This is a genomic window from Pedobacter folensis (genome assembly GCF_056490665.1).
In genome coordinates this window covers 1,153,429-1,384,114 of record NZ_JBWJIF010000002.1, presented here as the reverse complement: position 1 = coordinate 1,384,114, position 230,686 = coordinate 1,153,429, and the positions used below count along the sequence as shown (strand labels likewise).

200 protein-coding genes and 1 tRNA gene (1 of these 201 cut by a window edge) are annotated in these 230,686 nt (G+C 39.1%); 70 read left to right on the top strand and 131 right to left on the bottom strand.

All coding sequences use genetic code 11. The annotated features are described in order from the left end of the window. Window positions 1-48: 48 nt before the first annotated feature. Both AC04QZ_RS14580 and AC04QZ_RS14575 read left to right on the top strand, forming a co-directional pair. Complete coding sequence (locus tag AC04QZ_RS14580; RefSeq protein WP_478358339.1) at window positions 49-438, top strand: hypothetical protein; 390 nt, start codon at window positions 49-51, stop codon at window positions 436-438. A gap of 11 nt (window positions 439-449) precedes the next feature. Beyond that, entirely contained in the window at window positions 450-1,025 is a 576-nt protein-coding gene (locus AC04QZ_RS14575) for an NUDIX hydrolase (RefSeq protein WP_478358338.1), read from the top strand. 133 nt (window positions 1,026-1,158) lie between these two features. Here AC04QZ_RS14575 and dnaA read toward each other — a convergent pair whose 3' ends face one another. From dnaA to AC04QZ_RS14560, 3 genes are all read right to left on the bottom strand, one after another. Next, the gene (gene dnaA / locus AC04QZ_RS14570; RefSeq protein WP_029275646.1) at window positions 1,159-2,589 is read right to left on the bottom strand and encodes a chromosomal replication initiator protein DnaA; all 1,431 of its coding nucleotides are present in this window, start codon (window positions 2,587-2,589) and stop codon (window positions 1,159-1,161) included. A gap of 553 nt (window positions 2,590-3,142) precedes the next feature. Then, window positions 3,143-4,690, bottom strand: coding sequence for an acyl-CoA mutase large subunit family protein (locus AC04QZ_RS14565; RefSeq protein ID WP_478358337.1), 1,548 nt, complete (start codon window positions 4,688-4,690; stop codon window positions 3,143-3,145). A gap of 161 nt (window positions 4,691-4,851) precedes the next feature. Beyond that, entirely contained in the window at window positions 4,852-5,382 is a 531-nt protein-coding gene (locus tag AC04QZ_RS14560) for a DUF7935 family protein (protein WP_478358336.1), read from the bottom strand. A gap of 92 nt (window positions 5,383-5,474) precedes the next feature. On the opposite strand from AC04QZ_RS14560, the gene AC04QZ_RS14555 reads away from it, so the two are divergent. Together AC04QZ_RS14555 and AC04QZ_RS14550 are read left to right on the top strand one after the other, a co-directional pair. After that, window positions 5,475-5,828: a HesB/IscA family protein gene (locus tag AC04QZ_RS14555; protein WP_086549203.1), complete on the top strand. Its 354-nt coding sequence runs from the start codon at window positions 5,475-5,477 to the stop codon at window positions 5,826-5,828. 163 nt (window positions 5,829-5,991) lie between these two features. Then, a complete protein-coding gene (locus tag AC04QZ_RS14550; RefSeq protein WP_167296587.1) occupies window positions 5,992-7,221 on the top strand; it encodes an ABC transporter permease in 1,230 nt (409 codons plus the stop codon). A gap of 264 nt (window positions 7,222-7,485) precedes the next feature. On the opposite strand, the gene AC04QZ_RS14545 is transcribed toward AC04QZ_RS14550, so the two are convergent. From AC04QZ_RS14545 to AC04QZ_RS14525, 5 genes are read right to left on the bottom strand one after another with little or no spacing between them, the layout of a single operon-like run. Continuing rightward, entirely contained in the window at window positions 7,486-8,223 is a 738-nt protein-coding gene (locus tag AC04QZ_RS14545; protein WP_478358335.1) for a tyrosine-protein phosphatase, read from the bottom strand. Between the two features lie 17 nt (window positions 8,224-8,240). Continuing rightward, window positions 8,241-8,798 carry a hypothetical protein gene (locus AC04QZ_RS14540; RefSeq protein WP_478358334.1) on the bottom strand — a complete coding sequence of 186 codons (558 nt, stop codon included), beginning with the start codon at window positions 8,796-8,798 and terminating at the stop codon, window positions 8,241-8,243. Next, window positions 8,799-9,821: a UDP-glucose 4-epimerase GalE gene (gene galE / locus AC04QZ_RS14535; RefSeq protein WP_086549199.1), complete on the bottom strand. Its 1,023-nt coding sequence runs from the start codon at window positions 9,819-9,821 to the stop codon at window positions 8,799-8,801. It abuts the gene before it with no gap. A gap of 1 nt (window position 9,822) precedes the next feature. Continuing rightward, a complete protein-coding gene (locus AC04QZ_RS14530; protein ID WP_478358333.1) occupies window positions 9,823-10,851 on the bottom strand; it encodes a UDP-glucuronic acid decarboxylase family protein in 1,029 nt (342 codons plus the stop codon). A 60-nt stretch (window positions 10,852-10,911) separates the two neighbouring features. Further along, window positions 10,912-12,225, bottom strand: a complete 1,314-nt coding sequence (locus tag AC04QZ_RS14525) for a UDP-glucose dehydrogenase family protein (RefSeq protein ID WP_478358332.1) — start codon at window positions 12,223-12,225, stop codon at window positions 10,912-10,914. A 161-nt stretch (window positions 12,226-12,386) separates the two neighbouring features. Between AC04QZ_RS14525 and AC04QZ_RS14520 the strand changes: the two genes are divergently transcribed. Then, window positions 12,387-13,619, top strand: coding sequence for a 3-deoxy-D-manno-octulosonic acid transferase (locus tag AC04QZ_RS14520; protein WP_478358331.1), 1,233 nt, complete (start codon window positions 12,387-12,389; stop codon window positions 13,617-13,619). Here AC04QZ_RS14520 and AC04QZ_RS14515 read toward each other — a convergent pair. From AC04QZ_RS14515 to AC04QZ_RS14470, 10 genes are all read right to left on the bottom strand, one after another. Next, window positions 13,597-14,103 (bottom strand): gluconokinase, encoded by a 507-nt coding sequence (locus AC04QZ_RS14515; RefSeq protein WP_478358330.1) that lies wholly within the window; start codon window positions 14,101-14,103, stop codon window positions 13,597-13,599. The two genes, AC04QZ_RS14520 and AC04QZ_RS14515, sit on opposite strands and share 23 nt — an antisense overlap. 6 nt (window positions 14,104-14,109) lie before the next feature. Continuing rightward, on the bottom strand, window positions 14,110-15,120 hold the full coding sequence (gene hemH / locus AC04QZ_RS14510; RefSeq protein WP_478358329.1) for a ferrochelatase: 1,011 nt from the start codon (window positions 15,118-15,120) through the stop codon (window positions 14,110-14,112). Window positions 15,121-15,380: 260 nt separating this feature from the next. Continuing rightward, window positions 15,381-16,055 (bottom strand): fatty acid desaturase, encoded by a 675-nt coding sequence (locus tag AC04QZ_RS14505; protein ID WP_478358328.1) that lies wholly within the window; start codon window positions 16,053-16,055, stop codon window positions 15,381-15,383. A gap of 101 nt (window positions 16,056-16,156) precedes the next feature. Then, window positions 16,157-17,008 carry a 4-hydroxy-3-methylbut-2-enyl diphosphate reductase gene (locus tag AC04QZ_RS14500; protein ID WP_478358327.1) on the bottom strand — a complete coding sequence of 284 codons (852 nt, stop codon included), beginning with the start codon at window positions 17,006-17,008 and terminating at the stop codon, window positions 16,157-16,159. A 16-nt stretch (window positions 17,009-17,024) separates the two neighbouring features. Beyond that, complete coding sequence (locus tag AC04QZ_RS14495) at window positions 17,025-17,306, bottom strand: Txe/YoeB family addiction module toxin (protein WP_086549191.1); 282 nt, start codon at window positions 17,304-17,306, stop codon at window positions 17,025-17,027. After that, window positions 17,288-17,497 carry a DUF2683 family protein gene (locus tag AC04QZ_RS14490; protein ID WP_478358326.1) on the bottom strand — a complete coding sequence of 70 codons (210 nt, stop codon included), beginning with the start codon at window positions 17,495-17,497 and terminating at the stop codon, window positions 17,288-17,290. The genes AC04QZ_RS14495 and AC04QZ_RS14490 overlap by 19 nt, the downstream gene beginning before the upstream one ends. Window positions 17,498-17,526: 29 nt before the next feature. Then, entirely contained in the window at window positions 17,527-18,201 is a 675-nt protein-coding gene (locus tag AC04QZ_RS14485; RefSeq protein WP_086549189.1) for a carotenoid biosynthesis protein, read from the bottom strand. After that, window positions 18,171-19,268, bottom strand: coding sequence for a glycosyltransferase family 2 protein (locus AC04QZ_RS14480; protein WP_478358325.1), 1,098 nt, complete (start codon window positions 19,266-19,268; stop codon window positions 18,171-18,173). Before AC04QZ_RS14480 ends, AC04QZ_RS14485 begins: the two co-directional genes overlap by 31 nt. Further along, window positions 19,265-19,888, bottom strand: coding sequence for a 1-acyl-sn-glycerol-3-phosphate acyltransferase (locus AC04QZ_RS14475; protein WP_478358324.1), 624 nt, complete (start codon window positions 19,886-19,888; stop codon window positions 19,265-19,267). The genes AC04QZ_RS14480 and AC04QZ_RS14475 overlap by 4 nt, the downstream gene beginning before the upstream one ends. A 229-nt stretch (window positions 19,889-20,117) precedes the next feature. Next, window positions 20,118-20,624: a phosphoribosyltransferase family protein gene (locus AC04QZ_RS14470; RefSeq protein WP_029275623.1), complete on the bottom strand. Its 507-nt coding sequence runs from the start codon at window positions 20,622-20,624 to the stop codon at window positions 20,118-20,120. A gap of 194 nt (window positions 20,625-20,818) precedes the next feature. On the opposite strand from AC04QZ_RS14470, the gene AC04QZ_RS14465 reads away from it, so the two are divergent. Both AC04QZ_RS14465 and AC04QZ_RS14460 read left to right on the top strand, forming a co-directional pair. Continuing rightward, window positions 20,819-21,523 (top strand): head GIN domain-containing protein, encoded by a 705-nt coding sequence (locus AC04QZ_RS14465; RefSeq protein WP_086549514.1) that lies wholly within the window; start codon window positions 20,819-20,821, stop codon window positions 21,521-21,523. A gap of 116 nt (window positions 21,524-21,639) precedes the next feature. After that, window positions 21,640-22,956 (top strand): serine hydrolase domain-containing protein, encoded by a 1,317-nt coding sequence (locus AC04QZ_RS14460; RefSeq protein ID WP_478358323.1) that lies wholly within the window; start codon window positions 21,640-21,642, stop codon window positions 22,954-22,956. Between the two features lie 20 nt (window positions 22,957-22,976). On the opposite strand, the gene AC04QZ_RS14455 is transcribed toward AC04QZ_RS14460, so the two are convergent. The 3 genes from AC04QZ_RS14455 to AC04QZ_RS14445 all read right to left on the bottom strand — a co-directional run bounded on the left by AC04QZ_RS14455 (window position 22,977) and on the right by AC04QZ_RS14445 (window position 25,141). Next, a complete protein-coding gene (locus tag AC04QZ_RS14455; protein WP_086549185.1) occupies window positions 22,977-23,390 on the bottom strand; it encodes a hypothetical protein in 414 nt (137 codons plus the stop codon). A gap of 85 nt (window positions 23,391-23,475) precedes the next feature. After that, a complete protein-coding gene (rlmD, locus tag AC04QZ_RS14450; RefSeq protein WP_478358322.1) occupies window positions 23,476-24,888 on the bottom strand; it encodes a 23S rRNA (uracil(1939)-C(5))-methyltransferase RlmD in 1,413 nt (470 codons plus the stop codon). 142 nt (window positions 24,889-25,030) lie between these two features. After that, window positions 25,031-25,141, bottom strand: a complete 111-nt coding sequence (locus AC04QZ_RS14445) for a phenylalanyl-tRNA synthetase subunit alpha (RefSeq protein WP_478358321.1) — start codon at window positions 25,139-25,141, stop codon at window positions 25,031-25,033. 212 nt (window positions 25,142-25,353) lie between these two features. On the opposite strand from AC04QZ_RS14445, the gene AC04QZ_RS14440 reads away from it, so the two are divergent. The 3 genes from AC04QZ_RS14440 to crtD all read left to right on the top strand — a co-directional run bounded on the left by AC04QZ_RS14440 (window position 25,354) and on the right by crtD (window position 29,165). Then, window positions 25,354-25,812, top strand: a complete 459-nt coding sequence (locus AC04QZ_RS14440) for a DoxX family protein (RefSeq protein ID WP_478358320.1) — start codon at window positions 25,354-25,356, stop codon at window positions 25,810-25,812. Between the two features lie 157 nt (window positions 25,813-25,969). After that, window positions 25,970-27,673, top strand: coding sequence for a M28 family peptidase (locus AC04QZ_RS14435; RefSeq protein WP_478358319.1), 1,704 nt, complete (start codon window positions 25,970-25,972; stop codon window positions 27,671-27,673). A 4-nt stretch (window positions 27,674-27,677) separates the two neighbouring features. Next, on the top strand, window positions 27,678-29,165 hold the full coding sequence (gene crtD, locus AC04QZ_RS14430; RefSeq protein ID WP_478358317.1) for a 1-hydroxycarotenoid 3,4-desaturase CrtD: 1,488 nt from the start codon (window positions 27,678-27,680) through the stop codon (window positions 29,163-29,165). Between the two features lie 69 nt (window positions 29,166-29,234). On the opposite strand, the gene AC04QZ_RS14425 is transcribed toward crtD, so the two are convergent. Genes AC04QZ_RS14425 through AC04QZ_RS14405 form a run of 5 tightly spaced genes read right to left on the bottom strand, consistent with a single transcriptional unit; the run spans window position 29,235 to window position 33,002 of the window. Beyond that, on the bottom strand, window positions 29,235-29,738 hold the full coding sequence (locus tag AC04QZ_RS14425; protein ID WP_478358316.1) for a shikimate kinase: 504 nt from the start codon (window positions 29,736-29,738) through the stop codon (window positions 29,235-29,237). Window positions 29,739-29,761: 23 nt separating this feature from the next. Continuing rightward, the gene (locus tag AC04QZ_RS14420) at window positions 29,762-30,208 is read right to left on the bottom strand and encodes a DinB family protein (RefSeq protein ID WP_478358315.1); all 447 of its coding nucleotides are present in this window, start codon (window positions 30,206-30,208) and stop codon (window positions 29,762-29,764) included. 3 nt (window positions 30,209-30,211) lie between these two features. Further along, a complete protein-coding gene (locus tag AC04QZ_RS14415; RefSeq protein ID WP_478358314.1) occupies window positions 30,212-31,267 on the bottom strand; it encodes an ABC transporter permease in 1,056 nt (351 codons plus the stop codon). A 2-nt stretch (window positions 31,268-31,269) separates the two neighbouring features. Further along, entirely contained in the window at window positions 31,270-32,421 is a 1,152-nt protein-coding gene (locus tag AC04QZ_RS14410) for a BT_3928 family protein (protein ID WP_478358313.1), read from the bottom strand. A 35-nt stretch (window positions 32,422-32,456) separates the two neighbouring features. Further along, window positions 32,457-33,002 carry a DUF1599 domain-containing protein gene (locus tag AC04QZ_RS14405; RefSeq protein ID WP_478358312.1) on the bottom strand — a complete coding sequence of 182 codons (546 nt, stop codon included), beginning with the start codon at window positions 33,000-33,002 and terminating at the stop codon, window positions 32,457-32,459. Window positions 33,003-33,101: 99 nt separating this feature from the next. On the opposite strand from AC04QZ_RS14405, the gene folP reads away from it, so the two are divergent. Both folP and cdaA read left to right on the top strand, forming a co-directional pair. After that, a complete protein-coding gene (gene folP / locus AC04QZ_RS14400) occupies window positions 33,102-33,953 on the top strand; it encodes a dihydropteroate synthase (RefSeq protein WP_478358311.1) in 852 nt (283 codons plus the stop codon). A 269-nt stretch (window positions 33,954-34,222) separates the two neighbouring features. Then, entirely contained in the window at window positions 34,223-35,014 is a 792-nt protein-coding gene (gene cdaA, locus AC04QZ_RS14395) for a diadenylate cyclase CdaA (protein ID WP_086549174.1), read from the top strand. Window positions 35,015-35,318: 304 nt separating this feature from the next. Here the strand turns inward: cdaA and AC04QZ_RS14390 are convergent, their stop codons facing one another. The 11 genes from AC04QZ_RS14390 to AC04QZ_RS14340 form a co-directional block, all read right to left on the bottom strand. Next, on the bottom strand, window positions 35,319-35,729 hold the full coding sequence (locus tag AC04QZ_RS14390; RefSeq protein ID WP_086549173.1) for a BrxA/BrxB family bacilliredoxin: 411 nt from the start codon (window positions 35,727-35,729) through the stop codon (window positions 35,319-35,321). A 96-nt stretch (window positions 35,730-35,825) separates the two neighbouring features. Beyond that, window positions 35,826-36,305: a CCC motif membrane protein gene (locus AC04QZ_RS14385; RefSeq protein ID WP_478358310.1), complete on the bottom strand. Its 480-nt coding sequence runs from the start codon at window positions 36,303-36,305 to the stop codon at window positions 35,826-35,828. An 8-nt stretch (window positions 36,306-36,313) separates the two neighbouring features. Next, entirely contained in the window at window positions 36,314-36,634 is a 321-nt protein-coding gene (locus AC04QZ_RS14380; RefSeq protein WP_478358309.1) for a DUF2752 domain-containing protein, read from the bottom strand. Then, window positions 36,615-37,049 carry a YkvA family protein gene (locus AC04QZ_RS14375; RefSeq protein WP_086549171.1) on the bottom strand — a complete coding sequence of 145 codons (435 nt, stop codon included), beginning with the start codon at window positions 37,047-37,049 and terminating at the stop codon, window positions 36,615-36,617. Before AC04QZ_RS14375 ends, AC04QZ_RS14380 begins: the two co-directional genes overlap by 20 nt. A gap of 17 nt (window positions 37,050-37,066) precedes the next feature. Beyond that, a complete protein-coding gene (locus AC04QZ_RS14370; RefSeq protein WP_478358308.1) occupies window positions 37,067-37,951 on the bottom strand; it encodes a YARHG domain-containing protein in 885 nt (294 codons plus the stop codon). A 22-nt stretch (window positions 37,952-37,973) separates the two neighbouring features. Then, window positions 37,974-38,600, bottom strand: a complete 627-nt coding sequence (locus AC04QZ_RS14365) for a DUF2306 domain-containing protein (protein ID WP_478358307.1) — start codon at window positions 38,598-38,600, stop codon at window positions 37,974-37,976. Beyond that, window positions 38,601-39,008: a hypothetical protein gene (locus AC04QZ_RS14360; protein ID WP_478358306.1), complete on the bottom strand. Its 408-nt coding sequence runs from the start codon at window positions 39,006-39,008 to the stop codon at window positions 38,601-38,603. 108 nt (window positions 39,009-39,116) lie between these two features. Continuing rightward, window positions 39,117-40,634 (bottom strand): GH3 auxin-responsive promoter family protein, encoded by a 1,518-nt coding sequence (locus AC04QZ_RS14355; protein WP_086549169.1) that lies wholly within the window; start codon window positions 40,632-40,634, stop codon window positions 39,117-39,119. 173 nt (window positions 40,635-40,807) lie between these two features. Then, entirely contained in the window at window positions 40,808-41,548 is a 741-nt protein-coding gene (gene lptB / locus AC04QZ_RS14350; RefSeq protein ID WP_108197705.1) for an LPS export ABC transporter ATP-binding protein, read from the bottom strand. 88 nt (window positions 41,549-41,636) lie between these two features. Next, window positions 41,637-43,337, bottom strand: a complete 1,701-nt coding sequence (recJ, locus tag AC04QZ_RS14345; protein ID WP_478358305.1) for a single-stranded-DNA-specific exonuclease RecJ — start codon at window positions 43,335-43,337, stop codon at window positions 41,637-41,639. Between the two features lie 102 nt (window positions 43,338-43,439). Next, entirely contained in the window at window positions 43,440-44,765 is a 1,326-nt protein-coding gene (locus AC04QZ_RS14340) for a sulfatase-like hydrolase/transferase (protein ID WP_478358304.1), read from the bottom strand. A 111-nt stretch (window positions 44,766-44,876) separates the two neighbouring features. On the opposite strand from AC04QZ_RS14340, the gene AC04QZ_RS14335 reads away from it, so the two are divergent. Continuing rightward, the gene (locus tag AC04QZ_RS14335; RefSeq protein WP_478358303.1) at window positions 44,877-45,644 is read left to right on the top strand and encodes an MBL fold metallo-hydrolase; all 768 of its coding nucleotides are present in this window, start codon (window positions 44,877-44,879) and stop codon (window positions 45,642-45,644) included. Window positions 45,645-45,853: 209 nt separating this feature from the next. On the opposite strand, the gene AC04QZ_RS14330 is transcribed toward AC04QZ_RS14335, so the two are convergent. After that, complete coding sequence (locus AC04QZ_RS14330) at window positions 45,854-46,441, bottom strand: YceI family protein (protein WP_478358302.1); 588 nt, start codon at window positions 46,439-46,441, stop codon at window positions 45,854-45,856. A 318-nt stretch (window positions 46,442-46,759) separates the two neighbouring features. On the opposite strand from AC04QZ_RS14330, the gene AC04QZ_RS14325 reads away from it, so the two are divergent. From AC04QZ_RS14325 to AC04QZ_RS14310, 4 genes are all read left to right on the top strand, one after another. After that, a complete protein-coding gene (locus AC04QZ_RS14325) occupies window positions 46,760-47,209 on the top strand; it encodes a hypothetical protein (protein ID WP_478358301.1) in 450 nt (149 codons plus the stop codon). Between the two features lie 71 nt (window positions 47,210-47,280). Continuing rightward, the gene (locus AC04QZ_RS14320; RefSeq protein WP_478358300.1) at window positions 47,281-47,742 is read left to right on the top strand and encodes a hypothetical protein; all 462 of its coding nucleotides are present in this window, start codon (window positions 47,281-47,283) and stop codon (window positions 47,740-47,742) included. A gap of 6 nt (window positions 47,743-47,748) precedes the next feature. After that, the gene (locus AC04QZ_RS14315) at window positions 47,749-48,057 is read left to right on the top strand and encodes an eCIS core domain-containing protein (RefSeq protein WP_478358299.1); all 309 of its coding nucleotides are present in this window, start codon (window positions 47,749-47,751) and stop codon (window positions 48,055-48,057) included. 308 nt (window positions 48,058-48,365) lie between these two features. Beyond that, window positions 48,366-48,959: a hypothetical protein gene (locus AC04QZ_RS14310; protein ID WP_478358298.1), complete on the top strand. Its 594-nt coding sequence runs from the start codon at window positions 48,366-48,368 to the stop codon at window positions 48,957-48,959. Window positions 48,960-49,205: 246 nt separating this feature from the next. Here AC04QZ_RS14310 and gcvP read toward each other — a convergent pair whose 3' ends face one another. From gcvP to AC04QZ_RS14285, 5 genes are all read right to left on the bottom strand, one after another. Beyond that, window positions 49,206-52,082, bottom strand: coding sequence for an aminomethyl-transferring glycine dehydrogenase (gene gcvP, locus AC04QZ_RS14305; protein ID WP_478358297.1), 2,877 nt, complete (start codon window positions 52,080-52,082; stop codon window positions 49,206-49,208). A 502-nt stretch (window positions 52,083-52,584) separates the two neighbouring features. Beyond that, the gene (locus AC04QZ_RS14300; protein ID WP_478358296.1) at window positions 52,585-53,424 is read right to left on the bottom strand and encodes a hypothetical protein; all 840 of its coding nucleotides are present in this window, start codon (window positions 53,422-53,424) and stop codon (window positions 52,585-52,587) included. 72 nt (window positions 53,425-53,496) lie between these two features. Continuing rightward, a complete protein-coding gene (locus tag AC04QZ_RS14295; RefSeq protein WP_086549159.1) occupies window positions 53,497-54,060 on the bottom strand; it encodes a hypothetical protein in 564 nt (187 codons plus the stop codon). 106 nt (window positions 54,061-54,166) lie between these two features. Continuing rightward, on the bottom strand, window positions 54,167-55,063 hold the full coding sequence (locus AC04QZ_RS14290) for an EamA family transporter (protein ID WP_478358295.1): 897 nt from the start codon (window positions 55,061-55,063) through the stop codon (window positions 54,167-54,169). A 125-nt stretch (window positions 55,064-55,188) separates the two neighbouring features. Further along, a complete protein-coding gene (locus AC04QZ_RS14285; RefSeq protein WP_478358294.1) occupies window positions 55,189-55,905 on the bottom strand; it encodes a pyridoxine 5'-phosphate synthase in 717 nt (238 codons plus the stop codon). Window positions 55,906-55,988: 83 nt separating this feature from the next. Here AC04QZ_RS14285 and AC04QZ_RS14280 point away from each other — a divergent pair, with 83 nt between their 5' ends. Further along, window positions 55,989-57,623: an ArnT family glycosyltransferase gene (locus tag AC04QZ_RS14280; RefSeq protein ID WP_478358293.1), complete on the top strand. Its 1,635-nt coding sequence runs from the start codon at window positions 55,989-55,991 to the stop codon at window positions 57,621-57,623. A gap of 1 nt (window position 57,624) precedes the next feature. After that, window positions 57,625-58,005 carry a GtrA family protein gene (locus AC04QZ_RS14275; protein WP_478358292.1) on the top strand — a complete coding sequence of 127 codons (381 nt, stop codon included), beginning with the start codon at window positions 57,625-57,627 and terminating at the stop codon, window positions 58,003-58,005. Between the two features lie 292 nt (window positions 58,006-58,297). On the opposite strand, the gene AC04QZ_RS14270 is transcribed toward AC04QZ_RS14275, so the two are convergent. Next, window positions 58,298-58,420: a hypothetical protein gene (locus tag AC04QZ_RS14270; RefSeq protein WP_010602346.1), complete on the bottom strand. Its 123-nt coding sequence runs from the start codon at window positions 58,418-58,420 to the stop codon at window positions 58,298-58,300. 60 nt (window positions 58,421-58,480) lie between these two features. Here AC04QZ_RS14270 and AC04QZ_RS14265 point away from each other — a divergent pair, with 60 nt between their 5' ends. After that, a complete protein-coding gene (locus tag AC04QZ_RS14265; protein ID WP_478358291.1) occupies window positions 58,481-59,461 on the top strand; it encodes a polysaccharide deacetylase family protein in 981 nt (326 codons plus the stop codon). Between the two features lie 176 nt (window positions 59,462-59,637). Here the strand turns inward: AC04QZ_RS14265 and AC04QZ_RS14260 are convergent, their stop codons facing one another. Continuing rightward, entirely contained in the window at window positions 59,638-59,979 is a 342-nt protein-coding gene (locus AC04QZ_RS14260; RefSeq protein WP_478358290.1) for a DUF6370 family protein, read from the bottom strand. A gap of 295 nt (window positions 59,980-60,274) precedes the next feature. Then, window positions 60,275-61,591, bottom strand: a complete 1,317-nt coding sequence (gene ahcY / locus AC04QZ_RS14255; RefSeq protein ID WP_086549152.1) for an adenosylhomocysteinase — start codon at window positions 61,589-61,591, stop codon at window positions 60,275-60,277. A gap of 361 nt (window positions 61,592-61,952) precedes the next feature. Here ahcY and AC04QZ_RS14250 point away from each other — a divergent pair, with 361 nt between their 5' ends. Further along, the gene (locus AC04QZ_RS14250) at window positions 61,953-62,381 is read left to right on the top strand and encodes a CBS domain-containing protein (protein WP_086549150.1); all 429 of its coding nucleotides are present in this window, start codon (window positions 61,953-61,955) and stop codon (window positions 62,379-62,381) included. 63 nt (window positions 62,382-62,444) lie between these two features. Here the strand turns inward: AC04QZ_RS14250 and AC04QZ_RS14245 are convergent, their stop codons facing one another. From AC04QZ_RS14245 to AC04QZ_RS14225, 5 genes are all read right to left on the bottom strand, one after another. After that, window positions 62,445-62,834 carry a bactofilin family protein gene (locus tag AC04QZ_RS14245; RefSeq protein WP_086549149.1) on the bottom strand — a complete coding sequence of 130 codons (390 nt, stop codon included), beginning with the start codon at window positions 62,832-62,834 and terminating at the stop codon, window positions 62,445-62,447. Window positions 62,835-62,839: 5 nt separating this feature from the next. Next, entirely contained in the window at window positions 62,840-63,676 is an 837-nt protein-coding gene (locus AC04QZ_RS14240) for a M23 family metallopeptidase (protein WP_478358289.1), read from the bottom strand. A gap of 320 nt (window positions 63,677-63,996) precedes the next feature. Then, window positions 63,997-65,445 carry a M28 family peptidase gene (locus AC04QZ_RS14235; RefSeq protein ID WP_478358288.1) on the bottom strand — a complete coding sequence of 483 codons (1,449 nt, stop codon included), beginning with the start codon at window positions 65,443-65,445 and terminating at the stop codon, window positions 63,997-63,999. A 495-nt stretch (window positions 65,446-65,940) separates the two neighbouring features. After that, window positions 65,941-66,996, bottom strand: coding sequence for a TerC family protein (locus tag AC04QZ_RS14230; RefSeq protein WP_478358287.1), 1,056 nt, complete (start codon window positions 66,994-66,996; stop codon window positions 65,941-65,943). After that, window positions 66,996-67,967: a polyprenyl synthetase family protein gene (locus AC04QZ_RS14225; RefSeq protein ID WP_057931174.1), complete on the bottom strand. Its 972-nt coding sequence runs from the start codon at window positions 67,965-67,967 to the stop codon at window positions 66,996-66,998. Before AC04QZ_RS14225 ends, AC04QZ_RS14230 begins: the two co-directional genes overlap by 1 nt. Window positions 67,968-68,258: 291 nt before the next feature. Here AC04QZ_RS14225 and AC04QZ_RS14220 point away from each other — a divergent pair, with 291 nt between their 5' ends. Continuing rightward, window positions 68,259-69,251, top strand: coding sequence for an alpha/beta hydrolase (locus tag AC04QZ_RS14220; RefSeq protein ID WP_086549145.1), 993 nt, complete (start codon window positions 68,259-68,261; stop codon window positions 69,249-69,251). Between the two features lie 171 nt (window positions 69,252-69,422). Here the strand turns inward: AC04QZ_RS14220 and AC04QZ_RS14215 are convergent, their stop codons facing one another. The 7 genes from AC04QZ_RS14215 to AC04QZ_RS14185 form a co-directional block, all read right to left on the bottom strand. Beyond that, window positions 69,423-70,388 (bottom strand): YpdA family putative bacillithiol disulfide reductase, encoded by a 966-nt coding sequence (locus tag AC04QZ_RS14215; protein WP_478358286.1) that lies wholly within the window; start codon window positions 70,386-70,388, stop codon window positions 69,423-69,425. An 85-nt stretch (window positions 70,389-70,473) separates the two neighbouring features. After that, on the bottom strand, window positions 70,474-71,886 hold the full coding sequence (locus AC04QZ_RS14210; RefSeq protein ID WP_478358285.1) for an MBL fold metallo-hydrolase: 1,413 nt from the start codon (window positions 71,884-71,886) through the stop codon (window positions 70,474-70,476). A 238-nt stretch (window positions 71,887-72,124) separates the two neighbouring features. Continuing rightward, window positions 72,125-73,144, bottom strand: coding sequence for an asparaginase (locus AC04QZ_RS14205; protein WP_086549142.1), 1,020 nt, complete (start codon window positions 73,142-73,144; stop codon window positions 72,125-72,127). Between the two features lie 240 nt (window positions 73,145-73,384). Beyond that, the gene (locus AC04QZ_RS14200; RefSeq protein WP_086549141.1) at window positions 73,385-74,152 is read right to left on the bottom strand and encodes a TatD family hydrolase; all 768 of its coding nucleotides are present in this window, start codon (window positions 74,150-74,152) and stop codon (window positions 73,385-73,387) included. Between the two features lie 48 nt (window positions 74,153-74,200). Further along, complete coding sequence (gene uvrA, locus AC04QZ_RS14195; RefSeq protein WP_478358284.1) at window positions 74,201-77,113, bottom strand: excinuclease ABC subunit UvrA; 2,913 nt, start codon at window positions 77,111-77,113, stop codon at window positions 74,201-74,203. 455 nt (window positions 77,114-77,568) lie between these two features. After that, window positions 77,569-78,615 (bottom strand): 2Fe-2S iron-sulfur cluster-binding protein, encoded by a 1,047-nt coding sequence (locus AC04QZ_RS14190; RefSeq protein WP_478358283.1) that lies wholly within the window; start codon window positions 78,613-78,615, stop codon window positions 77,569-77,571. 496 nt (window positions 78,616-79,111) lie between these two features. Beyond that, window positions 79,112-79,894, bottom strand: coding sequence for a lytic transglycosylase domain-containing protein (locus AC04QZ_RS14185; protein WP_478358282.1), 783 nt, complete (start codon window positions 79,892-79,894; stop codon window positions 79,112-79,114). 263 nt (window positions 79,895-80,157) lie between these two features. Between AC04QZ_RS14185 and AC04QZ_RS14180 the strand changes: the two genes are divergently transcribed. From AC04QZ_RS14180 to AC04QZ_RS14160, 5 genes are all read left to right on the top strand, one after another. Further along, the gene (locus AC04QZ_RS14180) at window positions 80,158-81,747 is read left to right on the top strand and encodes a pseudouridine synthase (RefSeq protein WP_478358281.1); all 1,590 of its coding nucleotides are present in this window, start codon (window positions 80,158-80,160) and stop codon (window positions 81,745-81,747) included. A 223-nt stretch (window positions 81,748-81,970) separates the two neighbouring features. After that, entirely contained in the window at window positions 81,971-83,080 is a 1,110-nt protein-coding gene (locus AC04QZ_RS14175; RefSeq protein WP_478358280.1) for a lactonase family protein, read from the top strand. Window positions 83,081-83,099: 19 nt separating this feature from the next. Continuing rightward, a complete protein-coding gene (locus AC04QZ_RS14170) occupies window positions 83,100-83,594 on the top strand; it encodes an SRPBCC family protein (protein WP_478358279.1) in 495 nt (164 codons plus the stop codon). Window position 83,595: 1 nt separating this feature from the next. After that, window positions 83,596-84,318, top strand: a complete 723-nt coding sequence (locus tag AC04QZ_RS14165) for a phytanoyl-CoA dioxygenase family protein (protein ID WP_478358278.1) — start codon at window positions 83,596-83,598, stop codon at window positions 84,316-84,318. A gap of 123 nt (window positions 84,319-84,441) precedes the next feature. Beyond that, window positions 84,442-84,735 carry a GIY-YIG nuclease family protein gene (locus AC04QZ_RS14160; protein ID WP_478358277.1) on the top strand — a complete coding sequence of 98 codons (294 nt, stop codon included), beginning with the start codon at window positions 84,442-84,444 and terminating at the stop codon, window positions 84,733-84,735. Between the two features lie 941 nt (window positions 84,736-85,676). On the opposite strand, the gene AC04QZ_RS14155 is transcribed toward AC04QZ_RS14160, so the two are convergent. From AC04QZ_RS14155 to tilS, 4 genes are all read right to left on the bottom strand, one after another. Next, window positions 85,677-86,123 carry a KTSC domain-containing protein gene (locus tag AC04QZ_RS14155; protein ID WP_029279950.1) on the bottom strand — a complete coding sequence of 149 codons (447 nt, stop codon included), beginning with the start codon at window positions 86,121-86,123 and terminating at the stop codon, window positions 85,677-85,679. Window positions 86,124-86,383: 260 nt separating this feature from the next. Continuing rightward, window positions 86,384-87,526 (bottom strand): N-acetyl-alpha-D-glucosaminyl L-malate synthase BshA, encoded by a 1,143-nt coding sequence (bshA, locus tag AC04QZ_RS14150; protein WP_478358276.1) that lies wholly within the window; start codon window positions 87,524-87,526, stop codon window positions 86,384-86,386. Between the two features lie 135 nt (window positions 87,527-87,661). After that, window positions 87,662-88,150: a hypothetical protein gene (locus tag AC04QZ_RS14145; protein ID WP_029282618.1), complete on the bottom strand. Its 489-nt coding sequence runs from the start codon at window positions 88,148-88,150 to the stop codon at window positions 87,662-87,664. Continuing rightward, window positions 88,151-89,482, bottom strand: coding sequence for a tRNA lysidine(34) synthetase TilS (tilS, locus tag AC04QZ_RS14140; RefSeq protein WP_478358275.1), 1,332 nt, complete (start codon window positions 89,480-89,482; stop codon window positions 88,151-88,153). Between the two features lie 65 nt (window positions 89,483-89,547). On the opposite strand from tilS, the gene AC04QZ_RS14135 reads away from it, so the two are divergent. The 3 genes from AC04QZ_RS14135 to AC04QZ_RS14125 are packed head-to-tail and all read left to right on the top strand — an operon-like array spanning window position 89,548 to window position 92,544. Then, the gene (locus tag AC04QZ_RS14135) at window positions 89,548-91,983 is read left to right on the top strand and encodes an OstA-like protein (protein ID WP_478358274.1); all 2,436 of its coding nucleotides are present in this window, start codon (window positions 89,548-89,550) and stop codon (window positions 91,981-91,983) included. Between the two features lie 37 nt (window positions 91,984-92,020). Then, window positions 92,021-92,242: a hypothetical protein gene (locus AC04QZ_RS14130; protein ID WP_478358273.1), complete on the top strand. Its 222-nt coding sequence runs from the start codon at window positions 92,021-92,023 to the stop codon at window positions 92,240-92,242. Continuing rightward, entirely contained in the window at window positions 92,242-92,544 is a 303-nt protein-coding gene (locus AC04QZ_RS14125; protein ID WP_478358272.1) for a type II toxin-antitoxin system RelE/ParE family toxin, read from the top strand. Before AC04QZ_RS14130 ends, AC04QZ_RS14125 begins: the two co-directional genes overlap by 1 nt. On the opposite strand, the gene AC04QZ_RS14120 is transcribed toward AC04QZ_RS14125, so the two are convergent. Then, window positions 92,539-93,117, bottom strand: a complete 579-nt coding sequence (locus AC04QZ_RS14120; RefSeq protein ID WP_478358271.1) for a non-canonical purine NTP diphosphatase — start codon at window positions 93,115-93,117, stop codon at window positions 92,539-92,541. The genes AC04QZ_RS14125 and AC04QZ_RS14120 overlap by 6 nt on opposite strands. A gap of 84 nt (window positions 93,118-93,201) precedes the next feature. Next, window positions 93,202-93,855 (bottom strand): hypothetical protein, encoded by a 654-nt coding sequence (locus tag AC04QZ_RS14115; protein ID WP_478358270.1) that lies wholly within the window; start codon window positions 93,853-93,855, stop codon window positions 93,202-93,204. 104 nt (window positions 93,856-93,959) lie between these two features. Here AC04QZ_RS14115 and AC04QZ_RS14110 point away from each other — a divergent pair, with 104 nt between their 5' ends. The 9 genes from AC04QZ_RS14110 to AC04QZ_RS14070 all read left to right on the top strand — a co-directional run bounded on the left by AC04QZ_RS14110 (window position 93,960) and on the right by AC04QZ_RS14070 (window position 100,278). After that, entirely contained in the window at window positions 93,960-94,547 is a 588-nt protein-coding gene (locus tag AC04QZ_RS14110) for a hypothetical protein (RefSeq protein WP_478358269.1), read from the top strand. A gap of 52 nt (window positions 94,548-94,599) precedes the next feature. After that, window positions 94,600-95,958, top strand: coding sequence for a peptidylprolyl isomerase (locus tag AC04QZ_RS14105; protein ID WP_086549123.1), 1,359 nt, complete (start codon window positions 94,600-94,602; stop codon window positions 95,956-95,958). A 5-nt stretch (window positions 95,959-95,963) separates the two neighbouring features. After that, on the top strand, window positions 95,964-96,926 hold the full coding sequence (locus tag AC04QZ_RS14100) for an AAA family ATPase (protein WP_086549122.1): 963 nt from the start codon (window positions 95,964-95,966) through the stop codon (window positions 96,924-96,926). A 328-nt stretch (window positions 96,927-97,254) separates the two neighbouring features. Continuing rightward, window positions 97,255-97,425: a hypothetical protein gene (locus tag AC04QZ_RS14095; RefSeq protein ID WP_478358268.1), complete on the top strand. Its 171-nt coding sequence runs from the start codon at window positions 97,255-97,257 to the stop codon at window positions 97,423-97,425. 155 nt (window positions 97,426-97,580) lie between these two features. Beyond that, complete coding sequence (locus tag AC04QZ_RS14090) at window positions 97,581-98,069, top strand: DinB family protein (protein WP_478358267.1); 489 nt, start codon at window positions 97,581-97,583, stop codon at window positions 98,067-98,069. Between the two features lie 10 nt (window positions 98,070-98,079). Further along, window positions 98,080-98,667: a class I SAM-dependent methyltransferase gene (locus AC04QZ_RS14085; protein WP_478358266.1), complete on the top strand. Its 588-nt coding sequence runs from the start codon at window positions 98,080-98,082 to the stop codon at window positions 98,665-98,667. After that, window positions 98,664-99,167, top strand: a complete 504-nt coding sequence (locus AC04QZ_RS14080; RefSeq protein ID WP_478358265.1) for a hypothetical protein — start codon at window positions 98,664-98,666, stop codon at window positions 99,165-99,167. Before AC04QZ_RS14085 ends, AC04QZ_RS14080 begins: the two co-directional genes overlap by 4 nt. Window positions 99,168-99,428: 261 nt before the next feature. Beyond that, window positions 99,429-99,950: a hypothetical protein gene (locus AC04QZ_RS14075; protein WP_478358264.1), complete on the top strand. Its 522-nt coding sequence runs from the start codon at window positions 99,429-99,431 to the stop codon at window positions 99,948-99,950. Between the two features lie 139 nt (window positions 99,951-100,089). Continuing rightward, the gene (locus AC04QZ_RS14070) at window positions 100,090-100,278 is read left to right on the top strand and encodes a hypothetical protein (protein WP_086549118.1); all 189 of its coding nucleotides are present in this window, start codon (window positions 100,090-100,092) and stop codon (window positions 100,276-100,278) included. Window positions 100,279-100,347: 69 nt separating this feature from the next. Here the strand turns inward: AC04QZ_RS14070 and AC04QZ_RS14065 are convergent, their stop codons facing one another. The 5 genes from AC04QZ_RS14065 to cysS form a co-directional block, all read right to left on the bottom strand. After that, window positions 100,348-101,232 carry a glycerophosphodiester phosphodiesterase family protein gene (locus tag AC04QZ_RS14065; RefSeq protein ID WP_478358263.1) on the bottom strand — a complete coding sequence of 295 codons (885 nt, stop codon included), beginning with the start codon at window positions 101,230-101,232 and terminating at the stop codon, window positions 100,348-100,350. A gap of 222 nt (window positions 101,233-101,454) precedes the next feature. Next, entirely contained in the window at window positions 101,455-102,312 is an 858-nt protein-coding gene (locus AC04QZ_RS14060) for a nuclear transport factor 2 family protein (RefSeq protein ID WP_478358262.1), read from the bottom strand. An 88-nt stretch (window positions 102,313-102,400) separates the two neighbouring features. Beyond that, a complete protein-coding gene (locus tag AC04QZ_RS14055; RefSeq protein ID WP_478358261.1) occupies window positions 102,401-103,381 on the bottom strand; it encodes a M28 family peptidase in 981 nt (326 codons plus the stop codon). A 201-nt stretch (window positions 103,382-103,582) separates the two neighbouring features. Then, a complete protein-coding gene (locus tag AC04QZ_RS14050; RefSeq protein ID WP_478358260.1) occupies window positions 103,583-103,969 on the bottom strand; it encodes an endonuclease domain-containing protein in 387 nt (128 codons plus the stop codon). 150 nt (window positions 103,970-104,119) lie between these two features. Continuing rightward, window positions 104,120-105,580 (bottom strand): cysteine--tRNA ligase, encoded by a 1,461-nt coding sequence (cysS, locus tag AC04QZ_RS14045; RefSeq protein ID WP_086549113.1) that lies wholly within the window; start codon window positions 105,578-105,580, stop codon window positions 104,120-104,122. A gap of 360 nt (window positions 105,581-105,940) precedes the next feature. On the opposite strand from cysS, the gene AC04QZ_RS14040 reads away from it, so the two are divergent. After that, on the top strand, window positions 105,941-106,372 hold the full coding sequence (locus AC04QZ_RS14040; protein ID WP_478358259.1) for a GNAT family N-acetyltransferase: 432 nt from the start codon (window positions 105,941-105,943) through the stop codon (window positions 106,370-106,372). A gap of 144 nt (window positions 106,373-106,516) precedes the next feature. Beyond that, a complete protein-coding gene (gene lipA / locus AC04QZ_RS14035) occupies window positions 106,517-107,410 on the top strand; it encodes a lipoyl synthase (RefSeq protein WP_029278501.1) in 894 nt (297 codons plus the stop codon). 58 nt (window positions 107,411-107,468) lie between these two features. On the opposite strand, the gene AC04QZ_RS14030 is transcribed toward lipA, so the two are convergent. Beyond that, a complete protein-coding gene (locus tag AC04QZ_RS14030) occupies window positions 107,469-109,031 on the bottom strand; it encodes a TlpA family protein disulfide reductase (protein WP_478358258.1) in 1,563 nt (520 codons plus the stop codon). Between the two features lie 198 nt (window positions 109,032-109,229). Between AC04QZ_RS14030 and AC04QZ_RS14025 the strand changes: the two genes are divergently transcribed. Then, window positions 109,230-109,781 carry an RNA polymerase sigma factor gene (locus AC04QZ_RS14025; protein WP_057931209.1) on the top strand — a complete coding sequence of 184 codons (552 nt, stop codon included), beginning with the start codon at window positions 109,230-109,232 and terminating at the stop codon, window positions 109,779-109,781. Window positions 109,782-109,783: 2 nt separating this feature from the next. After that, window positions 109,784-110,641 (top strand): anti-sigma factor, encoded by an 858-nt coding sequence (locus tag AC04QZ_RS14020; RefSeq protein WP_478358257.1) that lies wholly within the window; start codon window positions 109,784-109,786, stop codon window positions 110,639-110,641. Window positions 110,642-110,795: 154 nt separating this feature from the next. Here AC04QZ_RS14020 and AC04QZ_RS14015 read toward each other — a convergent pair whose 3' ends face one another. After that, window positions 110,796-111,497, bottom strand: a complete 702-nt coding sequence (locus tag AC04QZ_RS14015) for an AIM24 family protein (RefSeq protein WP_478358256.1) — start codon at window positions 111,495-111,497, stop codon at window positions 110,796-110,798. A gap of 128 nt (window positions 111,498-111,625) precedes the next feature. Continuing rightward, a complete protein-coding gene (locus tag AC04QZ_RS14010) occupies window positions 111,626-113,122 on the bottom strand; it encodes an NAD(P)H-hydrate dehydratase (RefSeq protein ID WP_478358255.1) in 1,497 nt (498 codons plus the stop codon). 170 nt (window positions 113,123-113,292) lie between these two features. Between AC04QZ_RS14010 and yiaA the strand changes: the two genes are divergently transcribed. Then, window positions 113,293-113,700 carry an inner membrane protein YiaA gene (gene yiaA, locus AC04QZ_RS14005; RefSeq protein WP_086549109.1) on the top strand — a complete coding sequence of 136 codons (408 nt, stop codon included), beginning with the start codon at window positions 113,293-113,295 and terminating at the stop codon, window positions 113,698-113,700. Between the two features lie 49 nt (window positions 113,701-113,749). Here the strand turns inward: yiaA and AC04QZ_RS14000 are convergent, their stop codons facing one another. Further along, a complete protein-coding gene (locus tag AC04QZ_RS14000; protein ID WP_478358254.1) occupies window positions 113,750-115,846 on the bottom strand; it encodes a M48 family metalloprotease in 2,097 nt (698 codons plus the stop codon). Between the two features lie 207 nt (window positions 115,847-116,053). On the opposite strand from AC04QZ_RS14000, the gene eat reads away from it, so the two are divergent. The 11 genes from eat (at window position 116,054) to AC04QZ_RS13945 (ending at window position 127,801) form a co-directional block, all read left to right on the top strand. Then, window positions 116,054-117,367, top strand: a complete 1,314-nt coding sequence (gene eat / locus AC04QZ_RS13995; RefSeq protein ID WP_478358253.1) for an ethanolamine permease — start codon at window positions 116,054-116,056, stop codon at window positions 117,365-117,367. Continuing rightward, window positions 117,367-118,728, top strand: coding sequence for a glutamine synthetase family protein (locus tag AC04QZ_RS13990; RefSeq protein ID WP_478358252.1), 1,362 nt, complete (start codon window positions 117,367-117,369; stop codon window positions 118,726-118,728). Before eat ends, AC04QZ_RS13990 begins: the two co-directional genes overlap by 1 nt. Before the next feature lie 434 nt (window positions 118,729-119,162). Next, complete coding sequence (locus tag AC04QZ_RS13985) at window positions 119,163-120,311, top strand: iron-containing alcohol dehydrogenase (protein ID WP_478358251.1); 1,149 nt, start codon at window positions 119,163-119,165, stop codon at window positions 120,309-120,311. Between the two features lie 69 nt (window positions 120,312-120,380). Further along, complete coding sequence (locus AC04QZ_RS13980; RefSeq protein WP_478358250.1) at window positions 120,381-121,112, top strand: gamma-glutamyl-gamma-aminobutyrate hydrolase family protein; 732 nt, start codon at window positions 120,381-120,383, stop codon at window positions 121,110-121,112. Window positions 121,113-121,161: 49 nt separating this feature from the next. After that, window positions 121,162-122,526, top strand: a complete 1,365-nt coding sequence (locus AC04QZ_RS13975) for an aldehyde dehydrogenase family protein (protein WP_478358249.1) — start codon at window positions 121,162-121,164, stop codon at window positions 122,524-122,526. Window positions 122,527-122,529: 3 nt separating this feature from the next. Then, window positions 122,530-122,919, top strand: a complete 390-nt coding sequence (locus AC04QZ_RS13970) for a SpoIIAA family protein (RefSeq protein WP_086549102.1) — start codon at window positions 122,530-122,532, stop codon at window positions 122,917-122,919. A 442-nt stretch (window positions 122,920-123,361) separates the two neighbouring features. Then, window positions 123,362-125,311, top strand: coding sequence for a beta-N-acetylhexosaminidase (locus tag AC04QZ_RS13965; RefSeq protein ID WP_478358248.1), 1,950 nt, complete (start codon window positions 123,362-123,364; stop codon window positions 125,309-125,311). A 13-nt stretch (window positions 125,312-125,324) separates the two neighbouring features. After that, complete coding sequence (locus tag AC04QZ_RS13960; protein WP_478358247.1) at window positions 125,325-126,212, top strand: hypothetical protein; 888 nt, start codon at window positions 125,325-125,327, stop codon at window positions 126,210-126,212. Then, a complete protein-coding gene (locus tag AC04QZ_RS13955) occupies window positions 126,209-126,700 on the top strand; it encodes a CYTH domain-containing protein (RefSeq protein ID WP_478358246.1) in 492 nt (163 codons plus the stop codon). Before AC04QZ_RS13960 ends, AC04QZ_RS13955 begins: the two co-directional genes overlap by 4 nt. A gap of 205 nt (window positions 126,701-126,905) precedes the next feature. Further along, window positions 126,906-127,370, top strand: coding sequence for a BON domain-containing protein (locus tag AC04QZ_RS13950; RefSeq protein ID WP_478358245.1), 465 nt, complete (start codon window positions 126,906-126,908; stop codon window positions 127,368-127,370). Between the two features lie 8 nt (window positions 127,371-127,378). After that, window positions 127,379-127,801 carry an SH3 domain-containing protein gene (locus AC04QZ_RS13945; RefSeq protein ID WP_478358244.1) on the top strand — a complete coding sequence of 141 codons (423 nt, stop codon included), beginning with the start codon at window positions 127,379-127,381 and terminating at the stop codon, window positions 127,799-127,801. Window positions 127,802-127,853: 52 nt separating this feature from the next. Here AC04QZ_RS13945 and AC04QZ_RS13940 read toward each other — a convergent pair whose 3' ends face one another. From AC04QZ_RS13940 to AC04QZ_RS13925, 4 genes are all read right to left on the bottom strand, one after another. After that, window positions 127,854-128,489 carry a response regulator gene (locus AC04QZ_RS13940; protein WP_478358243.1) on the bottom strand — a complete coding sequence of 212 codons (636 nt, stop codon included), beginning with the start codon at window positions 128,487-128,489 and terminating at the stop codon, window positions 127,854-127,856. Between the two features lie 522 nt (window positions 128,490-129,011). After that, on the bottom strand, window positions 129,012-129,980 hold the full coding sequence (locus AC04QZ_RS13935) for an FKBP-type peptidyl-prolyl cis-trans isomerase (RefSeq protein WP_478358242.1): 969 nt from the start codon (window positions 129,978-129,980) through the stop codon (window positions 129,012-129,014). Window positions 129,981-130,183: 203 nt separating this feature from the next. Beyond that, a complete protein-coding gene (locus AC04QZ_RS13930; protein ID WP_478358241.1) occupies window positions 130,184-131,170 on the bottom strand; it encodes an FKBP-type peptidyl-prolyl cis-trans isomerase in 987 nt (328 codons plus the stop codon). 48 nt (window positions 131,171-131,218) lie between these two features. Beyond that, window positions 131,219-132,229, bottom strand: a complete 1,011-nt coding sequence (locus tag AC04QZ_RS13925) for a DHH family phosphoesterase (protein ID WP_086549092.1) — start codon at window positions 132,227-132,229, stop codon at window positions 131,219-131,221. 242 nt (window positions 132,230-132,471) lie between these two features. On the opposite strand from AC04QZ_RS13925, the gene AC04QZ_RS13920 reads away from it, so the two are divergent. The 3 genes from AC04QZ_RS13920 to AC04QZ_RS13910 all read left to right on the top strand — a co-directional run bounded on the left by AC04QZ_RS13920 (window position 132,472) and on the right by AC04QZ_RS13910 (window position 134,279). Continuing rightward, window positions 132,472-132,891, top strand: coding sequence for a nucleoside-diphosphate kinase (locus tag AC04QZ_RS13920; RefSeq protein WP_025144153.1), 420 nt, complete (start codon window positions 132,472-132,474; stop codon window positions 132,889-132,891). A 135-nt stretch (window positions 132,892-133,026) separates the two neighbouring features. Then, window positions 133,027-133,800 carry an FKBP-type peptidyl-prolyl cis-trans isomerase gene (locus AC04QZ_RS13915; RefSeq protein ID WP_478358240.1) on the top strand — a complete coding sequence of 258 codons (774 nt, stop codon included), beginning with the start codon at window positions 133,027-133,029 and terminating at the stop codon, window positions 133,798-133,800. 305 nt (window positions 133,801-134,105) lie between these two features. Then, window positions 134,106-134,279, top strand: coding sequence for a hypothetical protein (locus tag AC04QZ_RS13910; RefSeq protein ID WP_478358239.1), 174 nt, complete (start codon window positions 134,106-134,108; stop codon window positions 134,277-134,279). Window positions 134,280-134,380: 101 nt separating this feature from the next. Here the strand turns inward: AC04QZ_RS13910 and AC04QZ_RS13905 are convergent, their stop codons facing one another. Together AC04QZ_RS13905 and recF are read right to left on the bottom strand one after the other, a co-directional pair. Continuing rightward, window positions 134,381-134,671, bottom strand: a complete 291-nt coding sequence (locus AC04QZ_RS13905) for a DciA family protein (protein ID WP_086549089.1) — start codon at window positions 134,669-134,671, stop codon at window positions 134,381-134,383. Continuing rightward, on the bottom strand, window positions 134,664-135,767 hold the full coding sequence (gene recF, locus AC04QZ_RS13900; RefSeq protein WP_086549088.1) for a DNA replication/repair protein RecF: 1,104 nt from the start codon (window positions 135,765-135,767) through the stop codon (window positions 134,664-134,666). Before recF ends, AC04QZ_RS13905 begins: the two co-directional genes overlap by 8 nt. A 105-nt stretch (window positions 135,768-135,872) precedes the next feature. Between recF and AC04QZ_RS13895 the strand changes: the two genes are divergently transcribed. After that, window positions 135,873-136,280, top strand: coding sequence for a hypothetical protein (locus AC04QZ_RS13895; RefSeq protein ID WP_086549087.1), 408 nt, complete (start codon window positions 135,873-135,875; stop codon window positions 136,278-136,280). Between the two features lie 123 nt (window positions 136,281-136,403). Then, window positions 136,404-137,069: a tetratricopeptide repeat protein gene (locus AC04QZ_RS13890; protein ID WP_478358238.1), complete on the top strand. Its 666-nt coding sequence runs from the start codon at window positions 136,404-136,406 to the stop codon at window positions 137,067-137,069. Between the two features lie 761 nt (window positions 137,070-137,830). Here AC04QZ_RS13890 and pth read toward each other — a convergent pair. The 3 genes from pth to AC04QZ_RS13875 form a co-directional block, all read right to left on the bottom strand. Beyond that, entirely contained in the window at window positions 137,831-138,391 is a 561-nt protein-coding gene (pth, locus tag AC04QZ_RS13885) for an aminoacyl-tRNA hydrolase (protein WP_029278331.1), read from the bottom strand. Between the two features lie 214 nt (window positions 138,392-138,605). Further along, a complete protein-coding gene (locus tag AC04QZ_RS13880; RefSeq protein WP_086549085.1) occupies window positions 138,606-139,190 on the bottom strand; it encodes a 50S ribosomal protein L25/general stress protein Ctc in 585 nt (194 codons plus the stop codon). A 224-nt stretch (window positions 139,191-139,414) separates the two neighbouring features. Then, window positions 139,415-140,356 carry a ribose-phosphate pyrophosphokinase gene (locus AC04QZ_RS13875; RefSeq protein WP_184468076.1) on the bottom strand — a complete coding sequence of 314 codons (942 nt, stop codon included), beginning with the start codon at window positions 140,354-140,356 and terminating at the stop codon, window positions 139,415-139,417. Between the two features lie 370 nt (window positions 140,357-140,726). Here AC04QZ_RS13875 and AC04QZ_RS13870 point away from each other — a divergent pair, with 370 nt between their 5' ends. Both AC04QZ_RS13870 and AC04QZ_RS13865 read left to right on the top strand, forming a co-directional pair. Continuing rightward, on the top strand, window positions 140,727-143,753 hold the full coding sequence (locus AC04QZ_RS13870) for a glycosyltransferase family 117 protein (RefSeq protein WP_478358237.1): 3,027 nt from the start codon (window positions 140,727-140,729) through the stop codon (window positions 143,751-143,753). A gap of 216 nt (window positions 143,754-143,969) precedes the next feature. After that, complete coding sequence (locus AC04QZ_RS13865) at window positions 143,970-147,014, top strand: glycosyltransferase family 117 protein (RefSeq protein ID WP_478358236.1); 3,045 nt, start codon at window positions 143,970-143,972, stop codon at window positions 147,012-147,014. Between the two features lie 275 nt (window positions 147,015-147,289). Here the strand turns inward: AC04QZ_RS13865 and AC04QZ_RS13860 are convergent, their stop codons facing one another. From AC04QZ_RS13860 to AC04QZ_RS13775, 18 genes are all read right to left on the bottom strand, one after another. Beyond that, entirely contained in the window at window positions 147,290-148,252 is a 963-nt protein-coding gene (locus AC04QZ_RS13860; RefSeq protein WP_086549081.1) for an acetyl-CoA carboxylase carboxyltransferase subunit alpha, read from the bottom strand. Between the two features lie 849 nt (window positions 148,253-149,101). Then, window positions 149,102-150,661, bottom strand: a complete 1,560-nt coding sequence (locus tag AC04QZ_RS13855) for a S10 family peptidase (protein WP_478358235.1) — start codon at window positions 150,659-150,661, stop codon at window positions 149,102-149,104. A gap of 157 nt (window positions 150,662-150,818) precedes the next feature. Continuing rightward, a complete protein-coding gene (locus tag AC04QZ_RS13850) occupies window positions 150,819-151,220 on the bottom strand; it encodes a hypothetical protein (RefSeq protein ID WP_086549078.1) in 402 nt (133 codons plus the stop codon). Window positions 151,221-151,645: 425 nt separating this feature from the next. Next, window positions 151,646-153,985: a family 20 glycosylhydrolase gene (locus tag AC04QZ_RS13845; protein WP_478358234.1), complete on the bottom strand. Its 2,340-nt coding sequence runs from the start codon at window positions 153,983-153,985 to the stop codon at window positions 151,646-151,648. Between the two features lie 271 nt (window positions 153,986-154,256). Beyond that, on the bottom strand, window positions 154,257-155,837 hold the full coding sequence (locus AC04QZ_RS13840; protein ID WP_478358233.1) for a SusD/RagB family nutrient-binding outer membrane lipoprotein: 1,581 nt from the start codon (window positions 155,835-155,837) through the stop codon (window positions 154,257-154,259). A gap of 19 nt (window positions 155,838-155,856) precedes the next feature. Further along, window positions 155,857-159,132 (bottom strand): SusC/RagA family TonB-linked outer membrane protein, encoded by a 3,276-nt coding sequence (locus AC04QZ_RS13835; RefSeq protein WP_478358232.1) that lies wholly within the window; start codon window positions 159,130-159,132, stop codon window positions 155,857-155,859. Between the two features lie 187 nt (window positions 159,133-159,319). After that, the gene (locus AC04QZ_RS13830; RefSeq protein WP_478358231.1) at window positions 159,320-160,387 is read right to left on the bottom strand and encodes a FecR family protein; all 1,068 of its coding nucleotides are present in this window, start codon (window positions 160,385-160,387) and stop codon (window positions 159,320-159,322) included. A 671-nt stretch (window positions 160,388-161,058) separates the two neighbouring features. After that, the gene (locus tag AC04QZ_RS13825) at window positions 161,059-161,613 is read right to left on the bottom strand and encodes an RNA polymerase sigma factor (RefSeq protein WP_086549075.1); all 555 of its coding nucleotides are present in this window, start codon (window positions 161,611-161,613) and stop codon (window positions 161,059-161,061) included. A 113-nt stretch (window positions 161,614-161,726) separates the two neighbouring features. Beyond that, a complete protein-coding gene (locus AC04QZ_RS13820) occupies window positions 161,727-163,661 on the bottom strand; it encodes an alpha-amylase family glycosyl hydrolase (RefSeq protein WP_478358230.1) in 1,935 nt (644 codons plus the stop codon). 143 nt (window positions 163,662-163,804) lie between these two features. After that, window positions 163,805-165,181, bottom strand: coding sequence for an MFS transporter (locus AC04QZ_RS13815; protein ID WP_086549073.1), 1,377 nt, complete (start codon window positions 165,179-165,181; stop codon window positions 163,805-163,807). 124 nt (window positions 165,182-165,305) lie between these two features. Continuing rightward, entirely contained in the window at window positions 165,306-166,988 is a 1,683-nt protein-coding gene (locus AC04QZ_RS13810) for an alpha-amylase family protein (RefSeq protein WP_478358229.1), read from the bottom strand. 182 nt (window positions 166,989-167,170) lie between these two features. Further along, window positions 167,171-169,489 (bottom strand): glycoside hydrolase family 65 protein, encoded by a 2,319-nt coding sequence (locus AC04QZ_RS13805; RefSeq protein WP_478358228.1) that lies wholly within the window; start codon window positions 169,487-169,489, stop codon window positions 167,171-167,173. 137 nt (window positions 169,490-169,626) lie between these two features. Further along, a complete protein-coding gene (gene pgmB / locus AC04QZ_RS13800; protein ID WP_478358227.1) occupies window positions 169,627-170,313 on the bottom strand; it encodes a beta-phosphoglucomutase in 687 nt (228 codons plus the stop codon). Between the two features lie 38 nt (window positions 170,314-170,351). Next, window positions 170,352-172,286: a glycoside hydrolase family 13 protein gene (locus AC04QZ_RS13795; RefSeq protein ID WP_478358226.1), complete on the bottom strand. Its 1,935-nt coding sequence runs from the start codon at window positions 172,284-172,286 to the stop codon at window positions 170,352-170,354. Window positions 172,287-172,358: 72 nt separating this feature from the next. After that, window positions 172,359-173,357 carry a SusE domain-containing protein gene (locus AC04QZ_RS13790; protein WP_478358225.1) on the bottom strand — a complete coding sequence of 333 codons (999 nt, stop codon included), beginning with the start codon at window positions 173,355-173,357 and terminating at the stop codon, window positions 172,359-172,361. Window positions 173,358-173,368: 11 nt separating this feature from the next. Further along, entirely contained in the window at window positions 173,369-174,973 is a 1,605-nt protein-coding gene (locus tag AC04QZ_RS13785; RefSeq protein WP_478358224.1) for a RagB/SusD family nutrient uptake outer membrane protein, read from the bottom strand. A 14-nt stretch (window positions 174,974-174,987) separates the two neighbouring features. Continuing rightward, on the bottom strand, window positions 174,988-177,960 hold the full coding sequence (locus tag AC04QZ_RS13780) for a SusC/RagA family TonB-linked outer membrane protein (protein ID WP_478358223.1): 2,973 nt from the start codon (window positions 177,958-177,960) through the stop codon (window positions 174,988-174,990). 433 nt (window positions 177,961-178,393) lie between these two features. Next, the gene (locus AC04QZ_RS13775) at window positions 178,394-179,407 is read right to left on the bottom strand and encodes a LacI family DNA-binding transcriptional regulator (RefSeq protein ID WP_478358222.1); all 1,014 of its coding nucleotides are present in this window, start codon (window positions 179,405-179,407) and stop codon (window positions 178,394-178,396) included. A 292-nt stretch (window positions 179,408-179,699) separates the two neighbouring features. On the opposite strand from AC04QZ_RS13775, the gene AC04QZ_RS13770 reads away from it, so the two are divergent. Then, window positions 179,700-180,059, top strand: coding sequence for a response regulator (locus AC04QZ_RS13770; RefSeq protein WP_478358221.1), 360 nt, complete (start codon window positions 179,700-179,702; stop codon window positions 180,057-180,059). A gap of 187 nt (window positions 180,060-180,246) precedes the next feature. On the opposite strand, the gene AC04QZ_RS13765 is transcribed toward AC04QZ_RS13770, so the two are convergent. Then, window positions 180,247-180,600: a DUF6717 family protein gene (locus tag AC04QZ_RS13765; RefSeq protein WP_478358220.1), complete on the bottom strand. Its 354-nt coding sequence runs from the start codon at window positions 180,598-180,600 to the stop codon at window positions 180,247-180,249. A gap of 65 nt (window positions 180,601-180,665) precedes the next feature. On the opposite strand from AC04QZ_RS13765, the gene dinB reads away from it, so the two are divergent. Further along, complete coding sequence (gene dinB, locus AC04QZ_RS13760) at window positions 180,666-181,766, top strand: DNA polymerase IV (protein WP_478358219.1); 1,101 nt, start codon at window positions 180,666-180,668, stop codon at window positions 181,764-181,766. Window positions 181,767-182,916: 1,150 nt separating this feature from the next. On the opposite strand, the gene AC04QZ_RS13755 is transcribed toward dinB, so the two are convergent. The 14 genes from AC04QZ_RS13755 to AC04QZ_RS13690 all read right to left on the bottom strand — a co-directional run bounded on the left by AC04QZ_RS13755 (window position 182,917) and on the right by AC04QZ_RS13690 (window position 207,113). Next, window positions 182,917-185,391: a glutaminase family protein gene (locus AC04QZ_RS13755; RefSeq protein WP_478358218.1), complete on the bottom strand. Its 2,475-nt coding sequence runs from the start codon at window positions 185,389-185,391 to the stop codon at window positions 182,917-182,919. Window positions 185,392-185,597: 206 nt separating this feature from the next. Next, window positions 185,598-186,443, bottom strand: a complete 846-nt coding sequence (locus tag AC04QZ_RS13750) for a PKD domain-containing protein (RefSeq protein ID WP_478358217.1) — start codon at window positions 186,441-186,443, stop codon at window positions 185,598-185,600. Window positions 186,444-186,455: 12 nt separating this feature from the next. Continuing rightward, window positions 186,456-187,901 (bottom strand): PA14 domain-containing protein, encoded by a 1,446-nt coding sequence (locus tag AC04QZ_RS13745; RefSeq protein ID WP_478358216.1) that lies wholly within the window; start codon window positions 187,899-187,901, stop codon window positions 186,456-186,458. Window positions 187,902-187,931: 30 nt separating this feature from the next. After that, complete coding sequence (locus tag AC04QZ_RS13740; protein WP_478358215.1) at window positions 187,932-189,629, bottom strand: alkaline phosphatase family protein; 1,698 nt, start codon at window positions 189,627-189,629, stop codon at window positions 187,932-187,934. Window positions 189,630-189,662: 33 nt separating this feature from the next. Then, on the bottom strand, window positions 189,663-191,282 hold the full coding sequence (locus AC04QZ_RS13735; RefSeq protein WP_478358214.1) for a DUF5008 domain-containing protein: 1,620 nt from the start codon (window positions 191,280-191,282) through the stop codon (window positions 189,663-189,665). A gap of 28 nt (window positions 191,283-191,310) precedes the next feature. After that, entirely contained in the window at window positions 191,311-192,063 is a 753-nt protein-coding gene (locus AC04QZ_RS13730; RefSeq protein WP_086549055.1) for a hypothetical protein, read from the bottom strand. A gap of 24 nt (window positions 192,064-192,087) precedes the next feature. After that, window positions 192,088-193,611 carry a RagB/SusD family nutrient uptake outer membrane protein gene (locus AC04QZ_RS13725; RefSeq protein ID WP_478358213.1) on the bottom strand — a complete coding sequence of 508 codons (1,524 nt, stop codon included), beginning with the start codon at window positions 193,609-193,611 and terminating at the stop codon, window positions 192,088-192,090. Window positions 193,612-193,622: 11 nt separating this feature from the next. Then, a complete protein-coding gene (locus AC04QZ_RS13720) occupies window positions 193,623-196,775 on the bottom strand; it encodes a SusC/RagA family TonB-linked outer membrane protein (RefSeq protein WP_478358212.1) in 3,153 nt (1,050 codons plus the stop codon). An 18-nt stretch (window positions 196,776-196,793) separates the two neighbouring features. Beyond that, the gene (locus tag AC04QZ_RS13715) at window positions 196,794-197,882 is read right to left on the bottom strand and encodes a DUF5007 domain-containing protein (protein ID WP_478358211.1); all 1,089 of its coding nucleotides are present in this window, start codon (window positions 197,880-197,882) and stop codon (window positions 196,794-196,796) included. 37 nt (window positions 197,883-197,919) lie between these two features. Continuing rightward, on the bottom strand, window positions 197,920-199,029 hold the full coding sequence (locus tag AC04QZ_RS13710; RefSeq protein ID WP_478358210.1) for a fasciclin domain-containing protein: 1,110 nt from the start codon (window positions 199,027-199,029) through the stop codon (window positions 197,920-197,922). Between the two features lie 11 nt (window positions 199,030-199,040). After that, window positions 199,041-200,555, bottom strand: coding sequence for a RagB/SusD family nutrient uptake outer membrane protein (locus tag AC04QZ_RS13705; protein ID WP_478358209.1), 1,515 nt, complete (start codon window positions 200,553-200,555; stop codon window positions 199,041-199,043). A 34-nt stretch (window positions 200,556-200,589) separates the two neighbouring features. Further along, on the bottom strand, window positions 200,590-203,523 hold the full coding sequence (locus AC04QZ_RS13700) for a SusC/RagA family TonB-linked outer membrane protein (protein ID WP_478358208.1): 2,934 nt from the start codon (window positions 203,521-203,523) through the stop codon (window positions 200,590-200,592). Between the two features lie 619 nt (window positions 203,524-204,142). Further along, window positions 204,143-205,678 (bottom strand): SulP family inorganic anion transporter, encoded by a 1,536-nt coding sequence (locus AC04QZ_RS13695; protein WP_478358207.1) that lies wholly within the window; start codon window positions 205,676-205,678, stop codon window positions 204,143-204,145. A gap of 376 nt (window positions 205,679-206,054) precedes the next feature. Beyond that, window positions 206,055-207,113 (bottom strand): SDR family oxidoreductase, encoded by a 1,059-nt coding sequence (locus AC04QZ_RS13690; protein ID WP_478358206.1) that lies wholly within the window; start codon window positions 207,111-207,113, stop codon window positions 206,055-206,057. Between the two features lie 93 nt (window positions 207,114-207,206). On the opposite strand from AC04QZ_RS13690, the gene AC04QZ_RS13685 reads away from it, so the two are divergent. Further along, complete coding sequence (locus tag AC04QZ_RS13685; RefSeq protein WP_478358205.1) at window positions 207,207-207,995, top strand: AraC family transcriptional regulator; 789 nt, start codon at window positions 207,207-207,209, stop codon at window positions 207,993-207,995. A gap of 376 nt (window positions 207,996-208,371) precedes the next feature. Here the strand turns inward: AC04QZ_RS13685 and AC04QZ_RS13680 are convergent, their stop codons facing one another. From AC04QZ_RS13680 to AC04QZ_RS13660, 5 genes are all read right to left on the bottom strand, one after another. After that, window positions 208,372-210,126, bottom strand: coding sequence for a CocE/NonD family hydrolase (locus AC04QZ_RS13680; protein WP_478358203.1), 1,755 nt, complete (start codon window positions 210,124-210,126; stop codon window positions 208,372-208,374). A gap of 17 nt (window positions 210,127-210,143) precedes the next feature. After that, complete coding sequence (locus AC04QZ_RS13675; protein ID WP_478358202.1) at window positions 210,144-210,836, bottom strand: LytR/AlgR family response regulator transcription factor; 693 nt, start codon at window positions 210,834-210,836, stop codon at window positions 210,144-210,146. Continuing rightward, window positions 210,833-211,894 (bottom strand): sensor histidine kinase, encoded by a 1,062-nt coding sequence (locus AC04QZ_RS13670; RefSeq protein ID WP_478358201.1) that lies wholly within the window; start codon window positions 211,892-211,894, stop codon window positions 210,833-210,835. The genes AC04QZ_RS13675 and AC04QZ_RS13670 overlap by 4 nt, the downstream gene beginning before the upstream one ends. An 829-nt stretch (window positions 211,895-212,723) precedes the next feature. Further along, a complete protein-coding gene (locus AC04QZ_RS13665; protein WP_086549044.1) occupies window positions 212,724-213,614 on the bottom strand; it encodes a helix-turn-helix domain-containing protein in 891 nt (296 codons plus the stop codon). Window positions 213,615-213,689: 75 nt separating this feature from the next. Continuing rightward, on the bottom strand, window positions 213,690-214,508 hold the full coding sequence (locus AC04QZ_RS13660) for an SDR family NAD(P)-dependent oxidoreductase (RefSeq protein WP_478358200.1): 819 nt from the start codon (window positions 214,506-214,508) through the stop codon (window positions 213,690-213,692). Between the two features lie 440 nt (window positions 214,509-214,948). On the opposite strand from AC04QZ_RS13660, the gene AC04QZ_RS13655 reads away from it, so the two are divergent. From AC04QZ_RS13655 to AC04QZ_RS13640, 4 genes are all read left to right on the top strand, one after another. Continuing rightward, window positions 214,949-217,297, top strand: coding sequence for a PDZ domain-containing protein (locus tag AC04QZ_RS13655; protein WP_478358199.1), 2,349 nt, complete (start codon window positions 214,949-214,951; stop codon window positions 217,295-217,297). Between the two features lie 125 nt (window positions 217,298-217,422). Continuing rightward, window positions 217,423-218,037 carry a hypothetical protein gene (locus AC04QZ_RS13650; RefSeq protein WP_478358198.1) on the top strand — a complete coding sequence of 205 codons (615 nt, stop codon included), beginning with the start codon at window positions 217,423-217,425 and terminating at the stop codon, window positions 218,035-218,037. Between the two features lie 158 nt (window positions 218,038-218,195). Continuing rightward, window positions 218,196-218,609, top strand: coding sequence for a VOC family protein (locus AC04QZ_RS13645; protein ID WP_478358197.1), 414 nt, complete (start codon window positions 218,196-218,198; stop codon window positions 218,607-218,609). 343 nt (window positions 218,610-218,952) lie between these two features. Next, window positions 218,953-219,612, top strand: a complete 660-nt coding sequence (locus tag AC04QZ_RS13640; protein ID WP_478358196.1) for a hypothetical protein — start codon at window positions 218,953-218,955, stop codon at window positions 219,610-219,612. A gap of 1 nt (window position 219,613) precedes the next feature. Here the strand turns inward: AC04QZ_RS13640 and AC04QZ_RS13635 are convergent, their stop codons facing one another. After that, window positions 219,614-219,739, bottom strand: a complete 126-nt coding sequence (locus tag AC04QZ_RS13635; protein WP_478358195.1) for a hypothetical protein — start codon at window positions 219,737-219,739, stop codon at window positions 219,614-219,616. A gap of 341 nt (window positions 219,740-220,080) precedes the next feature. Between AC04QZ_RS13635 and AC04QZ_RS13630 the strand changes: the two genes are divergently transcribed. Further along, window positions 220,081-220,677, top strand: a complete 597-nt coding sequence (locus AC04QZ_RS13630; RefSeq protein ID WP_478358194.1) for a hypothetical protein — start codon at window positions 220,081-220,083, stop codon at window positions 220,675-220,677. Window positions 220,678-220,876: 199 nt separating this feature from the next. On the opposite strand, the gene AC04QZ_RS13625 is transcribed toward AC04QZ_RS13630, so the two are convergent. The 10 genes from AC04QZ_RS13625 to AC04QZ_RS13580 form a co-directional block, all read right to left on the bottom strand. Further along, on the bottom strand, window positions 220,877-221,794 hold the full coding sequence (locus tag AC04QZ_RS13625; RefSeq protein ID WP_478358193.1) for a DUF4625 domain-containing protein: 918 nt from the start codon (window positions 221,792-221,794) through the stop codon (window positions 220,877-220,879). Window positions 221,795-221,944: 150 nt separating this feature from the next. Further along, window positions 221,945-223,180, bottom strand: coding sequence for a hypothetical protein (locus tag AC04QZ_RS13620; RefSeq protein WP_478358192.1), 1,236 nt, complete (start codon window positions 223,178-223,180; stop codon window positions 221,945-221,947). Window positions 223,181-223,214: 34 nt separating this feature from the next. Further along, window positions 223,215-223,685 carry a DUF4625 domain-containing protein gene (locus AC04QZ_RS13615; RefSeq protein ID WP_086549035.1) on the bottom strand — a complete coding sequence of 157 codons (471 nt, stop codon included), beginning with the start codon at window positions 223,683-223,685 and terminating at the stop codon, window positions 223,215-223,217. 11 nt (window positions 223,686-223,696) lie between these two features. Beyond that, the gene (locus tag AC04QZ_RS13610; RefSeq protein WP_478358191.1) at window positions 223,697-226,078 is read right to left on the bottom strand and encodes a TonB-dependent receptor; all 2,382 of its coding nucleotides are present in this window, start codon (window positions 226,076-226,078) and stop codon (window positions 223,697-223,699) included. Window positions 226,079-226,400: 322 nt separating this feature from the next. Then, entirely contained in the window at window positions 226,401-226,739 is a 339-nt protein-coding gene (locus AC04QZ_RS13605) for a hypothetical protein (protein WP_478358190.1), read from the bottom strand. 39 nt (window positions 226,740-226,778) lie between these two features. Continuing rightward, entirely contained in the window at window positions 226,779-227,603 is an 825-nt protein-coding gene (locus AC04QZ_RS13600; RefSeq protein WP_478358189.1) for a helix-turn-helix domain-containing protein, read from the bottom strand. 72 nt (window positions 227,604-227,675) lie between these two features. Beyond that, window positions 227,676-228,689 (bottom strand): SDR family NAD(P)-dependent oxidoreductase, encoded by a 1,014-nt coding sequence (locus tag AC04QZ_RS13595; protein WP_478358188.1) that lies wholly within the window; start codon window positions 228,687-228,689, stop codon window positions 227,676-227,678. 4 nt (window positions 228,690-228,693) lie between these two features. Continuing rightward, complete coding sequence (locus tag AC04QZ_RS13590; RefSeq protein ID WP_478358187.1) at window positions 228,694-229,071, bottom strand: VOC family protein; 378 nt, start codon at window positions 229,069-229,071, stop codon at window positions 228,694-228,696. A 1,040-nt stretch (window positions 229,072-230,111) separates the two neighbouring features. Next, window positions 230,112-230,185 (bottom strand) — tRNA-Asn (locus AC04QZ_RS13585). A 194-nt stretch (window positions 230,186-230,379) separates the two neighbouring features. Then, a protein-coding gene (locus AC04QZ_RS13580; protein ID WP_478358186.1) for a SusD/RagB family nutrient-binding outer membrane lipoprotein crosses the window boundary here: on the bottom strand, window positions 230,380-230,686 show its final stretch. 1,262 nt of this gene lie beyond the right edge of the window; only the last 307 of its 1,569 coding nucleotides appear in the window; the start codon falls outside the window, past its right edge; it ends in the stop codon at window positions 230,380-230,382.

The following is a 230,686-nucleotide window of genomic DNA, read 5'->3' as shown; positions in this document are numbered from 1 at the left end:
CGTTTTGAACGTTACCACTTTCCAACAGGTTAAAACATTACAACAATAATGTACAGAAGAGATTTAATCACAGCAGAAATACAGAAACTTGCGCAGGTTTTAGCCCGTATTATGGGATTAAAATTAGAGGGCAAGTTGGCAGAGGCCAATCATCTTTTTGACGAAACCATGGAAAGCGGCTTTCAATTGCCAAAAGAAATTCTGGAAGGTGAAGAGCTGGCTGTTTTTGAAAACTGGTTGACTGAAGGGAACCTTCCTCCGGAAAAACTCGACTCATTGAGCGAATTTTTATATTACGAGTTAGGTATTAGTGCGGATCGGAACCAAATGATTGCCCCAAAGCTGAATTTAGTTTATAATTACCTGTCAGATCGGCATAAGATTGTACATTTGGTCAACCTGCACCGTCAGAAAACGATACAACAATACTTGCGCTAAATGCCTATCGCATGGCACAAAACAAACAACATACATCAATGATTATAGAAAAGTGGCAGAAGATAGCCTCTAAATATTTAGTAAGAGAGAAGTGGGCTACCTTGCGGGTAGACGAAGTTAAACTTCCCGGAGGTATTATAAAAGACGATTATTATGTTTTAGAGTATCCAAACTGGGTAAATGCGATTGCATTAACTGAAGAAGGAAAAATAATCATGGTACGCCAGTACCGGCATGCGGCCGATATTGTTTCACTTGAAGTTCCGGGTGGTGTAATTGATGGCGATGAAGCACCTGAGTTTGCTGTTAAACGTGAACTTTTAGAGGAAACCGGTTACAGTTTTAAAACCTGCAAACTTATAGCTGAGCTTTATCCCAATCCTGCAACATCTGATAACAGGACCTTTACTTATTTCTTAACAGGTGGTATTAAAACACATGAGCAGCATTTAGATGAACATGAAATATTAAATGTTGAAGAGTATACCATTGATGAGTTAAAACAACTGATTAAGGATAATAAAATAGCCCAGGCACTTCATGTTGCGGCTTTATTATATGGCTTAGCAGAATTAGAGAAACTTTAATTTATTTTACAGAAAAACAGAAACAATAAAGGCCAGATAAAATATCTGGCCTTTATTGTTTAATGCATTAACTTTTGATCAGGAACGAAAGATTTTATTTAAACCCTTCTACCTTTCTGTTCCTGAACCTGGTTTAGCTCATTTTTAATTTCTTTTGGATATCGTGTACGTAAGCTTTAAACTTTTTATCGGTATCGATTAAATCTTCCACCGTTTGGCAGGCATAAATTACGGTACTGTGATCGCGACCGCCGAAGAAAGCGCCAATCGTTTTTAACGATGATTTAGTATGACTTTTAGAAAGGTACATCGAAATCTGACGTGCCTGAACAATTTCGCGTTTACGTGTTTGCGATTTAACCATATCTACAGGAACCTCGAAATACTCGCAAACCAATTTCTGGATATATTCCATTGAAATTTCTTTAGAAGTATTTTTAATGAAGTTCTTCAACATCTGCTTAGCAAGGGCTAAATCGATTTCTTTTTTATTCAAAGTAGCCTGTGCCAAAAGAGATACCATAGCACCTTCTAATTCACGTACATTGTTATCAATGTTGTGTGCCACATATTCTACCACCTCGCCTGGTAACTCAATACCATCAGCATACATTTTCTTTCTTAAAATAGCAATACGGGTTTCCAGATCAGGAATCTGTAGATCTGCTGATAAACCCCATTTAAAACGGCTTAACAAACGCTCTTCCAAACCAGCTAAATCTTTCGGTGCTTTATCAGATGTTAAGATGACCTGTTTGCCCGATTGGTGCAGGTGATTAAAAATGTGGAAGAAAATATCCTGTGTTTTTTCTTTACCGGCAAAGTTATGTACATCATCCATAATGATTACATCCATTGCCTGATAAAAATTAACGAAATCGTTAATGGTGTTGTTTTTTAATGAATCTACAAACTGCTGGCAGAATTTCTCACAGCTTACATAGATCACCAGTTTATCTGGCATGCTGCGTTTAATCTCGTTACCGATTGCCTGCGCCAGGTGTGTTTTACCCAAACCTACGCCACCGTAAATCATCAGAGGGTTAAAAGATGTACCACCTGGTTTAGCAGCTACAGCGTAACCTGCAGAACGCGCCAAGCGGTTGCAATCTCCCTCAATATAATTTTCGAAAGTATAGTTAGAGTTTAATTGTGGATCAACATTTAATTTTTTTAATCCAGGGATAATAAAAGGGTTTTTAATATCCTTATTAATGGAAACCGGAATCGGCATCGATTGTACCTTTGCCTCCGCTCCATTTCCATTTGAGGGCATATTGGTCGTATAAGGATTACCGCTGTTTGATGATTTATCTACAACGATGTTATATTCCAACCTGCCATCCTCTCCAAGTTGTTTCTTTACAGTCTTGCGTAGCAAGCCTACATAATGTTCTTCAAGCCATTCGTAAAAGAACAAACTTGGCACCTGTATAGTTAAAACCTTACCTTCCAATTTAAGGGCTGTTATTGGCTCGAACCAAGTTTTGAAACTTTGACTCGGAATGTTATCCTTAATAATTTGAAGACAGTTCTTCCATACTTCTGTACAAGTTTTTTCCATTGCGATTTCTATAATTTATTGGTTTACAGTGCCTATTCGAATTAAAGGGATGGTCCGTTTAGGGACTACGAATATTGAGAAAATTATCAACATTTTAAACAAAAATTTCAAATAAATCGTAACGTACTGATAAGGAATATAGTAGCCCGCTTAACCTCAATTTTTTATGTTGATAACTATTTATTAACACTGGTTATCCACATTAACCATTATTTAACATCAATATACCCTCATCACTTCGAATCGCTGTTGAAAAAGCAAAATCTAAGCCATTTTAGGCACTGGTTAAGCGTTTTAGTCTTTTTATTATTCGAATTAACTGAAAATCAAAGCCATAAGATAAATAAATTAATATTAATTTAAGCCAATCGTTCAAATCGATTTTAGATTATTTCATTATGCCTTATTTTTGTATGAATTTTACGACAATTCAACTCCTTAAATTTGAGATCAGTGAATAAGATATTTGTTCATTTTATTACCCCTTCATCAAAAGCAGCATGCCTTTAATTTTGACCTGAAATGAAACACCAATCAGGTTGCCGAAGCTTTGTTAGTAAACGCCAAAAGTACCCCTAAAAATATCTGCAATTTCGCCTAGTGTAGCATACTTTTCAACCGCATCTATAATCAATGGCATTAAGTTAGTTTCGCCTTTGGCCGCTTCATGCAAACTTTGCAATGCTTTTTCTACGGCATCATTATCACGGGTGGTTTTTAAAATTTCCAGTTTTTCAGATTGCAGCTTACGGATAGAATCATCAATATTAAAAACTTCGGTCAAACCTTCTTCCTCCTGGGTAAACTTATTTACCCCTACCGAGATCCTTTCGCCGCTTTCGATTTCTTTTTGATACTGATAAGATGCACCGGCAATCTCATTTTGCATGTAGTCGCTTTCGATGGCATTAACCGAGCCACCCATAGCGTCTATCCGATCGATATAAGCCCAGGCAGCGGCTTCTACTTCATCGGTTAGGTTTTCTACAAAGAATGATCCGGCCAATGGGTCTACGGTATCGGTAACACCGCTCTCGAAGGCAATAATCTGCTGGGTACGTAAAGCAATTTTTGCTGCCGATTCGGTTGGAAGTGAAAGCGCTTCATCGTAACCATTGGTATGCAGGGATTGAGTTCCGCCAAGAACGGCAGCCATAGCCTGATTGCTTACCCTGATTACATTGTTTAACGGCTGTTGTGCAGTTAAGGTTGAACCTCCGGTTTGGGTATGAAATCTGAGCATCTGTGCTTTTTCGTCTGTGGCACCCAAATCTTTGGTAATTTTGGCCCACATGCGCCTTGCGGCCCTAAATTTCGCTATTTCTTCAAAGAAATTATTGTGGCAATTGAAGAAGAACGACAAACGTTTCGCAAATACATTAATATCTAAACCTTTATCCAGCGCTGCTTTTAAATAGGTTTTACCGTTTGCCAATGTAAAAGCAAGTTCTTGTACCGCGGTAGATCCGGCCTCGCGAATGTGGTAGCCGGATATAGAAATGGTATTCCACTTCGGTACTTCTTTGCTGCAGAACTCAAAAATATCGGTAATTAAACGCATTGATTGTTTTGGCGGATAAATATAAGTTCCCCTTGCCGCATATTCTTTTAAGATGTCGTTCTGTATCGTACCTGAAATCTGTTTTAAATCTGCACCTTGTTTTTTGGCCAGCGCAATATACATGGCCAACAAAATTGAAGCTGTTGCGTTGATCGTCATCGAAGTGGTGATGTCTTTCAGCTGAATACCATCAAATAGAATTTCAATATCCTTTAACGAGTCGATAGCCACGCCCACCTTACCCACCTCTCCATCGGCCATTTCATGATCAGAATCGTAACCAATTTGCGTTGGAAGATCAAAAGCAACAGATAAGCCCGTTGTTCCCTGAGCCAATAAATAATGGTAACGCTTGTTTGATTCTTCAGCGGTCGAAAAACCAGCATACTGCCGCATTGTCCATAAACGGCCCCGGTACATATCCTTCTGAATCCCCCTGGTAAAGGGAAATTCGCCCGGCAGCTCTTCCATCGGCTTCGCTTTGGTGTACAGCGCTTTGATTTCAATGCCTGAGGTGGTGGTGTGCTTTTTTTCGCTCATAATAGGTTAGTTCATTGGTTCAATAGTCATTGGTTCATTAGTACAGCAAGTTGCGTAACTGTTGAAACTGGTTAATTGGTTAACAGCCTAACGAAAAATTATTGTTCGAATTCCAAGGATTCGCAGCTAACCAATTTAAACAATTAACCAGTTAACCTTCCTTAAAACAGCTTATGAATGTCTTTTTTAATCAACTCGATGGTTAAATCGTAAGGGTTTTCATCTATACTGGCCATGTGCTGTAAAATTGCCTTGCTGAGTTCAATCCCATTTGCATCGGCAGGTAAACCTTGTACGGCATTATTAATCATGGCAATGGTATCGTCCTTTAATTTTCGCACCACAGTCCAGGTTACGCTATCTACATACAACTGCTGGGTAATATTATGCTGATACTCCGAGCGAATTTCATTTAAGATACCAGCTTGTAAAGTAGCAATGGCAATTCCTTGCTGGTGTAGGCGAACAAGCAAATTAGCAGGGTTAATCCGGTCGATAAATATGATTAAACGTTCGTGTGCCTGTAAACGTAAGGGCAAAATATGCGCCCGGCTTTCTTTGTTCAGCTCGATGGTTTTTAAGTCAAAGAAACGCTGGATATCGTTCCTTAAAATGTAATAAAGGGCGATTAGCGCAGCGAAAATGCCTGCAAATAAGACAACTATATCAACTAAAATTTGTTGGGTATTCATAAGTATTGTTTAATTACGGTAATATTAACAGACCGTTAAAAGCAAAAATGTGCATTATTATTTATATTTGTAACAGATAAAATTTAAATAACATGAGCACAACAGTTGATACAGCATTTGCACCCGTTACTTTTTCAGAAGGAGCAGCCAAAGAGTTATATAAATTAAGGGATCAGCAGGAGATTAGTGAAGATTACGGATTACGCGTTGGCGTAGAGGGTGGCGGCTGTGCTGGCATGAATTACGTTTTAGGTTTTGATCAGAAAAAAGATGGCGATCAGGAATTTTTTATTGATGGCATTAAGGTTTTCATGAACAAAGCACACCAGATGTATTTAATGGGCATGATGATCGACTGGCAGGATGGATTAAATTCTCGTGGTTTTACTTTCGTTAACCCTAATGCAACCAGCACTTGTGGCTGTGGCACGAGTTTCTCGGCATAAATAAAATATTATTGTAACATATAGTGCAGTCCCCTTGTCTAAACATCGGGACTTTTTTTATTTTTACCCATAGAGGTTGAAGGCAAAAGGTATAGGGTATAAGGTTAATCCATCTTAATACTTGATACTCAATACTTGATCCGATACTTGATACTTACAATAAATGAATTACAGAGAAAACATCAGACTGGCATTAGAATCTATTAAAGCGAACCGCTTGCGTACTATGCTTACCGCCTTAATTATTGCCATAGGTTTAATGGCTTTGGTTGGGATTTTAACCACTCTTGATGCTGTAAAGAAAAGTATGACCGATGCTTTTAGTAGTATGGGCGCCAACTCTTTTACCATCAGAAACCGCGGCACAGGGATTAGAATTGGAAATGGTAAACGGCCAAAACCTTTTAAAGCCATCCGCTATGAAGATGCCGTTAAGTTTAAAGATAGCCTGAATACCCCTGCAACCGTTGCCGTAAGTGTATTTGCCAGTGGAGGTTCTACCATCAAATACGGCAGTTTAAAAACAAATCCAAACATTAACGTTCAGGGTATAGATGAAAACGGTTTAGCCTCGCAAGGTTTAAATTTATCACAAGGAAGAAATTTTAGTGTTTCCGAAATACAACTCGGAAGCAACGTTTGTATTGTTGGGGGTGAAGTGGTTGAAAAACTGTTCAAAGATTCAGATCCCCTGGATAAACTGATTAATGTAGGCAATAACCGTTTTAAAATTGTTGGTATATTAGAGAAAAAAGGCTCGAGCATGGGCTTTAGCGGCGATAGGGCGGTTTACGTACCTTTGTTAAAAGCCAAGCAAATTAACGCCAATGCCAATCCATCTTACACCATCACCGTAATGGTGCCCAGCAACGAGATGCAGGAAAACATTATTGGCGAATCTACTGCGCTATTCAGAAATATCCGCAAGGTAAAGGTGAACGAAACCAATAATTTCGAGATTACCAAGAGTGATGCCATTGCGCAAACATTATTCGAAAATCTGGCCTTTGTGGCTATTGGTGGGGTTGCTATTGGAATTATTACGCTAATTGGCGCCTCCATCGGCTTAATGAATATCATGCTGGTTTCCGTTACCGAACGTACACGCGAAATTGGTATCCGTAAAGCAATCGGCGCAAACCCAAAGGTAATTCGTCGCCAGTTTTTAATTGAAGCGGTCGTAATCTGTTTAATGGGTGGAGCCCTGGGTATTTTTCTGGGAATAGTTTTAGGCAACCTGATTTCCCTCGCGATGGGCGGTGCCTTCTTAATCCCATGGCTATTTATTATCGGCGGTTTTGTATTATGCGTATTTGTAGGAATTCTGTCGGGATATTATCCTGCTAAAAAAGCATCAAAGCTAGATCCTGTAGAGGCATTGAGATATGAATAGAGTTGGTTCACTAGTTCATTGGTCAATGGTTCATTAGTTTTAATGGTCTAAAGAGTCAATTGTTCATTTGGTTGATGGTTTGTTAGTTCATGGTTGATGGCTTAAAGGGCTTAATTGATCATTGTTTGATCGATTACCTATAAAAGTTAGCGGTTAGTCTATACTGGATTACTCCACTATAGATCCTGAAACAAGTTCAGGATGACGAGACCTACAATTGGCTGCTTGTAAACCAATGAACGAATGACTTATGAACCAATGAACCTAAAGCAGTGCGTTATTCAATTGCGATTGGGTAAGCAATTGTTGCATTAATGATGTGTTAAGGCTATCTTCGAGTGCTGCAGCATGTTTTAAATGGTGCATATCACTACCTACAAAATCGACCATATGGTTTTCCACCATTTCTCCGGCTACTTTTTTTGCCCCAGCACCATAATAACCGGTTAAAGCAATACCGTTCATTTGCAACAGGCAACCGGTTTCTCTAATCTGATGATAGCTTTCGAAAGCGTTATAGTAATAGGGGTACCGTTCAGGGTGGGCCAGAACAGGCTTATATCCGGCATCCTGCATCATCTTAATAAAATCGATCAGGTTCTGAGGTGCATTGATATAAGATAATTCAAACAAAAGATAATTATTTCCAAAAGTTAACACCTCTTTTTGCCTGATTTTTTTCTCTAAGGTTTCATCCAGGTAATATTCGGCAGCGGCATCAACTTCAAGATCCAGCTCAATTTCCTGTAAGCCTTTTCGCAAGGTATCCAGGCCACGATTAATGGTATCGGGTGTGTTTCGAAAATAATCGGCCATGATGTGTGGTGTGGCAATCAGTTTCTTATAACCTAAAGCTTTAAATTTTTTGGCCAAAAGGAAAGAATCTTTAAGCGTTTGTGCACCATCATCAATCCCCGGAATAATGTGCGAGTGCATATCTGTTCCGATACCGGAGAAATTAAATTCGGGTGCTATTTTTTTCTTTTTAAATAATCCGAACATAATGGTAGGTCATAACTTTAACTGATCTCTTTGGGCAAATTGCTTGCCTCTGCTGCGCCTGCTAATTTAGAAGAATAGATTTTAGCTAACAAATTATTTAAGTCTTCGCTTAAATCGAACTGCAGGTCTTCGTGTAGTTTTTTGAATTTATTTAAGGTTACCGCGACAGTTTTTAAGTAAAAAATACTAAAAAGCATCATAAAATCGCGGTAACCAAAAATTGATTTCTTATAATCAAAAGGGATGGCATTGAGGATAAATAATTTTAGTTCTACCTCACCAACCGGATCTTTTGTTACTTTATAAAAATGGTTAACCGAGGTGATCATCTTCCGAACTTTTACCAAAGCTTCTTTAGCATTTAGTTTTTTCAGTTCCAGCACCTGTTCTTCCACATCAGCTTTAATCCTTTCTTTCCGATCATCTAAATCGCTTGCATCTTCTAATAATTTGTAATGAAGATGTTCGGTAAGCACTTTATCTTTAGCCACCAAACGCAGCAATAGCTTGTCTTTTTCTTTAACAGGCAATTCTGTTATGGCAGTTTTTAAATCTTTGTGCTCCGATAATTTCATTTAAAAAGGGTTAGCCTTAATGTATTTTTCCCACTCCCAGGCAGAACGCATCATCTCATTGATATCAAGATTAGCTTTCCAGCCCAGTTCGTTATTCGATTTTTGAACATCGCCATAAATCTGAACAATATCCCCTGCTCTTCTTGGTCCGATTTTATAATCAAGCTTTTCTCCGTTCACTTTTTCGAAAGCTGCAATAATTTCTAAAACAGAAGAACCTTTACCTGTACCGATATTGAAAACATCGTAATTACCGTTAGGGTTTCCTTCTTCTAATTTTTTTATGGCAGCAACGTGTGCTTTTGCCAGATCAACCACATGGATATAATCGCGGATAGCAGAACCATCAGGGGTATCGTAATCATCACCGTAAACGGTAATCGGACCACGTTTACCAATAGCCGATTGCGTAATGAAAGGAACAAGGTTTGCAGGCACACCATTTGGCAACTCGCCAATCAAAGCAGTTTCGTGTGCACCAACCGGGTTAAAATAACGCAAAGCGATAATATTTAACGCTGGTGTTACGGCTGCTGTTTCTGCTAATATTTCTTCAGCAATCTGCTTGGTATTTCCATAAGGAGATTCAGCCTTCTGTACTGGTGCCGCCTCAGTTACCGGTAACGTCTCTGGCTGTCCATAAACGGTACAAGATGAAGAAAATACAAAATTTATCTTTCTGTTAAACGAGGTTAACAGGTTAATTAAACCGTAAAAATTGTTTTTATAATACTTTAAGGGTTGTTCTACCGATTCACCTACAGCTTTTGATGCTGCAAAATGGATAATTCCATCAATATCGGTATGGTTTTCTGCAAATTCCTGAACCGCTCTGTCATCCTGCAGATCGATTTCATGAAAATCGAACCATTTGCCAGTGATGGCATGAAGCTGGGTTAAAATTTTGATATTCGAGTTAGAAAGGTTATCTACAATCACAACTTCGTAACCTGCGTTGTGTAATTCTACTGCGGTGTGCGAACCAATGTATCCTGTTCCACCGGTAACTAATATTTTTGCCATTTTAACGGTTAAATGTGGTAAAATCTTTATGATCTATCTTTTCCAAAGCCTCTGCAGGCAATGATTTAAAATATTCGTATGTAATTTTCAATCCTTCGGCACGACCTACTTTTGGCTCCCATCCCAGTATCGTTCTCGCTTTGGTTATATCCGGCCTGCGCTGTTTAGGATCATCCTGCGGAAGTTCTTTATAAACGATTTTCTGTGTGGTACCTGTAAGCTTGATAATTTCCTCACAGAACTGTTTGATGGTGATTTCATCCGGGTTACCAATGTTTACCGGCTGCGCATAATCGCTCATCAATAAACGGTAAATCCCTTCTATCAGGTCATCAACATAACAGAAAGAACGTGTCTGACTTCCGTCACCAAATATAGTTAAATCTTCGCCTCTTAAAGCCTGTCCGATAAAAGCAGGTAAAACACGGCCGTCATTCAGGCGCATTCGCGGCCCATAGGTATTAAAAATCCTAACAATCCGGGTTTCTACGCCATGGAAAGTATGGTAGGCCATGGTAATGGCTTCCTGAAAACGTTTGGCCTCGTCGTAAACCCCACGCGGACCAACCGGATTTACATTGCCCCAATATTCCTCAGGCTGAGGATTTACATTTGGGTCGCCATAAACTTCAGAGGTTGATGCAATCAGCATCCTCGCATTTTTATTACGGGCAAGCCCCAAAAGATTATGCGTACCTAATGAACCTACTTTAAGTGTCTGGATCGGGATTTTAAGGTAATCGATCGGACTTGCAGGTGAAGCAAAGTGTAAAATGTAATGAAGTTTGCCTGGAATATGCACAAATTTGGAAACATCGTGATTGTAAAACTCAAAATTCTCCAGCTTGAACAAGTGTTCGATATTTGCCATATCACCCGTAATCAGATTATCCATTCCGATAACGTGATAGCCCTCTTTCACAAAACGATCACAAAGGTGTGAGCCTAAAAATCCGGCTGCACCTGTAATCAATATTCTCTTTTTCGCCCCTAAATCCCCTGAAGGGGACTTTTCCTTTCTTTCGTTCATATTCTTTTTTTTAAAAACGCCCTTAAACTGCGCATTGTGCTTAGTCTCCCCTTCAGGGGGCTAGGGGGTTAATAGTTTTCTACCTATGCTGTTATAATAATAGCCAAGATCGATCATTTTTTGCAAATCGTACAAATTTCGACCGTCGAAAACCACTTTATTTTTTAAAATGTTATCAATTTTTTCAAAATCAGGATTACGGAAAACCGACCATTCCGTCGCAATTAACAGTGCATCAGCACCTTCCAAAGCTTCGTACTGGTTTTTAGCGTAATTTACCTGATCTCCAATAACATTTTTAACATTGGTCATCGCTTCCGGATCGAATACGGTAACGGTAGCACCATTCTTAACCAATGCATTGATAATATATAAGGCCGGTGCCTCACGGATATCGTCGGTTTCTGGTTTAAAAGCCAAACCCCAAAGTGCAAAATGTTTGCCTTTTATATCACCTTTATAATATTTCAATACCTTATCAACAAGGATGGTTTTTTGTCTTTCGTTAACCTCCATTACCGATTTCAGGATCTGAAAATCGTAAGCATAATCATCAGATGATTTTACCAAAGCCTGAACATCTTTTGGAAAACATGAACCGCCGTAACCTACGCCCGGAAAAAGGAAACGTTTACCGATACGGTCGTCAGAACCTATGCCTCTTCTTACCGAATCAACATCAGCACCTACCAGTTCGCAAAGGTTGGCAACCTCATTCATGAAGGTAATTTTGGTGGCAAGGAAAGAGTTTGCTGCATATTTGGTCAGTTCAGAAGAACGCTCATCCATAAAAAGAATTGGATTCCCCTGACGTACGTAAGGACCATATAATTCAGTCATTAACTTCTTCGCTTTTTCACTTTTAGTTCCTAACACAACGCGGTCAGGTTTCATAAAGTCATCAACAGCCACCCCTTCTCTTAAAAACTCCGGGTTCGAAACTACATCCACTTCAATTGAGGTATTTTCGGCAAAAACAGCCTTTACCTTATCGGCCGTTCCAACCGGAACAGTTGATTTATTTACGATCACCTTATATTCGGTAATCAGTTTGGAAATATCTTTTGCAGCACCTAAAATATAAGAAAGATCGGCAGCACCATCTCCACCAGGAGGCGTTGGCAAAGCCATAAAAATAATTTGCGCATCTTTTACGGCATCTGCCAGATTTGTGGTAAAAGTTAACCTTTCCTGTTCTATATTTCTATGGAACAAAAGATCTAAACCAGGCTCGTAAATCGGCACTTCGCCAGCCTGCATTTTTTTTACCTTCGCTTCATTAATGTCTACACATATTACATCATTTCCTGTTTCTGCTAAACAGGTTCCGGTAACTAAACCTACGTATCCGGTACCAATAACGGCTATCTTCATCTGTTATAATTTACTTTTAGCTTTATTTTTAGCTGCTATGGAGCATGATGGCTTGTCTTTTTATTATACTGAATGATAGGCCAATCGTGAGGTCTCCATATATTTTTAAGCTTTTTAAATATATTCGTTTTATCTTGGCACGAAGATATGAAATTACACTAATGCTTTTGCTTTACATAATCGGAATTCGGCTTTACATTTTTCTCATCAGGATATTTTCATTATTCAATCCTAAGGCTAAACTGTTTATAAACGGCCGTAAAAATACCTATACACAAATTGCCCAGAAAATTAATCCGAATGAAAAACACATATGGTTTCATTTTGCCTCTTTGGGCGAATTTGAGCAAGGCCGGCCGGTTTTAGAAAAACTAAAAAACCTTTATCCGGCAAAGAAAATTGTAGTTACTTTTTTCTCTCCTTCGGGATATGAGATCAGAAAAAATTATGCCCTGGCAGATGTATTTTACCTTCCGATTGATACAGCGGCCAATGCCAAACGGTTTATAGCAAGTATTAATCCCGAAATGGCCATTTTTACCAAATACGAATTTTGGCATTTTTATTTTAAAGAATTGAAGGATCGGCATATACCTTTATATGTGATTTCTGGAATTTTCAGAGAAAACCAGGCTTTTTTTAAATGGTATGGTGGCTTTTACCGCAATATTTTAAAATCTGTTACTTACTTTTTCGTACAAAATAAAGAAAGCGAAAATCTTTTAAAATCAATCGGATTAAATAATGTAACGATAAACGGCGATACCCGTTTCGATCGTGTTTATGAAAATGCCCAATCGCCCAAACAGCTTAGCCTGATCGAAAGTTTTATTGGCAACTCCCCTACTTTAATTTGCGGAAGTACCTGGCCTGAAGATGAAAAAATATTATCGGCTTTGCCTGAAAAATACCCCAACTGGAAGTTTATCATTGCCCCACACGAGATCCATGAAAGCCATATTGAGAGTATCGAGAAACAGTTTTCAATTAACAGTTTACGGTTTTCAGTTTTTAGTTCGTCTGAACAGACGCTAGACGCCAAACACCAAACGCTCATCATCGATAACATCGGCATGTTGTCTTCCCTTTACCAATATGGAAAAGTAGCCTATATCGGTGGTGGCTTCGGGACGGGGATACACAACACTTTAGAGGCCGCAGCATTTGGATTGCCTGTAATTTTCGGACCGAAATACGATAAATTTCAGGAAGCGAAAGATTTAATTGCCATAGGTGCGGCTGAAAGTATTTCTTCTGTTGAGGAGTTGATCAGGGCTTTTGAAGGCTTTATTGAAAATAAAAATGCTGCCGACCAGGCTAAAAGATATGTTGTGGATAAAAAAGGTGCAACCGATCAGATTATTTCGATGATTACGAAATCAGATCAGCCTTAACAATTTCATTAACGATATCAGGAATGCTTTGATCGATTAAGACCGTTACGACATCCACTTCATCTGCCAGTGGTTCTTCTAAGGTTTCAAACTGGCTTTTCAATAAACTAGCGGGCATATATTGATGAGAACGTTTAGCAATCCGATCGTGGATTAAACCGAAACTTCCTTGCAGATAAACGAACCGAATTGACGGATTATCATTTCTTAATAGATTGCGATATGATTTTTTCAGTGCAGAACAGGCAATAATACAGCTTGTACCATGGGCAACATGTTCGCGGCCAACTTTCGCAATCAGCTGCAGCCAATCTAAACGATCGGCATCTGTTAATGGAATTCCCGCAGCCATTTTATCTACATTTCGCTGTGAATGTAGGTTATCGCCATCGATGAATTCGGCATTTATTCTTGGCGCCAAAGCTTTTCCAATGACGGTTTTACCACTTCCCGAAACACCCATTAAAATGATAAAACCCGCCATATTAAACTATTTAACCATTCCGGCCAAGGCCTCAATAAACACCGGACTATCATTTAAACTTTCTACCAACTGAACATGGTCTCCACCCAAAGCCTTAAACTCTTCGTGGTACTCTACCGTGATTTCGTAAAGTGTTTCCAGGCAATCGGCCACAAAAGCCGGACTAAAAACCAAAAGGCGTTTTTTACCTTCGGCAGCCAGTTTCTTCAACACATCAGTGGTATAAGGCTGTACCCATGGCTCTTTACCTAAACGCGATTGAAAACAAACGGTATATTGATCTTTCGATAGGTTTAATTCTTTGGCGATTAACCTTGCGGTATCATGCCCTTGTGCAGAATAACAGAATTTATTGGTATCGTTTAATGTCTGGCAGCAATCGGCGCTTTTTAAGCAGTAACTTCCGGTGTGATCGCATTTTAACAGTTGACGCTCAGGTAATCCATGGAAGCTGAACAAGACGTGATCATAACTTTCTACATGATGCTTTTTAGCATTTTCTGCAAAAACTTTAATCATCAATTCGTTATCGTGGAATGAGTTAACAAACGAAATTGGCGGAACCGTTGGCCACTTGCTCACCAGTTCCATCACCAGCTGCATTACCGAACCGGTACTGGCAGAAGCATATTGAGGGAACATTGGAATGACCTGTATACTTTCAACCAGGCCTGCCTTTAAATTTGCCAATGCCGATTCGATTGAAGGGCTTTGGTAACGCATGGCTAATTCTACATGGTAATTGCTGCCTAATCTTTCTTGAAGCATTTTAGCCTGTAACCTGCTGTAAAACAATAGTGGTGAACCATTTTCATTCCAGATTTCTTTATATAGCTTAGCAGTTTTAGGACTACGGAATGGAACAATAATACCTTTAACCAATAATGTTCTGTTGAGTTTAGGAATATCGATTACCCGTTCATCCATCAAAAATTGATCTAAATATTTTCTTACATCAGCCGTTGCCGGACTATCAGGTGTTCCTAAATTTACCAGTAAAATTCCCTTTTTGCTCATTTATAAAGAATATGTTTCGTGGCGCAAATATCGCCTTTTTATTGTTTTTTACCTATGTTTAAAATGTGACAGTCGACATTTTTTAGTCAAAAAAAGTATTATTTCTGCTTAAACATTAGAAAAGCAAATCAGTGTGCTGTCAGATGTTAACATCTGACCGTTTGAGCAAATAACATAACAAAGTGCGTTGCCGTTTTATGACCACCTAAGTCACTCGAGCACAAAAAGCGAAGTCGGTCGCCAGCGCAGGAATATGAGTCTTAGTTTTTAGTTTTATACAGTTGCCACCAGGGCATGGCTGGTTTTTGGTGATGCTCTAAATGATAACCGAAAAAATAACAGGTAATGAAGGCTACAAAATGGTTTTTCTGCAAAGTGGCAGAATGGTAGTCGTTATCGTGCTCGCCTTTATGTGGAAGATACGTTCCAAAATAAAACAATTGAAAAGTGCTTAATAATGATGGAAGCACCCAAAACAGCAGTAAATTTCTTTCATCAACCCAGATTTTCAATACGTTGTAAGCTATTGCCATAATCACCAACTGGATTACCGTAACATAATTTAACATGAAACGGAAATACCATTTCCAAAAACCATGTGGTGCAAAATCAGGATCTTCTTGGGTATGTACATGGCGGTGATGCTGATGGTGTTTTGTGTACAAACGGTTATAAAAAAAACCTGCATACAGAAACACCGAAAGATAGCCGATAAAATGATTTACTTTTTTATGGGGCGATATGGTTCCGTGCATGGCATCATGAGCGGTAATAAACAAACCGGTGTACAAATGCATCTGCACAAAAACCATCAGATAAACCAAGGGATTGCTCCAGGCAAAATGCCAGGTAAGCAAGAAATAAAGAGAAATAAACCAGCAGGCCATTACGGTTAACGCAACCAGAATTCCGATATATGGATTTATAGTTTTCAATGCCTCTTTTAATTTATTTCGTCATGCTGAACTTGTTTCAGCATCTTTACTCGCTATATAGACCCTGAACTAAATTCAGGGTGACGACTCATCAGAAAAATCTAGTATTGTTCCAAAGCGGCTTTAACCTTCTCCATGAGCCACATTGGTGTAGAAGTAGCCCCGCAGATGCCAACTTTATCATTTTCATTAAACCAGCTTTGATTTAACTCCTCAACATTAGAGATGAAATAAGAATTATCATTATGTTTTTTACATACATCGTAAAGCACTTTTCCGTTTGATGATTTCTTACCCGATACGAAAACGATCTTATCATAATGACTTACAAAATCTTCCAGCTCTTCGTAACGGTTCGACACCTGTCTGCAAATGGTGTCGTTAGCCTTAACTTCATAACCACGACTCAATAATTCGTCTTTAATGTGATAGAATTTATCGGTGCTTTTAGTGGTTTGGCTGTATAAGGTAAATTTAGCCGGTAATTCTACATTATCCAGTTCCGCTAAATCCTGAAAAACAATTGCTTTACCATCTGTCTGGCCTTGTAATCCGATTACCTCGGCGTGCCCGTGCTTCCCAAAAATAAGCACCTGCTCATCATCATCATGCGAGTTTTTAATCCTGTTTTGCAATTTCAGCACCACAGGGCAAGAAGCATCTATTAAAGTCAGGTTATTTTCTAAAGCCAGCTGATAAGTTGAAGGTGCTTCACCATGCGCCCTGATCAAAACCTTTTCGTCCCTTAAGTTTTTCAACACTTCGTGATCGATGATTTTTAATCCGCGATTGGTTAAACGTTCTACTTCTTCATCGTTGTGAACAATATCGCCGAGGCAATATAAATAACCTTCGTTATCCAGAATATCTTCTGCCATTTCTATGGCATATACTACGCCAAAGCAAAAGCCTGATGATTTATCGATGTTGACCTGTAAGTTTAAATTGCTCATTTTTTCTCAGGATTAGTTATTTATCGTGATAATGTCCCTTTGCCGAGATTACAAATACTGTAATAATCTCTTCATCGATCCTATAGACTAACCTATCTTTTTTATTTATTTGTCTTGACCAATAGCCAGAAAATTCAAATTTTAATTTTTCAGGTTTACCTACGCCTGATGCCGGATGAATACTTAATTCTATAAAAATTTGCTGGAGTTTTTTAATCGAAGCTTTATCTCCTGATTTAAAGATCTCAGCTAATTGTTTTTTAGCTTGATCCGTAATGTCTACAAAATACTTTTCCATATATTTTGAACATCACTAACCCTTGTTAAATGTCCATTTTTCACATCATCTTCACCTTTAGCTATTTCATTTCTAAATTCAACGCTATAGCTTTTCTCTTTTTTAAAAGTTACATTTAATGCTTGTAACACGGCCTCAACTGCCAAAAGCTGTTTTTTATTTTTAGGCTGTACGATTAGTGTTTCCATCATATAAAATTAATTAAAATAACTTCACAAAATTAAGCAAAAATATTTGTTCCGGTTGTCATGTATAAGACAACAAAAAAGATTAGCTGTGAAAGGAACATAGTCACGCCAATATATTTCTGTTGCTTTAGCCCCAGGGCATAGTAAAACTTTAACAAAATTACCGACACAATAAACCAGGCTACATAATTTTGAACAGGGATTTCGTGCCAGTCCCACTGCCAGTAGTTAAATTTCATGGCCACAGGCTCTAAAAAGAAATCGAAACCTACCAGTATAAAAGCACCAATAACCGAAGCCAGAATGCTATTCCTGATTTTCATACTTTTCATCATTTGCCCCACACTGAAAATAAGGATTACCCAATTTACGCCCATTAATAAAGGAACCGCAGCAACTTTGTATCCCAGTGTATCGCCATAGTAATAGCTACCGAATATTTTTCCGGTATGCACCCCCAATACCTCAACCAGAAAACCACAGAGAAATACGCCCGAAACCAGTAATAACAAACGTTTCACATCGGCATTGTAAGAAAAAACAATTACGGCAAACATGAGCAATAAATGAAAGGGAACAAGTTTAATAAAATAGGGCTGTGCAGCTGGAATTAAGAAGCCAAGCAAGCCAACCAGATGAAAAACGATAATTATTGCTACTGCAATCCTTTTAACCTTTATATCGCTTTGATCGTTCTGCCCTTCCATGTGCCTGTTTTAAAAATATGTTTTTTTATAGAAATAAATGAAATAATTAAGAAGAACAACATCTGTAAAGGATGTAAAATCAGATTTATCAAAACATGCTGTCCGGATAAATAAGAGATCATCATTCTGCTTAACACTATTAAAGTTAATGGTAATACAAGTAAAGCAACATTAAAGTTTAAGATTAAAATTACTGGCCCTATGGTTACCAAAAGCTGGTAAAGTAATAATATTATGATGTTATTACCAAAACCTGCCAGTAAATTTTTACTGAAACCGTTCAGGCTTTCGCCTAAATTCTTGTACATCCTGCAATAGATCAGTCCGTTGGCTAAAAGTGCTTCTGCGTTAAATTTTTCCTGTTTTACCAGTTTCATTATCTCTACATCTTCTACAACCTGATGTTTAACCCGCTCATGCCAGTGATTTTCTTTGTAATGACGGGCATTAAAAAACATACACTGCCCGCTTGCTGCCGAAAATGCCGGATTTTTCGAGAGTTTAACCAATCGTAAGGGCAATAAATTCAGTAGAATAAAATGCATTAAAGGAACAGTCAACCACTCGCCTATCGATTTCATGCTTTGATTGGTAAAAACACTTAATAAAGTCAGACTTCCAATTTCCATCCTGTTGATCAAGCTATTGATCAAGCCTCTTTTTATTGATTCATCGGCATCGATAAACAAAAGATATTTCCCGGTTGCCAGTTCGCTCAGCTGGTGGCAGGCATAGTTTTTACCAAGCCAGTTTTGAGGAAGTGCTTCACCGCTAACCACTTTAAATTGCGGATTTGTAAGGCAAAATTTTTCGACGATCTCGAAAGTATTATCGTCGCTGTTATCATCTAAAACAATAACCTCATAATTGGTGTAATCCTGATTTTTTATGGAATCGAGCAGCGCTAAAATATTCTCTGCCTCATTTCTTGCCGGGATTAAGATCGAAACCTGATCATGATAGTGTTTAACTACCCTTGGCAACTTCGGATTAGAAAGGAAATTGAAAACAGTAACCGAAAACCTGATGACCAGGAAAATTAAAACGGCGTAAATAAAAATGGTCATTCAATAAGCTGAGTTTGTTTAACAAGCGATTGATCGTAATGTTTATTGTAGGCGCTTTTCAGCAGTTGCAAGCTCACATACTCCTCATTCTCCCAATGCTGTAGATAAGTATAAGCGGAGGGTTTTCTTTTCGCGAAATAATCGATAAAGGTAGCCGCAAAAATGATATTGATTTTTTTCTGACTGGCATTGATCATCTGCATTACCCCTTTTTCGAAACTGATATTTTTGAGGTGGTTCGAATATAATTTGCCCTGAGGAAATACAAGCACCAGGTTTGTGGGGTTATCTAATAATTTGCCAGCATAGTTAAGGGTTTCTAACACATCTTTGCCTTTATTTTCAGCAGCAAAAGCGCCAAGATACTTCAGAAAACCAACTTTATTGTAATTTTCGGCGTTCACTAGCACATGAAATTGTTTCTTAAATACTTTTTTGTTGATATAAAACAGGAAAAACCCGTCCCACCAGCTAAAATGATTGGCTAAAATTAATATGGCAGCATCTGGTTTTATTTCCACTTCACCGTAATTAAAAGCCGAGAAATCTTTTTTGATGATAAACCGGATGTACCAGGAGAAAAAGCTGAAGATCAAATTATTTTTTCTGGGCTGATACATTTCGGGAAATTGCAAAAAATTGGGGTGAATTGCAAATATCCTTTTCTTTAAGATGATCAATAGTCCTCGTTTGTGACGAGGATTAGTAAGATCCACATTTGTAATGTGGTGCAATAGCCCTGTAATTTAGCTATATCCTAGCGATGAAATCGCTGTTCTCGGGCATCCTCGTTGCAAACCAGGACGATATTAATCAATTCCATCTTACCTCCTCCATTTTACATCTTCTCTAGCTTAAATAAACCCGGTCTTCTTCGCCTTCTACATCCATCACTACATCTACATGTTCTTTTAAAATGGTAGCCAGTTCAAGACCAACAAAGTCGGTTGCGATAGGGAAAATTTTATGGCTTCGATCAACCAAAACTACGGTACGGATTTTTTTATGTGGCGTATTTAAGAAAACGCCCAAGCCATAAGCCAGGGTTTTACCGCTGTTTAATACATCATCAACAATAATAATCACCTTATTTTTCCAATGGCTCTCATCTAAATCGGTTGAGGCAACCAATTTGCTGCTTTCTTTCTGCAGGTCGATACGCAACAAAGTTAGTTTAAAGCCTGAAATCTTTTTAAGCACTTTTTCTAACCTTAAGGCTAATTTGTAACCACGGTCCCAAATGCCGGCAAGCACCACTTCTTTCTCGTTCAGGTTATCCTCTAAAATCTGATAAGCGATACGATCTATTTTCTGCTGAATTTGTTTCTTGTTAAGAATAAGTAATTGCGATGCCATTGTATAAAAAAGGATTGAATACAAAAAGAACGATTTTAAGGATGAAATTCAAACTATTTGAAAAATAATTTCGATTGTTTGCAACGTTTTCACCAAAGATGCGTCTAATCAATAACCAAAACACAAAACCGGGGCCATCGCTGCACAAATACTGCATAAGGATCGCTTCAGAATCATTTAACGAAAAAACGACTATGAAAACCCTCATCAAATCATCCGCCATTTTATTTATAGTGGTAACCAGCTATATGGCTAAAGCACAGGAAACTAAAAGTTTTACGGTTAAAAATTTCAATAGCATTGGGGTAAGCAGCGGTATCGACCTGTACCTCACTCAGGGAGGCAGCGAAAGTGTGAGTATAAAATCGGATGCTGAAACATTAAAAGATATTGTTGTGGAACAGAATGGTGGCAATGTGAATATAAAATTTAAGGATGGTGTCAATTGGAGTGGTCTGTTTAAAAACCGAATCATTAAAGCCTATGTAAGCTTTAAAACTTTAAATGCCATTGCAGCATCGGGCGGTTCGGATGTTTTTACACAAAATCAGATCAAGACAGATAAACTGGCCATTCGCTCTTCAGGCGGATCAGATTTAAAATTAAGCATTGTTTGCAACGACTTGTCTATTCAATCAAGCGGGGGCAGCGATCTCGATTTAAAAGGTAAAGCAGAAAATATGACCATTCAATCGAGCGGAGGTAGCGATATTGACGCTTATGAATTAATTGCAGATTATGCAAAGGTGCAGGCTTCTGGTGGTTCTGATGTAAATCTCTATGTAAATAAGGGTTTAGAGGCCAGTGCAAGTGGCGGTGGTGATGTAAGTTATAAAGGAAATGCTTCACTCAAGAAAACATCAACCTCAAAAAGTGGCGATGTGCACCACGTAAATTAAAAGTTTAGTTTAGTTAATAATACGCGCTGCTTTGTGGATGCAAAGCGGCGTTTTTTTTTATTAAATATGCAACCCTTTTATACTTCTTATCGTCAATAGAGGAAAACTCAGCCTAAATGAAAAAAAACATATTAATCCTTATCATCATATCGTTCTTTTTAAGCAAAGTCAGTTATGGTCAAAGCTCACTTTCAAAAAAAATTAATGATTACATTACCTATATCGATACGAATCATAGAGCAGTAGGTAGTTTATCTATTTTTAAGGATGGAGAAGAAATATACAACCGAAGCTTTGGGCAAACCAGCCTAAAAAACGTAAGCTATAATGCCAATACAAAATATCAAATAGGATCAATCACAAAATTGATTACTGCAACTCTTATTTTTAAATTAATAGAAAAAGGAGATTTAGACTTAGAAGACAAACTAGCTGTTTACTATCCTCAAATTCCAAATGCCAGCAAAATTTCGATTAAAAACCTACTGGAACACAGTAGTGGTTTGGGCGATTTTCTCATGAAAAAAGACAGCATATTTTGGCTTACAAAAAAGGTTAGCGAACAGGATATTATGAACGAAATTATTCGCCAGGGGGTGAATTTTCAGCCAAACGAAAAAGTGGCTTATTCAAATACAGGTTATTATCTGCTTACTAAAATTTTAGAAAAAAAACACAAACAGCCTTATGCAAAAATAGTAGATGAAGAAATTGCAAAGCCTTTGAAACTTAAAAATTTTTCAGCTTATACACCAAAAACTACAAATGTTTTTCAATCTTACAATTATATCAACCAATGGAACATTATTGAGGATCTAAATTTCAGCAATGTAACCGGGGTTGGAGATATCTCATCAACCACTCAGGATTTAAATGTTTTTATTACAAGTTTGTTTCAGTATAAAATTTTGAAGAAAGAAACTGTTGAATTAATGAAACCAAAGCATGAAACATTTGGTAGAGGAATAATGCCTATTCCTTTTTACGAGTCGATGTATTATGGCCACGCTGGTGATACTTATGGAACACACTCTATTGTTGGCTATAACGAAAATGATAGAATTAGCTGGGCATTAGCATTAAATGCTACGCGTTTCGATAAAAATGACTTCGCGATAGTTTTGTTGAGTATTATCTACAACAAACCCTACGAATTGCCAAATTTTAAACCCTACCTTAATGTAAAAACCAATGATTTGGATAAATACCTGGGCGTATATGCCAGTCCAGATTTTCCATTAAAAATTACGGTTTCTAAAAATGGCAACATTTTAAAAGCACAAGCTACCGGCCAAACGGATTTTCCTTTAGATTGCTACGAAGTAGATAAATTTACTTCAGCGCAATACAAGCTAACGATTGAGTTTTTACCTTCTGAACATAGGATAATTTTCAGTCAGGGCAAGAACCGAATAACAATGGATAAGGAATAAATCCCTAAGACCTTGGCCTTCTACCCTCTGCCTTTTTTATATGGATAATAAATAAAGTTGGCGCCTTCAGGAACAATTACGAATACACACATAAAATCCTCTGGCTTTTTATAAACTTTTAAGAACGGCTCTTTTTTTTCTTTGCTGATGATTCCTTTTTCTACAAACTCTTCCAAGGTAGAGGCTTGTATGGTCCAATCGGTATTGAGCTCCTCTTTATTTAAAATAAGTTCACCGATGTTTACTTCGTGCTGATGTGCAATAAAAATCGGGTGTGCAGAAATCCCTTCAACCATAATTTCAATTGCCACTTCTTTAATGGCATCAGCATAAAACTCCAGGTCTTTTTCTAAACTTACCAGCGGACTTTCCTGTTTTTTTTGTGGTGTTCCGTTCTCTTCGGGCGTTGCGCCTAATAATTCTTCTCTATCCATTTCAAGGTAAAAGGTTTATGTTTTAAGGTGTAGGGTTTAAAATGACAACATTTGATTTTAAGGTGATAGCCTTAAACCTTTTGCCTTACCCCTTAAACCTTAATAATACAACGTTCTCTACGTGTTGTGTGTGCGGAAACATATCTACAGGTTTAATACGCACCACATCATACTTTTCTTTGAGCAATTCTAAATCTCTTGCCTGCGTAGCTGCATTACAGCTTACATAAACAATTTTTTCAGATTCCATTTCCAGTAATCTTTGAACCACATCTGCATGCATTCCGGCGCGCGGTGGATCAGTAATCACTACATCTGGTTTACCATGCGCCAGGATAAATTCTGAAGTGAGAATATCTTTCATATCTCCTGCATAGAAGATCGTATTATCAATGCCATTTAACGCAGAGTTAAACTTTGCATCTTCAATAGCAGTTGGTACATATTCTACGCCTACCACCTGCTTTACATTTTTTGCAATAAAATTTGCAATGGTTCCGGCACCAGTATATAGATCATAAACCAGCTCATCGCCTTTAAATCCGGCAAAATCCCTGGTGATTTTATATAATTCGAAGGCCTGTTCTGAATTGGTCTGGTAAAAAGATTTTACACCAATTTTAAAACGGATGCCGTCCATTTCTTCGAAAATATGATCGCGACCAGAGAAAACCACCACATCCTGATCGAAAATGGTATCGTTTTTCTTTTGGTTAACGATATACAACAACGAAGTGATCTGTGGAAATTCATTTTGAAGGAAAGCCATCAAACCATCAACCTGTGCCTGTTCGGGATAAGCAAATACCACGGCAACCATTACCTCTCCTGTGCTCGAAGTTCGGATAATCAGGTTACGTAAAACACCTTCATGATTACGCAGATCGTAAAACGAAAGGTTATTTTCTAAAGCATATTTACGCACTGCATTTCTAATCGAATTAGAAGGCTCATCCTGCAGGTAACAATGTTCAATATCTAAAATTTTGTCGAAACGCAAAGGCACGTGAAAACCAAGGGCATTCATATCAAAATCTTCATCACGTTCTACATCAGTTTTTTCTAACCAACGTTTGTTCGAAAAAGTAAATTCTAATTTATTCCGGTAGTAACTATTTTTTGCTGAACCTAAAATAGGTTCCGTTCCAGAGGTATCTATTTTACCTAAGCGCTGTAAAGCCGCTTCAACATTTTTCTGCTTAAACTTCAACTGCGCATCGTAGCCCATGTGCTGCCATTTACAACCGCCACAGGTTCCGAAATGAGGACAAAAAGGATCGGTTCGTAAAGCTGATTTTTCATGAAGCTGATCAATAATTGCTTCAGCAAAATTCTTTTTCTTTTTGGTCAACCGAACATCTACCACATCACCAGGAACAGCTTTATCAACAAAAATGACCAATTCGTCAGCCTTGCCAACACCTTTTCCTTCTTCAGCAATATCGATTATATGTACGTTTGGAACAATAGTTACCGTACCTGGTTTTCTTCTACTCATTATTTTGCAAAGATAGAAAAAAGAGGTTAAAGGTAGAAGGCAGAAAGGTGGAGGGTTTAAAACCCGGTTAATCAAGAAAGATTAGGCAATACTGTCTTGTTCGAACGTGGATTGTTCGTTAAGAAAAATTAGATTTCAAAAATTATTTTCCAAAAAATTTAAATGCAGCGCCCCAAAAGCCATCCAACCAGGTAAATTTCAGGTCAAATTTTTCATCTACTTGTACAGAAAATTCTAATATTTCTTTGCTCATGATAAAAAACCTATCTATTTAAGCAATAATACTAAATTTATACCAAAAACCAAAACGGTACAAATTAAATTTATGTTAATTTTACATCAAATGGTTAAAACAGCTTTTTAAAATAAATTCAGCTTTGATCTATTGATTTTCAGTTCTTTATTTGACAAGCCAATATAAATCCGTAACTTAAAGTATCATTCACATAAAAATGGAGGTTCATTATGAACGTTATCCGTAAAATTGAACATTGGGGAGATGTTCATCACTCAAAATGGCTGGATTATCTTCGGATTGTGCTTGGCCTGATCATTTTTGGAAAAGGTGTTTCTTTTGTCAGCGACACTTCGGTTCTTCAAAATATGATTACACAAAACAACGTATTTGGTTTTTCGGGCATGCTCATCAGTGTTGCCATTCACGTTGTTGCATTTGCACATTTGGTTGGGGGTGTTTTAATTACATTAGGTTTAGTTACCCGCTTTGCCGTTGTCATTCAGATTCCAATCTTATTGTTTGCTGTATTTTTCGTTAACCTTACCCCGGGTTTTTCCACACCAAATTCGGAGTTATGGTTTTCGGTACTGGTGTTGTTTCTACTCATCATGTTTTGGGTAGTAGGCTCAGGCCCCTTATCGGTTGATGAAGGATTGAAAAACAAAAAGGGAAGACGTTTCGCGTAGCTTATAAGCTTCTGCATTAATGAGTGCCTAGGATAGTGCTGTGCCACGATTAAGTATGCAAATGTAATATGTGGTGTTACATTTGCATACTTAATATCTTATTCGATTCAAGAAAAGAATCAAAAGCTATTGTTATCTTTCGCTTTTACTAACGATCATGAAAACGAAGATACTTTTTGCCCTGCTTTTTGCGGGCTTGGGATGTTACGCACAAAATTCAACAGATGAATATTTCAACCTGACAAGGAAAGGCTTCATAGCAAAAAATGCCTATGAAACGACAGCTTTTGTCGAAAAATATTTTCGTATACCCGGCAATACAGGTTTTAATGCAAGTATTTATTATGTAGAAAATATCCTCAAAAAAGCTGGCTTTGTAGAACAGAAGCAGAATGAGTTTGAAGCGCCTTTAACTTATCGCATCGAAAAAAGAGCGATGAAAAATAATACATGGGAACCTGTAGACGCCAACATAGATATTGTTGGCGAAACAAAACCACTCATCTCTTACAAAACCAACCGCAACATGATTCCGGTTAATTGCGGCTCAACTCCGGTTGGAGGTATTATTGCACCTGTGGTTTTCATTACCAGCGTATCACCTGCAGAAATAGAAAAAATGGACCTGAAAGGGAAAATCCTATTTTCAGAGAGCAACCCATCACGTTTACTTCAAATAGCCACCAACGCAGGAGCCATTGGTGTACTGGGTTATTCTATGCCAAAATATACCCAACCCGAGGTACACCAAACGTCTATCCAGTTTGGGAACATGAAAGCCAATAGCGAGGTATGGACATTACTTTTATCTTATGCGGCCAAAGAAAAGTTAAAAGCAGCCTGCTTAAAGGGTGAAACCAAATTGAAAGTAAATATCCAGACTAAAATTTATCCTTCAGAAGAATTAACCATCGTTGCAAATATTAAAGGCAGTGTAAATCCTAACGAACGATTTGTATTCAGTGCCCATGTTCAGGAACCGGGTGCAAACGATAATGCAAGCGGTGTGGGTACATTAGCCGAAATGGCCAGGTTAACGGCAGAATTGTATCAGGCAAAAAAAATAAGTCCGAAGCGCAGCTTAACCTTTTTATGGGGCGACGAAATTGTATCAACCAGAAGATACATTACTGAAGATACTACCCGAGCCAAAGGCATTATGTGGGGAATGAGTTTGGATATGGTTGGTGAAGACACCCAAAAAACCGGCGGTTCTTTCCTGATTGAAAAAATGCCAGATCCTTCTGCTATCTGGACAAGAGGAACAGATAAACATACCGAATGGGGCGCAGGTGACGTTACTGAAAAAGATCTTTTCCCTCATTATTTTAACGATTTTATTTTCGATATCTGCAAAATACAGGGCAAATTTGCCAACTGGACAGTTAACTACAATCCTTTTGAAGGTGGTAGTGATCATACCCCATTCTTGCAGCATAAAATCCCTGGTTTACTGATGTGGCACTTTACTGATGTATTTTACCATACAGACAATGATAGGATTGATAAAGTTTCGCCAACCGAAATGAAAAATGTTGGGATAAGTGCTTTAACTGCGGCTTATACTTTAATTTCTGCAGATGAAAATACAGCGATAGCCACTGTTTCGCAGGTTAAAACGGATGCCCTAACCCGTTTGAAAACCGAATTTGAATTAAGCAAAAAAGAAATTGCAAAAGGGAAAGGCGCCACAGATGAGAAACACATTATTGAAGTCTGGGCAAAATGGTATACTGATGCCTTGGCTACCATAAATAAAATGCCCGTGAAATCTGAGACTACAAGAGTTGGTTCGGCCATTAAGTTTGCCACCAATGAGATTGAAAAACAAGCAAAGCTATATTTGGAGGAATTGAAATAGATTGATGGATAAACCAAAAGCAATAATTATCGGTGCTGGAATTGCAGGAATTGCATCTGCCATTCGCCTTGCTGTAAAAGGCTATGAGGTTGATGTTTATGAGGCTAACTCAAAACCTGGAGGTAAGCTGGCAGAAATAAAGATGAACGGTTTCAGGTTTGATGCCGGCCCAAGCCTTTTTACCATGCCTCAGTATGTGGATGAGCTTTTTAAACTGGCAGGCAAAAACCCTGAAGATTATTTTGAATATCTAAAACTGAAAGAAGTTTGCCGTTATTTTTATGAAGATGGTTTAAGGTTAAACGCCAGTGCAGACCTGGATAAATTCGCAAAGGAAATTGAAGAAAAAACAACTTCGACTGCCAAAGAAATTACCCGGTACCTAAACAAAAGCAAAACCATTTACGAGGTTACCCACCGTGCATTTCTGGAAAGGAGTTTGCATAAACTTAAAAGTTACCTGCATTGGGATACCTTAAGATCCATATTCCGTTTTGGCCAGATTGATGCTTTTAGAACGCAGGCAAAAGCAAACCAATCTTTTTTCAAAGACGAAAGAATCGCGCAACTATTCAATCGGTATGCTACCTATAACGGTTCCGATCCCTTTCAGGCACCGGCCACATTAAACGTAATTCCACATTTCGAGTACCACTATGGAGCTTTCCTTCCAAAAAACGGGATGTACAGTATTGTTACTGCCTTAGTAAAATTGGCAGAAGCATTGGGGATCAGGTTTCACTACAATCAAAAGGTAGAAGAAATTATTTCTTCCAATGAAGGCAAACCCAAAGTACAGGGCGTAAAAGTTAACGATAAAACCTATAAGGCCGACGTTGTGGTCTCGAACCTCGATATCTGGTTTACCTATAAAAACCTGCTTAAAAATATAACTCAGCCTAAAAAGTTACTCAACCAGGAACGGAGTAGTTCTGCTTTGATTTTTTACTGGGGAATGGATGGGAATTACAGCGATTTGGGCTTACACAATATCTTTTTCACTGAGGATTACCAAAACGAGTTTAATTCGATATGGAAAGATAAAACCATTAGTAACGACCCTACCGTTTATATCAACATCAGCTGCAAACACATCAGAGACGATGCACCCGCAGACAGCGAAAACTGGTTTGTAATGATCAACGTTCCTGCCAATAACGGCCAGAATTGGGAATTATTGATAAAAGAAGCCAGGGCAAATATTATTAAAAAAATCAGCTGTTTGTTAAACAGAAATATTGAAAAAGATATCATTTGCGAACAGATTCTCGACCCGAGAAGCATCGAAGTCAAAACCGGTTCTTATCAAGGCTCTCTGTACGGAAACAGCTCTAACAATCAGTTTTCTGCCTTTTTACGACATCCCAATTTCAGTTCGAAAGTTAAAAATTTATTCTTTTGTGGAGGCAGCGTACATCCAGGTGGAGGAATTCCGCTTGCACTGTTATCGGCTAAAATAATAGATGATGAGATTAGTTCAGTGGTTCATTAGCCATTGGTTGATTAGTAACTATCTGCTTATTGATTAACCGACTAAGGACTCAAGACTAAGGACTGTAGACTATCGATTGTTCTTAATGGCTTCTTCTAACTTTTCTCCATCCAGATCAAATGCGTCTACAATCAGTTTAGCCTGGGTATAAAAAGGATCACGTTCTTCGAGTTTCTCTTTAATAAATACTAAAAGTTGCTCATCGTCTAAATCTTTAATTAATGGGCGTTTTTGACGGTTATGTAAGCGCGACACTAAGGCGGCAGGTTCCATTTGCAGGTAAACCGTTTCGCCATTTGCATTCATCCATTCCATATTGTCGAAAAAACAAGGCAATCCACCTCCAGTAGCCACCACACAGGTTTCTGGGTAATCGAAGGTTTTAAGCATTTCGCTTTCATAATCCCTAAAGCCACTTTCACCGTATTCGGCAAAATATTCGGCAATACTTTTGCCTGTTTTTGAAACAATTTCGGCATCAAGATCGATCACAGGGCAATCTAAACGATGTGCCAGCTGTTTTGCCTTTGTGCTTTTACCGCAGCCCATATATCCGATAAGGAAAATCTTCATGTGTTTCTCTTTTTGCTTCGACCTTATAACAGATGGTCGCGTTTTAACATAATATAATCAGTGACAGGTGGCGTAAAACCTTCCTTTTTCAATAAAGTTACAACCTGTCCGCGATGATAAGTAGAATGATTAAATAAATGAAATAAAATTTCATCTATTCGGTTTTCATACTGAACGCCTTGTGAAGTGCGGTACAAAATCTTTTTATCTAAAGCATGTTCTTTCAAGGCCATCCTGATCAATTTAAAATTTTCAGTTGCAATAACTTCAAAGTTTTCTTTGGGGTGAATATCCCAAACGCCGTAAAGTGGCACTTTGCCCGAAATTCGTTGCGCCCATATGTGCTGCGCATTAAGTACGTGGCTGAACAACCGCTCTGCATCGGGCAGCTCGATGGTTGCAAGCTTAAATATATCAATGATGCGTTGATCGGCAAGCGCAGTATAATTTATAATTTCTTCTTCACGCATGGCTTAGCTTAATTTAACCCGTGGATCAACATAGGCGTATAAAATATCAACCAGAATGTTGATCACCACAAACACGAAAGCAATAAAAAGAATGGAGCCCATTACCACAGGGAAATCAGACATTTCTAGGGCGGTTACCGTCGTTCTTCCCAATCCATTATAGCCGAAAATATATTCTACAAAAAAAGAACCGGCCAGCAAAGAGGCAAACCATCCCGAAATAGCCGTAATTACCGGATTCATCGCATTTTTTAGTGCATGTTTATAGATGATGGTATTTCTGCTTAAACCTTTTGCTCTTGCCGTCCTGATATAATCCTGCGCTAAAACATCCAGCATGGCGCTTCTCGTTAACTGTACAATAATAGCCAAAGGCCTTAAGCCGAGGGTAATCATTGGCAACCATAAGTTCCTTAAGGTTAGTACTTCACCATTAAATGGATCGTAAGAATATAAGCTGCCACTCATTTTCAGGCCCGTATAATTACTCAGCACAAAACCGAACAACCATGCAATAATTATCCCTGCAAAAAAAGAAGGTGCTGATATGCCCAGAATGGCAAATGCATTGGCCGATTTATCAATCCACGAATCTTTATACACTGCTGAAAGCACGCCCAAAAACACGCCAATTATGGTTGCAAAAATCATCGCGGTTAAAGCCAGGATAAAAGTATTCGGTACGGTTTCGGATAGTATAGCAGTTACGTCGCGCTTGGTTTGATAGGAACTACGAAGATAAGGCCATTTGATCACCAGTGCCTTTTTATCAAAGGACATCAGTTTTGCATAATGATATTTCTGTTGATTGGTGCTATCATTATCCAGTATACTAATTGGCGATAAATCGTTAATATATAAAAGGAACTGAACAGGTTTAGAGCGGTCTAAGCCAAACTCTTTACGAACAGCCTCCAGTGATTGTACATCGGCCCTTTGCCCCATGGTCATCCTTGCCGGATCGCCGGGCAAAATATTAAACAGCACAAAAACAACCAATATTACACCGCCCATTACCAGCAGCCCATACATCAGTTTTTTTAGTGCGTATCCGATCATCTTTATTTATCGAAATATTTCCGGCTGAGTTGGTCGAAAGTGGGTACGTTATGAAAATGCCATTTATTGATCACCACACCGTTCTTCATCAATAAAACACCAGGATTTGCCCTTACCATACTTTTTAAAGGTACAGCATCAGCATAAAAAACCTCCGAAAACAGGTTGTTCTTTTTGATAAAAGCCTGTGCATCCTGAGCCGAATTGGAGGTAAGTAATACTGTGCGGATATTAAACTGCTGCGTAGCGTTTAAAGCCAGGGCATTTAGTTTACCAATAGCGGCTTCGTTTGTAGCATGAAGATCGTAGGCTACAAAAATCAAATTATAATAAGGATTTTCGATCAGTTCCTTGGTATAATCGGTACCCGAAGCATCGGTAATGTTCAGGTCCTTAATTTTAGGTTCAAAACCTTTTTTAACCAATCTTTTGGCAGGTTCTCCTATAATTTCCCAGTTATTGTCTTTCCAGATTTCAGTTTTAAGATAGGCTTTATCGCTCATATCTTTCTCCTCATTGGTTTTCTTGTTTTTTAAGTGGTACATAATCTCAAATTCATCTGGTTTTTCTCCCGGAGGAATCACCATTAATGAGGGAAGATGTGCACCAACTTTATAAGGCAGAAAATCGATAATCGGTAAAACATTATAAGTATACAAGCCAAAACCTAAAGATATCACGGTTACTGCAATGGCAATGTTCCGCTGCGTAGTTTCTTTTTTGAATAAAGGTTGAATGAGGTTTTTGTTTAAGAAAATAACAATAATCAGCGCTAAAAGGATCAGGTCTTTACCGAACGACTGCCATGGAGTAAGCGGAATGGCATCACCAAAACAGCCACAGCTGGTCACTACTTTGAACGCTGCCGATATAAATGTGAGCAGGGTAAAAAAGATAATAAGCAGCAATAAACCCCAGGCTACCTTTTTGCTCCAGAAACCCAACAGCAATAAGGCACCGAGCACAATTTCTAAGGTACAGAGTATAATGGCGATACCGGTGGCCATTCCACTAAGAAAATTCATGTGAAAAACCTCAAAATATTCCTGTAGTTTATAACCAAAGCCAAGCGGATCGTTTGCTTTGATGAGTCCTGAGAATATAAATAAGGCACCGACAAAAATCCTGGAGAATTTTAAAAGTATGTTTCGCATCTGTATGTATCTGTTTTTAAAGGCTATTGTGCTATTTATTTAACGCCGAGTTTGATCAGTGCAAAAACCGAATAGTTTAACATATCCTGATAATTCGCATGAACACCTTCCGAAGCCAGGGTTTGCCCTTCGTTATCTTCTATCTGTTTAACCCTAAAAATTTTCATTAAAATCAGGTCGGTTAACGAGCTAATGCGCATATCGCGCCAGGCCTCGCCATAATCGTGGTTTTTGGCAAACATTAAATCTTTGGTTTCCGTTACCTTTTGTTCAAACCGTTTTTCAACTTCGGCATAAGGCATTTCATTCGGGTCGCTCTCGGTTAATTCGAGCTGCATCATGGCAATGATGCAATAGTTTACAATCCCGATGTATTCAGCTATTACACCCTCTCCTACCTTGCTTACTTTTTTTTCTTCCAGGGTACGGATGCGTTGTGCTTTGATAAAAATCTGATCGGTTATCGAACTTGGTCTTAAAATCCGCCATGCAGTGCCGTAATCTTTAGTTTTTTTTAAAAATAATGATCTGCAAACTGCAATCACTTCATCAAATTCGGTAGAGGTATTTGTTTGTGCCAAAGCCAATAATTATTTAGTTTTTAGTGTATTTTTGTCGTGAAAAAACAAAAGCTAAAGATACATTTTTAAAGCGAAACCCAAATCCCGAAAGGGTTTATTATGGCAGAAAAAAACTTTTTTGAGCCCAAACAAAGCTTAAACATTAAAGGTAAGCTTATCGATTTAAGCAGCCCAAAAGTGATGGGTATTTTAAATATTACACCCGATTCTTTTTATAGCAACAGCAGAACAAAATCGATAGACGAAGCCTTAACCAAAGCTGCTCAATTCCTTCATGAAGGCGCTACCTTTATTGATGTCGGCGGGTACTCTTCCAGACCAGGTGCTAAAGATATTTCAGCAGCCGAAGAAGCTGACCGTTTGCTACCTGTGGTAGAAAGTTTAGCTGCAGCATTTCCCGAAGCGGTTATTTCCATCGATACATTTCGGGCAAAAGTTGCACAGGAAACCATTTTGGCTGGTGCGCATATCATTAACGATATTTCCTCCGGGGATATGGACGAGCTCATGTTCGAAACCGTAGCTAAACTACAGGTTCCCTATATGATCATGCACATGCAGGGCACTCCCCAAAACATGCAGCAAAATCCGGTTTATCACAATGTATTATTAGAAGTCATTGATTATCTGGCGAAAAAAGTTGCGGCACTTAAGGCGCTACATATTCATGATGTAATTATTGACCCTGGTTTTGGCTTCGGAAAAACTACCGAACATAATTATGAGCTGCTTAAGCAAATGGAGGCTTTTAAAATTTTCAAACTTCCCATTTTAGTTGGTTTCTCACGCAAAGGAATGATTTACAAAACACTTGGCACTTCGGCAGCAGAGGCCCTGAACGGAACTTCTGTACTAAATACCATTGCACTACAAAAAGGTGCTGGCATTTTAAGGGTACATGATGTTAAGGAGGCGGTGGAGTGTGTGCGGTTGGTAGGCATGTTGAGTTAAGCTGCTGCTATAAGAAAATCACCATTGGATAATTATTTGTTATTAGATCCTGAAGTGAATTCAGGATGACGCCTCCACTTAGATTCGTCCTGCTGAACTTGTTTTATTAGCAGTTTTTCTTGTTTTAAAGGCCTAATAGCTACTTCGTGGTCAGCATCTATTTTTGGGTAAGGATCCTGAAACAAGTTCAGGGTGACGATCATTAATAACCAATTTAAACAGTTAACCTAGTATTGTAAACTGAAAACCGTTTTGCTATCTTGCCATTGATGAAAGGATTAGATTTTGATTTCGTAAAATTCACCATTACAGATGTGGTAGACATTGTGCTTGTGGCACTTTTAATCTATTATGTTTATACGCTAATCCGCAATACCTTAGCTGTTAACCTGCTGGTTGGGATGCTGATTATCGCCATATTTTATCGCGTTGTTGATGCTTTGCACATGAAACTGCTTACTGCTATCATCGAGAAATTTATGAGTGTGGGGATCATTGCATTGATTGTAATCTTCCATCCGGAGATCAGGCGTTTCCTTTTACTGATCGGGAAAAATGCTTTTTTACAAAAGAACAAAGCCTGGTGGGGATATTTATTTGGCCGAAAAGAAATTGAAAGAAATAATTTAACCCGTATAAAACCCATTATCGATGCCTGTAAAAGCATGAAGAAAACGCGCACGGGGGCATTAATGGTATTCGTTAAATTTTACGACGAACAGTTTTTTGCCAATAGCTGCGAACTAGTTGACGCTAAAATATCAAAACGTTTGCTGGAAAGTATCTTTCAGAAAAACAGTCCGCTGCATGATGGTGCTGTAGTGATTTCGGAAAACAAAATTAAAAGTGCGAGCTGTATTTTACCTCTAACGGATAACGATCAATTGCCCTCACAGTTTGGTTTAAGGCACCGCGCAGGTATTGGTGTTTCTGAAACCACAGATGCGGTTGCGGTAATCATATCCGAAGAAACCGGAGAAATATCGTATGCCAAACAAGGCAGGGTAAGAATGAATGTTTCGTTCGGAGAACTGGAGAAATTGCTGAATAAAGATTTTTAGGAGCACAGATTAGGCGATTTAAGGTGATTACACAGATTTAGGAAAATTGTTATCCTGAATAAAACAAAGGACTTCTAGCTGTGAAATATTGAATTTTCGACCAAAGGAACAAACACCATACAATAAAGATCTTTCGACTACGCTCAAGATGAGGTACCGAGGGAGATATTCAGGGCTTCTGTGCCTCCGTGGCAAAACAACTTCTTTAAAATACCCAATAAACGCAAAATGGTGAATGTTCCCACTCACCATTTCATTTATCATTTAAATTACCTTCTTATCGGTATAATTCGTGTAATCAGTTTTAGCAATATTGTTCGAAAGCACCGATCAGGTTATCAGCAATCATTTGTGCTGGTCTGCCTTCAATTTGATGACGTTCGATCATGTGAACCAATTTACCATCTTTAAATAATGCCATTGCCGGAGAAGATGGAGGAAAAGGCATCATATAATTTCTAGCCTGATCTACCGCTTCTTTTTCCATACCCGCAAAAACAGTAACCAATTTATCAGGGTGTTTTTCGTGTGCAGCTGCTGCTCTGGCCGCCGGACGTGCATTTGCTGCTGCGCAACCGCAAACTGAATTTACCACGACCAACACAGTTCCTTCGCCTTTAATCGCTTGATCAACCTCTTCTGCGTTTTTTAATTCTTGAAAACCTACGTTAGTTAATTCCTTACGCATTGGCTCTACTAAATATTCTGGATACATTATCTTAGTTTTTTATTTACAATTTCAATGGTACAAAAATAAGAAAATCGAATGGCATGCACCATTCGATTTATATTTTTAAGGTAAAATTAATCGTTATCTCATGCTCTTGAAAAACTCATCAAACATTTGAGGGTTGGCAATTGCACCAGCGATAATTAATACAATCAGCACAACAAAAAGCACACTCAAAATTGTGGCAATCATTCCACAGATCTTACCTGCCTTTGCATTTTTATAGGATGATTCTGTATACATCCCTGGATTAAGCTGATACTTTTTCATATCTCCGGCGCCTAATATCCAGGCTATTATGCCAAATATTAAACCAAATATTCCATAAAAGCAACATGCTGGTATAGCCAAAATCCCCAAAACAAGAGAAGCTGTTGCATTTGGTAAGTTCTGCTGACCAAAACCTCCTCCTCCGAATTGTCCAAATGGTGGTGGTTGCTGAAAGGGTGGCGGCGTTACCGGACCATTACCTAATGGCTGAAATGGTGCAGGTTCAGGGTTTTGATTCGTTGAAAGATCAATGGGTTTATTTTCTTGAGGGGTTTCCTGTTCTTCTGACATAGCTATATTTAGATCAATTGGTGAGTGTATATTTTGTAAATGTAATTGATTAAAATAATTACTGCAACTCCTGCAAAAACGATTTTAATCAGCTGCGCCCCAAATTTAAAATCTACCTTAAGGTGAATAATGGTAAATACGACGACAAAAATGAGTGGGATTGTTGCAGGATAAAACTTAAATGATGCGATTATATCGCCACGCAGCAAAGCTAAAACAGAACGTTGTAAACCGCAGCCGGGGCAATCTATCCCGAAATGGGCTTTAAAAGGACAGCTGAAAAGATGCGCTCCTACCCAATCAAAAAAACTATGTTGCAGTTGAGCCATCTACATCACCAATAAATTTCACTTGCCCATCTTTCCATACTTTATATTTTTCCAGGTCTTTAAGTACTTGCCTATATACCAGATTTAAGATATAAATGTCATCAACAAAACCTAAAACGGGTACAAAATCAGGGATTACATCTACAGGTGAAAGGAAATAAATCAGCCCTCCTAAAATGGCAATAATAGATCTTTTAGGGATTTCGGTATAATCGCCGTTCACATAATCTTTAGATACCGCGAATAGCAGCACCAGTTTCGACCAAACGCCTTCCAAATCACCTTTATTAGTTACCGCCTTGCCCAGTGCATCCTTAATCGTATTACTGGCTTTGCTTTTATCACTTAAGATTACCGAAGCTTTGCTTTGCGATTTTTTAAAGAATCCTAATATTTTCTCCCTGTTCAATTTCATAATTAATACTTTACAAATTAACGGCCAAAAGCATCATAATTGTCTTCAGCATATTTGGTAAAGCGATCCAATAGTACAATATTTTTGTTTTCTATAGCCGTTAAATCATTATCAACGTTGTTTTTAACAGGAACATACCATTCTACAGGATCGAAAAAATTTCTAAAAGTTTGTTTTTTAAAGGCATAACCATGTCTGGCAAAAATGGTGTTTTTAATAATCTGCAGGTCTAATTTTCTTAAATTCTTCACATCTTCTTCCTTTAACAGGGCTGTTGATGCATTTAATCTAAATATCTGCTCGGAGGCGCTTCTGTAAAAAGTATTTGCGCCTAACGAATCTACACTTCCATCTTCGAGGGTATCTAACTGCGCTACCATTTTGTGGTCGCTCCAGTCTACATATTCCATTTCTGTTGGCAACATGCGGCTTGCATTATATTCGAAAGCTTTTTTTAATAATTTAAATTCTTTTCCAGGCCATTTCAGCTCCTTTTTATAAGCGTTCCATTTACCAATTAAGGTGTCGCCAACAAGGGTGATTTCAAATTTCCCATCGTATTTATCTGTGCCCGGTTCATCCAGAACAAAGGTAATTTTACCACCATCTTCTGATATTTTACCCAATAGTGGACGGCTGTTGCCCGAAACCACACTTTGCGCAATCACAGTATCTTTGGTTATTCTTTTAATATTGATGTTCAGTTTTTTAACCGCATCAGACATATCTCCTTCGTACTCCAATTCATCTGCTGTGTAAAAATCGCCAACCCAAAAACCATAAAGTTCCTTGTGGATTTCCTGCTGTGCAATGCCTGTTGTTTTTTCTTTATTTGTTTTTTTTGTGTCTCTGCATGATAGCATCAAAAAGGGAAGCAGCGCGAATAATAAGATTTTTTTCATCGGTATGTATCTGTATGTGTAGTCAAAAAATTTTCTTTCTGATCAGCCATTCGGCGATTAATAAGTTGGGTATCCAGCCTAGCCAGGCGATGATCTGGTAAACATCCATCGGGGCCGGGTGAAATAAATATACTAAAATAACTTTCCATAGCCTTAAGGTAATCGCAGAAGTTGCCAAAGCAAAACTGCGGTACATAAATTTCTGATGGGCGATTATTTTTCTTTTTAAAATGAGCTGAACTGCCTTTAGCGTAAACCAGAACCACAAAACCCCTAACATAATAAATGAGGTTTTAGCCATTAATCCCCCATTTGCAAACCAGCCGATAAAAATACCAGATGGCGCGGCAAGTAACAATACGAAGCCCACATACAGGTAGCCCAACCACTTATGCACTTTGGGATATTGCGCTAAAATTGTAGGATTAAACTGTGTAAAACCAGCCAACAGCACAAATATGGCACTGTATACATGCACATAAAATACCGGGAGATATGCTTTGATTCCTGATACTTCCGTCTGTTTAATCTGTAGGAAAGACACTTCACTGCTCAGCGGAATATAACGTAAGGTAATCTGCACCATTAGCACAAAGAAATAGGCAAAAAAAAATAGCCAGGCCAAACGTTTATAGCTGATGCCTTTCATTTATTTCTTGTTGAAGAGCGTAAGTAACTTTTTGTCGAAAGGTATTGCAATTAATTTATCATTTGCTACATCTTCCTCATAAAGCTGTTGCTTTTTTGGATCGAATACAAACCTTGCAATAACTGGCATCCGATCGGCATAACTTTCGTGCAGGTTAAAATTATAGGTTTTTGAATAACCCTCAGAAGGATCGGTTTTAGGATTCGGGCTACTCTCGAGCATAATGCCGTAAGAGGTACCACCGTTTTTAACAATCCTTTCGTAAAGACCTTTGGTAAGCTGTTTACATCTGGGAGAAGTTTCTACAATTTTATAGGCAATCTGCGCTTTAAAACTTTCTTTAACCTGGGCCTTAGATTGATATAATGAGGTTCCCAGAATCAAGAAAAGGATGAGGATGTTTTTCATAACTGAGTAGCGTTCTTTAAATATAAACTGTTGCACTGAGCCTGTCGAAATGCGCTAATTAAGTCTTCGACAAGCTCAGACTGACAAAATAAATGAGATTTATTAAATTTAAGAAGATTTCATCATCTCTAAAATATCATCAACGTATTTACGTTCATTGGCTAAACGTGGCACCTTGTGTTGCCCACCAAGTTTATCTTTCGCTTTTAACCAATTGTAAAAAGTATTTGCAGGTGCATTGTGTACTTTAGGTCGTGCTAAGGCCATGTCTTTAAAACGTTTGGCATCATAATCAGAATTAACTTCACGCAAAGTCTGATCCATAATATCTACGAACTTCTCAAAGTCGTTGGGTTGTTTGTCGAATTCGATGATCCATTCGTGTCCACCCGCTTTTTCACCTTTAAAGTAAATTGGTCCGGCGGTATAATCTTTAATTTCTGCACCTGTTTCTTGGCAAGCTTTGGTTAAGGCCTGTTCTGCGTTATCAATAATCACTTCTTCACCAAAAGCATTGATAAAGTGTTTGGTGCGCCCGGTAATTTTGATGCGGTAAGGAGAAAGCGAGGTAAACTGAATGGTATCGCCAATCATATAACGCCATAAACCACCATTTGTAGAAATCACAATGGCGTAATTTTTATGCAATTCAACTTCTCCCAGCATTAATGCCTTTGGATTTTCTTCACAGATATTCTCCATCGGCACAAACTCATAGAAAATACCATAATCCAGCATCAGCAACATCTCTTCTGAATGATCCTGGTCCTGAATCCCAAAAAATCCTTCAGATGCATTATACGTTTCCAGATAATACATTTCATTGGATGGAATAAGCTGTTTAAACTGTTCGCGGTAGGGAGCAAAATTTACCGCACCGTGGATATACAACTCGAGGTTTGGCCAAACTTCCAGTAAATTCTGCTTTCCGGTAAGTTCGAGCACCTTTTTGGCCAGTACAATCGTCCATGTGGGTACGCCCGAAATACTGGTTACATTTTCGTTGATGGTGGCTTCTGCCATTCTATCCATCTTAATTTCGTAATTGTCCATCAAGGCGATAGACATATCGGGTGTACGGTAATATTCGGCCCAGATGGGTAGGTTTTTAATCAATACGGCAGATAAATCGCCATAAAAACAATCTTCATTTAACTGATTAACCTGATGGCTTCCACCTAAAACCAAACCTTTTCCGGTAAACATCTGGTTATCGGGGCGGTTATTGCAGTAAATGGAAAGCATATCTTTACCACCTTTAAAGTGGCACTCTTCCAGCGATTCTGGAGAAACCGGGATAAATTTACTTCTGTCGCTCGTGGTACCCGATGATTTTGCAAACCATTTAATATCAGATGGCCAAAGGATATTCTGTTCGCCATTGAGCATGCGCTCAATGTAAGGCTTCAGTGTATCGTAATTCTGGATCGGAACACGTTCCTGATATTGTTGTGGGGTTAAGATGGTTTTATAATCGTACAGTTTGCCCCATTCGGTATTTTCGGCACTATCAATCAAGGTATGAAACCACTCTTCCTGAACGTCGTACGGATATTTCATAAAAAGCTCGATCTGGTGGATCCGCTTTTTCATTAACCAGGTAAAAATTGAATTTACAAATGCCATTTTTAAATGTTAAAATTAATGAGCTTCATTTTACCACAGATTTTCACAGATAAGCACAGATTTTTATACGGCGTAAATAATTTTATAGCAGTTTGTTTTAACATCGCGATTAGGCAACACACCAAATTAGAATTTGTTTGTCGGCAGAAATACTTTTGTTGCTGATTAATTTATTAAACATCAAATTTCTTACGTTTCAATACGAAGTTCGATCCAAGATAAACTTTTCTTACCATTTCGTTCTCTGCTAACACCTCGGGAACACCTTGTTCTAAAATTTTACCTTCAAAAAGCAGATAGGCCCTATCGGTAATGGAAAGTGTTTCCTGTACGTTGTGATCGGTAATTAAGATGCCTATATTTTTATGTTTCAGTTTGGCAACAATACTTTGAATTTCCTCTACCGCAATCGGATCTACCCCGGCAAAAGGTTCATCCAATAGAATAAAATTAGGGTTTGCGGCTAATGCACGGGCAATTTCGGTACGGCGGCGTTCACCTCCTGATAATAAATCACCACGGTTTTTACGTACTTTATGTAAACTAAACTCATTAATCAGCTCTTCGAGTTTATCTCGCTGCTCCTCCTTGCTCATTTTACTCATTTCTAAAATGGCCAGAATGTTATCCTCAACGGTAAGTTTTCTAAAAACCGATGCTTCCTGAGCCAGATAGCCGATGCCTTTTTGTGCCCTGCGGTACATCGGATCTTCGGTAATATCTTCTTCCTCTAAAAATATACGCCCCTCATTTGGTTTGATCAGGCCTACAATCATGTAAAATGAAGTGGTTTTCCCGGCCCCATTGGGACCTAAAAGACCAACAATTTCTCCCTGGCTTACATTGAAGGAAACATTATTTACAACGGTACGCTGTTTATATTTTTTAACGAGATTTTCGGCTCTTAATATCATATATTGATCTATCCGTCATCCTGAATTTATTTCAGGATCTTAAAAATTAGATGCTGAATCAAGTTCAGCATGACGATTTATTTTATAGTTAATTAACTTTTATTCCTTTAATATTTAACTGCAAGCGTTTCTTATCTCTCCACACGTTTTCTTCTAACGTATAACAAACCGAAAATGGCACTTTTGGTTGTAAAAGATTTTCAAATTCTGCCAGCCCGAATGCAATGCCTTCAAAAATAGGCGAATTTTGTTGTTTTATATTAATTTTTAAATGATTTGCACCAACAGCTATGGCATGCTGTGCGAGATATACGTTATGGGTAACAAATATAGGCGCCATATTTTCGGGTCCGAAGGGTCCCATTTGCGATAAAACGCGATAGAATTTACCATCAATCTGCGCCAGCTCAATTTCAGCATCAATCCTGATCATCGGCGTAAGCAGTTCTTCCGTGATACTAGCTGATACTATTTCTTCAAATTTATCTGCAAAGGCATCAACATTATGTTGCTGCATGGTTAAACCTGCCGCAAATTTATGCCCGCCGTATTGATCCAATAAATCGGCGCAACCGCTTAAAGCTTCGTATAAATCGAAACCCACTACCGACCGGCAAGAACCTGCTACATGTCCGTTAGATTTCGTGAGCACAATTGTTGGGCGATAATATTTTTCAGTTAAACGCGAAGCTACGATTCCGATTACTCCTTTATGCCAGTTTTCGTTAAATACAACGGTCGTTTTTTTGTTGATTAAAATATCACTTTCGCCAATTAAAGCCAGCGCCTCGCGGGTAATGTCCTGATCGTAAGTTTTACGCTCCGTATTCTTAAGGTTGATCAGTTCGCTTTGCTCTAATGCATTACTATCTACCTGGCAAAGCAACATGGCTACCGCATGTTTCGCATGGTCTATCCTTCCGGCGGCATTAATACGCGGACCTAATGTAAAAACCACATCGGTAATGCTGTAATTTTCGGTTTTGCCCGAAACTTCCATCAGGGCGCGTAACCCTTCGCATGGATTGGTATTTAATTTTCTTAAGCCGTAATAAGCTAAAATCCTGTTCTCGCCCACTACCGGAACAATATCAGCCGCGATGCTTACCATCACTAAATCTAAATATTGCAGGTAGGTTTCTTTCGGAAGCTGATGTTTTTGTGCATAAGCCTGCGCAAGTTTAAAACCAATACCGCAGCCTGCAAGTTCTTTAAAAGGATATTCGCAATCTGAACGTTTTGGATCTAAAACAGCAATGGCCTGAGGTAATTCATCTCCAGGCAAATGGTGATCACAGATAATGAAATCGACACCTAAAGTATTGGCGTAATCAATTTTATCGATAGATTTTATACCGCAATCTAATGCGATGATCAGCGAGAATCCATTTTCACTCGCATAATCAATCCCGGCCGTAGAAATCCCATAACCCTCCAAATATCGGTCAGGAATGTAATATTCTATATTTTTGGTGAGCTGAGAGAAGAAACTGAAGGCTAGTGCAACCGAGGTGGTACCATCTACATCATAATCGCCATAGATTAGTATTTTCTCCTGGGCAGCCAAGGCAGCTTCAATTCGGGCAACAGCAACATCCATATCCTTCATCATAAAAGGATCGTGCAGATGATTAAGATCTGGCCTAAAGAAATCTTTCGCCTGATCGAAATCACAGATATTACGCTGTACAAGTATTTGTGCAAGCGAGCGATCTATATTAAGTTGTTCTGCTATTTTTGTTACCTCAGCATCATTACAATCTGATGCCAGCACCCATCTTTTTTCCATTTATTCTGTCTCCGAACAGTAAATATACATTTTAATTGGATATGATGTTGGCATTCTTTGACAGGATGATGAACAAAACCTTCAAAAACAAAATGTTACATTTTACTTCGAATTTCCGGGGTAAGCCTGATAAAGCTTTATCAAATGTGCTTTCTGATCGGCATATTTGACATCATCAATTAAGTTTACACGCTCTGCCGGATCCCACGATAAATTGTAGAGCTCAGCCAGTTCTTTATCGTCTTTTTTCGTAATCCTCAGTTTCCAGTCACCATCTTTTACCCCTTCTAAAACGTAATTATGATAGTAGATGGGGCGGTGCGGTTTATTATAGTCTTTATTGGTAAGCAAAGCTGAAACCGACTCACCATCGTATACTTTTTGGGGTAATTTACTTTTGGTCCAATCGGCCAGGGTAGGGAAAACATCTAAATTTGAAATGGGTTTCGTCAACTGGGTATTGCTAAGGGTATGGCCTTTCCAGTACACAATAAAAGGAACGCGATGACCACCTTCGTAAGATATACCTTTCGAGCCTCTAAAAACGCCGGCTGAACCCACGTGGTAAAACCTGGTAAAACCATCATCGTACATGCGTTGTGGCGCATTAATCCAGGGACCATTATCACTCGTGAAGATAAAAATGGTATTATCGGCCTGTCCGGAAGCAACTACTTGTTTCCATATGGCAGCTAAACCTGCATCCATATCTTCGATCACATCACCCAGTTCGCCACCTGCGGAAGGGCTCTTCCTACTTTTCTGTGCGGCAAAAGCTACGGGTAAATGTGGCATATTTTGCGCCAGGTAAAGAAAAAATGGCTTTTTGGCCGCAGCACTTTGTTTAATAAACTTAATCGATTCCTTGGTGTAAGAACTCGTTAAAATACTATCATGAGGTTTGTAAATCTCTGGTTTATTATTTCTAAAAATCTTGATTGTGGTATCGGTTTTGACATAAGGAGCCCTGTAATCGTGGCTATACAACAGGCCATAAAATTCATCAAAGCCTTTTTTATTTGGCAACGAAACACCATGATCGCCCAAATGCCATTTGCCCACTAAAGCAGTGGCGTAACCCGATTGTTTCAGCATCTGCGCAATGGTAACTTCATCTTCAGGTATTCCGCGTTTATCACCAGGCCCAATTGGCCATGGCAAATCCATCCTGCTGCAATATCTTCCTGTAAGCAATGATGCCCTCGATGGTGTACAGGTTGGTGAAGTAGTAACAAAGTTGGTGGCTTTTATTCCTTTAGCCGCCATTCCATCTAAAAACGGTGTTTTAATCAGCGGACTTCCATAACATGAAATATCAGCATAGCCCATATCATCGGCCAATACAATAATTACATTTGGTTTTTGCTGTGCTTTTAACTGTGTAGAAAAACTGATCGCCAGCAGAAGAATTAAGATTCGAAAATTCATGCCTGAAATTTAAGCATCATATTTTACAAAAAAAGGAAGTATCCAAGCTTTTACCAAAACAATACTCAAGTTTAGATTATTACCTTTGTAGAAACATTAAAGATCGATATTTTGCAAGTTCACACCCTATTCGAAGGCACCTATTCTGTTGATGCAACAAAGAAATTTGTTCCTTTCGACCCAGCCATACATCATTTTAAAGACAGACCCGCATCGCTATTTATTAACGTTCAGCCTTTTTTAGTTGAACTGAAGAATGATTTGATTCTTTTTGACACAGGTTTAGGATTTAGTGATGACCATGGCGAACTCATTTTACACAAAAACATCCGCAATGCAGGTTTCGATCCTACTGATATAACCAAGGTATTAATGTCGCACTTACATTACGATCACTCTGGGGGTATGATTCATAAACAGGGGAACGATAAAGTGGAACTTAGCTTTCCTGATGCAGAGTATGTAATAAACCGTGGCGAATGGGAAACGGCTTTTAGCAGTACCTCATCTTCTTACCACACCGATATTTTCGATTTTGTTCAGCGTAACGCACAATTAAAATTTGTAGAAGGTGATGGCGCATTGGATGAAACCATTGCTTACGAATTTACAGGCGCCCACTGCCCTAATCACCAGGTTTTCCTTTTAACTGAAGGCAAACAAAAAGTATTTTTTGGAGGCGATGTTTTGCCAGAGCCTGAGGAACTGGTTAAAAATTTTATTGCCAAATACGATTTCGATGGCCGCAAGGCGATGGAATTACGTAAAGAATTTGGTAAAAGAGCGGCCGAAGAAAACTGGGAGTGTTTATTCTACCATGGCAAAAGTGCCGCAACCGGCTTTGTAGATGCCGTTGAGGGTGGATTTAGGATAAGGTAGGTTTAGGGTTTAGGGTTTAGGGTTTAGGGGAAACAGACCTATAGTGGATTTAGTATCAGTTGAGGCTAAGCCGGCAATTTATTATTTTCCTTTTATTGCCTATAATTTCATTGTTGCCTGCTTCAGCTGGCACATCACAAAAAAGGTCCCGATAAACATCGAGACCTTTCGCTTTTCAAGCCCTCCCATTAAAGAAGGGGTTGGTTGGATTATTTTTTTGCTACTAATTTCACAGCTAATTCGAAGTTATCATCAATTGCTTTGTCGCCAATGCTATCGAAGAATGATTTAGAACCGTAACGGATATCATATTTAGTTCTGTCAACAGTGATTTTTCCAGCTAAAGCAGAAACAGTACCATCTGCATTTACAGTTACAATTGCAGGGAAGCTTAATGGTTTAGTAATGCCTTTGATGGTTAAGTTACCTGTTACGGTTAGGTTTGCACCTGAACCAGCCACTTTAGTAATTACAAAAGTTGAAGTTGGGAATTTAGCAGCACCGAAGAAATCATCTGCTTTTAAGTGACCTTCTAATTTAGCACTACCATCTGCATCTTTGATAGAGTTCATATCGATAGTAAAAGTACCACCAGTTACAGTTTTACCATTAACGGCTAAAGTACCTGATTGCAATGCGATTGTTCCATTGTGAGAACCTGTTACTTTTTTACCGATCCAGGTAATGGTCGATTTTGCTGCATCTACAGTATAAGTTACTGGTTTAGTAGGGTTTTTAAAAGCTGACAATGCTACAACTGCCACTAATAAAAAAATTGAGCTAATTTTTAATTTCATTTTCTGGTTTTTTATAATTTGATACAAATATAGATTAACACCCGATCTCCTGTTGTTGACCTATGTTAAGTTTTTTCAAAAATAATCGGATTTATTTAAAATCATTCTATTGACTGCACAATTATAGCAATGGTTTAATTTGTTTACTTTTTTATGTGAATATAGAAAGGTATAAGGCCGAAGGTTTAAGGTAGAGGGTTTGCTTGGCATCGCCTAAAAAATGCAAACATTTACTACCTGCCTATCATGCTCAATTTTATTCTATACTGTTCATAGAAAAAATAATCTTCTATATTTGGAAAACAATATCAGACGCTCATGAAAATCAAAATTTACACCTCATTATATTTATTCAGCTTATTATTCATTGCAACAAGCTGTAATTTCAACAGTGCATATTTAAACCGCGAAGAAGATAAAAAAGAAGGGGAGAAAGTAGCCGATCAGTTTTACGCGCTACTTCAGCAAAAAGATTTGAAAAAATTAAGTCCGATCCTGAGCAATCAATTTAAAGCAGTAACCAGTACACAAAAGTTACATGACTATTTAACCGGAACTATAAACAAGTTAGGCGAAATAAAAAGCAAAAAATTAGATCACTGGGAAACGAAAGTAATCAGAGGCTCAAATCCATCTGCAAATTATGTACTATATTATGTTGTAGAAAGGGCAAAATTTCAGGCAAAAGAAACCGTTACCTTAACCGCAGAAAACGATCAGATTAAAGTTTTAGGCTACAATGTTAATTCTGAAGGTTTATTTAAATAGGAAGTATTTTATAACCCTAACAACATTTATTAAGGAAATTACATTTACCGTAAATGACTTATCCTAAAATAATGTCACCGTTCAAATATAAATTTTCAACTGCAATTAGCCGTCCCATCAACGAAAGTGGATATGCAAAAGAAATCCAGGTAGTGAAAGAATATATAGACGAAAGAAAGGGAAACATTATTTTAAAGAACAACTACGAACTTACCTTTAAGGGTAGTTATTCCAAGTGGAGGGGAGATATTTGCACTACAGTAGAAACAGGTAGTTTTACCATTAGTGAAAAAGGAGGAAAACTAAACCTTATTTACCGTATCCAAATAGATCCGGCTATGGTCTATCTTACTGCTATTGGTTTGACATTTTTGATTATATTTCATCAAGCTTGGTTCATTGGTATGCCCTTTATTTGGCTTGGAGGAGTGAATTGGATCACCACTTTAACAAGAAATAATTCGATGATGTACAATATCGCTTTTGAGATCGACAAACTGAGCCATAATATAAGCCCAAAACCGTTAACATAACTCAAAATGCCAAAGAAAAATTTACCCGATAATTTAAAAAATGGCATTGAAGCACTTTCAGGTATTTCAATGGATGGAGTGAAAGTACACACGAATTCGGATAAACCTGCGCAATTAAATGCTTTAGCCTATGCCCAGGGTGCTGATATTCATGTAGCAGCTAATCAAGAAAAACATGAGGCATGGCATGTGGTTGAACAGAAACAAGGCAGGGTTAAACCAACGGCTCCGTTAAAACCTAACATAAATATTAATGATAATGCGGGTTTAGAAAAAGAAGCCGATGAAATGGGGGCAAAAGCAACCAATATTTAATCATGGTGTCCGAGTTGCTCATAGCTCTCACCTAATTAAATATTGCTCCCACCTATTTGGTTTGACTTCAAACCTTTCATTCTTAAACCTGACAGCAGCGAAAATCCTTTTTGGTTTGCAGCCAATCCTGACAGTACCTACAAAAAGATTGAAGCGAATGGCAGGGCTGCAAGCACCGATGAAAAACTGACATTCATTTCTAAAAAAAATCTGCAAGCTTTATAAAATGAATTCATAAAACTTGCAGATGAATAGAATATAAAAACATATACTTTATGGAATACGAGTTTTACCAACATCAATAAAATATGAAAAAAGCAACAATCCTTTTAATATTTTTCACACTATCTAGCTTTGTAACACTAGCACAAAAGTCGTCAAAAAGCGAAAAACAATTTCTGGAGTGGTTTTTTATAAAAAACTTAAAAATCAAAGATGATCATATACTTTATGTCTCAAAAAGTTCGGTTTATGCTATTAAAGAGATGAAGAAGTATTTTGACAAAGACACTTTAACAGGCTTAATTTTAAGCAGGAAAATAACGGTTGCTCCCCAAATTATTTACACCAAAAATGAAAGGAAATACGTGGGGCGTAAAATAGAAAAATTAGAAACTGAAACTTTACCGGACAATATCTTACCATTTGCGAAAATCATAAGCTCAGATACCTTAAATCATATTTTCAACGATCGAACCAAGGGTTGGAATTACGCTTATAAAAAAGGAATTAAGGGCTATTACCATTTTACCAAACCCATTTTTTTCAGAAATGGCACACTCTGCATTTTTGACTATGGCTATGGTTGTGGTAATCTATGTGGATATGGAAATACCAGCGTTTATAAAAAAACAGATGATGGCTGGATCTTGTGTCTACAGTTAGATAACTGGATAAGTTAATTTGCTTATAGAGATCAATTTTTGATGACTGAGTAATCTTAACAAGGTTCTTACTTCAATTCTAAACCCAAAGAAAAACAACATTCATTGGCAAAAAAAATCTGCAAGCTTTATGAAATGAATCCATAAAACTTGCAGATGAATAGAATATGTTCGTGGCGACACGAACCTAGGCGGCGTTTTGAGGGGAAATATGGCGATGGAAAGAAAAACCTTAAACCCTCTACCTTTCCGCCTTCTACCTCACTAAGGTACGATCTCTTCCAGGTAACTTTCAATTGGCGGACAAGCACAGATTAATGCCCTATCCCCATGACTATCGTTAACACGACCAACTGAAGGCCAGAACTTGCGCTCTAACACATAAGGAAGCGGAAACGCAGCTGTTTGACGGCTGTAAGCATGATCCCATTCGTTAGCGGTAATTACCGAAACGGTATGCGGCGCATTTTTCAATGGGTTATCAACCTTATCTAAAGTACCGTTTTCTACTGCGGTAATTTCGTTTTTAATCGCGATTAAGGCATCACAGAAACGATCTAACTCATGTTTAGGCTCTGATTCTGTAGGCTCAACCATTAAAGTTCCTGCAACCGGGAATGATACTGTTGGTGCGTGGAAACCATAATCCATTAAACGTTTTGCAATATCTGTAACTTCGATTCCGAAAGCTTTGAACGAACGGCAATCTAAAATCATCTCGTGTGCACAACGGCCCTGAGCACCTGAATAAAGTACAGGATAATGTTGCTCTAAACGCGCTTTCATGTAGTTTGCGTTGAGAATCGCATATTTAGTAGCGTTGGTTAAACCTTCAGCACCCATCATCGCAATATAAGCGTGAGAAATGATCAGGATTGAAGCCGAACCCCATGGTGCAGATGAAACTGCGGAAATTGATTTTCCCTTATCAATATCAACCACAGCGTGGCCAGGAAGGTAAGGAACCAGGTGTTTAGCCACACCAATTGGGCCCATACCCGGACCACCACCACCGTGAGGGATACAGAAAGTTTTGTGTAAGTTTAAGTGACAAACATCGGCACCGATATTAGCCGGACTTGTTAAACCAACCTGTGCATTCATGTTTGCACCATCCATATAAACCTGTCCACCGTTAGCGTGGATGGTTTCGCAAATTTCGATAATGCTTTCTTCGAACACCCCGTGGGTAGATGGATAAGTTACCATCAAACACGACAGGTTATCTTTGTGTAATTCTGCTTTTGCTTTTAAATCTTCAACATCGATATTACCGTTTTCTAAAGATTTAACCACAACAATTTTCATATCTGCCATTGCTGCAGAAGCAGGGTTTGTTCCGTGAGCCGAAGCAGGAATTAAGGCTACGTTACGGTGGAAATCGCCTCTATCCTGGTGATAAGCGCGGATAACCATTAAGCCGGCATATTCGCCCTGAGCACCAGCATTTGGCTGTAAACTCATTGCCGCGAAACCGGTAATTTCACTTAACCATTTATCAAGCTCATTGAAAACAGAATAGTAACCCAATACCTGATCAGCAGGCGCAAATGGGTGTACACGACCGAAGTGAGACCAGGTAACCGGAATCATTTCTGCCGTGGCATTTAATTTCATGGTACAGCTTCCCAAAGCAATCATCGAGTGGCAAAGTGATAAATCTTTTGCCTCTAACGATTTGATATAACGCAACATTTCATGTTCCGAATGGTGCGCATTAAAAATTGGGTGTGTTAAATAAGCTGAAGTACGTTGTAAAGCTGATGGAATAACGGTTTCTACATTTTCTGCTACCTCAACCTGATCAGCAGCAATAGCTTTAACTTTAGCAAAGATTTTAGCAATCAAAGCTACATCTTCGAAAGTGCTGGTTTCGTCAAACGAAATGGTTGCAACGTTACCAACATAGTTTAAGTTGATTTCGTTATCGATACATCCTGAATGGATACCACCTTTTAAATCGCCTAAATCGAAACGAATGGTATCAAAATAAGCTGAGTTTAACTGCTCAAAACCTAAACCTTTTAAGGTAGAGGCCAGGCTGATGGCCAAACCATGTGTACGTTCTGCAATCGCTTTTAATCCTTTCGGACCGTGATAAGCAGCATAAAAACCAGCCATAATGGCCAATAATGCCTGTGCAGTACAGATGTTTGAGGTTGCTTTATCTCTACGGATGTGCTGCTCGCGGGTTTGCAAAGCCATACGTAAAGCGTAATCGCCATGGCTATCGATAGTTACACCGATAATACGACCCGGGATATTACGTTTATATTCTTCTTTAGTGGCAAAAAATGCAGCATGTGGTCCACCAAAGCCCATTGGTATACCTAAACGCTGGGTAGTACCTACCACTACATCAGCTCCCCATTCGCCCGGAGGCGTTAACAAGGTTAAGCTTAAAATATCGGCAACTACCGTTAATTTAATATTTTGATTGTGCAATGCCGATGCGAAATCCTTGTAATCGAAAACCTCACCGTTTCCTGCCGGGTATTGAACAATTGCACCGAAGAAATCTTCAGTAGCTACGAAATCTAAGTGACTACCGATAACCAGTTCAATGCCGTAAGGATTAGCACGTGTTTTTAAAATATCGATCGTTTGAGGGAAAAGCAATGCTGAAACGAAGAACTTCTTAGCCGCCTGGTTTTTACGCAAACTATATTGCATAAACATCGCCTCAGCAGCAGCAGTACCTTCATCCAATAAAGATGCATTGGCAATTTCCATTCCGGTTAAATCGATAACCATCGTTTGGAAATTTAACAAAGCCTGTAAACGACCTTGAGCAATTTCTGCCTGATATGGTGTATATTGCGTATACCATCCTGGGTTTTCGAATACGTTACGTAAAATTACACCCGGCGTAATGGTATCATAATAACCTTGTCCGATAAAGCTTTTGAAAACTTTATTCAACAATGAAGTTTGTTTTAAAGCACCAAGATATTCAGTTTCTGATTTCGCTGCAGGCAAGTTTAAAGGCTGTTTTAACCTGATTGCCGTCGGAACAGTTTGTTCTATCAGCTCATCAATAGAATTTACGCCAACAGTTTGCAACATTTCGGCTGTATCTGCCTCATTTGGCGCAATATGACGATTTTGAAAATCTTCCTTGTAATGGATATTTAAGCTCATGCGGTATGAATAATAAATTTGCGTGCAAAGGTAGCAAAAACGAAGCTGTATTTTGCTATATATCAGTGTAAAAAAGGTGTCCTATTTACACTTAAAAGCGACAAAATAGGTAGATTTTATACGCAAGGCAAAAGACAAACGTTTGTTCGTTTTTATTTAAGGTGTAATTATTTAGAAAGCAGTGGCTGTACTAAAATTTAAGTTTGTTCCCGCTATCCGCTACAATCTTTTTGTTACTCCCTGTCATGTTGAGTTGCTGCAAACAAAAAGGATTTTCGCTACTATCGGGTTTAAAAACATAAGTAGCTGCAAGAAACCAAGGTTCATATTTCGTGAGGTGGCTATTTTTTTCGATAGAAATAAACCCTGCCTCCAATATATCCCACATCGTTGCGACGCACTGATTTCAGATCTTTATCCAACTGATCGGTTTCTTTGATGTCACCAAAGTGAATTACAGGTCTTATATATTTTTGCAAAACACCGTCAAAAACCATTGACACTACCACTGATCCTGATTTTTGCTCTGGCAATCTGTAACTATAAAAAGTTCTTCGCAGGCATCAAATGGGGTAATTAGATCTACGTTGGCCCATTGTCCACCATGATCGGCATAACCAAGTTTATTTACTGATCGTTCCGGCCAGGGTCCATTATTAAATAAATAATCTTTAAATAATACTATGGCAACTTTAATTTCAATCAATCTTCCACTGAAGAGTCCATTTGAAAAGCTTTTTTTTGCTACGAAAAAACTATCCAACTCCTTATTTAAACCATCCGCGTTAGATCTTTTAAACAGACCTCCTCTGCCCACATTAAATCCGATATAATTAGTATTAGCTAAACTGCCCTTTGAAATTTTTCCTTCCTTAACTTTAGCCTTGATCACATCTTGCAAATCTTTCGAAAATTTCTCATATCCTTCTCTGGGTTCTGGGGGAAGGGCCATCGAAATAAAATCATAAACTGTATCAGGATGAAAATACTTAACATAAACCATGGCGCTATCTAAGTAATCATCGAAAAAAACATTCCCCTCCAATCTAAGCGCTTTTTGTCCTTTTAATGATTTATTCAATTGAACATTGAGCAAGGTTACTTTAGTTTTAGGTAACATTTTATTAATGTCACTGAGCAGTTCATACCGATCAAAATCTTTATTAGATTGTATCTTAAAAGCACTTTTTAAACTCCTGACATTTGTACCGGCTAAACACTTTTCAAGTACTTTTTTAACTTGTAGCAAAGTATTATCAAGCCGATTTTCTTCATAAATGGATTGCCCAAAAGCCGAGCATAACGTGACGGATAGCAATAGTACTAAAACACTCCTTTTCATACTACCTGGGCTAATTTTTTGAAGAAAATTTCACTTATTATGGCTTTGGCCTTTCAACTTTAGTCTTTCAACCTATTTCTGCACCTTCCAGCCTTCATCTTTACTCAACTTTAATTTATAGGTTTTGGTAATGAAGTTGCTGTTTTTATTGGCGTCCTTATCAAAGGGTTCGAAATCGGTACTTGTCATTTTAAGTGACACGGTAACTTTTGCCGTACTCGAATTAACCTGCGAAAAATCTACAGGCTTTTCATCGGCCAAAACATATTCTACCACTTTTACGGTTGCTTTATCGCCATCCTGCTTTAAAACCAATGGACTCGCTTTATCGGTTAAGGTAATCTGGTAAACGAAACTGCTATCTTTTGAAAGGAATTTCTTTTTAGCTGCTTTCAAATCCAATGTCACCAGGCCTTTGCTGGCTAAAGTTTTATATTTACCCAGTTCAAACATATCGTTTGTACTGTTAAACTTTATTTCCCCAAAGTTGAAACGTGTAGTTTTATACTCAGGATTAGCTTTTAAATAATCAGTGATTACCGCTCCGGCCTCATCCTGGTTAATGGTGGTTTTGTTTTTACATCCGGCTAAACCGATAATGATAAAGGATAAAATATAAATAGTTAGTTTTTTCATGTTTAAATGCTTTATGCTTTTTAAAGATATTTATTTTTTTGATAAGTCGGAGGTCAGGAGTCGGAAGATTATTATTTCGAAAAATAACCATATACCTTCAACCTTCCTACCCTCTACCTTTTTTCAAATATTTTAAATTAGGCAAAACCATCGCCGATAAAATTACCACCACACCAACCCACCTTAAAAACGATACTTGCTCTTGCAATACAAAACCAGCCATCATTACAGCAACAGGCAATTCTGCCGCGCTTAATATCGAACTCATGGCTGTTCCAATTCTGGGCACACCTTCAGCAAAAAATAAAGGTGGAATTACCGTGCCGAAAACCGAGATGATTAATCCCCATTTCAATAAACTTCCGTTTAAAGCACCGTTATATAAAAATGTTGGTGGAAAAATAATAAAGATGAGGATGCAGGCACCGGTAATCATCAGGGCGCTTTTTTGCAGTGGTGCATATTCGTTTCCGATTCTGCCACTTAGCAACAAAAAGCCGGCATAACAGATTGCCGCCAGTAAGCCAAAACCTATACCCTTTAAATCCATACTTTCGATACTTGTTTCGGCCATTCCGCTCGCTAAAACCGTACCGCCTAAAACCAATAAAATGGCAAAAAGTTGTAAACCCGTAGGTTTCTTTTTAAAGATCAGGTATTCCATTAAAATACTCATCCAGATAAACTGCATCAGCAAAATAATGGCAACAGAGTTGGGTACAAGCTTTACACATTGATAGTAAAAGATGCTGACTAAGCCTGTACAGGTTCCGGCTAACACCATTTTCCACCAGGGTGTTTTGGCAACAATCGCTTTGGCTTTGTAACTGGCGGTTCTACGCTGAAAGAAAAACAGCACCCATAAAATTACAGCCCCGAAAAAAGCCTGCGCCCCGGTAACATCGCCTAAAGTATAACCCTCGTGATAGGCCAGTTTAACAAAAGTAGAAAGGATGCCAAAACTACAGGCACCAAAAAAAACAAGGAGAATTCCTTTTAACATATATTTCGTTATTTAACCGCTAAGGGCGCTAAGTGTTTCGCAAAGAAGCTCAAGGCATCATTAAAAGATGCACCCAACTTTGCGTTGCTTTGCGTCATTTTTCTTTGCAGTGTTTGCGGTTATAACTAAGCCAGCTGTTGTAAATATTTCTGAATGGTAGTTTCCAGCCCCAAATAAAGCGCATCGCTAATTAAAGCATGACCAATTGAAACTTCCAATAATCCCGGGATACTCTGTGCGAAATAATGCAGGTTATGTAAATCGAGATCGTGCCCCGCATTAATTCCCAAGCCGAGTTTATTGGCATGGTGCGCTGCAGCAATATAACTTACAATTGCTTTTTCGCGGTCGGCAAAATAATTATGTGCATAGGCCTCCGTGTACAATTCAATCCGGTCTGTTCCGGTTTCTACAGCGCCTTCAACCATTTCTACCTGCGGATCAACAAAAATAGAAACACGGATGCCTTCTTTCTGGAAAACGCCTACCATTTCTTTCAGGTAATCTTTATGTTTAAGGGTATCCCAACCGTGATTTGAAGTAATCTGACCTTCAGCATCGGGCACTAAAGTCACCTGGGCAGGTTTATTGGCCAAAACCAGGTCAACAAATTTATCTTCCTTACAATTTCCTTCAATATTAAATTCAGTAGCAATAACTGCTTTTAAATCGTAAACATCCTGATAACGAATATGGCGTTCATCCGGGCGCGGATGCACGGTAATTCCCTGCGCGCCGAAACGTTCGCAATCTAATGCAACCTTAACCAGATCAGGATTATTACCACCACGGCTATTGCGGAGTGTAGCAATTTTATTGATATTAACCGATAACTTTGTCATGCAGCAAAGATAAGGCTTTGCCCCTGTTAATCTTAAACCTTAAAAAAATTTGACTTTTTTTTGCTCATATTTGCTTCCTGTAAATGAACCCGAAGGACACCAGATTATATAAAATATTAATTGCGCTAATTGCAGCGGTGAGTACCCTGGCACTTTTTGGTGGCGTAATGGAACCTGATTCGGCACTTTATGCTTCTATCGCCAAAAATATGGTGTTGAGGAACGATTGGGTGAATATTTATGTACGTGGTGCCGATTGGTTAGACAAACCACATTTAACCTTTTGGCTGGCAGCTGCATCTTTTAAAATCTTTGGCATTACCGCTTTTGCATACAAACTTCCTTCTTTTTTGTTCGGCTTATGGGGTGCCTGGTATGTTTACAAACTCGCAAAAGATATTTATGGCGAAAAAACAGGGTTAATGAGTGCGCTGATTTTTTTAAGTTCCCTGCATATCCTCATTTCCACTTTTGATGTCCGCGCAGAGGTTTATATCACCACCTTTACCTTAGCAGCTATTTATCATTATTACAAAGCACATCAGAGCACTTTCTGGCACATTGTTGCAGGTTCTTTTTTCGCGGCCTGTGCCATTATGATTAAAGGCATATTTGTCTTGATTCCGGTTTTTGGAGGTTTTATTATTTACTGGTTATTAACCCGTCAGTTTAAACAGCTGTTGAAACCAAAATGGTGGCTGGCCATTATCCTCATTTTCATTTTTATCATTCCGGAATTATATACTTTATATGTTCAGTTTGATTTGCACCCCGAGAAAGTGGTATTCGGAAAAACCGGCGTTTCGGGCTTAAAATTTTTCTTCTGGGATAGCCAGTTTGGGCGCTTTTTTAACAACGGCCCAATAAAAGGTAAAGGGGATATTTCATTCTTTTTGCACACTACCCTTTGGGCATTTTTACCCTGGTCGGTATTGTTTTATGCGGCGGTGGTAAATCTTTTCAAAAAGAAAAACCGAAGTGATTTACCTGCAGAAAGCATCATGATCTGGACCAGTGCGGCGATTACTTTTCTGTTGTTTTCATTGTCCAAATTTCAGTTACCACATTATATCCTGATTATTCTGCCACAGTTTGCCATCATAACGGCCTTGTATTTACAGAAGTTGGAAGGCAAAGCCCTAAAAGTATTTTGGTATACACAGAGTGGAATATTATTCATCTTATTGGTCTGCTTAATTGGTATTGGCTATTATTCAGGCTTCAATTTTGGCTATTATATCATTGCATTTCCATTTGTGGGTTCAATTCTTGGGATTTTCCGTAAGATAAGCCTGCAATCGCTTATAATCAGGAGTATAGTTGTTGCAGCAACAATCATGATTTTTCTCTCGGCATTTTTCTACCCATCAGTTTTGAAATATGAATCTGGCATGCAGGCAGGGATCTGGTTAAAAGAAAATTATCCGAAGGCCAAAGCTGCAGTATTGATGTATCCTGATGCGTATTCTTTCGATTTTTATGCCAATGGCGAACCCAAATACTTCTGGAGCTACGAGGATCTCAACCAATCGAAAGATGAAAAGGATCTGATTATCTATACTCCGGCATCAGAACTGGGAAGGTTAAAAACAGAATACCATGCCGAAGTGTTAAAATCTTTTGAATATTACCACATCACAAAGCTTACTGGAAAATTTATCAACGCCAAAACTCGTCCACAGGTTTTAGAACAGTTTTATTTGGTTAAAATACATTAACATGGATTTATTTTTCCGCATCTTAAAATTTGGATTAACAGGTTTCCTCGGAATGGCAATCGATTTCGGGGCCACCTGGTTATGTAAGGAGAAAATCAAGATAAACAAATACATCGCTAATGCCATCGGCTTTACCTTGGCGGTAACCAATAACTACCTCATTAACCGCGTATGGACATTCCAAAGCACCAATAGTCATTGGGGAACGGAATTCAGCAAATTTTTAGTGGTGAGTTTAATTGGTTTGGGGCTAAACACCTTTATCATTTACCTGTTCCATCAAAGGAAAAATGGCACTAATTTTTATGTGGCTAAATTTTTTGCGATTTTAATTGTTTTTGTGTGGAATTTCTTAGCGAATATGCTGTTTACGTTTAGGTAATTTTCCTTTCACCATTAAGGTCATTAAGAATAGATCAACATAGCTTGCCAAATCCTATTATTATTGAACCACCTTAGTCACCTGAGTGCACCTGAGTTTCAAGCTTTAGAAAATATTTAAAGTAAGGTCCTGAAACAAGCTCAGGATGACGCTTGCCTTAGTACACTTAATTATGCAATTGGTAGGATACGAATGAACTAATGACAAATGAACTAATGACAAATGAACCAATGACCAATGACCAGTGACCAGTGACCAGTGAACAAATGAACTAATAACCAAATGAACTAATTTAAGTAACGTTTTTGCCAATAAAGTAGAATACCACAAGCCATATTAATCCTTTAATCAGGAAGAATAAAAACCCAATCAGCCCTACCCGCTTAAACCATAATTTTACTTTTTCTTTGTTCATGGCGATGTTTGTAAAGATAATGGATTTGGCTTAAATTAGAAAGATTTTAAATAAGGAAATATGAAGTTATCTAAATCTTTGCTCCTCACTATTTTTGGTATTTGTTTTTTAAGCATTGAAATTTTTGGACAGAATTTTGATGATGTTAAACGTTACAAAGTAAATTTTGCGGTTGCCACTCATGCTGGCCAAAAACTGATCGGGCTTAGAAGTTTCACCGCAAATAATCAAAAATATTTACTGTTGGTTGATCCTGAAACTTTAGATACAAAAATCGACTTGGCGAGCAATTACACGACAAGTAGTTTACAGTTTCAGAATGTATTGGCGATTTTCAAAAACACCGCATACATTAAATCAATCGAAGCCGCAGCAGCTAAAGATTTACAGCTTCAAAATGCAGGGATCGATCATGCCATACCAAACGAAAAGGGCATAACCTTAACCATCGATCTTTGTCCATCGCATAAAGCTCTCGACAGGATTATTTTTCAATCTGTTTTTGACGAATTTAAAAAGATAGAGCAACCTGCGCCACTCGCAATTTCGGTTTCTGGCAAATGGATGTTAAAACACCAGGATGACCTGAACTGGCTGAAAAGTCTGGTTGCGAAAAAAGAACTGAATATTACCTGGGTAAACCATACCTACAACCACGAGGTAAACAAATTACCTTTAGCTGAAAATTTTCTTTTGGCCCCAGGTACTAATTTAGATGTAGAAGTCTTAGAGAACGAGAAACTGATGATCAGAAATGGCCTGACACCTTCTGTATTTTTTCGTTTTCCAGGTTTGGTATCAGATAAAACTATTGTAGAAAAAATTGAGGCCTATGGATTAATTCCGATTGGAAGTGATGCCTGGCTGGCCAAAGGACAACAGCCAAATGCGGGCAGCATTGTATTGATCCACGGCAATGGAAACGAAGAAATCGGCGTGAAAGATTTTATCCAGTTATTAAAAACCAGGCAGGTAGATGTGAAAACCAAACAATGGTTGCTGTTCGATTTACGACAGGGTTTGGAAAAGGAATTTGAATAACCTGCTTTTTAAATGCAAAGGGCGCATGCCCCTGCTTATGATCGTCATTGCGAGAAGGAACGACAGCCTGTCCCGACCTTTCGGGGAAGCAATCTTAAAAGGATCACTTCACGGCTAAATCATTAAGATTGCTTCGTCGGCCGAAAAAGCCTTCTCGCAATGACGGTTTATTTGAACTATTTCTTAACCGGCAACAACTTGATTTCTTTAGCTTTGAAGCGGTTATTTACGATTTCGCCGGTCACCTCTGCTTTACTTATGGCATTGCAAAAGCCATGTTCGCCATGGGCATCGCCAAAATCGTCGATATTTTTCCCATCAACAAAATGAGGTTTACCATCTATTTTCACGGCCAACTCGCAATCTTTACCTTTCATTTTAAACTGGCATTCGCCACAGGCAATATCTACCGTTTGTTTGGTGATTACTTTTGCTGTTGCAGCTTTTTGAGGTGCGGTTTGCGCATGTGCAGAAACTGCAAATACACCAAGAACTAATGCAAATATTAAATTTTTCATCGTATTTTCTTTTTCCAAATGTAAGTTTTAAGCAGCAAAAGAACCACAATCTGCTGTAAAATAAACCTGATAGAAATGGATATACTTTTTGTTCTGCCTTCGACCATGCTTAGGATGACAACAAAAAGATTGGAATGAATAGCAGGACTGAAAGCTCCGAAGAGCAATGAACTTACGTTTTCAAAAAACAACTAAGGACACCCTCCGATAAACCGGAGGAAATAAAAAAGGGATATGCAAATCTGCACATCCCTCTTAAAATATCGACTCCAGACTCTCGACTGAAGACTCAGGACTAATACCTGTAAGTATCTGCTTTGAACGGACCTTCTACCGGTACACCGATATAATCAGCTTGGTGTTGATCCAAAACATCTAATTCTACACCGATTTTTTCTAAGTGTAAACGGGCAACTTTTTCATCTAAATGTTTAGGCAAAGTATAAACCTTGTTTTCGTAAGCAGCAGTGTTGGTCCAAAGCTCTAACTGAGCCAAAGTTTGGTTAGTAAACGAGTTACTCATTACAAAACTTGGGTGTCCAGTTGCGCAACCTAAGTTAACTAAACGACCTTCAGCTAAGATGATCACATCTTTACCATCAATGGTATATTTATCAACCTGAGGTTTAATTTCCACTTTAGTATCGCCATAAGCACCGTTTAACCAAGCCATATCGATTTCGTTATCGAAGTGACCAATGTTACAAACAATCGCTTTATCTTTTAATGCCCTGAAGTGTTGTTCGCGAACGATATCACAGTTACCAGTGGTGGTTACCACGATATCTGCTTCTTTAATTGCAGTAGCTAATTTTTTCACTTCGTAACCTTCCATTGCAGCCTGTAGAGCACAGATTGGATCAATTTCAGTCACAATAACACGTACACCTTGTGAGCTTAACGATTCTGCAGAACCTTTACCCACATCGCCATAACCGCAAACCACAGCCACTTTACCAGCCATCATTACATCAGTTGCACGACGGATCGCATCAACCAACGACTCACGACATCCGTATTTGTTATCGAATTTAGATTTAGTTACCGAATCGTTCACGTTAATTGCAGGTAGGTGCAATGTTCCGTTTTTCATTCTTTCGTACAAACGGTGAACACCAGTAGTGGTTTCTTCTGATAAACCTTTAATGGCTGCAATTAGCTCAGGATATTTATCAAAAACCATGTTGGTTAAATCGCCACCATCATCCAAAATCATGTTTAATGGTTGTTGCTCCGGACCGAAGTGTAAAGTTTGCTCAATACACCAGTCGAATTCTTCTTCATTTAAACCTTTCCAGGCATAAACCTGAATACCAGCAGCAGCAATTGCAGCAGCAGCATGATCCTGAGTAGAAAAAATATTGCAAGATGACCAGGTAACTTCAGCACCCAGTGCAGTTAATGTTTCGATTAATACAGCCGTTTGGATGGTCATGTGCAGACAACCTGCAATACGCGCACCTTTTAACGGTTGTGTTGGACCGAATTCTTTACGTAAACTCATTAAACCTGGCATTTCTGCTTCGGCTAATCCGATTTCTTTACGGCCCCATTCTGCCAGTGAAATGTCCTTAACTTTGTAAGGGATATAAGTTGTCTCTACTGATGACATAATTATTTGTTTTTAAATGTGATGCAAAGTTACCACATCCCTTTGTGAAAGCCAAATAATTAAAAGCACAAGGTGGTTTACGGATTGTAAAATCTATTTACGATTATATTCAAAATCTTATGGCCAAGCCGGAATACACCTGAAGAGATAGCCCATAATTTGAAAAGCAAAACCAGCAGTACTTAGGTCAGGTTCTGCCCTGCCATACACTATAGCTCCGATGAGAAATCGGAGGCTGACGTTCTTGTCAGGTTTAGGTTACATAAAACTGTGCTCCGTTTGTAAAGCGGAGATCAACCTAAAATAAAACTTTGATATCCAGCTAATTATTTCTTAAATTGTTATAATCAAATTAACAGTTATGAAAAGCGTAAAACACTTGTTAGATACCAAACAGGTACGAATTATCTCGGTATCAGAAAATATTTCTGTTTTAGATGCCTTAAAAGTAATGACAGAAAAGAACATCAGCGCGGTATTGGTCATGGAAAACGACCGGCTGCATGGCATTTTTACGGAACGCGATTACGCCCGGAAGATTATCCTTCAGGGTAAATCATCAAAAGATACCCTGATTAAAGAAGCCATGACGGCCAGCCCGATTACGATTAATTTAAGCGACAGTATTGATTATTGCATGGAGCTGATGACCGATAAACACATCCGCCATTTACCTGTTGTAGAAAATAACGAAGTAAAAGGAATGGTTTCCATCGGTGATGTGGTTAAATTTATCATTGCTGATCAAAAACAGACCATTTCGCAGCTGGAAAGCTATATTAGCGGCTAGTGCTGATACTAGTAATATTGCTGTCTAATTTTGGTTGGTGAGACACCAACCAATAGATAGGGCCTAAACTTTTGCCGCAACTTTATCTTCTGTTTTGCTGGATTGGTGCATTTCCAATTTTCCGTTGTACTGTGCGCCCAGCTCAATTTCCAGGGTATCTGTTTTAATGTCGCCATTAACTTTACCTGTCTTTTTTATTTCCAGGTTTTGGGTTTTTACGTTTCCGTTAACGGTACCATAAATAATGGCAGAGCCCGTTTGGATATCGCCTTTAATCATGCCCTTTTCGCCTAAAACAATACCACCTTCCACATTAACGTTTCCAATTACAGTGCCATCGATCCTGATTACTGCTTTTCCCTTTAATTCGCCGGTAATGGTAAAGCCAAGGCCGATTAGCGTTGAAATTTCTTGCTGGTTTAAGTCTTTAATTTGGTTGTTTTTCTTGAACATGTTTCTTACAAGGTTAAAAAGGATCTTGGATTGATAACTTTACCGTTTTTGTGTACTTCATAATGTAAATGCGGGCCGGTTGATCGCCCTGTTGAACCGGCTTTGCCAATGTTGTGGCCGGCTATTACATTCTCATCAACCTTTACCAAAATTTTAGAGAGGTGGCCGTAATAGGTTTCGAAGCCATTGCCATGTTTAATCACAATGCAATTGCCATAACCGCCTCGTCGTCCGGCAAAAATAACTTTGCCATTTGCTGTACTTTTTACAATGTCGCCATAATTAGCCCTGATATCGAGCCCTTTGTGTGTCTCTACATTTTCGCCACTGAAAGGATTTTCACGGTGACCATATCCTGAGGTAATGGTACCTAAATGCGGGTAACCCATTGGGGTATAAGCTACGTTGTAAGCAATTTTACTCAGGTAGTTATCGTAAAATTCGCCGATCTCCTCAGCCGATAAGATCTCATCACTTTCTTCTCCACCTTCGTTACCTGTTAAAATTGGCTTTAGTCCTCTTGCCTTTAAATATTTGTTTATGGTCAGCAGTTTTTTATCGATCGATTGATAATGCTTTTTTAGCGAAGAAGTATCGATAACCGATAATTTGTCTTTACTTTTTAAAAGTGCCATTTCGAGTTTATACTTGGCGAGTTCGATGCTGGAATTACTTCGGACGAGGTAAAATATACTCGCAATGAGGATTAAAAATAGGCCAAGAATACCTAAAATATACTTTTTCCAGTGTACGACATAAGCTGTTGGAACTTGGATGGGTTTGCTTGAACTTTGATTTTTATTTACAAAAATTACGGTTGTTTTGTTCCGTTTTCTGTTCATTTTTACTCAGATTTTTTGTTTGGGACTAAAACAAATATATGACTAACAACCACATAGTCAAAAACTAAGTCCCGTTTTAACACTTTCAGGAATAAAAATAACAATGCTTTAACATCGATTTAAGCTTCACTATGTGGCTTATGCAAGTTTAAATACGGGTGTGTAACATTTAAGTGGCTTACATTGTAAACTATTTAGTAATGGTTAAAACGAGTGCACAAAGAAAGATTTTCCACTACGATCGAAAAATGACGGATGATCTTGCGCCAATTAATTATTATATCTGTGCAAACCCAATAGCTATATAATCAACCTAACGGTTATTTCCACCTCCACTCGCCGGCAATACTCAAGGGCTCCTTTAGGTTCTGCGACTCCAAGAAAGTTCTTAATTCTTCTTCACCCTGTACACCAACAGGAATTTTCGGGGTATTGGCTAAAGCGTAAGTTAACATGGCACTGTAACGAACGGTATTTTTAAGTTCCTGCTCATCTACCAGTTTAAAGCTATCACCATCTGAGTGATAAAATGGGCCAGAGTTGTTTGGCAGTTTACCACCAAAACCGCCGCCAGTAGGGATACCTTCTAACATAAATGGCTGGTGATCGCTATGTAAACCTGCACCTGCATTAAACAGATTTTTGAAACCGGTATCTATTTTCACAATATCAGTACCCCAAGCGGTAAATAATTCTTTCATTTCTGCTCTTGAGGTAGAAAAACCCTTAGGATCGTTGGTCATATCGTAGTTCAACATAAACTTCACCTGGTTTAAGGTTTTGTCTTTTTTAGCCTGATCGATATAAGCTTTAGAACCTAACAAGCCTTGCTCTTCGCCCATAAACAGCACAAATTCTACCGTACGTTTGGTTTTTAAATTCAGCTTTTTAAAAGTACGTGCCATGTCCATAATGGCAAAAGAACCTATTCCATTGTCGATTGCGCCTGTTGATAAATCCCAGCTATCTAAATGTCCGCCCACTACAATTTTATCTTTAGGTAATTCGGTCCCTTTGAAGGTAGCCACTACGTTTCTGGCTTTGATCAAACCAGAGAAATTGGTCATAGCAATGTGCGCGATCTGTGGCTGCGATTTAATTTTTTCCTTCAAAGCCGTACCATCTTCCAGTCCAATACAAATAGCCGGTATGGAGATTAATTTACCAGTTACCGAAGCGGTTCCGGTTAAAAGTACGCCACCTTTTACGGTATTGATGATGATGACACCAATTGCACCATATTTTGTGGCAATGGCCGTTTTTTCTGATCGGTGCAATGACTTGGTTCCGGCTGGAGAGCCTGGCAACACCCCTAAATAAATCAGGGCGATTTTACCTTTAAACTTCTCCGGACTGGCCTGATAATCTGCTTCCAGTCCATTACCCGCATCTACAATATCGCCTGTAACATCTGCACTCACCGGCGAATGTGCTAGCGTAACGGCCTTCATTTTAGTCAGGCTGTTTTTATCTTGACCAATTTCTACACTGATGGTTTTCCTTGCCCAGCTTTCGACTTCAAACGGTTGGAATTTCACTTCACAACCATAAGATTTTAATAAATCGAAAGCGTACTGCTCTGCTTTTGCGCCGTTTGCAGAACCTGTTAAACGATGACCGATGGTTTCGGTTTCATATTTAAGTGTTTGATAAGCTTTTGAGTTTTGCTGAACATCAGTATTAATTTTGGCAAAAACATCACCGAATTTATCCTGGGCATTTGCAAATAAAGCGGTACAAAGAAGCGCTGCAGAGAAAAGATATTTCATTAAGAATAATAGTTTATCTGCTGAAAGTACAAATTTTAGCATGAGATTGCTAGCTGTAACGTATATTTTGCTTTTGGGTAATATCAGAAAAGTATATTTTTATCCCAAGAAAAAGAATTAACAGTCTTTTCCCCATCCACAACCATGCCTCGGCTCACCGCCGCCGACGGGCTCTTTCTTTTCCCTTGATAGAAAAGAAACAAAAGATCAAGGCTTGCATCCTTTCTTGTTAAAAACTACAAAAATCTCAATTGCGACAGTCTATAGGCTCTTTCCTAACCTCGTTGCCATCACACTCGCTTAAACACTGCCTTGGCCTGTGGAAGTATTAGTGAAACTGCAAAGATTTTTGTGCTTTTTCCTACGAAAATCTGCCAGGCCACACAGCAAAGTACAGTTACCTCACCTAATGCTTTGCACCATAAAAAGCTTGAATGCACTAAGGTGACTTAGGTGGTCAAAATATTTTAGCAGTAAATACCTTTGATGATAGCCTTAAGGCTTTACATGCACTTTTTTCTTTGGGAAAGCCAGCGAAGCCACAATACTAATCACCAGGATACTCAGAATCACGATTAATGAATGTTCGGTAGTGAAACCCCATTTCTCCAGATAGGTATGCCCCAACATTTTCACCCCAATAAATGCCAATAACACGGCTAATCCGGTTTTTAAATAGTGGAATTTATGGATGATATTAACCAACAGGAAGAACATAGAACGTAAACCCATGATGGCAAAAATATTAGAAAAGAATACGATGTAAGGATCTTTTGTTACCGCAAAAATAGCTGGAATAGAATCGACCGCGAATAACAGATCGGTAAATTCAACAATCAGCAGCACCAAAAATAGTGGCGTAACTAGTGTTTTATGGTTAATTTTTACGAAGAACTTTTTCCCCTCGTACTTAGGGTGGATAGAAAATATTTTCGAAGCCCACTTAACCACGGGATGATTTTCGGGATCAATCTTATCATCTTCATCTTTACTGAAGAACATTTTTACGCCCGTAAAAACAAGGAAAGCGCCAAATAAATATAGTATCCAGGCAAATTTTGCAATCAGTGCCGCACCGACAAAAATGAAGATGAAACGCATAATAATGGCACCCAGGATACCCCAGAACAATACGCGGTGATAATATTTTTCTTCAACGGCAAAGGCAGAAAAAACGAGTACAATTACGAAGATATTATCTACAGAAAGTGCATACTCAATTACATAACCCGTCAAAAATTCTAAGCCGAGGTTTTGCCTATAAATCGCTAAACTGCCTTCAAAATCATCAGGAAGCAGCTTAATATGATGCTGATGGTTAATTACAATTTCCCTGAGGTGTGCAAAATCTTTTATTCCATGGAGCTGATGCCCTTCGGTTAATAAGATAAAGTAAAAACCGATAGCCAAAGCCACCATGATTAAACTCATGATGCCGGCTTGTTTTAAGCTCACTACATGCTCTTTCCTGCTAAAAAGACCAAGGTCTAAAGCGAGAATAAGCGCAATAAAAAGAAGAAAACCTAAGCTAAAAAGTAATTCGTTACCCATTATTTTTTACGTTCAGTGGTGTACAGTACAAGTTGTTCTAAACCAGTTCGTGCTTCGCCTGCCTCAAAACTATGCAGAATATCAAATGCTTCTTTCTGGTATTCCAGCATTTTCTGGTTGGCATAATACACACCTTCGTGGGCATTTACGAAATCGATGATCTGCTGAATTTTAACCGGATCGTCCTGGTGGTTTTTCACCAGGTTGATTATTTTTTTACGTTCCGTTTTTTCGGCTTTATTCAGTGCATAAATTAAAGGCAGCGTTACTTTCTTCTCTTTAATATCAATTCCCAAAGGTTTACCTACATCATCCGTCCCGAAATCGAAAGTATCGTCTTTAATCTGAAAGGCGATTCCTACTTTTTCTCCAAACAGACGCATTTTTTCTATTGTTTCATCATCCGCACCTGCCGAAGCAGCACCCGCAGCACAACAGGAAGCAATTAAAGAAGCCGTTTTCTGCCGGATCACATCAAAATATAAATCTTCCGAAATATCCATCCTCCGCACCTTTTCTACCTGCAGCAATTCGCCCTCACTCATCTGTTTCACCGCTTCCGATACAATCTGTAACAAACGGTGTTCGTTATTGTTTACCGAAAGCAACAATCCTTTAGCCAGCAGGTAATCGCCAACCAAAACGGCAATCTTGTTTTTCCATAAAGCATTAATAGAGAAAAAACCACGGCGTTCGTAAGCATTATCTACCACATCATCATGCACTAAAGTAGCGGTATGTAAAAGCTCTACCAAAGCAGCTCCGCGATGCGTTGATTCTGTAATTCCACCGCATAGTTTAGCCGCAAAAAATACGAACATTGGTCGCATTTGTTTGCCCTTTTGCTTTACAATATAATGGGTAATCCTATCCAGCAACGGTGCGTCGCTATGCATAGATTCTTTAAAGGTTTTTTCAAACGCTTTAATATCAGCAGCAATAGGTGTTTTTATCTGTTCGATTCCCGGCATTAAGTCGAAAAATTTTGATTGCAAACTTAAGCTAATTTCCCATAAAAAGGTAATGTGTAGTTGTATTATTCAGCATTTGAAAAGCAATAGCCGTAATCCTGATCATCTTTCGTCCTGCTATTGCCCATAGTCCTCGCCCTCATGCTTCGGACTGCGGGCTATTTGGCGCTATCAGGTTTAATTACGAAGGGTTTTGCGGACAAAGCCTTTCCATACAATAATTAATTCCTCAAAAATATTAGCTTTATTTAATTTCAAATTTTACATTTAAACCAACATTCGGTGCCGCATATGAAAAAACGCTACAAAGTACTTATTGGCCTTTCGGCATTAATTGTTGCAGGCTATTTAATGGGACCAAAACCTAAAAAACCGGTTTACAACAAAGAACTTAGCCAGGTTCCCGATCTGGAAGATTTAGACCGTTATGTGGCCAGTATCGAATCGATGCACAAAATCAAACCAGGCAACGAAGCCGAAATCATCTGGGCCGATAGTCTTCATCAGCAAACCGAATATGCCATTGTTTACCTTCATGGTTTCTCCGCATCAAAAACAGAAGGCAATCCGGTCCATTTAAATTTAGCCAAAGAATTAAATGCGAATTTATACCTCGCCCGGCTGGCCGACCACGGCATTGATACGCTTGCGCCTATGCAATATTTTACCGCCGATCGCCTTTGGGAAACCAGTAAACAGGCTTATGCCATTGGCAAAAAACTGGGCAAAAAAGTAATTCTGGTGGGTACTTCTACCGGCGGAACGGTAGCCTTAAAATTAGCGGCAACCTATCCGGAGATTAACAGTTTAATCTTGTTATCGCCAAATGTGGCCATTAATGATAAAAATGCGTGGCTCCTGAATAACCCCTGGGGTTTGCAAATCGCCCGAAAAGTGGTGGGTGGCGATGAACGCAAAGTAGACGACCGCACCGACGAATATAAAAAATACTGGTACACCAATTACCGCCTCGAATCGTTAGTCGAGCTGGAAGAATTTATTGAGAGCAGCATGGTAAAAGCAACTTTCCAAAAGGTAAAGCAGCCCGTATTAATGCTCTATTACTACAAAAATGAACTCGAACAAGATCCTGTAGTCCGTGTAGATGCCATGCTGAAAATGTTTGATGAACTCGGTACGCCGAATAATTTAAAAAGAAAACAAGCCATACCAAACGCAGGAAATCATGTAATGGGCTCGTATATTACTTCGAAGGATTTACCAGGTGTAGAAAAGGCGATTGAAGGTTTTGTGGGGAGTACGCTGAAAGTGCCAGTACATTGATTATAATTATGATTTCCAAAGAGGGGTCGTCACCCTAAATTTATTTCAGGGTCTGTATAACGGGAAAGATGCTGAAACAAGTTCAGCATGACGATCGGATTAGAGATATAGGCTTAAGAGACTTACGAAGTTTTTCCATCGCTAATCCTCTGGCTAAACTTCGTAAGAAATTTAACCCAAAATATTTTTCACGATCATTTCGGCGTGAACTCTTGAGTTTTCGATAAAAAGTTTGTGCGTATCCAACCCACCACAAACTACACCCGCCAAATACAAACCTTTTACGTTGGTTTCCATAGTTTCTTCGTTATAAGCCGGGCAAAGTGTTTCGGGCAATTCGACACCAAATTTTCTTAGCATGCTAAAATCTGGCTGATAACCCGTCATCGCAATTACAAAATCGTTTGGAATGGTTTTTATCCCTTCTGGTGTTTTGATGTCTACTTCTCCCGCTCTTATTTCAAGCAACTCGGAGTTGAAAAGTGCTTTAACTTCTCCTTCTTTAATCCTGTTCTGGATATCCGGTCGTACCCAATATTTAACATGAGGGCCCAGATCGCCACTGCGAACCACCATCGTTACGTTTGCACCTTTCCGGTAAGTTTCTAAAGCAGCATCTACACCTGAATTATTGGCACCAACCACTACCACATTCTGGAAGGCGTATAAATGTGGGTCTTTATAATAGTGTGTCACTTTTGGCAGGTCTTCTCCCGGAATATTCATCAATAAAGGAACATCATAAAAACCGGTCGCCACAATTACATTATTGGCCGTATAATCCGTTTTTGTAGTCTTGATTTCGAAAACATCGCTATCGTTTTTAAGCACCTGCTTTACACTTTCGAAAAGATGGATGTTTAAATCAAACTTTTCAGCCACACGGCGATAATATTCAACCGCTTCATTTCTGTTAGGTTTCGGACTAATGGTTACGAAAGGTACGCCTCCAATTTCTAATTTTTGAGAAGTAGAAAAGAAGGTCATAAATACAGGATAGTTGAACAAGCTGTTCACCAAAGCACCTTTCTCTACAATTACATAACTTAAGTTTGCCTTTTGAGCTTCAATAGCGCACGCCATACCTATTGGGCCGGCACCGATAATTAATACGTCGTAATGATTTTGATTTGCCAAATGGTTATATCTTAGGTTGTCATTCTGAGCCTGTCGAAGAACCTTGATGGCATTTCGACAAGCTCAATGTGACAATTGCTTGTTATTAAATTTTCATTGCTTTACTCGGGCATGCAAAATCGGTTCTTTTTAAACCGGTATTTTTAATTGCACCATAACCGCCAGCAATATCGATTACATTTTCTACCCCACGCGATTTTAAAATAGATGAGGCAATCATCGAGCGGTAGCCACCTGCACAGTGAATGTAATATGTAGCTTTTGGATTGATCTCGCCAGTCCAGTCGTTTATAAAATCTAACGGGCGGCTCAGCGTAAATTCCAGATGCTCTGATTCATATTCACCGGGTTTACGCACATCCAGCGCCGTAATTTCTCCGTTAAGACTGGCTGCTTCAAATGCCGCTGCAGAGATAGATTGAATGGTATCAATTTCCTTACCGGCATCTGTCCATCTTTCGAAACCACCATCTAAATAACCAATGGTACTGTCATAACCTACGCGTGTTAAACGGGTAATGGTTTCTTCTTCTTTACCCTGATCAGTAATCAATAAAATCGGCTGCTGTAAATCGGTAATTAAAGCACCAACCCAAGGCGCAAATTGTCCGTTAAGACCAATATTGATCGAATTTGGAATAAATCCCTTAGCAAAAACCTGCGGGTCGCGGGTATCCAGCATAATGGCACCGGTTTGGTTTGCCGTATCTTCAAATTGCTGAGGTGTTAAAGCATTTAAACCTTTTTCATAAACCTCATCAATACTTTCTACACCACCTTTATTAATGGCTGCATTTTTGGCGAAATATTGCGGTGGCGGCATAATGCCATCCGTTACTTCTGCAATAAACTGCTCTTTGGTTGTCGCTTTTAAAGCGTAATTTACTTCTTTCTGATGCCCTAAAGTATCGAAAGTTTCTTTACTCATGCTTTTACCACAGGCAGAACCTGCGCCGTGTGCCGGGTAAACAATTACATCATCCGCTAAAGGTTTTATTTTCTCATTCAACGAATCGTAAAGCATTCCTGCCAGATCTTCCATCGTTAAATGGCCTTTCTGTGCTAAATCCGGGCGACCAACATCACCAATAAATAAGGTATCGCCACTAAAAATACAGTGATCTTTTCCATTTTCATCGGTTAACAGATAAGTGGTCGATTCTAAAGTATGTCCGGGGGTGTGTAATGCAGTTATAGTTAGTTTACCGATTTTAAACTGCTCGCCATCTTTGGCCATGTGCGATTTAAATTCTGTTTTAGCCGTTGGGCCATAGATAATTTCGGCACCAGATTTCTCTGCGAGATCTACGTGGCCAGAAACAAAATCGGCATGAAAATGCGTTTCGAAAATATATTTTATGGTTGCTCCTGCTTTTTCGGCCTTCCTTAAATAAGTATCAACCTCTCTTAGCGGATCAATAATTGCAGCCTCGCCATCACTTTCGATGTAATAAGCGGCTTCTGCCAGGCAACCTGTATATATTTGTTCTATTTTCATGTTTAATAAGTATCGAGTTGTTAAGGATCAGGTATCAAGACATCACCTTTCGCCTTAAACCCTACACCTTATACCTCTTTGCTAGCAAAAATAAGGCTAAATACTTATAACCGAAATGATGTTGGTCATAATTGCAGAAGTTTTACTTATGGTAATACAAAACGGCTAACTACAAATAGCCAACTGCAATTGATTTGGGCGTTTTTTTGTTGGTCGGGATTACAAATCCCGACTAACGCTAATCTTTAGTCAGCTCTCCACGCAACGATTCTTCCATTAATTTACGGCTTTCTTCTATGGATAAACCTAAGCCCATAACGAACATTAATTTGGTTACCGTAGCTTCGAAAGTTAAATCATAACCACTTAAAATACCCATCTTCAATAGTTCTCTACTGGTTTCGTAGCGGCCTAGCTGAACCGAACCTTTTTTACATTGAGAAATATCGATAATGATCTTCCCATTCAAAATAGCCTGACGCAGACTATCTAAAAACCATTGCGCCGTTGTGGTATTGCCAGAGCCAAAAGTTTCTAAGATAATGGCATCTACTTTCGAATCGGTTATCGCCTGAACGGCTTGTGGTGTTATGCCAGGATATAATTTCAGCACGCCGATATTTGAATTAAAATTGGTGTGCAATTTCAATTCCCCTTCGGTAGCTTTTAAGATATAATTTCTATGGAATTGCAGGTGAACACCTGCTTCGGCAAGTATCGGGTAATTTGGCGAGCGGAAAGCCTCGAACTTTTCGCTGTTGTATTTGATGGAGCGGTTACCCCTGAATAATTGTGCATCAAAATAAATGCAGACTTCCGGAAAAAGGGCTTTTCCATCTTCCTTGGTGGCTGCAATTTCTAAAGCAGTAATTAAGTTCTCTTTAGCGTCTGTCCTGATTTCGCCAATTGGAAGCTGAGATCCGGTTAACACCACAGGTTTAGCCAGATTTTCGAGCATAAAGCTCAATGCCGAAGCCGTAAAAGCCATGGTATCAGATCCGTGGAGAATCACAAAACCATCGTACGCATCATATTTGTGATAAACAAGTTCAGCTAAGGTTTTCCATATTTCAGGATCCATGTTTGACGAATCCAATACCGGATTGAAGGAATGCACATCTAAATCGTAATCTAAACGGCTTAACTCAGGAACGTTTTCTTTTATCTGCTGAAAATCAAATGGAATTAACATCCCATTTGTAGGATCGTTAACCATACCGATGGTTCCACCGGTATAAATTATAAGTATTTTGGTCATTTGGTTGGTGAAGGTTGCTCACCACAAAGAAACTAAAAAATTACAAATGGCGAGTCTGTATTTTTAATTTAGCAACAAAAAAGCCAAAAATCGTTAATATATTGCCAATATAATAAATTTTAAGCCATCATTTTACAATACAAGAAATTCACTACAGTTGTTATCCTGAACTTGTTTCAAAATCTGGCTATAAAGATGCTGAACTAAATTCAGCATGACGGCCAAGTAATAAATTAATGTTTAAACTCCGAAAATTTTCTTCGAGTTCTCAGTAGTTACATCTGCAATTTCTTCCATAGAAACGCCGTAAATATCGGCCAGTTTTTGGGCTACATAAATCAAATAACTACTCTCATTTGGTTTACCACGGAAAGGAACCGGAGCCAGATAAGGCGAATCTGTTTCTAAAACCAGGTTAGTCAAAGGAATTTCGGATAATACCAGGTCCAATCCGGCTTTTTTATAAGTAACCACGCCACCAATACCTAAATAGAAATTTAAGTCGATGGCCTGCTTTGCCTGCGCTAAATTGCCGGTAAAACAATGGAATATCCCGCGTAGTTTTTCGTCCCTTTCACTTTCCAACAATTCGAAAACCTCATCAAAAGCTTCGCGGCAATGGATCACAATCGGCAAACCTAAATCTTTTGCCCAGCCAATCTGTTTGCGAAAAGCATCTTGCTGAATCGCCAAAGTAGTTTTATCCCAGTATAAATCGATGCCAATTTCGCCAATGGCATAAATTTTACGCCCGGAAATACTGTTGTAAATTTCGTCTAATTGGCTGAGGTAATCTTCTTTCACATCACAAGGGTGCAAACCAGCCATGGCAAAACAGTTTGCCGGATATTTCGCGACCAGATCATCAATCATGGCAATCGATTTCACATCAACATTGGGCAAAAACAAACGGTTAACGTCGTTCTCAAAACAGCGCTCCATCAATTGCTTCTGTTTTTCCGCATCTTGCTCGTAATATAAATGGGTATGGGTATCGGTGAAAATCATGTGTATAATGTAAAATGGGTAATGTAAGATGGAAGATGTAATGATTAGTTATTTCTTCTTCCTGGAGGCTTTGACTTCGGACTTCGGACTATTGACTCCCGACTCTTCAAACCCCTTCTCCCAATCCATTTCCTTTTTCAAAAATTTTCCGGTTAAGCTGATCGGATTCTGGATTAAACCCTCCGGTGTACCTTCGAATAAAATCCTTCCGCCACCAGCACCGCCTTCTTCACCTAAATCGATTACCCAATCGGCTACTTTCACCACATCTAAGTTATGTTCGATTACCAAAATGGTATTTCCTTTATCAACCAGTTCTTGTAACACGCCCAAAAGCACATTAATATCTTCGAAGTGAAGTCCGGTTGTAGGTTCATCTAATATGTAGAAGGTTTTTCCGGTGTCTTTTTTAGAAAGTTCGGTAGCCAGTTTAACACGCTGGGCCTCTCCTCCTGATAAGGTAACCGACGATTGCCCCAAAGTAATGTAACCTAAACCAACATCTTTCAATGTTTTAATCTTCCTGTAGATGATGGGGATATTTTCGAAGAAATTACAGGCATCTTCGATACTCATGTCCAGCACATCACTAATCGATTTTCCGCGGAAACGAACTTCTAAAGTTTCCCTGTTATATCTTTTCCCACCACACTCTTCGCAAGGCACCTGCACATCAGGCAAGAAATTCATTTCGATTACCTTTAAACCTGCACCCTGACAGGTTTCGCAGCGACCACCCTTTACGTTAAAAGAGAAACGACCCGGCTTGTAACCACGGATTTTTGCCTCAGGCAACTGCACGAACAGATTTCTGATGTCAGAAAACACTCCCGTATAAGTAGAAGGATTTGAGCGTGGCGTTCTGCCGATAGGTGCCTGATCAATTTCAATTACCTTATCAATTTCTTTTAATCCGTTAATTTTCTCGTAAGGCAAAGGCTGTTTTTTCGCCCTGAAGAAATGATGATTTAAAATAGGATACAAAGTTTCGGTAATCAAACTCGATTTACCACTACCCGAAACACCTGTTACGGCAATAAATTTACCCAAAGGAAAATCTACCGAAACCTCTTTTAAGTTATGCCCGGTAGCTTTAACAATAGACAGTTTATGTCCATTGCCTTTTCTACGGGTTTTTGGTGTTTCAATTTTCTTTCTGCCGTTGAGGTAATCGGCGGTTAAAGTTTTCGATTTTAAAATATGTGCTGCAGTCCCTTCTGCCACTACTGTTCCGCCATGAATTCCTGCTCCCGGACCAACATCAATTACCCAATCGGCTTCCAAAATCATATCCTTATCGTGCTCTACCACCAAAACGGTGTTTCCAAGATCACGAAGATTTTTAAGTGCATTAATCAACCGTTCGTTATCACGCTGGTGCAAACCGATACTTGGCTCGTCGAGGATGTACATGACGTTCATCAACTGCGAGCCGATCTGTGTAGCCAAACGGATCCTTTGCGCCTCGCCACCAGAAAGCGTGCGCGCTGTACGATCTAAAGTTAAATAAGTTAAACCCACATCAGTTAAAAACCCAATTCTGGCTTTAATTTCCTTTAAAATTTCCTTTGCAATAATATTCTGGCGATCGGTAAGGCGTTCGTCTACTTTTTCAAACCAGCTATGCAGGTTAAAAATATCCATTGATGACAGTTCGAAAATATTCTTACCGTCAACCTTGAAATGCAGACTTTCTTTTTTCAGCCTAGCACCATTACACTCCGGGCAGGTTTTCAGTTTACGGAAAGTCTCCATATCATCAACCGCAGCTTCGCCTCTTTTTTCGTTCTGCTCTTCGAGCATCTTAATAATACCATCAAAAGTGATATTATAATTCTGAACATTCCATTTATTATATTCAACAGCCACATTGATCAGGTCATGTGTACCATTTAAGATAATATTGATCACTTCATCGCCCAGTTTTTCGATCGGGGTAGAAAGCGAGAAATTATATTTTTTAGCCAGGGCCTTTAACACCTGAAACATCCAGATGTCTCTATATTCGCCCAGTGGCGCTAAACCACCATTTAAAATACTCAGTTTGGGGTTCGGAATCACCGATTCTTTATCCACTACGAAGATATATCCTAAACCATCGCAACGTTCGCAGGCCCCATATGGCGAGTTGAATGAAAAACTGTTCGGCTGAGGCTCATCGTAAGAAATACCCGTGGTTGGGCACATTAAAAACTTACTGAAATGTGCAACGTTATTGTCTTTATCACTGATTTTAATTACGCCCTTACCCATCTTCATCGCAATCTGCAATGAATCGAGCAAGCGTTTTTTATCTTTAACATCAATAATCAGGCGGTCAATCACCACTTCGATATCGTGGATTTTATAACGATCTACCTGCATTTTAGCGGTAATATCTTTTATTTCACCATCTATTCGAACCTTTACATAACCTTGCTTACGAATCTGCTCAAAAAGCTCGCGATAATGCCCCTTTCTGCCTTTTACAACAGGCGCAAGGATATTTACGGCTACCCCATCAAATTTATTAAAGATATTCTGCAAGATCTGGTCTTCGCTCATGCGCTCCATCTTTTCGCCAGTATTGTATGAATAGGCATCGGCAACACGTGCATAAAGCAAGCGCATAAAATCATAAATCTCGGTGATGGTACCTACGGTAGAGCGTGGATTTTTACTGGTGGTTTTTTGCTCAATGGCAATAACCGGACTCAGTCCAGAAACCTTATCTACATCAGGACGCTCCATCCCACCCATAAACTGACGGCTGTAAGCGCTAAATGTTTCCATATAACGGCGCTGTCCTTCTGCATAAATGGTATCAAAAGCCAGTGAAGATTTACCGCTACCACTTAAACCTGTTATAACAACAAGTTGGTTGCGCGGAAAACTGACATCTATATTCTTTAAATTATGTACCCTCGCACCATATACTTCTACATCTTTTTGCTCACCGAGGTCGACAGATTTATTGCTCATATTTTATTAAAAGTTGGAGGCAAAATTGAGCCTTTAAAAAGACAAAATTTCAATCCGCAAAAATGCTAAAAATTTTATCAAAATGAAAGTCAAAACCAATCTTGATTAAGGATTAATTGTCATAATCTCAACTTCTATTTCTAAGAAAATCAGAGGTAAAGAGAAGAAACAAATTAAAAGCGTAAAAAAAGTTTTCACCCTACCTCACAAACGCTTAAAATGATGCAATGGTTTTATATTTTGAAGAAAAACCGCCAACAGCCAATATCCAGCGCTAGCTTTATATAAGTGATAACATAGATAAATTTTATCCCTGATTTTTTAAGGCCATTGTTCAAAGCGGAATCTAACCAACATATTAAAAGGTCTCTCGTCTCTGTTTTCGCTCCACTGGAAATGACGATGCCACTGCGGGCACGACGCTAACCAATGAACTGGTGAACAAATGAACTAACCTACCACGCTATCGTTGTCCCATTCTCCGTTGGATGCCCGGTACAAACCAAAACCCTGCCTCTTTCCAACTCATCATCAGTAAGTACTTCATTATAATCCATTCTTACGCCACCTTTGGTGCAATTGGCTACACAGGTGCTACACACTCCTCCACGACAGCTATAGGGAAGTTTGATTTTATTTTCGAGCGCAACATCCAAAATCCTTTTTGGCCAGGGCACATCGAGGTGATAAATTTCTCCTTTAAAATTTAAAACGACCGAATAGGTGTTTTTATCTACTACCTTTTCTGCAGAGCCATCATCCTCATCAACTTCATCTTCCGGCAGCACAAAGGTTTCTCTCTTAATCTGTTTGATATCGAAACCCATGCCCAGCAAAGTGATCCGGCATAAATCCATGTAAATAATTGGTCCGCAACTATAGAAAAGCGCATCATTTCGATCAAAATGCAAATGTTCTTTGAGTAGTTTTTCGATATAGAATTTGTTCAGTCTGGCCGTCATTAGATTTTTGCTATTGCTAAAAACCCAAACAATCTTTAACCTTTCAGGATATTTTTTTTGCCATTCGTTCAGCTCATCATAAAACAATGCATCCTCCATCGACCGATTGCTATAGACCAGTGTAACCAGCGATTTTTTCTCACGCACTAAAGCTGTTTTCAAAATCGAGAATAATGGCGTGATTCCCACACCTGCCGCGAACAGAAAAAGATCTCTTTCTAAGTTTTCATCCGGCAAATAGCTGAACATCCCTTGCGGTTCCTGCGCCAAAAGAATATCATTTACCGAAGTTTTATGGTGGAGAAACCTGGAAATCTCTCCATTCTCTACGCGTTTCACGGTAATCGATAATGGCTCATCCACATCAGGCGAGCTGTTAAAAGAATATGATCGCCTAATTTCCTTATGTTTCCCCTGAAAAATCAATGAAATAAACTGACCCGCCAGATACTTCGGATATGGTTCATCCACCTCCTCAAATTGAAAGGTAATGTTGTCGCCAGGTTGATTGATGATTTTATTGATGCGCAGTTTGAACATAATACAAAGAAAGGAAATTGATTTATTAGTTCAATTGTTCATTGGTCATTGGTGAGTATGATTTAGGGTTTAGGGTTTAGGGTTTAGGGTTTAGGGTTTAGGGTTTAGGGTTTAGGGTTTAGGGTTTAGGGTTTAGGAAAAACACTGATTTGATATTCTGTGTTTGATAATAATGAAAAGCATATAATAAATGACCAATGCATTTAGACACACATACACTTAAATGACCTTCTATTCCTCATATGGTAAAACTATTTCGTGTTGATCCGTGCCTCCGCGGCTAAATATTTATTGGTTCACTGGTTGAATAGTTAGCACGATGCGGAAAAATTCTCGTATCAATCCGTAGCTCTAAAAAAAAAAGTTTAGTGATTAGCGTTTAGTAAAAAAACAATTTTGTGTAATCCGACAATTTGTATAATCACTTTCCAAAAAAAAAGCGTCCCGATTTAAAACCGGGACGCCTTACCAAATGCTTGTCTTTATCTTAATTATATTATTCGGCGTTGTAGGCCAATAATACTCTCGGTTTTTCGTAACCGTAACGTTTCGGGTGCTCCATAATCTGTTTCATAGAAATCACTTTATAAACATAGCCACCCGTTTCACGGTTCAGCTTCATTTTGTAGTAATTATCCTGATTTTGATTATTGATCTGCTTGCGTAAGCGTCCGTCGCCAACATTGTAAGCCGCAGCTACCAATGTCCAACTTTCTAAACCTTTATACATTTCTTTAATGTATTTGCAGGCAGCAATTGTCGATTTGCGCAAATTATAGCGTTCATCAACATTTCCGTTTACTCTTAATCCATAGGTACGGGCTGTGCCAGGCATAAACTGCCAGATTCCGGCTGCACCTTTTGGAGAAACTCCTTCCGCCATTCCAGATTCGACCAGGGCCAAATACTTAAAATCGTTGGGAATTCCATACGCAGCTAGAATAGGCTCAATTACCGGAAACCATTTTGCAGCTTTCGCATGCAATTGATTGGTTTGTGTATTTCCGTAACTGTGTGCTGCTAGGATTTTTTTCATTTTGCGTTCTACCTTTTTATCGCCTAACGGCAGGGTTTCTTCTGCAAAATTTAACTGTGCCATTAAAGATAGCGGCTTTTGCGCGCTTTCAACTTCCAGGCTATCAGATTTGGGTATTGTAGTGTTTAATTTTTCTTCTTTTAAAAGACTTTTTTGTGCTAAGGGCATTTGGTAAGCGAACACTTTTGCCAAGATAAATAGTGTTGCCACTACCGCAAATGGTACGATGTGTTTCTTTAACATTTTCCTCCTTTTTTTGGTGAACTTATATAAAAACGTTGGCAAAGGTAAAAAATAATAAGCACATTATCAAACAGTTACAAAAATACCGTCCAAAATCAGCCCTTAAAGTACTTTAAACGTGGATTTTAAATTTTGATTTTCAGGCGAATTTTCCTATTTTAGAGGCTATTTTTTTATCTAATTTTTCCGCTCTGAAAATTGTTATGTTCATCAATTTTTCATAAATTTGCAACCCGCATTTTTAATGTGGTTAAAAGCGTATCATGATAAATAAAAACAACAGGAACAGTCGGGATGACAAGTCCAAACCAGGCAGTCGAAAAACAGAAGGCAGAAGTAGTTCGGCCGGGTCTGACAGAAGAAGATCAGACGACAAAGACAGCAAATTCAAAAAATCATCCGATTCAAAAGACGGCTTCAAACCCAGAAGCGCAGACGGTAAAGATTTCAAATCAAAATCTTTCGGAGACAAAAAAGACTTCAGGCCAAGAACAGGAGACCATGATTTTAAATCGAAAGATGGAGAATCAAAGGGTTTCAAATTTGGAGACCGCGAATTTAAATCAAAAGATAACAACTCAAAATCAGAAGACCGCAGCTTCAAATCCAGAGAAGGTGGATCGAGAGATTATAAACCAAGAACCGGAGACCGTGATTTTAAATCGAGAGATGGCGGATCGAGAGATTACAAACCGAGAACAGGAGACAGAGATTTTAAACCAAGAGAAGGTGGTGCAAGAGATTATAAGCCAAGAACAGGAGAACGCGATTTCAAATCTAAGGATGGAGATTCGAGAGATTTTAAACCGAGAACTGGCGACCGCGACTTTAAATCCAGAGAAGGCGGACCGAGAGATTACAAGCCAAGAACAGGCGACCGTGATTTCAAATCGAAAGATGGCGGACCGAGAGATTTCAAACCTAGAGAAGGTGGTTACAAAGAGTACAAATCAAGAGGTAAATCAGATGATTTCAAGCCAAGTGCTGGAAGTTCAAGAGATGTAAAACCTAGAGAGCCGAGAGAAGGCGATACCCGTCCGTTTAGAAAACGTGAGGAAGCCCAGCCAAGAGATACAGAATTTAACCGCCCGGAGCGGACTGTAATTACCCAGGGCCGCAAAACAAATGAAGATAAAGGCTTAATTCGCCTAAACAGATATATTTCAAATGCAGGCATCTGCTCTCGCCGTAAGGCCGATGAGTTAATTGCTGCCGGCATTATTACCGTAAACGGAGAAGCCATTACCGAATTAGGGCATAAAGTTGACCCGGCAAAAGATTTAGTGCGCTACAACGGAGAGTTATTGAAACGCGAGAAAAAAGTTTACGTTTTATTAAACAAACCAAAAGATTACATCACCACTACCGACGATCCGCAGGAACGCCGTACAGTAATGCAATTGGTTGACAAAGCAAGCCGTGAGCGTATTTATCCGGTTGGTCGTTTAGACCGTAACACCACAGGTTTATTATTAATGACAAACGATGGTGATTTAGCGGATAAATTATCGCACCCTAAAAACGGTATCACCAAAATTTATAATGTTGAGTTAGATAAGGCTTTATCACAAGGCGATTTAAACAAAATTGCTTTTGGTTTAGAGCTGGAAGATGGATTAATTAAACCTGATAACATTTCTTATGTGGCAGGTGGTACCAAAAAAGAAATCGGCATCCAGATTCACAGCGGTAAAAACAGAATTGTTCGCCGTATTTTCGAACATTTGGGTTACAATGTAGAAAAACTAGACCGTGTTGTATATGGCAATTTAACCAAGAAAGACCTACCTCGTGGCAGATGGCGCTATCTTGAAGATCATGAATTGATCCAGATTAAACATTTAATAAAATAAAATATAAGAGGCAACCAATGGTTGCCTTTTTTGTTTTAGTTCTTCAGCATTATCGTCCTTGTTTGAAACGAGGATGACTGAGCATGACGATTGCATCGTCACGTATTGCACATTACAAATACGAGCCTCGCTACAACGATAAATAAATTTCTCGGCGCTTCTGTGCCTCCGTGGCGAATTAAATTTTAATTCCCCATATTTGCTAAAATCAATATCGTTTTTCATGAAAAAAATTAGTTCATTATTCCTACTCTCTATATTGTCAACATTAACATTTGCGCAAAAAGCTAATTACAATCTCATTGTTGGTACATATACCGCACCCGGAAAAAGCGAAGGGATATATACCTATAATTTTAATGCTTCAACTGCAGCCACAACAATAAAAAGCATTACAAAAAACACGGATAATCCGAGTTACCTGGCCGTTTCTCCTGATCAGAAATTTGTTTATGTGGTGAATGAAACCGGAGCTACCAGCACCGTAAGTGCTTTTAAATACAACGCAGCAAGCGGCGCTTTAACTTTTTTAAATAAGGTAGATAGTCATGGCGCTGATCCATGTTTTATTACTGTTGATGCCAAAAATGTAATCGTAGCGAATTATAGCGGCGGCAGTTTGGCCGTATTTTCACGAAAAGCAGATGGGGCTTTAACCGAAGCTTTACAAACCATCGAGCATACCGGAAAAAGTATCGACCCAAAAGGCAGACAAGAAAGCGCACACGTACACATGGTTAAATTCACACCAGATCATAAACACCTAATTGTTAACGATTTGGGTGAAGATCAGACTTATATCTACAACTACAAACCTGCCGCAAAAGAAAATATCCTGACTATTAAGTCAGTCATTAAAACCAATGCAGGTACCGGCCCGAGGCACATCACTTTTAGCCCAAATGGAAAATTTGCCTATTTAGCGCACGAATTTAACGGGCGTATAACTGCTTTCGCATATTCGAACGGAAGTTTAACCAAAATTCAGGAGATTGGCACTACATCAAAAGATTTTACCGGAAAAGTTGATGCTGCTGATATCCATGTTTCAGCTGACGGAAAATTTCTTTACGAAACCAACCGTGGAGATACCAATAGCATTTCTGCTTTTTCAGTTCTGCCTACAGGAAAATTGAAATTTATCGAAACGGTAAGTACACTGGGTAAAGGACCAAGAAACTTCACCATCGATCCGACCGGAAAATTTCTATTAATCGGTCATCAATACACGAATAACATCGTTATTTTTAAGCGAAATAAAACCACAGGCAAATTAACTGATAGCGGTAAACGCATTGATGTTGGTGCGCCAGTTTGTTTGGTTTTTAATTAATCACCTAAAATTTAAGCCAATGGAAAACTTCGATTGGACAAAATTCACGCTCAAGATTGCCGTTAAAGCAAAACTTGAAGACCTGTATAACGCCTGGACACAGGCCGGCGAAATTGAGAAATGGTTTTTAAGTGAGGCAGAATTTTCTGACGAGAATAACGTATTGCTCAACAAAACGCAAAACGTATTGAAGGGAGATCGATACAAATGGATCTGGTATCTGTATGATGATATTGAAACCGGCAGCATTACCGAAGCCAATGGCAAAGATGAACTTCAGTTTACTTTTGCTGGTGAATGTTTGGTTGATATTAAACTTAGAGAAGAGTTTGAATACACCATTGTGGAGTTGACTCAAAAAAATATACCTTTAAATGATCAGGCAAAAAGAAACATTCGGTTAGGTTGTCACAACGGCTGGAGTTTCTATCTGGTTAATCTAAAATCTGTTTATGAAGGTGGCCTGGACTTAAGAAATAAGGATAACCGCTTTAAACCCATGCTGAATAATTGAGATGATGGATTTAGCGGTGAAGGAAAGAGAAATTCAGGAATTAGGATTTTCGGTGATAGATGATGTATTTACAGATCAGGAAGTTGAAGATATCTTAGCGGCGATTGACAAAACAGATCCAACCAAAGAAACCTTTAGAAAATCAGAAGATCTTTTTGCGATACGTCAGTTTTTAAAAGAAGTTCCAGCCAGCACTGGCTTAATCTTCAACAACAAATTAAAAAAAATTATAAGAGAAATTTTTGGCGAAGATTATTTTCTTGTTAAATCGATATATTTTGATAAACCCGAAACTTCAAACTGGTTTGTATCCTACCACCAGGATTTAACCATTTCAGTTGATCAAAAGGCTGAAATAGCCGGCTTTGGACCATACACCAGAAAACATAATCAGTTTGCCGTTCAACCTCCGCTTAATATCCTGGAGAGCAATTTTACTATCCGCATTCATCTCGACAACACCAACGAGGAAAACGGTGCACTTAAAGTAATTTCAAACTCTCACAGCAAGGGCATTTACCGTCCGGAGAATATTGACTGGGGTATAGAAAAAGAGCTGAGCTGCAATGTAACAGGTGGCAGCGTGATGATTATGAAACCGCTTCTTTTACACAGTTCGAACAGAACAACAAACAACCAAAAAAGAAGGGTGATTCATCTAGAATTCAGCAATCAGCTATTGCCAAAGGGATTAAAATGGTCGGAACATTTGAGCTTAACATGATAGATACTGAAACATGTTCAGAATGACAGAACATGTAAATAAATTAAGTTCCGTTCTCTTACACGGCCGTCATGCTGAATTTATTTCAGCATCTTTACGGCATCAAACAGAACAAAAGAAGTTATGGAACGAGGTGGCTGCGTTTACATATTAACGAATCCTACCCATACAGTTTTGTACATTGGTGTAACATCAGATTTATATTTCAGAATAGTAGAGCACAAAGAAAAAGAGCATCTTAATTCATTTACAGCTAAATACAATTGTAATAAACTCGTTTATTATGAGCAGTTCGATTCTATCGAGGAAGCCATTGCGAAAGAAAAACAATTGAAAAACTGGCGGAGGGCATGGAAGATAAACTTAATTAACCAAAGCAATCCCAATTGGGACGATTTGTTCAATACCATTGAATAAGGAGGGACAAAGATTCCTGCCCTCAGTTTAATTCAGGACTTTCCCCGCATGATAGATACTGAAACAAGTTCAGTATGACGCAGTCAAGAATAGCATGAAGCAGTGAAGAATAAATTAACCAAGAAATCCCTGCGCGCGATCGTCATCCTGAGTTCATCTCAGGATCTTTCATAGCATGATAGATACTGAAACAAGTTCAGTATGACGCAGCCAAGAATAGCATGACGCAGTGAAGAATAAATCAACCAAGATTAAAATCCCGGCGTGATCGTCATCCTGAGTTCATCTCAGGATCTTTCATAGCATGATAAATACTGAAACAAGTTCAGTATGACGCAGTCAAGAATAGCATGAAGCAGTGAAGAATAGTATAACGCAGTATAGAATAAATTAACCAAGATTAAAATCCCGGCGCGCGATCGTCATCCTGAGTTCATCTCAGGATCTTTCATAGCATGATAGATATTTAAACAAGTTCAGTATGACGTAGCCAAGAATAGTATGGCGTATCGAAGAATAAATTAACCAAGATTAAAATCCCGGTACGCGATCGTCATCCTGAGTTCATCTCAGGATCTTTCCTGGTATGATAGATACTGAAACAAGTTCAATTATGACGCAACCAAGAATAGTATGACGCAGCCAAGAATAAATCAACCAAGATTAATCCTGCCACGCGATCGTCCCTGAGTTCATCTCAGGATCTTTCATAGCATGATAGATATTTAAACAAGTTCAGTATGACGCAGTCAAGAATAGCATGACGCAGTGAAAAATAAATTAACCAAGATTAAAATCCTGGCGCGCGATCGTCATCCTGAGTTTAACTCAGGATCTTATAGCATGATAGATACTGAAACAAGTTCAGTATGACGACCCGAAAAAACAAAAAAATGGTCCCGATTTTCACCGGGACCATTCTAATATTGTATTTAGCAATTTTATGCTGGTTCTGCAACCCTTGCAACATTACGGTAAGGGAATTCGTTAAAAATGTGTCTGCGGGCAAAACGACCTGGAGAATCTGCGTTAACCAATTTCACGTAGATTGCTTTTGGTACATCGAAATATTCGTAAGCACTACCGTCAAAAAACTGGATATTTAAAACCTGTTGTTTGTATTCGAAATCCTGAATATTCGATAATGTTGTTGTTTGCGTATAGGTTTCGATATTCTGTTCGCGTGTTTCTGGCGCAATGCTTACCAGGAAATGGTAAGCTTCGATAATTTCTTTACTTCTGGCTTCTGCATCTAATTTCTCTTCTTCCTGCTGAAATTTATCAGGGTGACAATCTTTCATCAATGTACGGTACACAGATTTAAGCTCTTTTAACTCAGCATTTTTATCTACGCTCAAAAGCTTTCTGTAATCAACTATTTTCTTCATTTGGGATAACCTCTTTTTATTTTTTTGTTGAAATGATTTTAGGAATCTTTATCTGCCAAACCGTTTCAAGCCGCAAAGATACGATTTATAATCATTTGATTTTGAGAAAGTTTACTTTTGTTAAATATTAATGATATGCATCGTCAACTAACGAAATTCAATTGAGCTCTTAATGCTCAAATGAGCAATACACCAAAAAAGTTTTACAGTGCAAGCACGGCAAAACTTTCTTATAAAATCAGATATGGACTAAAAAGTGACTAATATTTAGCCTGTAATGAGTTTTCGATTACTTCCTTATAATAATTAACATAAACCGGGAGGATCTTTTTCAGGTCAAAATCTTGTGCCCTTGCAAAAGCATTTTCTTTGAAACGATTCAGGGTTTCATCATCTTTTAATATTTCAATGGCATGAGCAGCCATCGCGTCTACATCTCCAACGTTGCTCATGTAGCCACAAAAACCATCAACATTAAGTTCGGGTAAACCGCCAGCATTGGTGGTAATTGCAGGCACTTTACAGGCCATTGCTTCTAATGCTGCCAAACCGAAGCTTTCAGATTCTGACGGCATTAGGAAAAGATCTGAAACCGATAGGATTTCTTCTACCGCATCCTGCTTACCTAAAAACCTTACATTTTCACAAATATTCAATGACCGGCATAATTGCTCATCGTAAGCACGTTCAGGTCCATCACCTACCATTAACAATTTTGATGGAATTACCGCCTGTACTTTTTCGAAAATCCGGATCACATCAGCGGTACGTTTCACTTTCCTAAAATTACTGGTGTGAATTAAAATACGTTCGTTATTTGGCGCAATTGCTTTTTTGAAGTGACCTTTTGCCTGTAAACTGAACCGCGAAAAATCTATAAAATTTGGGATTACCTTAATTTCTTTTGTAATCTCGAAGTGGTTATAAGTATCTTCTTTTAAATCTTCCGACACTGTAGTTACGCCATCGCTTTGATTAATAGAAAAGGTAACCACAGGTTTATAAGTTGGATCTTTACCTACCAAGGTAATATCGGTACCGTGCAAAGTAGTTACCACAGGGATATTGATACCATAGCTGGCCAAAATCTGCTTCGCCATAAACGCCGCAGAAGCATGTGGAATAGCATAATGAACATGTAACACATCAAGCTGTTCGAAACGGACAACATCTACCAGTTTACTGGCCAAAGCCGATTCATAAGGGGCATAATCGAAGAGTGGATAATCTCTTACCGAAACTTCATGATAAAACAGATTAGCCGAAAAGAAATCCAGCCTGGCAGGCTGACTATATGTGATAAAGTGAACCTGATGACCCTCGTTAGCAAGTGCCTTACCAAGTTCTGTTGCAACTACTCCACTACCGCCAAAAGTGGGGTAGCAAACAATTCCTATCTTCATTGTACATGTATTGTTGTTACCGCAAATGTACCCGATTTTAATCTATATTGCGTGTCGGCTTATTGCAATAAAAAAGACGAGATAATGAGTAGAGATTTTACAGAAGCTTAAGGGAAAATTATTGTACTCAAATGCTTACTTGAGGTTTCTCATTTCCTCTTTTATCACAAGGAAAAGTTCGTTAGGTCTTTGGGTACCGATAAAATATTCCAGACCATCGCGATCGGTTAAAACAACCGCATCCTTACCCGACGAATAAAAGCGAATTGTACCTTTTGTATGCAGGTTATAAACCGGATTATTGAAAAAATAACGGCTATAGGTAGCTTTACGCACATCAACAATGCTGTTCAGATCAATCTTAACGCGCTTGGTTGTCCAAAGGCCATCCAGGATCATGCTGCCATTATCGACCACAATTTTGTACTGAATCAGGAAAAGCAAAAGCATAGAAACGCCGATAATCCCAAAACCTACCACGAGAAACAGGTCTTGCGTATTGTCGCGATCGCGCTCATAAACGTAGGCGGCAAAACAAAATGCAGCCATAATCAGCCTAATGAAAATACGAACATAATCACGGCCGATGTATTGTTTTTCGATATAGGCGTATTTGCTTTCCACTTATTTAATTTTGAGTTCGAATATAGCAACTTTTTTGGTTGCAGTAGTTAATTTATATCGGTTATCCTGGCGCATACCTGCAATCCAGACAATTTCGCCATTTCCATTAACCAAAATGGGTGTAACGCTTTTCAAATGTAGGGGAACTTTCTCGTCGATAAAATAATCGCTGACTTTCTTGGGATTGCGCATACCCAGTGGGATAAACTTATCTCCGTTTTGCCAATTCCTCAGCACCAATGGAAAAATTAATTTATCGGCATTAACAAAAGCTTTGTTCAAATTCGTTTCGAATTTCAATTCTTCTGTAAACTTCAATGAAATTTCATCATTGGCAAAAGCAATGTTTTCTGTTGTTGGATGGATAAACTGATTCGCCGTAACCGATGTATTTTTTTCAACAATAACCAGATCACTCCTGTTGATGATGGCTTGATGTGTGCTGCTAAAAAAATGTGTACCACTTAAAGCCTTTAAACTGTCTAAAATTTCCTGCACCACATTTTCACCAAAATTAAAAGGCTTAAGTAGCTCGTAAAGCAACAGTTTTTGTGGGTTCAATTTCGAAACCTCTTCTAAAGGAATATAAATTCCATCAGTCCGTTTATTTAAAATTTTACTTTCAAGCTTTTGAACCTGTATATTTAAAAAAGTCTCAATTTCTGCAAAACGAGCAATGTTCTCTGCAAATGTTTTTTCGAGATTTGGGTTAATTTCCTGCAAGTGCGGTACAACCTGTAATCTGATTTTATTCCGTGTATAATTTGTACTGGCGTTCGAACTGTCTTCTACAAAATCGAGGTGATTTGCCCGTACCATTTCATCAATTTGTTCTCGGTTTAAAAACAATAAAGGCCTGATCAATAAATCACGTTTAGGTAAAATGCCATGCAATCCACTTATCCCGGTACCACGCGTAAGGTTAATCAGTACGGTTTCAACCGCATCGTTCTGGTGCTGGGCCAGCGCAATATAATCGTAGCCCTCTTTACGCCTGATTTCCTCAAACCAGTTATAACGCAAATCGCGTGCTGCCATCTGGGTCGAAATTTTATTTTCGGCCGCATATTTTTTGGTGTCAAAATGCGTTACATAAAAAGGTAATCCCAAATTTTTGGCTAACAGCGCAACAAAACTTTCATCACGTTGTGCTTCATAAGCCCTTAAATTAAAATTACAATGTGCCACACCAATATCAATGCCTATTGCTTTAAACAAATGCAACATTAATACCGAATCTTTTCCTCCGCTTACGGCCAAAAGAATCCTGTTAGCCCGAACAAACAGCTGTTGCTGTTCAATAAAATCCTGAAATTGTTTTACGGGTAACATCCATCAAAAATATTTAATTTTAACTGGTATTCCGAACGTTCGGAACAAAAAACTAACTTTGTAGTGTGCAAAAACTATTTGTCTTTTTATTCCTGCTAATCAGTCCGGTATTTTTATTCGGTCAGCAACCCGCTTCGAAGATTAAAATCGTTTCATTTTCCAAAATAACCGGAGATACCAAGAAAAAAATCAGTTACCTGCGTAACCCGGTTTTCCAACAGGACAATGCAACTTTAACCTGCGATAGCGCTGTATTTTATAGTGAGCGGAACTATTTCGAAGCTTTTAAAAACGTTCATATCAATCAGCTTACAACAGATATTTATTCTGATCAACTGGAGTATGATGGAAACAAAAAACATGCGCATTTAACCGGAAATGTAAAAATGATCGATCCAACCTCGATTTTAACCACCAATATTTTAGATTATAACACGCTCAGCAAGATCGGAACTTATACCAGCGGAGGTAAAATTGTAAATAAGGAAGTCACACTGACCAGTAAAAACGGCTATTATTTTAGCAACTCAAACGATGCTTATTTTAAATATGATGTAGTTGTAGTTACACCACAATCGACGATAAAGTCGGATACGATGAGCTACAATACACAAAGTAAATGGACTTTTTTTTACGGGCCAACCAACATCAAAGGAAAGGACGATAACCTTTACACCGAAAATGGTCAGTATAACACCATGACAGAAGATGCCTTTTTTGGCAAGAAAAATCTTTATACACAAGGCACAAGATCTTTAAAAGGTGATAGTTTGTATTATTACGGAAAAAAAGGCATTGGCAAAGCTGTAAAAAACATTGTTTTTTCTGATACGAAAGATAAAATGAAAATGTTCGGCGATTTGGGTTATTACTATAAACTAGATCAGCGGACTTTGGTTACCCGGAATGCCTATTTAGGAATAGGTACCGAAGATTCGGTGATGGTGAAAAATAAAAAAAGACCGGACAGTTTATGGTTGGGTGCCGATACTTTAGAAACCCAGATGGTATTGCAAAAAACCTTAAAACTAGTGCCTAAAATTTCCATCAAAGCCGATAACCAGGTTGGAGAGGATGATGAAGAAACTGGCGAGAAAAAAGAAAAAACTGAAGCAAAGGAGAAACCAGAAAGTCAGAGTATTCCGAAAGAAGATAGAAATAAACGCAATACCACAAAAATAAGCAGAGCCGACAGGAAGAAAAAGAATAAAGGTGAAGCTACGACAGAAGATCCGTTAAACCTGAAGGATAAAAGTATTGACAGCTTAAAATCGAAAGTAGATTCGCTTGGCAAAGATCTGCCCGGGCTTAACCCTGATAGTTTGCAGAAAAACAATCTTCTAAAGAACAAAGCCGATTCCATTATCAAAAACCTGCCTAAAATTAAAACAGATAGCCTGAAAAAGCTGGCTGAAAAAGCCAATTCGACAGTAAAGGATGTATCGAAAACTAAAGTCGATAGTCTGCAAAAGAAAATCACCGATAAGGCTGCTCCAATTGTAAAGGATATTTCAAAAACGAAAATCGATAGCCTGCAAAAAAAAATAACAAAATCGGGCGCCAAAGATAGTTTAACCAAAGTTTTGGGAAATTTAAAAACCGGTGCAAAGACTGATACAGCCAAATTTAATCCGGCAGATACCGTTCAAACCCGTATTATTAAGGCTTACCACGGCGTTAAGATTTTTAAAACGAACATACAAGCGAAAACCGACAGTCTGTTTTATACCAGTGCCGATTCTACTTTACGTTGCTATAGTAATCCGATTATCTGGTCGGAAGGCTCTCAACAGGTTGGCGACACCATATTTGTGCAGTTTAAAAATAAAAAACTGAATAATCTACAGGCATTTAGAAATGCATTTTTAGTTAATACACCAAAAGATTCGTTAAGGTTTAACCAAATAAAAGGAAGGTTAATGACGGGCTTCTTTACCAATGGGAAATTTAAGAACCTCTATGTGGATGGCAATGCTGAAAGTATTTATTATACCCAGGATGATAGCACAAAGGTGTATAAAGAAATGAACCAAACCTTGAGTAGCAGGATAAAGTTCATCTTTAAGGATAAGGAAAATGCCATTGAGGAAATTGTTTATATTAAGGGAATAGAAGGAGCCTTAAATCCAGAAAACACGATTGCAAAAGACCATGTATTAAAAGGTTTTTCGTGGAAACCTACCGAACGTCCAAAATCGAAGAAAGATGCCATTGGCTCTTCGGGCAAAGCAAAACCCAAAGTAAAGGCAAAGGCAGTTGCAGGTAAAACAGTAGCTGGCACTAAAACGGTAAGTCCGGCAACAAAACCATCAACAACGGCACCTGCGGTTAAACCGAAAATCACCTTGGGAAAAGACAGTTTAAACGTGGATAAGAAATTGCCACAAGCTAAACCGGCAGATACGGCCAATTTTGGCATTAAACCTATTTTACCAAAAAAGGATTCAGTTCAAACGAAAAAAGATTCTGTTCAGGTGAAAAAGGTGGCTGGTAAAATGTAGTTTTTGCTATTCACTAAATTAATGGCTAAATTTATTCATGGATTTACAATCAGAAAAACTAAGTGTACTTCAACAGATCATTAATTCTGATGATGAAAGTTTAATCAGAGATATTAAATCACTGATTACTGCAAGAGATTTTGATTGGTTTGATGGATTAAACAGCAGCCAACAAGATGATATCCTGGAAGGAATAAACCAACTAGATCGGGGTGAAAGTTTTAGCCATGAAGAGGCTAAAAAAAGGTTTAGTGTTTAATGGATATTATTTGGTCTAAAAAAGCTGGCGAAACTTTCCAAAAAAATATTGATTATCTAAAAGAAAATTGGACAGAAGTAGAAGTAAAAAAATTTATTACAAGGGTATTTGCCTATCTCGATACCCTGTCTGAGGAACCACTAATTTCTAGAAAAACCTATAAAACAAAGAATACACATATAGGTTTTATCATCCCACACATATCAGTTGTGTATCGATTTAAACCAAAAAGCAACACTTTAGAAATCGTAACTTTTATAGACAATCGGCAAAGCAGCAAGAAGAAAAAAAGATTTCTATAACCCTTCCTTCAAAAAATCCATCATCTTTTTAAGTGCAATGGCCCGGTGGCTGATTTTATTCTTCTCGGCCATGTCCATTTCAGCAAAGGTAATATTATAACCATCCGGCTGGAAAATAGGATCATAACCAAAACCTTTCGAACCGGATAATGCTGTTCTGATGGTCCCCTCAATTAAACCTTCAAAAATATGGTTTTTACCACCCTGCATTAAAGAAATTACCGTTTTAAACCTCGCTTTTCTGTTGGAGTTTCCTTCAAGTTTCTTTAAAACGAGCTCAATATTTTCTAAGCTATCGCGGCTTCCCGAATATCGGGCAGAATAAACGCCTGGTTCGTTATTCAAGGCATCAACCTCTAAACCGCTGTCGTCGGCAAAACAGTCTAAATTAAAATGTTCAACCACATAGCTGCTTTTTAAAGTTGCATTGCCCTCAAAAGTATCAGCAGTTTCAGGAATATCAACCAAACAGCCGATATCTTCCAGATTTAGCACTTCATATTTGCCTTCAAGCGCTGAGCGTATTTCTTCGGTTTTATGTTGATTATTAGTGGCAAATACAAGTTTTTTCATTGTAACAAGGGTAAAAGGTTTAAGGTGTAGGGTGTAGGGTGTAGGGTGTAGGTTTGAAAGATCGGGCGTTACGTTGTTACAGACTTATTTAATTTTCTGGAGGTGGCCCCAAAGCGTTTTTTTAGCCGTTAAATCACTATCCAGCTGATGGAGATTAGGGGCGAAAACTATTTTAGTTGTTTCATGAATGATGATTTCATTCTGCCAGGTAAGGTTTAGTCTCAAATCTGCAATCGCTACGCCAAAAGATAACATAATGGCTGGTTTAAAAAACCGGTGCAGTTCTGCATAATCAGTTCCACTGTAATTTGCATAGTTTAAAATGGCAAAATCCGGTGTACCCAAATCTACCGCCTTTACAATTTTCCGCAGCAGTTCCCTACCCTGTTCGGTACTTACATCGTTCTGGTTATCATTCACCAAAATCAGTACCGATTTTTTATTTCCACCTAAAAATTTAAACGTTTTTCCGGGTGCTGGTTCGGCCACAATATGCGGAATTTCAGGCGCTTGTGGATAAACTTTAGGCACATTTGTAGCATTAATCCCAGGAATTTGTGTTATTTCCAGTTTTAAAACTGGTTCTTTTACTTCATTAAGGGAAACATTTTCGACAGCCAAAACTGGCTCAGGATTACGTAAAGGCAGAATTTCTACGCTTTCATCCTTTACCAGGAAAACCTCTTCGGTAAAAAATAAACGTAAAGCATTCGCATTGTTGGTAACCTGGTTTTCCATTCGTATTTTTGTTGGATAATAATTTCTGTTAAAATTAGTTAAATATCTTATAATAGCGTCGCTAATTGTTACTTTTATCCCTTAAAATTTATAGAGTGCTCTGCGTGAGGAAAGCTTACTGCTTATTTATTTTCAGCTTTATTTATAGCATTTCGTTTGCACAAAACGTTGCTGTGGTAAACGGTAAATCAATAAGTGCTAAAGAATTTATGTGGGCATACAAAAAAAGCCATAACGGGAGCGTTAGTGCGGCCTACGATACTTTACAAGCCTATTTAAACTTGTACATAAATTTTAAGCTTAAAGTTTTAGATGCCCGGGAGATGGGATTGGATAAAAATGCCAGTTACCAGGAAGAAATTAAAACCTATGAAGATGCACTGGCTACACATAAAAAAGTTGGGGTGAGTAGCAAAGATCACGATTTCTTATTGAATGAATACCGTGAAGGGGTTTTGATGTTCAATGTTTCTGAACAAAAAATATGGAACAAGGCACAGGAAGACGAACAGGCGATAAATGAATTTTACAGCAAAAACCAACAAAATTACAATAAACCTTTAAGCGAAGTTAGAGGAGAGGTAATTGCCGATTACCAACTGAGTTTAGAAGAAAAATGGCTGAAAGGCCTGAAACAAAAATATCAGATCAAAATCAATGAAAACGAGCTGAAAAAGCTTGCCAAGTTATAAGCCTGATTTTTTTTGACCATAAGTATTAAATTTGCAAAATATAACAAATAGAATGAAGAAAGTTTTTTTAGTAGCAACCGCTTTAATTTGCCTGTTTCTAAACAGTTTCGCACAAAAGCACACTGTAGATAAAGTTGCTGCTGTTGTAGGAAATAATATTATCCTGCTATCAGATTTAAACCAACAATACACGCAATATCTTTATCAGGGAAACCAGCCCAATAATGATATTAAGTGCAAAATATTACAACAAACCTTAACCCAGAAACTGCTTAAACAACAAGCCGAAATCGATTCGGTAATGGTAGAAGACGGTGCTGTTGATGATGAGGTAAATAAGCGTATGCGTTACAGTATGCAACGTGCAGGTGGACAAGAGCGTTTAGAGCAATTCTTAAACAAATCGGTTCTGCAATACAAAGATGAAATCAGGCCATCAGTAAAAGATGAGTTGATTGCACAGAAAATGCAACAAAAAATCACCGAAAACATCAATGTTACGCCAATGGAGGTTGAAAAATATTTCAAATCTTTGGGCGATAGCATCCCTGAATTTAATACTGAGGTTGAAGTTGGTGAGGTGATTTTAAACCCACAGTTAACCAGAGCAGAAAAACAGAAATTCCGCGATAAAATTGAAGCCCTTCGTTTAAGGGTTAAAAGTGGTGAGGATATGGGTGTTTTAGCAAAAACTTATTCTGAAGATCCGGGTTCTGCTGCCGATGGTGGTGATTACGGTTTTATCGACAGAAACACCATGGTTAAAGAATTTACGGCCTGGGCATTTAAATTAAAAGCAGGAGAAATTTCGCCTGTGTTCGAAACAGATTATGGTTTCCACTTTTTACAGGTTTTAGAGCGTAGAGGTGAGCAGGTACACGTTAGACATATTTTAATTATGCCTAAAACTACACCTGAAAGTTTAACCCGTTTAAAATTGCATGCAGATAGTATTTACAACAACATTATCGGTAAAAAATTAAGTTTCGCAGCTGCTGCAAACCTGTATTCAGATAATAAAGAGAGTAAATATAATGGTGGTATGATGCTTAATGCCGAAAACGTTCAGGCAAGAAGTACCTTTATTCCGGTTGATAAATTAGATCCTTCAGTATTTTTGGTAATCGACAGCATGAAAATTGGCGGTATTTCTAAACCAGATTTATTTACTGCAGCTGATGGGAAACAAGGGTACCGCATTTTATATTTAAAATCTAAAATTCCACCGCATAAAGCAAACTTAGCGCAAGATTTTCCAAAAATCAGAGATGCCGCACAAAGTGATAAAATTAATCGTACTTTAAGCGAATGGTTTGAAAAACGTCGCGAAAGCACTTACATTAAAATCGACGATGAATTTAACACCTGTGATGAATTAAAAATCTGGACTAAAACCACAGCCGCAAAATAACACCAATGCAGTATAAGAACGAAGTAGAAGCTGTTGATGCACTTCATCAATCTTTCAACAACATTAAAGCCGAAATAAGCAAAGTAGTAGTTGGACAAGATGACATCATAAAATCTGTTTTAATCGCCATTTTTAGTAACGGACACTGTCTGTTGGTTGGCGTACCAGGATTAGCCAAAACTTTACTTGTACAAACAGTAGCTTCTGTTTTAGACCTCGATTTTAACCGGATCCAGTTTACACCAGATTTAATGCCAAGCGATATTATTGGCGCAGAGATTTTAGGAGAAGACAGGCACTTTAAATTTATAAAAGGGCCTGTTTTTTCTAATATTATCCTGGCTGATGAGATTAACCGTACCCCGCCAAAAACCCAGGCTGCTTTGTTAGAAGCCATGCAGGAGAAATCGGTTACCGCTGCTGGTCAGACCCATATTTTACCAAAACCCTTTTTCGTTTTGGCCACCCAAAATCCTATTGAGCAGGAAGGAACATACCCCCTACCCGAAGCGCAGTTAGATCGTTTCATGTTCAACATTCAATTAAACTATCCTGCCTTTGCAGATGAATTGAACATCGTTAAAAACACCACAAGCAATAAAACCGTTCAACTGCAGAAAATTATCCATGCAGATGATATCCAATATTTCCAGAAACTAATCCGCGATATTCCGATCACCGATAACGTTTTAGAATATGCCGTAAAATTAGCAGCTAAAACCCGTCCGAACAGTGAATTTGCGACTGATGCGATTAACAAATACATCAGTTGGGGTGCCGGGCCACGTGCCTCTCAGTTTTTAGTGCTGGGTGCAAAATGCCATGCCGCAGTAAGCGGAAAATACTCTCCGGATATCGAAGATGTTAAAGCCGTTGCTGAGCCTATTTTACGCCACCGTATTGTGCGTAACTATCGCGCCGAAGCTGAAGGTTTATCGATCGAGAAAATTATTAAAGATTTATTGTAGAACCGGTCGGTTAGTCGGGATTTGTAATCCCGTCTCAACAGCCCAAGATTGGTAATTCATAGTGCAACAAGTCGAGATTGCAAATCCCGACTAACAGAAAAAGTATATCCATGAACAAAGGATTACAAATCCAGACCAACAAAGATTACCTTTTTCACATTCCTGGCATTAAGAATAAAAGAGGTACATGGAAATCGTAAATCCCATCCTTGCATTTATATGGCGAAGGATAATTTCATTAATATTCTTAGTTCTTTATATCGTTAGCTGGATATATACTTTCATATTTTTTCATACCCTGCCGGTAAGTACAAAGCTAAGATGCGGCATGCCCGATTTTGGTATGATTGTAGGCACCCTATCTCTCACTTTTATCTACTTTGTCACTTTCCTGATCATCACCCTGGTGAGTAAAGGCCGGTCAAAAAAAGAATTCATGGTGATTACCGCAATGATTCCTTTACCACTCTACATTGGAATAATCGATCTGTTAACTTAAACTTTGTTAGTCGGGATTTTCAATCCTGACTCATGAACTAAGGATTTGCAATCCTTTTATTAGTGGATTATAAATACAAAAAATCCGGATTGCAAATCCAGACCGACAAAGAGCCTCGCAACACAAAATTCATCCCAAACAATTATATTTGTTTTATGATGGGTGCCAATAAACTTACCGGTGCTATAGCCGCACTGATGGATGAATATAAAAAGGCGGTAAACGAACTTATTGCAGTAATCGAACCAATTAGCCCGCATCAACTGATTAAAACCATCGAGCCGGAAAGTTCAAATACGGATTGTATTTCCATTCAAACTATTTTAACACATGTAACCGCTGCCATGTTCAGTTATGCGGTGTATATCGAAAATGCCATCGGACTGGAGACAAGAAGGCCAGCACGACTGCAGTTTGATCAGGTGGCTCCTTATATCACAACACTTCGGGAAGCGCTTAAATATAATGAGGACTTTTTCATCAGAAACCCCGATATCACCATGGAAGAGTTCGATCAAACCAAAAAGATAAATACAAAGTGGGGACAGCAATACGATGTAGAACAAATGTTAGAGCATGCCATCGTTCATATTTTAAGGCATAGGAGACAGATTAAAAATGCTTTAATTCAATTTAATTCTTAACACTGAAAATTTGAGCGCTCAAACCAATTTCTATAACCGGTTTTCTTTTTTATATCCACTGGTCGATATTTTTCTTAAACCGCAAAAGAAAAAATTTTTCGATGAGATTAATCAACTGCCCTATGGGAACCTGCTCGAAATCGGTGTGGGAAACGGCTCGCATTTCCCGCTCTATAAAAATCACAAAATTACCGGCATAGAAGTTTCTACATCGATGCTCAACGCCGCTAAAAAGAATTCAAGTGGCGAAATTGAATTATTTCAGATGAATGGCGAGCAACTCGAATTTGCGGCGGATAGCTTCGACTATGTGGTTTTATCGCATGTTATTGCTGTTGCAGATCAGCCAGAAAACTTACTCATGCAATGCCACCATGTTTTAAAACCAGGCGGAAAACTCTTAATATTAAATCACTTCACCCCAAACAATTGGTTAAAACATGTAGATCGTATATTCAATTTAGGTTCTGGTTTATTTCATTTAAAATCATTATTTTACATAGAGAATATTAAGGCGATAAATCGGTTTAAACTTGAAAAAGAAATCGCTTTAAAACCACTCTCCTATTTTAAAATTCTAATTTTCACCAAATCTTGAAAAAACACTATTGGTATATATTCTTTGCGCTGATCGTCAGCTTGTTTATATATGTGTTTTACCGGACAGATAAAACCCTGGTGAACCAGGTGATTATTCAGTTGATTTCTTTCAAAACCTATCAGCACCTCAAATTCATCATCACCGCAAGCTTCCCATTAAATAAATACATCATTTATTCACTTCCTGAAGGTTTATGGGTTTTCTGCATCACGCTAACCTCAAAGGAATTTTATTTTGATCTTTTCAAAAAGCGCATTAATTGTGTTTTCATTCCGCTTGTATTTGTTGTAGCGCTCGAATTGTTTCAGTTATTCCGCATTACCAATGGCTACTTTGATTTTTTTGATATTGGCATTTCATTGCTTTTCTGGTTAATAGCAGCCAAAATTATCGATACACAGCAACGTTTAGAAAATCTCTTCCATTCGTTAAATTACAATAACCTGTTCTGCGTGCTGAGTTATTGCATCGTTTATTTCGCACATGTAATCCATTAAAAATTTTATTTTAAAATTTGCAATTCGCTGGAAATAAATATCTTTGCATCAAAATTTACAGAAATGCTACGTCAACTACATATCCAGCAATTAAACTTTAGCCCGTCTTGTGGCATAAAGGGCTTGGGTATTGACTTAAATTTCCTTCCCAACCCTTAGTGCGGTTTTAAGTTTCAACATCCTAAAACCCATATTTAAAAAATCAATTTAGTACGCATTTGATCGGCATTTAACCGCTTATCAAAATTAATTATATCCGTTATGGACATTTATACCACTGTAGAAGAAAAATACCTGCAGGCCATTGAAGAATTGCACTGGGGCGAATTACCCAAAGCACTTCAGTATTTTAACGAAATTATTGTTTTCGACCCTGATTATGCAAGAGCTTATTTTCAGCTGGGCGATATTTATCAAAACCATTTTAAAGATTATCAAACCGCAGGTTATTATTACAAACGTTGTATCGAATTGGATGCCGATTTTCCTGAGGTTTACAAACCCTATCTGGAACTTGTTATCACGCTTAAAATGCATAAACTGGTAAAACAGGTTGCCGAAAAGGCTTTGCTTGTACCTGGTGTTTGCGAAGCGCACATTTACGAATGTTTAGGTTTGCATGCCGAGCAACAGCAAAATTTTGCAGAAGCGGTAAATCATTTTAAAAAAGCAGAACTGTTTAATGCCGTTCAGGATGAGCAAAGCACGATTCTGGAGCATCAAAACCGTATCAAGAGCAAAATGAATAGCACAAAAACAATGATTTACGATTTACAAGGATAAAAGGCGCTGCCTTTTATCCTTTTTAAAGCCTGGGCGATCTTAAAATACTATTCGCCAAATTACCCTTGTTATTTTAATTTTGTTACTATCTTTACCGCACAATTACAAAGCATAAATCTTTAAATCAAAAATATTCGATATGTCAGCTCACGATTCACACGCACCGGTTCAGCAAACAAAAGGCATTTGGGCTTTACCATTAACGGCATGGATTCTGGTTTTATTATTGGTTGTTTATTTCACCAGACCAATCTTTAACCACGAAGAAGCATCTGCTCACCATGAAAAAACTGAAGCAGCGCACGAAAAACCAGAAGCACACCACTAGGAGCTTCCCGGTTATAAAGCATAAAAAAGCGTCCCAATCAGGACGCTTTTTTTATACCAGTTATATTCATTATTTAAGCTGGCCCATAATGTTGGGAAAATCGGTAATGATGCCATCTACACCCAGACTCATAAAATAATTCACCTCCTTTACCGTATTAACCGTCCAGGGGATAATTTTGATGCCCATTTCGTGGCAACGGTCTACCAAACCTTTACCTACCAGTACCGAGTAAGGACTGTAAATGGTTGGTTTAAATCCTAATTTCTCAATATAATCCTCAAAAGGCTCTTTTTCATCAATCAATAATGAGGTTTGTATTTTTGGGTATTTCTCGTGCAGGTATTGCAGCGTACGCATATCAAACGATTCAATAATTACTCTTTTGGCAAGTTTTTTCGAATTAATAACATCCATAATCAACTCTACAAATTCTGCAGGCTCCGGATGAAATTCATTGTCGCCCTTTTTAATCGTTTTTGTTTCGATACTATATACAGGTTTAGCGAGTTTGTGTTCTTTAACATAAGCTTCTACCGAATCTATTGTCTCAGAAAGCAGCGGTTTGTAAGCTTTAAACTTCATCTGTCCGGGAAAGCGGCTGTGAACTTTGCTGCCTACATCAAACTTTTTAATCTCGTCATAATCCATCTTGTAGATGTTATAATTCTTCTGATCTTTGAGTGTAATCGGCTTCCCGTTGGGTTGTAAAGAAATCTCGTTATTGAAGTAGGGCTCCTGCGAAAGCACCACTTGTTTATCTTTCGAAATCACAGCATCCATTTCTAAAGTGGTTACGCCTAAATCGATCGCTTTTAACATACCCTCGATGGTATTCTCGGGCATAATACCGCGTGCACCAGCTTTACCCTGTACATCGAATTTTTTCTTTTGAGCCGAAACGTTAAAGACCAGTAAAGCGAGAGCAGATAATAGAAGTACTTTTTTATGCATGAATTTTAAACGTAAAATGTATAGTTTTATTTGTGGTAATAATTTTTGGAGCGCAAAAACAGTGCTTTTATTTAATGCTTGTTCCCGCTTTCCACTATATCCTTTCCGCTGTGCTACAAGGATGCCGTTTCAATCGGGGCTAAATTAGGCCTTAACTGCAAGTAAAGGAATAAAAAAAGGGCTTCTTTTTATGGAGAGCCCTCTTTAATTCACATTTGTTATTTATCTTTCTGCTGGTACAAAGGCTTGTACAATTAAGTTCCAACTTGCGTCAGCTCCCTTTTCATAAACGAAAACATAATTAAAACTTTCGCGTAAATCGGCCTTGTAATCAATCGTTGCAACACCATAGGTATAAGCCAAATCGCTGCCGATTGCCTTATCTACGCCTGTTGTTTTCAGGTTAATTTTGCTGATCATTCCGTTATAAAATGCAATAATTTTTCCTTTTCCGTCAATGGCTTCGTTGCCCGGGAAAAGTAAACGTGCATCGTTGGTTAAAAAACCTCCAAATGCTGCAATTCCATGTGTTTTTAACAAAGTATTTAATGTTTTCTCGGTGGTTAAGATAATTTCTTTCCCGGCCTTGATTTCTTTTTCATTTAAGAACTTAGGTGCCACATGATCTTTCGGTTCAATAAACTGTGGGCTAACTTTAGCTAAAGGTTTATTGCTTTCTGTACCTAAATCAATGGCTAATTTCCATCTGCCGTTTTCTGGTTTCCAGATCGATAAGTATTGGCCATATTTTTTCTCTGAAGTTCCAACTTCATATGGCCCGGTAGTGAAACCTAAATCGCCGCTACGTGATACTTTGGCCAGGTTTGGTGTCCATGTTACATCGTTTTCAGCATTGGCTTTACCCGCGTAAAAAGTTTTGGCATTAACCGGATTTGGTCTGAACACTAAAGTGCTCGTTGATGAATAGTCTATAAAAGCTTCTTTATCTCCATTTTTGGCAATTGACTTAACAAAATCCTTCTCAGCATTTACTAAAGATTTGGTTGTACCGTCGCTTTTTTGGGCAAAAGCACCTAAGGCTAAAAGCGAAGCTATTGCAGTTGAAAATAATTGTTTCATTATTAATTAAGATAATATGTTTGGCGAATATAAAATTTTCTTTGATCTATGGTCTTAAAAGTAATTAACAATTACACATTAAGGCTAATTATTTTTCTCTGTAAATGGTTTCTAAAACCGTTTGTCCGGTAGCCTTCAAAGTATTTTTATCAATATTGGCTAAGTTATCCAACTGTGTATGCCAGTTGATATAAAAGCCACTGTTATCACTATAATGGATAATATCAACAGAAGGAATACCAGCTTTGTTCATCCAAAAATGATCGTCCACTAATTTTCCGCTCGGAATTTTCGTAAAGTAAGAGGCATAGCCAATTTCATTGCCAATATCCCAAACCTGATTCACAATGTTTGGTGCAGCCTGGCGGGAGATTTCATCCTGCGTAAACTGTGCATTACCGCCACCAACCATATCGAGGTTAATGCCATACAAAGCCTTATACCCTGACGCAATTGCTTTTTTAGCCCAGTACTGAGAGCCTAAACACCAGGTAGTTTCGTCTGGTGTTTCGTCATTGGCCTTGCCATAATCTTCTAAATCCCACAACACGAAATCGACGCCAACACCTGGCTGTTTTTGCTGGATCTGACGAGCCATTTCCAAAATTACAGCTACCCCGCTGGCTCCATCATTGGCGGCATCGAAAGGTTTAGCATGGTTTGCTGGATCGGTGTCATGGTCAGAAAACGGGCGGGCATCCCAATGTGCTGTAATTAAAACCCTTTTCTTTTGATCTGGCTGAAAGGCAGCAACAATGTTTTTCAGCTGAAAGCTTTTCCCATCATAAGTTTGCGTGCGCTCGCCCTGGATACTTACCTCAGCACCGAACGATTTTAATTTTGCCACCAGATAAGCTGCACATTTCTGGTGTGCTTCTGTTCCTGGAATCCTTGGTCCAAAATCTACCTGCGCTTTGGTATAGGCATAAGCACTATCGGCATTAAAATCCGGAGAGGCTAAACGCAGTGGTTTTTCTCCGCTTTCATCAGCATTTTGATTTGTTTTATTCTGACATGCCTGAAAAGCGATTAATGCGAATAAAGGCAGTATTAAAAGTTTTTTATTCATTGTTTAATCTAACGGAAAATTGTTTGAAGTAGTGTAATGGTTTAGGTATTGGTATTCTTACTATTTCATCCCCCCTGCCCCCTTCAAAGGGGGACAGATGCCTTGATAAATTCAAAATGCATAGGGTTTATTTTTTCTTATAATTAACTCGTCCCCCTTTGAAGGGGGCTGGGGGATGACCCTATGAAAAAATCTTCCCTTTCAATGAGCCCGAGTATGATCTTGCTCCCATTCTGCAATAAAATATTGAATTGTCCTATTCACATTCTCGATATCGTTCATTACCTCATCATCGCTAAACCTCAGCACCTGAAAACCCAATGCTTTTAAAACGCTTTCACGCGCTCGATCTTTTTCAAATTGGCCCGCCCGCTCATGACTAAGTCCATCAACCTCGATAACCAACTTTAAATCCTTTGAGAAAAAATCTGCAATATAATTCGCGATCGGCCGCTGTCTTAAAAAAGAATATCCCAGCATTTTTTTATTCCTCAACAATTCGCACCACATTCTTATCTCTGCTTTGGTACTATCATTTCGATGAGCCCTGGCAAAAGTTTTTAGTTTAGGATTATAGTTGTTGTTCATAAGCGTATTTTATCTATTTTTCATCCCCCTGCCCCCTTTTGAAAGGGGAAGGGATCTGCACTTAAAAATAAAACTCACAAATGTATTTTCCTAGCGCTTAATTCCGTGGGCCCTTTGAAGGGGATTATAATGGCCTTACTCCAGTACTAACTACGCCTTACTCCAGGTAGTACCTTCTTTACCATCCTTAAGCTGGATGCCCAATTCCTGCAAACCAATACGGATACGATCAGAGGTTGCATAATCTTTATTTGCTTTTGCTTCCGTCCTTAAATTAATTACCATGTCCAAAACACCGTTTAAATCATTACCGCCGGCATCTTCATCTTTCAGTCCTAATATATCGAATACGAAATCGTTAATCAGCTGCTTTAACTTTTCTAAAGCTTCTGCAGAGATTTTAGCCTTACCATCGTAAACGGTATTGATAATTCTTACCGCTTCAAACAATTCGGCAATTAGAATCGGACTGTTAAAATCGTCGTTCATCGCATGGATGCATTTTTCTTTCAGTGCATCGATATCAAAATCACTCTGTTCAGCAGCAGTTAATTTATCTAACAAACCAATAGCAGCCATTAAGCGGCGGAATCCTTTTTCTGAAGCATCCAAAGCTTCATTCGAGAAATCTAAAGTACTGCGGTAATGTGCCTGCAGCATGAAAAACTTAACCGTCATCGGGCTAAAGCCTTTTTTCAGTAAAGGGTGATCGCCAGTAAATAACTCTAAAGGAAGAAAACCATTTCCCGCCGATTTAGACATCCGCGTACCGTTTACCGTGAGCATATTGGTATGCATCCAGTAACGGGCAGGTTGTTTATGGCTGCAAGCCTCAGACTGTGCAATTTCGTTGGTATGGTGCGTTGCCGCCAAATCCATTCCACCACCATGAATATCAAATTCGGCTCCTAAATATTTAGCACTCATGGCCGAACATTCAATGTGCCAGCCCGGAAAGCCCATACCCCATGGCGATTGCCATTGCATCAGGGTTTCTGGTTTTGCTTTTATCCAAAGCGCAAAATCTAACCGGCCATGTTTCTCATCCTGCCCACCCAGTTCGCGGGTATTGTTCAGCATATCTTCGAGATTGCGGTTGGTTAAAATGGTATAATTATATTCCTTACTATATTTTTCTACATCAAAATATACGTTGCCATCAACTTCGTAACCATAACCGTTGGCTATAATTATTTTGATCATTTCGATCTGCTCAATAATGTGGCCCGTAGCCGTAGGTTCGATACTTGGCGGCAGCGTGTTGAACATGCGCAATACATCATGGAAACCTAAAGTATACTTCTGTACAATTTCCATCGGCTCAAGCTGCTCTAATTTGGCACGTTTTGCAAACTTATCATCACCCTCATCCCGATCTCCTTCCAGGTGGCCGGCATCGGTAATATTACGTACATAACGCACTTTATAACCAGCATATTTAAGGTACCTGAAAATTAAATCGAAAGAAATAAATGTGCGGCAATTACCCAGGTGCACATCACTATAAACAGTAGGACCGCAAACATACATCCCAACATTGGGTGCATTTAAGGGTTGAAAAAGTTCTTTTTTGCGCGAAAGCGTATTATAAAGCTGTAAGCCAGTATTCATATTGCAAATGTAAGATTTAGTTAGAAAGTTAAAACGTTAAAAGTTGCAATGTTAAGGTTATGATTTTTAGCTAACATTTTAAATGGCAATTACTATCTATAGATTGTCATCCTAAGCCTGTCGAAAGGCCTTTAAAGAAGATCTAATATGGTCTGTTTCAGCTTACAGTTTTCTTTAACATTTAAAAAGGTAATTGCTGCTCATCGGTTAGGGCAGCCCCTCTTTCCGCTGTAGCTTCGCCGAAGGGGCTCAGGCTGCCGCTTCAATAGGGTTTAGGTTGGTTATTGCAGTGCTTTTGGCTTGTAAAACCTGTGCTAATTTTAAATCCTTATTTTAGCTTTACCTATCAAACATCAATAAATGGTTCTAATCAGAGAAATTTCGGAAAAAGATGCCGAAGGTGTAGCCAAACTATCTACACAACTGGGTTACGACAGTGACATCAGGCAAACGTCGGCCAGAATCAAACTCATCGCGAATAACAGCAATACCAATTGTGCATTTGTTGCTTTAATTGAGGACAAGGTAGCAGGCTGGATCCACGGTTTTTATACCTTAAGAATAGAATCCGATCCGTTTGTAGAAATTGGAGGCCTGATCGTAGATGAAACTTACCGAAACTTAAAAATCGGAAAGCAGCTGATTGAGCATGTTAACCTTTGGGCGAAAAAACATCAGGTAAAAAAACTAAAGGTAAGGTGTAACACCAAACGCACTGAAAGTCATAAATTTTATGAGCGCGTTGGCTTTAAAGAAAATAAACGGCAGGTCGCATTTGAAACAGACCTTTAGACTGGCTAACAAGGGCCTGCGCCGACTATTTAAGCTGACCACAATTAACCGATTAACCAGTTTAAACAATTAACCCATCAATTATTACAACCCTCAAACATTTCAATATTGTAACATTTCAATCCTATTCATTAACTTTGTGGCATGATTGATTTACCGGTAGTACCTGCTGTGACTGAAGTAAAACGTAAACCAGATTGGTTACGTGTTAAATTACCCGTGGGCAAAGAATATGCACAGGTTCGCAGTTTAGTCGATACACACAAGCTCCATACCATTTGCGAAAGTGGCAATTGTCCTAATATGGGCGAATGTTGGGGTGCAGGTACGGCAACATTCATGATTTTAGGAAACATCTGTACCCGCAGTTGCTCTTTCTGCGCTGTGGCAACCGGCCGCCCTTTAGCCGTTGATGTTGATGAACCTAACCGCATTGCCGATTCGGTACGATTAATGGGCGTTAAACATTGTGTAATTACTTCGGTAGATCGTGATGATTTAAAAGATGGCGGCTCAATCATCTGGGCAGAAACCTTACAGGCCATCCGCAGAGAAAGCCCGATTACCACTTTAGAAACCTTAATCCCTGATTTTAAAGGTCAGTGGGATAATTTATACCGCGTATTAGAAGAAAGACCAGAAGTGGTTTCGCACAATATGGAAACGGTTAAGCGTTTAACCAAACAAGTACGCATCCAGGCTAAATACGACAGAAGTTTAGAAGCGCTAAAAAGAATTTCAGAATTTGGCCTAAGAACAAAAACAGGCATTATGCTTGGATTGGGCGAAACCGAAGAAGATATTTTCGAAGCCATGGACGATTTGGTTGCCAATGGTGTTCATATTTTAACTTTAGGACAGTACTTACAACCTACACGCAACCACCATCCGGTTGTAGATTGGATCCACCCTGATACCTTTGCTATGTATAAAGAAGCTGGTTTAGCAAAAGGCTTGAAATATGTAGAAAGTGGTCCGCTCGTACGCTCATCTTATCATGCAGAAAAACACCTTTTCCCGATTGAGGGAATTGCTTAACTCAAATATCTAAAGATTAAGAAGGTTTTAAGTCACTTTACTGAATATTAAAATCTTCTTAGTTTTTTCTGAGCGCAGCATCGAGTTCATTATTACCAATATTTCCTGATAGCTGATCCATCCGTGGTGCATTATTATTCGCCATAGTACCGTCTTTATTAATAATTACGTAATGTGGAATCCCGTTAACCCCATAAGTTTTACAAACCGGGTTTTTGACCCAACCTTCGGCTATTAAGTTTACGCCAGTTAGCTTGTACTGCTTAATTGCATTTTTCCAGGCTTTCTCTCCACTATCTACACAGATATTTATAAAAACAACATCTTTATCTTGATAACCCTCATGCAGTTTTGCTTCATAGTTTTCAATATCATAAATGCAAGGTCCGCAACCCACTCCCCAAAAATCGATATACACAACTTTACCTTTAAAATCGCTTAGCGAAACGGTTTTTCCTTTATCATTAAGCAATGAAAAATTAGGCGCTTGTAAGCCGGGTTTTAAATTTTTGGCCAAATGGTATTTTTCTTCTAAGGTCTTTTTAAAATAGGGCGTTTTTGCTTGCGGAAGATAAAAATTATACACTTCTTCTACATTTAGAAATGAATAATGATCAAATCCAAACATAATACAGCTCGTAATAAACCAATCTTCAATTAGTGTTGATTGAAAAGCTGCTTTGGCGATATAATAATCTTTAAAACTAAAATTAGTTGGACTGCTTTTTTGGGTTTCTCTTACATATCTATCAATTGGAGAGGCAAAACGAATGTAGTTGAACATAAACGCCCTGTACTCCGGCAGATCTATAAAATATCTTTCGTTACAGATTTTATAATTATCGCGATCATCCAGAATCCCATACTTTAAAAACTTTGAAGCCTTTCCGTTTATATTGCCTTCAATCATTGGCAGTTTATAAGTACCATCTTCGGCCATATTAAGAGAAAACCGACCCAATAGCTTAGCATCTCTAAGCCAGGATGCATATGAAAAATAGTTGTTAGAAAGCAAATATGATGTAGAACTGCTTGTAGCGTTGGTTGTATCTTTTGATAAAATAAACTTTACTTTTTTATTGTACATATTATTCAGCAGATCAAATTTTGCTTGCTCAGACAAAGTTTCACGCTCTTTATACAAACGATTTCTCAACTCCGTTTCTGGTACTCTAAAATTATTATAGATACCCCACTCAGTTTTTAAAGTCGCTGTTCTAATGGCCTTATTTGAATTTAAACTAAAGGAGGTTTTAAAGTTCTTTTCATCCCAGTTTAATAAAACCGTATCGCCATCGGCAACAGTAATGGTTATAGCATCATCATTTAAATAAAGATAAAGTTGCTGGCTGTTAATAATTGGGAATGATTTTTCAAATGATCCATCTTTATTAAAATCTACGAAATAGCTTTCATTATTGTGAAGATAGCCTGTAATGGCAAATTCGAAAAATTTATCCTTTAAATTTTTCGCTTTACCTTTTAACACGAAAGCCCCTTGTTTACCAAAATTGCTTAACATATCTTCTTCACTTAACGTATTGCCTTTCTTTTGGGCAAACATAGGTAAGCTAAAAAGTAGGAGCGCAATAATTGCTGTAGATTTAAGAGCAGTTTTCATAAAGAGTTATAGTTTTTCGTTTATGCTAAATTAAAACTATATACCCATACCTAGCTGTTAAAAATAGTTAAACGTTATCGATTCAGTCACTTTATCAGCGGTTTAAAATATTAATAGAATAACATATTCCTTAACGGAATGCATTTATAAAACATTTTTTTGCTTTTACTGTTCTGTATTGTATCTTAGTAACCCATAGTGACTGCATTAAAAAAATTAACCCTAACTGAGCCTGAACTTGTTCAAGCACTGCAATCGAAAGATCCCGCGGTTCTAAAAACACTGTACAGCATGTATTCGTCAGCGCTTTATGGCGTTATTTCGCGGATTATCACACACACTGAGCTTGCTGAAGATGTACTACAAGAAACTTTTGTAAAAATTTGGCAGTCTGCTGCACACTATGACAATACCAAAGGACGTTTGTTTACGTGGATGATGAACATTGCCCGCAATTTATCAATCGATAAACTACGTTCTAAAGATTTTAAGAATTCACTCAAAAACCAAGATATAGAAAATAACGTAAGTTTCGTTGATGAACAAAACAAGGTTACGTTTAATCCTGATATCCTTGGAGTTAAGCAACTTGTAGACAACCTTAAACCGGATTTACAAGCAGTTCTTGATTTAGTTTATTACAAGGGTTTCACCCATGTGGAAGCCGCAGAAAAGTTAGATCTGCCATTAGGTACGGTGAAAACCCGGATCCGTTTGGCTATTATTGAATTGAGAAGGAATTTTAATTGAGCGTGGAAAATTTAAAAGCATATATCGAATCTGGAGTACTTGAACTGTACGTTTTAGGTGATTTATCACCTGAAGAAGCGTTGCAGGTTGAGGAAATGGCATCTCAACACCCTGAGGTAAGAGATGAAATAGCTGCTATTGAGCAAGCTATGGAACAATATGCTATGCAAAATGCTGTAGAACCATCTGCAGATGTAGAAACAAGATTATTCGAAAAGTTGGGCTTAAGTGAAGTTGAAGAGCAGGTGAATGTTCAACCCGAACCAATTTATACAGAAGAACCAAGAATTATACGTTTAGATGGAAGTGATGCCAAAGTAAGAACTTTGCGTTACGCCTTAGTTGCCTGTATAGCTTTATTGGTAGTTAGTACCGCAGCATTGTTTATTACCTACAACAAGTTAAATGCCGCACATGATCAAATTGCGAGTTTAAGCCTGGATAAACAAAAATTTGCTGGCGTAGTGAGCAAGTTAGAGTTTGAAAACCAGGGCTTAGGTAATATGGCTGCAATGGCCGATAGTAAAGAATGGGCAACCATCAGAATGGCTGGTCAGGCTTTTAGCCCAACCTCGAAAATGAAAGTTTACTGGAACAAGAAAGATAAAAGTGTGCTGATTAACTACGTGGCCATGGATTTACCAAAAACCGATGCAGCACATCAATATCAGTTATGGGCTTTGGTGAACGGAAAACCGGTAAGTTTAGGTGTATTTGGCAAAACTGATTCGACCAATAATGAGGCATTGGTAAAAATGCAGGCCATTCAGGAAGCACAGGCATTTGCAGTAACAATAGAGCCTATGGGCGGAAGTGTTAATCCAACAATGGATAAACTTACCGTAATGGGTGGTGTTTAAGTAGAAATTATTTAATCAAAATATTAAATCCCAGCATTTATAAATGCTGGGATTTTTTTTTTGCAAGCAGCATATCGTCATTCCCGCGCAGGCGGGAATCTTAAAGCTATTGCATTACGATTCCAATCAAGTTGGGAATGACAATGCTACTATATTAAGATTTCGCCGCGTACTTCACCTCTTCGTAAGGTTGTACCAATACCCATCCCTCACCAAAAAACTCTAATTGGAAAGATTCGCCACTGCCTCTTCCAATAAAAGAACCAAAAGTTAAATTGGTTTTAATGTTTGGTGTTAAGTTTTCAGACCAGGCCACTGTAGCATTAGGATCGGTATACACCGGTTGATTACCCGTAACCCTTAATAAAATAGGTTCGCCATGGGTGGTAATGGCAATATAACCGCTACCTGATAATTTAACCTGAAATAAACCACCGCTCATCATACCGGCAATGCTTTTGAGCATTTTTATTTCGTTTTTGATACTGTCTTCTAAAGCCAGCACATCATTACCGTTTACAAAAACGGCTTCATTTTGGAGTTTGATGATCTTTACTTTTTTGCCTTCATCGGCCAGATATAATTTACCGGTACCCGTGGCGTGCATCAGCGAAGTCCCTTCACCAGATATGGCTTTTTTTAATAAACCGCCTAAACCTTTGCTCAATAGTCCTTCTCTTTTAAAGTCTATATTTCCAATGTAAGCCACCATCGAACCCGCTTTAGCCAATATTTTTTGATTTTTTAGATTTACCTCCAGCATGGCGGGTTTTTCTAATTCGAAAAAATCGTTTTCATTTGGGTTTTCTGCCGATTCCTGAATTAATTCATTCAGCGTATACTCTTTTTGTGCCATAATAATTAGTTTTCCGTTTTTAAGATATCTGTTATTTTAAATTCCTTTAAGCTATAAATTATAAACTAGAAGCATAGTAGATTATTTCCGCTTTTTTTTCCACAATTGTGGTTAACTACACGGCAAAACTATTTGAAAATGAGCAATTTAATTTCTTTTGACACCCTCTCAGCAACCTGTGAGGCGGTAACTACAAAGTGTTCGTGCGCTAAATAATCGCCTGCTTTTCCATGGATGTAGCAAGCTAAAACAGCAGCATCTGTAGCTGAATATTGCTGCGCAATAAAGCCTGCAATAATACCAGTAAGAATATCACCCATTCCCCCTTGCGCCATTGCCGGATTACCATTGGGATTGATGAGCACCTTGCCCGTTGGCAGGCAGATAAAAGTATATTGATTTTTAAGTACGATCACCATCTTAAGCTTTTGGGCTTGTTCTTGTGCTGTTTGCACCCTATCCCACCAGCTGTCGTGTTCACCGAATAAGCGATCGAACTCTTTCATGTGTGGGGTGATAATGGTATTTGCGGCCAGCTTATCGATGAGATCGGGCCGTTCGCCCAAAATATTTAAAGCATCTGCATCGATGATCATGGCCTGGTTGGCCAAAATCAGGCTTTCGAGCAGTTTTTCATTTTCAGATCCGGTAGCTAAACCCGGACCAATAGCGATTGCCTGATATTTCTTTGGGTTTTCTATCCTCGTATATTCATCTCTTGGCAGCGCCATAACTTCTGGCAAGGAGGTATTTAAAGCGATTAATCCACTTGGTGGGATGCAGGCCGTAGTTAATCCGGCACCCGCGTGCAAACAGGCCATCGAAGAAAGCAAAGCCGCGCCCATGGTATTGGTATTTCCTGCGATGATTAGTGAGTGGCCATAGGTGCCTTTATGGCTAAACAATTTTCGGGGCTGCAGGATGTTTTCGATATCACTTTCTTCCACCAAATAAAAATCGGAATCCTGTTTTTGGATAAAAGCCTCATTCAGATCAATATCAACTACCTCATATTTTTCAGTTGCCAGGGCCGACTCAGGGAAGAAAAAATTAATCTTCGGCCGTTGGAAACAAATTGTTTTATAGGCTTTTATACCATTGTAATCTTTAGGCAGCTTACCTTCGGCAAAAAAACCGGTGGGTACATCAACTGCATATACTTTTTTATTCAGCTTGTTAATGGCCTGTACCAGCTGTTCAAATTCGCCGCTTAAAGGTTTATTTAAACCAGAGCCTAAAATGGCATCGATAATTAAATCGGCTTTCAGATTCTTTAAATCAGAAGCCTGGTTAATGATTGTTTTTTTGCAGCGTGTTTCCTCAATCCGTTGCAGGTTGATGGCAAAATCGTCGCTTTGTTTTTTACTGAAATTGATGATGTAAACTTTTATATTCTCATATCCGTTGGCAATAAGCAAGTGGGCAATCGCCAATCCATCTCCACCATTATTTCCCTTACCGCAAAAAATGGCAACACTTTTATTAGTATCGAACTCGTTTCTTAAAAAATGCTGAACAAAAGCACGCGCAGCCTTTTCCATCAGATCGATAGAGGCAATGGGTTTATTGGCAATGGTAAACTGATCGGCACTGCGCATTTGGGCAGAGGTAAGCAATGTTCGCATATAACTAAGATAAGATTATACAGCTACAATGCAAAAGACCTGGATTTTGTTTGGTTCATTACATGGTAAGGTGTTCGTTTTCCAAAATAATTTAAAATACTATCTTTTAATTTTTATACCTTTTGCCAATCTTTAGCGTTGTCTATTGAATTAAATTAAATCTCAAAACAATGAATCAAAAACCATCGAATGCATTCGTGGCTGCTGCCTGGCTTGCATTAGGTATCGGAATGATCGGCTTTATTGTAGGCCTGTGGCGTTCTGATATGCTTCTCAATGAAAAAGGATATTATTTTACCGTATTGATGTTTGGCCTTTTCGCCGTAATCTCATTACAAAAAGCTGTTCGCGATAAATTGGAAGGAATTCCGGTTACTGAAATTTATTATGGTATCAGTTGGTTTTCTACCCTATTAACCATCACCTTACTGGTAATTGGTTTGTGGAATGCTACGCTGCTGCCCAGCGAAAAAGGATTTTATGCCTTTGCCTTTTTACTCTCGCTGTTTGGCGCCATTACGGTGCAGAAAAATACGAGAGACAGCCAGATTGCGAATAAGAACCGCGATTCGGAATAAGCATTTAAGCCAGTAAAATTAATTACTGGCTTTTTTATTTAAGCATAGATTAGCCCACGAGTAGCTTATCAGTTTTGCTCAGATTCATATTTTCTAATTCGACCTGAAAATCAAGCAATTTCTTTTTTGATTTAAAATTTGTAACGTTAATAATCTTTGCAAATAACTGGATCGATTCAAAAAGTTCGTCTACCTGGAAATTAAAATAGCTGCCGCCTGCAAAATACTTATAATCTGAGGCCATAAATTTTTCAATCAGTTCTTTCTCTTCCACAGAGATCTGTTCATCATATAAAGGGTTTGTCAGTAACTTTAAAAATTCTTCTTTAAAGATTATTTCTTCATCCTTAACCAGATACATCTGTTGTTCAATGGTTTCAACAGCCGTGCGCATATGCATAAAGGAAGTAACCTCACTGATTTTATTATGGCATTTAGTCTGACTTTCTAAAAGTGAATGAATGGTTTTGTAATGACCGTAAAAATTTACAAATTCCTCATTTCGTCCTTGTTCGTAGGCAAGGCATAAATAATATTCAAAAATCCGTTGATCTAATTTTTTCAACTGATCATCCAATTCTTTAGATTCACTTTCTAAACGTTTAATCAATTCCGAACAATCCTCTTGTGTGTACCTTTGTCCGTCATAATCAAAGGTTTTAACTTCAAAAGTCTTATCCTCGATCTGTTTTAGTATATTTAAATCGTCGTTAATACCATCCTGAAGATATATCAAACTTAAATTTTCATCACTAAAAAAATCACTGGCCTGTAGCTGAATGGAGAATTCCGGTTTTTCAAAGGCATCTGAACCCAGCTCATTTAGCGGATTTCTGAAATCAAAATAGCCATTGTATAACTGATGAAAAGCATTTTCCCGCTGATTTTCAAAAAAATCTTCTTCAAACTTGCCTGCGTCTGAAACTATAGGAGAATCACCATAATCTATTGCATCGAAGAGTTTTTTTGTGACCTCTTCAAGAACCGCATCTTTATTCACCAATAAATCTATTGCTATACCGGCCCCATAACTCTTCAACGGGAAATTCAATTGTCGGAGATGTGCTACACGATCTGCTGTACTTGGATGTGAAGACCATTGATCTTTCAGAACGAGTTTACTTTTGTTGAATTTGTTGTAATGTTCATCTGATACGATTGGAAGATTGTGTTCTGTTTTGATATGTTGAAGACCGGCATAAAAATCCATTACAAATTTTTGCTGCGGAAAAATGTTATTGGTTTTTTCCTTATCCTTTATTTTATCGTTATAATAATTAAACACGTTGTTTAAAGAATGGTCGGCGAGGTGTAAGCGGTGAAGAGCTGTAATTAAAGCATCAGAGCCAGCAACACTTGCAGCCACTGTATCCGCATGGAATTCCATTTCTCTGGAGAGTGCCAAATGATTCAGGTTAACAACATCATAAATCTTCTTTAAGATGAACTGGATTCCACTAATTATCTTACCAGCTAAAACAACAAAAATGGCGAAGTAATTACTTATACCCGCTAACTTTTGTGCAAAATTACCATAACCTTCGTTTTCGTAGAGTGTATTATAGATTACTTGATTAACATTGTACACATAACTCCCGGTACGCATACTTTTTTGTGAAAAATGACCAAACTCATGCGCAAGAATCGCCTTTAGCTCATCAATTGATATGGTATTCATAAGCCCTAAGCCAATATGCAGGTTTTTTCTTACCGGAAGAAACATGCTCCAGAAACTGGAATCATAAAATACAGATGCATTAACTTCAGACGAAAAGTAAACCTTTTTAGGAAAATCAGTACCTACTTCAGCCACAATTTCATCAATCATTTTAAAAAGCTCAGGCTGTTCTGCTTTTGTAACCTGCGTTAAATGAGAACGGTCTATTTTGTTAATCTTGAATATAAACTTTACCAGGAAAATTAAAATTAACACACCAAAGCAGATCAAGCCGCCACCCAGCATAATCGTAAGAAACATTGGTTTGGCTGCAATTAGCATAAGGCCTGCAATTGCAGAAAGTACCGTTAAACCAACGGCTGCAGAAACTAATATAAGGTAGGTTAATACAAATAGCCAAATAGCCTGTACAGACTTGGCCGCCATCTTTTTAAAATTTGCAGATGGCTGGAGAGCGTTTTCGTGCATAAAAATATTGTTTGGTTATGCAATATAACAAAACTGGTAAACGCTTAAAAGCGCTGCAAAAAAATAACAATAAATTATTACAGCAATTGCCAGTGGTAGTAAAATGATTCGAAAATAATTACTACTTTAAACACCAGATACCGAAGCTAATAGTTTATCATTTTCGAGCAATTAATATAAACCTATTTTAATCTTATCATCCTGTCAATGGAACAAAAAGATAGCTTAAAGAAAACCCTTACGCCCTTTATGCTGTGGGGACTTGGTGTAGGATATGTGATTTCGGGGATGTATTTCGGTTGGAACTTAGGTCTTGAAAAGGGCGGCACACTGGGTATGGCCATCGCTACGGTTGCCATTATGGTAATGTATGTTACCTTTAGTTTCAGCTATGCCGAACTGGCCTGTGCGATACCAAAAGCCGGTGGTGTTTTCGATTATGCCAATACCGCACTGGGTAAAAACATCGGTTTTATTGCAGGTATAGCTCAAATGGTCGAGTTTATATTTGCACCACCTGCCATTGCCTTTGCCATTGGGGCTTATTTTAATGCTTTCTTTCCACAGGTCCCCATACTCACCAGTGCAATTGCGGTCTACTTTATCTTTACTGCCCTAAATGTATATGGCGTAAAAGCTGCTGCTTCGTTCGAAGTGATTATTACCGTTTTGGCCGTTGGCGAACTGCTTTTATTCTCTGGAATTACCCTACCTAAATTCCATGCAGAAAACCTGATCCACAATAATTTCCCAAATGGCTGGAGTGGTGTTTTTGCGGCTATTCCATTTGCCATCTGGTTTTTCCTGGGTATAGAAGGCGTTGCAAATGTAGCCGAAGAAACCAAAAATCCACAGCGCGATATCAGTAAAGGTTTTGGCTGGGGCATATTTACGTTGGTTGTTTTATGTGTACTTGTTTTTATCTCCACCATTGGTATTGGTGGTTGGGAAGCCATTGTATATAAAAATGGTAAATCGGGCGAAACTTCTGATTCACCTTTACCACTTGCCCTTTCGATGATCACAGGCGATAATCACCTGATGTATCACTTACTGATTACTGTGGGCTTATTTGGCCTGGTGGCCTCCTTCCATGGCTTGGTTTTGGCTGCTGGACGCTCTACTTACGAGATGGGACGGGTGAAAAGCATTCCGGCTATTTTAGGTAAAATCTCGCCAAAATTTCAAACCCCTGCAAATGCATTAATTGGCAATATGGTAATTGGTATCATTGCGCTTTTATCAGGTAAAACTGCAGAAATTATTATCATTTCTGTTTTTGGCGCATTAACCTTATATATTATTTCGATGATTTCGGTTATGGTACTGCGGAAAAATAAACCTGAAATGGCAAGACCTTTCAAAACCCCTGTTTATCCGTTGTTTCCCATCATTGCCCTGATTATTTCATGCGTTTCTTTCATCGCAATGCTGATTTATAATCTTAAATTAGGTTTAATTTATTCGGGCATTGTTTTAGGCATATTTCTTCTATACAAAATCTTTAAAAAGGCAGATTAATGAGTACGAGCAAAGAAATTCTGGATTACGTTAAAAATCACCCCTCTGGAAAAGTAAAATTAGCGATTGCCGATATCGACGGTATTTTAAGGGGAAAATATGTAGCTGCCGAAAAATTTGCATCACTGGTTGAAGGCCGCCTGGGTTTTTGCGACGTTACCTTTGGTTGGGATGCGGGTGATGTGGCTTACGAAAACGGAAAATATACAGGCTGGCATACTGGCTATCCCGATGCACAGGTTAAAATCGACCTGACTACCTTCCGAAAAATTCCCTGGGAAAATGAGGTACCCTTCTTTTTGGGCGATTTTATTAACGATCAGGATCAACCAAATGCTGTATGTCCGAGGCAGTTGCTAAAAAAAGTGATTACCGAATGTGAAAACGAAGGCTTCTCTCCCTTGTTTGCACAAGAATTTGAATGGTTTAATTTTTCGGAAACACCAGAAAGCATCCACGAGAAAGGTTTTGCCAATTTAAAACCTTTAAGTCCGGGTATGTTTGGTTATTCCATTTTGAGGAGCACCTACCGAAACGAATTTATGAGCGATCTGTTCGATCTGCTGAACAAATTCGATATCCCAATTGAAGGTTTACATACTGAAACCGGACCGGGGGTTTACGAAGCAGCCATCAAATATGCTCCGGCTTTACAAGCTGCCGATCAGGCGATATTATTTAAAACCGCCGTAAAAGAAATCGCTTATAAACATGGCATCCTCGCCACATTTATGGCTAAAATAAGTGAAAATTTACCAGGATGCAGTGGTCATGTGCACCAAAGCTTGTGGGATGCGAACAAAAAAACCAACTTATTCTACGATGAAAAAGATGCAGATCAAATGAGCGAAACAATGAAAAGTTATATCGCTGGTCAGCTGCACTGTCTCCCATACCTGTTACCAATGATTGCCCCTACCATAAACAGTTACAAACGTTTAGTTGAAGGTGCATGGGCACCCACTACAGTAACCTGGGGGATTGATAACCGCACAACCGCCTTACGCGCACTACCGGGGAGCAAAAAGGCTTCTCGTTTAGAAACCCGGATCGTAGGTTCTGATACCAATCCGTATCTGGCACTTTCAGCTTGTTTAGCTGCCGGAATGTATGGCGTTAAAAACAAGCTTAAATTGAACCAAACCGCCACGAAGGGAAATGGATATATAGATCTATCGAATGGCGTGTTATCGCGAAATTTATTCGAGGCGACACAAAAGATGAAAAATTCTGACTTAGCCGCAACATTATTGGGCAAAGATTTCGTTGATCATTTTACCATGACCCGTGAATGGGAATGTAAACAATATGCCAAAGTGGTAACCGATTGGGAGCTGAAAAGGTATTTAGAGATTATTTAGCCTAAAGTGTTCATGCTGAAAAATCAAATTTATAGAAAAAACAATGATTAAAGATGAGAGAATACGGGTCACCGTCATTCCCAACTTGATTGGGAATCCTAATGCCTTGGCAGGTTTTGTAGGTTGCATTAAGATTCCCGCATGCACGGGAATGACGACCTTTTTTTTTAAAATCTGTGATTGGTAACTTGATTCAGAATCAAAACAGATTAACACACCTAGCCCTAGATGAACTCAGGTGGCTAAGGTGGTAAAACAAATAAAAACATGCTAGAATGTTGACCACTTAAGTCACCTTAGAACACCTCAGCTAACTGTAAATATTTGTTTTTTAATAAACGTAAAATAACAACTCACCTTTAGGTGTGCTCAGGTGGCCAAAATAAATTATAAAAAATAACCTTAGTTACCTAAGACTGTAAAAAATAAGTATCATGATATTTGATAAAATCCATCAGTTTAATTTTCCTACAACCATCCGTTTTGGTGCAGGGGCGGTAAAAGAATTACCGGCCTATTTAAGCAAGCACAATTTAAAGGCGCCATTAATTGTTACCGACACTACCATCGCACAACTTCCGTTTTTCAAAAGAATTGTTGAAGATTTAGATGCAAAGGGTATTGCTGTAGAAGTTTTTAGCGACATCCACAAAAACCCGGTAAAGAGCGATGTTTACAAAGGCACCGAAGTTTGGGATGCCACCAACCGCGATAGTATTATTGGGATTGGCGGTGGTGCCGCTTTAGATGTTGCCCGTGCAATTGTACTTCGTGTTAACCACCGCGAAGACTTATTTAAATACGATGATTTAATTGGTGGCGATATTTATGTAACGAACGATGTTCCACATTTCATCACCATTCCAACCACGTCGGGTACCGGAAGCGAGGTAGGCCGCAGTGCCATTATTGCCGATGATGAAACCCATCAGAAAAAAATCCTGTTCTCGCCAAAATTAATGGCGCAGATTGTATTTGCAGACCCGGAGTTAACCATGGATTTACCGCCTTTTATCACTGCCGCAACAGGTATGGATGCGCTGACGCATAACATGGAAGCTTATCTGGCCAAAAATTTCCACCCCATGTGTGATGGAATCGCACTGGAGGGCATTTCATTGATTAAAGATGCTTTGGAACGGGCAACCAACAATCCTGATTTAGAGAGCCGCAGTAAAATGTTAATGGCTTCGATGATGGGTGCAATCGCCTTTCAAAAAGGTTTGGGCGTCGTGCATTCACTGGCGCATCCGCTTTCGTCATTGTTAGATACCCATCATGGTTTGGCCAATGCAGTGAATATTCCTTACGGCATGCAGTTTAATATTGCAGGTTTTGAAGACCGTTTTAAAAAAATTGCCCGTACGTTAGACCTTAAAGATGAAAATGGCGAAGCTGTTGTAAAATATCTGTTCGATTTAAATACAAAGGTGAATATTCCGCATAAATTGAGTGATATTGGCGTTAAAAATGAACACATCGAAACACTTGCCGATTTAGCCTTTGCAGATTTTGCACATCCGAACAACCCTAAACCGGTAAGCAGAGCAGATTTTAAACAATTGTATTTAACTGCACTATAGATCAGGATTAAAAGAATCGGTGTAATCATTCCGAAGGAAAAAGAAGATAAATCAGTGTAATTAATTAATATGTCTGATAAAATAATAATTGGGGTTACTGACTGTAGCAAATTCGACATCTATCGCGATTGGGTTTTATCCTACAACAAAAGTGTAGAGGTAATCCAGCTCGGGTACAAGCTCAACAATTTCGAAGAAATCAAAAAATGTGACGGTATTGTTTTAACCGGAGGAGAAGACATTCACCCCCGCTTTTACAACCATCCCGAATATTATCCTTACTGTTATGAGGACGATATTGATGAGAAACGTGATGAGTTTGAGTTTAAGGTTTTAACCTATACTGAAGCCCATGCTGTTCCCGTTTTGGGCATTTGCCGCGGCATGCAGGTAGGCAATGTATTTTTTGGCGGAACTCTGATCCCTGATATTCCAACCTGGGGAAAATTTGATCATTCAAAAATGCACGATAAATCAGACCGCTATCATGAAATTCTGGTCAATCCTTCCTCCTGGCTAAACCAGATCGTAAATACCGATAAAGGCTTAGTAAATAGTAACCACCACCAAAGCACCGATAAAATAGGGAAAGGCCTGGTGGTGAGTGCAATCTCGCCAGATGGTGTTACTGAAGCCATGGAGCGGATGGAACCTGAAGGAAAATCCTTTTTGTTATTTGTACAATGGCATCCCGAAAGGTTAAAAAACCAGCAGGGCGCCTTTAGCAAAAACATACACGATGCATTTATAAATTCAATTAGGCTTAACGGATTATTGGATTTCAAGATCCAAAACAAATAAATTAAAGTTAATTCTGTGTAATCACTTTAATCTGCAAATCACATAAAAGATGCAAATCATCAACCCAGCAACAGCAGAAATCATCACCAGTTTAGAAGAGGATAATTTATCCACACTTCAGCTAAAATTTGATGCTTTACAAAAAGCACAGCCACAATGGGCAGGGAAAACCCTTCAGGAAAGGATTGCTGTGATCACTCATTTTAGTGATTTACTGGAAGCCGAAATAGAAAAGCTCGCCTCAGTGTTAACCTCCGAAGTGGGTAAACCACTACAACAATCGCGCAACGAAATTAATGGCGCAAGGGCCCGCATCAAATGGATGTTGGCCAATGCCGAAAAATACCTGGCCGATGAAATAATGACAGATGAACCAGGGATCAAAGAGATCATTAAATACGAACCATTGGGTGTAGTTTGTAATATCTCAGCATGGAATTACCCTTATCTGGTTGGTGTAAATGTATTCATTCCGGCTTTACTCAGTGGCAATACCGTAATGTACAAACCATCAGAATATGCTACTTTAACCGGAATCGAGATTGAAAAGTTATTAAAAAAAGCAGGTGTACCTGATGATGTCTTCCATATCGCGATTGGCGCTAAAGAAACAGGAGCAGCTTTATTAAACATGAATTTTAGTGGCTATTTCTTCACGGGCTCCTACAAAACAGGGAAATTGATTTATGAAAAAGTAGCTGCAAAAATGGTTCCCTGTCAATTGGAATTAGGCGGAAAAGATCCATTGTACATTGCCGACGATGTAACCGATGTTGCTGCGGCAGCTATTGGTACTGCCGATGGTGCTTTTTACAATAACGGACAAAGCTGCTGTGCTGTAGAACGTATTTATGTGCAGGAGAAAAACTACGATGATTATTTAAACGCTTTCGTTACCGAAGTTAAAAGCTGGAAAACCGGCCTACCCACCACCGAGGGCGTGTACATTGGTGCCCTAACACGGAAAGAACAGATTTCGGTATTGGAAAATCAGGTTAAAGATGCCTTAAATAAAGGCGCAAAATTATTAACAGGCGGTAAAGCCGTTGAGGGAAAGGGTTATTATTTTGAACCAACCGTGTTAACGGGTGTTACCAATGATATGCTGGTGATGCAGGAAGAAAGTTTCGGACCAATTATCGGCATCATGAAAGTGAAAGATGATACCGAAGCTTTAAAGATGATGAAAGATACAGATTATGGTTTAACAGCATCGGTTTATACTGCCAGCCAGGAAAGGGCCGAAAAAATACTGGCTCAGTTAGATGCCGGTTCGGGTTACTGGAATTGCTGCGATCGGGTAAGTGCAGCCCTACCCTGGAGCGGAAGAAAATATTCGGGCATAGGCGCGACCCTATCCCATCAGGGCTTAAGGGCTTTTACCAAACCAAAAGGCTATCATTTAAGGGGGTAATAAATGGAAAACGACAGCGACAAACAACTTATCGAAGGCGAAATTGCCGATTATTTATTGACAGATGATGGGATACTGATTTCATACAGTAAAAGTATTTTACGTACGGTAGAAAATATTTCGGCCAATGTGGCGCTGGTGAAGAAAATCACCAATAACAAAAAGGTTCCATTGTTAATTTACTTAAAAAATTCTCCTGTTCCGGACAAAGAAACACGAAAGTTTTCTACTGAGCAGTTGCCTCAGATTTATACCGCGATGGCCATGGTGTCGAAACCTGGTTTAGCACAATTGATTATGAAAATCCTGTTTAAATTTCAAAACCCACCTATCCCGATTAAATCTTTTACTGATGATGAGAAAGCCAGGGCATGGTTAACACAGTTTTTGTAGTTTACGAGAAATCGTCATTGCGAGAAGGCTTTTCAGCCGACAGCCCGTCCCGACCTTTCGGGGAAGCAATCTAAATGTGCAGGTAGCGATCGTTGTAAGATTGCTTCGTTCCTCGCAATGACGACCTTTCTATCGAACTATGTCAATGGTAGCTTGTCAAAGGACAATCTTTTTAAAAATCGGGGCAAAATGACTATTCCCGCAGATCAAAAAGATCTTCGCAGATGATAACTTTATGTAAATTTTGTAGTTAAGTCTTCCGCTCAGACTGACTATCTCCAGTAATACCCTAAATTCAATCACGATTTTATCCAACTCCAAACGCTATGCGCCCTGCGCTTGGCTTCCAGCACATTTCCCTTCGCACAAATACCTCCAATTAAAATCTTTTTTAATAAATTGCGGATTATACTTATCCGGTTAACCCGTTTTAATTATTTTAATGAAAAAATTATTCCTGATTATCTCCTGCTGTTTTTTCGCAGCCAATACTTTCGCTCAATCTATTGTTACAGAAACGGAAATCGGCGATGCTGAAAGCGCAGTGGCACCAACACCAATTGCCATTATACCAGAGCCAGTATCTTTAATGAAAAAGGCAGGTACTTTCACCTTGCCTGAAAATGTAACGATCCAAACGCTTAAAAGTGGAGAACTAAAACAATCAATCGCATATCTTTCTGACCGGATTACTACAGCTACAGGCAAATTTGTAAGCACCGTAAGCAATTCGAGCCATCCTACCATCAAACTGATCTTAAACACGCAGGAAGATGCGCAACTGGGTAAAGAAGGTTACAAATTAAATGTTAATCCAACCCAGGTGGTCATCACTGCCAATCAGCCTGCAGGTATTTTTTATGGTGTCCAATCGCTACTTCAGCTTTTCCCGGCCGAGATAGAAAGTAAAGAACAGGTAAGCGGCATCAAATGGAAAGCACCTTGTGTTGATGTCATAGATTATCCAAAATTGGGCTGGAGGGGTTTAATGTTCGATGTTGCCCGTCACTTTTTCACTAAACAGGAGGTAAAGCAGTTTATCGACGATATGGTACGCTATAAATTTAACCTCCTGCACTTACACCTTGTAGATGATGAAGGTTGGAGAATTGAAATTAAAGGCTTGCCTAAATTAACCGAAATAGGTGCCTGGAGTGTTAAAAAAACCGGAACTTTCGGCGATTTTATCCCCCCTGCCGCTGATGAGCCCCGCACTTATGGTGGTTTTTATACCCAGGAAGATATTAAAGAGCTTGTTCAGTATGCACAAGAACGTTTTGTAAACATATTACCGGAAATCGATGTTCCGGGCCATAGTTTAGCTGTTATCGCCTCTTACCCGGAATTATCGTGCACGCCTGACGCCGTTAATTATAAAGTTCGCTCAGGTGAGAAAATAATGGATTGGAGCCGTGGTGCGCCGCCAACAGCTTTGGTTGATAATACCCTTTGCCCGGCAAACGAGAAAGTTTATGTATTCTTAGACTCGGTACTTACCCAGGTGGCTAAACTTTTTCCTTTCGAATACATTCATATGGGTGGCGACGAAGCCCCGCATAATTTCTGGGAAAAGAATGACCAGGTTAAAGCTTTAATGCAACGCGAAGGTTTAAAAACCATACCTCAGGTACAGGCCTATTTTGAAAAACGGGTAGAGCAAATTGTCATTTCAAAAGGCAAAAAGTTTATGGGTTGGGACGAAATTCTTGAAGGAGGTGTATCGCCAACAGCAGCCGTAATGAGCTGGAGAGGGATGAAATATGGTATTGAGGCGGCCAACGAAAAACACAATGTGGTAATGAGCCCGACTGATTTTGCCTATTTAGATTATATGCAGGCTGATGCCATTACTGAGCCAAAAGTATATGCTTCGCTCAGGTTAAATAAAGCCTATCAGTTTAATCCTGTTCCGGCGGGCGTAAACGCACAATATGTTATTGGTGCACAGGCCAATCTTTGGACAGAGCAGGTATTTACCTTCCGCCAGGTAGAATATATGGTTTATCCACGTGCATTTGCTATTGCTGAATCCATATGGAGTCCGATTGAAAAGAAAAACTGGACCAATTTTGTTGATCGTACACAACAGCATTTCAAAAGATTAGATTTTGCAGAGATTAAATATTCACCTGCCATTTACGATCCGATTTTTACGGTAAAACGCAGTGCCGACAAACAATTAATGGTTGAATTAACCCCGGAAATAGACGGTTTAGACATTTATTACAGCTTTGACAACTCTACTCCCGACCGCTTTTACCCGAAATACACAGCCGCACTACAGGTGCCAAAAGATGCCAGTATGTTACGTGTAATCACTTATCGCGGGAAACAACCGATTGGAAGACTGATTAGTATGCCTATTGCTGATTTACAGAAAAGGGCGAGATAAAAATCCAATTAAAATGAAAATAACGCTCACATTGATCTTAAGCTTTTTTAGCATTTTCGGCAGTGCCCAAATAAAACTGGAAGCTAAAGATTTAACAAATCTTGTTGCCATTTCAGAAATCTATTCGGCAAATGTAAATGCAACAGGTGATGAATTTGCAAAGTCAATTGAATCATTGCGAACATCAAAGTTATCTCATCTTGTCGATGTATTACTGGAAGTTGGTAAGGGCAGAAAAGAAATCTTGGCACATTTAAAACGACCTGACAATGATGAATTGATGATGTGGTACGTACTTCGGGAGATCCACTACAATAACAGCGGCAAAACCAAAACGGATAGGCCTTCTTTAACTATAGCGAATGAAATATTAAACACCAAAATTGATGAAAAACTATTGTTGGACAACTATTATTACCGCTTACATGGTGGTATAGCAATGTTGTTTAATGATCATGACATGAGCGATATAAATATTGATATTGAAAGTTTTGGCTTAAAAAACAACGCTGAAAAGGGAATATTTTTCTTAAGCATAGTAGATGAACTAATCGGAAAACGCTTTAAAGTTCTTAGTATGATGAAGAATAATGCTAAAATCTTAGAATTTTATAGTAAGATGCCGACTTTCAACAATAAACCATATTTCTACTATACAGATTTTGGCTACGATGATTTCGAATGGACTGGGTATGATAAACCAGAACATTACAATGTTGTTCACGTTAATAATTTGTATAATACGCTTATGGTGCAATTTGTAGCCACAACTCAATTAAAAGGAAAAGAAGAAGGCCAGAAGATATACTATAATTCTATTCTATACATGCCGCAATATTTTAAATATACTACGGCAAAAGATGACCTTGAACAGGTTTATGAAAAATTAAAAAAGAATTGATCAAAGAAGAAAACTTAATGGGTAAAGAAATAGAACGTAAATTTTTGATCAATCAGCAGAAGTGGGATAACCTGAGCAAACCAGCAGGAAAACTTTTTAGACAAGGTTATTTACTGAGCGATAAAGATAAAACGGTGCGCGTAAGGGCAACCGAAACCAAAGGTTTTTTAACGATAAAAGGCCAAACGATTGGTGCCACCAGGATGGAATACGAGTATGAAATCCCGGTTGCTGAGGCCACAGAATTATTGGATAATTTCGCTTTATCTGAACTTTCAAAAACACGCTATGAAATTACGGTTAACGGTAAAGTTTGGGAGATAGATGTATTTTTAGGTGATAACAAAGGCTTGATTGTTGCCGAAATTGAACTTGAAAGTGAAGACGAAATATTCGACCTCCCGGATTGGGTAAGCAAAGAAGTTACCGAAGAAGAAAAATATTACAACTCCAATTTAACGGTAAAGCCATTTAAAGACTGGATTTAGTACAACCTATAGACCTTGCAAGTTTGAAAACCTGTGAGGTCTTTTTATATCCAGCGCCTTTTTTATAAATAATTAATAGATTTCACTTTCTAGTTAAATGCATTTCATATATTAGCTTTATCGAAATCATCCCACCGGTAAAGCGGAAATTATTTTAATTTCTAAGCATTGTATTATCAAATAATATCAATATAAAACCAAAAGGATGAAAACAACTAAATTATTAATGAGCATGGTTATTGCAGCTACACTATTTTTTGTAGGCTGTAAACCAAAAGATGCGGCAATCCAGGCTGCAATTCAAGCCAAAGAGGCAGCAGGTATTACCGTGGCAGTTACTAAAGGCGAAGTAACTTTAACGGGCCAGGTTGATGATGAAGCTACAAAAGCCAAAGCAGAAGAAATTGCAAAGGCAGAAAAAGGCGTGAAATCTGTAATCAACAACTTAACGGTTAAACCAGCAGATTTGCCTGTTGTAATTGCCGAAGACCCCGTTTTAATCAAAAATGTTGCTGACGCTACCAAAGATTTTCCGACGGTGAAAGCCGAAGTTAAAGATGGTGTGATTCTCCTGACAGGCGAAATTAAAAAAGCCTCGTTAATTACTTTAATGCAACATTTGAGTGCATTAAACCCTAAAAAAATCGATAATAAATTAACCGTTAAATAAACCCGACCATGGCATTAGCAGATAAATACAAAGCATTAACTGACGCAGCAACTGCGGCAGGCATAGCAGATTTAGCAGTAAGGGAGCAGGACGGGATTCTATACATCGACGGGACTGCTGCCGATGGTGCAACTAAAGATCACCTTTGGGAAGTTTATAATCAGATTGATCCAAACTTTACGTCTGGCGATTTGGTGCTGAATGTAAATGTGGCTATTGATGCCGCCGTTACCCATGCCAAAGTGATTACACAGAGCAGTAATTTAAATATCCGTAAGGGCCCCGGAACGGATCAACCCATTGTAGGTAAAGCTGCCCATGGCGAGGTAATTACCCTCGTAAACAGAAGCAACGATTTATGGTGGCTGGTTCGCACCAACGATGGCGAAGAAGGCTATTGTTATGCCCAGTATCTGGAAGCACAAGCTTAAAAATGCAAATGGATCTCGCAGGTTGCTGCATCCTGCGAGGTCTGTTTTATAATTAAATCAGCTGATGTTCGTACGCAAAATTCAGTAAACCAACAATTGATTTTACACCGGTTTTGCGCCAGATGTTTTTACGATGGGTTTCTACAGTATGCTCAGAAATAAACAGCATCCGGCCAATATCTGCCGAAGTATATTCTTTAGCAATCAACCTGATAACCTCTATTTCACGCGGCGACAAAATATTTACTTCTTCAGTATGATTTTCCCGCTGGTAACCATTAATAAATTTAGCTGTAATGGAATTTTGTATATAAGTTTCGCCAAGCATCACTTTATTAATGGCTTTATGCAATTCTTGAAACTTTACATTTTTTAATAAATAACCGGTCGCCCCCGACTTGATCATTTTCGAAATATTGATAAAATCATCCTGCATAGAAAGCACAATAACTTTAATTTTCGGAAATTCTCTTTTAATCAATTTAGTTAAATCAGCTCCGATCTTCTCGCAAACACTAACATCGGCAACCACAATATCTGGCGTTTTAGTTCTAATCAATCGCTCGGCAAGCGCGGCAGAATTGGCCTTACCAACAACAACAATACTTTCAGAATCACTCAGAATGGATTCAACACTATCCATTAATGCATCATAATCGTGAATTAAAAAGACCTTGATCTTTTCCATAAAGTTTAGTTTTAAAACGTTAATCCTTTTTCACCAGCATTTCGGGCAAAAAATTTGAAGCGATTTTAATTAAGTTTAACTTTTTTCAAAATCTACCCAATATTCTATCAAAAGCTTTAAATTTTATGTTTTTAACTAAGGTAAGTAGCAATTTGTTTTCAGTATTTTCCAATAAATTAACATCCTGCCTTTGCATAGCGGTTGAGTGAAGCCATTTGGAAATACGTTGGTTATTTTTACGGCACTTTGGGTAATGATACAAAGCCATTACCTGTCTACAATATCCATCCTTTATAAAAAGATTGAAAAATATGCTAAACAGCATTAATTTCAGGCCCAGAAACATCGTAGTACTGTTTGAGCGCATAGTGATAATAGGGGATGATTAATTGTTTTGTTAATCTAATTTAAACAAAAATTTTATTTTGCTACTATAATTATCAATTTCTTAATATAAAAAAAGCGCAAGCCCAGTATGATAATTTACTGATCCTTGCGCTTTTTTTTGTGATGGTAAATATTTTACTTCGCTAGCGGTACTGCCACATTTGGTTTAATAATACCTTTCAGTTCTACATCAAATACCAGTGGCGTAAATGGATTAATTGGTCCGCCGCCATTTTCACCAAAACCCAGTCTTGATGGCAAAATCATTTTGATTTTACCGCCAACACCAATAAGCTGAATACCCTGGATAACGCCTTGTGGCAATTGGCCTAAGGGTAAGCTACGTGGCACATATTGAACACTTTCAGAGAAAATCCCGGCTTCTTTTGCAATTTTAGCATTCGAAGTATCAAAAACGTTCAATGTTCCATTCGATTTTTTGTTGGTAAACTGGCCCGTGTAGTCCATTAATACCGTATCGGTTAAAGTTGCTCTTTCCGAGTTTCCCGGAGCAGAAATGACATATTGCAATCCAGATGGCGCAGTAGTCACCTTTAAATCGTTCTCGGCGACATATTTGGCAATTTTAGCAGGCTCTACTACTTTATTTTTTTCATTTAGTGCTTTGTATTCCGATTCAAAGAAAAGTCGTTTCTTCGCTTCGAAAATCGAATCAGGATCTTTCCCTTTATGCAATACCTTCTCAATTTTAATCGTAAAAGAAGCAATGTTTGATTTTAAGCCTTTTGGTTTAGGCTGACCTGAATATTTCTCCATCGAATCCAGGTTCAATTTAAAAACAGCACTATCTCCTTCGCCAAGCAGTTTTAAGCCCGAGGCTAAATCGCCTTTAAACATCGATTTGCTAATGGCAAAGAAAGCAGGGCGTTCATTATCATAGGTATTTACCATTACCGAATCGGGATTAGTATTGGTTTCAACCGTTTGGACGCCGTTTAACTTTACATAATCGCCATCCTGAATTTTTGGCTTACCATCACTTTTATAGATCTTGTAAGTCATATCTCCTTCACCCTTTTCGAATTTGTTACAGGCAGACAGACCTAATGCTGCTGCCAAGAGAATAATAATTCTGTTCTTCATTTAAGTTTTATTTATTTAAAAACAGCTGGACTATCTTTTTTTCAAAATACCTGCTATTTTATTAGATCACTACAAAGATAGGTTATAATAAGTTTTTATAAATCTTTGAAATGTTTTATTTCCTGGTTCAGTATCAAAAAAATACGGGCAAAAAAAATCCTGCTTAACTAAATAAGCAGGATTTTAAAATATTGGTTAAAAAATTATTTTTTAACAACCGGAGCAACTGGAGCCGCTGGAGCTGGTTTTCCTTTGATAATATCTTTGATTTCTAAATCGAAAGCAATAGGGCTGAAAGGCATAATACCTACTTGTGGTGCACCTTGCTCTCCATAACCTAAGTTAGAAGGAATAATCACTTTAATTTTACCACCTTTACCAATTAACTGTAAAGCTTCAGTAAATCCTGGGATTGTACCGCCAACTGGCATTTTTTGAGGACCGTAAGGTTTACCTGGCTTAAATTCGTTTTCTGCTTTAGCCAGTTTCTCATCACTTGTATCGAAGATTTTGTATTTACCATCTTTACCTTTTTTAGTTACTCTACCAGTATAATCAATTAATACAGTATCGCCTAAAGCTGGTTTTTCTGCACTACCTGCTTGTTCTATAATGTAGTGTAATCCACTTGCAGTAGTTTTGGTAGCCAGTTTAGTATCTTCTAAATATGCTTTAAGTTTAGCAGGTTCAGCAGCTTTTCTTTTTTCTGTAGTAGCTTTATAATCAGCCTGGAAATATTCCTGTGCTCTTTTGTTAAAAGTAGAATCAGCTTCGCCAGTTTTTTTCTTGAATACTTTTTCGATTTTTACTGTAAAAGTGATGTATTTATCATTTTTGAACTGCTCTGGCTTAGGTTGTTTACTATGAAGTGCCATAGTATCTAAGTTTACTTTAAAAGTAGCGCTATCGCCTTCTCCAAACAATGTTAAAACATCGTTCATATCACCAGCATACATTTTTTTCTGTGCAGGAAATACTGCAGGAGTTTCGCTATCGAAAGTGCTTGATAAAACTGAATCTTTATCGTTTTTCTGAATAAAATTCATTTTAACGATATCGCCTTCTTTAATTTTCTCGTTACCTGCCGAGTGGTGAATGGTATACAATAACCCACCAGCTCCCTTTTTCTCTTTGTTACATGCCGCTAAACCTAAAGTGGCTGCTGCTAGAATAATAATTCCCTTTTTCATTTATTTAATTTGACTTTTTTAAGTTTTTATTGTTTTTATTTCTTGTTTCTAAGCAATCAATTGTTCTTTATATTCTGCTAATATCGATTTAAATTCGGTTATTACATCAGCTAAAGGTTTTTCTGCTGCACCACCTGCTGCATTTCTGTGCCCACCGCCATTAAAATACTTTTTACAGATTTCGTTGGCTGGAAAATCGCCTGTTGACCTCACCGATAATTTAACTTTATCCGGACGCTCAACAATTAATGCGGCTAAACGGATCCCGTTAATTGATAAAGCATAGTTCACCACGCCCTCCGTATCACCGGTTGCGCTATGGTATTGTGCCAGTTCTTCTTTGGTAACCGAAATAATGGCGGTATTGTATTCTCTGATCACCTCTAACTTGTTTGACAGGCAATAACCCAAAAAGCGTAAACGATTTTCGCTTGCGTTATCGTATACCAATTGATGGATTTTCCAATGCTCTGCACCCAGATCGATCAAATCTGCTGCAATACGATAAACCTCAGCTGTTGCTGATGGGAAACGAAAAGATCCCGAATCGGTCATAATACCGGTATACAAACAAGCAGCAACATCTTTATTGATCCCAGCTTTATCTTCCAATTGGTTAACAATAAAATCGTAAACCAACTGCGCAGCAGCACAGGCATTGATATCCCAGTGACGGTAATCATCAAAATCCTCAGGTTCGAGGTGATGATCAATCATGATTTTTTTTGCGCCCGCTGCCCTAACCAATTCGCCTAACTCATTAATACGGCTTAGGGTATTAAAATCAAGGCAGAAAATAACCGAAGCTTCATCCACTAACCTGGCTGCTTCTTCTTGCTGCTCCGTAAAAATAATAACATCGCCATTATTAGGCATCCAATGTAAAAAGGTAGGGTAATCTGTGGGTGTGACCACCTTAACATGATGGCCTTTTTGAATTAAATATCCATATAAACCTAAAGATGAACCCATCGCATCGCCGTCGGGTTTGTGATGCGTAGTGATCACAATTCGTTGTGGCGTAGCCAATAATGTTTTTAATTCAGTTAGTGTAAGCATATATTTTTTGCGCTGCAAAGCTAAGTAAATTTAGATTAGGATTAAAGGATTTTAGGATTAGTAGGATCATAGTTTTAAAAGAGATGGAGATTAACAGGATTATACAGCATAAAAAAAGCTCAGTTAGCCATTTTAAGCCTAATTATCCATTACTAACGTCGATTCGCGACTGAAAAACAATGTTTATTGATTATTCATCAATTAAAACGTATTTTTGCAAAAAATTTGATATCAAAAACACAATGAGCACTAACAGAACTTTTACCATGATTAAGCCTGATGCAGTAGCAAACGGCCATATCGGATCAATCATTAACGACATTACTAATGCTGGTTTCAAAATCATTGCATTAAAATATACTAAACTTACAGACGAAACTGCAGGTCAGTTTTATGCTGTTCACGCTGAGCGTCCTTTTTACAAAGATTTAGTAAGCTTTATGTCTTCAGGACCTATTGTTGCTGCTATTTTAGAAAAAGACAACGCCATTGAAGATTTCAGAAAACTGATCGGTGCAACTAACCCGGCTGAGGCTGCAGAAGGTACTATCCGTCAGAAATATGCAAAATCAATCGATGCAAATGCGGTTCACGGTTCAGATTCTGACGAGAATGCAGAAATTGAAGGTAACTTCTTCTTCAAAGCAGACGAACGTTTCTAGTTCCCAACACAAAAAACTTACAATAAAACCCCGAACATTCGGGGTTTTATTGTTTTATCTATTTTGTATCTTTCGGCCTTAAAATATCATCCACCATTTTAAACCTGTTGGAATTAATTACACATAAAATAATCAATGAAGAGAATTTTTTTAGCGGTATGTCTATCCGGTATCGCTGTTGCATCTTATGCACAAACCAAAACAACAGCAAAGAAACCTGTTGCCAAAAAACCAACCACAGCTGCAAATAAAACATCAAGCGCTACTGCAGGTTTAAAATCTACCTTAGATTCTACCAGTTATGCTTTTGGTACTTCCATCGGCGCAGGTTTAAAAACAACCGGCCTTTCTACCCTAAATTACGAAGTACTGTTAAAAGGACTAAAAGATGCATTTACTGGAGGTAAGGTTATTTTAACGCAACAGCAGGCACAACAATGTATTAACGAGGCATTAGCCAAGGCATCATCAGTAAAAAACAAAGCTGAAGAAGCCGCAAATAAAATTAAATACGCACCAATTATGAAAGAAGGACAAGATTTCTTAGAACAGAACAAAAAACGTGCAGGTGTACAAACAACTGCAAGCGGTTTACAATACGAAGTTTTAACTGCTGGCTCTGGCATTAAACCATTGGCAACCGATTCGGTACTGGTTCATTATAAAGGAACATTATTAAACGGAAAACAATTCGACAGCTCTTACGACAGAGGCGAGCCGATTTCTTTTCCTTTAAACCAGGTAATTAAAGGCTGGACAGAAGGCGTACAGTTAATGCCTGCCGGTTCGAAATATAAATTCTTTATTCCTTACAACCTGGCTTACGGCGAACGTGGCGCAGGACAGGATATTCCGCCTTACAGCACTTTAATTTTTGAGGTGGAATTGTTAAAAGTGAACGGAAAATAACAATCTTTAAAAATTATAGTAAAGATGCCTGCTTATCTATTGAGCAGGCTTTTTTTTTTTGGAAAACAGTGTTTAATGCTAGGTGGCCAGTGTAGCCCCGCCACCGCTTATGGTCCTCTCCCGATGAAATATCAGGATGCGGGCTATGCCGCTTTGTCGGGTTTATTACCGAACGGCTGTAGCCATAAATATGCAATTAGATGTTAGCAAATTGGGATGCTGAAACAAGTTCGGCAGGACGAATCTTGACGTTTACCAAAACTTTCTCACTTATTCGATGTTAGCTATTACAAATTAACATGAATATGAAAAGAGCATTCCCTTTAGCACTGATCGCATTTTTATGCAGCACCTTAAGCAGTTGTGAACTCGTAGAAGGTATATTTAAAGCCGGCGTTTGGTCGGGTATTATTATTGTAGTGGTAGTGGTTGCACTGCTTATCTGGATTCTGTCGAAGGTATTTGGAGGAAGGAGTTAGTTTAGTCCTCAGTCTGAAGTCTACAGTCCTAAGTCCTGAATGGAAGCTTAGATAGAAATATTAAGGGTATAAGCGGAAATCTTATGCCCTTTTATTATGCCTTATAAAAAAATCATTTCGGTAATCACCACACTACCGGCATGTTCATTCAGTTTCTGGATAATGCCCTGACGCACCATCACCAATTCATTTTTGATGACTGAAGATTCGATACGTAAAAATAGTTTTTTATCGTGGATGTAAATCTGTTTGGTCCTGTTGGCTATAGCGGTGCCCATAATTTCCGGCCAGATAGACAAGATGGAAGTTTCGTCGAATTTACGGCGCAAACGGTATACATCCAGCATTTTGCTGATGGCATCTTTTACAGTAACATCATTGGGTTTACGCATTTTGTATAGTTCCGTTATCTACTTCGAACAAAGTTACATCAACTTCTATTTTTTCAAAAATTGATTTTACTCTTTCTCTTCCTGTATCTGTAATAAATATCTGCCCAAAATCATGGTGGGAAACCATTTGCATAAGTTTTTGAACGCGGTTATCATCCAGCTTATCAAAAATATCATCCAGCAAAAGCAAAGGCTTAAATCCTTTGTTTTTGGCAAGGTAAGCGTATTGAGCAATCTTCAAAGCAATTAAAAATGATTTTTGCTGACCCTGTGAGCCAAACTTCTTTAAAGGCATATCGCTGATCACAAAAGCCAGTTCATCTTTATGGATACCGGTTGTGGTCCGCTCCAGTACACGGTCTTTTTCTACTGATTTTTTTAACAGTTCTTCGAAAGTAGCCTCATTTAATTGCGACTGATAATTCAGCTCAACAATTTCCTTGTTTTCGGTAAGGTAGGTATAATATTGGTTAAACAGCGGAATAAACTCATCCATAAACGCTTTACGGATAGCGAATATCTTATTGCCGGCAAAAACCAGTTGTTCGTCCAAAATTTCGAGCAGCGTAGGATCATACTTTCTGGTAATCGCAATCTGTTTTAGCAAAGCATTCCGGTTTAACAGAATGCGGTTATAGGTAATCAGCTGATCGAGGTAATGCGCATCGGTTTGCGAAATCACATTGTCAATAAACTTTCTCCGTTCCTCGCTGCCTTCCATAATCAGGTTTACATCATAAGGCGAAACCATCACCACCGGAAAAAGCCCAACATGATCGGCCAGTTTCTCGTATTCTTTTTTATTACGTTTGAACTGTTTTTTCTGATTGCGTTTTACACCGCATGAAATTTTTTCATTTTTTTCATTGCGATCAAAATCGCCCTGGATCATAAAAACCTCTTCGTTGGTTTTAATCTGCTGGCTATCGATGGGGTTAAAGTAACTTTTACATAGACAGAGATAGTGAATGGCATCGAGCATATTCGTTTTACCTGAGCCATTATTACCCGTAAAAACGTTCACAGTTTCCGAGAAATGGAGATCTGCATCGGTATAGTTCTTAAAATTTAGAAGGGTAATATTTTTTAACCACATAAATATGTCACAAATTTACCGTTTTTTAGCCTCTTAACACCCATTGTTTAAAATAAACGTTAATAACATTTAAAAAAATTGTACTTTCATAGCAAGGAAAATTAGATGGTTGCACAAAAAATGTTAGAAGGGAATGTTCTGTGGTCTTACGATCATGAACTTACCAATGAGAAAAGCTCAGGCTGGATTAAAAAAATAGCAGGTTTATTTTCGTTTTTAAAGCCAATTCATAATCACGAGGGCAATATCCTGCTGGCCTCTAACGGCCTTTTTATCACCGGAGACGAGCAATTAGAACTTCCACTATCACACATAGAAGAGGTTTATATGGGCTTCGACGATTTATTTCCGGCTTCCTCGGCCAAAAACTTCGGCGCATTCTGGCAACCCATCCGAATTAGATCAACGCTGAGCCGCTCTGAAAGTCAAACGATCTATTTGGTGATTAACCACACCGGTATTTTTAGCGATAACCAAACCTGGTTTAATACATTAATTAGCTTGTTACGCTAATGTTCATCACGATTTTACAATCTGCACGCCTAAATAACTAATGTTTAATCAAATACTTCAAAATAAAGATTGATACTTTGATTGAAAAATGTATTTTTGCAATCTTAAATTTTTTAAACAAACATGTCTACAACAGATAACCAGACAATTCAACCAACTAAAAAAGGTTCATTTTTACAAGAGAATAATAAGAGCTTACTGTTTATTGCAGGTGCTATAGTTTTATTAGTTTTAATATATCTTTGGTATCAAGGCGTGTATTTAAAAGGTCGTGCTGAAGAAGCCGCTAGCAAAATGTACAAAGCAGAGCAATTTGTTGGCGTAGATTCATTATCGAACAAAGCGGTTAAAGGCGAAGGTGGCTACCCGGGCTTAGAGCAGATTGCTAAAGAATACGATAACACAAAATCGGCAAACTTAGCGAACCTTTATTTGGGTGGTATTTATTTGCGCAAAGGCGAATACAAACAAGCGATTGAATCATTAGGTAAATATAGCGCTACTGGCAGCCCGGTTGCAGATCCATTGGCTTTAGGCTTATTAGGTGATGCTTACAGCGAATTGAAAGACTACAAACAAGCAGCTACTTACTATAAAAAAGCAGCAGATAAAGCAAGTAAATTTACTTCACCAATGTTCCTGAAGAAATTAGGTTTGGTTAACGAAAGCCAAAATGATTTTAAAGGTGCTGTTGAAGCTTATACTAAAGTAAAAACTCAATATCCGGAGAGCGCAGAAGCACAATTAATTGATGCTTACATTGCAAGAGCTCAGGAAAAAGTTAAATAATCATTAACTAAAACATATTTAGGAAAAGATCATCGAAAGATGATCTTTTTTTGTTTATTGAATATTCATCAATCGGTCTTTGAGGCAGTTTCAAAAGATTGATATCTGTTCGGATCTGTCATGTTGAGCCTGTCGAAACGCTTTGCGATGTATTATAGCAGGTCCTTCGACAGGCTCAGGATGACAAATCTATTTCTGCAATGGGTTGCGCGCCTAACGATAGACGAGCTATTCTACTAATCATTGTTTTTTTGAAAATCAGGGGCAGCTATTTTTTTTGATGAGACGGCCCCGCTTTACGCTTTATCCCGATGTAACCTGTGAAACAAGCAAGCACACCATAAAAAGCAAAAAAACAGTGCTTAAAATCGGGATGTTCGCTGTAATCGGGTTTAGGTGGCGCGGCCAGCAGTCCTATTTGAAATTACATGGTGCAGAAAAGAACATCTATAAAACCATGCCATTCAACCTTTAATAGCAGCAAAAATACTGCCCTTTAAACCTGATTGAAATGGAAAGCCCGGAGCCCGATCCTCTATCGGGTGAGGACTTGCAATGAAAAGCAGGACGAACTATAAAAAGAGCCTCTGCAATTGCTTTCCAAATTATCCTTTCTAACGGAACCTTGCCACTTATTACCACATAAGACAATGAGGAACATATAAGGTTAAATTTGTTTTATCTCTCCTGGGAATTCCTTCGTCATAAAAGATTCCTTGCTGCATTCAGGATGACAGCACGAACAGTTAACCAATTAACCATTACTTATTAAAAGCCGTCATGGTGTGGGCAGGCCCAACGGTTACATAACTTTTAATCAGCTCAACGCTTTTATCAATCAATGCAGGAAGCTCCAATTGTTCATTCTTATCAAACAAGCCCAAAACGAAATCGACCTGTCTGCCTTTCGGATAATCGCTGCCAATGCCAAAGCGGAGACGCGCGTAGTTTTGTCCGCCACAAACCTCTTCGATGCTTTTTAAACCATTATGGCCAGCGCTGGAGCCCTGCAGCTTTAACCTTAGCTTACCCAGCGGTAATGCAAGGTCGTCAACAATAACCAAAACATTTTCTGGTGCTATTTTTAGCTCTTTCATCCAATAGTTTACCGCTTTACCACTTAAGTTCATAAAGGTGGTCGGTTTAATAACGTGGAGTTTACGTCCTTTAAAGCTCACTTCAGAATAATAAGCCAGGCGGATATTCTCGAAACTTCCATCTAAATTTTTAACCAGTTCATCGGCAATATCAAAACCAATGTTATGCCGGGTGTGCGCATAATCTGGTCCGATATTTCCTAAGCCAACTATAAGATATTTCATGGCGCAAAGATAAAAAAAAGTCCGAAGTCCCGAGTCCGAAGTCGGGAGTCTATACGACGAATTTAACTCATTCATTTCCAGACAGGTTGTAGCGGCTAGCGTGAGGCGGTTAGCGTGAGGCGATTAGCGGATGAATCCTGGTGTAAATAAAAAAAGCGTTCCGAACTAAATCGAAACGCTTCATCTTGAAATCAAGAAATCCTAAGAATCCTGATTATTTTTTACCTTTAGCAGCTTCAGTTTCTGCTTGTTTTAATGCTCTAGACATTGCAACAGAAACGATAGTATCTTCAGGAGTATTAGTGATTACGTATTTATCACCTTTAAGGTCACGAACACGGAATAAACTACCTACTTCTAATTTCTCTAAGCTTACTTCTACGTTTTGTGGCATATCAGCTGGTAATGCTTTAACACGTAGTTTACGTAATTTCTGGATTAATTTACCCCCCATTTTAACACCTGGAGAAGTTCCTGTTAATTTAACCGGGATCTCCATAACGATTTCTTTCTCGTCAAATAACTGAAGAAAATCGATATGCATTAATACGTCGGTAAGTGGGTGAAATTGAGTGTCTTTTACGATAGCTTTAGTTTTAGTACCGTTCACATCAATCTCCACAAAGTTTACATCCGGGGTATAAATAACATCTCTTAAGTCAGCAATAACTACAGCGAAGTGTTGTTGCTCTTTTCCACCATACAATACCGCCGGAACTTTACCTTCGTAACGAAGTTCCTTGGCATCGCGTTTCCCTACGTTCTCTCTTGGAGAACCGCTAATTGCGATTGTTTTCATTTTATTTTTATTTAATTATTAGTATCAAGTTTAAGTATCGGGTATCAAGACCTTAAGCCTTCGTCCCTTTACCTTTCACCTTATTTATTAGTAATCAGTATTAAGTATCGAGTATCAAGACCTTAAGCCTTTAACCCTCTACCTACCGCCTTATTTATTAGTAATCAGTATTAAGTGTCGAGTATCAAGACCTTAAGCCTTTAACCCTCTACCTTCAACCTTATTTATACTCTAAACAGATCACTAATCGAACCATGCTCGTTTACATTGGCAATTGCCCTTGCAAATAAACCGGCTGTACTTAGCACCCTGATTTTCGGACTTTCCTGTTTTAATGGAATGGTATCCGTAACGATTAACTCGGTTAATACCGAATTTTCTACCGTTTCTATTGCTTTGCCTGATAATACCGCATGTGTACAAACCGCTCTTACACTTGCTGCACCGTTTTCCATAATCAAAGCCGCAGCTTTTGATAAGGTTCCAGCAGTATCGCAAATATCATCGATCAATACCACATCCTGTCCGGTCACATCACCAATAATCGACATCGATTCGATTTCGTTGGCACGTTTACGGCGTTTATCGCAAATAATTACCTCAGCATTAAAAAACTTGGCAAAAGTACGTGCCCTGTACGAACCGCCCATATCTGGCGATGCAATAGTTAAGTTTTTTAAGCCTAAGCTTTTGATATAAGGTACAAAGATTACCGATCCATCTAAGTGATCAACCGGAATATCGAAGAAACCCTGTATCTGTGCAGCATGCAAATCCATCGTCATAATGCGGTGGATACCTGCTGATTTTAATAAGTTCGCCACCAATTTGGCACCGATTGCTACACGCGGTTTATCTTTTCTATCCTGACGGGCTAAACCATAATAAGGAACTACTGCTGTAATATAATGTGCCGATGCTCTTTTAGCAGCATCAACCATTAACAAAAGTTCCATTAAATTATCGCTGGGCTGATAAGTAGACTGGATTAGAAAAACATCACTACCACGAATTGACTCATCAAAGGAAGGCTGAAACTCTCCATCACTGAATTTGTGAATGGTTACGCTACCAAGTGGCTTGCCGTAATGTTCGGCAATCTTAAGTGACAATCCCTTAGAACCTGTTCCGGAAAAAAGTTTTACCGGGTTAAACTGCAATGGCATGGGTTCGTGTAGTTTACGGTTAAAAAAAATCGGATCATGTCTATTTAAAACATGATCCGACGTTAAATTTTCGTTGTCCGACCTGGATTCGAACCAAGACAAACGGTACCAAAAACCGTTGTACTACCCTTATACTATCGGACAAAAACTTCTCAAGGATATTCTCCTCGAAAGGGAATGCAAATGTAGGAACCTTATTTTAAATATGCAAGAGTGATTTTAAAATATTTTTAATTTCTTTCCCGCTGTTCCTGTTTGCGATGCAAAGATAAAAAAATCATCATATAGCGTGCAACATTTTCTTTTTTTATGCGACTTTTTTTACTACGAACCACTTAAATCATTTATTATCAAAGACTAAAATTAAACTATGAATTACTCAAGGATCAACACCATTGGAGGCTGGCTCTGTTTTATCGTTGCTGCGCTCACGTACATCTTAACTTTAGATCAATCTGTAAGTTTCTGGGACTGTGGCGAATTTATTTCTTCGGCCTTCCGAATGGAGGTCGTTCACCAGCCAGGTGCTCCAATAGTCTCCATGATCCAAAGGTTGTTTTCGGCGCTTGCTTTTGGCGATAAAACCAAAGTAGCCTATTTTGTTAATATCTCTTCGGCACTGGCAAGTGCAGGTACCATTCTCTTTTTATTCTGGACCATTACGGCACTGGCCAGGAAAACGATTATTAAAAAAGGAGAAGAAATTACGAATCAAAAAATCATCGGTATTATGGGCGCAGGTTTTGTTGGGGCTTTGGCTTATGCCTTTTCTGATAGCTTTTGGTTTTCGGCCGTAGAAGCAGAGGTTTACGCCATGTCGTCGCTTTGTAGTGCGATTGTATTTTGGGGCATATTAAAATGGGAATCGCAGGCTGATGAACCAAAGTCAGACCGGTGGTTACTTTTTGTGGCTTACATCATGGGGATTTCTATTGGTGTACACATTTTAAACCTGCTCACCATACCTGCCTTAATATTTGTTTATTATTTTAAAAAGAATCCATCGCCCAATTGGCAAAGCGTTTTAAAAGTATTTATGGTTTCGATTGCTGTGCTGGCGGTGGTGCAATTTGGTATCATCCAGTATGTCATATCTTTTGCAGCAAATTTCGACTACTTTTTTGTAAACACCATGGGTTTAGGCTTTGGAACAGGCATACTGTTCTTCGCCGTACTTCTTATTGGGAGTTTGGTTTATGGTATCCGTTATTCCATCCTGAAAAATAAACGGGTTTTAAACCTGGCCATGTTATTTACCGTTTTGCTACTTTTTGGATACAGCTCTTTTTCACTACTTATTATCAGGGCGCAGGCAAAACCAAACCTAAACAACTACAATGTAGATAATGTATATTCTTTTTCGAGGTATGTTGGTCGAGACCAATATGGCGACAGGCCACTATTTTACGGGGAGAACTACAATTCAGAAAAAACCGACATTAAAGAAACAGGCAAAATTATCCGTAAAGGCGACAAGAAATACGAACTGGCCGGCACAAAATCGGCATATGTTTTTGCCGATAAAACTTTGCTGCCCCGCATGTACAGTGATAAACCCGAACACATTAACTTTTACAAAAGTTATATGGGTTTTGATGATGAGCACAAACCTACCTTAATGGATAACCTAAAATACATGTTCTCTTTTCAGACCGGGCAAATGTATATGCGTTATTTTATGTGGAATTTTGTTGGGAGGCAGGATAATGAAGATGGACAGTTTGGGGGAAAAGATGGCAATTGGCTTAGTGGTGTAAAACCATTGGATGCCATCAGGCTTGGTAGTCAACAAAATCTGCCACCTTCCATTGTAGAAAATAAAGCATACAACAGATTTTTCTTTTTGCCATTAATTATTGGTTTAATTGGTGCTGTCTGGCATTTTAAGCGTAACCAGAAAGATGCGGGCATTATCGGTTTACTCTTTGTTTTTACCGGCGTGGCTATTGTAGTTTACCTTAACTCTGTTCCTGTGGAGCCACGCGAAAGGGATTATGCCTACGTAGGGTCGTTTTATGCTTTTGCCATTTGGATAGGTTTAGGTGTATTTGGGTTAAAGGATTGGGTTTTCCAAAAATTAACGCCGCTGCGTGCGAGTATTTTTGCTTCGGTTATTGCTTTATTGGGTGCTCCGGTGATTATGGCCAATCAGGGCTGGGATGATCATGACCGCTCTGACAGTCACCTGGCGCGGGATATGTCGGTTAATTATCTAAAATCCTGCGCCCCTAACGCCATCTTATTCACCTACGGTGATAATGATACCTATCCGGTATGGTATGCACAAGAGGTAGAAAATATCCGTCCGGATGTGCGGGTGGTAAATTTAAGTTTATTTACAGCCGATTGGTACATCGATGGGATGCGGAAAAAACAAAATGAATCTGCCCCCCTACCCATCACCTTAAAACACGAGCAATATGTTGAAGGCACAAGGGATATCATGTACTATCAGGATTATAAGATTGCGCAACATATCGAGTTACAGGAAATTTTAGACGTGCTCCTGTCCGATCATGATGAAGACAAGGTAACCATGACGGATGGATCCAAATACAACGTACTGCCTACCAAAAACCTTAAAATGGCCGTAAGTCCGCAGCAGGTTTTAGATACCGGAACTGTGCCCAAAGAAGATGCAGGCAAAATTGCAAGCAGCATGGAATGGACCTACAATTCGAATTTTGTAACCAAAGGCACTTTAGCTTTATTTGATATTTTAACACACAATAACTGGGAACGACCGATTTATTTCAGTGGGGCTATGCCAAATGAGCAATACATCGGGCTTAACAAATACCTCTATTCAGAAGGCCTCAACAAAAGGTTACTCCCCTTAAAACCCGATACCGCAATCACACAGGATTTTGACCGGGTGAACCTGAAACCGATGTACAACAACCTGATGAACGTATATGGCTTTGGCAACATTAAAAATGCCAATCATTTAGACAGGCAGTCTGCTGATAATGTCACCATGTTCTCCAATATGTTTAACGGTTTATTAACTGGTTTAATAAACGAAGGTAAAATTACCGAGAGCAGAAAAGTGGCTGACAAATATTACGAGGTGATTCCAGCTAAATTTTACAGTATGCGCCAGGTAATGAGCACTTATTATTTCACCGAAAGTTTATATCGTTTAAATGATTTAAACCGTGCTAATGCCATGATCAAAAAAACGGCCGATTATGTAGGTAAGGAATTGACCCACCTTGCAGATGTTTCAGAAAGCAAAAACCAGCTATCATCAGAGCAGGATGTGCGTTTTTATCTAGGCTATTTAGGACAAATGGTAAAATTAACCGAGGTATTTAAACAGGTAGAGCTGAGCAAAAGCCTGGAAAAACAATACAACAACCTGATTACAAGGTTTACCCCTTTTGCAGCAGGCTAAGCAAAAAACATACTAAATTTTAACCCATAGGCAGATTTCATCTTTCTGCTTATGGGTTTTTGCTTCCCATATAAATTAAAATCCTTTATGTCAAAGGCCTTAAGCCGTTAAAAATTGTTAAATCAATCCAAAAATTTACCTGTTTTATCGACTAGAATAGTTAATTTCGGCAGCATTTTTATGTGAAAACAATTTTTAATATCATTAAACAAACCAATGAATTATTCAAAAGTTAATAATATAGTAGGCTGGATCTGCTTTTTAATTGCTACACTAACTTACGTTTTAACCTTAGAGCCTTCTGCCAGTTTTTGGGATTGCGGTGAATTTATCGCATCGGCATTTAGAATGCAGGTGGTTCACCAGCCTGGTGCGCCTCTATTCTTAATGATCCAACGTTTCTTCTCCATTTTTGCAGCTGGAGATTTGACCAAAATCGCTTACTGGATGAATGTTGGTTCAGCTGTTTCGAGCGGGGCAACTATCTTATTCTTATTTTGGACCATCACTGCATTGGCTAAAAAAACAGTGTTGAAAGCGGGTGAGGAACTAACTACTGGCAAACTAATCAGTATTATGGGTGCAGGTGCTGTTGGTGCGCTGGCTTATACTTTCTCTGATAGTTTTTGGTTTTCGGCAGTAGAATCGGAGGTTTATGCACAATCATCATTATTCACGGCGATTGTATTCTGGGCTATCCTTAAATGGGAAGCACATGCCGATGAGCCACGTGCCGATCGCTGGTTATTGTTTATTGCCTATATTATGGGTTTATCAATTGGTATCCACTTGTTAAACTTGTTAACCATCCCGGCACTTGCCTTCATTTATTATTTCAAAAGAACCGATAAAGCAACCCCAACCGGAATTATCAAAACCCTTGTTGTTGGTATTTTAATCTTAGCGGTAATCCAATATGGTATTATCCAATACCTGGTTTCATTCGGTGCTTATTTCGATTTATTCTTTGTAAATACATTAGGTCTGGGTTTTGGAACGGGTGTTTTATTCTTCGCCATTTTATTAATCGGCGCCCTGGTTTGGGGAATCCGCTATTCGATCCAACACCAAAAAAAATTATTAAACTTAGGTTTAATCTCTACCGTATTAATCATTTTCGGTTATGCATCTTTCTCGATGATCATCATCAGGGCAAAGGCAGACCCGAACTTAAATAACAGCGCACCTAAAGATGCTTTCTCTTTCTTAAGTTACCTAAACCGTGAGCAATATGGCGACAGGCCATTGGGTTATGGCCCGAATTACAACTCTGAAAGAATAGGTGTTAACGATGATGGTAAAACCATCTGGAGAAAAGGAAAAGACAAATACGAGGTAGCGGGTAAAAAAACCGACTACGAGTATAACAACAATACTTTGTTGCCACGTATGTATAGCGATGATCCTAAACATGCTGCTTTTTATAAAGAATGGATGCGCTTAGATGATTCTAAAAACCCTAATCTGGTAGACAATGTTGGTTTCTTGTTCAGCTATCAGATTGGCTACATGTACATGCGTTATTTCATGTGGAATTTTGCCGGCCGCCAGAATGATGAGCAAGGTCAGGGTAGCGGACATGAGGGCACCTGGATTAGCGGCATTAAACCAATTGATGCCATGTTGAGGGGTAATCAAACTAACCTGCCACCATCAACAGTTGATAATAAAGCGTACAACCGCTTCTTCTTTCTACCATTAATTTTAGGTGTTATTGGTGCCCTTTGGCATTTCAAACGCAACCAGAAAGATGCCGGAGTTGTGGCATTATTATTCTTTTTCACGGGTATTGCCATTGTATTATACTTAAATCAGAAGCCATTAGAACCCCGCGAAAGGGATTACGCTTATGTTGGATCGTTTTATGCCTTTGCGATATGGATCGGACTTGGTGCACTCGCCATTAAAGAATGGCTGTTTAAAAAACTAACCCCAACTGCCGGTGCTATTGGTGCCACGGTGATTGGATTATTGGCTGCACCGGTAATTATGGCCGAGCAGGGGTGGGATGACCATGACCGTTCTACGAAACTGGTTCCACACGATATTGCTTTAGATTATTTACAATCTTGTGCGCCAAATGCCATCTTATTTACTTACGGCGATAATGATACCTACCCACTTTGGTATATCCAGGAGGTAGAAAATGTTCGTCCTGATGTACGTATCGTAAACTTAAGTTTATTCGATACAGATTGGTACATCAATGGCCTGAGACAAAAACAAAATGAATCAGCTCCATTGCCAATTTCAATGAAACCTGAACAATATGTACAAGGCGAAAGAGATGTAATGCCATACGATGATTACAAAATTGCAGGTAGCATTGAGCTTAAAAACGTAGTTGATTTATTGTTATCGAACGATGAGAGCGATAAAGTACCGATGCAGGATGGATCAAAATCTAACTTCCTGCCAACTAAAAACCTTAAAATTACGGTAGATCCACAACAAGTAATTAGTACAGGCACAGTGCCTGCAGCCGATGCTTCAAAAATCACAACCACAATGGATTGGAAGTTTAATAAGGGTTATGTAACTAAAGGAACTTTGGCTATGTTCGATATCCTGGCACATAACAACTGGAAACGCCCAATTTATTTTGCTTCTACCGTGCCTTCTGAGCAATATAATGGCTTAGATAAGTATTTATACAGCGAAGGTTTAGCGATGCGTTTATTACCGCTTAAAGCCGACACTACGGCATCGGAAGATAGACCAGAGCAATTGAATACGCCTGTTCTGTATAATAATGTGATGACTAAATTTAAGTGGGGAAATATGAAAACCGCTAAATATTTAGATCCGCAATCATCAGACGATACTTTCATTTTCACCAATATCTTCAGTAGCTTAACCAACAGCTTAATTAAAGAAGGTAAAATTGCTGATGCCAAAAAAGTAGTCGATAAATATTTTGCGGTAATGCCTGATAAATTCTTCGGCATCCGTACAGTTGTAGTGAAATTCTACATGGCTGAAAACTTGTATAAACTAGGCGAAACTGCCAGAGCCAATGATATTTTAGACAAATCTGGCGATTATATCAACAAGGAATTAAACTACCTGGCTGATATTTCACAATCAAAAGGTTTAACCGGCTCGCAGAACATTCAAACCGGATTGTACTACCTGGACAGAATGATTAAAACCAGTAAAGCTGCAGGTCAGGATAAATTGAGCGATAAGCTGCAGAAAACATTTAACAGTTTAGAAAGTCGTTTGTCGATGTTCTTCCCACAACAGGGACCGCAACAGTAAACGAATCTGAACAATAACTTACAAAGCAGCTGCATTAATTTGTAGCTGCTTTTTTGTTGACCAAACCTATCAGGTTTTAAAAACCTGATAGGTTTAAGATATCGCGAGATACGTCACCCTGAATTTATTTCAGGGTCTTTACCGCATTGATAGATGCTGAAATAAATTCAGCATGACGGGGCTAAATATATGTGGTGTTTATAGATGGATTTCAGTAACAAAAAAAATCCTGTTCAGCATGGCCAAACAGGATTCAAATTTATTTTAGTTAATGATTATTCGTTTACCACACCCATTGCACAGAATTTTTCAATTCTTTGTTCAATCAGTTTATCCGTTTTTAATTTACCCAATGCCGCTAAATCTTTAACAAGGTAATCTTTTAAAGTTCGGCCCATTAACTCCGGATCCTGGTGTGCACCTCCAAGCGGTTCTGGAATAATGCCATCGATTAGCTTGTTGCCAAACATATCATCAGAAGTTAATTTCAAACATTCAGCAGCTTTCTCTTTAAAATCCCAGCTTCTCCATAAAATAGATGAACAAGATTCAGGAGAAATTACCGAGTACCAGGTGTGTTCTAACATATAAACCTTATCACCTATACCGATACCTAAAGCACCTCCGGAAGCACCTTCACCTACAACAATACAGATAATGGGCACACGTAGAATAGACATTTCTAGTAGGTTTCTGGCAATCGCCTCACCCTGTCCGCGCTCTTCTGCCTCTAAACCAGGGTAAGCACCCATGGTATCGATAAAAGAAACAACCGGTTTATTAAATTTCTCAGCCAAACGCATTAAACGTAACGCTTTACGATAACCTTCAGGGTTGGCCATACCGAAATTGCGAAACTGACGCTCTTTAGTGTTTTTACCTTTCTGGTGACCGATAACCATTACCGTTTGACCATTTATAGAAGCAAAACCGCCAATAATTGCCTTATCATCTTTAACCGTTCTATCGCCATGCATTTCAATAAAATCATCACAGATCATATTGATATAATCAAGGGTTTGCGGGCGATCAGGGTGACGGCTCATCTGAACCTTATTCCAACCGGTTAAATTTTTATATAAGTTATTGGTAGTTTCATCTAATTTACCATCAAGCTCGTCTAACGTGGCAGACATATCTACCTTAGTTTTTTCGGCAACTTGCTTAACCTTTTCTATCTGCTGAACTAAATCGGCAATAGGTTTTTCAAAATCGAATGATGTTTTTATTTGCTGCATAATTGAACCACAAAAATAAGTAATTATTTTTAGTTTGTAACCAACAGTTTTTCGTTTGCATTTTTGGAGGAAATAAATCGCTTTAGCAAGGTTAATAAAAGAACGCTATATATATGATTTATTTCTTTTTTGGAAAGCAGTTTCAGTGGTTATTGGGTTAGGTTCCGTCCTGCTCTTCCTACTGCCGACGAAAAATCGGCATCCGTACGATCAGGTTTAGATTACACTTCTTGCATCGATGCCCGGTTTTCCGTTCCACCGCCCTAACCCAACTAGCCCTGATTGAAGCGGAGATCCTTTTTTGTTAGCCTGAGCGGAGTGGAAGGGCAAAAAAGATCGTAGCGCAAAGCAGGACGAACGATAATATTTATGCGGCAGCTGCGCTTCAAATCAACCTAAAAGAGTTGAAACATTAAAAGAATTTATAAGCTTTAAATTAGGGTTTGGAAAGCAATTCCTGTAGCGTTTCGGTTAGAGCAGTCGTGCCATTTGCTTTAGCCCAGATGAAACCTGTGAAATATGCAAGCACACCATAAAAACAAAATAAACAGTGCTTAAATCTGGGCTATCGCGGGTGTCAGGTTTAGATTACACCTGTTTTTGCATCGATGAGGGTTTTCCGTGCCCCCGGCCCAACCCATCTAGCCCTGATTGAAGCGAAGATCCTTTTTTGTTAGCCTGAGCGGAGTGAAAGCGCAAAAAAGATCGGAGCGCAAAGCAGGACGAACGTTAATTATTGTACTGCCTCTGCGCTCCAAAAAAAAGAGTCTCTTAGAGGTAAGAATTTTGGCTAAGAGAGTTGACAACTTCCTATACACATTGCTATTAAAAGTTGTCAACTCGAAAATTTTAGAATTTAGCGGCCTCGCCGGCTTTTGGTAATGCTTTTTTAATAAACTCACGGATATGGTTATTAGCCGTTTTCAGGTCATCCTTACGCAGGTACATCATGTGTCCGCTACGGTAACCTTCCCAGCTCATACGATCTTGCAGTTTACCCGCAGCATCTAATTGCCACATACTGTATTTCGCGTTGAAATAATCGCAGGCCCCGTCGTAATAACCCGATTGCACCAATAAATGCAGATAAGGATTCTGTGCCATGGCCTGACGGAGGTTATCGCCGGTTTGATTGCCAGTTTGATCCCATGGATAAACAGAGCCGAACATATTGTATTTCAAATCGGTTTTATAATTCAGCTCATTACGGATGTACATATTGATGGCTGGTGTAAATGAATGCAGCCAGGAAGTTAGTTCTGCATTATAATCTGGTCCTTCGCCGGCACTCATTTTATCAATACCACGGTAGCGCGAATCTAACCTGCCCACCGTAAAACCTTTATCCCTCAACAATTCTTTCCAAAAGAAATCGGTTGGTACATTGAGGTTATAATCTAATATCACTTTTTCTGAAAGCCCTGAGTAACGGGCCATTTTCACTGCAATGGCTTTCTTTTTATCGGCGCTCAACATTCCGCCCTGCGAAATAGCGGGGATTAACTCATTAATGGTAAAACTTTCCACTTCCGGAAGCATCGCCGTTAAATCTTTAGCTTGTAAATCGGCCGCCAAAACTTTATGGTACCAGGCGGTAGCAGCAAAATACGGCAAACGCAAAGCCGCATCAACAGGACCGCTCCGTTCAATACCGAGTTCGGTTGGCGAAACCAATACCACACCGTTTAAATACATCCACTGGCTGTTCTGCAGTTCTAAAGCCAAGCCTGAAACACGTGTGGTACCATAACTTTCGCCAATTAAAAATTTTGGAGAGGCCCATCGGTTGTTGCGCGTTACAAAAGTATTGATCCACTCGGCCAGGTATTTAATATCGGCACGCACGCCAAAAAACTTATTGGTGGGAATATCTTTACTTACTGCTCTCGAATAGCCGGTATTAACCGGATCGATATAAATAATATCGGCAACATCTAAAATAGAATATGGATTTTCTTTATAACCATAAGGTTGTACAGGATAACCTTCATCATCAATATTCAAAACCACAGGACCCGTATAGGCAATATGCATCCACACGGAAGCCGAGCCCGGACCACCGTTAAAAGAGATGACTAAAGGTCGTTTATCACGATTTTGCACATCGCTGCGTTCGTAATAAGTATAAAACAAACCTGCAATCGGTTTTCCGTCTTCATCCCAAACGGGCAGGGTACCTGTTGTAGCTTTATACGGAACGGATTTACCATCAATGGTTACCGCGTGATTGGTAACTACCGAGCTCTCTACTTTAATGGTTCTTTCGTTTGCCGAAGATTTTGGCTCGTCTTTAACAGTAACCTGGGTAGTGGTTACGGTTTCTTTAGATTGGCTTTTTCTTGGTCCCTGTTGTGCATAGGCAACAGCGCTTACGCTTAAAAATGTGGCAAGTATAAATCTGAATTTCATCGTTTTGGTTTGGTTCCTAAATATCAAACTATTGTGGCGTTTATCAAAAAGCGCATTAGAAATGTTACCATAAAAAAACCAGCACTGCTTTTGGCAATGCCGGTTCTGCAAAAAACTGCTGCTATGAAGCAGTAGACTCTTTATTTAGGCTTACAATTTAAATAACAACCGCTTCGGCGCTTGCATCTGCAATTTGCCAGCCTATAGTTTGGTTTCCGGTAACCAATACATCTACAAAATATTCATAATAAGATCCGGCTTTGTAACCTTCAAAAGTATCGGCATAAATAGGGCCTGAGGAATGCGACACCGAAGTTAGCGGAACGTTACCTTCTCCCTGTATGGTTACGGTGATGCTATTATATACCTGACCTGTAGTATACTGAAGTGTTGCCACAGCAGCCAGTCCATTACTGGTGGTAAAATTTTTAGTAACTGTAACTACACCTCTACGCATCACCTTTTTTGGAGCAAGGGCAACTTTTTCGGGCGTAAAACTACTGAACAGACAAACGGTAAAAGCTAAGGTAGCGACTAGTAAAGCAATTGTTTTTTTCATTTTCTTTGGTTTAAATTGGTTAAATATTAATTAAAAATCATTTGTGTATTGCGCCAGAAAATACAACTACAATCTTACCCAGGTAGTTAAAATGAACAAACATTAAATTACGGGTGATATCGTATCCTGTTAATTAAAGATAATGGTTTGCAGCGGAGATATTTTTCCGAATCAACGCGCAAACGTTTGATTAATAAGAGAATACAAAATCAAAAATACAACCAAATCAAACACCTGCGACTGTTTAATATTACAGTTTAGATAGGGTTTAAGCATCAGATAATAAAGCCAAAAATTGGTACAGCACAAACGTTTGCCTAAAATGTTATCCGAAATATGCAGAACAAAAAAGCCGATACCGCAAATGCGGTATCGGCTGGTAAAAACTAATTTAATCGAGACGGGTATTGTTTAATTCTTTTTTATCATTTTAAGGCCAGGATTTCTTCATCTGATAATACCTTGTTCCAAACTTGTAATTCATCTATCTTCCCTTTAAATCCACCTACGGTTTGAAGCGGAAAAAACAAAGTTTCCGATTTACGTACTCTCGTTTTGTCTTTATCCGTAAACGTGATCCAGTTATCGTACAATCGTTTTTCGAGTTTGCCATTTACATAAAGACTGGTGCCCTTATTGGTTCCGGTTATCACGACGTGTGTCCAGCTATTTTCAGGTAAAACATATCCGAAATCGATATCATAACCCTCTCTCGAAAAGCCAAGTTTACCGGTACCTGTTTGTTTTAATTTGACAGTTGCATTTGGCGATTTGAATAATACTGCACCATCTGCATTGTTATTTGCAGGATTTACCCAAAAAGAAACCGTATAGTTATATCCTATTTCAGTGTAAGGCAACCTGGCGTAACTATCCTTTCCTGAAAATGATAACGCATTTTTTGCATATCCTTCTGCATATGCCGCGCCAGTGGTTTTGATCTGATTATCCTTTTTATCAAAATTAAATTGAGCTGTAAATGGCACATCGTTTTTAGATAACTTTCCGCCTATATTTAACGAGGGTCCTTCTCCTATCTTTTTGCTCAACACATTAAAATCATCGAACTTTAAAGTGGTATTACTGCCTCCCCACATTTTTTGTGCTAACACCTGCATTGCCGGGAATACCCTGTCGTGTACATCCTTCTCTGTAATTCCGTTGCCTACAATATCATTCCACACCGCAAAAGAACCACCTAATATGGTCGGATCGCCAGATGGGAACTGAACGTTTCCAATCATCGAAGGCGTCCATTTATTATAAAGATTTTTAATATTCAGGTAATCGTAATAGTAGCCAGCTGCCGGTACAATATACAGCCATCCATCAGGCGTGCTAATTTGCTTATAGCCCAGTTTCTTCATTTCAATAGGGTTTGCATAACCATTGTACCAGGTATTCATCACCACATTTTCTACTTTAACAGGAGTAGTACCCTTTGCATGGGTTAACGCTCCCCAAAGCCTTACGTCTTTCCCAAAACCTTCTACGTATTTAATCATGCGATCGGTAAAAGCCCTAAAAACTTCGGCATCTTTTTTAGCATATTCATCGGTACCAATGTGAACTGCTTTACCGGTAAATACGGGTGTGCTACCAGAAATATATTCTTTAAACACATTTTCCATAACCGTATAACTTAGTGGATTATGGAGATCGAGATGGTCCATACCATATGCTTTACTGCCAATTTCGGGAACCACTTTGGTAAAGGCAAGTGCATGTGCCGGTGCATCAATCTCTGGAATAATGCGAACTGCATACTGATCGGCCAGTTGTTGTAATGCTATAAATTCCTTTTTGGTATAGGAACCGTCTTTTGCGGTTAACCCCGGATAGGTTGTATTTTCTAAACGGAAAGCCGAATAGGTATCAGCCCAGTTATCGTTGAAATATTTTTTAAAGCCATTATCATTTAAATGAATCTGAAAATCGTTCAATTTGTAATACGACATGAATTTCACATAATCTCTTAAAAACTGAAGGCTAAAGAACTTTCGGCCTACATCGAGTACAAATCCGCGGACTTTAAACTCTGGATAATCTCTTGCTAATCCTTTTGGAATGGCATTTTTCTGCTCCAATAACTGTAATAAAGTTCTCGTTCCCCAAAATAGTCCCTGATATTTTACTGCACTGATGCTAACATATTCATCTGTATCAAAGTAATAACCTTCTTCTCCAATGCTTTTATCATTTGCGTTTAAGGTTAAAAAAACATCTCCCTTTTTAGGCTTACCTTTCACAATTAACAGGTTAAAACCTAACTGATCTTTCAGTTCATGTTTTAAAATATTGGCAGCGTTTTGTAATTGTTTTTCATTGGCTGCATTTAAAACAATTCTGCTGGTGGCTGTTAAAAAGAACTCACCCTTGCCGCCATGCCATTCGCGCAAGGCAGGAATTACAAAGGGTTGTGGGTTAACACCCGAATCGGAGAATTTGCCTGGAACAACAACCTGCCTGGATACATCATATTTTATCGAATCGCTTACCTGACTAACCAGCTGGAAGTACAAGTTGACATTTGTGGCCACCAAAGGAGTAGTTATGCTTCCAGATTCATCGATAATCGGTGCGCGGTTACTTCCTTTGAATACCAACGAATAACCTTTGGGGCTTTCGGGGAAAACAACTTTCTTATCGCCGGCTTTTAGTTCTTTAATATTAGGCACTGATTTAATAACGGTGCTGTCGGTTTGTCCGAATAAAAGACTTTGAGCGGTGATAATGAAACCAACCGTAAATAGCATGCTTTTCATGTGTAAATACTGAATTAATATTATTAGCGTTTAGCTTATTCTGTTGAGCAGATCACAGTTTTAATGCTGAAGATGGTACTCATGTGAGTTAAAGATAAACTAAACTTTTTGATACACTCAAGCAAGTTTCGCGCAAACGTTTGATGAATATAGAACTTTAACAAGTTGATCAATATCGCAAATGGTTAGACCTAAAATACAAGCCAAAAAAAAAAGCCGACATTGCAAAATGCAATATCGGCTGGTAAAAATCGGGATGATATTAATTATTTTATTTATCCCACCAAACTTTTCCCACCAGCTTATCGCCTCCCGGAACAGCTGCTGATGCCGCTTTATAGTTTACGGCATTGGTAACCCCTTCGAAAAGTGGATAAGGAAAACGACGTGGAATTGAACCGCCTGTATTGGTGTTCGGATATACAATAGGTACCAACGCAGGGATACCTGTTCTTCTCCAGTTCGACCAGGCTTCATAAAAATCGAGCATGGTAATGGTGTGCGCCCAATATTGGGTGCCAATCATCTCTAAACCGTTGGCCGCTACATAGGGATGAGCGGTTAAATAAGCCGCAGCATCGGTTCCACTTATAGCCATTGATGCATCATATTGAGATAGATAGGTCATTGCAGAAGTTACACCAGCATTATAATGTGTAGCTGCCGAACCACCAATACCATAACGTTGTGCCGCCTCTGCCCATAGCAGTTCTGTTTCGGCATAGGTGAGGATAAAGGTGTTGCCATCTCTTTTTAGCATGCCTGGATTTGGAGAAGAATAATCTGTAAAATCAGTATAAGAAGGATCCTGACGAACATCTCTTCCTGCAATACCACTTAAATCTTTGCCATTTGGCATTCCTTTTTGTACCGCAGGATTGGTAATAAAGGCAGGGTTCTGATCCTTGGTCCCATCGGTTAAATATAACTTGGTTACCGCTACCTTACCTAAACGCGGGTCGTTATTTGTTTTTAAATAATTGATGAAGGTACTGCTCCACCTGGTGTAATAATTCTCCTGACCACCATCGCCCAATAAAACCTGTGCATTTCTGTTCTGTGTTACACGGGCACCATTGGTATCATGTTTAAATAAAGCATTATCTGCATCGCCGGTCATGGTTTTACCAACTGCTTTGTTGATGTAGGTCTGGGCCAGAGTAGCATCAGCCTTGGTTAACCTCATGGCCATACGTAACATCAAACTATTTCCAAAACGTTTCCACTTTGCAATGTCGCCGGCAAAAACAAGATCGCCTGTTACTTTATCACCACTGGCATTTAGGGCAGTACTGGCTTCATCAACCTCTTTTAACAGATCGGTATAAATGGCTTGTTGTGCATCATATTTAGGATATAAATTTGCCGTATAATAGCCTCTTCCTGCATCAAAATAAGGTATATCGCCATATAAGTCTGTTAATCGCTCAAAAATCAGGGCTTTCCAGATTCTACCCATCTGATAAACGTTATTATATTGGTTTTTTCCTTTGGTAAACTCAACCAAATCTGCAGCATATTTAACCTGATCGGGATAAGCTTTCTCCCAATAAGCGGCTGTGTAACCTTCATTAAGCATATATTTATCACCTGCCCAATAACCAATTACCGACGACATGCCCTGCATCATGGTAGAAGCATAGATTAAATTTCCCCGCCAGGTTTCGTAAGCAAAATCGATGCTTCCGGTGTAATTTAACTGGGCTGTAGATAAAAGAAAGTTCGGATTGTATTGCTCTTGTCCAACTGAGGTTGGATCTGTATTAATTTTTTCAAAGTCTTTGGTACAACCAGCTATCAGGGCTAATCCAGATAATAAAAGTGGTACGTATAATTTTATGATCGTTTTCATTTTCAATTCGTTTAAAGGATTATAACTTAACACTTAAATTTAAACCGTAGGTGCGCACCGGTGGTACTCCGCCCAGCTCCATACCCGGAATGGTTGCATTATAGCTCGACTCGGGATCGATGTTGTCTGTTTTCTTCATCAGGATGAATAAATTACGACCAACAAAACTCACATTTAAACCTTTAATCTTATTATTGAACAGTTTTCCAGGGAAATTATAGCCTAGAATAACCTGTCTGAATTTGATAAAACTGGCATCCTGAACAAACTGTTTTGACACATTATTGGCGAAAGTGCTGTAATAATTTGCTGCATTTATGCCTAAAGCATCACGGTTTTCCAGCGTAGCCTGGTGTAAACCAAAAACATAACCGTAATAATCAGTTGCAGAGAAAATTTTACCCCCCCATTTGCCATCAATCAGGAATGAAAAGTTAATCCCCTTATAGTTAAACTCGTTATTCCAACCAGCAGTCCACTTGTTATAGGCTGAGCCATAAGGTTTCAAGTCTCCTCTTTCCGGAATACCGTTGGTATCTTTTATAATATTGCCATTGGCATCATATTTATAATCGTAAGCCATTATCTGTGCAATAGCCAGTCCTTCCAGGTTTTGTAAGAAACCAACATTACTTCTGGAGGTTGCCAAAGGTTGCGAGGCGGTACCTGGTGCCAATGTAATTACCTTGTTATCGTTATATGAGCCATTTATAGTTGAGGTCCAGCTGAAATCTTTATTCTTTAAAACAATGCCTGATACCAAGGCTTCAACCCCACGGTTTTGCAACTTACCAATATTTAAAAATGCGCCGTTATAACCGGTTGTGGTTGAAGTAGGAACAGCAAGGATTTCATCTTTCGATTTTTTATTGTACCAGGTAAAATCAACACTAAGGCGATCGCCAAAAAACCTCATCTCTGTACCAACTTCCAGCTCACTGGCACTAGATGCTTTTAAAGTAGCATTCGGGATTGCAGCATTTACAATATTTCCGAGCGAGCTACCATTAATGGTTTCACTACGTAAATTATAATAAAGCTGTGTTTGGAAAGGTGTAGTTGCCTGCCCAACGTTTGCATAACCCGCCCTTAATTTACCAAAGCTTAAGAAAGAAGGTTTCCATAATTCGGTGAAAACGAATGAACCACTTATGGATGGATAAATTGTATTTAATTTATTATCTCTTCCTGGTGTTGCCAAGGTAGAAAACCAATCGTTACGTGCGCTTCCTGTTAAATATAAAATATCTTTGTAGGTTACTTCTAACGTTCCGTAAACCGATTGAGTTTCCTGATCGGTCTGATAAACAGCAACTGCTTTCCCTCCGGTATTAGCTAAATTATATACGCCAAAAATCTGAAAAGATCCGCCGGTATTGGTGGTTCCTGAACCTTTGGTACGACGATAACTTGCTCCAAAATTAGGGGTAATGGAGAAATCATCTATTTTAAAAGATTTACCAATTAATGCATCTACATTGATATCGGAGAATTTACTGATTTGTTCGGTGTAACCTCCGTCAGCATCATAAGCTGTACCAGATGGGGTAACCGCAACGTAATTATCGTTGTAAGAATCTCTACCTGCACGCGCTTGTAAAAACAATCCGTTATCAAAGGTATATTTTGCACTGATAGAGCTCAATAAACGTTCTCTTTTGGTATTGTGAATAAAATCATAAGCTGCAAACCAGGGATTGGTTGCATAGGTATTACCGGTATTGTATGAAAGCTCCGTTCCATCAGGTTTTTTACCGGGCTTTAGTGTTTCAATATTTACACTGGTTGGCAAAAATGCGGCATTATAATTGGCATTACCTGCACCATCTGAAACCATTGGTCTGTTTTTGGCCTGTTCTAAAATATAGTTGAAACGGGCATCAATCACCAGGTTCTTGATTGGATCGAAGGTACCAGAGAGGGTAAAATTTTGTCTGTTTAAACCCGAGTTAGGTACAACCGATCTATTGGTTAAATCGCTTGCCGATAAGCGCATTACTCCACCCGTAAACGATTTGTTTAAGGCCAGGGTGTTGGTAAAAGTTCCTCCGGTTCTGTAAAAATCTTCTATGTTATCCTCCTGAGCAGAATAAGGTCTGCTTACCCCGTCAAACTGAACCACATTAGAACCATCTAACCTGGCTCCCCAGCTCGAACTTCCGGTAGAAGCAGCAGCCAGTTGCGTAGCTGGTTTCTGGCCGTTTACACCTTGTCCGTATATATATTGCCAGTTGGTTCTATCCATCACCTGCTCGGCAACATAATTACTGCTAAACTCAATATTGTTCCCTTTTCCACTTTTGGTGGTAATCAAAATTACACCTGCTTTGGCCCTATTACCATAAAGTGCAGAAGCTGCAGCGCCCTTCAATACCGAAATACTTTCAATATCATCAGGATTTAAGTTGCTAATCGCATCACCTAAATCCGGTGCATTATCGTATTGCCCTCCATTATTACCAATGCCAATGGTGCTTCCAAAACCAACCGGTGCACTTTCCATAGGAATACCGTTTACCACATACAATGGCTGACTTGATGGGCCTAAACTGGAAACACCACGGATAGTCACATTGGTAGCTGCTCCCGCACCTCCAGAAGTACCGGCGATATCCAAACCTGCTACTTTACCCACCAAAGAGTTGGTAATGTTATTTTCACGGGCCTGTGTTAAGGTTTCACCACCAATCTGTGTTACCGAATAACCCAGGGCTCTTCTTTCTTTTTTGATGCCTAAAGCCGTAACCACCACATCAGTAAGTTGTTTGGTATCTTCAGATAGTACAACATCGATATTGGTTTGTGAACCGATAGCAATTTCCCTGGTTTGAAAACCAGCATAAGAAATAACCAGCGTAGCATTTTCAGGAGCATTTAAAGCAAATTTACCGTTTACATCGGTAGAAGTACCAATACCTGTTCCTTTAACCCTAACACTGGCGCCAGGTAAAGCACCTCCAAGTGCATCTTTAACCGTTCCCGAAATCGGGACTTCTTTATTTTTGCTAATGACAATCAAGCCACCATCAGAAACAGAATATTTCAGGTTCGTTCTGTTTAAAATGGCAGCCAATACATCAGTAACCAAAGTATTGGTTACAGTAATGCTTACATCCTTATTTACCGGAACGTAAGAAGAGCTGTAAACAAAATGGTAACTGCTTTGCTGCTCAATAATCTGTAATACCCTGGCTAGCTTTGTTTTCTTAACATCTAAAGAAATTTTTTCCTGAGAAAAAACCGATGCCGAAACATTAAGACAGGTAATGAAAACCATAATACAGGCTAGTTTCATTAGCATAATGAATTTTAGAAGCGCTTTATATTTTGGGCGCTCTTGCAGTAAGTAATAATAAATCATATTTTTGTTTTTTTGGTTGCATAAAGTTCTTGGCAGCAATCTGTTTGCGCATAAACTGCCATTAATTAATCAAAAGAGAAATTGTTAAGGGCGGTGCTCCAACACCGTCCTTTTTATCTTCCTATTTCGAGATGGTTACCTGTTTTCCTTTTATCTCATATTTAAAATTATTTTCAGTTGCTTTTAAGGCGTGTAAAACTTCTTCAATACTTTCGTTGGTGATGGTTGCCGTAAAACGGTATTTTTCTATTGAAGGATCTGTAAACTTAATTTCTACGTTATACCATTTTTCTAAAACATTCTTAATCTCATCAAAATCCTGATCGTATATTTCGATCCGGTTCTGCGTCCATGCGGTTTCTACAATGGTGCTATCTTTAATCTTTGTGTAATGATTGATGGTAATTTCGGGCTGTAAGGCTGTAGGCTTAAGCAATTTACTTTTTTGTTGCGGCGCAACATTCTTGTAAAAAGTAACTTTCTGACTTGGTTTTAAAGTAATGGTTCCGCCATTTCCATTTATCGCCTCCATGTTAATTAGGCCACGAATTAAAGTGGCTTCTGACGTTGTTTCATCAGGATAAGCTTTCACATTAAAAGCAGTACCCAGTACATTGATGTTAAAATCGCTTGTATGTACTTTAAAAGGTTTATTTTTATCATGGGCTACATCAAAAAAAGCCTCGCCTGTTAAGGTCACCTCTCTGCACTGATCGTTAAAACCTTTGGTAACAGATAAGGAACTTTTTGCGTTTAAGAGTACCGATGTTCCATCCTGAAGCTTAATTTTTTTACGTTCACCACTTTTTGTAGTAAAAGTATAAACCTCCTGCACCACGTTTTTGGTATTGCTGTTATTAAAGTAGTTATTGTAAACCAAAACCGAGCCCAGCACCAAAACCAATGCGGCTGCAATTTTAAGCCATAAATAACGGTTCAGTTTAACTACCTTTTCTTCAGGAAACATACTTTCCTTCAAACTTTCCGTTTGTTTATTAAGGGGGCGTTTATTGCCGCTCAATATCACATAAAGTTTTTTTGCCTCTGCAATTACTGCAGCCTGCTCGGGGTGGGCATTAATGTACTTCTCCCAATATCCAATGCAAAGCTTGTCGGTTCCAGCGCAATATTGCTGAAAAGTGCTATCGACAAGAAAATCTTCTGCATTGAATTTACTTCTATCAACCATTCTAATTTGCCTTTTATATATCAGTGCCCAAAAGCTTTACTTTTTCCTAAGGAAATTTTAACTTTTTTTTAACACAGCCGAATATATGCGCTGATAGCAGATTAAATGAAGAAATTTAATTTGCAGGAATGCAGCTTTAGAAACACAAAGGAGTTGATCCGCTCAAGGTTTAAGTAGTTTTTATGTTTTTCTGGAAAGCAATTGCACGGGAGCAGGACAATTAAGCCGCCAAGTAGCACCAGCCCGTTGTTCCTAAACCCCTGCCTGCAGCAGGCAAGCGGTAGAAACGGAAATCTTTTTTATTGCTTACAACTATATTTACCTATAATGCTTATTTGCAATAAAAAGATTGGAGTGCATAACGGGGCTACAGCACCCACGGAGACAGGGATGTTTGTTTTCAAAATATAAAAACCACTATCTCAAACTGGCAGACTGTGAGAATAGAAAGACTTCAGAAATTTAAGTTATTAATTTTTTGGGCGTTTTAACACGCTATCCGCTGTATCTTTTGGCTTTCCTTCAACTGGCTCAGGATCACCAAAAGGATGCCGCTCCTATCGTTAACGCAGATTTTCTGCCCAAATCAGAAGTTTATAAAGGAATTGAACTAACTGCAAAAGATCTCTCTATTCCGCTGCGCGGCAATCGAGATGACGAAATGCGGAGATTTACGCATTAAATTCTTTTCTCAGGATTTTAAGCGCATCGTAAATGGTATTGTAGGCTGTTTTTATTGTCTGGTTGCTTTGCTCGGCGATCTGCTCGTAACTTAATCCATCAAAAAACTTCAAATGGATGAGCTGTTTTTGGCGAAAAGTCAGTTTTTCGAGGGCATTTTTGAGCTGATGTTGCACCAGTTCATCGCTTTGTACTTTAACAATAAACTCTTCGTAACTCATTTCCATCCACTCACCATCGGCGCCAGCGTTAAAAAGTGCATCGTTAATTTTGCGCTTCCTTTCTAAAATCCTAAGCAGTTTACGTTTAAGGAAGGTACGCAGATAAGCTTCAACATGATCAACACGGCTTAGGCTTTCGTGTTTCTCCCAAATGGTGGTAAATACAAGGTCGGTAGCTTCACTGGAAGTATCTGCATCGGCACAAACCCTGATCCCGAAATTTACAAGCGGGTAATAAAGTGCCGCATAGAGATCAAAAAACGCATCTTTATCGCCAACCCGTAATCGTTCCCATAATAAGTGATGCGCTAATTTGTTATCCATTAAAATTGTTAGTTGTTATCACAATATTAACTAAAAACAACAAGATTATTACGTACAGATTTCGATCAATTAAAAAAACCTATCAGGTTTCGAAAACCTGATAGGTTTGAATATTATTTTAAAGCCGTTTTACTGAAAATATGATATTCACCCGGAGCCAAAGTTCTGTTATAGCTAGTTGATGAAAGGTTAATACTGCTTCCAACCGCATCGACCCAAATGCCCGATGAACCAAAATCAATATTGGCCGTCTGGCTTACCACATCAAAATTTCCAACCACCACTACCGTATTTGCACCCTCTATTAGTTTAATATACTTGATTCCACCAGCCAGGTTATAACTTGAGTTTGTTGAATTAAAAATGCTGTTATTCTTTTTCAACCTGATCAATTTAGCATAGGCATCGTACAAAGCTTTACGGTTCGGATCGGTATAATAATCCCATTTAATTGGTTTTTCACCTGTTCTTCCATTAAAATCGATGCTGATATCATAACCCAATTCACCAAACTGCCAGATCATTTTTGGTCCGGGGATACTAAACAGAAAAGCAGCTACCAGTTCTTCTCTTTTTAACGAAGTAGCCAAGTTTCCTTTAATTACATAACTGCCCGAAGCATTACCATAGCTGATGTTTTTAAAATTCAACCGCTCTTCGTCGTGACTCTCACCATACCCAACCAAATTTTCAGACTTGGTAAAACCATGATTGGCATAAAAACCCCATTGAAAATTAGAGCCATCTAACCAGCCCATTGTGGCCTCGTTCATGTTGTAATTCATGTTGTTCCACAGCATCATTCCGTCATCGGCCAATACCTTTTCTTCTGATTCTTCAGCGAAATGCTCTAAAATCACGTAGAAATTCGGATCAATACTTTTGATATAGCCATTATAGTCTTTCCAGGTCGCAATCCGGCCAGCATCATATAACCTAAACTGTGCGTCATCAGTTGATTGCTTTTGTGTAAATCCTTTAGACAGATCGAAACGAAAACCATCAATTTTATATTGCTGCATCCAAAACTTCATCACATCTTTCGAGAATTTTTTAGTCGCCAAATGCTCGTGGTTAAAATCATAACCTACATTAAATGGATGTTTAGCATCAATATTAAACCACGGACTATTTTCAGTAGGTTTTGAGCCATCGAAATACAATTGCACCATAGGCGATTGCCCAAAGGAATGATTCAATACCATGTCCATAATTACAGCAATGCCACGGCCATGGCATTCATCGATAAAGTTTTGCAAGGCCGTTTTGGTACCGTAATATTTATCAGGTGCAAAATAAAATGACGGATTATAACCCCAGCTTAAATTACCTTCAAATTCGTTTACCGGCATCAGCTCTATGGCATTGATTCCCAAAGCGGTTAAATAATCGAGTTTGGCTAAGGTTGAGGTATAATTATGCTCGGTGGTAAAATCGCGGATGAGCAATTCGTAAATGACCAGGTTATCTTTAGCGGGACGGACAAAACTGGTATTTTTCCATGTGTAAGTCGGCTGATTGGCCTGCATGACACTTACAATGCCGGTAGTTTTACCTGTTGGATAGGCTTTTAAATTTGGATAAGTCGCGGCAGTAATGTATTGATCATTGTCTGGATCGAGTATTTTCTCACAATAAGGATCGGCAACCTTTAAGTTACCATCTACATAAAACTGGTAGGCATATTCTGTATTCGGGTTTAATTGATCTACCTGAACCCACCAATAATTGCCATCAGGTGTATTTTTCATTGGTGCTGTTGCTGCAGACCAATCGTTAAATTCGCCAATGAGGGAAACTGATTTTTTGCCCGGTGCATATAGGGTTACAATAGCCGATGTTCCATTGTTGATAAATACCACCCCATCTTTGGCCCCCGCTGGTAAAGCTGCTGTTTGGTTTGTTGGCGTAGGATCCAAACCGCTATCTGTTAATGTTTTTTTACAGGCGGTGTTAAACGCTGATACCAATAACAATATATAGACTATCTTTTTTGCTTTTTTTGTTTCGTGCAGACACGAACCAAGACGGTAAATTATTTTTTTCATTTGGTTAGGGGTTTTATGATTTCCAGGCACAGTTTATCTCCTCGGCCTGTGCCCTCACAGACCGAAATACCCGCTAATGGTTTGTGAGGACACAAACCACGGACATCAATCAAATGGTCTGTGGAGCACAGACCATGGAATATCTATACTGATCTGTTTTCTTCTACTCCAAGTTTGGCAGCTAAAACTTCATCCGTTTTTTTGGGTTCACGGATAAATACATAACAGATTACAGCGGCCAAAATCATTAAGCCACCACCCAGTTGAACCGCCAAAAGCCTATCGTTATTGAGTACGTTACGCATTAACCAGCCAAAACCAAGCGAAGCAATAATTTCGGGCAGTACAATAAAAAAGTTAAAAATACCCATGTAGATCCCGATTTTATCTTTAGGTAAAGAACCGCTTAACATGGCGTAAGGCATAGAAAGGATACTGGCCCAGGCAATACCAACCCCTGTCATACAGAGATACAGCATATTTTTATCATGTACCCAGGCCACACTGATTAAACCAATTGCCCCACAAATTAAGCATAAAGCATGTGTGGTTTTTCTGCCTAGCGCATCTGCAATTTTTGGCAATACCAAAGCAAACAGAAAAGTAATTACGCTATAATAAGCGAGGGTTAAACTGCCAAAATCGGCACCTTGTGCGTAAACCGGGTCGGCAGCATCTTTCCCACCAAAAACGTTCACGGCAACAGCTGTGGTATAATAAAACCACATTAAAAACAAACCTGGCCAGGTAAAAAACTGAACCAAAGAAACAATCTGCATTCTTTTTGGCATGTTCCTTAAGGCATGAAAAATTTCCCTTGCACCACCACCAAAACCTTTATTGCTTTCTTTTACTTTTTCTTTAAAATCTACATCTTGCGGAGGATATTCTTTGGTGGTAAAAACCGTCCACAATACGGCAGCAAAGAAGAAAAAAGCGCCTATATAAAAAGAGAACTTTACATTTTCAGGAATACTTCCCTGTTCGGCGGTATTGGTTAAGTGAAATACATTGTTCATAATCCATGGTAAGGCCGAAGCTACACTCCCACCCAAACCGATCATCATACTTTGCATAATGAAACCCCGATTCACCTGACTATCGGGTAATTTATCGGTCACAAATGCACGGAAAGGTTCCATCGCAATGTTCCCAAAAACATCCAGGATCCAAAGCAAACCAGCTGCCATCCACAGCACACTGCTATGCGGCATAAAAATTAAAGCAATGCTGCTCACAATGGCCCCAATCATAAAATAAGGTCTTCTTCTACCCCATTTTGGATGCCAGGTACGATCGCTCAGGTAACCAATAATCGGCTGTACCAATAATCCGGTTAAGGGCGCAGCCAAAAACAATAAAGGAACCTGATCGGGATTGGCACCCAGGTTTTCGTAAATACGGCCCATGTTTGCACGCTGTAAGTCCCAACCGAACTGAATCCCAAAAAAACCAACACTCATGTTGATGATTTGTACAAGTGTTAATTTTGGGTTCTCGAATATTGTTTTTAAGCTCATTTTGTTTAGTTTAAGCGCTTAGCGCTAGGCGCATGGCGTCCTATTCGGTTAATAAATAATTTATATATTTCATCTACACCATTCTTTATCGCCAAACGCGTGACGCTTAACGCATGGCAATTGGTTAAAATTCAATCACCTGCGCACTAACGGTTGCAAGGCTTACGGGTATGCTTGTTCCGGCCGGGATATTTAATTTTCTGTCGGTTAACAAATCTGTAACCGGAGATGAATGTTTAACTTTTAAAATCTGATCAGGGATTTCGATATTAGCGGTTAAGGTTTGTGTCCGATCAAAATTGGCCACTACCAATAAACGTTGTTTACCTGAGTAACGGATAAAAGCATACATGCGATTATTCATATTACCAGTAACGGGCACCTCATAAATTTCACCATTCATTACGGCATCGCTCGATGAAGTAACTTTTAATAACTGTTGATAATAAGCGCGTAATTTCTGCTCGTTTTCAGTTAATTTTTTACCATCAAAGGCGCCGTTATTCATCCATTTCTGGTGGCTTGGAATACCCCAATAATCAAAAATAGTGGTTCGGTTATCATCTCCGCCAAATCCCTCTTGTCCTTTTCCGGGCTCACCCACCTCTTGCCCGAAATAAAGCATCACCGGACCAGCACCTAATGTTGCCGAAACAACCATTGCAGGTAAAGCCAGCTCGGCCTTGCCTGCAAATCCTGCTGATGCAATACGTTCTTCATCGTGGTTTTCTAAAAAGCGCAACATATGTTTGCCAAAACCGGCACTCTCTACCTGCCACACGTGTTTAATCGCCGCTACATCTGCAGTTGGTTCATTTCTGATCAGTTTTTTAAGTCCATCGTATAAACCCACTTTATCATAGAGGTAATCGAATTTGCCTTCATCCAAATATTGTTTGTAAACTTTAGGATTGTAGGCTTCTCCCAGAAAAATCAAATCAGGATTAACTTTTTTCACTTGTGGAATTACCCAGTTCCAAAACGCAATAGGCACCATTTCGGCCATATCACATCTAAAACCATCCACCCCTTTATTGGTCCAGTAGGTTAAGATATCGCGCATTTTTAGCCAAACCGGAGGAATGGGATTGAAGTATTGTTTTTCGCCATTCTGATAATCTACCCCATAATTCAATTTAATGGTTTCGTACCAATCGTCATATTTAGGTTGTGGTGAAAATACATTGTTACCGGTAGCTTTTGCCGGATTCTCATTAAACTTACCGTCCTGCAAAACCGAAAGTGGTGTTTGTGTTGTCCCACCAGTTGGCGCTGCAAAAGGCTGACCAGGGTTATAATAAAAATCGTTGCTGGCGCTAAAAGCTTTGGTTACATCATCCTCGGCGCCAAAATCAACTACATCTTTTGGTTTTGCGTAAGAATGGTAACTTCTGGCTACGTGATTGGGAACAAAATCGATCAGCACTTTTAAGTTTTTAGCATGTGTTCTTTTCACCAGTGCTTCAAACTCCTTCATTCTGTTTTTAACATCAACAGCCAGATCGGGATCCACATCATAATAATCGCGGATGGCATAAGGAGATCCCGCTCTACCCTTTACCACATCGGCGTCATCAGGTTTAATTCCATAGGCCGAATAATCGGTTAAACTTGCATGGGCCAATGCGCCGGTATACCACACATAGTTTACATGGAGCTCTTTTATACCGTCTAAAGCTTTATCGGTAATATCGTTAAACTTACCAGAACCATTTTGTTCAATGGTTCCGTAAGGGGTATTGGTTGTATTTTTATTCCCAAATAAACGGGGCAATAACTGGTAAATAACGATCTGCTTATCGTTCATTTTTGTAGACTGTTTTTGTGCAAAGGATGATAGTGAAAGAATTGCAAAGGTAAGGGAAAGCGATATAATCATCCCCCTACCCCCTCTAGAGGGGGACAAATAAAACGCGGGACTGTTATTTCGTTTAGTTAAACCGAGTGATTTTAACCCTCTACCTTCAACCTTTAAACCCTCTACCTTTCTCATACCAATTCTGCGTTATTCACTTCAATTTCGGTATTTCCGGCCAATTTATAAAGCTGGTTTCTGATGCCGATTTCTAAATCAACCGCTGCATTGTTTTTGATGCTGATGCCGCTCTCGGTAATATTAATCTTTAAGGTAGCGCCTCTGAAACCAATGGTAAACGAAAAAGATTTCCATTTGCCCGGCAAGAAAGGATTAAACTGCAGTTTACCTTCTCGCACACGCATACCTGCAAAACCTTCTACCACACTCATCCAGGTTCCCGCCATCGAAGTGATGTGCAAACCATCTTCGGTATCGTTGTTATAATCATCCAGATCTAAACGGGCAGTACGCAGATAAAATTCGTAGGCGCGTGCTTCGTCATTTAATTTTGCCGCTAAAATACTGTGCACACAAGGCGATAATGAGCTTTCGTGTACGGTACGCGGTTCATAAAAATCGAAATTGCGTTTTAAAGTATCCAGATCGTAGTCTTCTTCAAAGAAATATAATCCCTGTAAAACATCAGCCTGTTTAATGAAACAAGAACGTAAAATCCTGTCCCAGCTCCACTTCTGGTTAATCGGACGTTCGCTCGCCGGCAAATCTTTAACTAAAGTTTGTGCTTTATCGAGATAGCCATCCTGTTGTAAGAAAATACCCAATTTTTCATCCTGCGGATAATACATCTTTTCGATAATATCGGCCCAATCGGCAAATTCCTTTTGATCGAAATTTAAGCTTTTTAATAAACTGTTATATTTTTCTGGCTGCTGCGTTTTCACGATTTCGGCAGCTTCGGTTGCATATTTCATACACCAGGTAGCCAAAATATTGGTGTACCAGTTGTTGTTTACATTGTTCTCGTATTCGTTTGGACCAGTTACGCCAAGCATTACATATTGTTGTTTATCGTTGCTCCAGTTAACACGTTGTTTCCAGAAACGCGCAATACCGATCAATACTTCCAAACCAAAATCAGAAAGATAACTTTCATCGCCTGTATAGCGGATATAATTGAAAATGGCAAAAGCGATGGCCCCATTCCGGTGGATTTCTTCGAATGTAATTTCCCACTCGTTATGGCATTCTTCACCATTCATCGTCACCATTGGATACAATGCAGCACCATCTTTAAAGCCTAATTTTGCTGCATTTTCTATTGCCTTGCCCAATTGTTTATGGCGATAAACCAACAGGTTTTTGCTTACTTCCTGTGGGGCTGTTGCCAGGTAAAAAGGCACACAATAGGCTTCTGTATCCCAATAGGTAGAGCCCCCATATTTTTCGCCAGTAAAACCTTTCGGACCGATGTTCAAGCGGTCATCTTTACCAGTGTAGGTTTGAAAAAGCTGAAAAATATTGAAACGAATGGCTTGTTGGGCTGAAACATCACCTTCGATAATGATATCACTTTCTTCCCACTTGCTTGCCCAGGCTTCAGTTTGTTCTTTTAATAAAGTATCAAAACCTTTGGCAGATGCTTTGGCAATTATCGATTTTGTTTCTTTTAGAAGTGATTCTTTTGGATAATTTTCTGAAGATAAATTCGCCGCAATTTTGACCAAAGTGATCTCTTCGTTTGCTTTTACCTCAAGAGAAAAAGTTTGTCCCACAAATTTCTCTTTGCGAACCGCCTCTGGATTAATCGCTAATTTCTCTGCATTTTTATACAGTTCGATATTACTCCCGGTACAAACCTCAAATTCAGTTTTCTTGGTTCTTAGCTTGATGTAGGCTTCTGTTCCGGCGATTTCGTCTGCAACTTTATCCCAGAATTTTTCGTCGTAGTTACTGTCCTGATTTTTAACATCGCCATCAATAAAAGGCATTAATGTTAATCTGCCATCGAAATTTAACGGCGTAATGCTATAACGGATGGCACCCACTTCATCATCAGCGATGCTGCAAAAACGGGTTGATTTAACTTTTAAGGTTTTACCGCTTTTTAATTTTGCTGTGAAAGTACGCTCCAGGTATCCGGCATGCATGTTCAATATGCGTTTAAAATCGCTTACCTCAGCTGTTGCCAGATCAAGGATTTCATTATCTAGTTTTACTTCAATACCTACCCAGTTTGCTGCGTTTAATACTTTTGCAAAATATTCCGGATACCCGTTTTTCCACCAGCCCACTCGGGTTTTATCTGGATAATAAACGCCTGCAACATAATTTCCAGGTAAGGTTTCTCCGGTGTAAGTTTCTTCAAAATTGGCGCGCTGGCCCATACGGCCATTACCTAAGCTGAAAATACTTTCGGAAATTTTATTTAAATGTGGATCAAAGCCTTCTTCGATAATATTCCACTCATCTGCTTTAATGTAATTTTTCATAATCTTATGCTTTCGTCATTGCGAGAAGGCTTTTTCAGCCGCCGAAGCAATCTTTGTATAAAATTCTTCTCATGGTAATTGATTTGAATTTCTTTCGCTTTAAGATTGCTTCGTGCCTCGCAATGACGGCCAGAGGCCTATAAATTCTCTAAATCTTTAACTGCTAATTTGTCTAATCCGCTTACGACTACATCTGCCTGGGTAAGCACACTTTTTTCGCCGATACCGATGGCTTTCATTCCGCCTCTTTTTGCAGCCTCTACCCCCGCAACAGCATCTTCAAAAACCACACATTCGTCAGGTGCGAAGCCTAAGAGTTCGGCTCCTTTTAAAAATACTTCCGGATCGGGTTTTGATTTGGTCACCATGTTTCCGTCAACAATCTCATCGAAGAAATGAGCAAGATCTGTTTTCTCCAAAATAATTCCTGAGTTTTTACTTGCCGAGCCTAAAGCCAATTTGTAACCCGCTTTGTGAATCGCCGTTAAAAAATCAACCGTTCCGGGTAGAACTTCTGCAGGTGTCATTTTAGTAATCATATCTACATACCAGCTATTTTTTAAGCCAGCAAGCTCATCCTTTTCGCTATCTGTTTTTTCTATGCCACCCCAGGCCAAAATCTTATTCAAACTTTCTACGCGACTAACACCTTTCAATTGTTCGTTCTGCTCTTCTGTAAAATCGAAACCCATGGTATTGGCTAAACGTTTCCAGGCTTTGTAGTGATAAACGGCGGTGTCAACCAGGACGCCATCTAAATCGAATAGACAGGCTTTGATTTTAGTCGGAAGTCCGGAGTCCGAAGTCGGGAGTATTTCTAGCATATTTTTTATCTGTAGTCGTCGACTTAAGTCGACGGAAATTAATTTAATACTAAAACCAATGTTGTTTTAGCGGGCACTTTAATGCTTTTAAAATCGATGTTTTCGCCGGTGATTACATTTTTAGCGGTTGTAATCCCTTTTGTTCTTTCGGCAAAACGATCGGTATTTACCATTTTTTCTTTGTCAATATTGTTTACTATAACCATTACTGTTCCTTTTGGTTCTGCATTGTAGCGGAAATAAACATAAATATCATCCTGAGGGACAAATTGCATCAGTTTACCCGTTTGTAATGCTGCGCTGCTTTTGCGAAAATTTGCCAAGGTTTTAACAAAGTTGAAGGCATCATTTTCTTTATTGGTACGGCCACCTGCTGTAAATTTGTCTTTTTTATCGCCATCCCATCCACCTGGAAAATCGGAACGGATTAAACCATCGGGATTGGAAAAGTTTTTCATTAAAATTTCTGTTCCGTAATACATTTCAGGAATGCCGCGCATGGTTAACAGGATGCTCATTCCCATTTTATATTTATCGAAATCTTCACCAACCATCGAATAGAAGCGGCTCATATCGTGGTTATCCAAAAAGATGCAGTTGGTATTTGGATTTTTATAAAGAAAATCGTGTGCTAAGGTGGCATACAAACGGTTAATTCCGTCTACCCAACCGTTTTTGCCATTTATTCCTTCGTAAATGGCATCTTTCAAAGTAGCATCGGTTATACCTTGAAGGTGTGTATCAAAACCTCGGTTAACGGTATTTCCTCCTGTAAAAAAGGCCTGGTTAGCCACTGCAGTTACCAATGTTTCACCAAAAACAGATAGATGCGGGAATTCCGCCTGAACTTTTAAGGCCCAATCGGCCATATAAACCGGATCATTATAACCGTAAGTATCCAAACGCAAACCATCAATACCAGCATATTCAATCCACCAAATGTGATTTTGAGTGAGGTAATTCTGCACATAAGGATTGGTTTGATTTAAATCAGGCATTGAAGGTACAAACCAACCATCTAACATCTGCTTGCGGTCGGATGCTGAGGCATGTATATCCATTACCGTCTGATCGCGGTAACTGGTTTGGGTATATTTTGGCCATTGGTTTAACCAGTTTTTCATCGGTAAATCTTTATAAAACCAATGTTGTGTACCAATGTGGTTGTGTACAATATCTTTAATTACTTTTAATCCTTTGGCATGGGCAATCTCTACATACTTTTTGTAAAGTGCATTTGTGCCATAACGGGGATCTATTTTATAGTGATCAGTTACTGCGTAGCCGTGGTAAGAAGCCTGTGGCATATCGTTTTCTACCTCCGGAGTCATCCAGACTGTAGTTACACCCAAATCTTTCAGGTAATCGAGGTGGTTAATTACGCCTTGTATATCGCCACCATGACGGTAGTACATGCTATCGCGGTTTAATGCCATTTCTGTTAAACCCTGAACTACATCGTTGCTTTTATCGCCATTCGAAAAACGATCGGGCATAAGCAGATAAATAAAATCTTTGTTGGTTACGCCCTGAATTCTACCTGCGCTTTTATCGCGGTTTTTTAATTCGTAAGTATAACTGAATATCTTTTTGCCATTTACAGAAAAATTGATTGGAAAACTACCCGATTTTACGGTAGCGGCAATTGTTAAATCGAGAAATAGATAATTGGGATTTTCTACTTTATTTACTTTAACCAGCTTAACACCTGGATAAGTTAAGGCTACTGTGGTTTGGGCAATGTTATTGCCGTGCACGAGTAACTGTAATTTAGGATTATGCATCCCCACATACCAGAACATGGGCTCTACACGCTCCAGTTTTTGGGCGAAGAGATTGATACTGCTAAACAGTACAATCAGGACAATGAATATTTTTTTTAATCCCGGCACATTTGCCTGGATTTTAGTTTGAGCATTAAAGGGAGAAGGAATAACGGAAGAAAAGGTAGCTGAGGTAAGCGATTTTATCATGCTAAAACTTTTAATGATTTTAAAAATCCTGCAGAGATCAAACGATCTCTACAGGAATAGTTTAGTTAATGATTAATTTTTAACCATGGTGTATGATCCGGTTTTACCATCAGCATTAACGGTTAAGGTTAAAGTATAGGTTCCGGCATCGGTTACCATGATATCAGCGCCATTGTTGCCAATACTGGTTGTCCAATCGTGGTTTAATCTGAATTTAAAAGCACCGGCTGTTAAAGCAATTTTCGCTTGCCAGGTGCCTTTTCCGTCATTAATAAATTTTAAATCGGTATCTACCGCCCAGTTACTTCCAGGAATTGCATTACCAATAACAGACCAGTAGTCGGCTTTTGCAATGGTATAGGTTTTCTTATTTAAGTCAACGGTTAGTAGTTTGAATTCTGCAGATACTGAACTGATATCGCCGCCAGAGGTACTAATTGTACCGCCACCTGCATCGCCATAAGCTACATCCCATTTTTTCTCTGGTGTAATTTTAAACGGACTACCATCAAACTTGATGATTCCGGTATAAATGCCATTGCTGGTTAAGGATACCAAACTGTCTGCCGTTGAAGGATTCCAGCCCTGATAATTACCAGGTACATAAATCCATGCAGATGCTAAATAAGGAGTTGCGCTTAACGTAATTACATTTGAATAGGTCATGGCGTTTGCTGCAGGACCTGACTTTAACCTTACTTCTACCTGTGCAGGTGTACCGATAGTTGCACCAAGTGCTAACATCATGGTATTAAAATCGTTTACCGTAGGCGAATAGGAAGTTGTACTGATTACATATTCTTTAGGCGAAGCAAAGTTTTTTCCTTTAATATCAAACTGAATGGTAGAGGTTACCGGAACCGTGTAACCCGTAACGGTTGATGCAGGAAATGTTAAGGTCAACGCAGGTTTTGTTCCGTTTGCCTGTACTAAGCTTAAGCTCGTAGCCGAGGCAGTAAGTGTACCCGTAGGGCTTACATTCGAAACCGTCTGCGTTTCGTCTTTTTTGCAAGACCAAAGCGATACCGCTAAACAGCATACCGCTAAGGATTTAAATAATATTGATTTCATATGTTATGAGATTAATAACCAGTGTTTTGAACCAGATTCGGATTTGCAATTAAATCAGCATTCGGAATCGGATATAGATTACGGTAAGCAGGCAAACTAGTACCAGCTTTTACACCACCTTTAAACGGCCATAAATAAGTAGCGCCGGTAAATTTGCCATAACGGATTAAATCGGTACGACGGTGACCTTCCCAATACAACTCGCGACCTCTTTCATCTAAATAAAAATCAGTTGTTAAAGCTGCTGCGCTAACATTACCGCTTGCATTGCCATAAGCTCTTTGACGTAATCTATTCACGTAAGTTAAAGCATCTGTTACATTACCACCCGAACCGCCTCTGGCTACTGCTTCTCCATAAATAAGATATTGTTCTGCCAAACGGAAAAGGGCAAAATCTAAAGAACTGAATGTTCCGTTTAATGATGCAGGCGTTGTACCGCCTGAAGTTACATTTTTAAACTTGGTTACCTTTAAACCATCATTAGGATCTGAAATGGCATCTATTGTGGCTTTCGGTCCAACAAAAACACCACGTTTATCAATAGATCCTGTAGTATTAGGAAATAAGGCTGGTAAATTCTGACGGGTACGGTTACCGGCCCAACCACCATTTGGCACACCATAGTCACCTGCCACCATACCTGCAGCATCAGCTGATGCATAAACTGCCGCGTTGATCAGGAAAGTGGTACCTCCGTAATTGGTTCCGTTTACACCGTCATAATTAATGGTTAATATATTCTCGGTGTTTCCGATATTGTTATCTGCTTTAAACAGATTGGCATAACTCGGATTTAAAGTATAACTGGCTGCAATAACTTTACCCGAATAGGTAATTGCTTCTGTGTATTTTGCAGTACCAGTATAAACCTGCGCATTTAAATACAACCTGGCCAGCAATGCCCAATCTGCGCCTTTATCTGCACGACCATACTCGTTAGCACGTGGTTCAGCAAGGTCGCTTTCTATGGCTTTCAATTCTGATTCCACATAAGCAAACAAGGCTGCACGCTGAATCTGTTTAGGGTTAACCTTTCCAATTTCATCAGCTTCAGTTACAAATGGTGGATTTCCAAATGCATCTAACAATACCCAATACTGATAGGCACGTAAGAAACGGGCTTCTGCACGATAACGTGCAACATTAGTTGCATCTGCTCCGGTAATATTACGTGAAGCCAGTTTATCGGCAGTACTTTGGCGTAAATAATCGTTAACCAGGGTAATTTGCGAGATACTGCGTGAGTATAAACCCCTTAAAAACTGATTATCGGTAGACCAGGTTGCATTATCTAATTCAGGAATACCGGTATCGCCCCAATTACACACTGCTTCATCTGTCACCAATTCTTGCGAGGTCCAGAATAACCTTAAAAAATCTGCAAAACCTGAGTTTAAGCCCCCAACATCACTGTTATCTGAACCCGATGGACTTGTTAATCCATAATTTGCATATAACCTCACCAACTGTTGTTTGTAACCTGCAGGCGTAGCGTAAGCAATATCTGCTGTTACATCGTTGGTTGGTGTTAGATTTAATGCGTCTTTTTTGCATGCGTTTAATGATAACACTAAAACCGCCGATGCCAATATTATTTTAAATGAGCTTTTCATTTTATTTTCTTCTATTAAAAACCAACGTTTAAACCTAGCGTGTATGTTCTTGGTCGTGGATACAGGTTATAATCGATACCTGTAGCTAATTCCGGATCAAGACCTTTGTATTTCGTTACAACGAAAACATTCTGGCAGTTTGCCGAAATTCTCATCGTTGCGGTTCCATCTTTAGATAGTTTGCCAATATTATAGGCTAAACCTAAATTATCCATTTTCAGAAAGGATGCATTCTTGATATAGTAATCGCTCAGGTATTGCGTATTGGTAAAACCAGTATTCAATATATCACTGCTGGCATTATTCAGGATACCTACCGAACTTAACAGATTTGACTTAATACCAAAGTTCGAACTCACGTTATCATAAACGTAATTGCCTAAACTGGCTCTTAAAACCGTATTAACGCTCCATTTTTTGTAGGTAAACGAGGTATTGAAACCAAAAGTAAATTGAGGATCGGGCGATTTATAGAAATACTGATCATCAGTAGTAATGGTACCATCACCATTTAAATCCTGATAAACACCTTCTAGTGGTTTGCCGCCTGCATCATAAACCTGTTTGTACACAAAATAGGATTGAGGAATCTGATTAACCGCATTGTATTTTAAGTGGATACCGGTTCCGCCTGAGATATCACCAGCATCGATTTTAAATCCAGAGTTCGGGTTCAGGGTTAAATTGGTTACCTTTCTTTTATTGTAAGAGGCATTTACACCAAAATCCCAGGTGGTATTTTCAGTTTTAACGGCCGTAAAATTTAAGCTTACTTCTGCACCTTTAACATCCATATTACCGACATTGGTAACCAGTTCATTGCTAAAGTTTGTTCCTACCGGAATGGTAATCTTACTTAATAAATCGGCAGTTTTTTTGTAATACACATCAATGCTACCATATAACCTTCCGCCTAAAAATCCATAATCTAAACCTGCATTATAAGTAGTAGTGGTTTCCCATCTCAAATCAGGATCATATCCAGCCGGGGCATAATAATTGTAAAAAGTATTGCCAATCTGATATTGACCAGTATTGCTGCTCGCATAATATTTAGCGATGTAATTGTAGTTACCAATATCAGCACCATCCTTATTACCTGTTTCGCCATAACTTAATCTCAATTTCAGATCAGATAACACTTTGCTGTCTTTAAGGAAATTTTCTCCGATAATTCTCCAGGTAAAACCTACTGAAGGGAAATATCCCCAGCGATTGCTTTCAGCAAATTTTGAAGAAGCATCGGCACGCATCGTAGCCGACAGGATGTATTTATCAGCAAGTGTATAGTTAAATCTTCCGTAGTAAGAAAGCATTTTATTACGTTCTACAGAAAATGGGAAAACCGGGGTAACGATTGGTACACCTAAACCGGTGTAGTTGGTAAAGTTATAACCAGTGGTGGCAATATCATAATAACCATAACCAGCAGTTACATCAAATCTACTTTTAATGCTTTCTACGGTATGTGCATAATTTAAATAGAACTCAGAAAATTTATCAGCTTCTGTTTTTAAAGCCCTTGAAAATGAGCCACTTGTTGCTGCAGATTGAGCAGCGTAAGTTGGCACAGCAATGCTACCATAACCTTTAGATACATCGTAACCAAGGTTTAAGTTCGCGTGTAATTCTGGTAAAAAGTGAAAGGAGTAATCGAATTTAGCGTTACCTACACTCCGTGCAGCATTACCGTTATTATCCTGTAATCTGATTAATGCAACAGGGTTACGTGGTGCATTTGGGTTCGGAACCATTGCACTTCCTGTACCTTGTGTCCATTCGAAATAGTTACCATATTTATTGTCTGCATAAATTGGCTGTGTTGGATCGAACTGAATAGCTGAGTTAATTGCACCAGCATTTGCAAAATGCGAATCGGTTAACGATCCTTTTAAGTTTAAATCAATCTTTAAATGATCTTTAAACAATCTTGGTGATAAAGTAATTGAACCTGTTCCACGTTTTAACTTATCGGTAATCAATAAACCATCCTGATCTAAATAACCTGCTGAAACACGGTAAGGCACACCTTTGAACGAACCTGCTATACTCAGGTTATTATCAGAGGTAAATGCACGCTGGTAAATGGCATCCTGCCAATCGGTATTTGCCGTTCCCAACAAGGCTTTTTGTGTCGCATTGCCATTGGCATTAACGTAAGCGCGAACCTGATCGGCAGACAGTACATCTACTTTTCTGGCCACTGTTGCAATGGAGTTATTGGTACTGAAGTTTATTACAGGTGCACCAGAACCACCTTTTTTAGTGGTGATTAAAATTACCCCGTTTGATGCCCTTGAACCATAAATAGCGGTTGCATTTGCGTCTTTCAGTACGGTAAAGGTTTCTATATCGTTCGGATTAATCAGCGATAACGGACTTGGCGCATTATCGATGGTATTACCACTAAATGGTACCCCATCAATTACCACTAACGGATCGTTACTGGCATTTAATGATGCTCCGCCACGGATACGGATCTGGCTACCTACTCCAGGTTGACCGCTGTTAGAGATGATGTTCACCCCTGCTACCTTACCCTGAATTAATTGCTCGGGTGTGGTAATTGCGCCCTTTTGAAAATCTTTCGCACTTACGGTGGTAATAGATCCGGTTAGGTTTTTCTTTTCTGCAGTACCGTAACCGATCACCACAACTTCGTTCAGTTTTTGTGCATCGGGTACCAATTGAAAATTAACAGTAGCATTTGCTGAAATGCTTACGGCTTTATCAAGGGTTTGATAACCGACAAAACTTGCAGATAAGGTTATCGAACCATCCGATAAACCTGCTAGTTTATAATTACCATTCGCATCAGTTGATGTACTTCTTGTCGTTCCTTTTACAACTACAGAAGCGCCAGGTAATGGCAGGCCGGTTTCATCAAGCACTTTACCAGACACCGATCCGGTTTGTGCTTTTACCATTAATGCTGAAAAAACTAACAGCACCAAAAGCCCCTGTTTTAACAGGTAAAATACTCTCATATTTGAAGCTCGTTTAAGTATAAAAATTTGGTTAAATATTATAGTGATTTACACATAGGCCTAATTTACAGCTGTTAATGATATTTCAAAATTTATTTAAAAAATATATTTCCGACCAAAATTGCAGCCGGAAAATCAACACAAAATTGAGCTTTTTGTCATCAGTAAAAATCTATATTAAATAATTGTTGATTTTATAATGATTTGATAATCAATAAATTATAATTGTTAAATTTTAATTTAAAGTGTAATTATTACACTAAGCCATTTTTGTGGCTTTTTTCGGGAACGTTCCCGAAAAAATTAGATCAAAATTCAGTCATCTTTCGGGAACGTTCCCGAAAATCGGTCAGAATTCTGCGTATTTTACACTAAGTGAAGAAATTTTTTGAAAATTTACGGCTAAAAATGAGCTCGTTTTTAAGGGTATTTTTTAGCCGTTTACGGTCGAATTCCGCTTGATAATTTTAGATTCTAAAACCACCTCATTGGGCAGGTTTTTATCGGCATGATCATCCAAAATAGTAAACAATAATTTAGCCGCTTCCTCTCCTATTTCGGTAGCCGGTTGGGTGATGGTGGTGAGGGAGGGGTTTAACAAAGGCGCGATTTCCAGACTGGAGAAACTGATCACCTTTAAGTCTTTGGGAATGTTGATATGCAGATCGTAACAGGCATAGTATGTGGCGAAGGCCAAACGCTCTACCGAGGTAAAAATACCATCGGGTTTTAATTGCGTTAAAGCTTGTTTGATGATAATGCTGTTTTCTTCGTAACTGTTGCTGCAATCAACAATCAGGTGTTCTTCAAAAGAAATCTGGTGTTTGGCCAGCGCATCAATATAGCCCTGCATACGGGTTTTACCAATGGATAAACTTTTATTCACCACCAGGTAGGCAATTCGTTTGCAACCCTGCTCTATTAAATGCTCTGTAGCCAGAAAACTGCTGTTATAATCGTTTGTAATTACCCTTGGGGTATCAATGTCTTCGTAAATCCGGTCGAAAAACACCAACGGTAATCTTTTGCTTCCAAATTTATTCAGGTAATTATGGTCATTGGCTTCTCCTGAAACTGACATGATAATGCCATCGGCCCTGCCGTTGTGTAAGTGACGGATAAAAGTTACTTCTTTATTATAATCATCATCCGTTACGTAAATCAGAATATGGTAACCATTTTCTCTGGCTAAACGTTCAATACCATGAATGGCCTGTGAGAAATAATTATTGGCCAGTTCGGGTACAATAACCGCAATGGTTTTACTTTTTTGCTCCCTTAAATTACTGGCGTAATGGTTAGGCTGATAGTTTAATTCTTTTGCTTTGGCTAATATACGCGCTTTGGTAGCTCCATTAATGTCACTATTATCCCTAAAAGCCCTCGAAATGGTAGAAGTAGATAAATTTAATGCTTCTGCTAACTTCTTAATATTAATACTATCCATTTTTGGTTATTAAACCCAATTAATTCGAATAAACGCTGTAAATATAAACTATAAATGTCCAAAATATTTGATAAGCTTTAAAATTGTGTATTTCACGTTGTATTGATGCGCCTGTATAATCAGCGATGAAATCCATTGAAAAAGTCGTTGATTGTCATAATGGTAAAATTCTTTAAATAAATATTCATTTTTTTTAAAACAAAAAGCATCTTTACCGCTTTAATAATTATACGCTGTTAATCATCTCATTGTACCGATTGCAAAACAAAACCATATGAAATAAAATTACAAAATGGGAAATAAGAAAATACTCATTGCCGATGATGACGAAGGAATTGTTGATGCTGTGACGATGATTTTGGAAGTAATGGGTTACGATGTTGAATTTACATATGATGGTGGAGCAGTAATTGATGCGGTTAAAAACAGACCAGATCTGATTATGCTCGACATCTGGATGAGCGGGCATGATGGCAGGGATATATGCAAACAACTTAAAAACGATCCACAATATAAGGAGATCCCGATTTTAATGATCTCGGCAAGCAGAGACATCAGGCAATCTGCGCTGGATGCGGGTGCAAATGATTTTATGGAAAAACCATTCGAAATGGATTCGTTACTGAATAAGGTAGAAATATTGTTGAATTAATTTGATACTACCCAGAACCGTCACCCTGAACTTGTTTCAGGGTCTTCTGAACGATGGATCCCGCTTGGCTAATTAATAATGATAAATCAATAGTAAAGGAATGGTGCTTAAATGGATCCTGAAACAAGTTCAGGATGACGGACGCAACGAATAAAACTCCAATATCTTTATTTCCTAATGATCACACTTAATCAATTTCTTTAAAATAAATACGCTCGGGCAACTGCTTAAAAACAAACTCCGTTACGTGGCAAAGCCAAAGTTTATGGTTTTTAAATTCTCCTCTAAAGTTTTCTAACAGGTAATCTCCACCACCGCCTAAATTCTCTTCACGCGCATATACAAGATCTAAAATCTCGGCATTATCAATAGGTGCATCAGCCATCAGTAATTTACATTCGCTTTCAACAGTGGCTATCCAGTTTAATAATTCATCGGCGCCTTCTACCATTTGCAAATCGGCAATAGCTCCACCCCATTCTGGTATATCGGCATACCATTCGTGTTTTGCGTTTTTATAAAAACGAATTGCTCTCTCCATATTTTGTAAAGAAAAAAAATCTAACTGAATAATCCTGATAAAAATCGCGAAATTTAGATCATTGCATGTCTGATTTAACACCAACGGTTTTAAGAAAAATAATTCATATTGATATGGATGCGTTTTATGCATCGGTAGAGCAACGTGATTTTCCCGAATACAGAGGAAAGCCTTTAGTGGTTGGTGGCAAGCCTGATAGCCGTGGCGTAGTTTCTACAGCCAGTTATGAAGCCCGGCAATATGGAATCCGTTCGGCAATGTCTTCCAGTAAAGCTTACCAGCTTTGCCCGACAGCCATCTTCGTCTACCCTCGTTTTGATGCTTACACTGCGGTTTCGAAAGCGCTTAGGGAAATTTTTAGCCGATACACGGATCTCATTGAACCCTTATCATTGGATGAAGCCTATCTTGATGTCACTGAAGACAAACTCGGCATTGGATCGGCTATTGACATTGCTCAATCCATTAAAGATGCCATTAAAAATGAATTAAACTTAACGGCTTCGGCAGGGGTTTCTATTAATAAATTTGTGGCCAAGGTAGCTTCAGATATGAACAAACCAGATGGTTTAACTTTTATTGGTCCATCGAAGATTAAAGCTTTTATGGAAAAACTCCCGGTGGAAAAATTCTTTGGCGTAGGCAAAGTTACCGGAGCCAAAATGAAGGCCATGCAGATTAATACTGGTGCAGATTTAAAAAAATTAACAGAAGCACAGCTTGTTGCCCAATTCGGGAAATCGGGAAGATTTTATTATAAAATTGTCCGTGGTATTGACGAGCGCCCGGTTCAGTCGCATCGCGAAACCAAATCGGTAGGTGCAGAAGATACCTTTCCGGAGGATACCAATGAGGATTCGGTGATGCACGACCTCCTGAAACAGATCAGTGAAACGGTGGCCAAACGTTTGGAAAAATATCAACTCAGCGGAAAAACGGTAACCTTAAAAATCAAGTTTGCCGATTTTAAACTGATCACCCGCAGCCGCTCTTTCGCTGCACCGATTAACAAAGCAGAGGTAATTTATGCTGAAGCCATTAAACTCCTGGAAGAGGCCGCTATCGGCACCACACAGGTTAGACTTTTGGGCATTACCTTATCACGGTTTTATGATGATGTAGAGATCGAAAAGCCGGAGAGCAACCAGCTGGAATTTGAGTTTTGAAAGATAAATGATCATTGCGATGAGCAACAACGGCCTGCCCCGATTTTCTGGGAAGCAATCTTCCAACAAACGCTGTTTTTTAAAACATAGAAGGTATTGAAGAAAACATAAGCCCTATCATTTCCTAATTTAGGAAACACTTATTCTTTTTGAAGCGCAAGGCCAGTACAAAACACTAAGTTTCTTCCCGTTTTACGCTTTTACGCTTCGCTGCCTCGTTCCTCGTTGCTGCAGGGTAACGCTTCAACCGGGGCTAAATAGCCAAAACAGTGTTTCATTTTTAAGGTTGCAGAGTGCACCAGCCTTTGTGGCTAAACCCGCAGGAACCATGGGCCATCCATTTCCTAATCATAAAAAGTATTCTAGTAAGCACTCCTCATTTCGGTCGGTGAGACACCAACCGATAGGATAAATAGGGCTAACATTGCCCCGTTTGAGTATATCTAGTTGGTCTGTGAGGACACAGACCAAGGGGATAGGGCTAGGTGGCCAAAACAGTGTTTCATTTTTAAGGTTGCATGGTGCACCAGCCTTTGTGCCTAAACCCGACAGTAGCGGCAGCCTCCGATCCTTCCATCGGAGCTACAGCGAATGGCGGGGCTGCAAACCGCCAGGAACTACAGGCCATCCATTTCCTAATCATAAAAAGTATTTCAGTAAGCACACCTTCATTTCGGTCGGTGAGCCACCAACCGATAGGATAAATAGGGCTAACATTGCCCTACTTGAGTATGTCTAGTTGGTCTGTGAGGACACAGACCAAGGGGATAGGGCTAGGTGGCCAAAACAGTATTTCATTTTTAAGGTTGCATGGTGCACTAGCCTTTGTGCCTAAACCCGACAGTAGCGGCAGCCTCAGATTTTAAGCACCGTTTTTTTTGCTTTTTATAGTGTGCTTGCTTGTTTCACAGGTTCCATCGGAGCTACAGCGAATGGCGGGGCTGCAACCCGCCAGGAACTACAGGCCATCCATTTCCTAATCATAAAAAGTATTTTAATAAGCACACCTTCATTTCGGTAGGTGAGACACCAACCGATAGGTCCCGCTTGAGAATATCTAGTTGGTCTGTGAGGACACAGACCAAGGGGAATAAAAAAGGCCCTGCCACTAAATACAGGGCCTTGAATTGTTAATTTTGAAGGGTAAGATTTATTTACCGGCTAATTTATCGGCAAGCATTTTCATATAAAAACCGCCCACTACGCTACGCGCTTTAAAATTATCGCGGATACCTGTGTTCGAATCGTAGAAATCGTTCAAAGGCACTCTCGACTCGGTTTCGATAGCATGTTTGTAAACCGGATGAACCAGGGCTTCGAATTCGCTTTGCGTTGGCGCAAAAGTAGCCGTCCACAGAATCCAGTCGTTTTTAGTATAGGCTTTTCTACTATCTAATGGAATACCATATCTGTTTTGTTTAGTCAGGTAGTATTTGGTTTCGGTTTCGTATATCTTTTGCGGAAACAGGTTTAACTTTAAAACTTTATCCCAAACCAGGTTATACTTCTGGCTCCAGGTATTTTTATTATCAAAAGTTAAAGCATAGTGATCGCCGGCATCGGCCATTTCTATCCATTTCGGCACCATACTTTCGGCAATAGCCCTGTATTTTTTAGCTACATCATCATAACCTAGGGTTTGTGCCATCTGCGCATAACTGGCAATGCCTACAATCGCTTTTACCGATAAGTTGGCATTACGGGCCAGGTGCCCAGCAAAATCATCGGTACATAACTGTGTTTTTGGATCCAAACCTTCTTTGGTTAAATAATCAACCCAGGTGGTTAAGGTTTTCCAATGTGCTTTGGCATAATCGGCATTTCCCTGTGCTTTGGCAATGGCAGCCGTTAAAATAATCATGTTACCCGATTCTTCAACCGGCATCGGCTCACCATAAGTTTGCCCGTTTGCCAATGGGTAAGTTCCTAAATCGTGAGCAGCCCAGGGATGTGGATATTTTCCGCTTTCGCTGAAATAGAAAATACCGTTCAACATGCCCTGTAATAATTCGGGATTATAAATCAGGTACAATGGTGCCGAAGGGTAAGTTACATCGACGGTATTGATGAAACCACCACTGTTGTTTTCTTTAGATAACCATAAAATCTCGCCTTGCGGACTCTTTACCAAAGTATGTGCTGCAATGCTCTGGCGGTAACCTAAAACACATAAATCGGCATATTCTTTACCACCTGATTTTAGTGCATCAGCATATAAATTTTTGTTAAAAGCCTCACATTTCTGGATCACCGTTTTGTACTCATCTGCGGCAGCGGTTAGTTGTGCTTCGATGGTTTCTTTTCCTGAGGTATTCCACCATGGCCTTAAATTTTTGTTAAAATATTGAACAGAATAAATTTCATCATAGCCCAGTTCAATATATTTTTCTACTGCAGCTTTACCTACGGCTCCAAAAGGGATAACGGTATTTAATGCAAGCATTTTGCCCTGTTTAGCGGTTGAAGCTGAATTGCCCTTTCTAAAAGCATCGGCAGCATCTTTTTCAGCCGTTACAAACTGGATGGCATTGCTTGTTTTTGGTGCAGCCACATAAAAGTAACCCCAATCAATCCGCATGTCATCACTGGCTTTTTGAAGAACTGGCTGTTCTACCGTGCCCGTTTTTAATACCGATAATTTAGCGGTGCTGTATTTGCTTGCGGTAACTTCCTGCGCAGGACGATAAACTGCAATGTTTGACGATGCACTTAAGTATACTTTTACCTGGTGGGTTTTACCATCGTTTGCTTTTACCTGATAGGAAACATAAGAAACCGGACGTGCAAATAATCCCAAATCGTTCATCAACAAGGGAGAGGTAAAGGTCAATTTTAAATCGATCTTACCGCAGGTAAAGTTATAAATGGTTTGTGTGGCATTAATATCAACACTTTTTTGCTTAGCTACCTGTACTTTTTCGGCATTATCTTTTAAGCGGTCTACCAAACCAAAATCAAGGAAACGGCCACCTGCCGTATTGATTAAATGGATCGCAATTACGTTCGATCCAGCTTTTAATACGCTTTTATCGCTGTTGCTTAACGCAATGTATTGGAAATTATTGGTCCAGCCTTCTTTGGTGTAGATTTTCTTCCCGTTTAGGTGAACCTCAATATTATCATCGTGATTGATCTTTAAAAACAGCTCGTTTATTGCTGCCGGGTTAACTACATTAAAAGTTCTTCTTACCCAGATATCGTGCGATTTCCATAATGTTTTCACGTTTTTGGCATCGTCTCCTATGGGTGCATTACCCGTTTGCCAGTTGCTGGCGGTGTAGTTGGCTGCCTTCCAATCGCCCTGGGGTTCGGTTTCTGTATATTTTACTTCGTAAGCTTTTTCATCTGAAGCAGGTACAACCGTTTTATAGGTAGTGGTTTCTTTACCCAAAAAGCGATAAATACCACCGTCAACATTAATCATTCCTAAAAGAGAATGATCGGCACCTGTCCAATGTTGGGTAGCAGATTCGTTTAATTTATCCGTGTTAGACCAAATGCTGAAATAGGTATTATGCGTAATTAAGGGATAAGCCGGCGCCTTTCGCTCCTGTGCTTTGAGCAAGCTACCTGCAAACATGCAACCCAGTATGCCTAAAAATTTTAAAGTGTTGATTTTGTTCATAATTTGTGTGTGTATTGAAATCTGATTTATATTATGGTTAGATTCAGCGTTAGTTAAACGTTTTACTAATGTATAAAATATAATTTACTTTTTGCAAGGGAAGTCCGTTTTTAATTGTCTAAATGACACTTAAAAACAACCCTCAAAAAAATACATGAAGTTTTTAAGCTCCATGTATCTTTCAAATTGTGTATAAAACCTATAAGCTAAGGTTGTTTTTTGTTGATGGTCCACTCGGCCAGTTGAAACACTCGGCTTCCTCTGTTCGATTTAATGTAAAGACGGTAAAATTTGTAAGCAATGTAATTATCGAAGTGGAAAAGTTTAGTCTGTTTCCTACTCGGACCATCATTTGTATTCTCCCAGGGGCATACTGTTACCGTATGTAAATCGGTATACTGGATACCGTCTAACGAACCTTGCAAAATCCAGAATCTTGGATCGCGGTCTGCAGCATCATTACCCGAAGTTAGCGTATAAGCACCGACCACCTGTGGGGTATTTAATTCGAAGGTACATTTTTGCGTACCATCGAAACCGGCCTGTAAGAATTTCGTATTGATATCCTGATCGACGAGTTTTTTGGAGCCTTCGCCAGAATCTGCTCCTGCACCAGCCTCCAGATTAACTGAAAATTTACCGCCAATGGTTTTCATGTAATTTTCGCCACAAATGGAGTAATTTATCGTCGGATCGACCACATTAAGCATGACTTCTTTGGCAGCGGTATATCCCTGGCCATTTCTGGTTGTTAAGGTTACCTTATATTTTCCCGGGAAACGGTAAGTATGTTTCGGGTTTACGGCAACAGAGGTACTGTCATCGCCAAACTGCCACAATAAACTTTTATAATTTGTAGAACTTCCGGTAAACTGGTACTCTAAAAATTTTAAGGTGTCGGGTTTTACAAAGGTAAAACCAGCTGTAGGCTTTGGTTCTTCTACTTCCGGAACAATCTCTACGTTTTCGCTTTTTTTACATTTCACCGTTAACATTACAATGAGTAGTAAGAGTGAGCATATACCCAATAATCTTTTCATATTACTTTTCATATCTATTCAAGTTTAAGGAGTTGGAAATAATTGTGTTCTTGGTACGGCACGTTTACCGGTTATACCTGCTGATGGAACTTCATATTCGAGATATGCCTGTTGTCCGCCAACATTTTCGCGGTGATGTGCTTCAATTTTATATCTGATACCACGTTCTAAACGAATGGTTGCTTTTCGTTCTGGTTTATCCCACTGTGTGGTATAATCGTCGATAATGGCTTTTCCGTTGATAAATAGTCTCGATCCATCATCCCAACGGGTTTGATAGAAAATATAGTCGCCCCTTACCGGTGCCAGGAACTCGCCCACCCATTTGGTAGCGAAGTTATCCCTGCTCAAAGAAGCGCCGGCAGTATTTTTTACATTATCCGGCCAGCCATCGCCCGAGAATTCGATCGTACCATCTACCCGGGTTGCAAAAGGCTCGCGCCCATCGTCTGGTGCCAGTTGTGTATTGGTGTAATATTTGGCAATCAAACCCGTTCCATTTCCAATAATTGGCGAGTTGTTATCCAGGTTTACACTTGGATCAACCACCACAATTACTTTTCCTTTTGTAGGATGGATAACATGATTGGTATTATCGCTCAAGCTTAAGGCAAAGGCGAATTTTTTATTGGCTACAATATTTGCATCGAATACCGGCCAGGGAATAGATAACCTCACTGTGGCATTCGTTGCACCGGTATTAAATCTCACCAAGGTATCGATGGTAAAATCTTTAGCCGCCAGGTGAATCGCATTTGCCGGCAATACCCCGCTTGATACCAGGGTGGCAATAGTATCTACATTATCCCTAATTTTTACATTAAAAGCTGTTGAAGGCGCATTATCGAGACTGATAATTAGGGGGATAATAACACCTGCAGGTCCTACCTGATAGTTAGGTCCCTGAGTTACGCTATAGATCCCTCCACCCTGAAAACTTAAAAAATGAATGTCGGTAGATTTTAATAATTCTTCGGTGTTGATGATCACCAGGATATTCGATTTACCATTGGCAATTTTATTGCCTTTACCTGGTGCTGAAAGTTTTAAGGCAAAAACCACTTTTTTACCAAAATAACGCTCCAATACCGAGCGGCGAACAATGGCTACTCCTTCGGCATTATCTGTTCCGTAGGATACATTAATTACGTTTGGATATTCTACCGCAGCTGAAGGCATGAGTACCGCATTGGTTAAACCACCATTATTGATTAATTGCGTTACTGTATCGTTATTTAGGGTTAAGCCTACCTGAAAAGCTTCTTCCGCAGTTCCAGAAAGGGAAATTTTGAAGGGAACTTTAACAAACTGGTTATCTATTGATACATTGCCCACAACAATTCCTTCGCCGGTAATACTTCTGCTTGCCGAAGGCGGTAGATCCAAATCATCTATTTGAGATTCTTTACAAGAATAGGCAACAATCATGATTGTCAAACCCATTAATACGCTGTATATAATTTTTTTCATGTTCGATATTTAAATGATCAATATTCTTGTTTATTGGTCTAACCAAACCCTGCCATCAAGCGCCCATCGCTGGTTATTGGCAATTTTTAACCAGTTCACCATTTGTGCGGGTATATCAGTGGTTTGCGGAACCAGGAGCGCTAAGGAGCTGGTTGAAGGCGGACAGATTAAATCGTTAAAATTTTCCCAAACGTATGGTCCCTGCAATTTAAAATCGCGGGCCTGTGAAGAAAGATCAATCATCTTATCGCCATTGCCATCAGTTGCCGGCCAATAGCCAACCAGGAAGTTGTATGAAGGGTGGCTCTGATCGATTGATGTTTCGCAAGAGTATTGCTCAATTACACCATCCGGAACAGCTAGTTTAAAGAAACGGATGTCGGTTACGTAATAATCAGGCTCTCCATGGCCCTGGCCATTTAAATAACCCAGTTTCAATGCATTCGAATTGGCTAAAGAACCCGATCCGGTGATTTCTAACTCGTTGTTAAATTTTCCGTTGGTATAAGTTCTGATAAACCTTTGGTTACCGCGCTGTTCTAATTTAACCGAAAGATTTTCCCATCTGCCCTGAACGATATCAGCACCTCTGCATTGACGGTAATCGCCATCTTTTGTACCCCTCCATTCGAAATACCAGTAACGGTCTTCTAAATAAATAACCCAACCCACACTCGGGTGACCGCTAGACCATTCGTTTCTTTTACCTAAAATACTCGGATACGAAATCTGCTCCCGGTTCTTTTTAACTTTAAGCTCAATGGTCATTTTGGTGGTATCATCTATATTGTAAACGCCGGCATCTTCGCTGGCCACTTCTGCCCTAATGGCTGTACCAGTCATTTTTACGGTTTTACCCAAATACCTGTTGCCGGTAAAAGGCTTTACCAGGATTCGTTTATTATAACTGGCGCTATAGTAAATGATAAAAGCATTATTTGCCGGTTTGCTAAAAATGGTTTGATCGTCGGTATTGGGCGGAAGGGTAAATGCACCACCATCACTAGAGGCGATAATAACCAGCCAATCTTCGTTAACATAATTAGGACGTTTTTTTAATGCAGCCATCATCTCGCCCACTCCGGTATCGAATTTTTCTATTGCCGATTTATAGTTCGGGAACGAATTATCGTAACCATATTGTGCGCCGGCTTTATCCACATCGGTAAAGTGGCCTAAAATTACTGAAGCGGTATCGGTATTTAAATCGTTAATTACCGAAGCTTTAACCTGGTCATCGTTAGTGGCCAAAGTGCTGATATCTGCACCTGTTGTTAATGATTTAAAAACCGGAGATGAGGTATGTGCCACAATTTTGGTCTGTGGCCTGCTCTCTTTAATTCTTTTAAAGATGACCGGGTAATTCTGCAGGTTGTTATTGCTCAGGTTATCATCGTTTACGAGGTGTTTCGCCTTTTTTACTCCGGTTAACATACTCGCCCAGTTGCTGGCATTCTGTGTGGCTTCGGGTTCATTTAAGCTCACCCAACTGTAAACGGAATGTGGTAAAAGCGCCGTAATATTTGGAATATTAGCTGCCGCTACCGATTGTCCCCTTGCTCCATCAACCACCAGGTATAAAATCTTACGGCTTCCGTATCTTACTTTTGTGGTATCGGTACCGTCTTTATCTACAAGTTTTCTATCGAAATCTTTATTGCAGGAAAATATGGCTGTTGTAATTACGGTGGCCATTAAAGCCAGCAGCAATTTATATTTTTTCGTCATGCTCATCTTAATTTATATTTAATTGGCTTCTGGTTATTCGATAGTTACCCTAACGATGTTATAAAAAGGTTGGTTATCAAAGCGGTTAAAACCTCCGATTAATAACAGTGCTTTTTTGCCGTCTGCAGATTTCGTTTCAATCACATCAGAAAGTCCTCCCGAGAATGGTCCGGTAGCATTATATCCCGGCGCCAGCAGTCCTGCAGGGGTAAGCACCATAAAACCGTTTCTGGTTACGTTGTTGTACTTTTTAAAACCACCGCTTACTACAATTAATCCTCCTGAAAGCTGGCGGGCAAAATAAGGGTAACCGCCTTCGAAGAATTTAGCGGTGAAAGATTCATCCAGACTGCCATCTTCATTAATTAGGGCCATTCCATATACAGGTTTACCATTGTACTTTGTAAATGCGCCTGTAATCAGGTATTTTCTGGTGGTTGCATTATAGGTAAGTGACGTTATCGCGTTATCTACACCACTACCCGGGTTAAAGCTTGCATCTTTAGTACCATTGGCATTTAACCTTAAAATACGTACTGCAGGCTGATCATCGAAGGTGCTGAAGTTTCCAAATACCATTAACTTTTCAAGGTTGGCGGCATCGGTATGCATATAGGTATCAATAGGGCCGTTTGCACTCACATTACCTTTATTGGTTGCGGTATTAAAACGATAGGTTTTATCTAAGGAACCATCTAAATTGAACCTTAAAATCTGGCGGATTTCGGTACTATCCAGAATTACGGTATCTCTGGTAAAATCGTAATTGTCTTTATCGTAAGTTCTTTTTACGTAATACCTGAAATTACCTGTTGCCAGAATTTTGCCCTGATGCGGGTAAATGCGGCTAATGTATTCGTTGGTACCACCATTAAATTTAGGAAACCATTTTTGGGTAACCGTATCGGTTAAGGTTGGTTTCCGCTTGGTTTGGATTTTAATGGTATCAATCGCGCCATTAGGATATAAACTGGTTATATTGCTAATGTGCTCTGTACGCTGGTTATAGCCACTAAAACCACCGGCGATGATGAAACGTCCGCCAATTTCGATTACTCTTGACAGCGAGCCATTTGCGCCCCTGCCTGTTCTGAAAGTACGGTCGTAATCGCCATCTAAAGAGGTCCTGGCAATTCTGTTAATCGGTGTGATTAATCCTTTATTATCATAATTGGTAAAACTGCCAAGCACCAGTGCCCTGCCATCAATCATTTCGTAAAACTGACTCACATAACCATTTGTTCCGGCTGTTGCCTTAAAGGTGATGTCGTTTTTGATCAGGCCTGATACCGTAAACTGCGGACCTAAAATCAGCTGATCGCCAATAGCAATGGAGGTGATCCCTGTACTTCCGGCATCGGGAACCTTCACCACGATAGCCGATTCGGTAACGCTAAGCACTTCTGCTTTTTCGCCGTTAAACATGAACGTTAATTTATCTTTAAAAGGCAGTAAACCTTTAGCCTGTATGGTTACGGTAGTACCTACAATCCCTTCTGCCGGAACCGGTAATAAAGTTTGGCTAATGCTGATACCCAGTGGAGCCTTCCCATCTGCATATGGATCTTCGCCTAATTCTTCTTCTTTCTTACATCCCTGTATAACTAAGGAGCATAGAAAAAATACGATTAGCATGTATTTTATTTTTTTCATGATTCTATTCTTTTAAAATTATAACAGGCTAATTATTATTACTTGGTGTTAAACCAGTGTTATATACATCATTAAAAAACTCATATAAATTGAAACCGAGGTAAGCACCCTGGTATCTTAACGAGTGTACCATTCCGTTGGTGGGTTTAATATCAGATGATGCAACATAATTGGGGTACCAGTTATCGTTCGGTTTTGATACATCGGGGATATAAGAGAGCACAAGCTGCCTGTAACCGATGTATTTAATTCCGTTGGCATCGTAAAAAACGACCCCAATGTTGGCTACATCATTGTTATAATCGTAGTGTAGGGCGCCAGGGTAAATACTTCTTAAGTTCAGATCGATCTGCGGATAATCTTTTAACATGTTTACACCTTTAAACATATAACGTTGCAGGTATTTACGCCAAACGGCCGGACTGATCTGATCGAGGGTTTTTACGGTATCTCTTCCCGATTCATAAAGTAATTGGTTTAACGATTCGAACTTTGGGTTTCTATCTCTTTCGTTAGTGTGGATATTGCCGATCGTTCTCCGTACTACATCATCATCAAAAGCAAAAAAGGTGAAATTCTCCGAACTAAACTGTTGTTCCATCCCAGCCAGTTTTACAATTTGGGCCACTGTATCAAAAGGCACTTTTTTGGCCTGAAGATACTGCATCATGTTCCCATCAAATTCTGCCTTCGCCTTCCCTCCATCTATATAATACTCATCACGCTTACAGGCATTTAAAACAAGTAAAAGTGCTGCACATGCAATAATTAGCTTTTTCATATCTTGTATAATTTCTATTTAAAATTAATTACCACCATTAACCCAATAATCGTTTAACCGCATAAATGGATTGTTATTTAAAGCATTTCCACTTATTGGCCAGGTCCATGCGCCACGGCTAAATTTATCTGAAGTAAGTACGTTGTACGACCATTGGCTGCTTAAAATTCTTTTGGTACGCACCAAATCGAAATAATGGTGCCCTTCGCCAATTAATTCTCTGGATCTTTCGTAAAAAATAAAATCCTTTAGGGTAGAGCCACCCCCACCAGCATATCTTGATGCCTGCGCCCTGTCTCTTACCATATTCACCAGCTTAGTGGCTTCGGCATCTTCTCCTAAATCGGCAAGTGCTTCTGCGGCCAGTAAAATTTCGCCACCATACCTGAAAATCATGAATGTGTTATCAGGGTTGGCATCTTCTTCACCGGTTGAGAAAGAATTCTGCGCAAATTTTAACATCATAAATTTTCCATTATCGGCATAAATATCTTCGTTAAACCAGGTGGTAATTCGCTTATCGCTACCATCCTGAAAAATTTTCTGCATGTACTCTCCTCTGAAATAAGCAAAACTTACCCGGTGGGTATATTCTGGTCTTTTGTATGGGTAATGCAAAAACATATCGGCCACAGGTGCAGTATTGGTATTTTGATCGCCGTAGTTTATACTGCGGTAAAACTCGAACAAACTCTCATCTGATCTTCCTTTAATTACGGTGGCCCATTCTGTAATCGGCAATAACCTGTATGCACCGCTGGCAATCATTTCGCGACCTAAATCGGCAGTTTCCTGATAATATTTTTTCGAATTGTTGGCATCAAAACCCGCATTCCACATGTTCATTTCCATAATTAAGGCAATGATGCTCCCGCGGCTGGCCCTTACTCCTTTTAAAGATGGGTCGGTATAGGTCCATGGAATTTGATTTTTATAGGTTTTAAGATCAGCTATACATTTGTTTAATACAGAAACAAAGTTTTCGCGTGGCAAAGCTGTAGAGTGAAAGGCATCGGTATAATACACCACATCGCCATATAACCTGACCATGATAAAGTAACTTAGCGAACGGATAAATGCAGCTTCGGCTTTATACTGGTTTTTCTGCACATCGCTAAGTCCGGGTACACCTTCGTCCAGCTTCGCAATTAGAATGTTGGCACCTTGTATCGCACGGTAATAATCGGTCCAATCGGTAATTCTGTTGAAGTTGTAAAAATCCCATGGGCGACCGCCTGATAATAAACCTAACAGGTTGTTTTTACCTAAAATTTCGACAAACTCGCGGGCTGGTGCTAAATCGGACTGGCTTTCGTATAATACTTCGCCAGAGCGGTATTCGCCTGTTGCGCCTATAAAATGCGTTTCGTTAAACTTACCGAAAACAATACGCGATAAATCGTAAATATTGGCTTCTACATCTTCTTTAGATTGGAAGAAGTTATTTCCTGATAACTTATCTAAAGGTTGGATATCCAGAAACTTTTTACAAGCAGGCAATGAAAACGATGCTGCTAAAATCAAAGAATAAATGATAAACTTTTTCATAATAATATCTATTAATTGCCTGTATTAAGTTCTAACTGTACACCAATGTTATAAGTACGCGGAACAGGATATCCTGTAGAAATATCGCGACCCAGTGTGGTTACGTTTTCAGGATTTGGCCCGGTGTACTTAGAAAAAGTAATCAGGTTATCTGTAGAGGCATATACTCTTAAACTGCTCATTCCGAAACGGGCGATAAACTTTTTATCGAACATGTAAGAAAGGGTTACATTACTTATTTTTAAATAGGTTCCGCTTTCCTGCCAAAGTGTTTGGTCGGCCCTTAATGGCTGAATCTGATCAAACCTTTTGTAATCATACGGATATGGGTATTTTGCAATATCACCAGGTTTGGTCCAGATGTTAAGGTCGTTTAATGGCACTACCGATTTTAATGAATAGGGATCGCGCATAATGGCTATCCTGTCGGCCAGGGCATTATTTAAAATGGTTCTGTCGGCAGTATAAGTGGCATAAACATTTAAGCCCCATTTTTTATACCTGATATTGGTTGACAGACCACCTGTGATTAAAGGCTGGGAATTACCGGTAACTTCGTAATCGCGGCCATCTAAAATATAATCTCCGTTTACATCTTTCATAATTGGATCACCTCCTAAGAAAAACTGCCCGTTTGATTGATACCGCTTACCCGTTACAGGGTCGGTTGGCACATCGGCATCGGTTTGGTAAACGCCCTGATTGATTCTTAAATAGTTAGATAGTGTGTTTCTACCTACGCGGTAAACATTATGCTGCAGGTAACCGGAACCATCAAATTTGATAAACTGCCCATTATATTCTGCCGGGAGTTTTAACAGCACATCGCGGTTAAGTGCACCATTTACAGAAACCGAAACATCAAAATCTTTGCTCGCAACAGGTCTCACTGTAATCATGATCTCCGATCCGTAATTGGCAATACCTAAATCGTTACTCGCCAGTTTATTAAATCCGGTCGTATTCGATAAAAGCCTGTCGAACAATAAATTATCAACCTTTTTAAAATAGGTATCGAAGTTTACAGAGATTTTATCGTTAAATAACCCTAAATCGAAACCTAAGTTGTACTGACTTGTAGTGGTGGGTTTTAAGTTAGGATTTGGAATAATATCATAATCGATTCCAATGGTTGGGTTATTGTTAAAGTTATTGTTCAGGTTATAAATACCATAAATACTTTGGAGATTACCTGTTGGCACAATATTTTGTCCCCAGGTTAACCTCAAACTACCGTACGATAACCATTTCATATCGGCCAGCCAGTTCTCTTTATTAAAGTTCCACCTTAAACCAATGGAAGGGTTTTTAGAATATGGATTTTCCAATCCGCTGGATGAAGTACCATCTAAACGGTAAGAAAATTCGGCTACATATTTTTTATCATAATCGTAGGATACCGAACCTGCAAATGATGCAATGGTTGCGTTCTTATAGTTAGACAATACCCCACCACCACGCGAGTAGTAGGCATCGTAACCCAATGGCCCCTGCAACTGATCGTTAGGTGTTCTTTCCTGACGGGTAATACCGGCCTGAGCGCCCTGTTTGTAAATTTCGTTAAAGGTGTTTACAAAAAGGCTGTGTTTTTCGCCAAAGGTTTTGGCGTAGGTAATCCCATTTCTGTTATACAACTGGAAATTTCTGCCTACATAATCGTACACTTTAGCAAACTGCCCGTTTGCGGCCGCCGGCGTAAAGGTAGATTCGGTATCAGAAGTATAATCGTAACTTAATGTAGAAGATACAGCCAAACCTGGAATAAACTCGTAACGTGCTTCTACGTTAGTTCTTAAGTTTCTGGAATTGTTATCGTTTAATGTTTGTAATGCCGATAAAACCCCTCCTGATGCCTGATAAAAAGATGGTGGTGGCAATAAGGTAGATACCTGACCATTTGCAGCTACCCCCGATTGTAATAAACCTACGCCATTTCCTTTGTTCTGCTTTCCAACCGAACCGTTAATAAAACCAAAAAATCTAAATTTATCGTTTGGTTTAAACTCCATGTTCATATTGAGGTTGTAACGGTTATAACCAGTGTTTTTGATTACCCCTTTTTCGGTATAATAACCTAAGTTGGCTTTATAGTTAAATCGAGGATCGCCGCCATCTAAAGCCAGGTTATGACTCTGGTTGTAGGTATTTTGAAAAAATACATCCTGCCAATCGGTAGAGTTGTTCCAATAAGCATTTAAACTATCGGCAAGGAATGAAGTATTGGAAATCCTCCTGATATCATCCACATTGGAAGCATTTAAAATAATCTGCTGGATTTTTAATGATCTTTCCGAATTACCACCTAAAGTTTCGCGAAGTTTTGGTGGAGTTTTAACGAAGAAATTAGATACATACCTAATTCTCGGAACTTTAGAGTTACCTCTTTTGGTGGTGATGATAATTACACCATACGCACCCCGCGAACCATACATAGAGGTTGCCTGTGCATCCTTTAAAATCTGGATGTCTTCGATATCTTCCTGAGGGATTAATGAAAGCGGACTCACACCCGGTCCCTGGCTCTGAAAACCAAACTCTGCAGCTTTATCCGCATCTAAGGGCACACCATCAATAATATAAAGCGGTGAAGTTGGCTGCAAAAATGATTCGTTACCGCTGCCCGAGATACTTAAACTGGATAATCCACGAACCTGCACCGAACCCCTGAAACCTGGCGCTCCGGTATTGTTCTGAATGTTTAATCCCGGCACTTTACCTTGTAAAAGTTGCTCTACGTTAGAAACCGGAATATCCTGAACCTCTTTGGCCTGAATTAAAACCGAAGATCCTGTAGTGGTTTGTTTAGACCTTTTCTGGTAAGCTACAATAACAATCTGATCCAGCTCTTTGCGGTCTTCAGAAATGGTTACGGTAATATTATTCTGATTGGTAATTTTTACACGCTGCGTATTGTAACCAATAAATTTGAATATTAAAGTAGAACCCTCGGGTACGTTAACGGAAAATTTTCCGCTGCCGTTGGTTTGCGTTAATCCTTTATTGGTGCTTTCTAAAATAATAGATACACCCGGAACGCCCTGTTTTGTTTCTTTATCAACAACGGTACCATTCACAAGGTTAAATTTCTCTTGCGAAAAAGCACTGGTGCCAAGCATTATACACACCACAAGTAATGTATAAAAAAGTATATTTCTTTTCATCATATTAGCTTTAAATATTGCCTATTCGCTGATAAACTTTGGATTATCTGTTTTGAAGTGAAATACAATTTCCCAATCTCCGGCCTGGTAAATGGCAAAATCGACCCCGAAATTGGCAATGATACGGCCACCACCAAAAGCCCCCCTGGAGTAACTCAACTGTGCTTTCGCTCTCGATCCTCCCGGCGCATAAAAAGTTGGGATTTCTACCAGCGGAATGGGATAAGCCACATCGTACTGCACATACTTATCCGTTTTCTGCATGTTAAAACCATGTATCATTTTATCCCAAACGGTTTCGTTAAAGGAAGAAGGATTAATTTCAACTGAATCCTTATTTAAGGCTTTAATGCGGAGCGAGTGACCATTACCGCCTGTAAACGGACGGATATATACCACTACATCTTTCTGATCGTTGTTACTGATCAGATTTTTGTTTGTGGTAGCACCAACCACATTGTTTAGGTATGGGCGGATATAATCCCTCAACTTTTTATCCAGCGGAAATTTAGGATCGGGAGCAGGCAAACCGGTGTAAGCATTAAAATCATTAGAAGGCTCGTAAGGTCTTTCTCTGAAAGGTCTGATCTGTAAATCTCTGATTAAACGTTCGCCACCAGTATTTTTAATTTTCACATCAAAAAAGCGGGTATCCTGAGAGAAGTTTGTACTATCAATTGGTCTTGGTTTGATTAATTGATTGGTAGATGAGCCCCAAAGGATAAACTCTCCCGACGAGCGTATCTCAAATAAAGAGTGTACTTCTATCTTTCTTTTAGCCTCTATTTCTGCCAGGCTTTTTTCTAAGCCGGTGTATGGTGCAATGAACACGTAAGTGGGTACTTTCTGAAAAATATCGGTAACAGGTTTACCATCACCAAAACGTGCATTTACAATTTCGAAGGTGATGGGTTGCGTAGAATTATCGCCGTTGAAACCTCCCATTAAGTTGGTTCTGCCAATGATCGGTTCAAATACTTTATTGCTAAAGTTTACATTATTACTCAGATAATCTTTTTCTTCAGGCAGGTCGTACAGTTTTTTACATCCGCTAAAAGCGATTAATGCAAACAAAACCATAACCATTTCTATTTTTACGATTGACTTCATAAGTTTCGTTAGTTTATTTTTTCTATGTCCCATCACCCTATTTCGATTTGTTTATAGTCCATTCTGCAAGCTGGAAGGTACCTCCACTTCTTAACTCCGTAATATTGATGCGGTAATACTGGTAGGCAACGGTATTGGTACACCTAAAAACTTTTTGCTGATACCTTTCTTCAAAAAAGAAGTTGCTTACCCGGTGTAACTCGGTCCAGTTTATGCCATCCTGCGAGCCTTCGTAAGTCCAGGCTTTCGGATCTCTTTCCACTGCATCATTTGCCGATATTAAAGTATAAACAGAAGATACCTCCGGCGTTTTAAGTTTAAACTGCATGGTTAAAAACCCTTGCAAATCGCATAAAAACTTGGTATGATCATCCCCATCGATCACTTTTTTAGAGTTTTCTCCACTGGTAGGCCCACCGCCGTTTTCGCGGTTAGCAGAGAAGGTACCACCCACGGTAACCATTAAGTTTGGCGGAGGTGGAATAAAAGTTAAGCGGGTAACAAAGCCATCGAAACCGAAAATATGATCGGGACTGATTACATGCACAATGCCATTTTTGGTTTTGATGTTGTTTGAAGCAGTTGTACTGGTAGACCAGTTTCTGATAAATTTGCTCTTTTTGGTATTGCTAAACTGAATCACTTCGGGTCCGGCGCCTACCTCACCCGAGGCAGAGCCCCGCACCGACTTGGCATGCATGGGATAACCTACTTTAACACTGGTTAAGTTAAGTCCATCCTGCAGTTTCAAAGAATCAGATGGTTTTACACCTCGGATGATATAGTAAGAAACCATCGTATCTAACTGTATTCCATCAATGTTTGATAAAAACAGCGGGTCCTTATCCGATTGTTTTCTTAAGGTATTTAAGTTTCTTAAGGCCAGCTGAAAACTTGGGTTGGTCACTGCAAAAAGCGTTACATTACTATCGGTAAGGGTTTTCTTCAAGCCCATTCTATCAACCGCTACAATTAACGAGTCGTATACCCCTGGCTTACTTTTTAAATATTCGTATATGTTTCCGTTATAGGGTACTGCGCTATCTTCCACATCGTAGTAGCCTCCATTTTTTTTACAAGCCGAATAAATGACGGTGAATAACAAGAGTATTGTTAGCACACCTATATATTTTATAAAATTTTTCATATCAATATTATTTAGCGCCAGTAAGGATTCTGAGTTAATAAACTGTTTTGAGCGATCAGCCTGCGCGATATTGGCCAGTAGATCCCACCCGAATTGATCAAGGTCATAAACCGGGCATCGTTCTGCTTAATTTTATTGTACCTGATTAAGTCGTACCACCTATGTCCTTCTCCCAATAATTCGCGGTGCCTTTCTTCGAAAATGATTTTGATGATATCATCTTTACTGAAATCGAATTTTATTTCAGTATCAACAGGTAAACGCCTGCTCATTACCTGTTTTAATTCATCAGTCGCTCCCTGTTGATCGCCTAAAACCGATAGGGCTTCGGCCCTTAACAGGACAATATCTTCTAAGCGGGTAAAGATTAATGCACTGGTAAAATACCTGAAGTTTGGATCGGTACCCCCGCCCTGAATAACCTTTATTTTACTGAATATTGGATACTTACCATTTAAATTGACGAAATACCTGTCGAATTTCGATTGACCCAGCGTATCGATTGAGAACCGCTCGTCTTTCGCCAGATTGAAATATTTTAAGATCGAATCTTTGGGCAGGTAGATATCAGGAACTGATTTGGTTATAATCGGCTCTGCAAGGGTTAGTTCTTCAATATGACCGGTTGATGAACCATCGATATGCCCATAATCTGAATTAAAGCCAAACATTTGTCGGTTGTTTTTATTGTAGAAAAACCCGTTTGAGTTGCTTAAATCAGTTGTTGAGGTATAACCACCTCCGCTTCTGCCATAATTATCTTCAACAAATTTGGTGTATTTGGCAACACTCGCATAATCTGCATTCCAGGCGGCAACGTGCGATAGTACGGCATAAGCCGTAACTTTAGTCGCTAAAGCGCCTCCCCATCTTCCGCCGCCTTCATTATAATAGTCGCCTGGTTGCTGAATATCGTTTCCGCTATAAATAAATGGCAGATCAGCCGCAGCCCTTAACATTTCTAATTCTACCCAGGCTAAAACCTTGGCCTGTTTTTCTCTTGGTTTATTTTCGAAAGCGCCCTCGTTTGAAGAGATGATAAAAGGGACATCGCCCCAGATGCGCACCATGTAGAAATAAGCAAAAGCCCTTAAAAATCTAGCCTGAGCAATATCTACCGTCATGTTATTATCCGAGTAGCGTTTATCGGTTGCTTTAACGTGTGCGATATTTTCCAGAAAAACATTGGCACCATTTACAATGGCATAAAACCTGGTCCAATCAGAAAGTGATTCTACTACAGGATAAGATGCATTTAAATTGTTGCTGATAACCGCTTTTAAATCCTGTCTTTTCGGACTTGTAAATTCACCTGGTCTTACGTCGCCATAAATCCAGTGACTGTTGTTGTCAGATAGTGCGGCTCTGGTTAAGGCATAAACCCCCAGAATTCCGGCACGGGCATCTTCTACCGTATTCCACATATTTTTTTCGCCCACCACCCTGCTCGAGTCGGTTTCTAACGCTTTATTGCAGCTGGTTAAAGCCATTACAATAAGCAGAAATGCGTATAATATATTTTTCATCGTTATTGATGTATTTTGAGTAGCTATTTCCATATTATAATTCCATTTTAACGCCTAGGGTATATGTTCTTGGTATCGGCTGGCCATAGCCGGTATCGATGCCATCGTAGCTCACCAGTTCAGGATCTTGTCCGGTGTATGGTGTGATGACAAATACATTGCTTACCGCGCCGTAAACAAAGAATTTATTGATCTTTATATTCCTTTTCTTCAACAGGTTACCCAACTCATAACCTACCGATACCGATCTTAATTTCAGAAATGAGGCATTTTCAAGGAAAAGATCCTGGTCTAAACGGTAAGGAATAACGGTACTCCATGGATTGTATAGCGGATATTTGCTATAATCACCACGTTTCTCCCAGAAAGTAATTTCTTTTACTGAGCTTACATCGGTATTACCTTCCCGGTTAACAAAGTCGAAGCGGCTAGCCATTTCCTGGTTAATCAGCTTCCTGCCCAGATTGAAGTATAAATTGGCGCTCAGGCTCCAGTTGCCATAGGTAAAAGCATTATCAAAACCACCCGAAAGCGTTGGCAAGGAATGTCCTTTTAATACCTTGTCTTTTTCGTCGATTACATTATCCCCATTTTGGTCTTTCCACCTCGGATCGCCGGCTTTTAATGGCTGTCCGTTATATTTTAATGGCTGCCCGTTTACTACCGGAACTTGCGAAGTAGAAGTATAAATGCCCTCATTTTCCAGCAACCAGTATTGATCTACCGGTTCGCCAACCCTTAATAACCTGTTTCCAATGATAATTTCATTTAAACCTCTTGGCAATGCTTTTAAGGTGTTGCTATTGTGGTTAACATTTAATGAAGAATTCCATGTGAATTTATGCTTAGCCATTACCAATGCGTGGATAGATAAATCGACCCCGGTATTGCTCACATCCATTCCGCTTTCTATAGATTGCTTATAACCATATTCTGCATATGATGGAATGCCGATCAACTGGTTTTTATCAGCCTTGGTGTAAAAATCGACTGAAACATGCAGGCGGTTTTTCAGCATGGCTACATCAGCTCCGATATTTAACTGATCTGAATAGGCCCATGGCACACCATAACCCACCCAGCCAAACGAATAGGGTCTGGTAAGCACACCGAAGGCATTGTATCCGGGTACAGTTAAATTACCAGTGTACCCGACCGATGCGGTATACTGTGGCCCCTGGGCATAATTATCATAGGTAAATGTTCTGCCTAAACGGCCAATACTTGCCCTTAAAACTAAATCATCAACCAGTTTGGTATCCTTTAACAATTCGTTTTTAACATTCCATGCTCCCGAGATTACCGGAGAATAAAACCAGCGTTTGCTTGGCTGTGCGTTAGATGATCCATCTAAACGTAATGTTCCGGATAAGAAATACTTATCATTATACGAGTAGTTTACTTTACCGTAAAATGATAACAGGTTATCTGCTGTTTTATCTAAAAAGCGATAAGTAAGTTCTCTCGGAAATGCCCTTGGTACCAGGTAATTGGGATTATCAGCACCGTTTGGCAATTTTGGATCAGAATCCAATAAGTTAATTTTAATATAATCATTGGCTCCCTTATAAGCATAAGCATAGTTGTACTTATAAATATCCCACATCATCGACTGGCCCAGCTCTGCATGGAAGTCATGCGCGGTATTCAGCTTGAAGTCGTATGATGCTTTATTATCAATCATTAACCGTTGGTTAAAGCCATAATAGTTGGAAGCGTAGCTATTGCCCTGCAATAAGGTTCTGGCATAAAATATATCCCTGTAACCTTCATTATAATCTACATTAAAAGCCGATGATAATTTAACCTTACCCAGTGTAGCCACCAATTTGGCATAACCCTGTATCAGGTTGGTTTTATTGTCATCAAAACCTTTGCTGTATTCGTTTAAATAGCTGGCGTAATAATCTTTATTGGGTGCAGGTGGGGCACTGAGGTCAGGAAAGTAATTAATCTGTGCAAATCGGTCCCTAAGTGTTCTGTTTCTATCGCGGTTTAAGCGGTTACCGTTAATCATGGCTGAGAAAAGTAACCACTTAACCGGCCGCATGTTGATGTTGAACATGGCGCTGTAGCGGTCTAAGCCTGTACCATCGGCAACACTCTGACTTTTTGCATTCCCTAATGAAAATCTAAAATTCGCACGGTCCGATCCGCCAGTCAGGCCAAAATTTATCCCGTATATCAATGCGTTTTTATAGTACAAATCGGTCCAGTTCGATTTACCACTGTATACGTTATTAAGTGAGTCGCTCAAATAAACAGGATATTCTTCATCATCAGAATAGCGGCCATTGGTGGTATAAATATCATAGAAGCGCTGTCTGAATTCGTTTTCATATTTACCATTAATGGTATTTACCGTTGGCTTTTGCACCATCCCGATATAGGAATTAAAGCTGATGCTCCTCGAATTGCCCGAAGCTGCTTTTGAAGTCAATACGATCACCCCGTTTACTCCCCTTGGACCGTAAATGGATGATCCTGCCAAATCGCTCAATACCTCTACAGACGCAATGTTATTGATATCAATTCCGGCGAGCAGGTTAGTGGCCGGGCCAATGCGGTTAAAATCGTACTGCTGAATATCGAAGGCGAAGGGATGCTCTCCGATTAAGGGGATTCCATCCAATACCACCAAAGGCTGTACAGCATATAAATCCTTCTTCGACAGCAGTGGCATCGCCGCGCCCCTGATAATCATGTTCTGGATTGAGCCGGGTTCGCCGGATGGTTCCTGTACGTATAGACCTGCATAATTTCCTTTCAGGTTTTGCTGTAAGGATATAGCAGGAAACAGCGAAAGATCTTTAACATCTTTCCGTACACCTCCAGACAATTTGTTGTAAATTGTTTTGAGTTTAATTTGTTCTAAACTGTCTTTCCTTAAAGAGTCTGTTGGCGATACGTACTTAATTTTAGTCGTATCCTGCAGAACAAAAAGATTGGTTGTAAGGCCTTTATGCAATTTTTTGCCAGCCGAAAAAACTGGTAAAACGTTTAACGTAAACGCGGCAAAAAAGACAAGGCATGCCCATAAGTATCGCATAGTTTAATGGATCTTTAATTGGTAAAAAAATGATTTCTAAAACTTATTTTTTCGGAAACGGCAAGATATGTCCTAGATGAAAAAGACAGGTACTTCGGTCGTAATAGTTAGGGATTCTCATAAAATTTAGTATTTGGTTAACTCAAATATATAATATACTAAAACGTTTTAATAACATATTGTCATTTTTATGAAATTTTTATAAAATGGCACAATAATATTTAATTCTATTAAAATAACTGTCAAACAGACAGGTAAAAAAATAAATATTATCAGTATACTTTAAAAAATTAACATCCTATAAAACAGTAAATAAGGATATTTTTAGCCAACAATTACAATAAATCGAACGAATTTATGTTGCTATTTTCTTAAAGTACTTAAACGTTTTAGTAAAAAATTTAATCTCAGGTGGGCCATTCAGATTAAAAGCCGATAATTAATTTTGGGATGAGAATGGGTATTAGGCTATTGTGGTCAGCAAGTGCTTCGCTACAATGATGATGTATTCTATAAAAAAGAAAGCTTAATAATTGATCTATCTTTCCGTGGCCACCTGATAGATGGGATCTTCGATAATGTTTACTTCGATAATCTGATCTGCATTTTTCAGCAAACGCTTACAATCGTTACTCAGGTGCTTTAACTGGAGTTTTTTATCAAGCGAACGGTAACGTTCGGTTAGTTTATTCAGCGCATCAATACCCGACATATCAAAAACACGGCTGTGCTTAAAATCAATTACAATATGCTGCGGATCATGGGCCACATCAAACAGTTCATTAAAATTGGCAATCGATCCAAAAAACAGCGGACCGAATATTTCGTAGGTTTTTACCCCACTGGCATCGGTATGTTTACTGGCACGTATCCGCTTAGAACTTTCCCAGGCGAAAACTAGCGCCGAAAGAATTACCCCTATTAATACCGCAAGGGCCAGGTTATGCAGCCAAACTGTAATTACAGCCACCAGAATACCAATGATGATATCCTGCGCAGGCATTTTATTAATCACTTTAAAGCTCATCCACTCGAAAGTGCCAATGGCGACCATCATCATTACACCAACCAACGCCGCCATGGGTACACGATCTATTACCGGAGCACCTACCAAAATAATAAGTAATATGGTTAAGGCCGCAATAATACCCGATAACCTTGCCCTGGCACCTGCCGAAAGGTTAACCAGCGTTTGGGCAATCATCGGGCAGCCCCCCATCCCCGTAAAAAAGCCGTTTGCAATATTGGCAATTCCCTGTGCAATACTTTCTCTGTTCCTATTGCCCTTGCTTGCTGTAATTTCATCAACCAGATTCAGGGTAAGCAGGCCTTCTGTTAAGCCCACCCCCGCCATGATGAGCGAATAGGGGAAAATGATTTTTAGCATATCCAGATTCAGCGGTACCTTCGGAATATGAAATGGAGGAAAACCACCGTTTACTGAAGCAATATTTTTAACCAGTTTGGTATCAATTCCAAAACATAAAACGATAAGAAAAACCACAATAATGGCCACCAGCGAGGCTGGAACCGCTTTGGTTATTTTAGGGAGGATGATCACTATGGCAACGGTAAGTAATACCAAAGCCAACATCACATATAATGGAGTACCGCTTAACCAGGTTATCCGGCCATTAACAAGGGTTTTGAACTGTTCCAGCTGCGACATGAAAATAATAACTGCCAGTCCGTTAACAAAACCGAACATGACGGGCTGCGGAACCAGCCGCACAAATTTACCCAGTTTAAACAGCCCCACCATAATCTGGATTAGCCCTGCTAAGGCCACTGCCGCAAAAACATATTCTATGCCCTGGGTTTTCATTAAAGCAATCAGTACAATTACCGTTGCACCTGCCCCACCGGAAACCAATCCGGGCCTGCCGCCCAAAACTGCCGTAATTAAACCCATAATAAAAGCAGCGTATAAACCCGTTAAGGGAGGGAAACCCGCAAGGATAGCAAATGATAATGATTCGGGAATCATGGTCATGGCTACCGTTAAACCTGCAAGAATTTCAGTTTTATAATTTACTTTCTTAGAAAAATCGAAAAGTTGCAGGTAGGGTTTCATCAGTTAAATTATTAGCAGCTGCAAATATCTGAATTATGAGCACATTAGTTCTATATAGATTCTTCAAATTGCAATTCATGTCAAAAGAGTGAAAATATCCAGTAGATAATGAATGGGAAATGTAAGATGGATGATGGAAATAGTCCGGAGTCGGGAGTCAGAAGTCCGGAGTCTATTGTCCAAAAAAATGTCTTTGTGCGCTTCGTGCCTTAGTAGGTAATGAATGGAAAATGTAAGATGGATGATGGAATAGTCCGAAGTCCGAAGTCTATTGCGCCAAAGAAACCAACATGCCCTGGTGCCCTTTGCGTTCATCTTTTAGATCTGCGGGATAAATGATTACAAATCCTGCTCAATAATAATTCACCTCATAAAACTAACTCGGGATAACTTTTTTAAGTTTAAGTTCGTCAAACAGGCCAAAAAACATTTTTTCAGTATCGATATACTCGTGAAAGCCTAATCGCCTTGCTTTGGTACCGTCAGAGAAAAAATCGTAATCCCAGGAAAAAACAAAATCGCCAAAGGCCCATGAGGATACTTCCTGATAACTGTGTTTGACCAGCTTATGTTTTTCTTGTATCTGTGTCCACAAAGCCGATTTATCGGCCATTATGGTTTGCAAAGGCATTTGAAGCGGAGGGGCAGTATCCATTTTAAAATAAGCTGCAATTTTAGGCCAAAGATCATTCCAGCGGACCAAATCACCATTGGTTATATTAAAAGCTTGATTTGCGCAGGCCGGGTTGGTTGCCGCCCATACTGTTGCCTTTGCCAATAATCCGGCGTCTGTAATATCTAAAAGCTTATCATAAGCCCCTAATTTGCCAGGGAAACGCAAAGGCAAACCCAGTTCTTTCGATATGGAAGCATAAACTGCAATTACAGAAACTAAATTCATCGGATTACCCAATGCGGTACCCGCAACTACAGATGGCCGAAGCGCAGACCAATTCCATTTTTTACCTTTTTGCTGTGCCTCAAGAAACTGTTGCTGATCGACATTAAATTCTGGAGGCATATGTCCACCGTCGGTTTCTTTTGCCGGTGTTTTAAAAGGACCGTAATGTGCCCCGTATACTTTATAACCTTGCATTAAACTGATGTGCTGTAAGTCTTTTGCGATACTTTCAATGGCATTAACCACGTTTACAAGCATCGCCAAATTGGGCGCTACCAACTCTGCCCAGGTAGGTTTATCTTGATACGCGGCATAAAAAACATGTGTTACCTTGGTTAAAGTGCTCAATTGTTTTTTAATGTCTTCTGCGTCGAGCAGGTCTACAGAAATATACCTGGTTTTATCCGTATCCATCCCACCCCGACGCGATAAACCGATAATATCCCAATCGCCGAGGCTTTCTAAATGGCTGATTAAATTACTGCCAATTACGCCATTTGCGCCAACAACCAATGCTGTTTTACTGTTATTCATCTCTTTTGTTTTAAATTGATTCATGTAAAGCAAAAATCCTGACAAACCAGAGATATGTTTTTGTAAAATAGTATGATAGATTTGTATAAATCTATGATGAAACGATATGTCCAATTCCAACCTGTTGTTATTTCAGCATTTGAAGTAAGCAAATGGCAGCACCCCGTACACCGGCATAACCATTACGAGCTGATTTACATTAAAAATGGATCTGGCCATCATATCATTAACGAAATCCCAATTGTTTACGAAAAAGGGAACCTCTTCTTAATTGGTCCGGATGATAACCATCGTTTCGAAATTGATGAAAAAACACATTTCATTTACATCAAGTTTACCGATATATACATTCATCAAAAGGAGATTAGTTCAACAGGCTTACAATACTTAGAGTACCTGATCAAGAGCCGGGAAACGCATTTTCTACGTTTTAACTTTACTGCAGACGATCAGTTGATTGTTGAAAACATCATTGCACTCATCTTATCGCTCAATATAAACATGTTGCAAAATGAAGCTTTAATCTGGACACAGATTTTAATGCTTTCCACAATCATGCAGCGCAATATGCCCGAAATTAAAAGCAGTGCGCAACGATCAAAAGACATTCAAGCCATTTTCTGTTACCTGCACAAATATATTTATCAGCCTAAAAATTTAAAGGCGAATGTAATGGCCGCCCATTTTAATCTTTCTGAAGATTATATAGGCCCTTACTTCAAAAGAAATACAGGCATAACCTTACGTCAGTATATCCAGGATTATCGTCAAAATTTAATTCAACAGCGAATAGCAAGCGGGAGATTTGGATTGAAACAAATTGCCGCTGAATTTGGCCTTGTCGATGAAAGCCACGTGAGTAAACTGATGCGAAAACTCTGAAAAAAGATGGGTTTAGTCGGGAGTCGGAAGTCCGGAGTCCTAAGTCCGAAGTCTATTGCGTGAAAGAAATCAACATGCCTTGGAACCCTATGCGCTTATCTTCTAGATCTGCGGGATAAATAAATGCCTAAAAAACGGATTGCAAATCCGTAGCACTCGGGGTCTGGATTGCAAATCCTGACCAACAATGGAAATCCGTTGTGCCCAGGAGACTGTATCATAAATATAGAATTGTCATCCTGAGCCTGTCGAAGGACCTGTTTAATATCTTGAAAAGCGTTTCGACTACTTATCCCGATTCATCGGGAAGCTCAACGTGACAAATTAGAATGTAATTACAAATATGATATAGCCTCCAGCGAGCGGTAATATTGATTTAAAATAAACTTTTTGCATCTACCGAAAAACCAAGCTCAATAAAACTCTGTGTCGACCATTTAATTTCCAATGGAACTCCTGCATCTTTTACCGTTTCTTTACTCACATCCTTCCCGGTTCCATAATTGATCTGCGCAAAGTGATTTTTGTCAATATTGAGTATCAAAAGCAAGCGGCTACCCTTTTGCAACTGCCTGCTGAATATCCTGGAGCGGTAAAAAGGCAAGGTTTCTAATTTGCCAGGTTGAAGCAATTTCCTTTGGCTCCTATCGTATGCGTAACTGGCTCTTCCTAAATAATAAGAGAGCTGAAAATATTCGCCCGAAGGGGTAACTTCATACAAGACCAAACCTACATCCATATCTTTTTTATTGATGATGGTCCTAAGTTCTCCCTGCAATGCACCTGCTACTGAAATGGCTTGATTAAATGGCTTAGTGATAAAAAACAATCCATTAGACCTGTCGATTTCTTTTTTGATGATTGGATTGGGATAATAATCGTTGTAGAATTTAGTTCTGTCTGCCAGATCAACCTCCTGGTGCATAAAAACTTCTTTAACTGGTTTTTGCTCCGACAGCCGCATCTCGTTTGCAGCGCTATCCAAATAAAAGCGGATATGGTAATCCTCCATTTTTGCTAATGAAGCAGCATGTTTCCACTTATTTGCACCCATTACCTCAAAATTGATCTTATCTTTTAGTAGCGCTGGTTTCTTTCCACCTTTAAAGATATAATCGAACCATTGGAAGGTGATTTCGCGGGTATTGATCAACGCAACCGAATCTACCTCATAGTCTCTCAACTTGGCTACACCGCCAATCTGCGATCCAAAATGATCATAAGGGCCTATAATTAAATAATGTTCGGCAGAGGGGTTATACTTGTAATGTTCGCGGAGGTATTCCAATGCCGAAATTTGCCCATCATCGTAATAACCGGTAATACTGAGCACTGGAATATTGATCTGTTTAAAATCTTTGCCATAGGGCACCATCGACTGCCAGTAAGCATCGTAATCGGGGTGACTAAGCCATTTCTGTAACATCGGGTTTGGTGTACCATCAATGCTGTCGATCTTATTGTAAGCGGCTCCACTTTGCCACCAGTTATTCCGCATCCTGCGCCAACGGGCATTATCGCTGTTTACGGCATCATCGGTATATTTATTATTGGTAACATGAAAGGGCCATTGGTAATTGGCGTTCAAAAAAACATTATTTTCCATGGGTAAGCCAAGTCCTGGAATTGCCGCTACATAGGGTACAATGGTTTTAAGTGCCGGGTGCAGGTGTTTGGCTGCTGCCCATTGTGCAAAACCGGAGTAACTTCCGCCATACATGCCCACCCTGCCATCGCTCCACGATTGTTGGATAATCCAATCGATCACTGCATTTACATCTTTTGTTTCATGCTCATAAGGTGCCGGCGCATCAGGACTGAGCCGTTTGCCTCTGGCATCGGCAACAATACCTACATAACCATGATCGGCGGCGTATTTGGCCTCTATCAGGCTTTTATTGGTATTGGAATAGATAAAATAAAATAATGCTGCAGGCAATTTCTGCTTTATCCCTTTTTTCCTTACCACTACCGCCGATAAAGTAATGCCATATTTTGTTTTAATCATCACACTATCGTTGATGATATAATTAGTGCTATCGGGTAAGGTTAGTTTTTGCTGTGCAAAGGTTTCCATCCCCATTACAAGGCATAGCATAGCCACACCCAGTTTTACCAGGTTTATTTTCATGATCGAAAAATTATAGTTTATGTTTTAATGAGGCTTCTTAATTTAACAGCCTGCCGTTCTGATATTCTGATTAAATTTCCTGTCTTAAGTTCTACAAGCATACCCTCATCATCTTTTTTTACCGAGCTGATATAGTCGAGGTTAAATAATATACTTCTGCCGGCCCTAAAAAATCTTTCACAATCAGGATTTTCTTCGAGTTTGTTTAAAGAGGTTTTAAGCAATACCTGCTCTTGCCCGAAAAAGAGCCTGGCGTAATTCTCTACCGATTCGATCATATGCACATCTTTCCATTTAATAAGGAGGTGTTTGCCTCTATCTTTTACAAAAATAGCTGCGCCCTCATTCGCGCCGATCTTTTCTATGGCTTTATCGATTGCATTTTTAAAGCGTTCTTCCCGTACGGGCTTCATGAGGTAATCCATCGCGCTTACTTCAAAAGCCTGCACCGCATAACTGTCAAAAGCGGTTACAAAAATTACCTGTGGCACATGCACCAAAGTTTCTAAGAGGTCGAAACCCGAACGGCCAGGCATCTGTATATCCAAAAAAATCAGATCGGGTTTTAAAAGTCCGATAAGCTGTTCGGCTTCATCAGCATTGGCAGCCTCACCCAATACGGTAACCTGTGGGTAGCTTTTCAGCATCCTGGCCAGTTCCTGTCTGGCGCCACGTTCATCGTCAATAATCAGTGTCCTAATACTTCTCATCTGATTGGGATTTTAATTTCGGCACAAACCTTTTGATCCATTTCATACAGATTAAAGGATGCAAGGTGCTGGTAACTCAGCTCGAGTCGTTCTTTCAGGTTCCGAAGCCCTATACCTGCCACCGTTTTATTCTGTTGCAATTTACCGGGGTTTAAAACACGGATGCTTACCAGTCCATGTTGTTCGTGAATGATTACTTCGATCTTTCCACCCTGCTTTTCTAATGCAATGCCATGTTTTACGGCATTTTCGACTAATGTTTGAATGCACAAACGTGGTACCATCAGTCCGGAAAGCGAAACATCAATATCCAAATCGTAAGTTAACCTTTCTTCCATCCTCAACCCTTCCAGCTCCAGGTAATCCCTCACCAGGTCTATCTCTTCATTTAACCTGATCAGCATGGCACTACCCTTATACAATCCACTGCGCAACAATTCGCTTAGCAAGTCGATTGCCCTGCCTGCAGCCTCAGGCCGGGTATACACCAATGATTTTATGTTATTGAGTGCATTGAACAAAAAATGAGGATTTAACTGAGCAGAAAGATTATCGAGTTGCGATTGTTTAAAGCTAAGCTCCAGTCTGGCATTTTCTACCGATAATCGCATTTCTCTTTTTGCGTAATGATAAAGGTGGTAGGCCAAAAGCCATATGGCCATTAAACGGATACCGGCAATAAAAATGCCCGCTGCATTTAAACTAAAAAAATCAATAAAGGTCTGTCCTGGATGGCTAAGAAACAACAACCTCACCAGGTACAGTTTACTCAAAGTAACGATGGTAAAAAAAACACCCATCACCGGAATAACGATCAACATCCTCCAGATCAGTTTCTCGATTGCCAGGTCTTGCCAACGGTTTTTATTTGCAAAGTTACGGTACAAGTGGGTAATCAATATATACATCACCACATCCGAAACAAACTGTACAACAGCCATATCGAATCTGAAACGAACAGCAGTAGACCAGCCTTGAAAAGCCCGATACAGCGCAGCCACCGACCAACCGATGAGTTGGCATTTCCAGTAAAGTGATATGTGGGGTTTCTGTTCCAAAATATTCTGCTTGAAACAAAGCAACGAAAACTAATTTTAAGAAAAAAGATAAAGTACAGGAACGTAGGCTTTTGGGGGATGAGTGGTTTTTATAGTCGGGAGTCAGAAGTCCGGAGTCCGGAGTCTATTGCGCGACAGAAACAAACATGCCTTAGTGGTTGAAGGATGGAATAGTCCGGAGTCGGGAGTCGGAAGTCCGAAGTCTATTGCGCAAAATAAATAGGCACGCCTTTGTGCGCTTTGTGCCTTGGTGCTTAAAGGACGGAAAATGTAAGATGGATGATGGAAATAGTCCGGAGTCGGGAGTCGGAAGTCTATTATGTCATAGAAACAGACTATGTGCCCTCTGCGTTCATCTTCTATGTCTGCGGGACAAACAAATAGTTAAATCGGATTGCAAATCCGTAGCACTCGGGGATCAGAAGTCCGGAGTCTATTGCGCGACAGAAACAAACCCGCCTTGGTGCCTTAGTGGTTGAAAGATGGAAAATGTAAGATGGATGATGGAATAGTCCGGAGTCCGAAGTCAGAAGTCCGAAGTCTATTGCGCAAAATAAATGGGCACGCCTTTGTGCGCTTTGTGCCTTGGTGCTTAAAGGACGGAAAATGTAAGATGGATGATGGAATAGTCCGGAGTCCGAAGTCTATTATGTCATAGAAACAGACTATGTGTCCTCTGCGCTTATCTTCTATATCTGCGGGACAAACAAATAGTTAAATCGGATTACAAATCCCTAGCACCTTGGGTCTGGATTGCAAAATCCTGACCAACGATAGACCTAACTTTGTGGGCTCTGCGGCCCTCTTAGCGTCCTTTGCGGTTAAAATCTCAATTCAGCAGTTGCTTTTTAAAGGTATTCGGGCTAATTCCCACTTCTTTTTTAAATAAACGCGAGAAATAAGAGAGGTTCTCAAATCCCAATGCATAAGCAATCTCCGAAACTGACCTGTTTTCACCGATCAAACGATTTTTTGCTTCAGATATCAGGTAAATATGAATATGCTCCAGCGCCGTTTTTCCACTTTCCTGTTTTAAAACATCTGTTAAGTAGCCCGCCGAAATATTTAAACGTTCGGCCATATCATGCACCGAGGGCAAACCTTTAGTGGCTAATAATCCGTTGGCCACATATTTATTTATTTCTTCATTAAACCTGGTTACGGTTTTGCCCGAAATTTCAGTGCGGTTAATAAATTGCCTTTTGTAAAAACGCTGACTGTATTTAAGCAAAGTATCTACATTGGCCAAAATCAGTTCACGGCTATATTCATCCTGGTTATTGCGGTATTCGGTTTCAATTTTATGATACAGCTCCCAAACCGTACTTTCTTCGCTGGGCGAGAGGTGTAGCGCTTCGTTGGTTTCGTAATCGAAGTAGTGGTATTTTTTAATGGTATCATGTAACAGATGTCCATTCAAAAAATCTTCGTGAATAAAAATCAAAAAACCATCTTCATCTAATTCCAGGTTTTTCATTTCGATTACCTGATGAGGTTTAAAGAACATCATCGAACCACTCTCATGGTCGTATTTTGTACGCCCGTAAAGGATATGTCCTGCAATAATTTTTTTAAAACCGATCATATAGAAATCGCTGGTAAATTCGCGGTCGCCCATGGTACACATGTGGTCGCATTTATAAATGCTGAACAATGGGTTTTCGGGCGGCGGAAATGCATTTTCCCGGTGTAATTCGGCCAAATTTTTATAGTGTTTCATTCCTTTAAATGGTAATTAACTACAAGCTACACAATTACCCTGTACAGCCTGTAGTTAAAGGTTTTAAATGATTTATTAATGACCATGCGCATCAACAGCTACCTTAGCCCATTCGTCAAATTCGGCAAGGCGCTCAGCATAAACCTGTTTAACTCCAGGTAAAGCCACCTTGCCCAATAAGAAGTGTAAAGGAGGTTCAGAACTATCAATCAGTGCCAATACCGCAGGTGCCGTTGCTTCTGGTTTACCCCAGCTATCGGGTGTTGCGGCATCAAAAAATGCTTTCTTAACCGGCGCATACACTTCTAATGGTGCTGTTTGAAAAGCTGAAGCCCCCGACCAATCCGTAGAAAAACCATTTGGTTCGATTAAACTTACATTAATTCCAAAACCTTTCACCTCCTGAGCCAGCGTTTCGCTTAAGCCATTTACCGCATATTTAGAAGCATTATACAAACCCAATACAGGTAAACTCACCAAACCCAGGAAGCTCGATACCTGAATAATGTGACCTGCTTTTTGTTCGCGCATTACCGGAACAACGGCCTGGGTTACCCACAACAGTCCGAAAAAGTTGGTTTCCATTTGTGCACGAGCCTGTTGTTCGGTAGTTTCTTCTATAGCTCCAAACAAACCAAAGCCAGCATTATTGATCAATACATCAATTCGGCCAAAGTGTTGTTTTACTTTTTCTACTACTGCAAAACAGGCCTCCCTATCGTTAACATCCAATTGAAGCGGCAACACGGCATCACCGTAAGTTTCTACCAAATCTTTTAAATCTGCTGTATTTCTTGCTGTTGCAGCTACTTTATCGCCACGTTCTAAAAGGGCCTTTGCCCAGATTTTACCAAAACCACGTGAGGCACCGGTAATTAAAATTATTTTCGACATTTTTTTCTTTGTTAAATATTGATAACAAAGGTATTGGCATATGCGGAGTCCGATTTATACAAAACACGGAAGTACTAGCACATTTTAAGGTTTAGCTAAATTAGCTGTGCGCATCCTTAGTGATAACCTGAAGCCAACACACTAAAGCAATCAGATTAATGGTTGAAATGCTGGTTCATTACATTAGGGCAAATGTAGTATGCCAATAATTAAGAATGATTTGCCAAAAGAATTAAATTTATGTTACGTAGTTATTGTTTAATTGCAATACACTAAAGAATAGGACTTTAATTACTAACCATTAAATATAAACAGGGCATTCAAACGATCTTGTAATCATTCATTCAAATTTCTCTGGTGGCAACCTATAACATGGTGTATAAATATTAAATAGATTGGAGCGTTCAGTTAACAGCCTTAACTCCACAAAAACTTAGAAAATGATAAAACAATTTTCATTAGTCCTGACTACTTTATTCGCGTTTAGCCTGTGTAAAGCGCAAACCATTTTTATCTCGCCCAAAGGGAACGATAAAAATCCTGGCTCCATTTACCAGCCTGTAAAAACCTTTGCCGCTGGTATAACGAAAGCTATGGCGCTTAAAAACAAAAAAGTAGTTATCGAGCTTGATGGCGGCACTTATCCAATAGATAAAACGATTGAAATTACCTCAGATAAATTTCAGCTGCAGGCGCTTACCATTAAGGCTAAGGCAAACCAAAAAGTATTCATTTCCGGATCGCAGCACGTTAAACTCTCGTGGAAACCCTATAAAAACAACATCCTATCGGCCAAAATAAAGCTGGCTCAAGCCCCTGATCAGCTCTTTATGAATGGCAAGAAATTATCGATGGCGAGGTATCCTGATTTCGATGCTACCGCCAGGGTGTTTAACGGCACCGCAGCTGATGCAATTTCTGCCGAACGGGTAAAAAAATGGCTTGATCCTACCGGCGGTTATATACACACCTTACACCAGGGGGAGTGGGGCGATTTCCATTACCTCATTACCGGGAAAGATGATGCTGGCAAACTGCTTTATGAAGGTGGCTGGCAGAATAACCGTCCTGCCAAAATGCATGCACAATACCGTTATGTGGAGAACATATTTGAAGAACTCGATCATCCGGGTGAATGGTTTTACAATCAAAAAGAGGAAACGCTTTATCTTATTCCGCCTACCGGAAGCAACCTTCAAACAGCCGATTTTGCCTTTACCATGGTGAGCGACCTGTTACATATTAAAGGCTCATTAGCCAATCCGATTAAAAATATAACCATAACAGGCATCGATTTTATACAAACCGCCCGCAGTTTTATGCAGGTAAAAGAACCGCTTTTAAGAAGCGACTGGGCCATATACCGCGGAGCAGCCATATTACTGGAAGGTACTGAATCTTGTGCCGTTAAAAACTGTAATTTTTACGACTTAGGCGGAAGTGCTGTTTTCCTAAGCAATTACAATAAGGAAGATCGCATCAGCAATAATCATATTTATAACATTGGAGCGAATGGAATTGCATTCGTGGGTAACCCAGCTGCGGTACGTTCACCTTCTTTCAGGTATGAAAATTTCGTTCCCTATACGGAAATGGATATGCAACCTGGGCCAAAAAGTGCTGATTATCCGCAGCATTGCCAGGCAGTAAACAACCTGATTCACCATACCGGCCAAATCGAAAAACAATCTGCAGGCGTTGAAATATCCATGTCGGCCGATATTCTGGTGAGCCACAATACCATTTACCATGTACCAAGAGCAGGCATTAATGTTAGCGAGGGTACATGGGGCGGACACCTCATTGAATTTAACGACGTTTTTGATACCGTACTCGAAACCGGAGATCATGGCGCTTTTAATTCATGGGGCAGAGACCGTTACTGGAGGCCGGCAAGAAATCTTATGGATAGTATTGTTGCCGCAAAACCCGGAATTGAACTTTTAGATGTGATTTCACCAATCGTTTTACGCAATAATCGTTTCCAGTGCGACCATGGCTGGGATATTGACCTGGATGACGGAAGCACCAATTATCAGATTTTCAACAACATATGTTTAAGTGGGGGATTAAAACTTCGTGAAGGTTATCATCGCACGGTATACAATAACATCATTATCAATAATACCTTCCATTCGCATGTCTGGTTAAAAAACAGCGGTGATGTTTTTAAAAATAACATTGTAAGTGCTGCATACGCCCCCATACAGATGGAAAGCTGGGGAAAAGAGATCAATCATAATTTCTTTTTAAGCAAAGATGCATTAAGCAAAACACAGAAATTAAATATAGATGCCAACAGCATCACTGGCGATGTCGCTTTTGTTGATGAAAATACCGGAAACTATCACCTCAGAAAAACCTCAGCGGCTTTAAAAACCGGTTATAAAGATTTTGACATGAATTTTGGTGTAACAGATGCGCGGTTAAAAAAACTGGCTGCTTCGCCTCCAATAAAACCGTTGAGCAACAGCTCAACCAGTAAAAAAACAATCACAGCGGAGTGGTTAGGTAGCAGATTTAAAAATATCGAAAGTTTGGGGGAAAGATCTGCAGCCGGACTTCCGGATAACAATGGCGCTTTACTCATACAATTAACAAAAGGCTCGATTGCAGAGAAAAATGGTTTAAAGAAAGGTGATGTGGTGATCGGGTTGGATAATAATGAAGTAAAATCTGTTGCTGATCTGCTAAAGATTTATAGCGAAGTTCGCTGGAAAGGACATGTTGAAATTGTTATTTTCAGAAACCAGGGGGAACAAAAATTTCAGGTCTCGCTTAAGGATTAACATGTTTCGAAAACGGGTATTTAAAAAAGACTGGTAGCAAACGGCACAAAATGATCATTCTCTTGTAGCGTATACTGATATCTTTACGTTTTATGAGGAACCATTAATCTAAAAAACCACTCACTATGAAAAACCTACTTTTTCTTTTTGTAGCCTTTGCACTTGTTTCCTGTAAAAAATCGGAAAGATATGGTCCGCTGAACTTAAAAAACGGACAAGAGGTCGAACTACTTGTAAGCCCTCGTTATGCTGCTGATAATGATTTGCTTTTAAAGCTGCCGGGCAATGTAGATGCTGGCGCTTCGTTATCGGGTTTTGATGAAAGAGAACCTGGTTATTCTTACCGCGTTAAAGCCCGGTTCAACCGCGATAAAGAGCCACTTCAAGACGGACCTGAGTACTACTTTATTTTCGAAAAAATCCTTAGCAAAGAGCAATATAAAGGAAGTGAATCTTTCACTGTGCAACTCATTACCAATTACGCTGTTGGCGGACCAAATATCAGGCTAAGCAAAACCGGAAACAATTATTACATGATTCCAGATAAGTTACAGCTCACTTATGCAAACAGCACCATACAGAACGAACTTGAAGAAATCTGGCTAAATGCACAGGAAATCCGTGCCAACTGGCAGCAAGGTCAGCGACCAAAATGGAAAGCCATTAAAGCTACCGTTACGCACGATCCGCAGAAGTTTGGAAAGGCCTATCTGGTACAACAGATCCAATTTATTGATTAACAGAAAATATAAAAGGAGCATGGTCGAAAGGCATGCTCTTTTTGGTTTTACAATGTCTTGTCATCTAAGTCGCGTTTAACCCCTTAACTTGTCGTTTTTACACATGAACACCCAGTTGGCTTTATGATACCTTTGAATAAATTAAATCAGAAAACAATATGGCAACTCAAATTTTTGTGAACCTATCCGTTAGCGACCTTAACAAATCGGTAGAATTTTTCACCAAACTTGGTTATACTTTTAACCCGCAGTTTACCAACGAGAAAGCAACCTGCATGATCATCAGCGATACCATTTACGTGATGTTGCTGACCAAACCCTTTTTTCAGACTTTTACTACAAAAGAAATTGTAGATGCGCACCAGGCCATAGAAACTTCCATTGCTTTATCGGCCGATAGCAAGGATGCCGTTAACGAAATGGTCGATAAAGCTGTATCTGCCGGCGCCACGATACCCAATCCGGCTACCGATTACGGGTTTATGTACCAACATAGTTTTGATGATCTTGACGGCCACCATTGGGAATATGTATGGATGGATCCAAACGGGACACCTGAGCACCAGGGATAGTTTATATATTTAATTAAACAACAAAGGGCAAGCGACGGATTTTCGTTCTTGCCTTTTTTGTTTTGGGTTATTCAATAAATGCGATCAACAGCCATTGATCCGTAGCAGGTAATCGTGGTTAGGTAAATTAACCTGATCTAATTTATCAATTTTGTTTTACGAGACGCTAAGACGATTTATATTAGAAAAAGCCTGATAGGGCTAGCCAGTTTGGAACGAAACAAAAGGGATAATTTACTGAAATACAATATATACTATCTTTTTTATACTGCGCTATGCATTTAATTATTTGTTTTTATACCTTTAAATGAAGAATCTTTTTTTAGTCGCTAATTAAAATATTATGGCAGATCAGGAAGTCATTAAACATGTTAAAAAAACACATAAAATCTTGACCAGCAAAGAGCATAGTTTGTGGCACAAGGTAGGAGAGTTTATTTTAGAAATCATTATAATTGTTTTCGCGCTAAGCTTATCGATATGGTTACATGAATGGAGCGAGCATCGGCACCAGCAAAAGGAAGTCAGGGAATTTATGTCTGATCTTACAATAGAAATAAATAAGATGCTTGGAGAAAAGCAATTAGAAATTAGCGAGTTATCGACTATAGACCAAAAAATTAAAAATATTACGAATACCGACCAAATCACGAAGGTCATCACTGGTAAATATGTATTTTATAACATAAATTCCAGTTTTGAAGGTTTTAAGGCTAGCGGGAAGATCGCCTTCATAGAAGATAGCAACTTACGGAACGAAATTCTAAGATATTATCAGGATTTACTTCCTGCAGTCAATGCAGCGAAATCGAACCTGGAGGAATCTAAGAAAAAAATTCTGTATGAAATCAATTCACATCCTGAAGGCTTCACTGGGACAAAATTATACCGATATCTCTATAGTGATTATATCATGTCGGTCAATGGGTATACACTTATGACAACATTCTCTATAAAAAAAGGGAAAGAGATCGTAAATCAGATTCAAAAGTTGGAGAAATAAGTTAAATAAAAGAAAATACGTAAACTAATGCGGTGTTGCCTGTAGCAGTATTTGCCGGGCTTCCTTCGGATACGGTACCTTGCTGGCCTTCCTGAAAGCTTTCATCTCCATCCCGAAATCGGTCCATTCTGGTTTTTAGGCAATTTTATTTAATCTGTAATAAAATGTCTCAACCTAACATGACAATTCAAGCGACTTATGATGTCGGTTTTTTTCAATATCATTGAAAAAAATTGCCCTATCCAACCAGCCTGACATCACGTATATCAATATAGAAAACATTACCTGCTACGGGACTTTTCTAAAAGAACTATAAATAGAAACTCAAATTAATATCCGCAATATCTGGCCGAATAAATTTACTTTTACCATTGGAGATGGTGATTTGCTTTTTGCAACTAAGACCTATCATTTTTTTGGCAAACGACCTCCTTTTTTATACCTTATTTTCTAAAGTTTCGGACAAATATGGATACTTATCGCTTCCGTTTTAATAACAGCAAGAAAACTTCAACTATTCTGTTTTGGTTTTTTACCTCCCTGCTGACGATTGCTATTTCAGGAACAACCATCACTTTACTATCAGATCCACGCCCGTTTTTCCCGGCCTGGCTATTGCTGATTTCCGTACCCTTAATGTTAACGGCCCTTTACAAACTTTTTAAAGCGGCCTCCGAAAGGAAGTCGGCTGAAATTATTTCATTCAGCAAAGAAGGTTTTAACAGTTCCTGTTTTGGTCCTGTTTTGTTTTCAGAAATACGCGCTATTCGGGTTCCTGTAAGAGAAATTGCGCTAGTGGGAGGACTACAACACGGCTATTACAAAAAAACAGATGCCGATATTCCTTACCTGGAATTTTCGATGACTACGCGGGATGGAAAAATGTTAAAGTGGATACTAAATGAATGGGATGGGCTGTACAATTCAAAAGAAGATTTTTCCACTTTCTTTAACTTTCTTACAGCACTAACCGATCAGCTGCATCAACTTTATCACACTAACGAACCTTATACCAGCTATTTAAAAATTCTTGATGAAAAAGGTGCCTGGGAAAAGCGAGGTTAACAGGTCATCTCACACTCCCAAACGCAAAAGACCCACAAATTTCGTTGTGGGCCATTTTGTAAAATACCGATCGTTAATATTCAATACAGGCTAATTAAAATGTGAGGTTAAAACTGCCCCCAACAGCATCCCTATTAAAAGGGTAATGATCAGCATTAACGTGATTGAAATACCAATAAGGCTGTTTCTCTTTTTCAATTTAATAAACTATCGTAATTGGAATTGATTTATAAATATTGCTGTTATAAGTGTAGTTTTTGTAAAGAATCACTAAATTATACTTTCCAGATTCCCATGCCTTTTCCCCGGTAATCGGATTGGGCATTGGTTCATTGCCGTCTTTTTCTGCTCCTATGGTGATTGTTTCGCCACCATACACGCCATTGATTTGCCTCAGCGTAGCTATTTTAGAGGCACTTGGAAGGCCTTTATGTTCGACTTTAGAAATTACAATCGCTTTGCTGAAATCAAGCTTATCGATAGATTCTGGAAAATAATTTGCTTTTCTTTTGATGAGCACCGTGTATAATATGCCATCACCCTTTATTTCGCTTACCTGGGCATGGGCTGTAAATTCATCACCTTTTTTAAAAATAAGTTCCTGCTCTACAAAGGTATCCATATAGTAAATCACGTTGCCATTTCTCGAAAAAATATCCCGCCCAATTTTTGGGTCAACGGGCATATTTGTCGCATCGATGATGGTGAAGTCTGCTTTGATTTCGAGCTTTGTTCCGTTTTCATCCCATACGATAAAGTAAAAATCATACTTGCCTTCAGGCGCTTCGGCCGGAATGGTGAAATGCTTGTGTACATTCGTATTTTTCGCACCGTTATATTGTGTCCATGCCAGTTCAAATTTCCAGTTGGCGGTATAGGTTTGTCCTGCTTTCTGCAGTATCTTAATCTCTACCCCTTTAATTTTGTCGCCGGCAACCACATCTGCATTTAAGTGGAAATCTCTTCCGCGTATGGCCTGTTTGTTGTTGGCTGTACCTATTTCTACACTGGTAGCCGTTGGCGCAAGTATTTCAGGTTCATTGTCTTTTTTACAGCTTGTTGCAAAAATGCTTAGCAAGCCAAAAAGAATCAGCGTTTTTAATGGATTATTTTTCATTTTAAAGGTTTAAAAAGGAAATCCAAAAGCTCATCATTTTCGAAAGTTAGAGATGCTTGTCAGTTTCGTTAACAAACTGATTTCTCCACGTTCTTTGCCCAAATAATGCAGTTTATGACCATGCTTTTGAATATCCTTATATTTTAATGATTAATGTTCAGTGCTATTCTCGAAACCCAAAAGTGTAAGTCTTACCGGCCTTGAGGTAACTTTGTGTTTAACCACTTTCGAGAAATCAGTTAAATCTATTTGCTGCACTTCGCCAGCACCTGGAACAGCTATATAGGCATATCTAGCAGTAGCTTCTAAAACTGGTTTATAAGTATCGGTTGTTGCAACAGCACTTATTGCAGCGCCTTCTTTTTTTAGGTTCCCTGAAGTTAAATCGTAAATTCTCAGTTTGCCATCAAGCGTTAGCACCAATAAATTTTTGCCGGCATAATCTATCTTGCATTGAAAAGCATCTGCGCCGGTGTAAATTGGTGTGATTCGATTAGCCGTGAGGTCTATTAAGTAAGCGCCTTTGGTCGCTACATAACCAATAAACTTTTTAGCGTTTTCTGCATACAAAATCGTGGCCAGGCGAAATGCACCAAAACCATCCGGATTTGGAATAACACGCTGTGTACCATTTTGCGCCACCACTAAAACACCACCAGCAGTTGCCGCCGCAGAGGTGAAAGCGCCAAATACTGCATTTTGCCCATCGCTGGCATTACCGTGTATATTGCCAACCTCCTGTGTAGCGGCATGAACCAATGTTCCGTTTTTATCTGTAACAATTACCCTGGTTGGAGAAGCGCCAGCAGTTGCCGTAGCAGTAATGGCATAATTACCATTGGTAAATTGAGCCATTGCACCATGGTGTGGTAATAAACCCGCATTAATGGTTTTAAATTTTGCATTGGCGGTGTTGAAATCTGCATCGTTACCCACGCTTAAAGTTCCTTCACCATCATTAAAGATTAAGGATTCCGTTCCTTTACTTTTAAAATGGGTTGGTTTAATGCCATTAGCGGTAATAGCAGCCCATTTGGCAATACCATCCACATCAACATGATCGTCATGAGATTGCAAACCGCTATCAAAAACTTCTACCAGATTTTGTGCACCATACAACACTGCAGCATAACGCCCGGAGGCTGTTGCATAAATATTGGCTAAAGGGTATTTACCGATGAACGTAGATGTTTTAGCTGTAAAAGGATCTATTTGGGTTAACGTTGTCGATGTTTCATCACTGACCAGTACGCGTACAAATTTTTGCTCTTTTGCCGTAACTACGGGTTCTGGTTCTGGCGTATTGTTGTCTTTTTTACAAGCTGCGAAACTTATCGCAAGCAAGAAAAATAATGAAGCGGTTTTAAGTTTGTTTTTAGTGTTCATTTTTTTTTGTGTTTTAAAATAAATTGATGATTTGTTAATTGATTTTGATGCTTAATCCCTTAAGCGTTTGCCATCCGGTTTTATCGGTCAGGCGAATTAAGAAATGATAGTCTCCTGCATCCACATCTGCAGGCACAGTTACTTCTTGCGCCATTTCATATGTTTTTTGCCCTGATGGTATTGGAAAGTCCTTGATCAGCAGGAATGGCTTTACCGGTTGCTTTACTGCCCCCAAATTGCATTCGTTCACTTCTGTACTGTGATTGTGGTGATCGAAATTGTGGTGCACGTCGATACTTACTGAGCCGAGCTCAACATTATCGTTCAGTTTTGCTTTGAAAATGAATTTTTCACCTCGTTTAATAACAGCACATTGTTGAGGAAAGGCCGATCCGGTTACATCAATTGTTGGGTATTCGGTATCGATTTCTTCATTGCCTTTTTTACAGGCAGATAACACAAGGATGAAGCTTAAAAAGAGCAATGGCAATTGTTGTTTTTTCATGGTTTTAATGATTAATGATGATGGAAATTGAAAGGCATTTTCACGGTCAAGACGAAATTTCTACCTTGTTCCGGTAAACCGATTAAGCGGTAAAAACTGGTGTGATTGAGGTATCTGGTGTTGAATACATTTTGCAATTGCGCATTAATATTCAGCGGATATTGCCCGATTTGAAGCTTTGCGCCAGCCTGCAGATTGAACAAGCTGTAACCTGCTGTTTTCCGCTCTGGTGGAACAATGTTATTTTGCCTGGCCGTAAGGCGATAATCCAGCGAGAAATAAGCATCAGTACTGCCAAGAAACTTTTGTGGCGCATAGCTTACATTGAACAATGCAGAGGCCGGCGGGGAAAAAGGCAGGGTGTATCCTTTTTTATCCCCTGATAATTGCTCAGCATATAAGTACTCGGCCAATAACTCCGTGCTCCACTGTTTGCTGAACTGATATTTAACCTGCATTTCTCCGCCATAGCGCATGACTTCACTTTGCGCATATTCGAAAACCTGATTACCCGCACCGTAGAAATAATCATGTGCCGATGTGGGATTTAAATAAATGTAATTCGGGAAATAATTGAAGAATGGGCTCAACTTGACCGACGATTTCCCTGCAGTAAATGCCACTGAAAAATCGGCCTGATAAGATTGCTCCGGATTTAAATTTGGATCGCCTTTTTCATAACTGAAATAATGGTAATTCACACCATTGGCACCTAATTCCTTTGCGATAGGCATGCGAAAACTCTTTCCAACATTTGCTTTAAACTCCAGCAGGTCTAAGTTGTAATTGAGGCCCAGCGACCATACCAGGCTGTTGAAATTCCTCGTTAAATCATTTGCCCTTACCAGTTGCATCATACTGCCACTATTGGTTTCGGAACTAAACCAATCGCTGTACCTGAACAGATCAAGCTTTGCCAAATCATATCTTACTGCGCCATGAAGCAGTAATTTATCGCTCACTTTCCACTTATCATAAGCATATACACCCAAACTTTTTTGCTGAAATGCGGGCACTAAAAAACTCCAGCCATTAATCAGATTATCCTGCAATTCGCCATTCATGCCAACCTGTAAGAGATGTTTACCCAGCGTGATCTGATCTTTTGCATTGAACGAATAAACCTGTTTATCAAATTCCCTTTCCAAATCAATCGGAATGGTCATTGTGGCCGGATAAACAGCTGGCATAAAGCCGTGATTAACATAGTGATTATACTCCTGACGGAAATTATGCTGATAACCCAATTCTAATTCAACTGCATGCCTGTTTAAAGAAAAAGCTGTTCTGTTGATGATCTTAAAATGATTTACTTTTTGGTAAGGCATCAATAGATCACGATCGCTCGCATCATGCAAATCGGCATCAACACGTCTGGGCTCAAGCCCATGGGCATTGGCGAAAAAACCACTTTTGCTAAAAGTGTTGCTCAAATAAAAAATGGATTTGAATTTTTCGCTAACATATCCTGTGTTAAAATGGATTCCAGTTTCTCTGCCAGCTGTATTCCGGAGGTAATTTTTGTGTAGGCCAACCGCAAAATCATACACATATAAAGTGTCAGTAGGTACCCGATAGTCGCCATAATTTTGATAGGTAAACCGGCCGTCGAAAAATAACTTTTCCTTTCGTTGAAATAACCGAACCGAAGTGCCGTACAAGCCATTGTTACTTTTACCAATCAAATTCACCTCGCCACCAAAACTCTTAGGCGCAGGTTGTGATGGTGCTTTGATATGAATAGCGCCACCTATGGCATCAGCACCATAAGCAAATGATGCGGCACCTTTTATAAGTTCGACCTCTTCAGCCGCAAACTGGTCAATTTCTAATCCGTGATCTGCTCCCCATTGCTGTCCTTCATGTTTTATTCCTTTATCAATGACCACCACCCGGTTAAAGCCCAGGCCGCGTATCAAAGGTTTAGATTGCCCCGAACCAATACCAATGGTTTTGATCCCTGGTAACCGCTGTAGCGTATTCATTAAACTTCCACCCAAATTGCGTTGAATGAAATCAGCTTTAACGATTTCTACATTTAACGATTCGGATCTGCGGCGCTCCACTGCGGCATTGTTTTTTATCGTCACTTCGTTCAGCAAATAAGAATGTGGCTGTAATTTTAAAACCAATTGAATCGCATTTCCGTTGACTACAATCTTATTTCTAATGCGGTGGAAACCCATGGCATTTACCTGTAACTCGTATGCTCCATTTACAAGTTGAAAAGAAAACTTGCCCTGGGCATCACTGATCGCAAAAATATTAGTATGGCTTAATTTGACGGTTATACCCTCAAGTGCCTGATGAGTACCATCGGTAACCACGCCATTTACGGTGTAGGTTTGGGCAAATAAACCGTGACAAAAAAATGTGCTAAATAATAGCATCATTATTTTCTTCATAGAAAAATCGATACGCTAACGCGAATTTTAGGACAAACCGAAATCAATCCTTCAGCCGCCGTTAAAAACTGGATATGGGAATTTTTTTGCCACTAAGGGGCATAAGAAGGCAAGAATGGCCTTGTTTTAAGAATTTAAAATGGGCGGGCCTTTATTGGTAAAGCCCTGTAAAGTAAATTTATAACATCCAATATAATACCTGCCTGCAAACGCTGCAGCAGATTTTACTGGCAGGGTGAATTCGAAATGATGAACATTTAAAATTGGTACCGAGTGATGGTGTGCTAAGTAGTCGCAGACCGCACAACTTTTAACCAGTTTCTGAATAGAGGTTTGATGATGGTGTTGTTGACCTGGTGAATCCTGGTGATGATGATGGAAAATCTGCAAAAAAGATGTGCCTACAAAAAGTATAATCAACCAGAGGGCTAAAATACTTTTCACATATTGCTGATATGTAGCTTGCTTTTTCAAATCGCAACAAAATTGCATTAATAAATTTAGTAATGCAAACTAAGTTGTTGTTTTTTTCTCGTCCGACAGCGATATAAAATAAAAAAAGCCTTACCACGATGTGGTAGGGCTTTAAATCTGCTCCCTTCGCCTGCTCAGGATAAACTTCTCGCCCGACCCCAAAAGCAAAAACCATGTACTTTTCTTGAAATTGGTAGATGATTCAATAGATAACTTATTCCAATATTTCTTTTTTTTCACCTCGTTTTGTAGGAGGATATCCAAAATACTTTTTAAATGCAAAGGAGAAATGTGAAAGGTTTTCAAATCCGGTTTCAAGATATACTTCAATTGGCTTTCTTCCTTTCTCAAACAACTGATGGTGGGCAAGCTCTAACCGTTTTTGGATGAGCCATTTCTGAGGTGTTGTATGGAAAGATTTTTTGAAGTCACGTTTAAATGTGGTCAGGCTTCTACCTGTCATTCGACCAAACTTTTCCATATTCATATTGAACATGTAATTCCGTTCCATAAAATCTACAATATTGATTTTCTCTAATTGAGAAAAATCGGCTAATACATTATCTATATTAGGATCAAGCGCCCTTAGAATTGTAATAGCCTCTTCAATCTTCACGGATATGATTTTTTCTGGTAATTCGCTTTCTAGATCATAGTATGGGATTAATGAAGCAAAAAAACTTTCAAGCATGGGGTGTTTTTCATAAGTTTTGACCTGATGGTTGTTAACCTCTGTGAATTGGGGCAGATTGCCTGCATAAAACTCCTTAAGCCTATCTGGTCTGAAAAATATAACAATTGCTTTATAGGGTAAACCATCCTTAGGGTTTTTGATCAAAGTAGATAATTGGTTGCTAGGAAAAAGAAGGGTATCTCCTGGGCCAAAAATATAGGAACGATCGGCCTGGACAACTTTCATTTCGCCAGAAATGATTCTTGCGAAAGAGTGATGCTCCATTGCAATCTCATCCTTGAAGTATTTTTCCTCTATACAGGATAAAAGTATTTCAGCGTATTGACTTTGTTCTTTTCCAGACATATTGATCAAAATTTAAATCTACGCAATAAAAGGAGATTGGAAATAGCCAATCTCCATATTAATAATTGAGCTTCAAATTACAAAAAGAGCACCTGTTAGTTTTTCGCTTAAAGTCCAAAGCTTTTTAGCAGATTCTTCTTCTAATGCATAAGGCATTACCTTTTTCATCAAGCCAGTTTCCATCGTTGCGTCAGGTAGTAAATAATCTAGCTCTGCAATTTCGTTATCTTCACAGTATACACCTCCAAACCCATTTAGTTTAGGACTTGTTGCACACCAAACCGTCGTTGAAGCGCCTTGGGAAATAGATTTCAATCCTTTTGAAGGATCATTGATCACCTTTCCGGTCTCATCAAATACGCCGTAGGCGACCAAATCTTCATGCGGTACATTTCTGCCTAGTTCAGTCTCTGAAATAATGCCAGGATGTAGTGAAAATGAACTAATGCCAAATTTTTTGCCTCTGTTATTCAATTCCAATGAAAAAAGAATACTCGCTGTTTTCGATTGTCCATATGCAGAGAAGGATTCAAACGCTCTGTCAACAAAGTTGGGATCATCAAATATAAAGGGAGAAAAGTGATGTCCCCATGATGAAACATTGATCACCCTTGCTGCTCCATCTTTAACCAATGCATTCCAAAGTTTAGCCGTTAATTGAAAGTGGCCTAAATAATTGGTAGCAAGCTGCGATTCATATCCCCGTTCATCACGTTGTAACGGAACCCACATAATACCAGCATTATTGATCAGCAAATGTAGCGATCTGCCAGATTCTAAGAACTTCTCTGCAAATGCGTCGATTGAACTTGGATCCATGAGGTCTATTGTTTCTACTTCAACGTTTGCAATTCCCGCTAAGTTCCCTTGCGCTTTTTCAATATTTCTCGCAGGCACGATAACTGTCAGACCAGCTGACACTAATGCTTTAACTGTTTCCAGGCCGATTCCTGCATAACCACCTGTCACAATTGCTGTTTTTCCTGTAAGGTCAATCCCTTTGATCACATCATGTGTAGTTGAAGCTGCATCAAAGCCTGACCCTAAGGGATGCTGCAGTGCGCCATTATAATTATTTTGCTCCATTTCTTTAGCTTTTATGCACAAGTTCCAATTCATAACCATCTGGATCCAGTACCCAAGCAGCATAATAACCTGGATAGTATTCTGGAAAGATTCTTGGTGCATGTATAGATTCGGCACCAGCTACTATAGCTTCTTTATAAAATGATTTAATCTGTTGGTGGTCTTTAGCCACAAATCCAATATGCACTCCACTCGGGTTAGGATTGCCTTCTTTTAGCCAGAAAAATATGGTATTGCTATCGCCATAACCTTTTAAGTCTGGGTGGCCATCTTCACCTTTGAAATCCATAGACAAAGAGATACCCATTGGTTCAAAAACTTTAGTATAAAAAGCCATTGAACGCTCAAAACTGCTTACTGTTAATATAATGTGATCTATCATAATTTTGATTTTTTGTATACTCAAAGATAGGTCGGCAAATTAGCTACAGCTTTGTTTTAAGGGCTTATTTTACTTTGTTTAAAAGGCCAACTCTAGTGGAATGGATAAGGAAATGAGTAAAGTGACTCGTCAGTTAAAAACTCTATGCTATAGTTATAATAACATTGAACCGAAAAAACAGACAATCTTGCATATAACCTATTCGATAAGAAGGCATTAGTAGAATTAAATTGAAAATTTTAAAGACTTTGCACTGTATTGATGCGGCCTTCATCTGCGCTACGCAACAATTTGAAAATCAAGCCAAAACAAAAATGCCTTTCACGATATCGTGAAGGGCCTTGGCTCCCTCTGTTGGGCTCCCTTCGCCTACGCTCAGGATAGACTTCTCGCCGAGCAGGAATATAAAACAAAAAAGCCTTACGACGGTGTTGTAAGGCTTTCAATCTGCTCCCTCTGCTGGGCTCGAACCAGCGACCCTCTGATTAATCCCGCACGTGCGGGACGCTAACCAGCTGAGCTAAGATTCCTATTAACTCAAACATTCAATAAGTCTCTCTATTAAACTTCTACTTCTCTGTTTTTTTTATAAATCTTTCGATCTTGACAGCCTCTGACTTTAGATTGTCACAGGCGTAAACTACTTTTAAAACCCAAGGGCGGTGATTAGCGGTATAGGTTTGGGTCCATAAAAACCTTTAAAAACAAAAAAGCCTTACAACGGCGTTGTAAGGCTTTCAATCTGCTCCCTCTGCTGGGCTCGAACCAGCGACCCTCTGATTAATCCCGCACGTGCGGGACGCTAACCAGCTGAGCTAAGATTCCTATTAACTCAAACCATCAATAAGTCTCTCTATTAAACTTCTACTTCTCTGTTTTTTTTATAAACCTTTCGATCTTGACAGCCTCTGACTTTAGATTGTCACAGGCGTAAACTACTTTTAAAACCCAAGGGCGGTGATTAGCGGTATAGGTTTGGGTCCATAAAAACCTTTAAAAACAAAAAAGCCTTACAACGGCGTTGTAAGGCTTTCAATCTGCTCCCTCTGCTGGGCTCGAACCAGCGACCCTCTGATTAACAGTCAGATGCTCTAACCAGCTGAGCTAAGAAGGAGTACTGGTCGTTTCCTAAAACGAGGTTTATTTCACTTTGCAGTTAAATACCCTTGTTCGTTTTGGGAGTGCAATATTAGCGCTTTTAAACTATTTATGCAAAAATTAATTCAATTATTATTTAAGAAAACGATCCTCCATTTGCAACGGAGGATCGTTTCGTATATTTCAAACTGAATATCAGACCATTACCAATTAGGGTTTAACAATCCATGGCGCCAGGTTAATATCATCAATTCCGCTATATTGGCGAAGTAGAGCCTGTTTTAGGTTTTCGCCATTGGTCGTTCTTTCAATAATAGGGTACTGAAAACGTTTCGGAATCCTTTGGCTGTTGCCTGTGCCCGGCCCTACCTGGAATTCAGGTATGCCTGTTCTGCGGTACTGATAATAAGCTTCGAAACCCGAATTACGAAAAAACGCCAGGTATTTTTGGGTTAGGATTTGTGTTAAACCCGCAGCCGTATTACCTGCATACTTGATAACAGGCTGTGCATAATAA

Coding starts and splice junctions, on each gene's coding strand:
- AC04QZ_RS14580 (WP_478358339.1), top strand. CDS start 49: ATGTACAGAAGAGATTTAATCACAGCAGAAATACAGAAACTTGCGCAG.
- AC04QZ_RS14575 (WP_478358338.1), top strand. CDS start 450: ATGGCACAAAACAAACAACATACATCAATGATTATAGAAAAGTGGCAG.
- dnaA (WP_029275646.1), bottom strand. CDS start 2,589: ATGGAAAAAACTTGTACAGAAGTATGGAAGAACTGTCTTCAAATTATT.
- AC04QZ_RS14565 (WP_478358337.1), bottom strand. CDS start 4,690: ATGAGCGAAAAAAAGCACACCACCACCTCAGGCATTGAAATCAAAGCG.
- AC04QZ_RS14560 (WP_478358336.1), bottom strand. CDS start 5,382: ATGAATACCCAACAAATTTTAGTTGATATAGTTGTCTTATTTGCAGGC.
- AC04QZ_RS14555 (WP_086549203.1), top strand. CDS start 5,475: ATGAGCACAACAGTTGATACAGCATTTGCACCCGTTACTTTTTCAGAA.
- AC04QZ_RS14550 (WP_167296587.1), top strand. CDS start 5,992: ATGAATTACAGAGAAAACATCAGACTGGCATTAGAATCTATTAAAGCG.
- AC04QZ_RS14545 (WP_478358335.1), bottom strand. CDS start 8,223: ATGTTCGGATTATTTAAAAAGAAAAAAATAGCACCCGAATTTAATTTC.
- AC04QZ_RS14540 (WP_478358334.1), bottom strand. CDS start 8,798: ATGAAATTATCGGAGCACAAAGATTTAAAAACTGCCATAACAGAATTG.
- galE (WP_086549199.1), bottom strand. CDS start 9,821: ATGGCAAAAATATTAGTTACCGGTGGAACAGGATACATTGGTTCGCAC.
- AC04QZ_RS14530 (WP_478358333.1), bottom strand. CDS start 10,851: ATGAACGAAAGAAAGGAAAAGTCCCCTTCAGGGGATTTAGGGGCGAAA.
- AC04QZ_RS14525 (WP_478358332.1), bottom strand. CDS start 12,225: ATGAAGATAGCCGTTATTGGTACCGGATACGTAGGTTTAGTTACCGGA.
- AC04QZ_RS14520 (WP_478358331.1), top strand. CDS start 12,387: ATGCTTTTGCTTTACATAATCGGAATTCGGCTTTACATTTTTCTCATC.
- AC04QZ_RS14515 (WP_478358330.1), bottom strand. CDS start 14,103: ATGGCGGGTTTTATCATTTTAATGGGTGTTTCGGGAAGTGGTAAAACC.
- hemH (WP_478358329.1), bottom strand. CDS start 15,120: ATGAGCAAAAAGGGAATTTTACTGGTAAATTTAGGAACACCTGATAGT.
- AC04QZ_RS14500 (WP_478358327.1), bottom strand. CDS start 17,008: ATGAGCAATTTAAACTTACAGGTCAACATCGATAAATCATCAGGCTTT.
- AC04QZ_RS14495 (WP_086549191.1), bottom strand. CDS start 17,306: ATGGAAAAGTATTTTGTAGACATTACGGATCAAGCTAAAAAACAATTA.
- AC04QZ_RS14490 (WP_478358326.1), bottom strand. CDS start 17,497: ATGATGGAAACACTAATCGTACAGCCTAAAAATAAAAAACAGCTTTTG.
- AC04QZ_RS14485 (WP_086549189.1), bottom strand. CDS start 18,201: ATGGAAGGGCAGAACGATCAAAGCGATATAAAGGTTAAAAGGATTGCA.
- AC04QZ_RS14480 (WP_478358325.1), bottom strand. CDS start 19,268: ATGACCATTTTTATTTACGCCGTTTTAATTTTCCTGGTCATCAGGTTT.
- AC04QZ_RS14475 (WP_478358324.1), bottom strand. CDS start 19,888: ATGTATCAGCCCAGAAAAAATAATTTGATCTTCAGCTTTTTCTCCTGG.
- AC04QZ_RS14470 (WP_029275623.1), bottom strand. CDS start 20,624: ATGGCATCGCAATTACTTATTCTTAACAAGAAACAAATTCAGCAGAAA.
- AC04QZ_RS14465 (WP_086549514.1), top strand. CDS start 20,819: ATGAAAACCCTCATCAAATCATCCGCCATTTTATTTATAGTGGTAACC.
- AC04QZ_RS14460 (WP_478358323.1), top strand. CDS start 21,640: ATGAAAAAAAACATATTAATCCTTATCATCATATCGTTCTTTTTAAGC.
- AC04QZ_RS14455 (WP_086549185.1), bottom strand. CDS start 23,390: ATGGATAGAGAAGAATTATTAGGCGCAACGCCCGAAGAGAACGGAACA.
- rlmD (WP_478358322.1), bottom strand. CDS start 24,888: ATGAGTAGAAGAAAACCAGGTACGGTAACTATTGTTCCAAACGTACAT.
- AC04QZ_RS14445 (WP_478358321.1), bottom strand. CDS start 25,141: ATGAGCAAAGAAATATTAGAATTTTCTGTACAAGTAGATGAAAAATTT.
- AC04QZ_RS14440 (WP_478358320.1), top strand. CDS start 25,354: ATGAACGTTATCCGTAAAATTGAACATTGGGGAGATGTTCATCACTCA.
- AC04QZ_RS14435 (WP_478358319.1), top strand. CDS start 25,970: ATGAAAACGAAGATACTTTTTGCCCTGCTTTTTGCGGGCTTGGGATGT.
- crtD (WP_478358317.1), top strand. CDS start 27,678: ATGGATAAACCAAAAGCAATAATTATCGGTGCTGGAATTGCAGGAATT.
- AC04QZ_RS14425 (WP_478358316.1), bottom strand. CDS start 29,738: ATGAAGATTTTCCTTATCGGATATATGGGCTGCGGTAAAAGCACAAAG.
- AC04QZ_RS14420 (WP_478358315.1), bottom strand. CDS start 30,208: ATGCGTGAAGAAGAAATTATAAATTATACTGCGCTTGCCGATCAACGC.
- AC04QZ_RS14415 (WP_478358314.1), bottom strand. CDS start 31,267: ATGATCGGATACGCACTAAAAAAACTGATGTATGGGCTGCTGGTAATG.
- AC04QZ_RS14410 (WP_478358313.1), bottom strand. CDS start 32,421: ATGCGAAACATACTTTTAAAATTCTCCAGGATTTTTGTCGGTGCCTTA.
- folP (WP_478358311.1), top strand. CDS start 33,102: ATGGCAGAAAAAAACTTTTTTGAGCCCAAACAAAGCTTAAACATTAAA.
- cdaA (WP_086549174.1), top strand. CDS start 34,223: ATGAAAGGATTAGATTTTGATTTCGTAAAATTCACCATTACAGATGTG.
- AC04QZ_RS14390 (WP_086549173.1), bottom strand. CDS start 35,729: ATGTATCCAGAATATTTAGTAGAGCCAATGCGTAAGGAATTAACTAAC.
- AC04QZ_RS14385 (WP_478358310.1), bottom strand. CDS start 36,305: ATGTCAGAAGAACAGGAAACCCCTCAAGAAAATAAACCCATTGATCTT.
- AC04QZ_RS14380 (WP_478358309.1), bottom strand. CDS start 36,634: ATGGCTCAACTGCAACATAGTTTTTTTGATTGGGTAGGAGCGCATCTT.
- AC04QZ_RS14375 (WP_086549171.1), bottom strand. CDS start 37,049: ATGAAATTGAACAGGGAGAAAATATTAGGATTCTTTAAAAAATCGCAA.
- AC04QZ_RS14370 (WP_478358308.1), bottom strand. CDS start 37,951: ATGAAAAAAATCTTATTATTCGCGCTGCTTCCCTTTTTGATGCTATCA.
- AC04QZ_RS14365 (WP_478358307.1), bottom strand. CDS start 38,600: ATGAAAGGCATCAGCTATAAACGTTTGGCCTGGCTATTTTTTTTTGCC.
- AC04QZ_RS14360 (WP_478358306.1), bottom strand. CDS start 39,008: ATGAAAAACATCCTCATCCTTTTCTTGATTCTGGGAACCTCATTATAT.
- AC04QZ_RS14355 (WP_086549169.1), bottom strand. CDS start 40,634: ATGGCATTTGTAAATTCAATTTTTACCTGGTTAATGAAAAAGCGGATC.
- lptB (WP_108197705.1), bottom strand. CDS start 41,548: ATGATATTAAGAGCCGAAAATCTCGTTAAAAAATATAAACAGCGTACC.
- recJ (WP_478358305.1), bottom strand. CDS start 43,337: ATGGAAAAAAGATGGGTGCTGGCATCAGATTGTAATGATGCTGAGGTA.
- AC04QZ_RS14340 (WP_478358304.1), bottom strand. CDS start 44,765: ATGAATTTTCGAATCTTAATTCTTCTGCTGGCGATCAGTTTTTCTACA.
- AC04QZ_RS14330 (WP_478358302.1), bottom strand. CDS start 46,441: ATGAAATTAAAAATTAGCTCAATTTTTTTATTAGTGGCAGTTGTAGCA.
- AC04QZ_RS14325 (WP_478358301.1), top strand. CDS start 46,760: ATGAAAATCAAAATTTACACCTCATTATATTTATTCAGCTTATTATTC.
- AC04QZ_RS14320 (WP_478358300.1), top strand. CDS start 47,281: ATGTCACCGTTCAAATATAAATTTTCAACTGCAATTAGCCGTCCCATC.
- AC04QZ_RS14315 (WP_478358299.1), top strand. CDS start 47,749: ATGCCAAAGAAAAATTTACCCGATAATTTAAAAAATGGCATTGAAGCA.
- AC04QZ_RS14310 (WP_478358298.1), top strand. CDS start 48,366: ATGAAAAAAGCAACAATCCTTTTAATATTTTTCACACTATCTAGCTTT.
- gcvP (WP_478358297.1), bottom strand. CDS start 52,082: ATGAGCTTAAATATCCATTACAAGGAAGATTTTCAAAATCGTCATATT.
- AC04QZ_RS14300 (WP_478358296.1), bottom strand. CDS start 53,424: ATGAAAAGGAGTGTTTTAGTACTATTGCTATCCGTCACGTTATGCTCG.
- AC04QZ_RS14295 (WP_086549159.1), bottom strand. CDS start 54,060: ATGAAAAAACTAACTATTTATATTTTATCCTTTATCATTATCGGTTTA.
- AC04QZ_RS14290 (WP_478358295.1), bottom strand. CDS start 55,063: ATGTTAAAAGGAATTCTCCTTGTTTTTTTTGGTGCCTGTAGTTTTGGC.
- AC04QZ_RS14285 (WP_478358294.1), bottom strand. CDS start 55,905: ATGACAAAGTTATCGGTTAATATCAATAAAATTGCTACACTCCGCAAT.
- AC04QZ_RS14280 (WP_478358293.1), top strand. CDS start 55,989: ATGAACCCGAAGGACACCAGATTATATAAAATATTAATTGCGCTAATT.
- AC04QZ_RS14275 (WP_478358292.1), top strand. CDS start 57,625: ATGGATTTATTTTTCCGCATCTTAAAATTTGGATTAACAGGTTTCCTC.
- AC04QZ_RS14270 (WP_010602346.1), bottom strand. CDS start 58,420: ATGAACAAAGAAAAAGTAAAATTATGGTTTAAGCGGGTAGGGCTGATT.
- AC04QZ_RS14265 (WP_478358291.1), top strand. CDS start 58,481: ATGAAGTTATCTAAATCTTTGCTCCTCACTATTTTTGGTATTTGTTTT.
- AC04QZ_RS14260 (WP_478358290.1), bottom strand. CDS start 59,979: ATGAAAAATTTAATATTTGCATTAGTTCTTGGTGTATTTGCAGTTTCT.
- ahcY (WP_086549152.1), bottom strand. CDS start 61,591: ATGTCATCAGTAGAGACAACTTATATCCCTTACAAAGTTAAGGACATT.
- AC04QZ_RS14250 (WP_086549150.1), top strand. CDS start 61,953: ATGAAAAGCGTAAAACACTTGTTAGATACCAAACAGGTACGAATTATC.
- AC04QZ_RS14245 (WP_086549149.1), bottom strand. CDS start 62,834: ATGTTCAAGAAAAACAACCAAATTAAAGACTTAAACCAGCAAGAAATT.
- AC04QZ_RS14240 (WP_478358289.1), bottom strand. CDS start 63,676: ATGAACAGAAAACGGAACAAAACAACCGTAATTTTTGTAAATAAAAAT.
- AC04QZ_RS14235 (WP_478358288.1), bottom strand. CDS start 65,445: ATGAAATATCTTTTCTCTGCAGCGCTTCTTTGTACCGCTTTATTTGCA.
- AC04QZ_RS14230 (WP_478358287.1), bottom strand. CDS start 66,996: ATGGGTAACGAATTACTTTTTAGCTTAGGTTTTCTTCTTTTTATTGCG.
- AC04QZ_RS14225 (WP_057931174.1), bottom strand. CDS start 67,967: ATGCCGGGAATCGAACAGATAAAAACACCTATTGCTGCTGATATTAAA.
- AC04QZ_RS14220 (WP_086549145.1), top strand. CDS start 68,259: ATGAAAAAACGCTACAAAGTACTTATTGGCCTTTCGGCATTAATTGTT.
- AC04QZ_RS14210 (WP_478358285.1), bottom strand. CDS start 71,886: ATGAAAATAGAACAAATATATACAGGTTGCCTGGCAGAAGCCGCTTAT.
- AC04QZ_RS14205 (WP_086549142.1), bottom strand. CDS start 73,144: ATGACCAAAATACTTATAATTTATACCGGTGGAACCATCGGTATGGTT.
- AC04QZ_RS14200 (WP_086549141.1), bottom strand. CDS start 74,152: ATGATTTTCACCGATACCCATACCCATTTATATTACGAGCAAGATGCG.
- uvrA (WP_478358284.1), bottom strand. CDS start 77,113: ATGAGCAATAAATCTGTCGACCTCGGTGAGCAAAAAGATGTAGAAGTA.
- AC04QZ_RS14190 (WP_478358283.1), bottom strand. CDS start 78,615: ATGTTCAAACTGCGCATCAATAAAATCATCAATCAACCTGGCGACAAC.
- AC04QZ_RS14185 (WP_478358282.1), bottom strand. CDS start 79,894: ATGTTAAAGAAACACATCGTACCATTTGCGGTAGTGGCAACACTATTT.
- AC04QZ_RS14180 (WP_478358281.1), top strand. CDS start 80,158: ATGATAAATAAAAACAACAGGAACAGTCGGGATGACAAGTCCAAACCA.
- AC04QZ_RS14175 (WP_478358280.1), top strand. CDS start 81,971: ATGAAAAAAATTAGTTCATTATTCCTACTCTCTATATTGTCAACATTA.
- AC04QZ_RS14170 (WP_478358279.1), top strand. CDS start 83,100: ATGGAAAACTTCGATTGGACAAAATTCACGCTCAAGATTGCCGTTAAA.
- AC04QZ_RS14165 (WP_478358278.1), top strand. CDS start 83,596: ATGATGGATTTAGCGGTGAAGGAAAGAGAAATTCAGGAATTAGGATTT.
- AC04QZ_RS14160 (WP_478358277.1), top strand. CDS start 84,442: ATGGAACGAGGTGGCTGCGTTTACATATTAACGAATCCTACCCATACA.
- AC04QZ_RS14155 (WP_029279950.1), bottom strand. CDS start 86,123: ATGAAGAAAATAGTTGATTACAGAAAGCTTTTGAGCGTAGATAAAAAT.
- bshA (WP_478358276.1), bottom strand. CDS start 87,526: ATGAAGATAGGAATTGTTTGCTACCCCACTTTTGGCGGTAGTGGAGTA.
- tilS (WP_478358275.1), bottom strand. CDS start 89,482: ATGTTACCCGTAAAACAATTTCAGGATTTTATTGAACAGCAACAGCTG.
- AC04QZ_RS14130 (WP_478358273.1), top strand. CDS start 92,021: ATGGATTTACAATCAGAAAAACTAAGTGTACTTCAACAGATCATTAAT.
- AC04QZ_RS14125 (WP_478358272.1), top strand. CDS start 92,242: ATGGATATTATTTGGTCTAAAAAAGCTGGCGAAACTTTCCAAAAAAAT.
- AC04QZ_RS14120 (WP_478358271.1), bottom strand. CDS start 93,117: ATGAAAAAACTTGTATTTGCCACTAATAATCAACATAAAACCGAAGAA.
- AC04QZ_RS14115 (WP_478358270.1), bottom strand. CDS start 93,855: ATGGAAAACCAGGTTACCAACAATGCGAATGCTTTACGTTTATTTTTT.
- AC04QZ_RS14105 (WP_086549123.1), top strand. CDS start 94,600: ATGAAGAAAGTTTTTTTAGTAGCAACCGCTTTAATTTGCCTGTTTCTA.
- AC04QZ_RS14100 (WP_086549122.1), top strand. CDS start 95,964: ATGCAGTATAAGAACGAAGTAGAAGCTGTTGATGCACTTCATCAATCT.
- AC04QZ_RS14095 (WP_478358268.1), top strand. CDS start 97,255: ATGCCCGATTTTGGTATGATTGTAGGCACCCTATCTCTCACTTTTATC.
- AC04QZ_RS14090 (WP_478358267.1), top strand. CDS start 97,581: ATGATGGGTGCCAATAAACTTACCGGTGCTATAGCCGCACTGATGGAT.
- AC04QZ_RS14075 (WP_478358264.1), top strand. CDS start 99,429: ATGGACATTTATACCACTGTAGAAGAAAAATACCTGCAGGCCATTGAA.
- AC04QZ_RS14070 (WP_086549118.1), top strand. CDS start 100,090: ATGTCAGCTCACGATTCACACGCACCGGTTCAGCAAACAAAAGGCATT.
- AC04QZ_RS14065 (WP_478358263.1), bottom strand. CDS start 101,232: ATGCATAAAAAAGTACTTCTATTATCTGCTCTCGCTTTACTGGTCTTT.
- AC04QZ_RS14060 (WP_478358262.1), bottom strand. CDS start 102,312: ATGAAACAATTATTTTCAACTGCAATAGCTTCGCTTTTAGCCTTAGGT.
- AC04QZ_RS14055 (WP_478358261.1), bottom strand. CDS start 103,381: ATGAATAAAAAACTTTTAATACTGCCTTTATTCGCATTAATCGCTTTT.
- AC04QZ_RS14050 (WP_478358260.1), bottom strand. CDS start 103,969: ATGAACAACAACTATAATCCTAAACTAAAAACTTTTGCCAGGGCTCAT.
- cysS (WP_086549113.1), bottom strand. CDS start 105,580: ATGAATACTGGCTTACAGCTTTATAATACGCTTTCGCGCAAAAAAGAA.
- AC04QZ_RS14040 (WP_478358259.1), top strand. CDS start 105,941: ATGGTTCTAATCAGAGAAATTTCGGAAAAAGATGCCGAAGGTGTAGCC.
- lipA (WP_029278501.1), top strand. CDS start 106,517: ATGATTGATTTACCGGTAGTACCTGCTGTGACTGAAGTAAAACGTAAA.
- AC04QZ_RS14030 (WP_478358258.1), bottom strand. CDS start 109,031: ATGAAAACTGCTCTTAAATCTACAGCAATTATTGCGCTCCTACTTTTT.
- AC04QZ_RS14015 (WP_478358256.1), bottom strand. CDS start 111,497: ATGGCACAAAAAGAGTATACGCTGAATGAATTAATTCAGGAATCGGCA.
- AC04QZ_RS14010 (WP_478358255.1), bottom strand. CDS start 113,122: ATGCGAACATTGCTTACCTCTGCCCAAATGCGCAGTGCCGATCAGTTT.
- yiaA (WP_086549109.1), top strand. CDS start 113,293: ATGAATCAAAAACCATCGAATGCATTCGTGGCTGCTGCCTGGCTTGCA.
- AC04QZ_RS14000 (WP_478358254.1), bottom strand. CDS start 115,846: ATGCACGAAAACGCTCTCCAGCCATCTGCAAATTTTAAAAAGATGGCG.
- eat (WP_478358253.1), top strand. CDS start 116,054: ATGGAACAAAAAGATAGCTTAAAGAAAACCCTTACGCCCTTTATGCTG.
- AC04QZ_RS13990 (WP_478358252.1), top strand. CDS start 117,367: ATGAGTACGAGCAAAGAAATTCTGGATTACGTTAAAAATCACCCCTCT.
- AC04QZ_RS13985 (WP_478358251.1), top strand. CDS start 119,163: ATGATATTTGATAAAATCCATCAGTTTAATTTTCCTACAACCATCCGT.
- AC04QZ_RS13980 (WP_478358250.1), top strand. CDS start 120,381: ATGTCTGATAAAATAATAATTGGGGTTACTGACTGTAGCAAATTCGAC.
- AC04QZ_RS13975 (WP_478358249.1), top strand. CDS start 121,162: ATGCAAATCATCAACCCAGCAACAGCAGAAATCATCACCAGTTTAGAA.
- AC04QZ_RS13970 (WP_086549102.1), top strand. CDS start 122,530: ATGGAAAACGACAGCGACAAACAACTTATCGAAGGCGAAATTGCCGAT.
- AC04QZ_RS13965 (WP_478358248.1), top strand. CDS start 123,362: ATGAAAAAATTATTCCTGATTATCTCCTGCTGTTTTTTCGCAGCCAAT.
- AC04QZ_RS13960 (WP_478358247.1), top strand. CDS start 125,325: ATGAAAATAACGCTCACATTGATCTTAAGCTTTTTTAGCATTTTCGGC.
- AC04QZ_RS13950 (WP_478358245.1), top strand. CDS start 126,906: ATGAAAACAACTAAATTATTAATGAGCATGGTTATTGCAGCTACACTA.
- AC04QZ_RS13945 (WP_478358244.1), top strand. CDS start 127,379: ATGGCATTAGCAGATAAATACAAAGCATTAACTGACGCAGCAACTGCG.
- AC04QZ_RS13940 (WP_478358243.1), bottom strand. CDS start 128,489: ATGGAAAAGATCAAGGTCTTTTTAATTCACGATTATGATGCATTAATG.
- AC04QZ_RS13935 (WP_478358242.1), bottom strand. CDS start 129,980: ATGAAGAACAGAATTATTATTCTCTTGGCAGCAGCATTAGGTCTGTCT.
- AC04QZ_RS13930 (WP_478358241.1), bottom strand. CDS start 131,170: ATGAAAAAGGGAATTATTATTCTAGCAGCAGCCACTTTAGGTTTAGCG.
- AC04QZ_RS13925 (WP_086549092.1), bottom strand. CDS start 132,229: ATGCTTACACTAACTGAATTAAAAACATTATTGGCTACGCCACAACGA.
- AC04QZ_RS13920 (WP_025144153.1), top strand. CDS start 132,472: ATGAGCACTAACAGAACTTTTACCATGATTAAGCCTGATGCAGTAGCA.
- AC04QZ_RS13915 (WP_478358240.1), top strand. CDS start 133,027: ATGAAGAGAATTTTTTTAGCGGTATGTCTATCCGGTATCGCTGTTGCA.
- AC04QZ_RS13910 (WP_478358239.1), top strand. CDS start 134,106: ATGAAAAGAGCATTCCCTTTAGCACTGATCGCATTTTTATGCAGCACC.
- AC04QZ_RS13905 (WP_086549089.1), bottom strand. CDS start 134,671: ATGCGTAAACCCAATGATGTTACTGTAAAAGATGCCATCAGCAAAATG.
- recF (WP_086549088.1), bottom strand. CDS start 135,767: ATGTGGTTAAAAAATATTACCCTTCTAAATTTTAAGAACTATACCGAT.
- AC04QZ_RS13895 (WP_086549087.1), top strand. CDS start 135,873: ATGGTTGCACAAAAAATGTTAGAAGGGAATGTTCTGTGGTCTTACGAT.
- AC04QZ_RS13890 (WP_478358238.1), top strand. CDS start 136,404: ATGTCTACAACAGATAACCAGACAATTCAACCAACTAAAAAAGGTTCA.
- pth (WP_029278331.1), bottom strand. CDS start 138,391: ATGAAATATCTTATAGTTGGCTTAGGAAATATCGGACCAGATTATGCG.
- AC04QZ_RS13880 (WP_086549085.1), bottom strand. CDS start 139,190: ATGAAAACAATCGCAATTAGCGGTTCTCCAAGAGAGAACGTAGGGAAA.
- AC04QZ_RS13875 (WP_184468076.1), bottom strand. CDS start 140,356: ATGCCATTGCAGTTTAACCCGGTAAAACTTTTTTCCGGAACAGGTTCT.
- AC04QZ_RS13870 (WP_478358237.1), top strand. CDS start 140,727: ATGAATTACTCAAGGATCAACACCATTGGAGGCTGGCTCTGTTTTATC.
- AC04QZ_RS13865 (WP_478358236.1), top strand. CDS start 143,970: ATGAATTATTCAAAAGTTAATAATATAGTAGGCTGGATCTGCTTTTTA.
- AC04QZ_RS13860 (WP_086549081.1), bottom strand. CDS start 148,252: ATGCAGCAAATAAAAACATCATTCGATTTTGAAAAACCTATTGCCGAT.
- AC04QZ_RS13855 (WP_478358235.1), bottom strand. CDS start 150,661: ATGAAATTCAGATTTATACTTGCCACATTTTTAAGCGTAAGCGCTGTT.
- AC04QZ_RS13850 (WP_086549078.1), bottom strand. CDS start 151,220: ATGAAAAAAACAATTGCTTTACTAGTCGCTACCTTAGCTTTTACCGTT.
- AC04QZ_RS13845 (WP_478358234.1), bottom strand. CDS start 153,985: ATGAAAAGCATGCTATTTACGGTTGGTTTCATTATCACCGCTCAAAGT.
- AC04QZ_RS13840 (WP_478358233.1), bottom strand. CDS start 155,837: ATGAAAACGATCATAAAATTATACGTACCACTTTTATTATCTGGATTA.
- AC04QZ_RS13835 (WP_478358232.1), bottom strand. CDS start 159,132: ATGAAACTAGCCTGTATTATGGTTTTCATTACCTGTCTTAATGTTTCG.
- AC04QZ_RS13830 (WP_478358231.1), bottom strand. CDS start 160,387: ATGGTTGATAGAAGTAAATTCAATGCAGAAGATTTTCTTGTCGATAGC.
- AC04QZ_RS13825 (WP_086549075.1), bottom strand. CDS start 161,613: ATGGATAACAAATTAGCGCATCACTTATTATGGGAACGATTACGGGTT.
- AC04QZ_RS13820 (WP_478358230.1), bottom strand. CDS start 163,661: ATGAAAAAAATAATTTACCGTCTTGGTTCGTGTCTGCACGAAACAAAA.
- AC04QZ_RS13815 (WP_086549073.1), bottom strand. CDS start 165,181: ATGAGCTTAAAAACAATATTCGAGAACCCAAAATTAACACTTGTACAA.
- AC04QZ_RS13810 (WP_478358229.1), bottom strand. CDS start 166,988: ATGAACGATAAGCAGATCGTTATTTACCAGTTATTGCCCCGTTTATTT.
- AC04QZ_RS13805 (WP_478358228.1), bottom strand. CDS start 169,489: ATGAAAAATTACATTAAAGCAGATGAGTGGAATATTATCGAAGAAGGC.
- pgmB (WP_478358227.1), bottom strand. CDS start 170,313: ATGCTAGAAATACTCCCGACTTCGGACTCCGGACTTCCGACTAAAATC.
- AC04QZ_RS13795 (WP_478358226.1), bottom strand. CDS start 172,286: ATGATAAAATCGCTTACCTCAGCTACCTTTTCTTCCGTTATTCCTTCT.
- AC04QZ_RS13790 (WP_478358225.1), bottom strand. CDS start 173,357: ATGAAATCAATATTATTTAAATCCTTAGCGGTATGCTGTTTAGCGGTA.
- AC04QZ_RS13785 (WP_478358224.1), bottom strand. CDS start 174,973: ATGAAAAGCTCATTTAAAATAATATTGGCATCGGCGGTTTTAGTGTTA.
- AC04QZ_RS13780 (WP_478358223.1), bottom strand. CDS start 177,960: ATGAGAGTATTTTACCTGTTAAAACAGGGGCTTTTGGTGCTGTTAGTT.
- AC04QZ_RS13775 (WP_478358222.1), bottom strand. CDS start 179,407: ATGGATAGTATTAATATTAAGAAGTTAGCAGAAGCATTAAATTTATCT.
- AC04QZ_RS13770 (WP_478358221.1), top strand. CDS start 179,700: ATGGGAAATAAGAAAATACTCATTGCCGATGATGACGAAGGAATTGTT.
- AC04QZ_RS13765 (WP_478358220.1), bottom strand. CDS start 180,600: ATGGAGAGAGCAATTCGTTTTTATAAAAACGCAAAACACGAATGGTAT.
- dinB (WP_478358219.1), top strand. CDS start 180,666: ATGTCTGATTTAACACCAACGGTTTTAAGAAAAATAATTCATATTGAT.
- AC04QZ_RS13755 (WP_478358218.1), bottom strand. CDS start 185,391: ATGAACAAAATCAACACTTTAAAATTTTTAGGCATACTGGGTTGCATG.
- AC04QZ_RS13750 (WP_478358217.1), bottom strand. CDS start 186,443: ATGAAAAGTAATATGAAAAGATTATTGGGTATATGCTCACTCTTACTA.
- AC04QZ_RS13745 (WP_478358216.1), bottom strand. CDS start 187,901: ATGAAAAAAATTATATACAGCGTATTAATGGGTTTGACAATCATGATT.
- AC04QZ_RS13740 (WP_478358215.1), bottom strand. CDS start 189,629: ATGACGAAAAAATATAAATTGCTGCTGGCTTTAATGGCCACCGTAATT.
- AC04QZ_RS13735 (WP_478358214.1), bottom strand. CDS start 191,282: ATGAAAAAAATAAAATACATGCTAATCGTATTTTTTCTATGCTCCTTA.
- AC04QZ_RS13730 (WP_086549055.1), bottom strand. CDS start 192,063: ATGAAAAAGCTAATTATTGCATGTGCAGCACTTTTACTTGTTTTAAAT.
- AC04QZ_RS13725 (WP_478358213.1), bottom strand. CDS start 193,611: ATGAAAAAGTTTATCATTTATTCTTTGATTTTAGCAGCATCGTTTTCA.
- AC04QZ_RS13720 (WP_478358212.1), bottom strand. CDS start 196,775: ATGATGAAAAGAAATATACTTTTTTATACATTACTTGTGGTGTGTATA.
- AC04QZ_RS13715 (WP_478358211.1), bottom strand. CDS start 197,882: ATGAAGTCAATCGTAAAAATAGAAATGGTTATGGTTTTGTTTGCATTA.
- AC04QZ_RS13710 (WP_478358210.1), bottom strand. CDS start 199,029: ATGAAAAATTTTATAAAATATATAGGTGTGCTAACAATACTCTTGTTA.
- AC04QZ_RS13705 (WP_478358209.1), bottom strand. CDS start 200,555: ATGAAAAATATATTATACGCATTTCTGCTTATTGTAATGGCTTTAACC.
- AC04QZ_RS13695 (WP_478358207.1), bottom strand. CDS start 205,678: ATGAAACCCTACCTGCAACTTTTCGATTTTTCTAAGAAAGTAAATTAT.
- AC04QZ_RS13690 (WP_478358206.1), bottom strand. CDS start 207,113: ATGAATAACAGTAAAACAGCATTGGTTGTTGGCGCAAATGGCGTAATT.
- AC04QZ_RS13685 (WP_478358205.1), top strand. CDS start 207,207: ATGATGAAACGATATGTCCAATTCCAACCTGTTGTTATTTCAGCATTT.
- AC04QZ_RS13680 (WP_478358203.1), bottom strand. CDS start 210,126: ATGAAAATAAACCTGGTAAAACTGGGTGTGGCTATGCTATGCCTTGTA.
- AC04QZ_RS13675 (WP_478358202.1), bottom strand. CDS start 210,836: ATGAGAAGTATTAGGACACTGATTATTGACGATGAACGTGGCGCCAGA.
- AC04QZ_RS13665 (WP_086549044.1), bottom strand. CDS start 213,614: ATGAAACACTATAAAAATTTGGCCGAATTACACCGGGAAAATGCATTT.
- AC04QZ_RS13660 (WP_478358200.1), bottom strand. CDS start 214,508: ATGTCGAAAATAATTTTAATTACCGGTGCCTCACGTGGTTTTGGTAAA.
- AC04QZ_RS13655 (WP_478358199.1), top strand. CDS start 214,949: ATGATAAAACAATTTTCATTAGTCCTGACTACTTTATTCGCGTTTAGC.
- AC04QZ_RS13650 (WP_478358198.1), top strand. CDS start 217,423: ATGAAAAACCTACTTTTTCTTTTTGTAGCCTTTGCACTTGTTTCCTGT.
- AC04QZ_RS13645 (WP_478358197.1), top strand. CDS start 218,196: ATGGCAACTCAAATTTTTGTGAACCTATCCGTTAGCGACCTTAACAAA.
- AC04QZ_RS13640 (WP_478358196.1), top strand. CDS start 218,953: ATGGCAGATCAGGAAGTCATTAAACATGTTAAAAAAACACATAAAATC.
- AC04QZ_RS13635 (WP_478358195.1), bottom strand. CDS start 219,739: ATGGACCGATTTCGGGATGGAGATGAAAGCTTTCAGGAAGGCCAGCAA.
- AC04QZ_RS13630 (WP_478358194.1), top strand. CDS start 220,081: ATGGATACTTATCGCTTCCGTTTTAATAACAGCAAGAAAACTTCAACT.
- AC04QZ_RS13625 (WP_478358193.1), bottom strand. CDS start 221,794: ATGAAAAATAATCCATTAAAAACGCTGATTCTTTTTGGCTTGCTAAGC.
- AC04QZ_RS13620 (WP_478358192.1), bottom strand. CDS start 223,180: ATGAACACTAAAAACAAACTTAAAACCGCTTCATTATTTTTCTTGCTT.
- AC04QZ_RS13615 (WP_086549035.1), bottom strand. CDS start 223,685: ATGAAAAAACAACAATTGCCATTGCTCTTTTTAAGCTTCATCCTTGTG.
- AC04QZ_RS13610 (WP_478358191.1), bottom strand. CDS start 226,078: ATGATGCTATTATTTAGCACATTTTTTTGTCACGGTTTATTTGCCCAA.
- AC04QZ_RS13605 (WP_478358190.1), bottom strand. CDS start 226,739: ATGGTTTTTGCTTTTGGGGTCGGGCGAGAAGTTTATCCTGAGCAGGCG.
- AC04QZ_RS13600 (WP_478358189.1), bottom strand. CDS start 227,603: ATGTCTGGAAAAGAACAAAGTCAATACGCTGAAATACTTTTATCCTGT.
- AC04QZ_RS13595 (WP_478358188.1), bottom strand. CDS start 228,689: ATGGAGCAAAATAATTATAATGGCGCACTGCAGCATCCCTTAGGGTCA.
- AC04QZ_RS13590 (WP_478358187.1), bottom strand. CDS start 229,071: ATGATAGATCACATTATATTAACAGTAAGCAGTTTTGAGCGTTCAATG.